Source organism: Rhizobium sp. USDA 3886 (assembly GCF_056279785.1).
Map to the genome: position 1 here is coordinate 3,710,344 of NZ_JBWCDC010000001.1, position 225,418 is coordinate 3,935,761.

The 225,418-nt window shown below is 60.1% G+C and carries 204 protein-coding genes, 1 tRNA gene, 1 other RNA gene and 7 pseudogenes (2 of these 213 running past the window's edge); 102 read left to right on the top strand and 111 right to left on the bottom strand.

The features are described 5' to 3' along the window. From ACZ9BX_RS18625 to ACZ9BX_RS18655, 7 genes are all read left to right on the top strand, one after another. Positions 1–21, top strand: partial view of an ABC transporter substrate-binding protein gene (locus tag ACZ9BX_RS18625; RefSeq protein ID WP_476219491.1) — the 3' end only. The gene continues 1,290 nt to the left of window position 1, outside the view; the window shows 21 of its 1,311 coding nt (coding positions 1,291–1,311); the start codon falls outside the window, past its left edge; its stop codon occupies positions 19–21. A 133-nt stretch (positions 22–154) separates the two neighbouring features. Beyond that, positions 155–1,027, top strand: coding sequence for a carbohydrate ABC transporter permease (locus tag ACZ9BX_RS18630; RefSeq protein ID WP_476219492.1), 873 nt, complete (start codon positions 155–157; stop codon positions 1,025–1,027). A gap of 1 nt (position 1,028) precedes the next feature. Next, complete coding sequence (locus tag ACZ9BX_RS18635) at positions 1,029–1,859, top strand: carbohydrate ABC transporter permease (RefSeq protein ID WP_476219493.1); 831 nt, start codon at positions 1,029–1,031, stop codon at positions 1,857–1,859. A gap of 18 nt (positions 1,860–1,877) precedes the next feature. Beyond that, positions 1,878–2,876, top strand: a complete 999-nt coding sequence (locus ACZ9BX_RS18640; RefSeq protein WP_086995419.1) for an ABC transporter ATP-binding protein — start codon at positions 1,878–1,880, stop codon at positions 2,874–2,876. A gap of 103 nt (positions 2,877–2,979) precedes the next feature. After that, entirely contained in the window at positions 2,980–4,461 is a 1,482-nt protein-coding gene (locus tag ACZ9BX_RS18645; RefSeq protein ID WP_476219496.1) for a mannitol dehydrogenase family protein, read from the top strand. A gap of 96 nt (positions 4,462–4,557) precedes the next feature. After that, entirely contained in the window at positions 4,558–5,247 is a 690-nt protein-coding gene (locus ACZ9BX_RS18650) for an HAD family hydrolase (protein WP_476219497.1), read from the top strand. After that, positions 5,247–6,830 carry an FGGY-family carbohydrate kinase gene (locus ACZ9BX_RS18655; RefSeq protein ID WP_476220069.1) on the top strand — a complete coding sequence of 528 codons (1,584 nt, stop codon included), beginning with the start codon at positions 5,247–5,249 and terminating at the stop codon, positions 6,828–6,830. Before ACZ9BX_RS18650 ends, ACZ9BX_RS18655 begins: the two co-directional genes overlap by 1 nt. Here ACZ9BX_RS18655 and ACZ9BX_RS18660 read toward each other — a convergent pair. After that, positions 6,827–7,681: a MurR/RpiR family transcriptional regulator gene (locus tag ACZ9BX_RS18660; RefSeq protein WP_476219499.1), complete on the bottom strand. Its 855-nt coding sequence runs from the start codon at positions 7,679–7,681 to the stop codon at positions 6,827–6,829. The two genes, ACZ9BX_RS18655 and ACZ9BX_RS18660, sit on opposite strands and share 4 nt — an antisense overlap. A gap of 232 nt (positions 7,682–7,913) precedes the next feature. On the opposite strand from ACZ9BX_RS18660, the gene ACZ9BX_RS18665 reads away from it, so the two are divergent. Next, a complete protein-coding gene (locus ACZ9BX_RS18665; protein ID WP_476219500.1) occupies positions 7,914–8,636 on the top strand; it encodes a sulfate transporter family protein in 723 nt (240 codons plus the stop codon). 17 nt (positions 8,637–8,653) lie between these two features. Here the strand turns inward: ACZ9BX_RS18665 and nth are convergent, their stop codons facing one another. Beyond that, on the bottom strand, positions 8,654–9,433 hold the full coding sequence (nth, locus tag ACZ9BX_RS18670; protein WP_476220071.1) for an endonuclease III: 780 nt from the start codon (positions 9,431–9,433) through the stop codon (positions 8,654–8,656). A gap of 22 nt (positions 9,434–9,455) precedes the next feature. Between nth and ACZ9BX_RS18675 the strand changes: the two genes are divergently transcribed. Both ACZ9BX_RS18675 and ACZ9BX_RS18680 read left to right on the top strand, forming a co-directional pair. Next, positions 9,456–9,953 carry a DUF2244 domain-containing protein gene (locus ACZ9BX_RS18675; RefSeq protein ID WP_476219501.1) on the top strand — a complete coding sequence of 166 codons (498 nt, stop codon included), beginning with the start codon at positions 9,456–9,458 and terminating at the stop codon, positions 9,951–9,953. 69 nt (positions 9,954–10,022) lie between these two features. Continuing rightward, complete coding sequence (locus ACZ9BX_RS18680) at positions 10,023–10,895, top strand: methylated-DNA--[protein]-cysteine S-methyltransferase (RefSeq protein ID WP_027507914.1); 873 nt, start codon at positions 10,023–10,025, stop codon at positions 10,893–10,895. 108 nt (positions 10,896–11,003) lie between these two features. Here ACZ9BX_RS18680 and ACZ9BX_RS18685 read toward each other — a convergent pair whose 3' ends face one another. Beyond that, the gene (locus tag ACZ9BX_RS18685) at positions 11,004–12,029 is read right to left on the bottom strand and encodes a sugar-binding transcriptional regulator (protein ID WP_132562846.1); all 1,026 of its coding nucleotides are present in this window, start codon (positions 12,027–12,029) and stop codon (positions 11,004–11,006) included. Between the two features lie 258 nt (positions 12,030–12,287). Here ACZ9BX_RS18685 and tal point away from each other — a divergent pair, with 258 nt between their 5' ends. Both tal and ACZ9BX_RS18695 read left to right on the top strand, forming a co-directional pair. Beyond that, a complete protein-coding gene (tal, locus tag ACZ9BX_RS18690) occupies positions 12,288–13,253 on the top strand; it encodes a transaldolase (RefSeq protein ID WP_476219502.1) in 966 nt (321 codons plus the stop codon). Positions 13,254–13,345: 92 nt separating this feature from the next. Next, positions 13,346–14,014: a DUF1345 domain-containing protein gene (locus ACZ9BX_RS18695; RefSeq protein WP_132562842.1), complete on the top strand. Its 669-nt coding sequence runs from the start codon at positions 13,346–13,348 to the stop codon at positions 14,012–14,014. Positions 14,015–14,024: 10 nt separating this feature from the next. Here ACZ9BX_RS18695 and ACZ9BX_RS18700 read toward each other — a convergent pair whose 3' ends face one another. The 7 genes from ACZ9BX_RS18700 to ACZ9BX_RS18730 all read right to left on the bottom strand — a co-directional run bounded on the left by ACZ9BX_RS18700 (position 14,025) and on the right by ACZ9BX_RS18730 (position 20,862). Further along, complete coding sequence (locus tag ACZ9BX_RS18700) at positions 14,025–14,198, bottom strand: DUF1328 domain-containing protein (protein WP_027507918.1); 174 nt, start codon at positions 14,196–14,198, stop codon at positions 14,025–14,027. A 108-nt stretch (positions 14,199–14,306) separates the two neighbouring features. Beyond that, on the bottom strand, positions 14,307–15,734 hold the full coding sequence (locus ACZ9BX_RS18705; RefSeq protein WP_476219505.1) for a gamma-aminobutyraldehyde dehydrogenase: 1,428 nt from the start codon (positions 15,732–15,734) through the stop codon (positions 14,307–14,309). A 14-nt stretch (positions 15,735–15,748) separates the two neighbouring features. Beyond that, a complete protein-coding gene (locus ACZ9BX_RS18710) occupies positions 15,749–16,564 on the bottom strand; it encodes an ABC transporter permease (protein WP_476219506.1) in 816 nt (271 codons plus the stop codon). Beyond that, positions 16,554–17,522, bottom strand: a complete 969-nt coding sequence (locus ACZ9BX_RS18715; protein WP_476219508.1) for an ABC transporter permease — start codon at positions 17,520–17,522, stop codon at positions 16,554–16,556. Before ACZ9BX_RS18715 ends, ACZ9BX_RS18710 begins: the two co-directional genes overlap by 11 nt. Beyond that, entirely contained in the window at positions 17,519–18,505 is a 987-nt protein-coding gene (locus ACZ9BX_RS18720) for an ABC transporter ATP-binding protein (RefSeq protein WP_476219509.1), read from the bottom strand. The genes ACZ9BX_RS18715 and ACZ9BX_RS18720 overlap by 4 nt, the downstream gene beginning before the upstream one ends. Positions 18,506–18,670: 165 nt before the next feature. Then, the gene (locus tag ACZ9BX_RS18725) at positions 18,671–19,831 is read right to left on the bottom strand and encodes an ABC transporter substrate-binding protein (protein ID WP_476219511.1); all 1,161 of its coding nucleotides are present in this window, start codon (positions 19,829–19,831) and stop codon (positions 18,671–18,673) included. A gap of 122 nt (positions 19,832–19,953) precedes the next feature. Further along, positions 19,954–20,862: a LysR family transcriptional regulator gene (locus tag ACZ9BX_RS18730; protein WP_476219512.1), complete on the bottom strand. Its 909-nt coding sequence runs from the start codon at positions 20,860–20,862 to the stop codon at positions 19,954–19,956. Between the two features lie 180 nt (positions 20,863–21,042). On the opposite strand from ACZ9BX_RS18730, the gene ACZ9BX_RS18735 reads away from it, so the two are divergent. Next, entirely contained in the window at positions 21,043–21,732 is a 690-nt protein-coding gene (locus ACZ9BX_RS18735; RefSeq protein ID WP_476219514.1) for a hypothetical protein, read from the top strand. A gap of 76 nt (positions 21,733–21,808) precedes the next feature. Here ACZ9BX_RS18735 and lysS read toward each other — a convergent pair whose 3' ends face one another. From lysS to ACZ9BX_RS18755, 4 genes are all read right to left on the bottom strand, one after another. Then, on the bottom strand, positions 21,809–23,305 hold the full coding sequence (lysS, locus tag ACZ9BX_RS18740; protein WP_476219515.1) for a lysine--tRNA ligase: 1,497 nt from the start codon (positions 23,303–23,305) through the stop codon (positions 21,809–21,811). A gap of 16 nt (positions 23,306–23,321) precedes the next feature. Beyond that, positions 23,322–24,779 carry a glutamate--tRNA ligase gene (gltX, locus tag ACZ9BX_RS18745; RefSeq protein ID WP_476219516.1) on the bottom strand — a complete coding sequence of 486 codons (1,458 nt, stop codon included), beginning with the start codon at positions 24,777–24,779 and terminating at the stop codon, positions 23,322–23,324. Positions 24,780–24,974: 195 nt separating this feature from the next. Further along, the gene (locus tag ACZ9BX_RS18750) at positions 24,975–26,744 is read right to left on the bottom strand and encodes an SLC13 family permease (RefSeq protein WP_476219518.1); all 1,770 of its coding nucleotides are present in this window, start codon (positions 26,742–26,744) and stop codon (positions 24,975–24,977) included. A 113-nt stretch (positions 26,745–26,857) separates the two neighbouring features. Then, complete coding sequence (locus ACZ9BX_RS18755; RefSeq protein WP_476219520.1) at positions 26,858–27,628, bottom strand: bestrophin-like domain; 771 nt, start codon at positions 27,626–27,628, stop codon at positions 26,858–26,860. A gap of 131 nt (positions 27,629–27,759) precedes the next feature. On the opposite strand from ACZ9BX_RS18755, the pseudogene ACZ9BX_RS18760 reads away from it, so the two are divergent. After that, positions 27,760–28,097: pseudogene (locus ACZ9BX_RS18760) on the top strand (hypothetical protein). A 45-nt stretch (positions 28,098–28,142) separates the two neighbouring features. Here the strand turns inward: ACZ9BX_RS18760 and ACZ9BX_RS18765 are convergent. The 3 genes and pseudogenes from ACZ9BX_RS18765 to ACZ9BX_RS18775 form a co-directional block, all read right to left on the bottom strand. Continuing rightward, the gene (locus ACZ9BX_RS18765; protein WP_027507930.1) at positions 28,143–28,892 is read right to left on the bottom strand and encodes a TerC family protein; all 750 of its coding nucleotides are present in this window, start codon (positions 28,890–28,892) and stop codon (positions 28,143–28,145) included. Positions 28,893–28,994: 102 nt separating this feature from the next. After that, positions 28,995–29,392 (bottom strand): annotated as a pseudogene (locus ACZ9BX_RS18770) (GyrI-like domain-containing protein); the annotation flags it as partial. A 64-nt stretch (positions 29,393–29,456) separates the two neighbouring features. Further along, a complete protein-coding gene (locus tag ACZ9BX_RS18775; RefSeq protein ID WP_476219522.1) occupies positions 29,457–30,134 on the bottom strand; it encodes a TetR/AcrR family transcriptional regulator C-terminal domain-containing protein in 678 nt (225 codons plus the stop codon). A gap of 155 nt (positions 30,135–30,289) precedes the next feature. Between ACZ9BX_RS18775 and ACZ9BX_RS18780 the strand changes: the two genes are divergently transcribed. The 5 genes from ACZ9BX_RS18780 (at position 30,290) to xylA (ending at position 37,245) form a co-directional block, all read left to right on the top strand. Beyond that, the gene (locus tag ACZ9BX_RS18780) at positions 30,290–31,516 is read left to right on the top strand and encodes an HlyD family secretion protein (RefSeq protein ID WP_476219523.1); all 1,227 of its coding nucleotides are present in this window, start codon (positions 30,290–30,292) and stop codon (positions 31,514–31,516) included. A gap of 22 nt (positions 31,517–31,538) precedes the next feature. Next, positions 31,539–33,125: a DHA2 family efflux MFS transporter permease subunit gene (locus ACZ9BX_RS18785; RefSeq protein ID WP_476219525.1), complete on the top strand. Its 1,587-nt coding sequence runs from the start codon at positions 31,539–31,541 to the stop codon at positions 33,123–33,125. A 132-nt stretch (positions 33,126–33,257) separates the two neighbouring features. Then, positions 33,258–34,283 (top strand): LacI family DNA-binding transcriptional regulator, encoded by a 1,026-nt coding sequence (locus ACZ9BX_RS18790; RefSeq protein ID WP_476219526.1) that lies wholly within the window; start codon positions 33,258–33,260, stop codon positions 34,281–34,283. Positions 34,284–34,299: 16 nt separating this feature from the next. Then, positions 34,300–35,754: a xylulokinase gene (gene xylB / locus ACZ9BX_RS18795; protein WP_476219527.1), complete on the top strand. Its 1,455-nt coding sequence runs from the start codon at positions 34,300–34,302 to the stop codon at positions 35,752–35,754. Between the two features lie 180 nt (positions 35,755–35,934). Then, positions 35,935–37,245, top strand: coding sequence for a xylose isomerase (gene xylA / locus ACZ9BX_RS18800; RefSeq protein WP_476219528.1), 1,311 nt, complete (start codon positions 35,935–35,937; stop codon positions 37,243–37,245). A gap of 48 nt (positions 37,246–37,293) precedes the next feature. Here the strand turns inward: xylA and ACZ9BX_RS18805 are convergent, their stop codons facing one another. After that, the gene (locus tag ACZ9BX_RS18805) at positions 37,294–38,325 is read right to left on the bottom strand and encodes a LacI family DNA-binding transcriptional regulator (protein WP_476219530.1); all 1,032 of its coding nucleotides are present in this window, start codon (positions 38,323–38,325) and stop codon (positions 37,294–37,296) included. Positions 38,326–38,492: 167 nt separating this feature from the next. Here ACZ9BX_RS18805 and ACZ9BX_RS18810 point away from each other — a divergent pair, with 167 nt between their 5' ends. The 10 genes from ACZ9BX_RS18810 to ACZ9BX_RS18855 all read left to right on the top strand — a co-directional run bounded on the left by ACZ9BX_RS18810 (position 38,493) and on the right by ACZ9BX_RS18855 (position 51,684). Continuing rightward, the gene (locus ACZ9BX_RS18810) at positions 38,493–40,019 is read left to right on the top strand and encodes a sugar ABC transporter ATP-binding protein (protein WP_476219532.1); all 1,527 of its coding nucleotides are present in this window, start codon (positions 38,493–38,495) and stop codon (positions 40,017–40,019) included. 73 nt (positions 40,020–40,092) lie between these two features. After that, positions 40,093–41,103 carry an ABC transporter permease gene (locus tag ACZ9BX_RS18815; protein ID WP_027507940.1) on the top strand — a complete coding sequence of 337 codons (1,011 nt, stop codon included), beginning with the start codon at positions 40,093–40,095 and terminating at the stop codon, positions 41,101–41,103. Between the two features lie 68 nt (positions 41,104–41,171). After that, positions 41,172–42,122 (top strand): substrate-binding domain-containing protein, encoded by a 951-nt coding sequence (locus ACZ9BX_RS18820; RefSeq protein WP_476219533.1) that lies wholly within the window; start codon positions 41,172–41,174, stop codon positions 42,120–42,122. Between the two features lie 248 nt (positions 42,123–42,370). Beyond that, positions 42,371–43,423, top strand: coding sequence for a sugar phosphate isomerase/epimerase family protein (locus tag ACZ9BX_RS18825; RefSeq protein ID WP_476219535.1), 1,053 nt, complete (start codon positions 42,371–42,373; stop codon positions 43,421–43,423). Between the two features lie 192 nt (positions 43,424–43,615). After that, the gene (locus tag ACZ9BX_RS18830; protein WP_476219537.1) at positions 43,616–44,803 is read left to right on the top strand and encodes a Gfo/Idh/MocA family protein; all 1,188 of its coding nucleotides are present in this window, start codon (positions 43,616–43,618) and stop codon (positions 44,801–44,803) included. Between the two features lie 177 nt (positions 44,804–44,980). Beyond that, the gene (locus ACZ9BX_RS18835; protein ID WP_476219538.1) at positions 44,981–46,354 is read left to right on the top strand and encodes a GH1 family beta-glucosidase; all 1,374 of its coding nucleotides are present in this window, start codon (positions 44,981–44,983) and stop codon (positions 46,352–46,354) included. Positions 46,355–46,766: 412 nt separating this feature from the next. Further along, on the top strand, positions 46,767–47,840 hold the full coding sequence (locus tag ACZ9BX_RS18840; RefSeq protein ID WP_476219540.1) for a methionine ABC transporter ATP-binding protein: 1,074 nt from the start codon (positions 46,767–46,769) through the stop codon (positions 47,838–47,840). After that, on the top strand, positions 47,830–48,495 hold the full coding sequence (locus tag ACZ9BX_RS18845; protein ID WP_027507947.1) for a methionine ABC transporter permease: 666 nt from the start codon (positions 47,830–47,832) through the stop codon (positions 48,493–48,495). Before ACZ9BX_RS18840 ends, ACZ9BX_RS18845 begins: the two co-directional genes overlap by 11 nt. A 32-nt stretch (positions 48,496–48,527) precedes the next feature. Further along, positions 48,528–49,304: a MetQ/NlpA family ABC transporter substrate-binding protein gene (locus ACZ9BX_RS18850; protein WP_476219542.1), complete on the top strand. Its 777-nt coding sequence runs from the start codon at positions 48,528–48,530 to the stop codon at positions 49,302–49,304. Positions 49,305–49,476: 172 nt separating this feature from the next. Then, positions 49,477–51,684, top strand: a complete 2,208-nt coding sequence (locus ACZ9BX_RS18855) for a bifunctional diguanylate cyclase/phosphodiesterase (RefSeq protein ID WP_476219543.1) — start codon at positions 49,477–49,479, stop codon at positions 51,682–51,684. Between the two features lie 2 nt (positions 51,685–51,686). On the opposite strand, the gene trhO is transcribed toward ACZ9BX_RS18855, so the two are convergent. From trhO to ACZ9BX_RS18870, 3 genes are all read right to left on the bottom strand, one after another. Beyond that, on the bottom strand, positions 51,687–52,616 hold the full coding sequence (gene trhO, locus ACZ9BX_RS18860; RefSeq protein WP_476219544.1) for an oxygen-dependent tRNA uridine(34) hydroxylase TrhO: 930 nt from the start codon (positions 52,614–52,616) through the stop codon (positions 51,687–51,689). A 94-nt stretch (positions 52,617–52,710) separates the two neighbouring features. Beyond that, positions 52,711–53,607, bottom strand: coding sequence for a CHAD domain-containing protein (locus ACZ9BX_RS18865; protein WP_476219546.1), 897 nt, complete (start codon positions 53,605–53,607; stop codon positions 52,711–52,713). Continuing rightward, positions 53,585–54,073 (bottom strand): CYTH domain-containing protein, encoded by a 489-nt coding sequence (locus ACZ9BX_RS18870; protein ID WP_476219548.1) that lies wholly within the window; start codon positions 54,071–54,073, stop codon positions 53,585–53,587. Before ACZ9BX_RS18870 ends, ACZ9BX_RS18865 begins: the two co-directional genes overlap by 23 nt. Before the next feature lie 152 nt (positions 54,074–54,225). Between ACZ9BX_RS18870 and ACZ9BX_RS18875 the strand changes: the two genes are divergently transcribed. From ACZ9BX_RS18875 to ACZ9BX_RS18890, 4 genes are all read left to right on the top strand, one after another. Continuing rightward, positions 54,226–54,864 carry a 2-dehydro-3-deoxy-phosphogluconate aldolase gene (locus ACZ9BX_RS18875; protein ID WP_476219550.1) on the top strand — a complete coding sequence of 213 codons (639 nt, stop codon included), beginning with the start codon at positions 54,226–54,228 and terminating at the stop codon, positions 54,862–54,864. A gap of 104 nt (positions 54,865–54,968) precedes the next feature. Further along, positions 54,969–55,688, top strand: coding sequence for a tellurite resistance TerB family protein (locus ACZ9BX_RS18880; protein ID WP_476219552.1), 720 nt, complete (start codon positions 54,969–54,971; stop codon positions 55,686–55,688). A 64-nt stretch (positions 55,689–55,752) separates the two neighbouring features. Next, entirely contained in the window at positions 55,753–56,445 is a 693-nt protein-coding gene (locus ACZ9BX_RS18885) for a GNAT family N-acetyltransferase (protein ID WP_476219553.1), read from the top strand. Next, positions 56,442–56,648: a hypothetical protein gene (locus ACZ9BX_RS18890; RefSeq protein WP_132562783.1), complete on the top strand. Its 207-nt coding sequence runs from the start codon at positions 56,442–56,444 to the stop codon at positions 56,646–56,648. The genes ACZ9BX_RS18885 and ACZ9BX_RS18890 overlap by 4 nt, the downstream gene beginning before the upstream one ends. 4 nt (positions 56,649–56,652) lie before the next feature. Here ACZ9BX_RS18890 and ACZ9BX_RS18895 read toward each other — a convergent pair whose 3' ends face one another. The 3 genes from ACZ9BX_RS18895 to ACZ9BX_RS18905 all read right to left on the bottom strand — a co-directional run bounded on the left by ACZ9BX_RS18895 (position 56,653) and on the right by ACZ9BX_RS18905 (position 59,358). After that, the gene (locus ACZ9BX_RS18895) at positions 56,653–57,726 is read right to left on the bottom strand and encodes a nickel/cobalt transporter (RefSeq protein ID WP_476219555.1); all 1,074 of its coding nucleotides are present in this window, start codon (positions 57,724–57,726) and stop codon (positions 56,653–56,655) included. After that, positions 57,720–58,361, bottom strand: a complete 642-nt coding sequence (locus ACZ9BX_RS18900; protein WP_476219556.1) for a DUF1007 family protein — start codon at positions 58,359–58,361, stop codon at positions 57,720–57,722. The genes ACZ9BX_RS18895 and ACZ9BX_RS18900 overlap by 7 nt, the downstream gene beginning before the upstream one ends. Before the next feature lie 103 nt (positions 58,362–58,464). Further along, complete coding sequence (locus tag ACZ9BX_RS18905; protein WP_476219557.1) at positions 58,465–59,358, bottom strand: LysR family transcriptional regulator; 894 nt, start codon at positions 59,356–59,358, stop codon at positions 58,465–58,467. 525 nt (positions 59,359–59,883) lie between these two features. Here ACZ9BX_RS18905 and odc2 point away from each other — a divergent pair. Both odc2 and ACZ9BX_RS18915 read left to right on the top strand, forming a co-directional pair. Continuing rightward, positions 59,884–61,017 (top strand): ornithine/lysine decarboxylase, encoded by a 1,134-nt coding sequence (gene odc2, locus ACZ9BX_RS18910; RefSeq protein WP_476219559.1) that lies wholly within the window; start codon positions 59,884–59,886, stop codon positions 61,015–61,017. An 88-nt stretch (positions 61,018–61,105) separates the two neighbouring features. Then, positions 61,106–61,696 carry a GNAT family N-acetyltransferase gene (locus tag ACZ9BX_RS18915; protein WP_476219561.1) on the top strand — a complete coding sequence of 197 codons (591 nt, stop codon included), beginning with the start codon at positions 61,106–61,108 and terminating at the stop codon, positions 61,694–61,696. Between the two features lie 32 nt (positions 61,697–61,728). Here the strand turns inward: ACZ9BX_RS18915 and ACZ9BX_RS18920 are convergent, their stop codons facing one another. After that, positions 61,729–62,688, bottom strand: coding sequence for an NAD-dependent epimerase/dehydratase family protein (locus ACZ9BX_RS18920; RefSeq protein WP_476219563.1), 960 nt, complete (start codon positions 62,686–62,688; stop codon positions 61,729–61,731). Positions 62,689–62,838: 150 nt separating this feature from the next. Here ACZ9BX_RS18920 and ACZ9BX_RS18925 point away from each other — a divergent pair, with 150 nt between their 5' ends. Further along, the gene (locus tag ACZ9BX_RS18925) at positions 62,839–63,849 is read left to right on the top strand and encodes a serine hydrolase domain-containing protein (RefSeq protein ID WP_476219565.1); all 1,011 of its coding nucleotides are present in this window, start codon (positions 62,839–62,841) and stop codon (positions 63,847–63,849) included. 44 nt (positions 63,850–63,893) lie between these two features. On the opposite strand, the gene ACZ9BX_RS18930 is transcribed toward ACZ9BX_RS18925, so the two are convergent. The 3 genes from ACZ9BX_RS18930 to ACZ9BX_RS18940 form a co-directional block, all read right to left on the bottom strand. Continuing rightward, the gene (locus ACZ9BX_RS18930; RefSeq protein WP_476219566.1) at positions 63,894–64,883 is read right to left on the bottom strand and encodes a WD40 repeat domain-containing protein; all 990 of its coding nucleotides are present in this window, start codon (positions 64,881–64,883) and stop codon (positions 63,894–63,896) included. Then, positions 64,883–65,980, bottom strand: a complete 1,098-nt coding sequence (locus ACZ9BX_RS18935) for a CobW family GTP-binding protein (RefSeq protein ID WP_476219568.1) — start codon at positions 65,978–65,980, stop codon at positions 64,883–64,885. The genes ACZ9BX_RS18930 and ACZ9BX_RS18935 overlap by 1 nt, the downstream gene beginning before the upstream one ends. 131 nt (positions 65,981–66,111) lie before the next feature. Then, the gene (locus tag ACZ9BX_RS18940; protein ID WP_476219569.1) at positions 66,112–66,819 is read right to left on the bottom strand and encodes a substrate binding domain-containing protein; all 708 of its coding nucleotides are present in this window, start codon (positions 66,817–66,819) and stop codon (positions 66,112–66,114) included. A 277-nt stretch (positions 66,820–67,096) separates the two neighbouring features. On the opposite strand from ACZ9BX_RS18940, the gene ACZ9BX_RS18945 reads away from it, so the two are divergent. Together ACZ9BX_RS18945 and ACZ9BX_RS18950 are read left to right on the top strand one after the other, a co-directional pair. Continuing rightward, complete coding sequence (locus tag ACZ9BX_RS18945; RefSeq protein ID WP_476219570.1) at positions 67,097–68,008, top strand: NmrA/HSCARG family protein; 912 nt, start codon at positions 67,097–67,099, stop codon at positions 68,006–68,008. Continuing rightward, a complete protein-coding gene (locus tag ACZ9BX_RS18950; RefSeq protein WP_476219571.1) occupies positions 68,001–68,264 on the top strand; it encodes a DUF2798 domain-containing protein in 264 nt (87 codons plus the stop codon). Before ACZ9BX_RS18945 ends, ACZ9BX_RS18950 begins: the two co-directional genes overlap by 8 nt. 91 nt (positions 68,265–68,355) lie before the next feature. Here ACZ9BX_RS18950 and ACZ9BX_RS18955 read toward each other — a convergent pair whose 3' ends face one another. After that, positions 68,356–69,147, bottom strand: a complete 792-nt coding sequence (locus ACZ9BX_RS18955; RefSeq protein ID WP_476219572.1) for a creatininase family protein — start codon at positions 69,145–69,147, stop codon at positions 68,356–68,358. A gap of 87 nt (positions 69,148–69,234) precedes the next feature. Here ACZ9BX_RS18955 and ACZ9BX_RS18960 point away from each other — a divergent pair, with 87 nt between their 5' ends. The 3 genes from ACZ9BX_RS18960 to ACZ9BX_RS18970 all read left to right on the top strand — a co-directional run bounded on the left by ACZ9BX_RS18960 (position 69,235) and on the right by ACZ9BX_RS18970 (position 71,865). Continuing rightward, positions 69,235–69,747 carry a MarR family winged helix-turn-helix transcriptional regulator gene (locus ACZ9BX_RS18960; RefSeq protein ID WP_476219573.1) on the top strand — a complete coding sequence of 171 codons (513 nt, stop codon included), beginning with the start codon at positions 69,235–69,237 and terminating at the stop codon, positions 69,745–69,747. A 122-nt stretch (positions 69,748–69,869) separates the two neighbouring features. Then, a complete protein-coding gene (locus ACZ9BX_RS18965) occupies positions 69,870–70,892 on the top strand; it encodes a LacI family DNA-binding transcriptional regulator (RefSeq protein ID WP_132562757.1) in 1,023 nt (340 codons plus the stop codon). Between the two features lie 16 nt (positions 70,893–70,908). Beyond that, positions 70,909–71,865: a 2-hydroxyacid dehydrogenase gene (locus tag ACZ9BX_RS18970; RefSeq protein WP_476219576.1), complete on the top strand. Its 957-nt coding sequence runs from the start codon at positions 70,909–70,911 to the stop codon at positions 71,863–71,865. Here the strand turns inward: ACZ9BX_RS18970 and ACZ9BX_RS18975 are convergent. Continuing rightward, complete coding sequence (locus ACZ9BX_RS18975; RefSeq protein ID WP_476219578.1) at positions 71,854–72,636, bottom strand: gamma-glutamyl-gamma-aminobutyrate hydrolase family protein; 783 nt, start codon at positions 72,634–72,636, stop codon at positions 71,854–71,856. The genes ACZ9BX_RS18970 and ACZ9BX_RS18975 overlap by 12 nt on opposite strands. 291 nt (positions 72,637–72,927) lie before the next feature. On the opposite strand from ACZ9BX_RS18975, the gene ACZ9BX_RS18980 reads away from it, so the two are divergent. Further along, the gene (locus ACZ9BX_RS18980; RefSeq protein ID WP_132562751.1) at positions 72,928–74,034 is read left to right on the top strand and encodes a TRAP transporter substrate-binding protein; all 1,107 of its coding nucleotides are present in this window, start codon (positions 72,928–72,930) and stop codon (positions 74,032–74,034) included. Positions 74,035–74,115: 81 nt separating this feature from the next. Here the strand turns inward: ACZ9BX_RS18980 and ACZ9BX_RS18985 are convergent, their stop codons facing one another. Continuing rightward, positions 74,116–75,672, bottom strand: a complete 1,557-nt coding sequence (locus ACZ9BX_RS18985) for a TRAP transporter large permease (RefSeq protein WP_476219580.1) — start codon at positions 75,670–75,672, stop codon at positions 74,116–74,118. Between the two features lie 21 nt (positions 75,673–75,693). After that, on the bottom strand, positions 75,694–76,233 hold the full coding sequence (locus ACZ9BX_RS18990) for a TRAP transporter small permease subunit (protein WP_476219582.1): 540 nt from the start codon (positions 76,231–76,233) through the stop codon (positions 75,694–75,696). Between the two features lie 320 nt (positions 76,234–76,553). Here ACZ9BX_RS18990 and ACZ9BX_RS18995 point away from each other — a divergent pair. The 6 genes and pseudogenes from ACZ9BX_RS18995 (at position 76,554) to ACZ9BX_RS19020 (ending at position 83,188) form a co-directional block, all read left to right on the top strand. Beyond that, positions 76,554–78,844: pseudogene (locus ACZ9BX_RS18995) on the top strand (putative bifunctional diguanylate cyclase/phosphodiesterase). A 140-nt stretch (positions 78,845–78,984) separates the two neighbouring features. Further along, positions 78,985–79,737, top strand: a complete 753-nt coding sequence (locus ACZ9BX_RS19000) for an N-acyl amino acid synthase FeeM domain-containing protein (protein ID WP_027507976.1) — start codon at positions 78,985–78,987, stop codon at positions 79,735–79,737. A gap of 176 nt (positions 79,738–79,913) precedes the next feature. Next, positions 79,914–80,138, top strand: a complete 225-nt coding sequence (locus tag ACZ9BX_RS19005; RefSeq protein WP_027507977.1) for an aa3-type cytochrome c oxidase subunit IV — start codon at positions 79,914–79,916, stop codon at positions 80,136–80,138. 98 nt (positions 80,139–80,236) lie between these two features. Then, positions 80,237–81,385: a Re/Si-specific NAD(P)(+) transhydrogenase subunit alpha gene (locus tag ACZ9BX_RS19010; RefSeq protein WP_476219586.1), complete on the top strand. Its 1,149-nt coding sequence runs from the start codon at positions 80,237–80,239 to the stop codon at positions 81,383–81,385. Further along, positions 81,385–81,783 carry a proton-translocating transhydrogenase family protein gene (locus tag ACZ9BX_RS19015; RefSeq protein WP_476219588.1) on the top strand — a complete coding sequence of 133 codons (399 nt, stop codon included), beginning with the start codon at positions 81,385–81,387 and terminating at the stop codon, positions 81,781–81,783. The genes ACZ9BX_RS19010 and ACZ9BX_RS19015 overlap by 1 nt, the downstream gene beginning before the upstream one ends. Before the next feature lie 10 nt (positions 81,784–81,793). Beyond that, positions 81,794–83,188 (top strand): NAD(P)(+) transhydrogenase (Re/Si-specific) subunit beta, encoded by a 1,395-nt coding sequence (locus tag ACZ9BX_RS19020; protein ID WP_476219590.1) that lies wholly within the window; start codon positions 81,794–81,796, stop codon positions 83,186–83,188. Positions 83,189–83,286: 98 nt separating this feature from the next. Here the strand turns inward: ACZ9BX_RS19020 and ACZ9BX_RS19025 are convergent, their stop codons facing one another. The 5 genes from ACZ9BX_RS19025 to rpsU (ACZ9BX_RS19045) form a co-directional block, all read right to left on the bottom strand. Then, a complete protein-coding gene (locus ACZ9BX_RS19025; RefSeq protein WP_132562739.1) occupies positions 83,287–83,769 on the bottom strand; it encodes a DUF992 domain-containing protein in 483 nt (160 codons plus the stop codon). 61 nt (positions 83,770–83,830) lie between these two features. Continuing rightward, positions 83,831–85,489: a sensor histidine kinase gene (locus ACZ9BX_RS19030; protein WP_476219592.1), complete on the bottom strand. Its 1,659-nt coding sequence runs from the start codon at positions 85,487–85,489 to the stop codon at positions 83,831–83,833. 218 nt (positions 85,490–85,707) lie between these two features. Then, entirely contained in the window at positions 85,708–86,772 is a 1,065-nt protein-coding gene (locus ACZ9BX_RS19035; RefSeq protein ID WP_476219594.1) for an NAD(P)/FAD-dependent oxidoreductase, read from the bottom strand. Positions 86,773–86,798: 26 nt separating this feature from the next. After that, complete coding sequence (locus ACZ9BX_RS19040) at positions 86,799–87,668, bottom strand: tetratricopeptide repeat protein (protein ID WP_476219595.1); 870 nt, start codon at positions 87,666–87,668, stop codon at positions 86,799–86,801. A gap of 136 nt (positions 87,669–87,804) precedes the next feature. Then, a complete protein-coding gene (rpsU, locus tag ACZ9BX_RS19045; protein ID WP_003585885.1) occupies positions 87,805–88,017 on the bottom strand; it encodes a 30S ribosomal protein S21 in 213 nt (70 codons plus the stop codon). Between the two features lie 365 nt (positions 88,018–88,382). On the opposite strand from rpsU (ACZ9BX_RS19045), the gene ACZ9BX_RS19050 reads away from it, so the two are divergent. The 5 genes and pseudogenes from ACZ9BX_RS19050 to ACZ9BX_RS19070 all read left to right on the top strand — a co-directional run bounded on the left by ACZ9BX_RS19050 (position 88,383) and on the right by ACZ9BX_RS19070 (position 91,940). Then, positions 88,383–88,592 (top strand): cold-shock protein, encoded by a 210-nt coding sequence (locus ACZ9BX_RS19050; protein ID WP_027507985.1) that lies wholly within the window; start codon positions 88,383–88,385, stop codon positions 88,590–88,592. 126 nt (positions 88,593–88,718) lie between these two features. Then, positions 88,719–89,012: a cold-shock protein gene (locus ACZ9BX_RS19055; protein WP_476219597.1), complete on the top strand. Its 294-nt coding sequence runs from the start codon at positions 88,719–88,721 to the stop codon at positions 89,010–89,012. Positions 89,013–89,064: 52 nt separating this feature from the next. After that, positions 89,065–89,301 carry a 30S ribosomal protein S21 gene (gene rpsU, locus ACZ9BX_RS19060; RefSeq protein WP_022715889.1) on the top strand — a complete coding sequence of 79 codons (237 nt, stop codon included), beginning with the start codon at positions 89,065–89,067 and terminating at the stop codon, positions 89,299–89,301. A gap of 54 nt (positions 89,302–89,355) precedes the next feature. Then, the gene (locus ACZ9BX_RS19065) at positions 89,356–89,586 is read left to right on the top strand and encodes a hypothetical protein (RefSeq protein ID WP_476219599.1); all 231 of its coding nucleotides are present in this window, start codon (positions 89,356–89,358) and stop codon (positions 89,584–89,586) included. A 181-nt stretch (positions 89,587–89,767) separates the two neighbouring features. Beyond that, positions 89,768–91,940: pseudogene (locus ACZ9BX_RS19070) on the top strand (CHASE2 domain-containing protein). A 4-nt stretch (positions 91,941–91,944) separates the two neighbouring features. Here ACZ9BX_RS19070 and ACZ9BX_RS19075 read toward each other — a convergent pair. After that, positions 91,945–92,871, bottom strand: coding sequence for a FecR family protein (locus tag ACZ9BX_RS19075; protein ID WP_476219600.1), 927 nt, complete (start codon positions 92,869–92,871; stop codon positions 91,945–91,947). A 242-nt stretch (positions 92,872–93,113) separates the two neighbouring features. Here ACZ9BX_RS19075 and ACZ9BX_RS19080 point away from each other — a divergent pair, with 242 nt between their 5' ends. The 4 genes from ACZ9BX_RS19080 to ACZ9BX_RS19095 all read left to right on the top strand — a co-directional run bounded on the left by ACZ9BX_RS19080 (position 93,114) and on the right by ACZ9BX_RS19095 (position 98,454). Continuing rightward, on the top strand, positions 93,114–94,367 hold the full coding sequence (locus tag ACZ9BX_RS19080) for a sarcosine oxidase subunit beta family protein (RefSeq protein ID WP_027507990.1): 1,254 nt from the start codon (positions 93,114–93,116) through the stop codon (positions 94,365–94,367). A gap of 214 nt (positions 94,368–94,581) precedes the next feature. Further along, positions 94,582–94,923: a sarcosine oxidase subunit delta gene (locus tag ACZ9BX_RS19085; protein WP_027507991.1), complete on the top strand. Its 342-nt coding sequence runs from the start codon at positions 94,582–94,584 to the stop codon at positions 94,921–94,923. Then, the gene (locus ACZ9BX_RS19090; protein WP_476219602.1) at positions 94,920–97,913 is read left to right on the top strand and encodes a sarcosine oxidase subunit alpha; all 2,994 of its coding nucleotides are present in this window, start codon (positions 94,920–94,922) and stop codon (positions 97,911–97,913) included. The genes ACZ9BX_RS19085 and ACZ9BX_RS19090 overlap by 4 nt, the downstream gene beginning before the upstream one ends. Continuing rightward, positions 97,906–98,454 carry a sarcosine oxidase subunit gamma gene (locus ACZ9BX_RS19095; RefSeq protein ID WP_476219603.1) on the top strand — a complete coding sequence of 183 codons (549 nt, stop codon included), beginning with the start codon at positions 97,906–97,908 and terminating at the stop codon, positions 98,452–98,454. The genes ACZ9BX_RS19090 and ACZ9BX_RS19095 overlap by 8 nt, the downstream gene beginning before the upstream one ends. A 29-nt stretch (positions 98,455–98,483) precedes the next feature. Here ACZ9BX_RS19095 and ACZ9BX_RS19100 read toward each other — a convergent pair. From ACZ9BX_RS19100 to ACZ9BX_RS19170, 15 genes and pseudogenes are all read right to left on the bottom strand, one after another. After that, a pseudogene (locus ACZ9BX_RS19100) lies at positions 98,484–98,962 on the bottom strand (HIT family protein). Positions 98,963–98,974: 12 nt separating this feature from the next. Beyond that, complete coding sequence (locus tag ACZ9BX_RS19105; RefSeq protein WP_476219604.1) at positions 98,975–99,463, bottom strand: MaoC family dehydratase; 489 nt, start codon at positions 99,461–99,463, stop codon at positions 98,975–98,977. 88 nt (positions 99,464–99,551) lie between these two features. Beyond that, positions 99,552–101,531: a glycogen debranching protein GlgX gene (glgX, locus tag ACZ9BX_RS19110; protein ID WP_476219605.1), complete on the bottom strand. Its 1,980-nt coding sequence runs from the start codon at positions 101,529–101,531 to the stop codon at positions 99,552–99,554. A gap of 10 nt (positions 101,532–101,541) precedes the next feature. Then, the gene (locus ACZ9BX_RS19115; RefSeq protein ID WP_476219607.1) at positions 101,542–103,173 is read right to left on the bottom strand and encodes an alpha-D-glucose phosphate-specific phosphoglucomutase; all 1,632 of its coding nucleotides are present in this window, start codon (positions 103,171–103,173) and stop codon (positions 101,542–101,544) included. A gap of 5 nt (positions 103,174–103,178) precedes the next feature. Further along, entirely contained in the window at positions 103,179–104,621 is a 1,443-nt protein-coding gene (gene glgA / locus ACZ9BX_RS19120; protein WP_027507998.1) for a glycogen synthase GlgA, read from the bottom strand. A gap of 4 nt (positions 104,622–104,625) precedes the next feature. After that, entirely contained in the window at positions 104,626–105,888 is a 1,263-nt protein-coding gene (glgC, locus tag ACZ9BX_RS19125; protein ID WP_027507999.1) for a glucose-1-phosphate adenylyltransferase, read from the bottom strand. A 22-nt stretch (positions 105,889–105,910) separates the two neighbouring features. Further along, a complete protein-coding gene (gene glgB, locus ACZ9BX_RS19130; RefSeq protein WP_476219609.1) occupies positions 105,911–108,118 on the bottom strand; it encodes a 1,4-alpha-glucan branching protein GlgB in 2,208 nt (735 codons plus the stop codon). Next, on the bottom strand, positions 108,115–110,577 hold the full coding sequence (locus ACZ9BX_RS19135; RefSeq protein WP_476219611.1) for a glycogen/starch/alpha-glucan phosphorylase: 2,463 nt from the start codon (positions 110,575–110,577) through the stop codon (positions 108,115–108,117). Before ACZ9BX_RS19135 ends, glgB begins: the two co-directional genes overlap by 4 nt. Positions 110,578–110,848: 271 nt before the next feature. Continuing rightward, positions 110,849–111,970: a VWA domain-containing protein gene (locus ACZ9BX_RS19140; protein WP_476219612.1), complete on the bottom strand. Its 1,122-nt coding sequence runs from the start codon at positions 111,968–111,970 to the stop codon at positions 110,849–110,851. A 396-nt stretch (positions 111,971–112,366) separates the two neighbouring features. Continuing rightward, a complete protein-coding gene (locus ACZ9BX_RS19145) occupies positions 112,367–113,254 on the bottom strand; it encodes a transglutaminase family protein (RefSeq protein WP_476219613.1) in 888 nt (295 codons plus the stop codon). Further along, positions 113,251–115,671: a circularly permuted type 2 ATP-grasp protein gene (locus ACZ9BX_RS19150; RefSeq protein WP_476219615.1), complete on the bottom strand. Its 2,421-nt coding sequence runs from the start codon at positions 115,669–115,671 to the stop codon at positions 113,251–113,253. The genes ACZ9BX_RS19145 and ACZ9BX_RS19150 overlap by 4 nt, the downstream gene beginning before the upstream one ends. Positions 115,672–115,685: 14 nt before the next feature. Further along, on the bottom strand, positions 115,686–119,009 hold the full coding sequence (locus ACZ9BX_RS19155; RefSeq protein ID WP_476219617.1) for a transglutaminase family protein: 3,324 nt from the start codon (positions 119,007–119,009) through the stop codon (positions 115,686–115,688). 108 nt (positions 119,010–119,117) lie between these two features. Next, positions 119,118–120,500 carry a sensor histidine kinase N-terminal domain-containing protein gene (locus ACZ9BX_RS19160; RefSeq protein WP_476219619.1) on the bottom strand — a complete coding sequence of 461 codons (1,383 nt, stop codon included), beginning with the start codon at positions 120,498–120,500 and terminating at the stop codon, positions 119,118–119,120. Then, on the bottom strand, positions 120,497–121,174 hold the full coding sequence (locus tag ACZ9BX_RS19165) for a response regulator (RefSeq protein ID WP_086995236.1): 678 nt from the start codon (positions 121,172–121,174) through the stop codon (positions 120,497–120,499). The genes ACZ9BX_RS19160 and ACZ9BX_RS19165 overlap by 4 nt, the downstream gene beginning before the upstream one ends. A 101-nt stretch (positions 121,175–121,275) precedes the next feature. Beyond that, positions 121,276–123,156: a TPR end-of-group domain-containing protein gene (locus tag ACZ9BX_RS19170; RefSeq protein ID WP_476219622.1), complete on the bottom strand. Its 1,881-nt coding sequence runs from the start codon at positions 123,154–123,156 to the stop codon at positions 121,276–121,278. Positions 123,157–123,494: 338 nt separating this feature from the next. Between ACZ9BX_RS19170 and ACZ9BX_RS19175 the strand changes: the two genes are divergently transcribed. The 5 genes from ACZ9BX_RS19175 (at position 123,495) to ACZ9BX_RS19195 (ending at position 128,160) form a co-directional block, all read left to right on the top strand. Then, complete coding sequence (locus ACZ9BX_RS19175) at positions 123,495–124,559, top strand: ABC transporter substrate-binding protein (RefSeq protein ID WP_476219623.1); 1,065 nt, start codon at positions 123,495–123,497, stop codon at positions 124,557–124,559. 310 nt (positions 124,560–124,869) lie between these two features. Beyond that, on the top strand, positions 124,870–125,814 hold the full coding sequence (locus tag ACZ9BX_RS19180; RefSeq protein WP_476219625.1) for a Bug family tripartite tricarboxylate transporter substrate binding protein: 945 nt from the start codon (positions 124,870–124,872) through the stop codon (positions 125,812–125,814). Continuing rightward, entirely contained in the window at positions 125,811–126,302 is a 492-nt protein-coding gene (locus tag ACZ9BX_RS19185) for a tripartite tricarboxylate transporter TctB family protein (protein WP_027508011.1), read from the top strand. Before ACZ9BX_RS19180 ends, ACZ9BX_RS19185 begins: the two co-directional genes overlap by 4 nt. An 11-nt stretch (positions 126,303–126,313) precedes the next feature. Then, entirely contained in the window at positions 126,314–127,831 is a 1,518-nt protein-coding gene (locus ACZ9BX_RS19190; protein WP_476219628.1) for a tripartite tricarboxylate transporter permease, read from the top strand. 158 nt (positions 127,832–127,989) lie between these two features. Beyond that, positions 127,990–128,160 carry a hypothetical protein gene (locus tag ACZ9BX_RS19195; RefSeq protein ID WP_086995223.1) on the top strand — a complete coding sequence of 57 codons (171 nt, stop codon included), beginning with the start codon at positions 127,990–127,992 and terminating at the stop codon, positions 128,158–128,160. A 104-nt stretch (positions 128,161–128,264) separates the two neighbouring features. Here ACZ9BX_RS19195 and ACZ9BX_RS19200 read toward each other — a convergent pair whose 3' ends face one another. After that, the gene (locus ACZ9BX_RS19200; RefSeq protein WP_476219630.1) at positions 128,265–129,392 is read right to left on the bottom strand and encodes a DUF475 domain-containing protein; all 1,128 of its coding nucleotides are present in this window, start codon (positions 129,390–129,392) and stop codon (positions 128,265–128,267) included. A 404-nt stretch (positions 129,393–129,796) separates the two neighbouring features. Here ACZ9BX_RS19200 and ACZ9BX_RS19205 point away from each other — a divergent pair, with 404 nt between their 5' ends. Next, a complete protein-coding gene (locus ACZ9BX_RS19205) occupies positions 129,797–130,030 on the top strand; it encodes a hypothetical protein (RefSeq protein ID WP_027508014.1) in 234 nt (77 codons plus the stop codon). A gap of 73 nt (positions 130,031–130,103) precedes the next feature. Next, entirely contained in the window at positions 130,104–130,301 is a 198-nt protein-coding gene (locus tag ACZ9BX_RS19210) for a hypothetical protein (RefSeq protein WP_476219632.1), read from the top strand. Between the two features lie 28 nt (positions 130,302–130,329). Here the strand turns inward: ACZ9BX_RS19210 and ACZ9BX_RS19215 are convergent, their stop codons facing one another. Further along, a complete protein-coding gene (locus ACZ9BX_RS19215) occupies positions 130,330–130,848 on the bottom strand; it encodes an MgtC/SapB family protein (RefSeq protein WP_476219634.1) in 519 nt (172 codons plus the stop codon). A gap of 143 nt (positions 130,849–130,991) precedes the next feature. On the opposite strand from ACZ9BX_RS19215, the gene ACZ9BX_RS19220 reads away from it, so the two are divergent. Further along, the gene (locus tag ACZ9BX_RS19220; protein ID WP_476219636.1) at positions 130,992–131,690 is read left to right on the top strand and encodes a hypothetical protein; all 699 of its coding nucleotides are present in this window, start codon (positions 130,992–130,994) and stop codon (positions 131,688–131,690) included. Between the two features lie 3 nt (positions 131,691–131,693). On the opposite strand, the gene ACZ9BX_RS19225 is transcribed toward ACZ9BX_RS19220, so the two are convergent. Then, positions 131,694–132,170 (bottom strand): hypothetical protein, encoded by a 477-nt coding sequence (locus ACZ9BX_RS19225; protein WP_027508018.1) that lies wholly within the window; start codon positions 132,168–132,170, stop codon positions 131,694–131,696. Positions 132,171–132,362: 192 nt separating this feature from the next. Further along, a complete protein-coding gene (locus tag ACZ9BX_RS19230; protein WP_051336431.1) occupies positions 132,363–132,560 on the bottom strand; it encodes a CrpP-related protein in 198 nt (65 codons plus the stop codon). A 317-nt stretch (positions 132,561–132,877) separates the two neighbouring features. Here ACZ9BX_RS19230 and ACZ9BX_RS19235 point away from each other — a divergent pair, with 317 nt between their 5' ends. Beyond that, entirely contained in the window at positions 132,878–133,012 is a 135-nt protein-coding gene (locus tag ACZ9BX_RS19235; protein WP_022715855.1) for a hypothetical protein, read from the top strand. Positions 133,013–133,188: 176 nt separating this feature from the next. Here the strand turns inward: ACZ9BX_RS19235 and ACZ9BX_RS19240 are convergent, their stop codons facing one another. The 3 genes from ACZ9BX_RS19240 to cpdR1 all read right to left on the bottom strand — a co-directional run bounded on the left by ACZ9BX_RS19240 (position 133,189) and on the right by cpdR1 (position 135,070). Then, complete coding sequence (locus ACZ9BX_RS19240) at positions 133,189–134,124, bottom strand: HEPN domain-containing protein (RefSeq protein ID WP_476219639.1); 936 nt, start codon at positions 134,122–134,124, stop codon at positions 133,189–133,191. A 424-nt stretch (positions 134,125–134,548) separates the two neighbouring features. After that, positions 134,549–134,623, bottom strand: a tRNA-Val gene (locus ACZ9BX_RS19245). Between the two features lie 84 nt (positions 134,624–134,707). Continuing rightward, positions 134,708–135,070 carry a response regulator CpdR1 gene (gene cpdR1 / locus ACZ9BX_RS19250; protein WP_003542883.1) on the bottom strand — a complete coding sequence of 121 codons (363 nt, stop codon included), beginning with the start codon at positions 135,068–135,070 and terminating at the stop codon, positions 134,708–134,710. A 188-nt stretch (positions 135,071–135,258) separates the two neighbouring features. Between cpdR1 and ACZ9BX_RS19255 the strand changes: the two genes are divergently transcribed. Both ACZ9BX_RS19255 and hisN read left to right on the top strand, forming a co-directional pair. Continuing rightward, positions 135,259–136,140, top strand: coding sequence for an N-formylglutamate amidohydrolase (locus tag ACZ9BX_RS19255; protein ID WP_027508020.1), 882 nt, complete (start codon positions 135,259–135,261; stop codon positions 136,138–136,140). Positions 136,141–136,391: 251 nt separating this feature from the next. Beyond that, a complete protein-coding gene (gene hisN, locus ACZ9BX_RS19260; RefSeq protein WP_476219641.1) occupies positions 136,392–137,165 on the top strand; it encodes a histidinol-phosphatase in 774 nt (257 codons plus the stop codon). A gap of 12 nt (positions 137,166–137,177) precedes the next feature. Here hisN and ACZ9BX_RS19265 read toward each other — a convergent pair whose 3' ends face one another. Next, entirely contained in the window at positions 137,178–138,152 is a 975-nt protein-coding gene (locus ACZ9BX_RS19265) for an alpha/beta fold hydrolase (RefSeq protein WP_476219643.1), read from the bottom strand. A gap of 403 nt (positions 138,153–138,555) precedes the next feature. Between ACZ9BX_RS19265 and ACZ9BX_RS19270 the strand changes: the two genes are divergently transcribed. Further along, positions 138,556–139,023 (top strand): Hsp20 family protein, encoded by a 468-nt coding sequence (locus ACZ9BX_RS19270; RefSeq protein ID WP_476219645.1) that lies wholly within the window; start codon positions 138,556–138,558, stop codon positions 139,021–139,023. A gap of 70 nt (positions 139,024–139,093) precedes the next feature. On the opposite strand, the gene ACZ9BX_RS19275 is transcribed toward ACZ9BX_RS19270, so the two are convergent. Then, a complete protein-coding gene (locus ACZ9BX_RS19275) occupies positions 139,094–140,098 on the bottom strand; it encodes a bile acid:sodium symporter family protein (RefSeq protein ID WP_027508024.1) in 1,005 nt (334 codons plus the stop codon). Between the two features lie 93 nt (positions 140,099–140,191). Here ACZ9BX_RS19275 and ACZ9BX_RS19280 point away from each other — a divergent pair, with 93 nt between their 5' ends. Beyond that, positions 140,192–141,049, top strand: coding sequence for a LysR substrate-binding domain-containing protein (locus tag ACZ9BX_RS19280; RefSeq protein ID WP_476219647.1), 858 nt, complete (start codon positions 140,192–140,194; stop codon positions 141,047–141,049). A 42-nt stretch (positions 141,050–141,091) separates the two neighbouring features. On the opposite strand, the gene ACZ9BX_RS19285 is transcribed toward ACZ9BX_RS19280, so the two are convergent. Both ACZ9BX_RS19285 and ACZ9BX_RS19290 read right to left on the bottom strand, forming a co-directional pair. Continuing rightward, a complete protein-coding gene (locus ACZ9BX_RS19285) occupies positions 141,092–141,607 on the bottom strand; it encodes a BA14K family protein (RefSeq protein ID WP_476219648.1) in 516 nt (171 codons plus the stop codon). Positions 141,608–141,955: 348 nt separating this feature from the next. Beyond that, positions 141,956–143,008, bottom strand: a complete 1,053-nt coding sequence (locus ACZ9BX_RS19290; RefSeq protein WP_476219649.1) for a threonine aldolase family protein — start codon at positions 143,006–143,008, stop codon at positions 141,956–141,958. A 524-nt stretch (positions 143,009–143,532) separates the two neighbouring features. On the opposite strand from ACZ9BX_RS19290, the gene gltB reads away from it, so the two are divergent. The 3 genes from gltB to ACZ9BX_RS19305 all read left to right on the top strand — a co-directional run bounded on the left by gltB (position 143,533) and on the right by ACZ9BX_RS19305 (position 150,578). Further along, positions 143,533–148,251: a glutamate synthase large subunit gene (gene gltB, locus ACZ9BX_RS19295; protein WP_476219651.1), complete on the top strand. Its 4,719-nt coding sequence runs from the start codon at positions 143,533–143,535 to the stop codon at positions 148,249–148,251. Positions 148,252–148,493: 242 nt separating this feature from the next. Then, entirely contained in the window at positions 148,494–149,948 is a 1,455-nt protein-coding gene (locus ACZ9BX_RS19300) for a glutamate synthase subunit beta (protein WP_132562666.1), read from the top strand. A gap of 354 nt (positions 149,949–150,302) precedes the next feature. After that, positions 150,303–150,578: a GNAT family N-acetyltransferase gene (locus ACZ9BX_RS19305; RefSeq protein ID WP_476219653.1), complete on the top strand. Its 276-nt coding sequence runs from the start codon at positions 150,303–150,305 to the stop codon at positions 150,576–150,578. Between the two features lie 3 nt (positions 150,579–150,581). Here ACZ9BX_RS19305 and ACZ9BX_RS19310 read toward each other — a convergent pair whose 3' ends face one another. Both ACZ9BX_RS19310 and ACZ9BX_RS19315 read right to left on the bottom strand, forming a co-directional pair. Next, complete coding sequence (locus ACZ9BX_RS19310; protein WP_476220072.1) at positions 150,582–151,784, bottom strand: SGNH/GDSL hydrolase family protein; 1,203 nt, start codon at positions 151,782–151,784, stop codon at positions 150,582–150,584. An 88-nt stretch (positions 151,785–151,872) separates the two neighbouring features. Then, positions 151,873–153,096, bottom strand: coding sequence for a lytic murein transglycosylase (locus tag ACZ9BX_RS19315; RefSeq protein ID WP_476219655.1), 1,224 nt, complete (start codon positions 153,094–153,096; stop codon positions 151,873–151,875). A 202-nt stretch (positions 153,097–153,298) separates the two neighbouring features. Here ACZ9BX_RS19315 and galU point away from each other — a divergent pair, with 202 nt between their 5' ends. Beyond that, a complete protein-coding gene (galU, locus tag ACZ9BX_RS19320) occupies positions 153,299–154,186 on the top strand; it encodes a UTP--glucose-1-phosphate uridylyltransferase GalU (RefSeq protein ID WP_027508033.1) in 888 nt (295 codons plus the stop codon). Between the two features lie 2 nt (positions 154,187–154,188). Here galU and ACZ9BX_RS19325 read toward each other — a convergent pair whose 3' ends face one another. Then, on the bottom strand, positions 154,189–155,772 hold the full coding sequence (locus tag ACZ9BX_RS19325; protein WP_476219658.1) for an outer membrane beta-barrel protein: 1,584 nt from the start codon (positions 155,770–155,772) through the stop codon (positions 154,189–154,191). A 144-nt stretch (positions 155,773–155,916) separates the two neighbouring features. Here ACZ9BX_RS19325 and ACZ9BX_RS19330 point away from each other — a divergent pair, with 144 nt between their 5' ends. After that, the gene (locus ACZ9BX_RS19330; protein WP_476219659.1) at positions 155,917–156,909 is read left to right on the top strand and encodes a KpsF/GutQ family sugar-phosphate isomerase; all 993 of its coding nucleotides are present in this window, start codon (positions 155,917–155,919) and stop codon (positions 156,907–156,909) included. On the opposite strand, the gene ACZ9BX_RS19335 is transcribed toward ACZ9BX_RS19330, so the two are convergent. The 12 genes from ACZ9BX_RS19335 to ACZ9BX_RS19390 all read right to left on the bottom strand — a co-directional run bounded on the left by ACZ9BX_RS19335 (position 156,910) and on the right by ACZ9BX_RS19390 (position 169,627). Further along, positions 156,910–157,365 (bottom strand): NfeD family protein, encoded by a 456-nt coding sequence (locus tag ACZ9BX_RS19335; protein WP_476219661.1) that lies wholly within the window; start codon positions 157,363–157,365, stop codon positions 156,910–156,912. A 3-nt stretch (positions 157,366–157,368) separates the two neighbouring features. Beyond that, the gene (locus ACZ9BX_RS19340; protein WP_476219662.1) at positions 157,369–158,379 is read right to left on the bottom strand and encodes an SPFH domain-containing protein; all 1,011 of its coding nucleotides are present in this window, start codon (positions 158,377–158,379) and stop codon (positions 157,369–157,371) included. Positions 158,380–158,463: 84 nt separating this feature from the next. Next, positions 158,464–159,498, bottom strand: coding sequence for a ferrochelatase (hemH, locus tag ACZ9BX_RS19345; RefSeq protein WP_476219663.1), 1,035 nt, complete (start codon positions 159,496–159,498; stop codon positions 158,464–158,466). 126 nt (positions 159,499–159,624) lie between these two features. Beyond that, complete coding sequence (locus ACZ9BX_RS19350) at positions 159,625–161,463, bottom strand: 5'-nucleotidase C-terminal domain-containing protein (protein WP_476219665.1); 1,839 nt, start codon at positions 161,461–161,463, stop codon at positions 159,625–159,627. Positions 161,464–161,671: 208 nt separating this feature from the next. Continuing rightward, positions 161,672–162,034: an outer membrane lipoprotein Omp10 gene (omp10, locus tag ACZ9BX_RS19355; RefSeq protein ID WP_027508040.1), complete on the bottom strand. Its 363-nt coding sequence runs from the start codon at positions 162,032–162,034 to the stop codon at positions 161,672–161,674. Positions 162,035–162,210: 176 nt separating this feature from the next. Continuing rightward, positions 162,211–162,795 (bottom strand): GNAT family N-acetyltransferase, encoded by a 585-nt coding sequence (locus ACZ9BX_RS19360; RefSeq protein ID WP_476219667.1) that lies wholly within the window; start codon positions 162,793–162,795, stop codon positions 162,211–162,213. A 110-nt stretch (positions 162,796–162,905) separates the two neighbouring features. Further along, positions 162,906–164,360, bottom strand: coding sequence for a homospermidine synthase (locus tag ACZ9BX_RS19365; protein WP_476219669.1), 1,455 nt, complete (start codon positions 164,358–164,360; stop codon positions 162,906–162,908). A 134-nt stretch (positions 164,361–164,494) separates the two neighbouring features. Further along, positions 164,495–165,400, bottom strand: coding sequence for a heme-dependent oxidative N-demethylase family protein (locus ACZ9BX_RS19370; RefSeq protein ID WP_476219671.1), 906 nt, complete (start codon positions 165,398–165,400; stop codon positions 164,495–164,497). 87 nt (positions 165,401–165,487) lie between these two features. Beyond that, entirely contained in the window at positions 165,488–165,772 is a 285-nt protein-coding gene (locus ACZ9BX_RS19375; protein ID WP_027508043.1) for a YciI family protein, read from the bottom strand. A gap of 47 nt (positions 165,773–165,819) precedes the next feature. After that, positions 165,820–166,446, bottom strand: a complete 627-nt coding sequence (locus tag ACZ9BX_RS19380; protein ID WP_476219673.1) for an aminotransferase class IV family protein — start codon at positions 166,444–166,446, stop codon at positions 165,820–165,822. Further along, positions 166,443–167,603 carry an aminodeoxychorismate synthase component I gene (locus ACZ9BX_RS19385; RefSeq protein ID WP_476219675.1) on the bottom strand — a complete coding sequence of 387 codons (1,161 nt, stop codon included), beginning with the start codon at positions 167,601–167,603 and terminating at the stop codon, positions 166,443–166,445. The genes ACZ9BX_RS19380 and ACZ9BX_RS19385 overlap by 4 nt, the downstream gene beginning before the upstream one ends. Positions 167,604–167,773: 170 nt before the next feature. Then, positions 167,774–169,627 (bottom strand): M3 family oligoendopeptidase, encoded by a 1,854-nt coding sequence (locus tag ACZ9BX_RS19390; protein ID WP_476219676.1) that lies wholly within the window; start codon positions 169,625–169,627, stop codon positions 167,774–167,776. A gap of 207 nt (positions 169,628–169,834) precedes the next feature. On the opposite strand from ACZ9BX_RS19390, the pseudogene ACZ9BX_RS19395 reads away from it, so the two are divergent. From ACZ9BX_RS19395 to ACZ9BX_RS19405, 3 genes and pseudogenes are all read left to right on the top strand, one after another. Beyond that, a pseudogene (locus tag ACZ9BX_RS19395) lies at positions 169,835–171,092 on the top strand (sigma-54-dependent transcriptional regulator); the annotation flags it as partial. A gap of 74 nt (positions 171,093–171,166) precedes the next feature. After that, positions 171,167–171,382, top strand: a pseudogene (locus tag ACZ9BX_RS19400) (helix-turn-helix domain-containing protein); the annotation flags it as partial. Between the two features lie 180 nt (positions 171,383–171,562). Next, complete coding sequence (locus ACZ9BX_RS19405) at positions 171,563–173,386, top strand: peptidoglycan L,D-endopeptidase MepK (protein WP_476219677.1); 1,824 nt, start codon at positions 171,563–171,565, stop codon at positions 173,384–173,386. 114 nt (positions 173,387–173,500) lie between these two features. Here ACZ9BX_RS19405 and ACZ9BX_RS19410 read toward each other — a convergent pair whose 3' ends face one another. The 5 genes from ACZ9BX_RS19410 to ACZ9BX_RS19430 all read right to left on the bottom strand — a co-directional run bounded on the left by ACZ9BX_RS19410 (position 173,501) and on the right by ACZ9BX_RS19430 (position 177,657). Next, complete coding sequence (locus ACZ9BX_RS19410; protein ID WP_476219678.1) at positions 173,501–174,322, bottom strand: alpha/beta fold hydrolase; 822 nt, start codon at positions 174,320–174,322, stop codon at positions 173,501–173,503. A 387-nt stretch (positions 174,323–174,709) separates the two neighbouring features. Next, positions 174,710–175,954, bottom strand: a complete 1,245-nt coding sequence (locus ACZ9BX_RS19415; protein ID WP_476219679.1) for a flavin monoamine oxidase family protein — start codon at positions 175,952–175,954, stop codon at positions 174,710–174,712. A 240-nt stretch (positions 175,955–176,194) separates the two neighbouring features. Further along, positions 176,195–176,458, bottom strand: coding sequence for a DUF2312 domain-containing protein (locus ACZ9BX_RS19420; RefSeq protein ID WP_476219681.1), 264 nt, complete (start codon positions 176,456–176,458; stop codon positions 176,195–176,197). Between the two features lie 90 nt (positions 176,459–176,548). Then, positions 176,549–176,854, bottom strand: a complete 306-nt coding sequence (locus ACZ9BX_RS19425) for a DUF1244 domain-containing protein (protein WP_476219682.1) — start codon at positions 176,852–176,854, stop codon at positions 176,549–176,551. An 11-nt stretch (positions 176,855–176,865) separates the two neighbouring features. After that, positions 176,866–177,657 (bottom strand): N-formylglutamate amidohydrolase, encoded by a 792-nt coding sequence (locus tag ACZ9BX_RS19430; protein WP_476219683.1) that lies wholly within the window; start codon positions 177,655–177,657, stop codon positions 176,866–176,868. A gap of 217 nt (positions 177,658–177,874) precedes the next feature. Between ACZ9BX_RS19430 and ACZ9BX_RS19435 the strand changes: the two genes are divergently transcribed. The 3 genes from ACZ9BX_RS19435 (at position 177,875) to ACZ9BX_RS19445 (ending at position 180,538) form a co-directional block, all read left to right on the top strand. Further along, the gene (locus ACZ9BX_RS19435) at positions 177,875–178,342 is read left to right on the top strand and encodes a DUF1036 domain-containing protein (protein ID WP_051336433.1); all 468 of its coding nucleotides are present in this window, start codon (positions 177,875–177,877) and stop codon (positions 178,340–178,342) included. After that, a complete protein-coding gene (gene pyk, locus ACZ9BX_RS19440; protein WP_476220073.1) occupies positions 178,342–179,781 on the top strand; it encodes a pyruvate kinase in 1,440 nt (479 codons plus the stop codon). The genes ACZ9BX_RS19435 and pyk overlap by 1 nt, the downstream gene beginning before the upstream one ends. A 121-nt stretch (positions 179,782–179,902) precedes the next feature. Further along, the gene (locus ACZ9BX_RS19445) at positions 179,903–180,538 is read left to right on the top strand and encodes a LysE family translocator (protein ID WP_476219685.1); all 636 of its coding nucleotides are present in this window, start codon (positions 179,903–179,905) and stop codon (positions 180,536–180,538) included. 1 nt (position 180,539) lies between these two features. Here ACZ9BX_RS19445 and ACZ9BX_RS19450 read toward each other — a convergent pair whose 3' ends face one another. Both ACZ9BX_RS19450 and ACZ9BX_RS19455 read right to left on the bottom strand, forming a co-directional pair. Further along, a complete protein-coding gene (locus ACZ9BX_RS19450) occupies positions 180,540–181,088 on the bottom strand; it encodes a DUF4865 family protein (RefSeq protein WP_476219687.1) in 549 nt (182 codons plus the stop codon). Next, on the bottom strand, positions 181,085–181,513 hold the full coding sequence (locus ACZ9BX_RS19455) for a tautomerase family protein (protein WP_476219689.1): 429 nt from the start codon (positions 181,511–181,513) through the stop codon (positions 181,085–181,087). The genes ACZ9BX_RS19450 and ACZ9BX_RS19455 overlap by 4 nt, the downstream gene beginning before the upstream one ends. 107 nt (positions 181,514–181,620) lie before the next feature. Between ACZ9BX_RS19455 and ACZ9BX_RS19460 the strand changes: the two genes are divergently transcribed. Then, positions 181,621–182,538, top strand: coding sequence for a LysR substrate-binding domain-containing protein (locus tag ACZ9BX_RS19460; protein WP_476219691.1), 918 nt, complete (start codon positions 181,621–181,623; stop codon positions 182,536–182,538). Positions 182,539–182,568: 30 nt separating this feature from the next. On the opposite strand, the gene ACZ9BX_RS19465 is transcribed toward ACZ9BX_RS19460, so the two are convergent. The 3 genes from ACZ9BX_RS19465 to ACZ9BX_RS19475 all read right to left on the bottom strand — a co-directional run bounded on the left by ACZ9BX_RS19465 (position 182,569) and on the right by ACZ9BX_RS19475 (position 185,949). After that, positions 182,569–183,603, bottom strand: a complete 1,035-nt coding sequence (locus tag ACZ9BX_RS19465; protein WP_476219692.1) for an alpha/beta hydrolase family protein — start codon at positions 183,601–183,603, stop codon at positions 182,569–182,571. Positions 183,604–183,839: 236 nt separating this feature from the next. Further along, complete coding sequence (locus ACZ9BX_RS19470) at positions 183,840–184,814, bottom strand: threonine ammonia-lyase (protein WP_086995122.1); 975 nt, start codon at positions 184,812–184,814, stop codon at positions 183,840–183,842. 70 nt (positions 184,815–184,884) lie between these two features. After that, a complete protein-coding gene (locus tag ACZ9BX_RS19475) occupies positions 184,885–185,949 on the bottom strand; it encodes a helix-turn-helix domain-containing protein (protein ID WP_476219694.1) in 1,065 nt (354 codons plus the stop codon). Positions 185,950–186,105: 156 nt separating this feature from the next. Between ACZ9BX_RS19475 and ACZ9BX_RS19480 the strand changes: the two genes are divergently transcribed. After that, positions 186,106–186,813, top strand: a complete 708-nt coding sequence (locus ACZ9BX_RS19480; protein WP_132562609.1) for a hypothetical protein — start codon at positions 186,106–186,108, stop codon at positions 186,811–186,813. 13 nt (positions 186,814–186,826) lie between these two features. Here the strand turns inward: ACZ9BX_RS19480 and ggt are convergent, their stop codons facing one another. The 7 genes from ggt to ACZ9BX_RS19515 all read right to left on the bottom strand — a co-directional run bounded on the left by ggt (position 186,827) and on the right by ACZ9BX_RS19515 (position 192,502). Beyond that, entirely contained in the window at positions 186,827–188,572 is a 1,746-nt protein-coding gene (gene ggt, locus ACZ9BX_RS19485) for a gamma-glutamyltransferase (protein ID WP_476219696.1), read from the bottom strand. A 67-nt stretch (positions 188,573–188,639) separates the two neighbouring features. Beyond that, a complete protein-coding gene (locus tag ACZ9BX_RS19490; protein WP_476219698.1) occupies positions 188,640–189,650 on the bottom strand; it encodes an alpha/beta hydrolase in 1,011 nt (336 codons plus the stop codon). A gap of 65 nt (positions 189,651–189,715) precedes the next feature. After that, on the bottom strand, positions 189,716–190,330 hold the full coding sequence (locus ACZ9BX_RS19495; protein ID WP_476219699.1) for a hypothetical protein: 615 nt from the start codon (positions 190,328–190,330) through the stop codon (positions 189,716–189,718). A 111-nt stretch (positions 190,331–190,441) separates the two neighbouring features. Then, positions 190,442–190,567, bottom strand: a complete 126-nt coding sequence (gene ykgO, locus ACZ9BX_RS19500; protein ID WP_003542835.1) for a type B 50S ribosomal protein L36 — start codon at positions 190,565–190,567, stop codon at positions 190,442–190,444. A gap of 156 nt (positions 190,568–190,723) precedes the next feature. Further along, positions 190,724–191,788, bottom strand: a complete 1,065-nt coding sequence (locus tag ACZ9BX_RS19505) for a 5-(carboxyamino)imidazole ribonucleotide synthase (RefSeq protein ID WP_132562603.1) — start codon at positions 191,786–191,788, stop codon at positions 190,724–190,726. Then, positions 191,785–192,279: a 5-(carboxyamino)imidazole ribonucleotide mutase gene (gene purE / locus ACZ9BX_RS19510; protein WP_027508066.1), complete on the bottom strand. Its 495-nt coding sequence runs from the start codon at positions 192,277–192,279 to the stop codon at positions 191,785–191,787. The genes ACZ9BX_RS19505 and purE overlap by 4 nt, the downstream gene beginning before the upstream one ends. A gap of 19 nt (positions 192,280–192,298) precedes the next feature. Continuing rightward, complete coding sequence (locus ACZ9BX_RS19515; protein WP_027508067.1) at positions 192,299–192,502, bottom strand: YdcH family protein; 204 nt, start codon at positions 192,500–192,502, stop codon at positions 192,299–192,301. 228 nt (positions 192,503–192,730) lie between these two features. Between ACZ9BX_RS19515 and ACZ9BX_RS19520 the strand changes: the two genes are divergently transcribed. Next, entirely contained in the window at positions 192,731–192,904 is a 174-nt protein-coding gene (locus ACZ9BX_RS19520) for a YdcH family protein (protein ID WP_086995105.1), read from the top strand. A gap of 158 nt (positions 192,905–193,062) precedes the next feature. Here ACZ9BX_RS19520 and ACZ9BX_RS19525 read toward each other — a convergent pair whose 3' ends face one another. Together ACZ9BX_RS19525 and ACZ9BX_RS19530 are read right to left on the bottom strand one after the other, a co-directional pair. Then, positions 193,063–193,323 (bottom strand): ArsR/SmtB family transcription factor, encoded by a 261-nt coding sequence (locus ACZ9BX_RS19525; protein ID WP_027508068.1) that lies wholly within the window; start codon positions 193,321–193,323, stop codon positions 193,063–193,065. 82 nt (positions 193,324–193,405) lie between these two features. Next, positions 193,406–194,170, bottom strand: a complete 765-nt coding sequence (locus tag ACZ9BX_RS19530) for a sulfite exporter TauE/SafE family protein (protein WP_476220075.1) — start codon at positions 194,168–194,170, stop codon at positions 193,406–193,408. A gap of 106 nt (positions 194,171–194,276) precedes the next feature. On the opposite strand from ACZ9BX_RS19530, the gene ACZ9BX_RS19535 reads away from it, so the two are divergent. From ACZ9BX_RS19535 to ACZ9BX_RS19555, 5 genes are all read left to right on the top strand, one after another. Further along, entirely contained in the window at positions 194,277–194,930 is a 654-nt protein-coding gene (locus ACZ9BX_RS19535) for a thiamine phosphate synthase (RefSeq protein WP_476219701.1), read from the top strand. A gap of 10 nt (positions 194,931–194,940) precedes the next feature. After that, positions 194,941–196,020, top strand: coding sequence for a tetratricopeptide repeat protein (locus ACZ9BX_RS19540; protein ID WP_476219702.1), 1,080 nt, complete (start codon positions 194,941–194,943; stop codon positions 196,018–196,020). Between the two features lie 194 nt (positions 196,021–196,214). Next, the gene (locus ACZ9BX_RS19545) at positions 196,215–197,015 is read left to right on the top strand and encodes an inositol monophosphatase family protein (protein WP_086995096.1); all 801 of its coding nucleotides are present in this window, start codon (positions 196,215–196,217) and stop codon (positions 197,013–197,015) included. Between the two features lie 114 nt (positions 197,016–197,129). Beyond that, positions 197,130–198,224, top strand: coding sequence for a flagellar motor protein MotA (locus ACZ9BX_RS19550; protein ID WP_476219703.1), 1,095 nt, complete (start codon positions 197,130–197,132; stop codon positions 198,222–198,224). 3 nt (positions 198,225–198,227) lie between these two features. Next, entirely contained in the window at positions 198,228–199,259 is a 1,032-nt protein-coding gene (locus ACZ9BX_RS19555) for a peptidoglycan -binding protein (protein ID WP_132562597.1), read from the top strand. Positions 199,260–199,504: 245 nt separating this feature from the next. Here the strand turns inward: ACZ9BX_RS19555 and ACZ9BX_RS19560 are convergent, their stop codons facing one another. Together ACZ9BX_RS19560 and ACZ9BX_RS19565 are read right to left on the bottom strand one after the other, a co-directional pair. Further along, positions 199,505–199,693 carry a YegP family protein gene (locus ACZ9BX_RS19560; RefSeq protein ID WP_476219706.1) on the bottom strand — a complete coding sequence of 63 codons (189 nt, stop codon included), beginning with the start codon at positions 199,691–199,693 and terminating at the stop codon, positions 199,505–199,507. Positions 199,694–199,759: 66 nt separating this feature from the next. Continuing rightward, entirely contained in the window at positions 199,760–200,743 is a 984-nt protein-coding gene (locus ACZ9BX_RS19565; RefSeq protein WP_476219707.1) for a Bug family tripartite tricarboxylate transporter substrate binding protein, read from the bottom strand. A 235-nt stretch (positions 200,744–200,978) separates the two neighbouring features. Here ACZ9BX_RS19565 and ACZ9BX_RS19570 point away from each other — a divergent pair, with 235 nt between their 5' ends. After that, positions 200,979–202,196 carry an adenylate/guanylate cyclase domain-containing protein gene (locus ACZ9BX_RS19570; protein WP_476219709.1) on the top strand — a complete coding sequence of 406 codons (1,218 nt, stop codon included), beginning with the start codon at positions 200,979–200,981 and terminating at the stop codon, positions 202,194–202,196. Positions 202,197–202,199: 3 nt separating this feature from the next. On the opposite strand, the gene ACZ9BX_RS19575 is transcribed toward ACZ9BX_RS19570, so the two are convergent. Further along, complete coding sequence (locus ACZ9BX_RS19575) at positions 202,200–204,071, bottom strand: ABC transporter transmembrane domain-containing protein (RefSeq protein WP_476219711.1); 1,872 nt, start codon at positions 204,069–204,071, stop codon at positions 202,200–202,202. Between the two features lie 123 nt (positions 204,072–204,194). On the opposite strand from ACZ9BX_RS19575, the gene rpmE reads away from it, so the two are divergent. Next, positions 204,195–204,416: a 50S ribosomal protein L31 gene (rpmE, locus tag ACZ9BX_RS19580; protein WP_027508080.1), complete on the top strand. Its 222-nt coding sequence runs from the start codon at positions 204,195–204,197 to the stop codon at positions 204,414–204,416. A 224-nt stretch (positions 204,417–204,640) separates the two neighbouring features. Here rpmE and rcdA read toward each other — a convergent pair whose 3' ends face one another. From rcdA to ACZ9BX_RS19595, 3 genes are all read right to left on the bottom strand, one after another. After that, positions 204,641–205,156, bottom strand: coding sequence for a protease adaptor protein RcdA (gene rcdA / locus ACZ9BX_RS19585; protein WP_027508081.1), 516 nt, complete (start codon positions 205,154–205,156; stop codon positions 204,641–204,643). A 375-nt stretch (positions 205,157–205,531) separates the two neighbouring features. Next, positions 205,532–205,723 (bottom strand): DUF1192 domain-containing protein, encoded by a 192-nt coding sequence (locus tag ACZ9BX_RS19590; protein WP_132562587.1) that lies wholly within the window; start codon positions 205,721–205,723, stop codon positions 205,532–205,534. Positions 205,724–205,745: 22 nt separating this feature from the next. Then, positions 205,746–207,026 carry an MFS transporter gene (locus ACZ9BX_RS19595; protein ID WP_476219714.1) on the bottom strand — a complete coding sequence of 427 codons (1,281 nt, stop codon included), beginning with the start codon at positions 207,024–207,026 and terminating at the stop codon, positions 205,746–205,748. A 171-nt stretch (positions 207,027–207,197) separates the two neighbouring features. On the opposite strand from ACZ9BX_RS19595, the gene ACZ9BX_RS19600 reads away from it, so the two are divergent. Further along, complete coding sequence (locus ACZ9BX_RS19600) at positions 207,198–207,362, top strand: hypothetical protein (RefSeq protein WP_086995614.1); 165 nt, start codon at positions 207,198–207,200, stop codon at positions 207,360–207,362. Here ACZ9BX_RS19600 and ACZ9BX_RS19605 read toward each other — a convergent pair. The 6 genes from ACZ9BX_RS19605 to tkt all read right to left on the bottom strand — a co-directional run bounded on the left by ACZ9BX_RS19605 (position 207,359) and on the right by tkt (position 216,201). Further along, positions 207,359–208,276, bottom strand: coding sequence for a PhzF family phenazine biosynthesis protein (locus ACZ9BX_RS19605; RefSeq protein ID WP_476219716.1), 918 nt, complete (start codon positions 208,274–208,276; stop codon positions 207,359–207,361). The genes ACZ9BX_RS19600 and ACZ9BX_RS19605 overlap by 4 nt on opposite strands. 127 nt (positions 208,277–208,403) lie before the next feature. Continuing rightward, positions 208,404–209,429: a class I fructose-bisphosphate aldolase gene (locus tag ACZ9BX_RS19610; protein ID WP_476219718.1), complete on the bottom strand. Its 1,026-nt coding sequence runs from the start codon at positions 209,427–209,429 to the stop codon at positions 208,404–208,406. A 227-nt stretch (positions 209,430–209,656) separates the two neighbouring features. Continuing rightward, positions 209,657–210,856, bottom strand: a complete 1,200-nt coding sequence (locus ACZ9BX_RS19615; protein ID WP_476219719.1) for a phosphoglycerate kinase — start codon at positions 210,854–210,856, stop codon at positions 209,657–209,659. Between the two features lie 71 nt (positions 210,857–210,927). Continuing rightward, positions 210,928–212,790, bottom strand: a complete 1,863-nt coding sequence (locus ACZ9BX_RS19620) for a potassium/proton antiporter (protein WP_476219720.1) — start codon at positions 212,788–212,790, stop codon at positions 210,928–210,930. Between the two features lie 364 nt (positions 212,791–213,154). Next, the gene (gene gap / locus ACZ9BX_RS19625) at positions 213,155–214,165 is read right to left on the bottom strand and encodes a type I glyceraldehyde-3-phosphate dehydrogenase (RefSeq protein WP_027508087.1); all 1,011 of its coding nucleotides are present in this window, start codon (positions 214,163–214,165) and stop codon (positions 213,155–213,157) included. Between the two features lie 62 nt (positions 214,166–214,227). Further along, complete coding sequence (tkt, locus tag ACZ9BX_RS19630; protein WP_476219722.1) at positions 214,228–216,201, bottom strand: transketolase; 1,974 nt, start codon at positions 216,199–216,201, stop codon at positions 214,228–214,230. A gap of 340 nt (positions 216,202–216,541) precedes the next feature. Here tkt and ACZ9BX_RS19635 point away from each other — a divergent pair, with 340 nt between their 5' ends. The 5 genes from ACZ9BX_RS19635 to ACZ9BX_RS19655 all read left to right on the top strand — a co-directional run bounded on the left by ACZ9BX_RS19635 (position 216,542) and on the right by ACZ9BX_RS19655 (position 219,931). Next, a complete protein-coding gene (locus tag ACZ9BX_RS19635; RefSeq protein WP_086995076.1) occupies positions 216,542–216,817 on the top strand; it encodes a DUF4164 domain-containing protein in 276 nt (91 codons plus the stop codon). 15 nt (positions 216,818–216,832) lie between these two features. Then, on the top strand, positions 216,833–217,210 hold the full coding sequence (locus ACZ9BX_RS19640; protein WP_027508090.1) for a cell division protein ZapA: 378 nt from the start codon (positions 216,833–216,835) through the stop codon (positions 217,208–217,210). 50 nt (positions 217,211–217,260) lie between these two features. After that, positions 217,261–217,419, top strand: a non-coding RNA gene (gene ssrS, locus ACZ9BX_RS19645) — 6S RNA. Between the two features lie 256 nt (positions 217,420–217,675). Continuing rightward, complete coding sequence (locus ACZ9BX_RS19650; RefSeq protein ID WP_476219724.1) at positions 217,676–218,599, top strand: LysR substrate-binding domain-containing protein; 924 nt, start codon at positions 217,676–217,678, stop codon at positions 218,597–218,599. Between the two features lie 138 nt (positions 218,600–218,737). Further along, positions 218,738–219,931 carry an MFS transporter gene (locus ACZ9BX_RS19655; protein WP_476219726.1) on the top strand — a complete coding sequence of 398 codons (1,194 nt, stop codon included), beginning with the start codon at positions 218,738–218,740 and terminating at the stop codon, positions 219,929–219,931. Positions 219,932–219,981: 50 nt separating this feature from the next. Here ACZ9BX_RS19655 and ACZ9BX_RS19660 read toward each other — a convergent pair whose 3' ends face one another. Further along, positions 219,982–220,311 (bottom strand): ArsR/SmtB family transcription factor, encoded by a 330-nt coding sequence (locus tag ACZ9BX_RS19660; RefSeq protein ID WP_476219728.1) that lies wholly within the window; start codon positions 220,309–220,311, stop codon positions 219,982–219,984. Between the two features lie 56 nt (positions 220,312–220,367). On the opposite strand from ACZ9BX_RS19660, the gene ACZ9BX_RS19665 reads away from it, so the two are divergent. From ACZ9BX_RS19665 to mprF, 5 genes are all read left to right on the top strand, one after another. Continuing rightward, on the top strand, positions 220,368–220,862 hold the full coding sequence (locus ACZ9BX_RS19665) for an SRPBCC domain-containing protein (protein WP_476219730.1): 495 nt from the start codon (positions 220,368–220,370) through the stop codon (positions 220,860–220,862). Beyond that, positions 220,859–221,233: a hypothetical protein gene (locus ACZ9BX_RS19670; protein WP_476219732.1), complete on the top strand. Its 375-nt coding sequence runs from the start codon at positions 220,859–220,861 to the stop codon at positions 221,231–221,233. Before ACZ9BX_RS19665 ends, ACZ9BX_RS19670 begins: the two co-directional genes overlap by 4 nt. A gap of 85 nt (positions 221,234–221,318) precedes the next feature. Then, positions 221,319–222,338: a phosphogluconate dehydrogenase (NAD(+)-dependent, decarboxylating) gene (gnd, locus tag ACZ9BX_RS19675; protein ID WP_476219734.1), complete on the top strand. Its 1,020-nt coding sequence runs from the start codon at positions 221,319–221,321 to the stop codon at positions 222,336–222,338. Positions 222,339–222,445: 107 nt separating this feature from the next. Continuing rightward, positions 222,446–224,566, top strand: coding sequence for a mechanosensitive ion channel family protein (locus tag ACZ9BX_RS19680; protein WP_476219735.1), 2,121 nt, complete (start codon positions 222,446–222,448; stop codon positions 224,564–224,566). Between the two features lie 216 nt (positions 224,567–224,782). Further along, on the top strand, positions 224,783–225,418 hold the 5' end (the start) of the coding sequence (gene mprF / locus ACZ9BX_RS19685) for a bifunctional lysylphosphatidylglycerol flippase/synthetase MprF (protein WP_476219737.1). The gene runs 1,968 nt beyond the window's last position; 636 of the gene's 2,604 nt are visible here — the first part of the coding sequence; it begins with the start codon at positions 224,783–224,785; its stop codon lies off the right edge, out of view.

The following is a 225,418-nucleotide window of genomic DNA, read 5'->3' on the forward strand; positions in this document are numbered from 1 at the left end:
AAGGCTGGTTACATCAAATAACAACCTCCTGAGACGGTGGGATTGTTGACCTCCCGCCCCTCTGGGCCGCCGAATGCCCGAATTGCGTCGGCGGCCCCTTTTTTGCTAGCTGCCCTGCAGCCGCGTGCCCCTCGAAACAGGATCGGTCATCGCCATGGCAACGTTACACACCCGCTCCGCAGCGCGAATGATGATCGCACCGTCCGTCGTGCTTCTCTTCGCATGGATGATCGTCCCGCTTGTGATGACGATCTACTTCTCGCTGCTGAACTACAATCTTCTCAGCCCGGGAACGGAGAGCTTCGTTGGCTTTCTGAACTACAGCTACTTCCTGTCCGATCCGGCCTTTTTCGCGGCGCTCACCAATACGCTGCTGCTGGTGCTCGGCGTGCTGATCATCACGGTGGTCGGCGGTATCGCCTTCGCCTTGCTGCTCGACCAGGACATTTATGGCCAGGGCATTGTGCGCATCCTGGTGATTGCGCCTTTCTTCGTGATGCCGACGGTCGCAGCGCTCGTCTGGAAGAACATGTTCATGAACCCGGTCAACGGGCTCTTCGCGCATCTTGCCAAGGCGCTCGGCCTGCAGCCCTATGACTGGCTGGCAAACGCGCCGCTCTTCTCGATCATTCTGATCGTCGCCTGGCAGTGGCTGCCGTTTGCGACGCTGATCCTGCTCACTTCTCTGCAGTCTCTGGACGAGGAGCAGAAGGAGGCTGCGGAAATGGACGGCGCTGGCGCGATATCGAGATTCATCTATATCATTCTGCCGCATATGGCGCGCGCCATCACGGTCGTGATCCTGATCCAAACGATCTTCCTGCTCTCGGTTTTTGCCGAAATCCTGGTCACCACCAACGGCGGCCCGGGTACGCAAAGCACGAACCTGACCTACCTCGTCTATGCGCAGGCGCTTCTGCAATTCGATATCGGCGGTGCCTCGGCGGGCGGTATCATTGCCGTCATCCTCGCAAACATCGTCGCGATCTTCCTTGTCCGCCTTGTCGGCAAGAATCTGGAGGCTTGAGATGGCTAGAAAAGTCACCACTCAACGCAAGGTCATCATGACGGCGATCGCCTGGACGCTCGCGATCCTGATTTTCTTCCCGATCCTTTGGACGTTTCTCACGAGCTTCAAGTCGGAAGCCGACGCCATCGCTTCGCCGCCGCAGTTCCTGTTCTTCCACTGGACGACGGAAAGCTATGCAGAGGTGCAGAGCCGGTCGAACTATCTCGGCCACTTCATGAATTCGGTGATCATCTCCTTCGGCTCGACGCTGATTGGTCTCATCATCGCGATCCCGGCCGCCTGGGCCATGGCGTTTGCGCCGACCAAGCGGACCAAGGACGTGCTGATGTGGATGCTGTCGACAAAGATGATGCCGCCGGTCGGCGCGCTGATCCCGATCTACCTGATGTTCCGCAATTCCGGGCTGCTCGACAGCCGGTTGGGGCTGGTGATCGTGCTGATGCTGATCAACCTGCCGATCATCGTCTGGATGCTCTACACCTACTTCAAGGAAATCCCCGGCGAGATCCTCGAGGCGGCGCGCATGGACGGCGCGTCGCTTGCGAAGGAAATCATCTACGTGCTGACGCCGATGGCGGTGCCGGGCATTGCCTCGACGCTACTCCTCAACATCATCCTGGCCTGGAACGAAGCCTTCTGGACTCTGAATCTCAGCGCCTCGAAAGCCGCGCCGCTGACAGCATTCATCGCCTCCTACTCCAGCCCCGAAGGTCTGTTCTACGCCAAGCTTTCCGCAGCTTCGACGATGGCAATCGCGCCGATCCTGATCCTCGGCTGGTTCTCACAAAAGCAACTCGTCCGCGGCCTGACCTTCGGCGCGGTGAAATAAGACATCAGGGAGAGAAACATGGGCAGCATTACCCTTCAGAGCGTTTCGAAGGTCTTCGGCGAAGCCAAGGTCATCCCTTCGATCGATCTCGAAATCAAGGACGGCGAATTCGTCGTCTTCGTCGGCCCTTCGGGTTGCGGCAAGTCCACGCTGCTCAGGCTGATCGCCGGGCTGGAGGACGTTTCCGGCGGCAAGATCGTCATCGACGGCAAGGACGCGACCGAAAAGGCGCCATCCGAGCGCGGACTTGCGATGGTGTTCCAATCCTATGCGCTTTATCCGCATATGAGCGTGCGCAACAATATTGCCTTCCCGCTGAAGATGGCGGGCATGGACAAGGCCGAGATCGACAGGAAAGTAACCGACGCCGCACGCGTTCTGAACCTCACTGACTATCTGGAGCGGAGACCACGGCAACTTTCCGGCGGCCAGCGGCAGCGCGTTGCGATCGGCCGCGCCATCGTGCGCCAGCCGTCAGCCTTTCTCTTTGACGAGCCGCTGTCGAACCTCGATGCCGCACTTCGCGTCAACATGCGCCTGGAAATCAGTGAACTGCACCAGCAACTGAAGACAACGATGGTTTACGTCACCCACGACCAGGTGGAAGCCATGACCATGGCCGACAAGATCGTCGTGTTGAACCGCGGCAACATCGAGCAGGTTGGCTCGCCGCTCGAGCTCTACAAGAGCCCGCGCAATCTTTTCGTTGCCGGCTTCATCGGCTCGCCGAAGATGAATTTCATCACCGGTCAGAATGCAGCGGCGCTGAATGCCCACGCGATCGGCCTGCGTCCTGAGCATGTGCTGCTTTCGATGGACAGCGGTGACTGGAAGGGCAGGGTTATCGTCGCCGAGCATCTCGGCTCCGACACGTTCCTGCATATCGATGTCGAAGGCATCGGCTCGGTCACTGCACGCGGTGGCGGCGATTTCGCGGCGAAGGCCGGGGACATCGTCCATCTGACGCCGGACAAGGCGCGCATCCACAAATTCAACGAGGGCGGCCTCGCCATCTGAGGCGACGGCCGGGCGGGGTGGGAATGCAGACCGGGCAAGGCGTCCGGTTTGCCGAAAGTAGGGCGGCTGGATACGCTCCGCAAGGCCTCAAGAGGACTGAAACATGACGTGCAAACTATCGCTGGCAACGCTTTCCGATGCGGCTAAAACGGCCACCGTCCCCGCTTATGACAGAGTGTCGCTCAAGCCCGGCATCGTGCACTTCGGCGTTGGCAATTTCCACCGCGCCCACCAGGCTATCTATCTCGACGACCTTTTCAACGAGGGCCAGGATCACGACTGGGCCATCATCGGCGCAGGCATGCTGCCTTCCGACGCCGCGATGCGCGAGAAGCTTGCTGCGCAGGACTTTCTGACAACGGTCGTGGAGCAGGATAACAACAAGACGGCGGCGCGTGTGACCGGTCCGATGGTCGGTATCCTGCCGGTCGGCGATTCCGGAGCCATCATCGCCAAGCTCTCCGATCCTGCAATCCGCATCGTCTCGCTGACGATCACCGAGGGCGGATATTTCATCGACGCGGCGGGAAAGTTCAATCCGGCGCATCCGGCGATTGCTGCGGACGGACAGAACCCGTCCGAGCCAAAAACCGTTTTTGGCCTGATCGTTGCCGGTCTCAAGGCGCGCGAGGAGAAGGGCATCGTGCCCTTCACCGTTATGTCCTGCGACAACATTCCGCATAACGGTGCCGTCACCAGAAACGCCGTCTTGGGTACGGCGGAGCTCTCCGATCCGGCGTTTGCCGTGTGGATCAAGGCCAATGTCGCCTTCCCGAATGCCATGGTCGATCGCATTACGCCGGCAACCGGGCAGCGCGAGATTGATCTGTTGAAGGACACGTTCGGAATCGAGGACAACTGGCCGGTCTATTGCGAAGAGTTCAAGCAGTGGGTGCTGGAAGACAAATTCACCGCCGGACGGCCGGCGCTTGAAAAGGTCGGCGTCACCTTCGTTCCAGATGTCACGCCTTACGAGCATATGAAGATCCGCATCCTGAACGGCGGCCATGCGGCGATCGCCTATCCGGCGGCGCTCATGGACATTCATTTCGTGCATGATGCGATGGAAGAGCCGCTGATCCGCGCCTTTCTCGCCACGCTCGAAAACGACGAGATCATCCCGATCGTGCCGCCCGTGCCGAACACCTCGCTCAAGGATTATTTCGCGCTTATCGAGCGCCGTCTTCTCAACCCGAAGATCGCCGACACGATCCCGCGTCTGGCGCAGGACGGATCGAACCGTCAGCCAAAATTCATCCTGCCGTCGACGCTCGACAATCTGCGCCAGGGCAAAGACGTCGTCGGCCTTTCGTTGGTTTCGGCTCTATGGTGCCGCTATTTCGCGGGCACGACCGATAGCGGCAAAAAGATCGCCTTCAACGATGCCAGTGCCGACCGCCTTCATGCGGCCGCGCTGAAGGCAAAGGACGATCCGATGGCATTCCTTGCTTTCGAAGACATTTTCGGCGAAGTGTCGCAATCGGAGGTATTCCGCAAGCGTTTCGCGCATGCCTTGAAAACCCTGTGGGAAAAGGGCACCCGCACGACCTTGCAGCTCTATCTCGACGGCAAGCTTGCAATGTAGGAAATCAGGATAGCGGCAAATCCTGCCGCCATCGATCCGGCCTTATGCGTGGGGCGCAACGACAATGCATCCGATCCGAACTCTGGTTGGTCGTTCATGACTGATGCTGAAATACGCCTGGTGATTTTCGATTGCGACGGAGTTCTCGTCGATAGCGAGCCGATTTCCGTAAGCGTGCTCGTCAGGGCGATGAACGACCTCGGCATCCCCATCACCGAGGAAGAGGTCTATGGACGCTTCCTCGGCAAGAGCCTCGCTACCGTCATCGAAACGATGAAGAGCGAATACGAGGTGCATGCCGGCGAGGAGTTTCTCGAGCGCATCCGCACCAATCTCTATGCGCGGTTCAGGAAGGAACTGAGGCCGATCGAAGGCATAGGTGCGACGATCGACGCGCTCGCCATCCCCTGCTGCGTCGCCTCGTCGAGCCAAGTCGAGCGTATCAGGCTGTCGCTCACGGTCACCGGCCTTATCGACAAGCTGCCGAACATCTTCAGCGCCTCGATGGTGAAGAATGGCAAGCCGGCGCCCGATCTCTTCCTGCATGCGGCGCGCGAAATGCGTGTCGATCCGAAGAACTGCGTCGTAATCGAAGACAGCCCTGCGGGCATCGAGGCGGCCAAGGCTGCAGGCATGACAGTCTTTGCCTTTACCGGCGGCTCACATGCCAATTTTGCAGGCTATCGTGCCGAACTCGACCGACTTACGCCGCAACTCGTGTTTGACGCGATGCCGGATTTGATACACCTTATCCAGAAACAAAAGCTGGACGGGACTCACCCTTGATGCATGATCATGTGGTTGCGGTGGATGTCGGCACCGGCAGCGCGCGTGCTGGCGTGTTCGACGCCTGCGGACGCCTGCTCGGCAAAGGCGAACATCCGATCATCATGAACAGGCCACGTGAAAACCATGCCGAACATGATTCCGAAAACATCTGGTCCGCGGTCTGCATCGCCGTTCGCAAGGCGATGGGACAATCGGGCGCAGCTCCTGTGTCCGTCGGCGCGATCGGCTTCGACGGCACATGCTCGCTCGTCGTCCGCGATGTCGATGGCGGGCAGATCAGCGTCTCGACCGGCGGCGAGAGACGCTTCGACACCATGGTTTGGCTCGACCACAGGGCGCTGAACGAGGCGGATTTCTGCACGGCGACCGAACATGCGGTTCTCGACCATTCCGGGCATTTCATGTCGCCAGAGATGGAGATGCCAAAGCTGATGTGGTTGAAGAAAAAACTGCCCGGCACATGGATGAACGCCGGCTATTTCTTCGACCTTGCCGACTTCATGACATGGAAAGCGACGGGCTCATTTGCCCGTTCGCGCAGCACGCTGACGGCGAAGTGGAACTATCTGGCGCACAAGGAAAAGGGCTGGCAAAAGGATTTCCTGGCACAGATCGGTTTGGAAGACCTGCAGGAACGCGGCCGTCTGCCTGATGAGACAGTACCGGTCGGTGCGAGCGTCGGCACCTTGACCCAGGAGGCTGCATCGGCTCTCGGGCTGACGACGGATTGCCATGTTTCGGCGGGTCTGATCGACGCCTATGCGGGCGCGCTTGGCGCGCTTGCCGGCTATGCGGCCGACCCAGCGCAGCTTGAGCGTCATCTGGCGCTTATCGCAGGAACCTCGAGCTGCATCATTTCGTTCTCCCGCGATCGCAAGCCAAGTCACGGTATGTGGGGACCTTACTATGAGGTCGTCTTTCAGGATTCGTGGCTCGTTGAAGCCGGCCAATCGGCGACGGGCGGGTTGCTCGATCATATTGTGCGCATGCATGCCGCCGGCGGCGAGCCGACCGCCGCATTGCATCAGAAGATTGTGTCCCGCATTGCGCAGTTGCGTTCCGAAGAAGGCGATACACTCGGTTCGCGCATCTTCGTGCTACCGGATTTCCATGGCAACCGGTCGCCGCTTGCCGATCCGCACGCGGTCGGCACCATCAGCGGGTTGACGCTCGATACGTCATTCGACGGGCTTTGCGCACTCTACTGGCGTACGGCCGTCGGCATTGCGCTCGGCATCCGGCATATTCTCGAAAAGATGAAGGAATATGGCTACGCGCCGGACACGCTGCATGTTGCTGGCGGGCATGTGAAGAACCCCGTGCTGATGGAACTTTATTCGGATGCTACGGGCTGCAGGGTCGTCGTGCCGAAGATGAATGAGGCTGTGTTGCTGGGAACTGCGATCGGGGCTTCTGTTGCCTGCGGCTTACATAAGGATCTCATGGCGGCTGGGGCGGCAATGTATCCCGGGGGTGACGAGCGTGCGCCGGACGTGACAAAGCGGGCTCTGTATGATCGCGAATACCGGCGGTTTCTCGCGATGTATCGCCATCGCGCCGAGCTGGAAGCGATAAGCTAGCGATTGCCGCTTTCTCCGAGAATGGTGCCGAATTCCGACATTCGCCGCCGACGTTCGAACGCCTCTTCGCCCGCGGCGGCAATGACGGATTCCGACAGACAGTCGAGAAGAGCGATCAGCGGGGGAAGATTGTCCTCGTCGAGCGAGCGGGTAGGCGGAAGCGCCAGCATGATGTTGGATTGATCGGGCAGCCAGTCGCTGTTTTCCGTCGTGATCAGCACGACCTTGTAGCCATAACGCCGCGCCGTTCGCGCCAACAGACGCGCTTTGCCGAAGCGTCGACAATCGATGATGATCAGGAGGGCACCCTCGCCGCTCGGGCGGGCGAAGAGTTCGGCGAAGCGGTTTGCCGAACCGTCCAGTGCGTGGACGCTATCGCGGGACCGTGTCAGCCGGTGGGCGAAATGCGTCGCGAAGCCCGCGAGCCGTACATGCGTTGCAATGAAAACTTCGCGCGCCGTGCCGATCATCGCTACGGCTTCGGCCCAGTGCGTCTGTGCCGTCAGATGATAGATGTAGTGCAGCGCCTGAATCTGCTCGGTGACGAGCAATGCAAGCGGCTTTCCTTCCGAGGCATCGGTCTGCAACTCGCTGAGCGAATTTTGAAGCTGGACTGGAGAGGTGACGGCGGTTTCGCGGAAATGAATTTTGACGCTGTCGAGTCCTTGATAGCCGAGCGCGCGCAGAAAACGGCCAACCGTCATCGGGCTTAGATCGAGGCGGTCGGCCACGGAAGCCGCGGTCTCAAAAGGAAGGTCGTTCAGGTGCTCGGTAAAATATTTCGCGATCCTGCGTTCGGCCGGAGTGCCTGACTTCACATAGTGTCTGAGCTTCTGGACAAAGTCTTCCACATTAGCCTCCTGACTTCCCAGAGGCATTTCGCGGATGCGCTATTGGCGAGACTTGCCGTTGCAACTATTTCCGGAAGCTGCGTCCCAGGCTCAAGTTTATATCGAATACTATAGACTATATATTAGTGTGTTATTTTAGACAAGTTTTCCATTGTTGCATGTAATTTTATTTCGACTTGCCGTCGGGCGTTGAGATTCCTACATGCGCAGGCATAAACGGGAGATGCGAAGAATGATCCTCGATGCCGCGCGCCTTGCCTTTGTCAACCTTTTTGCACGGGAAACCCGGTCGGTTTTCTGGAAGGTGCTGGGGCTTACGCTCCTCGCACTCATTGGGCTCTGGTTCATGCTGCGAAGCCTGTTCATGACTTTTCTGTTTCCGTGGATCGCGGGCTTCTTTCCGGAAGTGCCCGATTGGGCTGGCTGGCTGAGCTTCGTCTTTGTCATTCTCGCAGGCATCGGTCTTGCCTTGGGGCTGGCGCTGCTGCTGTCGCCCGTAACGGCGTTGATTGCCGGCCTTTTTCTCGATGACGTGGCGGAAGTGGTAGAGAAGCGGGATTATCCCGAGGATATCCCGGGAACGGCCATGCCGCTCGGCCCGGCAATCGCGAGTTCACTCAAGTTCTTAGGCGTTGTGATCGTCGGTAATATTGTCGCCCTTTTCCTGCTTTTCATTCCGGGTGTGAACCTGATCGCCTTCTTCCTGGTGAACGGTTATCTGCTCGGCCGTGAGTTCTTCGAGTTCGCCGCGATGCGCTTCCGTTCGCCGGAGGAGGCGCGGCTCTTCAGAGCGAAGCACGCTTCCACGGTCTTCCTCGGCGGCCTGGTGATCGCCGCTTTCCTGGCGGTTCCCTTCCTCAACCTGCTGACGCCGCTCTTTGCTGCAGGCATGATGATTCATCTCTACAAGCTGATGTCCCAAAGGGACCTCGGTTTTCACCGTAGAGCAGTTTGAGGAGGCCGATGGTTCGGCTACTCGACGGCCTCGCCGATCACCTGCGGCGGTAATTCGACCAGCGGCGCCGGTATCTCGCACCTCTTTTCCGGTGATTTGCACAGATCGGCGATCACGCAGCGTTCGCATTCCGGTCGGCGTGCCTTGCATGTGTAGCGGCCGTGCAGGATCAGCCAGTGGTGAGCGTGATAGAGGTAGTGCCTGGGGATCACCTTCATCAGGCGGTCCTCCACCTCTTCCGGTGTCTTTCCCGGTGCCAGCTTGATGCGATTGGCGATGCGGAAGATGTGCGTGTCAACCGCCATGGTCGCTTGAGCGAAAGCCATCGAGAGCACTACGTTCGCCGTCTTGCGTCCGACCCCCGGCAGGCGCACGAGTTCTTCCCGTGTCTGCGGAACCTCGCCGCTGAATTCGTTGACCAGCATCTGCGAGAGCGCCATGACGTTCTTCGCCTTGTTGCGATAAAGGCCGATCGTTTTGATGTAGTCGCGCAGGCGTTCCTCGCCGAGCGCCAGCATCTTCTCCGGCGTATCTGCTACCTTAAAAAGCGGCCGCGTCGCCTTGTTGACACCGGCATCCGTTGCTTGGGCGGAGAGCGCCACGGCAACGACGAGTGTGAACGGGTTAGTGTGTTCCAGCTCGCCTCTGGGTTCCGGTCGCTGGATCGAGAAGCGGCGGAAGATCTCTTCGCGCTCGGCTTGCGAATACGCGGTGCGTACGGCCGCCGGTTTGCGGCGGGTGATCACTTCTGGTCCCGGCGGGGCTTTGCGGGCGGATTTGAGTTTCGGTTCTGGCATAGACAATCTATACTCATCAGCCATGACGGAAAGCAACGCCGACAGCGCGAACGAACAGCCGGTTTTTGCAGCCGAACTTTTTCCTTACCGGTCGCTCGGCCCCAAGGGTTTCAGAGTGCTGCTGCTGATTTCCGGTGCCGTCTGTTTCATGTATGGGATGTTCTTCGTCGTTACCGGTGCCTGGCCGATCGGCTTCTTCTTCGGGCTGGATTTCGCGTTGCTCTACGGTGCCTTCTGGCTCAACTACCGCTCCGGCAAGGCTCGTGAGGAAGTGACCGTTTCGCGCACTGATGTTGCAATCCGCAAGTTCGCGCCTTCCGGACGCATGGTGGAGCATCACTTCAATCCCTTCTGGGCGCGTTTCCTCGTCCGCCGCCACCAGGAAATCGGCATTCTCTCCATGCATATTTTCGGCGAGGGCCGGCGGACGGACATCGGCTCCTTCCTCAATCCAAATGATCGCGAAAGCTTCGCCAAGGCCTTCAAGGGCGCGCTTGCGGCGGTCAAGCAGCGTATTTGAACGCTGCGCAAGAAACGGGTGGCTTGCGGTCCTCCCCTTGACTATCTCCTTGTTACAAGGAGAAGAACGATGAATATGATCGCAAATCTGAACAGAGACATTACGCCCGAGAGCCCGGACTACGAGACCGTCCGGCAGGTCATCGAGCTCATCACCGAGGATTATCGCGACCAGCCGTCGCTGGAGGCGATCGCCGCGCGGCTCAACCAGTCGCCGACGCAGCTCCAGAAGACGTTTACCCGCTGGGCCGGGCTTTCGCCCAAGGCCTTCCTGCAGGCGGTTACGCTCGATCATGCGAAGCGATTGCTGCGCAAGGAAGATATGCCGCTGCTCGAAACTTCCATCGAGGTGGGTCTTTCGGGTCCGAGCCGTCTTCACGATCTCTTCGTCACCCATGAAGCGATGTCGCCTGGCGAATGGAAGGCAAAGGGCGGCGGCCTGACGATCCGCTACGGCTTCCACCGGTCTCCCTTCGGCGTCGCGCTGGTCATGGCCACCGATCGCGGTCTTGCTGGCCTTGCCTTCAGCGATCTCGGCGACGAGGCCGCCTGCTTGGAAGATATGACTTGCCGCTGGCCGAATGCCCAATATGTCGAAGATCGGCAGGCCACCACGCCTTATGCCGAGCGCATCTTCGAGCCCGGAAAGTGGTCTGCAGACCAGCCGTTGCGGGTTGTGCTCATCGGCACGGATTTTCAGGTCCGCGTCTGGGAAAGCTTGCTCAAGATCCCATTCGGCAAGGCGGTAACCTACAGCGATATCGCCAACGACATCGGCAAGCCGACAGCGATGCGTGCAGTCGGCGCCGCGGTAGGACGTAATCCAATCTCATTCGTCGTGCCGTGCCATCGCGCGCTCGGGAAAAATGGCGACTTGACGGGCTACCATTGGGGTCTCACCCGCAAGCGGGCGATACTCGGCTGGGAAGCCGGTCAGGCTTAAGATTTAGTATTCCGGCGGCCGCGGTCCCTTCTCCCAGCGGGGAGATACACACTCGACCTCGCGCCGCTCGGCCGTTCGCGACTACCTCGCTCACTCCTCACCGCCGCGCTATCGATCCGACACTTCTCCCCGCTGGGGAGAAGACACGAGCGGTACCGTCTCGGCCAATTCCAAGAGCGCCTTTGCGGCGCTCTCGTCCGTGATCAGCGTATTGCAGCCGATGCGCCGGATGGTGGCGCGGATCGCCACCGCGCGGTGCGCCCCACCTGAGGAGAGCACGATGTGCCGTGCCTTCTTCAGGGTATCCAGATCGACCGACATCACACGGCTGTTGATCGAGTGATCGACAGTGTTGCCGTCCTTGTCCAGAAAATTGAACATCGTGTCGCAGACGCAGCCGGCGTCGATCAGCTGTTGTAGTTCGGCCTTCGAAATCCAGCCCTCCGACAGCGACGTCGAATGCGGGCCGATGTCACCGCAGCTAACGATCGCAAGATCGAGGTCTTCCGCTAACCGGTAGATCGTGTCCAGTCCGCATTTCTCGATCAGATTGCGCTTGGTCTCGACCGAATCGACGAGCAGCGGCGAGAGGAACATGTAGCATTCGGCGCCGAGCTGGCTTGCCAGCCGCCACGTATAGTCAATGGGGTTTGTTTGATGCACGGCGACGATGCCGCCAAGCAGCGAAACGACCTTGCAATTGGCGCGGCGGGGCGGACGAAAACTCGAAAGCGACGCCGTCATTGTGCGCCCCCAGCCAACTCCGATCGTATAGTCGTCCGGGATGGTCTCGGACAGGAACTGGCCGAGCGCGAGGCCGACGCTCTTTGCCAGACTACCGACGTCGGAATTGACGGGAGCGGGGACAACGATCGCCTCGTCGAGCCCGTAGGCGCGCTCCAGCTTCACGGAGAGCTCGACGCAGTCGCCAATCGAATCGTTGATCCAGATCTGCACCTCGCTGCGCTTCATCGCTTCGTCGAGCAGGCGGATGACCGTCGTGCGGCTGATGCCGAGCTGCTCGGCGACGTCTTTTTGCGTCAGGCCCTGATTGTAATAGAGCCACGCGGCGCGCAGCCTCAGCGACGAGGCTTCTGAGTAAGCGGTGTGCGTGCCACGTTTCAGCTTACCCACATCTTCTCCTGTGTGAATTTCACCCTACTTGCACCCCGGAGGCGACAGAGCCGGCATTTTCTTAAAGATGATAATGACGCGTGTGACACTTATGTCAATTGAAATGAACAAATGTCCTTGACTTTCCCTTTAGGGAACGGCGATAGTCACGTCAACGCAGCCGAGGGACAAAATGTGCGGACGCACGGGGAGGTCTCGGCCGGACCGGCGCCGGCCGCAGCTCAAGTTAGCAGTTCGAGTTCACAAGGGATTTTGACCATGACATCCAAGCTTGACCAACTCCGAGACATGACCACGGTCGTCGCCGATACCGGCGACATCGAGGCCGTCGCCCGCCTGAAACCGGTGGATTGCACGACCAATCCAACCATCGTTTTGAAGGCGCTCGGGACGCCGATGTTTGCCGATACCATCAAGGAAGCCGTGTCCTGGGGCAAGAAACAGGGCGGAAACCGCGATGCGGTTGCCGCAGCCGTTGCCGACCGCCTTGCGATTTCAGTCGGCGCCGCCTTGTCGAAGCTCGTGCCGGGCCGCGTATCCACGGAAGTCGATGCCGACCTTTCCTTCGACACGGAAGCATCGATCGCCAAGGCGCGCGGCATCATTGCCTCCTACAAGGAGCGCGGCATTGAGCGTGACCGCATTCTCATCAAGCTTGCTTCCACGTGGGAAGGCATCCGCGCTGCGGAAGTGCTGCAGAAAGAAGGAATCGACTGCAACCTGACGCTTCTCTTCTCCAAGGCCCAGGCCGTTGCCTGCGCCGATGCGAAAGCCTTTCTGATTTCGCCCTTCGTCGGCCGTATCCTCGACTGGTACAAGAAGTCGACCGGGAGGGATTATACTGCGGAAGAGGATCCGGGCGTTCAGTCCGTCCGCGACATCTACAACTACTACAAGGCGCATGACATCAAGACGATCGTCATGGGTGCCTCGTTCCGCAATGCCGGCGAAATCGAAGCGCTGGCGGGCTGCGATCGCCTGACGATCAGCCCGGCGCTGCTCGACGAACTCGCCAGCGATCAGGGCACGCTTGTCCGCAAACTCTCGCCCGACGCCAAGGAGGCCGAGCCGAAGATCGAAATCGACGAGAAGACCTTCCGCTGGATGATGAACGAAGATGCGATGGCAACCGAAAAGCTCGCCGAAGGCATCCGCGCCTTCGCCAAGGACCTGACGGCGCTGCGTACGATGGTCCAGAAGGAATTGCAGCTCGCTGCCGCCTAACGTCTTCATAGAAAGCAACTGAAGGCGCGGTTGCCAAAGGCGGCCGCGCCTTTTTCGTGCTGATATCAAGGGCATGGAGCCTGAGGAAAGTCATGGCGGACAACGATCAGCGCAGCCCGATGATGATCTATGCGGTCCGGCATCGGACCATCATCATTGCTTTCATCGCAGGCCTGGCGGTTTTCCTGCTTCTCACTTCCCGGGACGTGAACGCCAAGAATGTGCTAGTCGGCTGGAACGTTACGGCCATCGTCTTCACCTGCATCAGTTGGCGAAGGATGCTGCGGGCGACGGTCGCGGATATCAGGAAGCGAGCAGAAGATCTGGATTTTTCCGACACCTTCGTGCTTTTCCTGTCGATCACGGCGGCGCTGGCGAGCATTGCCGGCATCGGGCTCGAGCTGCACTCCGTGAAAGAAGCGCCGCCTGATGTGGCTTTGGCCAGGGCCTGTGCGGCGGTCGTCACGATCCTGGTTTCGTGGATTTTCCTCCATACGCTCTTCACCATCCATTACGCCCATCGATTTTACGGCGGACCGGACAAAGGTGAAGGATTGATTTTCCCAGACAGGATCGGAGAGCCTGTTTATTGGGACTTCCTTTATTTCTCATTCACGATCGGCGTCGCGGCGCAGACGGCGGATGTTGCCGTTTCCTCTATGACAATGCGCAAGATCACGCTGCTTCATGCGGTGCTGTCGTTTCTCTTCAATACGACGATCCTGGCACTCGCGATCAATGTCGGAGCGAGCCTGCTCTAAGCCATGACCGTTAGAGAACCGCCTGGCCGGCCATTAGCGCCAGGATCAGGAAGATCAGGAAGATGACGAGGGCGATGCCGAAAAGGACACGCGCGATCGTTGCGGTGGCGGCGGAGATGCCGGAAAAACCGAAGAACCCGGCAACCAGCGAAATGACGAGAAATATGAGAGCCCATTTGAGCATGGAGGTTTCCTCTGCGTTGGATACAGAATAGGACGCGGGAAAGACCAAATTGTTCCGCCGCAGGTGTCTGCGACGGTCTTGATCACAACTGACACGGGTCAAAATTACTCAACCATGGTTGATCATCACGTGCCGGACGGCGGTGTAATCCTCCAGCGCATAGACCGACATATCCTTGCCGTAGCCGGATTGCTTGAGACCGCCATGCGGCATCTCGTTGACCAGCATGAAATGCGTGTTGATCCAGGTGCAGCCATATTGCAGGCGCGCAGCCGTCTTCATGCCGCGGCTGATATCATTGGTCCAGACGGAGGATGCGAGGCCATAGTCGCTGTCGTTCGCCCAGGCGACGGCATCCTCGATGTCGCTGAAGCGCGTCACGGAGACGACAGGACCGAAGACTTCGCGACGGACGATCTCGTCCTCCTGCGTGGCGCCGGCAATGACGGTTGGCGTGAAGAAGAACCCCCTGTCGCCTGAGGTCTTACCGCCAGTAGTGATTTCCATGTGCTTGTGCTCGGCGGCGCGGGTGACGAAGCTTTCGACGCGGTCACGCTGGCGCTTGGAGATCAGCGGGCCGATCTCGTTTTCGGTGTCTTCGGCCTGGTTGAACTTAATCGAGGAAACCGCCGAGGAGAGGTCGGCGACGAACCTGTCGTAGACCTTGGCATCAGCATAGATACGGCAGGCGGCGGTGCAGTCCTGGCCGGCGTTGTAGTAACCGAAGGTGCGGATGCCGGAAACGACCGCATCGATATCAGCGTCGTCGAAGACGATGACGGGGGCCTTGCCGCCGAGTTCCAGATGCGTGCGCTTGACGGTCTTTGCGGCGGCCTGCAGCACCTTCTTGCCGGTCGCGACATCGCCGGTGATCGAGACCATGCCGATCTTCGGGTGGTTGATCAGCGCATTACCAACACTTTCGCCGCGGCCGAGGATGACGTTAACAACGCCCTCAGGCAGGATATCGGCGAGCAGTTTCGCCATCTTCAGAGCCGTCAGCGGCGTTTGTTCGGAAGGCTTGAAGACGACGGTGTTGCCGCCGGCGATCGCGGGTGCCAGCTTCCAGGCCATCATCATCAGAGGATAATTCCAGGGGGCGATCGAGCCAACGATGCCGATCGCGTCGCGGCGGATCATCGAGGTATGGCCGGGCAGATATGCGCCGGCGACGGGGCCGTGCAGGTTGCGGACAGCTCCGGCAAAGAAACGGTAGCAATCGACGATTGCCGGGATTTCGTCGTTGAGCACGGCGTTGATCGGCTTGCCGCAGTTCAGTGCTTCAAGCGTGGCAAAGCCTTGTGCGTCTTCCTCTATGGCACCGGCGATCTTCAGCAGATAGCTGGAGCGTTCGGCGGGTGTCGTCTGCGACCAGCTCTTGAAAGCCTTCCCGGCGGCGTCCACGGCGGCATCGATCTGGCCGAGCGAGGCTTCCGGCAGATTCAGCACCGTCTCGCCCGTCTTCGGGTTCAGGATGTGCTCTTCCGTTTCCGTGCCCGCTTCGAAGCGGGATCCAATCAGCATCTGGGTGTCCATGATGTTCTCCCTTTTCATTTGCCGGCGCCGGCGATCTGGTCGCCGTCGCGGGTGAGGTAGTAGGCTGCCAGGATCGGCAGGAAAGTGACGAGCACGACGGCCATCGCGACCACGTTGGTAACCGGGCGCTGGCGGGGGCGGATGAGTTCTTCGAGCATCCAAATAGGCAGCGTCGATTGCTGGCCGCCGGTGAAGGTGGTGACGATGACTTCATCGAAGGACAACGCAAAGGCGAGCATGCCGCCGGCAAGCAGCGCCGTGCCGATATTCGGCAGGATGACGTGCCGGAAAGTCTGGAAGCTGTCGGCGCCGAGATCCATCGAGGCTTCGATCAGCGAGCCGGAGGTGCGCCGGAAGCGGGCGACCGCATTGTTATAGACGACCACAACGCAGAAAGTGGCGTGGCCGAGTACGATTGTCCAGACGGAGAACGGGATGTCGAACAGGCTGAAGGCCGAGCGCAGCGCAATGCCGGTGATGATGCCGGGAAGCGCGATCGGCAGGATGACGAGCAGCGAGATTGCCTCACGGCCAAAGAACTTCGTCTGGCTGACGGCGGCGGCGCAGAGCGTGCCGAGCACCAGCGCGATGGCTGTGGCGATGCAGGCGACTTGCACAGAAAGGCCGAGGGCCGCCCAGACATCAGGCCGGTTCCAGGTCACGTCGAACCACTGCGTCGTCAGGCCGGGCGGTGGCCACTGGTAGCTCTTTTCCTCGGTGGTGAAGGCATAGATGAAGATCAGCAGGATCGGCAGATGCAGGAAAAGCAGGCCGCCGGCAGCTGCGATCTTCAGGAGGAGAGGCGAGCGTTGTCCGCGATCAGAGCGCATCGAAAGCTCCCTGCTTCTTCGCCATCCAGAGATAGATGGCCATGATGACGATCGGCACGACGGAGAAGGCGGCGGCGAGCGGCACGTTTCCGGCTGTGCCCTGCTGCGCATAGACCGCCTGGCCGATGAAGAGACGCGAGGAACCGATGATCTGCGGGATGATGTAATCGCCGAGGGTCAGCGAGAAGGTAAAGATGGAGCCGGCGACGATGCCGGGCAGCGCCAGCGGGAATAACACCGTGCGGAAGGTCTGGCTCGGCGTGGCGCCGAGATCGGCGGAGGCCTCGATCAGGTTTGCAGGCACGCGCTCGAGGGCGGCCTGCGTCGGCAGGATCATGTAGGGTAGCCAGATATGGACGAAAACGACGAAGGTGCCGAGATAGCTCACCGAAAGCGAATTGCCGCCGACGACCGGCAGCGTGAGAATGCTGTCGAGCAGCCAGGAGAGGTGCAGCTTGGCGAAAATCCAGGTGAGGATCCCTTCCTTGGCGAGAATCAGCTTCCAGGCGTAAACCTTGACGAGATAGCTCGACCAGAGCGGCAGCATAACAGCCAGATAGAAGAAGGCCTTCCATTTTCCCTGTGCGTAGCGCGCTGCGTAGTAGGCGATCGGGAAGGCGATGACGGCAGAGGCGATCGTCACCATGGCCGCCATCACGACGGTACGGACGATGATATCGAAATTGGTGGGGTTCAGAAGCTCAGCATAGGTCGCGAGCGTGAACTCGTAATTGACCAAGCCGGAGAAATCGTCGATCGAGAAGAAACTCTGCAGCAGCAGTGCGAACAGCGAGCCGATATAGATGATGCCGAGCCAAAGCAGTGGCGGCGTCAGCATCAGCAAAAGCAGTAGCTTCGGATGGCGCCAAAACGCGTCCGAGAGTCCACCGAAGAAACCGCCGCGCCCAGGCAGGATTGAGGTCGTAGCGCCGGGCTTTGTCAGGGCGAGCGCTGTCATGCTGCGTCATCCATGTAGTGCACGTCGGCCGGCTGCCAGGCGAGGCGCACGCTGGCACCGATATCCGGCACATTGACGCCGGCAGGCAGCGTGACGTGCAGGCGCGTGCCCCTCATGCCGACCGTCAGGCGAGTCGCGGCGCCAAGGAAACTGGTGTTTTCGACCGCTGCCTCAACGCCGTCGCCGGAGATGTGAATCGCTTCAGGACGCAGGCTCGCCCAGCGCCTTTCGCCGCCGAGGAGGGTCATCACATCCGGCGAGATGACGTTCGAGGAACCGACGAAATCGGCGACGAAGCGTGTCTTCGGGCGGCGATAGATATCCTGCGGCGTGCCTTCCTGCACGGTGCCACCGTTATTGAAGACGGCGACGCGGTCTGCCATGGATAGCGCCTCGCCTTGATCGTGGGTGACGAAAACGAAGGTGATGCCGAGTGCGCGCTGTAGGCTCTTCAACTCTTCCTGCATTTGCTCCCGCAGCTTCAGATCAAGCGCGCCGAGCGGCTCGTCGAGCAGCAGAACTTTTGGCTTGTTGACCAGCGCGCGGGCGAGCGCCACGCGCTGCCGCTGTCCGCCGGACAACTGGCCCGGACGACGTATGCCATAGCCTGGAAGCTTCACCAGCTCGAGCGCTTGCTCAGCCGCCTTGGTGCGTTCCACCTTACCGATACCCCTGACCATCAGCCCGTAGGCGACATTGTCTAGGATGTTGAGATGCGGGAAGAGCGCGTAGTCCTGGAAGACGGTGTTGACGTTGCGGCGGTAGGGCGGGACGCCTTCAGCCTTTTCGCCGAAAATCTGGATATGTCCCTCGGTCGGCTGTTCGAAGCCGGCGATCAGACGCAGGCAGGTGGTCTTGCCGGAGCCCGAAGGGCCGAGCATCACGAAGAACTCGCCCGGCGCGATTTCGAGATCGACGCCGTCGACGGCGCGAACCTGGCCGAAATGGCGCGAAACCTTCTGGAAACGGACGGCGTAGGTCATTGGGGCTCCATGGTGTCTACGAGGTCGGGCGCATCAGCCAACCCCTCACAACCCTCCTCACAAGGAGGAGGGAGGTAAATTGCCGTGTTCGCTATCTGCCGACACATGGCAGCACGTTGCCGTTCAAGCCCCTCCCCCGTGGGGAGGGGTTGGAGAGGGCTTTCCTTACCGCCCGCCGATCACGCCGATATAGTCCGACACCCAGCGATGATACGGCACGCATTCGCTCTGCGTCGTGCACTTGGCGACGGGCGTCTTCCAGAATTTGATCTTGTCGAAATGGTCGAAGCCGTTGGTGGTGCAGCCGGCATCGGTCAGCAACTCGTTGCCCTTGCAGGCGGCCGGAACGGAGGGCACCGTGCCAAACCAGGCGGACACATCACCCTGCACCTTCGGCGACAGGGAGTGCTCCATCCACATGTAGGCGCAATTCGGATGCTCGCTGTCGACGTGCAGCATGGTGGTGTCGGCCCAGCCCGTCACACCTTCATCCGGAAAGGTCGAGGCGATCTTCTGCTTCTCAGCTTGCAGCAGGTTGACCTGGAACGGCCAGGAACCGGAGGCGACAACGCCCTCGTTCTTGAAATCGTCGATCTGGATCATAGCATCATGCCAGTAGCGGCCGATCAGTTTGCGCTGGCCGCGCAGCAGGTCGAGAGCTGCCTTGTACTGGTCCTCGTTCAACTCATAGGGATCCTTGATGCCGAGTTCCGGTTTGTGCGCCATCAGGTAAAGGGCGGCATCGGCGACGTAGATCGGTCCGTCATAGGCCTGGACGCGGCCCTTGTTGGACTTGCCGTCGGGCAGTGTTTCTTCCTCAAAGACCACCTTCCAGCTGGTCGGCGCCTTATCCTTGAACGCGTCGGTATTATACATCAGCACGTTCGGGCCCCAAACATACGGGGTTCCGTAGTGAACGTCGCCGACCGTGTGCCACGGCGCGTTCTGCAGACGCTCGTCGATTGTCTTCCAACTCGGAATAAGATCGGTATTGATCGGCTGCACGCGCTTGCCAGCAACGAGACGCAGCGAAGCATCGCCCGAAGCGGTGACGAGATCGAAGCCACCTTCGTTCATCAGCGCCACCATTTCATCCGAGGTTGCCGCGGTCTTCACGGAAACCTTGCAGCCGGTCTCCTTTTCAAAATCGGTAACCCAGTCGTAATTCTTGTCGGTCTCGCCGCGCTCAATGTAACCGGCCCAGGCGACGATGCTGACCGCACCCTCACCCTTGCCCAAGGCCTTCAATGGTTCGGCAGCGGCAACCTGCGTCACGAGGCTCAAGCTCGCTAGGGCAGTGGTGCACGACTTCAGAAGATACTTCATCGCCTGTCTCCCGGTTGGTGCCGCTTGCCGCGGCGTTTTGTTCCCGGCAGAAAAGGTGCGCTGAAAAATCCGGTTTCGCAAATTCATTTGTCAGAAGGACGATATCGGAAATTCCGATATCGTCATCGCAGACGGCCGGATCTCATCGCTTCGGCGATGCCGACGAAATCGCGGGCCGCCTGAGGCAGACTCGAGCCTTTACGCCAAACCATGCCGACCTGCACGACCGGCAGCGAACCGGAGACGTCGCGGCTTTCGATGCGGTCGCCTTCGAGCGACCAGGGGCGGTAGACGAGATCGGGAAGCAGGGCGACGCCGGCGCCTGTTGCAACGAGACTGCGCACGGCTTCGACCGAGCGGGTGCGGAAGGCGACATGCGGTCGGGCACCGAGGGCTGACAGCAGCTTGCCGGTATTCTCTTCGATCTCATCGACCGTCAGCATGATCAGCGGCTCGCGGGCGATGTCAGCGACCGAGATGATGTCGGCCGAAACGAGCGGGTGGCCTATCGGCAGCCAGAGACGATAGGGTGAAGTCTCGAGAATTTCCGCCTGCAGCGCCATGCGGTCGCGGAGGTTGGAAATGACCATGACCGCAACATCGAGTTCGCCGCCAACCAGCAGATGCTCGAGATAGCCACCATTGTCTTCGATTGCGCTCACCTCCACACCCGGGCAGGCACGGCGGTAGCGCGCCAGGAGGTCGGAGAGTACATAGCCTGCGACCAGCGAGGTGACGCCGATGTTCAGTGTGCCGGAAAGAGCGCTTTGCAGGCTGGAAAAACTGGCGCGGGCATCGGAGACACTGGCTAGAATTTTTGTCGCATGCCGGAGAAACTGATGGCCGTTATGCGTGATCGTCAGCCCGCGCGGGTGACGTTCGAAAAGCTCGACGCCGAGGTCGGTTTCCAGCTCCTTCAGCGCTTCCGTCACGGAGGATTGTGAGATCGACAGATTCTGCGCAGCGCGCGTCACCGAACCCTGTTCGGCAACGGCGACGAAATACTGGATCTGACGAAGCGTGAAGGCCATGCATGTTTAGAACACGGCCGAACGGATCATGACAAGCGTAGTGTGTGGGTGGACCTTTTTTGGTCTTTCGGCCGAATTGGTATGTTTCTTGGAAGACCACTTAAGCATTCCGAAACGTCGTTTGACTAGCTTCACTGGCATGTGTTGCGTTGGAGTTTTTTCGATGGCGGAGCAGTTGGCGTGAAGGCCTTACTGCGTATCTTCCGGCCCTCCCGGAAATTGGTGGTCGTGATCGGCGGAATGGCCCTGTTTGCGGGCGCTTCCGGCGGCGCTGCGCTTTATATCGGCAGGGACAATATTATCGGCCGGTCCCTGGAAGAGCTGAATGGCGTCTCCTGCACCGATGTCAACCTCGTGACCATCAAGAAGCAGGATCGCGTCTGGATCCGCAAATACATCAAGACCGAACCGACCGACGGCATGACGCGGGTGAAGACTGCCTTGCGCGTCGCGCAAGCCGTCTATGAGCAGGAAAAGCCCGATCTGGTGCAGGTCGTGGTCCTCGATGAGAACGGGCCGACGTTGCGTTCGGATATTCGAGGCCGCGCGATCGGCGCAGATGTGGTCTATATCCCGCATCCCGACCAGTTGGTCGAAGGGCTGAACGGCAAACCCTATTCTGCCCGCTATTACGATGGTCAGGCGAGCGAGAATGGGCTGTTCTTCGGCGAGCGCATCGACTTGCCAGCCGAAGAGATCCAGGCGCTTAGCGCCTCCTTCAAGCAACGCTCCGATTGTATCGATCCGACCGCCGTCGCCGCGACCGAAAGCGAGAGCAAGATGAAGGACGGCGAAGAGGACGCATCACCGGAAGGCGAAACCGCTTCTCCGCCAGAAAGCGGCAAGGCTGCTCCAGCTTCCAGCCATTAGATCACTCACATGCAAAAGGCGGGCGACCACCGGCCGCCTGCCTTTTTGATTCTGCTTATCTTCGCTAGCCTTGCGCTCAGTCCACCTTGCTGCGGCGAGCCGGGAAGAGGATGATGTCGCGGATCGAAGGTGAATTCGTAAGCAGCATGATCAGGCGATCGACGCCGATGCCGAGACCGCCTGCCGGCGGCATGCCTTGGTCGATCGCATCGAGGAATTCGTCGTCCAGCTGCTTTTCTTTCTCGCCGCGCGCGTGTGCCTGCTCCAACTGCTCGACCATGCGCTTGCGCTGCTCTTCCGGGTCGTTGAGCTCCGAGAAGGCGTTGCCGAGTTCCCAAGCGTTGCAATAGGTCTCGAAACGCTCGACGAGGCGCGGCTCGCCCGGCACTTCTTTGGCGAAGGGCGAGATGTCCTTCGGGAAATGCGTGACGTGCGCGGGCTGAATCAGTGTGCTTTCGACCTTCTCCTCGAAGATGAAGGCGAGGCATTCGCCCCAGGTCGCGTCCTTTTCAATTTCGAAACCAGCCGCCCTTGTGGCGGCGCGGGCTTCCTCATCGGTCTTGATTGCCAGGAAGTCGATGCCGGTTGCCTCCTTAACGGCACCGGGCATCGGCACGCGGCGGAACGGACCCTTGAAGGAGATCTGCTTGTCGACGAAGGTGAATTCCGTGCTGCCATGGATGGAAATCGCGAGTTCGGCGAACAGGCGTTCCACGAGGTCCATCATGTCCTCGTAGTCGGCGTAGGCCCAGTAGCACTCCATCATGGTGAATTCGGGATTGTGCCTTGTCGAGACGCCTTCGTTGCGGAAGTTGCGGTTGATCTCGAATACCTTGTCGGTGAGACCCGAGACGAGCGTGCGCTTCAGAAAGAGTTCCGGCGCAATGCGCAGGTACATGTCGAGCTTCAGCGTGTTGTGATGCGTCTTGAATGGCTCGGCTGTTGCACCGCCATAGACCGACTGCAACATCGGCGTCTCGACTTCCATGAAGCCGTCGTTCTCCATGAAGCGGCGGATCCCGGAGACGATCTTCGAACGTTGCTGGAAGCGGAGCTTGGATTCCTCGTTGGTCATGATGTCGAGGTGGCGCTTGCGGTAGCGCAGCTCGATGTCAGAGAGGCCATGCCACTTCTCGGGCATCGGCAGCAGCGACTTGGTCAGCATGGTGATCTGCTGAGCGTTGATCGTCAGTTCGCCGCGCTTGGTGCGGCGGACGACGCCAGTCACACCGATGATGTCGCCAATGTCGATCATCGGCAGCAGCGCGCGAGCTTCTTCGCCCGTCACATCCTTGTGGCTGAAAATCTGGATTTTGCCGGAGGCGTCATGGATATCCATGAACATACCGGAGTTGCGCGAGGAATAGACGCGGCCGGCAACGGTGACGACATCCTGCGTCTCGGTGTCTGGCTCCAGGTCCTCGTATTTCGCAGTAAGTTCAGCATTGGTGATCGTCCGGTGGAAATGCGCAGGATAGACATCGCCGACCTGTTCGCGCAGCAGCTTCAGCTTCTGGGCGCGGACTTCCGTCGCGTCGGAGGAAAGGGTCGCTGTTTCGGTCTTTTCAGTCATGTTGCAAACGTCCGGTTCAGTTCTTCGGGCCGACAAGGGAGGCGACTGCCTGCGACGCCAGTTTCAGCCGTTGCCGCACGACCGCGCGGCCGAGGATCGCCATGGAATCGAAGAGGGGCAGCGAACGCGACGAGCCGGAGATGGCAACGAAAAGCGGTGCGACGACCACCTTGAGCTTCTTGCCCATGCGGTCGGCAACGGCACGCAGCTCGGCTTCGATCGACTCGACGTTCCATTCGAGGATCGTTTCGAGGTCTGGCTGCACCGTGTTGAGGATCTCCAGGACCTCTTCCGGCGGCGACTTGATCTTAGCAAAAGCGGACGGATCAAGGTTCAGGTCCGATTTGAACAGGAAACCCGTGAGGTCCGGCAATTCGCCGAGCTTGGAGATGCGCGACTGTGAGAGCGCAAGCCCTGCCTTCAGGCGATCGTTTTCCATCGCCCAGTGCAGAACGCGGTGCTGGAATTCCTCTTCCGAAAGCTTCTCGCGGATCCAGCGGCCGTTCAGCCAATCGAGTTTCTGGATATCGAAGATTGCGCCGGCCTTTGAGAGGTTCTCCGGATCGAACTTTTCGGTGAGTTCGTCCATCGTCATCAGCTCTTCGCCTTCGGCGATCTGGACGAAGAACAGGCCGAGGAAGTTCATCAGCGCCTCGGGGATATAGCCGAGTGCGGTGTAGTAAGAGATCGAGGTCGGGTTTTTGCGCTTCGACAGCTTCGACTTGTCGGCATTGCGCATCAGCGACAGATGCATGAACACCGGCGGCTCAAGGCCGAGATACCGGTAGATCAGGATGTGTTTCGGAACCGATGCCAGCCACTCCTCGCCGCGGGCGACGTGGGTGATCTTCATCAGGTGGTCGTCGACGACGTTTGCCATGTGATAGGTCGGCATGCCATCTGCCTTGAGCAGAACTTGCATGTCCACCGCATCCCACGGGATTTCCACGTCGCCATAGACGCCGTCGGTAAATTTGCAGGAACCCTCGGTAGGGATCTTCATACGCACGACGGAGGGTTCGCCGGCTGTCATGCGCGAGCTGACTTCCTCGGCCGAAAGGTTCAGGCAGTGCCCGTCATACTTCGGCGGCAGGTTGGCGGCGCGCTGCGCCTCGCGCATCTTTTCCAGACGCGCCGGCGTGCAGAAACAGCGGAAGCCGTGGCCAGCAGCAACGATCTTCTCGACATATTCGCCGTAGATAGGCTTGCGGTCGCTCTGGCGGTACGGGCCATAAGGGCCGCCGACATCCGGGCCTTCCGACCACTTCAGCCCACACCATTTCAGCGCGTCCAGCACCTTCTTTTCGAATTCGGGGGTCGAGCGCGTCGCATCGGTATCCTCGATGCGCAGAATGAACTCGCCGCCGTGCTTCTTGGCGAAAAGGTAATTGAAGAGAGCGATGTAAGCGGTGCCGACATGCGGCTCGCCGGTCGGCGAGGGAGCGATGCGGACGCGGACGCCGGAAGCTGTCATTTTATGTGCCCGTCAAATGAATGCCGGACGGCTTTCCTTGGCGAAAGCGACGTTCGGCGGAAGAATGCAGATTACTGGATCAGGAAACCGGCCGGATAAGGGCATTCTGCCCAGTTCATCCGCCGATTGTCCGTTTGGCTGGCCTTAAGGCCATATTCGACCGCGCACGTCAAGGAAAATGGGCAGTACCCTGCCTCAGTGGACCGGCCAGACGTGGAGAAGCATCGGCACGCTGACGAGAATGATGATGAAGGAGAGCGGCAGGCCAAGGCGCGGATAGTCGCTGAACCGGTAACCACCGGGGCCGAAGACCAGCGTATTACACTGATGACCAATCGGCGTGAGGAAATCGCAGCCTGCGCCGATCGCAACCGCCATCAGGAAGGCTTCCGGCCTGTACCCTAGCGTCTGCGCGAAGCTTGCGGCGATCGGTGCCATGACAAGCACAGTCGCCGCATTGTTGAGGAAGGGTGTTATCGCCATCGCCGTTATGAGGATTAGCGCAAGCGCTCCGGAAGGCGGCATCTGGGTCGCGAAGTGACCAAGCCACCCGGCGATCAGCTCGCTGCCGCCTGTCGTCCTCAGGGAGTCCGAGACGGGAATGAGTGCCGCCAGCATGATGAGAATTGGCCCATCAAGCGATTTGTATATCTCGGCCAAAGGGATCACGCGGAAGATGACCATGGAAAGGGCCGCGCAGAAGAAGGCAACGGAAACCGGGGCGAGCCCTGCGGCAGTCACACCCATGGCCGCGACAAGGATGAGGATCGGCATAAAGGCGCGGCGCTGCGTGCCCAGCATGATATCGCGCTGCGCCAACGGCAGGCACGAGAATTCCTGCAGAAAGCCCGGCAGGTTCTTTCGGCTTCCCTGAAGCACCACAACGTCGCCCGCGCGCAATGTGACCTCGCTCAGCCGCTCGGTCAGACGATGACCATGGCGGCTCACGGCCAGCAGGTTGATGCGCCGCCGGTTGAAGAGCGAAAGCTGGCGCGCCGACCAGCCAATGAGCGACGATTCCGCCGAAATGACGGCTTCAATTGACGTGACGTCGCCTTCCGCCCTCATCTGCGGCATCTGCTTTCCCGAGAGCCTCAACTTGGCGTTGGAAACGACACGATCGAGGGCATCTGGTCTTCCCTCAAGCAGGATCGTGTCGCCGGCCCTAAGCGTGATATCCGGAAAGGGCGACATCCGGGCATGGCCTCGAAGGATCGCTGTCGCCACGACTTCTCCATCACCCAACTGCAGGATCTCGTTGAGCGCCTTCCCATCGAAGCTGGAACCCTCGACCACGCTCGCCTCGGAAAAGTAGGTCTTCAGATCGAGCGCTTCTTCCAGCGTTGGATTCTCGTTCTGCCGTTCCGGCACCAGCCAATAAAAGAAGATCAAGAACGCGACGCCGACGAGCGTTAGCGTTGCGCCGACGGGCGTGAAATCGAACATGGTGAAGGGGGTGCCGGCGATCTCGTTACGCAGCCGCGATACGACGATGTTCGGTGAGGTGCCGATCTGCGTCATCAGCCCGCCGAGCAAGGCCGCGAAGCTCATCGGCATCAGGTAGAGCGAGGGCGACTTGCCAGTCTTCCTCGAGAACTGGAACGCGACGGGAATCATGATCGCCAGCGCACCGATATTCTTGATGAAGGCGGAAAGCACTGCGACGACGATCAGAAGAAGCGCCAGCTGCAGATGCAGTTTGTCGAGGTTCGGGAAGAAGCGTTTGATGGCGTTGTCGACGACGCCGGAACGCGCTACGCCCGCACTTACCATCAGCGCGCTACCGACGATGATGACGATCTCGTCGCTGAAGCCAGAAAAGGCCTTGTCGAAGGGAACAATGCCCACGGCGATGGCCAATACCAGCGCGCAACAGGCAACGAGATCATAGCGGAACCGGTCCCAGATGAAGATTGCCATCATCAGGCCAATAACGCCGAAGGCGAGAATCTGCGCAGTAGTCATGCTGCTCCAGGACTCGGACCGATCGGCGGAAGAAGATCCGCCCACGGACAGTAAATGTGACGCTTGCGTGGCTTATCAATGCGGCGGCGCGATCAATGTTCCTGCCACGCTTCCTAGCTCTTTATTTCGGCAAGTGCCCGCTGAAGTGGTGCATCGGAAATCTGGATCAATCCCGCAAAGGGGATGTCCATATCCAGGACGAGATACAGCGAGGCGGAAATAAGCAGCGCGGACATGACGAACATTGCGGCAACAATGATATTCTTGGGTGCCCGGTAGCCGAAGCTCGCAAAGATCAGGATAAGCCAGGCAGCGAGCATGCAGATGATAGGTAGGGGGATGACCCCTTCCGACTGCTCGACGATGACCCATCGCTGCTCGACGATCTTCTGATATTGCTGGCGTGCGTTATCCCACAGAGCGACATGACCGGCATCGATAGGACTGATCACCGACAAACTATCGCCTACGCCGTTTAGGGCTAGTTCCGACGCCCGATCGCTTCTGACGAGCGAGCCGTCGATACGCGCCGTATTGGTCAATGCTTTTTCGACATAGGCAACAAGACTTTGTCGGGCGTCATGAGCTTCGAGGCCATAGGTGCGCAACGTTCGATCGAGAAGAATGATCTCGGTAGCGAAGGAATGAACGTTGTTGTCAAGTGCTTCGAATGTGTTCTTCGCCGAGTTGATCATCAGCCCGAATACGAGGGAGGTCATCACAACGAAAATATTGGCGACCAGCCGGACGACAGTGTTGGTTTCATCCTGGCGGTGATGTGCAGGCAACTTCGAATAGCCCAGCATCGTTCCGAGCGAAGCGATCACGAGGCAGGCGAAAACCAAGGCCGCTACAAGCACTTCCCGCACGGTTCTTCCCCCCATAGAATGTGCTGTCCTTCGCATGCAAACTAGCTGCTTTGAGATGATTTGCCCACTATGCGGACCATCAACCCGCTGGACAAACGAAGGTGCGGGTATCGTTTTCGCTTCGGGATTCGAGCTGGAGAATGGCTATGACTGATCTTTTGAACGTATCGGCAAAGTTGGCCGATGGCCGTGAAACGACGCTGAGCGAATATCGCCGCAAGGTGATGCTGGTCGTCAACGTTGCCTCGAAATGCGGCTTGACCAAACAATATGACGGCCTCGAAAAGCGCTGTGAAGACAAGCGCGAGCCGGCTTCGTCATCGCGGCCTTCCCGGCCAAGGGCGAAGATACGCACCCGCTCTATCAGCGTCTGACCACCGCTGGCCGCAGTGGGAAGGTCGTCGCCCGCTTCGCGCCGGATATCACGGAAGAGGATCAGCGGCTGGCGTCGGCGATCGATAGGAAACTCGCCAGGGCTGCGTGAACAAAAGCAAAGGGCGCGGCGTTGCCGCGCCCCGCTTCAATTTCGTCAATGCCCGCCGGCCTTCTTCCGCATTCGGGCGTTTCTCGCGAACATATTCAAGATTTCGACCAGCGCCGAGAAGGCCATGGCGGCATAGACATAGCCCTTCGGCACATGGAAACCCATGCCATCGGCGATCAGCGTCGTGCCAATCATCAAAAGGAAGGCGAGCGCCAGCATGACGATCGTTGGGTTCTTCTCGATGAAATTCGCAAGCGGCGCTGCTGCAAACAGCATTACTGTCACCGCTGAGATGACCGCGATGATCATGATCGGCAGGTGCGGCGTCATGCCGACAGCGGTGATGATGCTGTCCACCGAGAAAACAAGATCGAGTAGCAGGATCTGGCCGATCGCCGCCGCAAATCCCGTCGTCGCCGAACTCGCGATGAAATCCTCGTTGTGATCCTCCGGATCGACACTGTGGTGGATTTCCTTGGTGGCCTTCCATACGAGGAACAACCCGCCTGCAATCAGAATCATGTCCTTCCACGAGAAGCCGTGACCGAAAGCCTCGAAAACAGGCGTGGTGAGCTGGACGATCCAAGCCACGGTGCCAAGCAATGCAAGACGCATGACGAGCGCGAGGCTGATGCCCACCTTGCGGGCCTTGTCACGATGCTCGACCGGCAACTTGTTGGTGAGAATGGAAATGAAGATCAGGTTGTCGATACCGAGAACGACTTCCATGACAACCAGGGTCACCAGAGCCACCCAGGCTGCCGGATCCTGAACAAGCATCATGATATCTTGCATATCGATATTTTTCCTCGCGCCATCGAATCTGACGCCCCGCAATTTAAGGTGAAGGCGCCAAGAAACAAGCGCGCAGGGGGATATACGAAAGCGGGAAGGCTTTTATTCCCTCACCCGTATCCAGACTTCCGTAACGCCCATGCCGGTATGGGGATCAAAATGCTCGTCGTAACGCCCGAACATGTCCGGCATCTCGGCGTGCTGCAGACCCGAGGAGGGGAGCCAAATCCCAAGATATGATGCATCGTTGCCGGAATAGCGGAAACGTGACCGCGATGGGTGACGACAGCGTAGCGCTGACCTGGCACCTGCGTAGTAAAACCCTCCCGCAGGTCGCCCGTGTCTGTGACTTCGGCACCTGCCACATAGCGGAACTTCTCGGCTTCTCCTTCGATATGCGTGCAGATGCCATAGGCGGCGATACCGCCCTGGCCGGGAATATTGCCGCCGAAATAGGTATTTAACTTCTGCCAAAGCGAGGGAATCGCGGTATTGCCGCCCGGGAGGCAGGGCTTGATCGCTATTGCTGGATTTTAGTGCGACGCCGGGCGGAATCGAAGACGTTTAGGCCGACCGGTTCTGGTGAGTGCCGTAAGCCGCAAGGAAAACGCGGATCGCGCCGCGGATGATACGGCTCATCTCTTCTTCGGAGGGAGGACCTGCCATGTCGCCCAAGAGGCGTAGCTTGAAGAAGCCTCCGCCGCAAAGTTCCAGGAACTGGCGCGCCGCGAGTTCGACATCCTCGATCAAAAAATGCCCGGCGGCGACCTGCGTCTTCAGATAGTCGGTGAGGACGGTCCGGATGTTCTCGGGGCCGGTGAAGAAGCGTTGACAGAGGTGCGGCATGCGGTCGCGCACCCCGATGACGGTGCGTATAGCATTGATGACCTTTTCTTCGGTCGTGTGCCGGACGAAGGTCATGCCGAAATCATAAAGAGCGGTATCCGGGTCAGGATTTGCATTGAGAGCCGCACGCACGCTGGCGACAAAGGCGGCGCGCTCGGTCTCCATCATCGCGGTAAAAAGTTCTTCCTTGTTCGCGAAGTAGACGTAGAGCGTTCCTTTTGAAACACCTGCCTCGCGCGTCACGTCGTTCATGCTCGCGGCATCGAAACCGAGTTTCATGAAGACACGCTTGGCTCCTTCGAGGATCTGTTTGCGCTTTGCCGGATCCTCTCCCGCCGCCCATCGGCCGCTCGCAGCCGGGGCTTCTACGACGGAATCTTTGAAAACCTCTGTCATCGTCTCCTTAACCACGTTCGCACTCGCGAAGATTCTTTAGCAAAAATCGAACCGCGCGGTTCGATGTGACTTGATATGGCTTTAAAAAGGCTCTATGTCAACTGAACCGAACCGTTCAGTTCGATCATTATCACTCGTTTACCCGGTATCTGTTCATGTCGTCCAGTCAGAAAACCAATGTTGCACGCATTGTTAGCGATTCCGCCGAGGCCGAAGCGGCCAAGCCGGAAGCCGTAGCCTCCGCGGACGCCCCCACCGCGGAGGCTCGCGGCGCTCCGCAGGTGCAGAGCGTTGAGACGATGCCTGATGGCAAGGTCGAGGAAAAGAAGAAGCGCCGCAGCCTGGCGCTGCCGGTCATTGCGCTTGCCCTCCTCGCGGGCGGCGCATGGTACGGCTACGAATGGTGGACGAACGGCCGCTTCATGGTCTCGACCGATGACGCCTATATCGAAGGCGATATCGCAACGATCTCGCCGAAGGTCACCGGCTATGTCGCCAAGGTGAACGTCTTCGCCAACCAGCAGGTGAAGGCCGGTGACGTGCTCGCCACGCTCGACAATGGCGATTATCAGAATGCCCTCGAACAGGCCGAAGCCCAGATCGCGACTGAAAAGCTGTCGCTGAGCCGTATCGACGCGCAGATCGAGGGCGCCAAGGCGTCGCTTGCGCAGGCGCAGGCTTCCAAGGTCGCTCTCGAGGCAGCGGTTCGCGGCGCCGAGATCACTCAAAAGCGGCAGTCGGAGCTTCAGGCGAAAGCGGTCGGCACGACAGCCGATCTCGACAACGCCAACATCGCTCTCGACCAGGCCAAGGCCAATCTCATCGGCGGAGATGCCAGCATCAAGTCATCGGAAGCCAACATCGCCATTCTCGAAGCGCAGCGCAAGGAAGCCGAAGGTTCGGTCCGCACGCTCGAACTTCAGCGGGACAAGGCTGCCCGTGACCTCTCCTTCACTGTCCTCAAGGCGCCTTATGATGGCGTCGTCGGCAACCGTTCGGTTCAGGAAGGCGACCTCGTTTCGCCGGGGCAGCGTCTGATGGCGCTCGTTCCAGTGCGTCAGCTCTATATCGACGCCAATTTCAAGGAAACGCAGATCCAGCACCTGGTTCCAGGCTCGAGAGTCAACGTGCATGTCGATGCCTACGACGATCATCCGATCGTCGGCACCGTGGAGTCGATTTCGCCGGCTTCCGGCTCGGTCTTCTCGCTGCTGCCGCCGGAGAATGCGACGGGCAATTTCACCAAGATTATCCAGCGCGTCCCGGTCCGCATTGCCCTGTCTCAGGATGCGCTTAACAGCGGCCGTCTGCGCGCCGGTCTGAGCGTCGTCGTCGATGTCGATACCCGCACGGCGCCGGCTGCAGAGCAGGCAGCAAAGTGATCAGCCAGCCGGAGTAGGGCCAATGGCTACCACCACCGCTACAGCAGGAGCCATTCCGGGCGCCGGTGCCGAAGAGCGAATGGACCCGCGCAAGCTCATCGCGTTCTTTGCGATGGTGCTTGGCATGTTCATGTCGATCCTCGACATCCAGATCGTCTCTGCATCGCTCGCGGAAATTCAGGCCGGCCTTTCCGCCGGCTCGGATGAGATCGGCTGGGTGCAGACGTCCTACCTGATTGCGGAAGTCATCATGATTCCGCTGTCGGGCACTCTCGCGCGCATCATCTCGACACGCTACCTTTTCGCGATCTCAGCTGCCGGTTTCACGCTGTCGAGCGTGCTCTGCGCAACGGCAACGAACATCGACCAGATGATAGTCTACCGCGCCATCCAGGGCTTTATCGGCGGCGGCATGATCCCATCGGTCTTTGCGGCCGCCTTCACCATCTTCCCGCCGTCGAAGCGCAGCATCGTCTCGCCGATCATCGGCCTGATCGCCACGCTTGCGCCGACGATCGGCCCGACCGTCGGCGGTTATCTCAGTCATGCCTTCTCGTGGCACTGGCTATTTCTCGTCAACGTCATTCCCGGCATTGTCGTGGCGACCGTCACCTGGAATTTCATCGATTTCGACAAACCGGAACTGTCGCTCTTCAGGAAATTCGACTGGTGGGGACTCCTCTCCATGGGCACCTTCCTCGGCGCACTGGAATACGTGCTGGAGGAAGGCAGTTCGAACGACTGGTTCAACGATGACTATATCGTCGCCGGTGCTGTGGCTTCCGCGGCAGGCGCGATCATCTTCTTCTATCGCGCCTTCACCGTGGACTTTCCCGTCGTCGACCTCAGGGCCTTTACCAACAGGAATTTCTCCTTCGGTTCCGTGTTCTCATTCGTCATGGGGATCGGGCTATACGGCCTCACCTATATCTACCCGGTCTATCTGGGGCGCATCCGCGGCTACGATTCGCTGATGATCGGCGAGACCATGTTCGTCTCTGGGCTTGCGATGTTCCTCACCGCACCGATCGCTGGCCGGTTGTCGACAAAGATGGACCTGCGCCTGATGATGGCAATCGGTTTTACCAGCTTCGCGGCTGGTACCTTCATCATGACACATCTGACGGATGACTGGGATTTCTACGAGCTCTTCATCCCGCAGATCCTGCGCGGCTTCGGGTTGATGATGTGTATGGTGCCAATCAACAACATCGCGCTCGGCACGATGCCGCCTTCACGTATCCGTGGTGCGTCCGGACTGTTCAACCTGACTCGTAACCTCGGCGGGGCTGTCGGCCTTGCGGTGATCAATACGGTGCTGACCAATCGGCAGGACGTGCACTATGAGCGCCTGCGCGAAAACATTGACTGGGGAAATCCGGCCGCGGTCGACCAGATCAACAACCTGACTGCCAACTTCAATTCCTATGGCATGGACGGGGCGTCGGTTGCCATCAAGCAGATGGTCGGGCTTGCCACCAAACAGGCGATCATCCTCTCCTTCAGTGACGTATTCCTGATCCTGACCGTACTTTTCATGGCCATGATCCTCGGTGTCGCGATGATCAAGAAGCCGGCACCTCAGGGCGGTGGCGGCGGAGGCCACTGAGCGTTCAAAGAAATGAAATTACGGCCGGCTTGGAAAAACCAATGCCGGCCTTTTTATGTGCGTTTGGCAACTGCCAAAAAATTTGATTTACGTACATCAGATTTGGAGTTAATGGTTTCATCAGGAGGAGCGATGAGGCCTACAGTTCATGATATCGCCGCTGCGGCAGGGGTCAGTCTCGCGACCGTCGATCGCGTGCTGAACCAGCGCCCCGGTGTCCGCCGCATCACGCGCGAGAAGGTGGAAACGGCAATCCGCAAGATCGGTTATGTCCGCGATGTCGCTGCCGCCAATCTTGCCAAGGGCCGCACTTATCCGCTGGGTTTTATCCTGCCTGCCTCCGACAATTCCTTCATGCACGGCCTCAACGCCGAAATCCGCGAAGCGATGATCCGCTCGCCGGCCGAGAGGACGAGCATCCGGACGGTTGAAGTTGCCGCCTTCGATCCCGCTGCTCTGGTCGCGGCGCTCGAAAAACTTGCCGATGAACGTCCGGCCGGGATCGCGCTCGTCGCCATCGATGCACCGGAAGTGGTCGCCGCAGTCGACAAGCTGGTAGCCGTCGGCATTCCTGTCGTCACGCTGGTTTCGGACCTCACAGGATCCCGCCGACATCACTATGCGGGTATCGACAATATCGCCGCCGGAAGAACCGCAGCGCGTCTTCTCGGACGCTTTCTTGGCGATGCCGAGGGCGAGGTGGCAGTGCTTGCGGGTTCCATGCTGGTGCGCGACCATCGCGAGCGGCTGGAAGGCTTCGCCGCGTTGATGGCGCAGGAATTTCCAAAGCTTTCCGTCCTGCCGGTCCTCGAAGGCCGCGACGATCCGGAACTGGCGCATATGCTGGTCGCCGATGCCTTGTCCAAGCATGAGCGGGTGATTGGCGTCTACAGCTTGGGCGCCGGCAACCGTGGCCTTATCAGAGCGCTGAAGGCGAAAGCATCACGCCGCACTTTGACGGTCGTTGCCCATGAGTTGACCATCCATACACGCGCGGCCCTCATCGACGGCACGATCGATGCAATCCTCAATCAGAACGCCGGCCACGAGGTGCGCAGTGCAATCCGGGTTCTTAAAGCAAAGGCCGACGGGCTTGCCGTCATCGATGCGCAAGAGCGCATCCGCCTCGACATATTCCTGAAAGACAATCTGCCGTAACGGCAAGGAGAACGACATGTATCTGGGTCTCGATCTCGGAACCTCGGGCGTCAAGGCGATGCTCATCGACGGCAATCAGAAGATCATCGGCTCGGCGAATGGTTCGCTCGAGGTTTCGCGTCCGCATTCCGGCTGGTCGGAACAAGAACCGTCGCATTGGATTCGTGCGACGGAGGAGGCAGTAGCGGGCCTGAAGGGCAAACATCCGAAGGAATTTGCGGCCGTCAAGGGTGTTGGCCTTTCCGGCCAGATGCACGGCGCGACGCTGCTCGACGCCGATGACAAGGTGCTTCGTCCCTGCATTCTCTGGAACGATACGCGTTCTCACGTTGAGGCTGCCGCGCTGGATGCGGATCCGAGGTTCCGTAGGCTCACCGGTAACATCGTCTTTCCCGGCTTCACCGCGCCGAAGCTTGCCTGGATCGCCAAAAACGAGCCGGAAGTCTTCGCCAAGGTACGCTGGGTGCTGCTGCCGAAGGACTATTTGCGGCTCTGGCTGACCGGTGAGCACATGTCGGAAATGTCGGACTCGGCAGGCACGTCATGGCTCAACACTGGAAAGCGCAAATGGTCGCCGGAGCTTCTGGCTGCGACGGGTCTCGACGAGAATCAGATGCCTAAACTGGTCGAAGGGACTGAGCAGGCCGGCAAACTACGCGGCGAACTTGCCGCCAAGTGGGGCATTGCGGGCGATGTCGTCGTTGCCGGCGGGGCAGGGGACAATGCGGCGTCTGCCTGCGGCATGGGCACGGTCAGTAATGGGGCGGCCTTCGTCTCGCTCGGCACCTCCGGCGTTCTCTTCGCGGCGAATTCCGCCTATCTGCCGAAGCCAGAGAGTGCGGTCCATGCCTTCTGCCACGCACTGCCGAACACCTGGCATCAGATGGGCGTCATTCTCTCGGCCACCGATGCCTTGAACTGGCATTCGAACGTCACCGGCAAATCCGCCGCAGACCTCACGAACGAACTCGGCGAGGCGCTGAAGGCACCATCCGGCGTCACCTTTCTTCCTTATCTTTCAGGCGAGCGCACGCCGCACAATGATGCCGTCATACGCGGCGCCTTCATCGGCCTTGAGCATGAAAGCAGCCGGGTGGTGCTGACACAGGCTGTGCTCGAAGGCGTGTCCTTCGCCATCCGCGACAATCTTGAAGCCCTGCGTTCGGCAGGCACGGATATTTCCCGCGTTACTGCCATCGGTGGCGGTTCACGCTCGCGCTACTGGCTGGCGTCGATCGCAACGGCGCTTGGCGTCCCGGTAGACCTGCCGGCGGACGGCGATTTCGGCGCGGCCTTCGGTGCCGCCCGCCTCGGCCTGATCGCGGCCACACGTGCCGATCCGGTTGCCGTATGCACGCCGCCGAAGACGGCAGGAACGATCGAGCCGGTCGCGGCTTTGAGCGGTACGTATGAGGATGCCTACAGACGCTACCGGGCGCTTTATCCGGCGATCAAATCGCTGGTGCATTAGTTCGGATAGCCCCTCACACTACCCTCTCCCCGAGGGGAGAGGGGGAGCCTCGCAGAACCGGCTTCGAAAGAGGCGCGATGTTGCAGCGGGTCTCTTCTCCCCAACTGGGAGAAGGTGCCGGCAGGCGGATGAGGGGGCCGTCTGGCAGAACAATAATTTGAAACCCAAGGAGACAAAACCATGAGCACCGGATTTTTCGGCGACATCCAGAAAGTGAAATATGAAGGGCCGGATAGCACCAATCCGCTGGCCTTCCGCCACTACCAGCCCGACGAAATTGTCATGGGCAAGCGCATGGAAGAGCATCTGCGCTTCGCGGTTGCCTACTGGCACACCTTCACCTGGCCGGGTGGCGACCCCTTCGGCGGCCAGACCTTCCTGCGTCCGTGGTTCGAAGACACGATGAAGGCTGCGAAGCTGAAGGCCGACGTCGCTTTCGAATTCTTCCAGCTGCTCGGAACGCCGTTCTATTGCTTCCATGACGCCGACGTGCGTCCGGAAGGCAAGAACTTCGCGGAGAACACGAAGAACCTCAACGAGATCGTCGACTACTTCGCCGAGAAGCAGGCGGCGACCGGCGTCAAGCTGCTCTGGGGCACAGCGAATCTCTTCTCCAACCGCCGCTTCATGTCCGGGGCTGCGACCAATCCGGATCCGGATGTCTTTGCATTTTCGGCTGCGACGGTGAAGACCTGCATGGATGCGACGCAGAAGCTCGGCGGCGAAAACTACGTTCTCTGGGGCGGCCGCGAAGGCTATGAGACGCTGCTGAACACTGATCTCAAGCGCGAACTCGACCAGCTCGGCCGCTTCCTCAACCTCGTCGTCGAATACAAGCACAAGATCGGCTTCAAGGGCACGATCCTCATCGAGCCGAAGCCGCAGGAGCCGACCAAGCACCAGTACGACTACGATGTTGCGACGGTTTACGGCTTCCTGAAGAAGAACGGCCTCGAAAACGAAGTGAAGGTCAACATCGAGCAGGGCCATGCGATCCTCGCCGGCCATTCCTTCGAGCACGAGCTGGCGCTTGCCAACGCGCTTGGCATCTTCGGCTCGATCGACATGAACCGCAACGATTACCAGTCCGGCTGGGATACTGACCAGTTCCCGAACAACGTTCCGGAAATGGCGCTCGCCTACTACCACGTCCTGGCAGGCGGCGGCTTCAAGACCGGCGGCACGAACTTCGACTCCAAGCTCCGCCGCCAGTCGCTCGATCCGGAAGACCTGCTGATCGGCCACATCGGCGGCATGGATTGCTGCGCCCGCGGTCTCAAGGCGGCGGCCAAAATGATCGAGGACAAGGCTCTCTCCAAGCCACTCGAAGACCGTTACGCCGGCTGGAACACCGCCGAAGGCCAAAAGCTGCTGCGCGGCGAATACTCGCTGGAGCAGATCGCCGGTTGGGTCGAGAGCAAAGACATCAATCCGCAACCCAAGTCCGGCAAGCAGGAACTGCTGGAAAACGTCGTCAACCGCTACGTTTGAGCGATGCGGCCGGCGGCAGCTTTCATTCGGCTGCCGCCGCCCTCTGTCCTACTTCCTCGTCCAGTTGCGCGAGGGCGCGGAGACCGAGTTGCGGACCACCAAATCGGGTCTGAGCAGGATTTCTGTCTCGGCTGGCTGGCCGTCTGACAGGAGTTCGAGCAGGAGCGCCATGGCATGCTTGCCGATGGCTGTGCGTGGCTGGCGGATCGTCGTCAGCGATGGCGATATGAAGACCGCCTGCGGCACGTCGTCGAAGCCGGTCACGGAAAAATCCCGTGGAATATCGTAGCCGCGCGCACCGAGGCCTATTATCACGCCGATTGCGGTCTGATCGTTGACGCACATGAAGGCCGTCGGCAGGGTATCGCGCATGAAAAGTTGTTCGACCGCCAGTCGTCCGCTTTCGATCGTGCCGTCACCTTCGAAGACAATTCGAAGATCGGCACCGATGCCTGCGGCATCCAGTCCCGCGTCATAACCCATGCGCCGTCGGCTATAGGCGAGGCGGGTGCGCGAATCGCCGATGAAGGCGATCTTCTGGTGGCCCTCAGCAATCAGCAGATCAACTGCCTTGCGGGCTCCGGCGGTATCGTCGACGCCGACATATGGAATACCACCGTTGAAGACCGGCTCGAATACGCCAACACTGGGCGGCAGGCGCGCCGTCATCGTCTGATGGCCGAAGGGCAGGATACCGGTGAAGAGGATCAGCCCGGCCGCTTGGTTGGAATTCAGGAATTTCAGATATTCGAGGCCGCGTTGCGCATCATTCTGCGTATGGCCGATAAGGATGCCGTAGCCATGTGCGCGCGCCTCATTCTCCAGTCCGACCAAGATGTTGGAGAAATTCGGATCGCCGATGTCAGGCGCGACGACGAGAATCATGTTCGAGCGCCCGAGCCGCAGGCTGCGCGCCATCGCATTCGTCGTGTAGCCGGTGATGGCGATTGCCTGATTGACTTTGAGGCGCGTCGAGTTCGCGACTTTCTCAGGCATATGGATTGCGCGGGAGACCGTTGCAATCGAAACCTGGGCAATTCGGGCGACATCTTCGATTGTTGCGGGGCTGGAATTCGACACTGCGCTCTGCCTTGGGTCTCGTCTTGACCCGGGACACTACACAGACTTCCCCGAAGGTCAAAGGCGACGCTGAAAAATTGCCGTGTGGGCTATGATGTAAACCTTTACATGGCCAATGTAAAGGTTTACACACTCCGTAAGCGGACGGGAGCCGTAGGGAGGGAATAATGGGTCCGGAGACCGTCGAAGACGGCGCGGTGGTGCTGTCCGCAAGGCGAATTAGCAAGTCGTTCAGCGGCGTGCAGGTCCTTTTCAGCGTCAATTTCGATCTTCGCGCCGGCGAAATCCATGCGCTGATGGGCGAAAACGGTGCCGGCAAATCCACCCTCGTCAAGATCCTTTCCGGTTTCGAAGAGCCAAGCTCCGGCGAAATCCTGCTCGACGGCAAGCCGGTGAAGCTGCCGCCCGATGGTGCCGCCGAAGCGCTCGGCATCGTCATCATCCATCAGGAATTCAATCTCGCCGAACATCTGACCGTCACCGAGAGCCTGTTTCTCGGCCGCGAGGTCACGCGTTTCGGCGTCCTCGACCGCAAGTATATGCGTGCTGAAGCGCGGCGTGTCCTCGATCTTCTCGGCTCGCATGTCGACGTGAATGCGCAGATCAGCACGCTCTCGATCGCCGACAAGCAGATGGTGGAGATCGCCAAGGCGATCAGCCGCAATGCGCGGATCGTGTTCATGGACGAGCCCACCGCCGTGCTCTCTCGCGAGGAGATCAACAGCCTGTTCAAACAGGTGCGCAAGCTTCGCGACAAGGGAACGAGTTTCGTTTTCGTTTCCCACAAGCTTGACGAGGTCATGGAGCTGACGGACCGGGTCACCGTGCTGCGCGATGGCCAATGGGTGAAGACCTCGCCCACCTCCATCCTAGACGGTGAATCGATCGCCCAATTGATGGTCGGGCGCGAACTCTCCAGCCTATATCCTGCCAAGCATGAGCCCAATGTCGACGAAGTGATTGTTCTCAGCGTCAAGTCCGTATCGACCCACTATGTCCGTGATGCGAGTTTCGAGGTCCGGAGGGGCGAGATCCTCGGCTTTTCCGGCTTGATCGGCTCCGGCCGTACCGAGCTTATGGAGGCGATCATGGGTCTGCGCTCGCGCTCGGCTGGCGAAGTCACGGCCAACGGGCAGTCCGTGCCCGCGCACGATGTTCATTCCGCAAACCGCGCGGGCTTGGCCTATATGACCAAGGACCGCAAATCTAAGGGACTGCTTCTCAATTCCGGCATGATCGCCAATCTTACGCTGCAATCCTTGGACAAGCATGGCCGGTTTGGCTATCTGAGCGCCGCGAGTGAAGCCTCTGCGATGGCGAGAGCACGCCGCCGCTTCGACATTCGTGTCAGGGACGGCAACATCGTTGCCGGCCGCATGTCCGGTGGCAACCAGCAGAAATTGCTTCTGGCCAAAGTCATGGAGATCGAGCCGCAGATCATCATCATAGACGAGCCGACCCGCGGCATCGATGTCGGCACCAAGCAGCAGATCTACCATTTCATTTCGGCTCTGGCCCGTGATGGCCATTCGATCATCGTGGTCTCTTCGGAGATGCCGGAGGTGATCGGACTTTGCACGCGTATTGCCGTGATGCGCGAAGGGCGGGTCGTCGGCATTCTGGAGGGTGATGAAATCTCCGAACAGGAAATCATGCGCTACGCGGCGGGATTGAAAAAGAAGATTGCTGCCTGACCAGGTGAAATATCCGGTCGAGGCGTAGCGGGCGAATTCCCAGGGGCAATGGGACGGGAGGTTGGTTTTGAGCATGAGTGCAAGTGAGGAAAGCAGCGAAAAAGAAAGTCGGCGCCGATTGTGGCGCGATGTCGATCTTCGGGCGGTCGCGCCCTTTGCGGCATTGGCTTTGCTTCTTGTGGTTGGCGCGCTGGTCAATCCGAATTTCATCGGCATCACGAACCTTGCAAACGTCGCGACGAGAAGCGCTTTCATTGCCATCATCGCGGTCGGCGCGACCTTCGTGATCTCTGCGGGCGACCTGGACCTTTCCGTGGGGTCGATGGTCGCTTTCGTCGCCAGCCTGATGATCCTGTTCATGAATTCCGGAGCGATTGCCGATCCGGCGCTGATGCTGACGGCTGCTGTCGTGCTTACGATTGTGATCGGCGCGTCATGCGGGCTCGCGAACGGTCTCATCACCACCGTCGGCAAGATCGAGCCTTTCATCGCGACGCTTGGCACCATGGGCGTCTATCGCGGCTTGACCACCTGGCTTTCGCAGGGCGGCGCCATCACGCTGCGCGAGCCTGAACTGCAGACGCTCTACCGTCCGGCCTATTTTGGCTCCATCCTCGGCGTGCCGGTTCCGATCGCCGTGATCCTTGCCGTCACCGGCGTTGCAGCCTTCGTCCTCTACCGGACCCGCTATGGGCGGCATGTCGTGGCGGTCGGCTCCAGCAGCGACGTGGCGCGTTATTCCGGCATCGCCGTCAACCGTGTGCGTACCATCGCCTTCGTCATCCAGGGCCTGTGCGTCGCCATCGCCGTGCTTCTCTACGTGCCGCGGCTTGGCTCGACATCGGCGACGACCGGCATCCTCTGGGAGTTGCAGGCGATCACCGCCGTGGTGGTCGGCGGCACGGCGCTCAAGGGTGGCGCGGGCCGGGTCTGGGGCACGATCTGCGGCGCCTTCATTCTCGAACTCGTCGGCAACATCATGCTGCTTTCGAATTTTATCAGCGAATACCTGATCGGCGCCATCCAGGGGGCGATCATCATCATCGCCATGCTGGTTCAGCGGTCGCTGGTGCGCAAACCGTGAATAGCCGGGTTTATGGGTCGCCCGGTCCTCGATCGATAGGGCCCAGTCATTATTTGGGAGAGAGAAAAATGCGTAAAAGAATTATGGGGCTGGCCGTCGCCGCCATGGCAGTCCTCACGGGCGTCTCGTACGCCCAGGACAAGAAGGTAACGATCGGCGTTTCAATTCCAGCAGCCGACCATGGCTGGACTGCTGGCGTCGTGTTTCATGCGGAACGCGTGGCCAAGTTGCTGATGGCCGAGCATCCAGGCCTCAACGTCATCGTCAAGACCTCGCCGGATGCTGCAAGCCAGGCAAACGCCGTGCAGGATCTTGCCACGCAGGGCATCGACGCGCTGGTCATCCTGCCGTCGGATCCGGATCCGCTCGTCAACGCCATTAAGGAAATCAAGGACGCCGGCAAGTTCGTGGCGCTCGTTGACCGTGCGCCGAGCAACAACGACGATTCCGTTCGTGACCTCTACATTGCCGGCAATAACCCGGCGCTCGGCGAAGTCGCCGGCAAGTACATCAAGGAAAACACGCCGGATGCGGAGGTCGTCGTCATCCGCGGCCTGCCGATCCCGATCGACCAGCAGCGCCAAGACGGCTTCGACAAGGGCATCGCCGGTTCGAACGTTAAGGTTCTTGATCGCCAGTACGGCAACTGGAACCGCGACGATGCCTTCAAGGTCATGCAGGACTATCTGACGAAGTATCAAAAGATCGACGTCGTATGGTGCCAGGACGACGACATGGCCGTCGGCGTGCTGCAGGCCATCGAGCAGGCCAAGCGTACGGACATTCAGTATGTCATCGCCGGCGCCGGCTCCAAGGACATGGTCAAGAAGGTCATGGATGGCGACAAGCTGATCCCGGTCGACGTTCTTTATCCGCCGGCAATGGTCGGCACGGCGATGGAAATGACGGCTGCGAATTTCTACGATCAGGTCCCTGTCCGCGGCACCTACATTCTCGACGCAACGCTCGTTACCAAGGATAACGCCAAGGACTTCTACTTCCCGGATTCTCCGTTCTGATCATCCGACTGCAATGCGCCCATTCGCAAGGACGGGCGCATTTTCTTTGTTTGCGTACACGCTGCGGCAAAGATTGCTGCACGTACCTCTTGCAGCCTCCGGGTAGGCATGATTAGTTCGCTTCGGTTTGACTTTCGGCTTTTCAGGTACATCTGCTGCAAGAAGCGTGGAGGCGCCTTGCACCCGCCAAAACGCGTGTTGGAAGTTATCATAAACGTTTACGGTCGATCATCAGGGAGGATTCTGACATGAAGACGATCAAAGGGCCTGGCCTGTTCCTCGGGCAGTTTGCGGGCGACGCCGCGCCTTTCAACTCATGGGATTCAATCACTAAATGGGCGGCTGATGTCGGCTACAAGGGCGTGCAGGTTCCGACGTGGGCTGGTCAGCTGATCGATCTGAAGAAGGCTGCCAGCTCCAAGGATTATTGCGACGAATTCGCCGGCAAGGCGCGCGAGAATGGTATCGAGGTCACCGAGCTTTCGACCCATCTCCAGGGTCAGCTGGTAGCTGTGCATCCGGCCTACGACGAGGCCTTCGACGGCTTTGCCGCACCGGAAGTGCGCGGCAATCCGAAGGCGCGGCAGGAATGGGCAGTCGAGCAGGTGAAGATGGCGCTGACGGCCTCCAAGCATCTCGGCATCAAGGCGCATGCCACCTTTTCCGGCGCGCTTGCCTGGCCCTTCATCTATCCGTGGCCGCAGCGTCCAGCCGGTCTTGTCGAAACGGCCTTCGATGAGCTTGCCCGCCGCTGGAAGCCGATCCTCGACCATGCCGATGCCCAAGGCGTCGATGTCTGCTATGAGATCCACCCGGGCGAAGACCTGCATGACGGTGTGACTTACGAGATGTTCCTGGAGCGCGTCGGCAATCATCCGCGCGCCAACATGCTCTACGACCCGTCGCACTATGTCCTGCAGTGCCTCGATTATCTGGACAACATCGATATCTACAAGGACCGCATCAAGATGTTCCACGTCAAGGATGCGGAGTTCAATCCGACCGGGCGTCAGGGCGTCTATGGCGGTTACCAAGGCTGGGTCGAACGTGCCGGCCGCTTCCGCTCGCTCGGCGACGGCCAGGTGGATTTCGGCGCCGTCTTCTCGAAAATGACCGCCAACAATTTCGACGGCTGGGCCGTTGTCGAATGGGAATGCGCGCTGAAGCATCCGGAAGACGGTGCGCGTGAAGGCGCCGATTTCGTCAAGGCACACATCATCCGCGTCACCGAGAAGGCCTTCGACGATTTTGCCGGCAGCGGCACGGACCAGGCGGCGAACCGCCGCATGCTCGGGCTCTGAGCCTTGCTTTTTTCTTCTCCCCCGCTGGGGAGAAAGATGTCCGAAGGACGGATGAGGAGCGGAGCGACGTCCTGAGCAAACAGCGAAAACTGTGTCGCCTGCCGCTCATCCGGCTACCGCCACCTTCTCCCCCGCTGGGCGAGAAGGGAATCGCGGCACCGTCGATGAACACTCATTTCTTTGGAGGAACGAATGGCAATTGAAGGATCAACGGAACAGGCGCGCGAGCCGCGCATCCGCCTCGGCATGGTCGGCGGCGGGGCGGGCGCGTTCATCGGCGCCGTGCATCGGATAGCGGCCCGCATCGACGACCAGTACGAACTCATCGCAGGTGCGCTGTCGTCGACACCGGAAAAGTCGACCGCATCGGGCCGCGACCTCGGGCTCGATCCGTCGCGCACTTACGCGAGCTACCGGGAAATGGCGATCCGCGAGGCGAAGCTGAAGAACGGCATCGAGGCGGTCTCGATCGTCACGCCGAACCATGTTCACTACGATGCCGCCAAGGAATTCCTGCGCCGGGGCATCCACGTCATCTGCGACAAACCGCTGACCTCCAACCTCGCCGATGCAAAGAAGCTGAGGAAGGTCGCCGACGAGAGTGGCGCGCTGTTCATCCTGACGCACAACTACACCGGCTATCCGATGGTCCGCCAGGCGCGCGAGATGATTGCCAATGGCGAACTCGGCGACATCCGCATCGTGCAGGCCGAATATCCGCAGGACTGGCTGACCGAGCCTGTCGAGCAGACCGGCGCCAAGCAGGCCGTCTGGCGCACCGACCCGGCACAGTCGGGTGCGGGCGGTTCGACCGGCGATATCGGCACGCATGCCTATAACCTTGCCTCCTTCATCACCGGCCTCGAACTCGATAGCCTCGCCGCCGATCTCGATAGTTTCGTCGAAGGCCGCCGCCTGGACGACAATGCTCACGTGCTTCTGCGCTTTAAGGCAAAAGGCAAGGAGAAGCCGGCCAAGGGCATGCTCTGGTGCAGCCAGGTGGCGCCCGGCCATGAAAACGGCCTGAAGATCCGCGTCTACGGCACCAAGGGCGGCTTCGAGTGGGTGCAGGCGGATCCGAACTACCTGTGGTACACGCCATTCGGCGAGCCGAAGCGGCTGATCACCCGCAACGGCGCGGGTTCCGGTGCCGCCGCTGCCCGCGTGTCACGCATTCCGTCCGGTCATCCGGAAGGCTACCTCGAAGCCTTCGCGACGATCTACACGGAAGCGGCGCACGCCATCAATGCGCACAAGACGGGCAAAGCGGTCGACAAGGCCGTGGTTTATCCGACTGTCGATGACGGCGTGAAGGGGGTCGCCTTCGTCGAGGCCTGCGTTGCTTCATCGAAGCGGAATGGCGCTTGGGTGAAGGTCTGATGGCCAAGTTTCTGGACTAGCCCCTCATCCGGCTGCCGCCACCTTCTCCTCGCTCGCGGGGAGAAGGGATATCCGTCTGCAACGTTACAGTTTTGACATTTCCACTCTGTACAACGCCGGTTCACTTGGCTAAACCGCCGCTCGAACGACCAGTCCATCACCAGGCGGGGTTTTCAAATGATCGATCCTAAGACACTCGCCGCCCGTTTTCCGGGCGATTTCACCTTTGGCGTCGCGACGGCTGCCTTTCAGATCGAAGGCGCTTCCAAGGCTGATGGCCGCAAGCCGTCGATCTGGGACGCCTTCTGCAACATGCCGGGTCGTGTCTATAACCGCCACAATGGCGACGTCGCCTGCGATCATTACAACCGGCTCGATCAGGACCTTGACCTGATCAAGGAGATGGGCGTCGAGGCCTATCGCTTCTCGATCGCCTGGCCGCGCATCATTCCGGATGGCACCGGGCCTGTGAACGAAGCCGGCCTCGATTTTTACGATCGTCTCATCGACGGTTGCAAGGCGCGCGGCATCAAGACCTTTGCAACGCTTTTTCACTGGGATTTGCCGCTCACGCTCATGGGCGACGGCGGCTGGACGGCGCGTTCCACGGCCTATGCCTATCAGCGCTACGCGAAGACCGTCATGGCGCGTTTTGGTGACCGCCTCGACAGCGTCGCGACCTTCAACGAACCATGGTGCATCGTGTGGCTCAGCCACCTCTACGGCATCCACGCCCCGGGCGAGCGCAACATGCAGGCAGCGCTTCACGCCATGCACTACATGAACCTTGCGCACGGACTTGGCGTCGAGGCGATCCGTGCCGAGGCGCCGAAGGTGCCGGTCGGCCTGGTGCTGAATGCAATGTCCGTCATGCCGGGATCGCAAAGCGAGGCGGATTTCGCCGCGGGCGAGCGCGCGCATCAGTTCCACAATGGTGCTTTTTTCGATCCCGTCTTCAAGGGAGATTATCCGAAGGAGTTCGTGGAATCGCTCAGTGATCGCATGCCCATCATCGAAGATGGAGATTTGAAAATCATCAGCCAGAAGCTCGATTGGTGGGGGCTCAACTACTACACACCGCTGCGTGTTGCCGACGACCCGGCGAAGTACGGCGATTTCCCCTGGACGGTCGAAGCGCCGCGTGTCAGCGATGTGAAGACGGATATCGGTTGGGAAGTCTATGCGCCCGGTCTCAAGCACGTCGTCGAAGACCTCTATCGTCGCTACGAACTGCCGGAATGCTACATCACGGAGAACGGCGCCTGCTACAACATGGGTGTGATCAACGGCGAGGTCGATGACCAGCCGCGTCTCGACTACTACAGTGATCACCTTGCTGTCGTCGCCGATCTCATCAAGGACGGCTACGCGATGCGCGGCTATTTCGCCTGGAGCCTGATGGACAATTTCGAATGGGCGGAGGGCTACAAGATGCGTTTCGGCCTCGTCCACGTCGATTACGACACCCAGGTCCGCACCGTGAAGAAGAGCGGCAAATGGTACCGGGAGCTGGCAAGCCAGTTTCCCAAGGGTAACCATAAGGTCGCTTGAATTCCGAAGGCCGGAGGAGGGTGGTATGGCAGGCTCGACTTCATTGTTGTCGGTCGTTTGCTCCTTTTGTCGCTCACCCCATCGCCGCGCTGACGCTCCGGCACTTCTCCCCGCCAGGGAGAAGAAACAAGCGGCGCGCTTCGTGATTCAGACAATTGCACAATGAGTGGTTTTTTGCTGCTCTAGCCGATTCAAAGAAAAAATCTCTCTGTCAATCGCGACTGGAACTCCGCCATAAACATTACATCCCAGCGTATGGCAGCCATGCGCAGATCAAATTGAATATTCCGGTTGTGCGATGACAAAGACTGCCTCTCTGTTCCGAATGCGTTGCCGAACGCCGGCCTGACCAGACGCGCCGCGTCCTCAGCCATTCAGCGACTGCGGACCTTTTTGAACATCGAGAGCATCCATGCATTCCGACTCTTCCAGCGCGGCAAATGCCGCAAATACCGTCCTCTTCGAAGGCATATCGAAACGCTTCGGCGCTGAGGACAAATCGTTTACCGCGCTTGATGCAATCGATTTTGCCGTCGCGCGCGGCTCCATTACCGGCATCATCGGTCGTTCCGGTGCCGGCAAGTCGACACTGATCCGTCTTGTCAACGGCTTGGAACGTCCGACAAGCGGCAAGGTCATCGTCGATGGCGTCAACGTTCCCGATCTGGACGAGGCCGGCCTGCGCGCCCTCCGCCGTTCGGTCGGCATGATCTTCCAGCATTTCAACCTGCTGTCTTCGCGCACGGCCTTCGGCAATGTGGCGCTGCCCCTGGCAATCGCCGGTTACGACAAGGAAGCCATTCGCGCACGCGTCGAGCCGCTGCTCGATCTCGTCGGACTTTCCGATAAGCGCGACCGCTATCCGGCAGAACTTTCCGGCGGCCAGAAGCAGCGCGTCGGCATTGCCCGCGCGCTCGCCACGCAGCCGAAGCTCCTGCTTTCCGATGAAGCGACCTCCGCGCTCGATCCAGAGACCACCCAGTCGATCCTCGAGCTCTTGAAGCGCATCAATGCGGAGTTTGGGCTAACGGTGCTTCTGATCACCCACGAGATGGAGGTCGTCAAAGCCATCACCAGCGACGTCGCCGTCATCGACGAGGGTATCATCGTCGAGCGCGGCCGCACTTTCGATGTCTTCACTCGGCCGCAACATCCGACGACGCGCGCATTGCTGGCCGGCCTGCCGGGCTCGAAGCTTCCTGCAGCGCTCGCATCCGGCTTGCGGCCGCAAAAGACGGCGGGCGGGCGCGTTGCCGTGCGCATCACCTTTTTCGGTCGGACGGCAGAACAGCCGCTGATCTCGCGGCTTATCCAGACGCTGGGTTCGGATATCAACATCATCGCCGGAACCGTCGACGAGATCGGTGGCGAACCCTATGGCTCCCTCATCATCGCCTATGCAGCGGACGATGCCACTATCGCGAATGCGGATAAATTCTTCGAGGTGAACGGTCTCGTTGCGGAGGTGCTCGGCTATGTCTCCTGATCTCCTGCTTCTCATTGGCAAGGCAACGCTCGATACGCTGCGCATGGTGGCGATCGCGGGCTTCATCGGCTCCCTTATCGGGCTGCCGATCGGCGTGTTCCTGGCGACCAGCGGCCGCGGCGAGCTCTTTCCGGCGCCTTCCGTGAACCGGATCGTTGGACTGATCGTCAACGCAACACGCTCGACGCCATTCATCATCCTTGTCGTCGCAATCATTCCTTTCACACGCCTCGTCACCGGCACGTCGATCGGCACCAAGGCGGCGATCGTGCCGCTGACGATCGCAACCATCCCGTTCTTTGCGCGGCTCGTCGAAGCCGCCATTCGCGACGTAGACAAAGGCCTGATCGAAGCCGCCCGCGCCATGGGTGCGACCCCGATGCAGATCGTACGCAAGGTGCTTCTTGCCGAAGCGCGTCCGGCGCTGACGCTGGCGCTCACAATGACGCTGGTCAGCCTCATCGGCTACTCGGCGATGGTCGGCGCCGTGGGCGGAGGCGGGCTCGGCGATCTCGGCATCCGTTACGGCTACCAGCGCTTCATGCCGGATGTGATGCTGGTCGTCGTCATCGTCTTGATCCTGCTCGTCCAGGCCGTGCAGAGCGCCGGCGATGCGCTCGCGCGCCGCTTTGACAAGCGATCCCGCAAGAATTGATCGAATTGCCCATAACCCAAGGAGAAAACCCGATGAAGAAAATCATCCTCGCGGCCGCCTTTGCAGCGGTCTTTGCAACTGCCGTCGCGGCGGAAACGATCAAGATCGGCGTCACGCCGGGTCCGCATGCACAGATCATGGAGAAAGTGAAGGAAGTCGCAGCGCCCAAAGGCCTCGACATCGAGATCCTGGAATTTTCCGACTATGTCGTGCCGAACCAGGCGCTTGCCGATGGCGAGCTGAGCGCCAACTCCTTCCAGCACAAGCCCTATCTCGACAACCAGGTCGCCGATCGCGGCTTCAAGATCGTTGACGTCGCCTATACGGTCAACTTCCCGATGGGCGTCTATTCCAAGAAGGTGAAGAGCCTGGACGAGCTTGCTGATGGCGCTACCGTTGCGATCCCCAACGACCCGACCAATGGCGGCCGTGCTCTGCTGATCCTCGCCGATAAGGGACTCATCAAGCTTAAGGATGGCGCGAGCCTGAAGGTCGGCCCTGCCGATGTCACCGAGAATGCCAAGAATCTGAAGTTCGCCGAACTCGATGCCGCCCAGCTGCCGCGCTCGCTTGACGACGTGGATGCCGCTGTTATCAACACCAACTATGCACTGGAAGCCGGTCTTGACCCGGCGAAGGACCCGATCGCCCGCGAAGGTGAGAAGGCGCCTTACGTCAACATTCTGGCGGTTAGCGAGAAGGACAAGGATCAGCCTTGGGTCAAGACGCTGGTCGAAGCCTACCACAGCGATGCTGTGAAGCAGTTCATCGCCGATACTTTCAAGGGCTCGGTCATCGCAGGCTGGTAAGCCGCGGCTAAAACCCGGTTATGAAATCAAGCCCTTCCCGTTCCGCGGGGAGGGTTTTTAGGGCCGAGTGATTTTGATGGAGAAAAATCACACGGATGAGGCCTTGTACCGTTCGCTTTAACCGTTTTTGAAGCCTTGACTGGCAAAGTCCTCCGTTATCGGGGAGCAATGTATGCCTGCGTTCTTTAGGCAAAAAAATCAGGCTTTGGGGATTGGCCGCCACGCAACTGTTACGGGTGTGCTTTTTTCCTTTGCGGTCATGGTCGCGGTCGTGACCGTCATGGTGCTGACGGCGCTGTCACGCGTCACCGATAACGCCAATATTCTCGACGACGAACGTTCTCGTGAAACCACGGCTGGCGCTCTCAAGACATTCGTAGCGCAGCTCGGCGCAACGTTGAACGACTATGCCGCCTGGGACGATGCGGCCGTCAATGTCTATGCCCCGGATGGCATGGCTTGGACGATCAGCAACTACGGCGAAATGTCCTCCAACAGCGCGCTTTTCGACATGGCAATCGTCGTAGATGACGATAAGAAGCCGCTGATGGTCTATCGCGATGGCCTGTCGATGAGTGAAGCGCTTGATGATTTCTTTGCGCCATCGCTTTGGACGTTGTTCGACAAAGTGAAGGCCGCCGGACTTGAATCACCGGAAGCCGTGGGTTTCATCGGCACCAAGAGCGGCATCGCGGCAGTTGGCGTTGCGCTCGTGCGGGAAAAATCCGGCGCCTTGAATACACCCGTCGGCCAGCGCCGCTACCTGATTTTTGCTCGGCATCTGAACGACGCGACGATCAAGGGCCTCGGTGAGACCTACGTTATCCAGGGTTTGAAGCTCGTGCCAGCCGCTTACGACGCGCAGTATTCCGTGGCGATCGATGATGCCGCCGGCAAGGCGCTTGGCAAACTCGTGTGGATTTCGCGTTCGCCGGGCGACATCAGCTACGCCCAAGTGCGTCCGACGGTTGTGAAGGCGCTCGGTCTCGTCGGGCTGTTCTTCGCCGTGCTGCTCGTCATAGGTTGGCTCGCCGGACGCCGGCTGAAGGCGGAGGAAAACAATGCCCGCGAGGATGCCCTCCGCGATCGTCTCAGTGGGCTATCGAACCGTGAAGGCTTGGGAATTGCTGTCGATGACGTCGTTGCCAAGGCCAAGCAGACCGGCAAGAACGTGCTGCTTCTTTATCTCGACCTCGACGGTTTCAAGGAAGTCAACGACAGCTACGGGCACGGGACCGGTGATCAGTTGATTCGCGCGGTTGCTGCCGGTCTCAAGGTGCTGATCCCAGAGGGTGCGGTTCTGGCGCGCATTGGCGGCGATGAATTCGCGATCGCCTTCCTGTCCGAAGGCGGCAACGCCGATGCACTGCAGCTTTCGGAACAGATTCTGGATTTCCTGGCGGAGCCGCTGGAGATCGGCCGGCGCGTCGTAGTCATTGGCGCCAGCATCGGCATCGCGATGGCTGCTGGCGGGACGATCGGCCGCGAAGAATTGGTCCGCCGTGCCGATCTTGCGATGTACAAGGCCAAGGAAGCCGGTCGGGCCCGCATGACGCTTTACGATCCCGCTATGGATGCCGACCGCGAGGAGCGAAATGCGCTTGAACTCGATCTGCGCATCGCGATCGAAAGCGGCGATCTGACACTGGCCTATCAGCCGCTGATCGACGCCTCCTCTCATGAGATGAATGGTGTCGAAGCGCTGGTGCGCTGGAACCGTCCCGGCTACGGGCCAGTCTCGCCGGAGGTTTTCATTCCGATCGCAGAAACCAGCGGGCTTATCGAGGCACTCGGTCTTTTCGTGCTGCGCAAAGCCTGCGAGACGGCCAAGCAGTGGCCCGAACTGCGTGTTGCCGTAAACGTTTCCCCCGGCCAGTTCCGGAACCCGGCCTTTACCGACTATGTCCGCTATGTCCTAAAACAGACGGAGATCGAGGCCGAGCGCGTAACGCTCGAGATCACCGAAGGCTACATGATCCAAAACCCGCAGCGCACCCGCCATTCGATCGAGCGGCTGAAGACGCTCGGCGTCAAGATAGCGCTCGACGATTTCGGTTCGGGCTTTTCATCGATCGGCTATCTCCGCCAGTTCGGCTTCGACCGCATCAAGATCGACCGCTCGCTGGTTGAGGGCGTCACCGAAAGCGACAGCCAGCGCGAGATGCTGCAAGCGACGGTCGCGCTGGCCCGCTCATTGGATATTCCGGTGACGGCCGAGGGCATCGAGACAGAAGAGCAGGCGCTCGCCGTCCGTCTCTTCGGTTGCGATTGCCTCCAGGGTTATTTCTTCAGCAAGCCGGTGCCGGCAGACAGAATCACCGAAATGCTTGAGGCACGCCGTGCGCTTGACGCGATGCCGCGCCGGATAACCGCTGCCTGACCCTAAATCCCGACGTGCTTCTGACCGCGCTTCCTGGCAAGCGCGATCTGGAGCTGCCGTTGACGGTAGCGCAGCCGGTCGTCGTCGGTGCGCGTGTGGTAGCAGTTGCTGCAGGAAACGCCTTCCTCGTAGAGAGGCGACGTGATCTCCTCTGCGGTAATCGGATTGCGGCAGGCATGACAGAGCTTGTGCTCGCCTTCCTTGAGTCCGTGCTCGACCGAGACTCGCTCGTCGAAGACGAAGCAGGCGCCGTCCCAGAGACTTTCCTCCTGCGGAACTTCTTCCAGGTATTTCAGAATGCCGCCCTTGAGGTGGTAGACCTCCTCAAAACCTTGCTCTTTCATGAAAGCCGTCGCCTTTTCGCAGCGGATACCACCGGTGCAGTACATGGCGATCTTCGGCTTGTTATGCAGGCCGGTGTTCTGGCGCACCCATTCCGGAAAGTCGCGGAAGGTCTTCGTCTTCGGGTCGACCGCGCCGCGGAAGGTACCGATCGCCGTCTCGTAGTCGTTGCGTGTGTCGATGACAATGGTGTCGGGGTCGGAAATCAGCGCATTCCAATGCTGCGGCGTCACATAGGTGCCGACGACCTTATTAGGGTCGATATTCTCGACGCCCATCGTGACAATCTCTTTCTTGTGCTTCACCTTCATGCGCAGGAAAGGCATCTTGGATGAGCGGCTTTCCTTGTGCTCTAGCGCCGCGAATTCCGGCTGCGCGCGCAGATAGGCGAGCACCGTCCGGATGCCCACATCCGGCCCGGCGATCGTTCCGTTGATGCCCTCATGCGCCAGAAGCAGCGTGCCTTTCACGCCGTTTTCTTCGCAAAGCGCCTGCAGAGGCTCGCGCAGGCTTTCGAAGCGCGGCACGGAAACAAAATGGTAAAGCGCCGCCACGAGGAACGGGCTGGTGTGATTGATGCTGTCGGTCATGCGCGCTGAAATACAGTCTGCAGCGTTTTCGCGCAAGCGTTGGCAATGCGACCTGAAGACACGGATCAGCCCACCTTCGAGATTCAGCTTCAAACTACAGCCAGAGTGCTTCGATCCGACTAGCCTCGCGCCGCGGTTTGTCGGCAAAGACGCGTTCGGCGCTGGCAAGAGCGCTTTGCCGCTCTTCCTGCTGGCGGAAGATGATGGCGTCGAGCAGATGAGCGAGATCTTCGTTGCGGGTAAAGAGCTGCGGCTCGGCCTCAACCAGTTGCGAAAGCACCGAGAGATCATTTATACGGCCGAGCTGCTCTGCCAGTTCCTCGGCGTCATCGTGCTTCGCCTTCATCGCGGCGGGCCACAGATTGCGCAGCAGCGCGTGATAGAGCCGGTAGTCATAGGTTCGCTTGCGCAGTTCATGAAAATCTTCGGCTGCTGCTGTATCGTGGCATGCCGTGAGCGCCGCCCGCGCCCTTCGCAAGGTTCGCTGCCAGCCTTTGGCGAGCATGCGAGCGTTTCTGCGATGGCTGTTTTTGAAGGAAACCTCATCGAACGCGGCGATCGCATCCTTCAGCGTCACGGCCGTCTCGTGAAGCTTCTGTTCAAGCCCGCTTTCGGCCTTGGCCATCCAGTCGCGGCGTGCTTCCAGAACGGCGACGATGCGGCTGAGCGCCTCGCTCTCTGCGTCGCTGCGGGCGCCTTTTTGCAGATATTCGGCGGTGCCGATCAGAGCTGCTGCGTCCCTGATCGCCGAGAGCGATTTTGCGATGTCGCGCAGTCTGGCATTTTCCCGCTTCTGAAAGTCCGGCACCTCTTTCGCCACGAGCCGGTAAAGCGAGCGCAGCCGCTTCAGATTCTTGCGAAAATCATGAACCGCTTCGTCCGCGCCGTCCGGCCGCTTCTCAAGAACGGCAATGGCGCGTTCAAGCTGTTCCGTCGCCACCCTTCGGAACTCATCGGTAAAATCCGCATCAGGCCGTATGCGAAAGGGCATCCTGATCGTACTCGAATTCGGTGGCGAGTGCCTGGTTGGAATAGCGGAAATCGCCGGTCACTTCGCGGCCGAGCCAAGCGGGACGGGAGGGATTGTCATCCTCGGACCCCATTTCCACTTCCGCAATCACCAGCCCGCGGTGCGCGCCGGCAAAAACGTCGACTTCCCAGACGAAGCTGTCATGCGGCACGCGGTAGCGCGTCTTTTCAATCACGAGGCCGATGGCGCTCTGCATCAGTTCTTCGGCATCGGAAACAGGCATTTCGTATTCGAACTCGTCGCGGGTGACAGTGCTGCGGCCAATCTTGATCGTCAGCTTCGCTTTCTTTCCGTCGAGGATGCGCACACGCACGGAGCGGTCGTCCATCGAGGCGATGTAGCCCTGCCGGAGGACCGATTTCGTCTCGGCCTTTGCGCGCCAGCCGTCGTTGCGTACCAGAAATTTCCGCTCGATCTCTTTCGCCATTTCAGTGAACCTTTTGTGACGATCGCCGTACCGTAACGTAAATCTCCCGGGAGGGATACCCACCTTCGTGCCGCATCTGTTTTGTCTCGACAAAGCCCGTCCGCAGGGGTATTCGGGAGCCCGAATTCAACGCTTTAAGGAACCGTGCTGCTATGGGCGAGAAGACAGAAAAGCTCCTTTCCATCCTCAAACTCCAGCCAGTCGTTCCGGTGCTCATCGTCGATGACGTGAAGTCCGGCGTTTTGTTGGCGCGCGCGCTGGTCGCAGGCGGTCTGAAGGCGATCGAGATCACCATGCGCACGCCTGCCGCACTCGATACGGTCCGCGCCGTTGCGCAGGAAGTCGAAGGTGCCGAAGTCGGCACAGGCACGATCCTGAACGCCCAGCACTGGGATGCAGCCGTTGCCGCCGGCTCGAAGTTCGTCGTCAGCCCAGGCGCCACGCAGGAACTGCTCGCCGCGGCATCGAAATCGCCGGTTCCGCTGCTGCCGGGCGCTGCGACGGCCAGCGAAGTCATGGCGCTTCGCGAAGAAGGTTATCAGGTGCTGAAGTTCTTCCCGGCCGAGCAGGCGGGTGGTGCGGCATACCTCAAGGCGCTCTCCTCACCGCTCGCCGGCACGTTCTTCTGCCCGACCGGCGGCATTTCGCTCAAAAATGCCAATGACTACCTGTCGCTGCCGAACGTCATTTGCGTCGGCGGATCCTGGGTAGCGCCGAAGGAACTCGTCGCCGCGGGCGATTGGGCAGGCATCACCAAACTCGCCTCGGAAGCGGCTGCGCTGAAGGCCTGACATTTTCCCCGAGCGTTCTAGGATGCCGGCGGTTTCGCCGGCATTTGTATTTGCCGGTTTGCTTCCTATCTTCAGGTCTGCCTTTAACAGGGAGACGATGAACGATGTTCGACGCGAAGAAGCTTCTTGACCAGTTTCTGGGCTCGCAAATACCGGGCGTTGGCGGCAGTGTCCGCGACAGAGCCGGAGATACCGTCCAGTTGGCCAAGGACAATCCGTGGAAGGCCGGCGCGTTGGCAACCGTGCTTCTTGGAACGAAAACGGGCCGAAATATCGCCGGCAATGCGCTTGCGATCGGCGGGCTTGCGGCTATCGCCGGTCTCGGCTACCAGGCCTACAAGAATTACCAGGCAGGTCAGGCGCCCGCCACGCCTTCGGATGTCGCTCCACCCTCGACGCCCGTTCTGCTGCCGGCACCGGCCGAATCTGGCTTCGGCCCGGCATCGCCCGCAGGCAGCAATGAATTTGCCCTCGTGCTCATCCGCGCCATGATCGCGGCGGCCAAGGCCGACGGGCATATCGATGATGCCGAGCGTGCGCATATCATGGACAAGATGAAGGCCGCCGATGTAAGCGGCGAAGCCGCGTCCTTCATCGAGCATGAGCTTGCCTCGCCGACCGATCTCGACGCGCTGGTCGCCGCCGCCAGGACCGAGGAACAGAAGGTCGAGCTCTATACGGCCTCGCGCCTGACGATCGAGCCCGACTCGCGTGCTGAGCGCGGCTATCTCGACCTTCTTGCCGGCCGTCTCGGCCTTGCCGATGCGCTTGTGGACCACATCGAAGCAACGGTTTCCTCCGCCAAGGTTTCCTTGTCACAGTGACATGCGGGCCGGTTGCCTTTCCCGGGCGTCTGGCCTATCCACTCTTCCGATGAGAGGAGTGAGCATGCGCGATCTATCGAATTTCAAGGTGCCGGGACCTGATTATGTGACACTGAAGGGGCGCTACGTGACCGTCGAGCCCTATGTCCGCGCGGAGCATCTTCAGGCGCTCTGGGACGGCCTCGGCGGCATGGGTATCAATCCGCTGCTTCTCTATTTTTCGCAGGACGATTTCACCGGCTTCGACGATTTTGCCATGTGGCTCGAGAACGCTCATGCCAAGTCCGGCTGGCTTACCCACGTCTTTCGCAACAATGCCACCGACAGGATCGTCGGCATGGCCAATTACATGCGCGCCGACCCGGCCAACGGCGTCGTCGAAATCGGCGGTGTGGCGCATGGGCCGGATATGAAGCGTTCGCCGCTTTCCACCGAAGTGCATTACCTGATGGCCAAGCATGTCTTCGAAGACCTTGGTTACCGCCGCTACGAATGGAAGTGCGACAACAACAACGAAGCCAGCAAGACGACGGCGGCACGCTACGGCTTCACCTTCGAAGGCGTGTTCCGCCAGCATATGATCTCCAAGCGGCGCAACCGCGATACCGCCTGGTTCTCCATGATCGACAGCGAATGGCCGATAATCAAGGAAGCTTTCGAGACCTGGCTTGCGCCGGATAACTTCGATGCCGAAGGCAAGCAGCGCCGGCGCCTGCAGGATATCCGTGCCGATCTCGAAAAGGAAAGGCTCGCATGAGCCCGGAAAGCCGTTCTCAGGCGATCGCCGCCGGGATCATCCTCGTCGGGGTAGGGCTGGTCATCTATTTCCTGCCGACGCTTGTTCTTTGGATCGGCAATTACTCTCCAGCGCTCGCGTTTGTCGCCGGCGCGGCGCTGCTGCTCGGCTTCTTCGCGATATTCTGGCTGAGGGCGCGGTACCAACGAGGTAGGGGGAAGTAACAGCCTACCCCTGAAGCGAGGCGCCCAGCAGCAGCACGCCCATGAAAATCACTAGAACGGCACCCAGAATTTCGATCGCGTTGCCAACCCAGACTGAAGTCGTCGAGCCGCGGCCCGATATGCGAACGGCGGTGCCTTTGGCGGTGACGGCAAGGATCGCGAGGACGGCGACCGTGATGGCCGTGCCAAGCGACATGGCGAGCACGGAAAAAATACCGCCGAGATAAAGGCCGTTCAGCAGCGAAAAGGTCATGACGAGCAGCGCGCCGGAGCAGGGGCGGAGGCCGACGGCAACGATCGCCGACCAGGCTTCCCGGATGCTGAACGTGTCGCCGCCCAGCAGCGACGGGTCCGGCGCATGAGAGCGGCCGCAGGTTTCGCAGGCCATGCCGGAGATGAAGTTGTGCCCCGCCCGGCGTGCCTGCTTCTCGCCGAAGGCAGAGGTCTCCCTGCGGCTTTCGTTGTCCTTCCAGTCGAGCATCATGCTGATCGGACCGGCCGAGGTTTCCACGACCTCGCGTTTTGGTAGGCCGCTGACCATCGAACGCAGTTTGCGAAAAAGCAGCCAGCCGCCGAAGGCGATGACCATGACGAAGCTTGTGATCTCCATCGCATTCGTCGCCTGCGTCAGTGTGATGCCGCTACCGCGCAGGATGAGCCAGGCACCACCAACGAGCGCCACTGCCACCGCACCCTGGAGGAAGGCTGAGATGAAGGAGATTGCTACGCCGCGCTTCAGCTCGATTTCGTTGGCGATCATGTAGGAGGAGATCACTGCCTTGCCGTGCCCGGGGCCTGCTGCATGGAAGACGCCATAGGCGAAGGATAGGCCGACCAGAGACCCGAGTTGCCACGGGTCTTCGCGCATCGCCCTCAGTGCCGCGGTCAACGCGCGGTAGAAGGCCTGCTGCTCGTAATTGATGTAGGCAAGCAGCGGTGCCAGCGGGCCGCCTGTCGGCTGGAAACTCGGCTCCGCGGTTCCGATCCCGAGCGGCGATTGCGCATGTGCCCCGCTCATCAGCGCAAGCAATGCAAATGCGGCCATCGGAAGGAACAGCGAAGCGTTCCGTTTCAGCATGAAACCTCCAGCTTGGTGGCAAAGAGCTTGGACATGTTGGTGCCGGTCGGATCGTTGAAGAAGGCGTCAGTGAGCGACTGCTTGTTCTGAGAAATCACCTGATCGGCGTCCGGCCGCAACACATCATGCTTGCAGTTCTTGAAGCCGTCGCCAACCATCGCCAGTTCCTTGTCCGTCGGAAAGTCGATCGAGGTGTAGAGCGTCGGATCGTAGACGCCGAAAGTGAGCTTGCCCTTCAGCGGCATCTTCTCCGTGGGTTTGACCGCGAAGAACATCAGAAGCTGGCCCTCCTTGTAGTCGACGTGAATGATGTCCGGCTTCTGCACGGTAACGTTCTTCCCGTCGATCGTCAGGTTCATGTAGTAGTCGTAGTCCGAGAGCGATTCCCGGACGGTCTTGCCGACTTCGGCGAGTTCGTTCGGCTCCAGCTTCAAATCGGTGTTCTTGTCGAAATCCATGACGACCGAGGAGGAGAACACCTCGTCGAAGCGCCAGACGTTCCGCAGCTCCTGAATGCTGCCGTCGGGCGCTGCCACGACTTCGAGCCGAGCTTCCACGAAAATATGCGGATGTGCCATGGCGGTGACCGGCGCAAGCGAGATCAGCGCGGCCGTAAGGAAAGTCGATTTTTTCATGCTTCGGGTTACCGCTCTGTCCCAAATCGGTTGGTGTTTTCTTGCCGGAGAATGGGACGGAATTGGGACCGGCCTCAAAGCGGCAAGGTGAATCAGGTCTGATTCAAGGGTGCCTCTTGAACCAAGCATGGAGGTAATCCACGAAGATGCGGACCTTTGCGGGCAGGTAGCGCCGGTGCGGATAGACGGCATAAATCCCGCGATCGGTGGGTATGTAGTCGTTGAACAGCGTCACGAGCCGGCCGTCCTCGATCGGTTTGCGGGCGATGAAATCCGGAATGACTGCGATGCCGATTCCGGAGAGAGCCGCGCGTAATGTCGCATGCGGACTGTTCACTTCGATCGGTCCGGAAACTGCGACCGCGAAGGACGTGCTGTCCGGATTATAGAATCGGACGCTGGCCTGCGTACGCGAATTCGTATCGACGATGAAGGGAACGTTGGAAATGTCCGCCGGATGTTCGATGTTTGGATAACGCTCGAGAAACTCCGGTGTCGCGCAGACATGCACGCGGAAATCCGAGATCTTGCGCGCAATCATCCCCGAATCTTCAAGCTTCGTAACGCGGATCGCCAGGTCGAAGCCTTCTTCGATCAGATCGACGAACCGGTCGTCCGCCGCGATTTCCAGCTGCAGGTCCGGGTTCTCCTTGGCGAAATCGATCAGCGACTGACCAACATCAGCGTCGACAAAGGTACGTGGCGCCGAGATCTTCAGCCGGCCTTTGAGCTGCGCGTTGTTCTCGCGCACCAGATCGGCGAGGTTGTCGATCTCCTTCAGGATGTCAGAGGCGGTGCGATAATAGGTGTGACCGGCTTCCGTCATCGAGAACTGGCGAGTAGTGCGGTTGAGCAACAGGGCGCCGAGTTCGTCTTCCAGCTCGCGCACATACTTGGAGAGCAGCGCCTTGGAGCGGCCGGTGCGCCGCGCCGCGGCGGAAAAACCTTCCGCTTCAACGACATCGATGAAGGCGCGTATGCGGGTCAGTGTGTCCATGGCCATCCTCCGTTGTTGAGGAAGACTGAACAAATTGCGCGTGTTTGTTCAATTTATTTTTTTGAGGGAGGGGCAAAAAAATTCTTGATTATGACTGCGAATATTCTTATCTCGTCCTCAGCCCAAAGTCGCACGTGCCCATGGGTGTCCGCCGACCCTCGATTAGGTGAGGTCATCGGTAAGGTACCTGGAACTAACCCCTCCAGTCGCTATTCCGGCCAACCGGGAAATGCGAGGACGCCTAAGCAACGACGGTGCGGGCCTTTCTGGTGTCTTCCGGCTTTCCATCAGCCGGGGTTACTGAAGAGGCACACCTTCATTGCCGGAAGTGCGGTTGGGATTTTCCCTCCAATCCATGGCAGACAAAGCCGAACTATGCCGCTGTCGTGGCGTTGGTTCAATATTTGCGCATCGAGCGCTTGCTATGGTTCCGGGGTCTCCACCGGCTGGTTCCAACGCGAGCATTCGTATGCCCTTTGTCCTCCGGTTTTCGCCGGAGCTCTGGAATTGGAAGAGGGAATCGATATGACCACCCAGCGCATCCGCGACTTTCTCGCAACCCGACGTCCCGACGGTCCGTGCCTCGTGGTCGACCTCGACGTCGTGCGCGACAATTTCAACGCCTTTCGTCATGCGATGCCGGACAGCGCGATCTACTATGCCGTCAAGGCCAACCCGGCTCCGGAAGTGCTGAAGCTGCTGGCAAACCTTGGGTCCAATTTCGACTGCGCGTCCGTCGCCGAAATCGAAATGGCGCTGGATGCCGGTGCGACCTCTGTCCGCATTTCCTACGGCAACACGATCAAGAAGGAACGCGACGTCGCCCGCGCTCACGCGCTCGGCGTCAGCCTCTTTGCTGTCGACAGCCACGAAGAAGTCGAGAAGATCTCACGCGCTGCGCCCGGCGCCCGCGTGTTCTGCCGTGTGCTGACAGATGGCGAAGGTGCTGAATGGCCGCTGTCGCGCAAGTTCGGCTGCGTCCCGCAGATGGCCGTCGACGTTCTCGTCTACGCCCATCAGCTTGGCCTCGAATCCTACGGCGTGTCGTTCCATGTCGGCTCGCAGATGACCAAAGTCGATGCCTGGGACTCGGCTCTCGCCGATGCCAAGCGCGTCTTCGTGCAGCTCGCTAAGCAGGGCATTCACCTGCAGATGGTCAACATGGGCGGCGGCTTCCCGACGAAGTACCTTCGCGACGTTCCGTCGGCTGAGGCTTACGGCCGTTCGATCTACCAGAGCCTGCGCGATCACTTCGGCAACCAGATCCCGAAGACGATCATCGAGCCGGGCCGCGGCATGGTCGGCAATGCCGGCGTCATCAAGTCTGAAGTGGTGCTTGTCTCGAAGAAGTCGGACAACGACACGGCACGCTGGGTGTTCCTCGACATCGGCAAGTTCGGCGGTCTCGCCGAAACGATGGATGAGGCCATCCGCTACCCGATCCGCACCGAGCGCGACGGCGACAAGATGGAACCTTGCGTCATCGCCGGCCCGACCTGCGATTCGGCCGACGTGCTCTACGAGAAGAACCTCTATCCGCTGCCGGTGAGCCTCACCATCGGCGACGAGGTTCTCATAGAAGGTACCGGTGCCTACACGACGACCTATTCGGCGGTCGCTTTCAATGGCTTCGAACCGCTGAAGGCCTACGTTATCTGATCCAGCCGGCCCCGTAGCCAATCGGGGCGGCAACCTCACAATTCTCTTCAATCGCCGCTGATAACGGTATTGGGTACGGGAGGCCAAGATGGCCGCTGTTCTTGATTCTGTCCGCGCATTGTTTGCGCCCTCTGTCTTCACCATCGACGCCGAGAATCCGTCGGATGTGGTTGCACGCGAGAATCTGCTCGATCGCGCAATGGGTCCGAATCGCCGCAAGAAGTCGTCGGAGAAGATCCGCCGCGGCCGCATTCCGGCCGAAGGACTGGCACTCGTCGCGCGCGACCGCGACGGCCATGTCATTGGTACCGTGCGTCTTTGGAATATCGAAGCCGGCGTCAACACCGACGGCACGCCGATCAATGCCCTGCTGCTTGGCCCGCTCGCCGTCGATCCGACCTTTGAGGGCAAGGGTGTCGGTTCGGCGCTGATGCGCGCAGCCGTTCTCGAAGCCAAGAACCGCGGGCACGGTGCCATCCTGCTCGTCGGCGATGCTGCCTACTATGAGCGTTTCGGCTTTTTCGCCGAAAAAGCTTGCCATCTCGTCATGCCCGGTCCCTTCGAACGCTCGCGCTTCCTGGCGCTGGAACTGACGGAAGGCTGGCTTGACGGCGCGGCCGGCATGATCGTTCCCTCGGGGCGCATGCTGACCAGCGCGCCGGTCCGCAAGGCGGCCTGACCGGCTGAAGCCTCTCCCTGAAAAGGGGGGCTTCAAGCACCTATGCGTTGCCCCTGCGCTATCAGCCATTGGACCGACTCCTGTATAGCCTGGAGAGAGCTGTAGCGCGGCGTGAACTGCAGCAACTGTTTCGCCTTCTGCATCGAGCAATTCGGGCTTCGGGCGATGTGCTCCCACGTTGCCTTCGCGTCCTCGGCGCTCTCCATTTTTGACCATTCGTCATAGGGGAGGAACTCGAGTCTCGGCTCATGTCCGAACCAGCGAAACATCGCTTCTGCATAACCTCTAAGTGTCAGGGCTTGACCGGAGACCGCATGGAAGCTCTCTCCGGTCGATGCGCGCCAATTGCCGGTAGCAGCCATGAACATGCCTGCTACGTCGTCGGCGTGAATGTGATGAACCGTCTCCAGGCCGAAATTCGGCAGTCTCAGCGTCTCGCCGCGAGCAATCGTTGAAAAGACGGAAACGTTGAAGTGTCCGGCAGGATTGAGTGGAGACCAGCCGGGTCCGACGATATGGCCGGGATGGATGAGGGTTGCGGGAAAGCCCCGCCCCCGTGCCTCGCCTAGAAGATAGTCCTCGATCGCCTTCTTTTGCACGCCGTAGTCTCCAAAGGGCGTTTTTGGCGCGTCCTCGCGCGTCGGAACCGAAATGGAGTGGCCGTGTGTCCAGATAGTGCCGGTGTGCAGAAAATGACCGACATGGCCGTCCAATGCTTCCAGCAGATGGCGAGCACTTTCCAGCGTGAAACAGATCATGTCGATGACGATATCCGGTTTCAGCGCGCGGATGGCGGGGCCGAAGCTGCCTTCCTCCTCCATCGGCGCTCTATCCATCTGCCGTCGCTCGACACTTTTCCATGTCGTATGGGGAATATAGGGTTCCGCTTTGCCCCGGCTGATGGCGACCACCTCATGGCCAGCTTCCACAAGATGTGGGACGAGATACGTGCCGACATGGCCGGTCGCTCCGATTACGATTACGCGTGCCATAGTCTGACGCTCCTGCCGTGTGTTGATCTGGTCCGGCCGATATGTTGGGCGGTCTGTCGATAGGGCAAGCAAGATCATAAACTTTCACGTCCGCGTGAATCGGCTCCGCGAGTGGATGAATTCTTCCTGGGATTGCGCTAGCTCATAGCGATGATCAGAGCCTTCCTCATATGGTTTGCCCTATTCCTTTCCGTCGCGCCGGTCTCAGCCCAGCAGGAAGACGATCGCCTTGCGTCCTTGCTCGAAAACTTCGCTTCCCGCGAGGAACTGAAACCGCTGAAAACCATCATCATTTCACGTGACGGAAGGATCGTGGCTGAGCGCGGCTATCGCGGACATACGGTCTCCGAACCGACGAATATCAAGTCTGCGTCGAAAGCGATCATCTCCGCGCTTGTCGGTATCGCCATCAGCAAGGGCGTGCTCGAAGGACCGGATCAGAAGATTGCGCCGATCCTGAAGGCGGATCTGCCGCAATCACCCGATCCACGGCTGAACGAGGTCACCATTGGAAACCTGCTGTCCATGCAGGCAGGGTTGGGCCGCATGTCGGGACCGAACTACGGCCGCTGGGTTTCGAGCCGAAACTGGGTGCGCTTTGCACTCTCCCAGCCTTTCGATGACGAGCCCGGCGGCCAGATGCTTTATTCGACCGCCTCGACACATCTCCTGTCTGCAATCCTGACGAAGGCGAGCGGTAAGACAACCCTTGCCCTGGCACGAGAATGGCTCGGGCCAGTCGAAGGCTTCCGCATCGGCGCCTGGGAGCGCGATCCGCAGGGCATCTATCTCGGCGGAAACCAGATGGCCATGAGCGCCCGCTCCTTGCTTGCCTTCGGCGAGCTCTATCGCAACGGCGGCAGGACGCCAGAGGGGCGACAGGTCGTTCCTGCCGAGTGGATTGCGTCCTCCTGGCAGCTGCGCACCAACTCGCGCTTTTCGGGCGATGCCTATGGCTACGGATGGTTCGAGCGCAATCTCGGCGGCGAGGACGTGCATTTCGCATGGGGCTACGGCGGGCAGATGCTCTACATCGTGCCGTCGCTCAATCTGACCGTGGTGATGACGTCGGAGGAAAGCGGGCCATCAGCCCGCAACGGCTATCGCGATGCCTTGCATGGGGTGCTGGGCGAGATTATCGAAAATGCGCGAACATCTTAGGGATGATGAAGGCACACCGCCATCATCATCCGGAGATCAATCGGTCAGGCCGAAATATCGACGACACCGCAATCGCCTGCTTCCGAGGCGAAGGCAAGCAGCTTGCCATTCTTGCTCCAGCTCATTGCCGTGATTGCGCCCTTGCCAGGGCGGCGGATCAGCGCTTCCTTGCTGTCGGCGATGCGCACGGCAAGGATCATGCCGTCGATGAAGCCGATTGCAAGGATGTCCTCTGCCGGGTGGAACTTGACCGCGGTCGCCATGATGTTGGCGCGTGTGCCGAGTTCCAGCGGCGCCTTGCCCATCGGCCCGTCCTTGCCTTGGAAGGGCCAGACGATCGCTGCCGGTGCGCCAGATGAGGCGAGCCACTTGCCCTTGGCGGACCAAGAAACTGACTTCACCTTAGCCGGGTAACCGGTCATGCGCATGTGGCGGGCCTCGGCGCCAGGTTTGATGTCGAGTTTCCAGCCGTGCAGCGCATTTTCCTGCATGTTCGTCACGAGGAAATTGCCATCAGGCGAAAAGGTAACGCCGGTATGCGCACCCTTCCATTCCAGATCAACCGGCTTTGCGTTCATGCCGACCCAGTGCAGCGACACGCCGTTGTAGCGCGCCGCGGCGATGCGCATGCCCTTCGGCGCGAAGGCGAGGCCTTCGACGGTGCGTTCCTCGGCGAATTCCTTGGTCTCGCCATTCGACAGGCGAACGAACGTGCTCTTTCCATAGGCATAGGCAACAGCGCCTTGCGGGCCTGCGGCCACCTGCGAAATCCATTTGCGCGGCGCACTGGCTATGTCGCTGACGCCGGCATCGGCCGCAATGCGCAGCACCTTGCCATCTTCGCCGCCGGAGATCAGGCTTTCGCTGTAGGGATCGCGAATGCAGGTGAGCATGCCCTGATGCGCTTCGGAAACCTTCTCGCCGCCATCCAGCCGGTGAAACGTGCCGTTGGCATTCGCGAAGAAGGGAACATCACCTAAAAATTCGACGGCCAGAATGTGGCCGTCGAGATCAAGCGGGGCAACTGTAGGCATCAGGCCGCGGCCTCACATGCCTTGAAGGAGGCTTCGAGCTTTTCGCGGTCGAGTTCGCGGCCGATGAAAACGAGACGCGTCTCATGCTTCTCGCCGTCCTTCCACGGACGCTGATGGTCGCCCTCCACGATCATGTGCACGCCCTGGATGACATAGCGCTCGGCATCGTCCTTGAAGGCAATGATGCCCTTGAGGCGCAGGATGTTCGGGCCCTGCGTCTGGGTGACCTTCTGGATCCAGGGAAAGAAGCGTTCGGGGTTCATCTCGCTGCCGCGGAGCGATACTGACTGCACCGTCACATCGTGGATCGGCGACACCGCGCCGTGGTGATGATGGCCATGATCGTGGCCATGATGGTCGTGGTCATGGTTATGCGCGTGATGATGGTGATCGTGGTCGCAATCCGGGCCGCAGACATGATCGTCGTGATCGTGCTCCAGGAAGTGCGGGTCGTTTTCCAGGGCGCGCTCCAGATTGAAGGCACCTTGGTCGAGTACGCGGGCGAGATCGACGCCGGAGCGGCTGGTCTTGTAAACGCGAGCCGACGGGTTGATGGCGCGGACGATATCCTCGATCTGCGCCAGTTCTTCTGGCGTGACGAGGTCGGTCTTGTTGATGAGGACGACGTCGGCAAAGGCGATCTGGTCCTCGGCCTCGCGGCTGTCCTTCAGGCGCAACGGGAGGTGCTTGGCATCGACGAGGGCGACGACGGCATCGAGCTCGGTCTTGGCGCGCACGTCGTCATCCATGAAGAACGTCTGGGCGACCGGCACCGGATCGGCAAGGCCGGTGGTTTCGACGATGATGCCGTCGAAGCGGCCGGGGCGGCGCATCAGGCCTTCAACCACACGGATCAGGTCGCCGCGCACGGTGCAACAGACGCAGCCGTTATTCATCTCGTAGATTTCCTCGTCCGACTCGACGATCAGGTCGTTGTCGATGCCAATCTCGCCGAACTCGTTGACGATCACCGCATATTTCTTGCCGTGGTTTTCGGACAGGATGCGGTTAAGCAGCGTCGTCTTGCCGGCACCGAGATAGCCGGTGAGCACGGTGACGGGGATGGGCTTCTGCAGGGTCGAAATTGCGTCGGTCATGAGAACCTCGAAGAATGGGTTTGCCGCCGAGGGGGCTTTAAACGGTCGGTTTCATATAAGGGTTCGAGCGGATCAGTTCAAAGGGTTTTATAATGTTATAAGATCACATCGGCTCTGCTGCAAAAGCAGAACTAGAGACCAGCGAGTTTCAGCCGCACCGTCAGAAGATCGATGAAAGCGCGGACTTTCGCCGGCGGAAATCTGTTCTCCTGCCAAAGCGCATGGATGGGAACCGGCTTCGGTTCGAATTCCTTCAGCACAAGCTCGATGCTGCCTTTGTCAATGAGATGCCTGACCTGCCAGAGCGGAGAATACGCTATCCCGAGACCATGGCTCGCCGCCGAATAAATCGCCGCCATCGTGTTCGCCCGAAACGACCCGCTGACCGTGATCGCGCGCGGTTTCCCATCAATCAGAAACGACCATTGGCCTGGTCGTTGATCGATCGTTCTGACGAGACAGGCGTGGTGCCGCAAATCCGAAGGGTGCTCAGGGCGGCCATGCCGCTCGAAATAGGAAGGCGCACCGAAGACAACCCTGCGCAACGCGCCGAGACGCTTTGCCTGCAGGCCGGAGTCCGGCAAATCGGCAATTCGCAGCACGAGGTCGAGGCCTTCCGCGGCCAGATCCACGAATGCGTCCGAAAGTTGAAGGTCGACCTCGACGCTTGGATAGGTGCGCATATACTCGGCGATAATCGGTACGAGAAACTCCGGGCCGAACAGAACCGGTGCGCCGACCCGCAGTATACCGGATGGCTCCGAGCGTCTGTTGTTGGCTTCGAGTTCTGCCTCTCTGATCTCGGCTACCGCCGGCTTTAGGCGTTTGTAGAAGGCCAACCCCGCCTCGCTTGCGCCGGATTGACGCGTCGTGCGGTGGACGAGTTGGACGCCGATATCCTCCTCCAGTGCCGCAAGCGATCGGCTGACGGCCTGAAATGGCGGGCTGCGTTGGTCATGCTGCCATGTTCGATGATCGCAATGAATGTTTCCAGATCTGCAAGGCGGCTCATTCCATTATCTCATATTTCGAGATGAAGAATGAATTTCTACGATGATTGTCTCGAGGATCGCAACTGCGTACTTCCAGGTCATTCGCAAACTTGGAGAAAGCACGATGCAATCGACTGGTCCGACCATCCTCGTTATAGGTGCGACTGGAAAATTCGCCCGGCTGGTAGTGCCCGAACTCGCGCGACGAAAAGCTGCGGTACGTGCGCTTGTGCGCAAGCCCTCCCAAGGTGACGGCGCGCTGGCGGCGGGCGCAACGGAACTTGCGATCGGAGACCTTCGAAACGCCGACAGTCTCATCAGTGCAATGGCGGGGGTCGATGGCGTCTTTCATATTGGCCCTGCCTTCTCGCCCGATGAAGCCACTATGGGCGTGGCGTTGGTCGAGGCCGCAGAGCGTGGTGGCGCGCGGAAGTTCGTTTTTTCTTCCGTCATCCAGCCCACGAACACGCGGCTGAAGAACCACGCCAGCAAGGTCCCCGTGGAGGATGCGCTGTATTCATCGAGGCTGGAGTACACGATCCTGCATCCGGCAAACTTCATGCAGAACATCGGTCTGGCGTGGCCCGGCGTTGTCGAAAGTGGCCGCTTTTCGGAACCCTTCCCGAATGAAGCCAAGGTTGCGCGCGTGGATTATCGCGACGTCGCGGAAGTGGCGGCCATCGCCTTGACGAGCGAACGGCTTGCTTATGCCACATTGGAGCTCTGTACGGGCATGTTCAATCGAAACGAGATCGCATCCATCATGTCGGAAGAACTCGGCCGTTCGATCCAGGCGTGTGAGTCCAGCTTTTCGCAATGGGCGGCCGGTGCGCGTCTTCCATACGGCGATCGTGAGCTGCAGCTGCTCGCCGATGTTCATGGGCACTACAGCAAGTACGGTCTTGGGGGAAACAGCCTGTCGCTTGCCGCGGCTCTTGGACGAGAGCCTCGCTCGCTGCGTCAATATATCCGTGAGCTCGTCCAGGGCACCCCCTCTGTTGTTCCTGCGCGAGACAAGGAGAAGAAACATGGCTGATTTCGAACGACGGTCGCGGACAAGGAAGCTCCCTTCCTCCTATACTGTTGTCGTGATGCCGCTGGTGCTTTCCGTCTTCATGTCGGGCATCGTGTCGGCTGTTGCGACGGTGGTGAACGTAGGGCTTGGAGCCACCTTCATCACAAAATGGCCCGGTGCGTGGGGAACGTCCTGGGCGGTTGCGTTTCCCAGCCTGCTGATGATCCTTCCGGTGGTACGCCGTATCGTATCGGCAGTTGTCGAAACGCCGCGATGAGGTAGTAGATCGTGCGCCCATTTCTTCGTTTCGGCTGGCTCCAACGCTCAACCCGCCCTATTCTGGAAGGCGCAATTGACAAACCGAGCTGCTAGCTTAGCACCTCCGTGTCAAACGCATCCACATCCTGCAGCAGTTCGACCAGCCCCTTGACCGCATGCGCGATCAGCGCTTCGCCCTTTTCGACCGTAGCGGCGGCGGCGTTCCCTGCTGCGCCTCGGGCATTCAGATCGGACATCTTCCAGCCGAAGGCGTGCGGTCCGTAGGCCCGCAGATGCTTGAAGCGTGCGATGAATTCTGACTGCTGCGAAGTAAAGTTCCGAGCTTCGGATATCGCAACCTTGCCGGGATGCAATGCGAGCATCACCGAGGTTTCGATATCGCCGCCATGGATGTCGATTGCTTTATTCTGCGCTGAAATCACGTCTTCCGGCACGCCGAAACGGGTCCAGCTGGTTGCGACGGCCAGCATGTTGAACTTCATCCGCGCTTCGGTCGCGACGATGGTCATCAGCGGCGAATTTCCGCCGTGGGCGTTCAGCATCATCAGCTTGCGAATGCCGAGATCGTGCAGCATTCCGGCAATCGCGAGCCAGCGGTGGATCGCTTCGCAGCAGGTCAGCGTCTTGGTACCGTCGACATCCATGTGTTCCGTCGAATAGCCGATCGGCTCTGTGGGCAGGAAGGTGACAGGCAATGTGGAGGGAAGGGCGGTTTTCAGCCTTTCGACGATACCTTCGGCAATCAGCGTGTCGGTTTCGAAAGGAAGGTGTGGGCCATGCTGCTCGTGCGCGCCGAGCGGCAATACCGCGATCCAGTTCCGCCGGTCTTCGGGCGAAAGTGCGGCGTCGTTGTCCGCGAAGTTCCGGGCAGGCGCTGTCATCCGGTTTCAATGCCCCTTGTTTATGACGTGAACCTGCGCAATGTCATAACGCAGCGTTGTCACGGCTTAAAGATCAAAGGGATGGCGATGGGGAAGAAGCACAAAGACGGCAAGAAAAACAAGTCCAAGAAAAAGGACCAGACCGAATATACGCTTGCCGATCTTTCGCCGGCTTTGACGCAAGCTGCGCGGTCCATGCGCACGGTGCTCTCGCGTAATCTGCTTGAGAGTGGGCTTTACGCCGGCCAGGACGGCGTCATTCTTTTGCTTGCTGAAACCGATGGCATGACTGCAGGCGGGCTTGCGCAGAAACTCGGCGTCAAGGCGCCGACCATGACCCGCACCATCGGCCGCATGGAAGCGCAAGGCTTCCTCGAACGCAAACCGGATGCTGAAGATGCGCGGCTGACGAAGGTCTATCTCACCGAACTCGGCCGCGGCAGCGTGAAGGCAATTGAGATGGCGGCGTCGGCCTGCGACCGGACGGCTACGCTTGATTTTTCGGAGAAGGAAATCCGCAATCTCGTGCGCTTGCTGAAGGCGATCGACAACAATCTGCAGGCCGAAGCCGTGCCGTTCGAAGAACCCGACGAAATTTGACGGCCGATTAAAATTCGGTTTGCCTCCCTGCGTTTAATCTTTTAATTAAACATTTTAAGGAGCGCTCTTTTCCGGTTTCGCGACGTGTGCTCCATATCTTGCGCGTTGCCTTGGGAGGATGCGTGGCACAAAAGATCAAACTTTCGACGATTGCCGAAACGCTCGGTATTTCAACGGCAACTGTATCGCTTGCCTTACGCGACAGCCCGCTCGTTGCGGGCAATACGCGGGACAAGATCAAGGAACAGGCGCGCGCGCTCGGCTATATTTACAACCGCCGTGCGGCGAGCCTGCGCACCTCTCGCTCAGGCATCGTCGGCGTCGTCGTGCACGACATCATGAACCCGTTCTACGGCGAAATCCTGAAGGCGATCGAAAGCGAGCTCGATCGCAGCCGTCATACCTTCATTCTGTCCAATCATTACGATTCGGTCGAGAAGCAGCGCACCTTCATCGAGACGCTGCTGCAGCTCGGCGGCGATGGCGTCATCATGTCGCCCGCGATCGGCACGCCACCGGAGGACATGCAGCTTGCCGAAGCCAACGGTATGCCGGCGATTCTGGTCGCACGCTCGATGGAGGGGATGGACCTGCCGACCTATCGTGGTGACGACAGCTACGGCATTTCGCTTGCCACCAATCACCTGATCGGGCTCGGCCACCGCTGTATCGCCATGATCGGCGGTACGGATCAAACCTCGACTGGCCGCGATCGCTATCAGGGCTATGTCAATGCGCTGCGCAAGGCGGAAATCGAAGTCGATCCGAACCTGCGCATTCCCGGTCCGCGCTCGATGCAGGGTGGGTTCGAGGCGGCTGTGCATTTCCTGTCGCTGCCGCAGAAGCCGACGGCTGCCGTCTGCTGGAACGATCTCGTCGCCATCGGGCTCATGAATGGCATTGCGCGTGCCGGTCTTGTGCCGGGCAAGGACATCTCGGTTACCGGCTATGACGATCTCGAAGAAGCCTCGCTGTCGACGCCGGCGCTGACGACGGTCTGGAACGGGCAGGCCGAAGTCGGCCGCCTTGCCGCCCGGGCGCTTCTCGATCGCTTGGCCGGCAGCCACGAGCCGGACGGCATCCACCTGATCAAACCCGAGATGCGCATCCGCCAGTCGACGAGCCCCTACAGAGCCCGCCAGTAAGACAAGAGGAAGAGCCATGTCCCGCATTGCCATTCTCGTTCCAGGGAAGATACACGAGCGCGTTCTAGCGACATTGAAGGACCGTTTCGAGATTGTCGCGATTGAGAACAACGAGACGTTGAAAATCGACGCCGACACTGCAAGCCGCATTCGCGGCGCGGCCGTCAGCGGCGCGTTTCCCGGCAGGTGGATGGATCAATTGCCGAGTCTCGAGGTGATCGCGAGCTTTGGCGTCGGCTATGACGCCGTGGACGTCAAGCATGCTGCTGAAAAGGGAATCGTCGTCACCAACACGCCGGATGTGTTGAACGACGAGGTCGCCGACACCGCAATCGGCCTGCTGCTCAACACCGTCCGCGAGCTGCCGCGGGCGGAGAACTGGCTGCGCGATGGCCACTGGAAGCCGGGTTCTGCCTACCCATTATCGCGCTTTTCCTTGAAGGGGCGGCATGTCGGTCTCTATGGCCTCGGCCGCATCGGTCAGGAGATCGCCAGGCGCCTCGAACCGTTCAAGGTGAAGATCAGCTATTATACGCGCACGAAGCATCCGGACGTCGCCTACGACTATCACCCGACGCTGAAAGGCCTTGCCGACGCCGTCGATACGCTGATTGCGATCGTGCCGAAGACCCCCCATACCCACAAGACCATCGACGCGGAGATCCTTTCGGCGCTCGGCCCCGACGGCATTCTGATCAATGTCGGCCGCGGCTGGACGGTCGATGAAGCGGCACTCGTCTTGGCGCTGAAGAGCGGCGCGCTGGGTGCTGCGGGCCTGGATGTCTTCTACGACGAGCCGGTGGTTCCGGCCGAACTATTCAGCTTGCCGAATGCCGTGCTGATGCCGCACGTCGCTTCCGCCTCGATCCCGACTCGCAACGCGATGGCCGATCTGGTTGCCAGCAATCTCATCGAATGGTTTGAGAAGGGCAGGCCGCTGGCGCCGGTGCCGGAGACATCTTCAAGGCGTTGATTCGTGGACCGCAGCCGGTTGCAGCTTTCCGGCTGCATATTCCCTTGCCGCATCACCGAAGGCTGCGAAGATCTGGTTCGAGGGTTTGTCGGTTTCAGCCCAGTATTCCGGATGCCATTGCACACCGACGGCGAAGGCTTTGGCGTCGATGACGGAAACCGCCTCAATCGTTCCATCTTCGGCGATCGCCTCCACCTGCAGGCGAGGCGCCGTCCTGGCAATTGCCTGACGGTGCAGCGAGTTCACCTGGATTTCGCCGGGGCCGATGATGCGGGCGATGCAGGAGCCTTCCTTGACGAAAACGCTCTGGCGGATCGCATACATGCCATCACGATCGACATCGGCCGGCTTTCTGTGGTCCCAGATGCCTTCCTGCTCGTGGATTTCGCTGGCAAGCGAACCGCCGAGCGCGACATTCAGCTCTTGTATCCCGCGGCAGATCGCGAGCAGCGGGATGGCTCGATCGATTGCACGGCGGATGAGGGGTATGGCCGTTGCGTCACGCGCGCGATCGAAAGGCCCGTCGCTCTCACGGGTTTCAACGCCATAGAGTGAGGGATGGACGTTGCTCGCGGAACCAGAAACGAGCAAGCCATCGACCCGGTCGAGGATTGCGTCCGTGTCGTAGCCTTCCTCGAACGCGGGGATGATGAAGGCCATGACGCCGGCTGCGTTCAGCGCCGCACGCACATACTGGTGCTGGACGGCATGCCAGTTGGCACCGTCGAGGGTGCGGATATCGGCAGGAACGGCGACGATCGGCTTGGTCATTTTCGGTCCGGAAAGCTCTCGATTTTTCTATTGTGAGAGCCGAGATCGGCCTCAATGTCAACGTCTCCGCGCAATGACGGGCCAAATTGCGGCTATCGGAGCCGTCCAGGCGGAAGGCGTTTGCTAAACTGCTGATTCTTGATGGAAACACGGCGCCTGCCCAATTGCTGCCGTGATGCGAAAGTCTCATCGACTAAAGCTTGAAACGCAGGCGGCCACATGCTTAGCTCGCCTATTGCACCGGGTAGGAAAGAAATTGTCCGTGCATACCATCTATACGGGAGGTTTTTGATGGATCGTCGTTCGTTTATTAAGAAGGCCGGAACTGCAGGGGCAGGTGCCGTTGCGGCAAGCGCACTCGCCGCGCCGGCGATCGCGCAGGAGAATCCGAAGATTTCGTGGCGCATGACCTCTTCGTTCCCGAAGAGCCTGGACACGATCTTTGGCGGCGCGGAAGATATCGCCAAGCAGGTCTCCGAAGCGACAGATGGTGCCTTCAAGATCCAGCCTTTCGCAGCCGGCGAAATCGTGCCCGGCCTGCAGGCCGCCGACGCCGTCAGCTCGGGTACCGTCGAATGCTGCCACACGTGCTCTTATTACTTTGTCGGCAAAGATCCGACGTATGCGATTGGCACGGCGATTCCTTTCGGCCTTAACGCGCGTCTCACCAATGCCTGGTTCTTCGAAGGCAACGGCATCAACCTGATGAACGAATTCTATGCAACGCAGGGCATGTTCGGCCTTCCGGCCGGCAATACGGGCGTGCAGATGGGTGGTTGGTTCCGCAAGGAAATCAATACGCTGGACGACCTCAAGGGCGTCAAGATGCGCATTGCCGGCCTTGCTGGCCGCGTGATGGAAAAGCTCGGCGTCATCCCGCAGCAGATTGCCGGCGGCGACATCTATCCGGCGCTCGAAAAGGGCACGATCGACGCGTCCGAGTGGGTCGGTCCCTATGACGACCTGAAGCTCGGCCTGCACAAGGTCGCCAAGTACTACTACTATCCGGGCTTCTGGGAAGGCGGCCCAGCGATCCATGCTTTCTTCAATCTCGAAAAGTGGAACAGCCTGCCAAAGCACTACCAGACGATCCTTGCCGACGCCTGCACGTACTCCAATACCAGAATGATGGCGAAGTACGATATGAAGAACCCTTCAGCGCTGAAGCAGCTCGTCGCCGAAGGTGCGACGCTGCGTCCCTTCAGCCAGGAAATTCTGGAAGCTGCTTTCCAGGTTTCGACCGGCCTCTACGCTAATATCTCGAGTTCGAACCCGTCTTTCAAGAAGATCTACGACGACCAGACCGCATTCAAGCGTGACGCTTATCTCTGGATGCAGCTCTCGGAATATACGTTCGACACTTTCATGATGATCCAGCAGCGGTCGGGCAAGCTCTAGGCGGCTTGGATTCCTTCTGCGCGTTCATCACATCTGCCAAAAAGAAGCCCCGGATCGAGATCCGGGGCTTCTTCATTGCATTCAATTGATCTTCGGCGGCTGGCTGAGATCGGGTTGCGGTGCCGGCTGTACTGGATTGGCCGGCGCGGGCGTCGCAGGAGCCGGTTGCTGACCGGGCAGGCCGTTCAGTGGCGGCAGGGTGAGACCCGGGATCTGTGGTGAACCGCCGCCAGGCGCCGGCGGCAACGAGAGCTGGTTGCCGCCGAAGCCGGGTATTTCGATCTTGATCGTATTGAGATCGACGGCCGGACCCTTGTTCAGCCAGTAGGTCACGGATTGCGGCCAGAAGATCACGACTGCAACAAGGATGAGCTGCATGACGACCCAGGGGATTGCGCCCATGTAGATATCCCGCGTCTTCACGTCGCGGCTGGCGATAGAGCGCAGATAGAAGAGCGCGAAGCCGAAGGGCGGATGCATGAAGCTGGTCTGCATGTTCACGCAGATGAGCACGCCAAACCAGATCAGGTCGATACCGAGCGCCGAAGCAACGGGTGCCAGCATTGGGATGACGATGAAGGCGATTTCGAAGAAATCGAGGAAGAAGGCGAGGACGAAGATGAAGACGTTGACGAAGATCAGGAAGCCGACCTGGCCGCCAGGGATGCCGGACAGCATGTGCTCGATCCAGCGCGAACCATCCATGCCCTGAAAGACGAGGCTGAAGCAGGTCGAGCCGATCAGGATCATCACCACCATCGAGGTGATATGCATTGTCGATGTCATGGCTTCGCGGACCAGCGGCCAAGTGAGGCGGCGATGGAGCGCTGCGAGTACCATGGCGCCCACGACGCCGAGGGCGCCGGCTTCCGTTGGCGTTGCAAGGCCCATGAAGATCGTGCCAAGCACGAGGAAGATGAGGACGACGGAAGGCACCATACCGGCCAGCACCTTCATTAGCAGTGCCCAGTTGAACTCGCCGCGCACCTCCTTCGGCAGCGGCGGCATCAAGCCCGGTCGGAAGATGGACAGGAACAGGATGAAACCCAGGAAGATCGCGACCTGCAGGACCGAAGGGCCGATGGCGCCGAGATACATGTCGCCGACCGATCTGCCGAGCTGGTCGGCAAGAACGACGAGCACGAGCGAGGGCGGGATGACCTGGGTGATCGTGCCCGATGCTGCAATGACGCCCGTCGCGAGCCGCGGATTATAGCCGTAGCGCAGCATGATCGGCAGCGAGATCACGCCCATGGTGATGACCGATGCCGCAACAGTGCCGGTGATGGCGCCGAGAACAGCGCCGACGAGGATGACGGCATAGGCGAGACCGCCTGGAACGGCGCCGAAAAGCTTACCCGTTCCTTCGAGGAGATCCTCCGCCAGGCCGCACCTTTCCAGAATGGCGCCCATGAAGGTGAAGAAGGGAATGGCAAGCAGCAGGTCGTTGGAAACGATGCCGAAGATGCGAAGGGGCAGGGCCTGCAAAAAGGCCTCGCTGAAATGGCCGGTTGCTATGCCGATGATGCCGAAGAAAAGGCCGACGGCCGCGAGCGAAAAGGCGACCGGAAAGCCGTAGAGCATGAAGATAACCATGCCCAGAAACATCGCCGGCGGAATGATACCGAAGTCAAACAAGTCCGTTCCTCCCGGAGAGCTTTATTGCAGGGGCTTTTCGTATTTCGTTTCGAGCTGGATGTAGCCACTCAACGCGGCGACCCTCTTGATGAGTTCCGAAATACCCTGCAGCACCAGGAGTGCGAAACCTGCGAAAAGAATAAGCTTGACCGGCCAGCGAATGAGCCCTCCGGCATTGGCGGATATCTCACCTTGCTGGAAGGCGATCACGAAATAGGGCCAGCACAGGTAAGCCAGGAAGAAGCAGGCCGGAATCAGGAAGACGATCAGGCCGATGATATCGATCCAGATTCTAGCTTTGTCGGAAACCGATCCGTAGATCAGATCCACGCGCACGTGCTCGTTGTTGCGCAGCGTATGAGCTGCACCGAGCACGACGATGTAAGCAAAGAGATACCATTGAATCTCCAGCCACCCGTTCGAGCTGTAATTGAAGAGATAGCGGACGGTTGCGTTGCCCGCGCTGATGAGGCAGCAGAAAAGCACCATGTAATCCGCGATTTTTCCGATAAATTGGCTGACGCTATCGATCAGCCGGCTGACGCTTAGAAACGCCGGCATGCCTTCTCCCCTTATCTGCCTTTGCGGCAAGTTCTCCCTTTTTGAATTTGTTTAAACTACGGTTTCCGAAATTGAAAGAATAAACGGCCCTGTAGGATTTTAGTCGTAGATACTGGCTGCCGCGGCATGGCTGCATCATGTACGATCAGCAACCTAAGCGTGGTTTATTTTTCCATGAACCTCGCCATAAGGCTGTGAAGAGTGTTTTAAACTTTGAAATTCCCTCTAGGGTTTTAGAAAAAACAACCAAATACATAGCGTCAAGGAAATCAATTTTTAAAGGGTTCTCCGTATTATCCCGGCGCACAGGGAAAGTATGGATGAAGCCACATAACCCGAACAGGGTCCCTACGGACGTGTATCTGTCGTTTGTGAGTTCTCTTTCCGGGAACCGCATGACGCTCCTCGCCGGCGTCATTGTGCATGTCGCGACCTTCCTGGCGGTTGCAGCCAAGACGCAATCCCTCGTCTATGTGCTGCTGTCGGCTGCAGCTCTCCTGGTCTTCTGCATCCGCATGGTCATCTTCCGGCGGTTCGATCTTGTGGACAAGGAGAAACTGTCGCGCGCTGGGAGCGGATACTCGTTGCCGCTGCAGCCTGCACCACCGCCATCCTCGGCATCGGTAGCGGCTACGCCATCTTCGTCGTCCACGATTCCTTCGCCGAGCTCGCCTGCATCTCCGTCACCATGGCGACTATGGTTTCTGTCGTCGGCCGCAATTATGGCTCGCGGCTGGCGGTTGACCTGCAGACTTTCTCCTGCTGCCTGCCGATGATCGTCTGCAGCCTGATGGCGTTGGATTTCTATCGCGGCATCCTCTCGATCTTCCTCATTCCCTTCTGGCTGACGACGCGGGCGATGGCCAATGGCGTGCGCGAGTTCCTTTATGAGAATGTCATCGCCCACCGGCAGATATCGCTGATCGCCGATCGTTTTGATACCGCGCTCAACAATATGCCGCACGGCCTCGTGATGGTCGATCCATCGAACCGTATCCAGGTGATTAACCGCAAGGCCTGCGAGCTTCTCAAGATCGGCGATCCGGACCGATTGAAGGATCGCGATCTTGGTGCCGTCCTGCGCTACGGCGCGCGCTATAGCTTCATGGACGCCTCGCAACCGGAGCTGATCCTGCGGCAGCTGACCCAGGTTGCCGAGGAAGGCCTGTCGCGCACTCTGATCCATTTCCCCGAGAGCTTGTCGCTGGAATTTTCCGCGAAACACCGCGCCGACGGCGGCGCCGTTCTGATCTTCGAGGACGTGTCGAGCCGCGTGAAGGCGGAACAGAAGATCCTGCATATGGTCCGCTTCGATGCCCTGACCGGCCTGCCGAACCGCGAATATTTCGGTCATCTCGTCCAGGAATACCTCGACCGTCACCCGAAACGGCGCGGCCCGCTTGGTTTCATGGTTCTCGACATCGACGAGTTCAAGCACGTTAACGATATGCGCGGCCATATCACGGGTGACCATCTGCTCTGTGCGATCGCGGCGCGGGTCAAGGTTGAAGCAGGCAATGCCATCGTCGGCCGTCTCATGGGCGACCAGTTCGTCATCTTCTTTCCGCATACCAAGAGCAGCGAAGTGCTCGATGCCGAAATCCGCAGGGTGCATGCCGCTATCCAGGGCAACTACGACGTGGACGAGGTTACCTTCCTCGTGTCGCTCAGCGCCGGCTATGCGATCCTCGAAAGCAATGCATTTGCAATGGAAGAGTGGAGCATCAAAGCGGACCTCGCGCTCTTTGAAAGCAAATCGCGGTTGCGTGGCGGCATCACCGGCTTCGAACACGAAATGGATGGCCGCTATATCGAGCAGCAGAAGCTGAAGGCGGATTTGCGCGAGGCGGTGGCTGCGGACGCGTTGAGCGTCGCCTTTCAACCGATGTTCAAAGCCGATGGAACGCGCATCGAATGCGCCGAGGCGCTGGCGCGCTGGGTCCACCCGGAAAAGGGCGCTATTCCGCCGGACGTCTTCATCCGTCTTGCCGAGGAGATGGGCATCATATCGGACATCACGCGGTTCATCCTTTTCAGGGCCTGCAGCGAATGCGTGACTTGGCCCGATCACATCGCGATATCGGTCAATCTTTCGGCACGCGACCTGCGTGACAACGATATCCTTGCCGTCGTTTCGGAAGCGCTTTCGACATCCGGCCTCAAGGCGTCGCGGCTGCATCTGGAAATTACGGAAAGCTGTCTTATCGATGAGCCTGCGGCGGTGCGCGCCATTCTCGCGGAACTGCGCTCCCACGGCATCACCATAGCGATCGACGACTTCGGCACGGGCTTCTCCAGCCTTAGCTATCTCGATACATTGCCGCTTGATATCGTAAAGATCGACCGCTCCTTCGTTCGCAATATCGCGGAAGATACGCGCCGACTGAAGCTATTGCGCGGCACGGTCAACCTTGCTCGCGAACTCGGGCTCAAGATTGTCATCGAAGGTGTGGAAACTCTCGAGCAACTGGCGTTGCTCAACAAGCATCGCAGCGCGGATCTCGTGCAGGGCTATGTCTTCTCTCCGCCAGTACCCTCGAAAGAGATCGGCATCCTTTCGCAAGCACTGAGCCGCCGCGCCGCCCAGCGCCGCCGCAGCAAGGTCGCTTGAGCCGACCGCGCCCTCGCTGCAAGAGCCCGCATAACCGCGGCTGTTAACCTTAATAATTCAGATACGTCAAAAATTTTTGATAGTTCTTGCACTTTGCTCGGCCAGATATGATTAATGGCCCGTTAACAGCGGGGGCATTAATGGCGTCAATCCCTTTGAATACAAGTGACTTTTCAAGGAAGCTTCTCGAAATTCTGGATCACGTTGAATATCGCCGCATCGAAAGCACCGAGGACATGGAGGATGTCGAGCGGTTGCGCTGGAAGGCCTACAAGGCTCACGACGTGCTGGCGCTCGCCCCCAAGGGGCTGTTGGACGATAGCGATTTCGACAGCCATGCCTATGTCTTCGGCCTCTACTACTACGGCGAACTGGTCAGCACCATCCGACTCCACTATGCGACGCCGGAGCATCGCGTCACCCAATCCGGTGGCGCCTTTCCCGAGGCGATCGATGCGCTTCTGGACGCGGGGCTGACCCTGATCGATCCGGCGCGCTTTGCGGCCGATCCCGAACTGACCGCTGACCTGCCGTGGATTCCCTACCTGACGCTGAGGCCCAGCATCGTCGCGGCGGCGTATTTCCGTGCCGCCCGCGTTCTTCAGTTCTGCCGGCCTCCGCATGCCGCTTTCTACAAGCGGGTCTTCTATGCTGATACGATCGTGCCAGGCCGGCTCGCGAAGAATTACGGAATCGACATGACGCTGATGGCGACGAATGTCATCGAAGTCGGCCGCAAGCTTCTGACGCGCTATCCCTTCTTCATTTCCAGCGCCAGCGAACAGCGCATGATGTTCTCCCGCGACCCCGACAGCACGCTGCCATCGCTCACCATCATCCCGACCGCTCGCTTCGTGCCGGAGGGCCAACTCGGCACCGATCTGCCGCTTTGAAAGCCGCGCCCATGAAATGCCGAAGCGTACCGGCTGCGGCATTCTCATGCATTGCGCTTTTCCCAGGCTTTGTGTAAGCCCTGAATGGGATCAGTCCCTCGCGAAGGCAGGGGAATCATGGCATTCAGGCGGCCCGTATCATCCATGCGGGCGGGTATTGAGGGAGACGAAATTTCATGGCCGAAGAAAACAATGGACCCGTCGAAGTCGGCGCGCCGATGGACTACACGGAACATGAACAAACCTATAATCTGTTCATCTCGGCTGCGAAATACGGCACGATGTTCCTCGTCGCTTTGCTGCTTGGCATGGCAGCTGGTTTTTTCACCAGCAGCGGCTTTCTCGGCGGTCTTCTGGTTTTTCTCATCATCTTCGTTGCCGGCATCGTCCTGCTGCGCTGACCGCAGCAGGCGAGGAGCGGCATTTCCGAATTTTTGAATAGGTGCTTGGCCCGAGCGGGTGAGCCCGCGGTGGTCTGGCTGACCCGGAGGAGGGGCAGTTGGGCAATATCGTTTTCATTGCAAAAGAATCGAGCGGTTCCGAGACACGTGTTGCGGCGTCCGCAGAGACCGTGAAGAAGATGAAGAACCTCGGCTTCGACGTAGTGGTCGAGGCAGGCGCGGGCGCTCAGTCTCGCATACCGGACAGCGAATTCGAGGCTGCAGGGGCGCGAATCGGCTCCGCAAGTGAAGCGGCAACTGCGGACGTGGTGCTGAAGGTGCGCCGCCCGACGGAGGCGGAGATCGCAGGCTATAAGAGCGGTGCAGTCGTCATCGCGATCATGGATCCCTACGGAAACGACGAGGTGATTGCAGCGATGGCCAAAGCGGGCCTTTCTGTCTTCGCGATGGAACTGATGCCGCGTATCACCCGCGCGCAATCCATGGACGTTCTTTCATCTCAGGCAAATCTTGCGGGCTATCAGGCCATCATCGAAGCGGCGGCGGCTTATGATCGCGCCCTGCCAATGATGATGACAGCGGCGGGCACCGTTCCGGCCGCCAAGATTTTTGTGATGGGGGCAGGCGTGGCAGGCCTCCAGGCGATTGCGACGGCGCGCCGCCTCGGCGCTGCGGTCTCGGCCACGGACGTTCGCCCCGCTGCCAAGGAGCAGGTCGCCTCGCTCGGCGCCAAGTTCATCGCTGTCGAAGACGGGGAGTTCAAGGCGGCGGAGACGGCCGGCGGCTATGCCAAGGAAATGTCCCAGGAATACCAGGCAAAACAGGCAGCCCTCGTTGCCGAGCATATCGCCAAGCAGGACATCGTCATCACCACGGCACTGATCCCTGGACGCGCTGCGCCGAAGCTCGTATCGCGCGAGATGCTGGCTTCGATGAAGCCCGGCGCCGTTGCCGTCGATCTGGCGGTCGAGCGTGGCGGCAATGTCGAAGGGGTGGTTGCAGACGAGGTCGTTGAGGTCGAAGGCGTGAAGGTGATCGGCTTTGCCAACATGCCGGGCCGGATCGCCACCAGCGCTTCGGCGCTCTATGCCAAGAACCTCGTCACCTTCCTCGAGACCATGGTCAACAAGGAAACCAAGAGCGTTGTCTTGAACCTCGATGATGAACTCATCAAGGCAACCATGCTGACCTATGCGGGCGATGTCGTACACCCGGCATTCGGCGGGACGAAGAAGGGGGACAACTGATGGCCGGTGAAGCAATGGACAAGGCGCTGGAGCAGCTCGACCAAGCGGTCAACGCAGTCGTGACTGCGGCCGCGCAGGCACCGGAAGCGGCAAGTGCGGCGACGGGCGGGGCGATCGATCCCTTCATCTTTCAGTTCGCGATATTCGTGCTAGCGATCTTCGTCGGCTATTACGTCGTCTGGTCCGTGACCCCTGCGCTGCATACGCCACTGATGGCCGTCACCAACGCCATCTCCTCGGTCATCGTTGTTGGCGCTCTGCTTGCGGTCGGCATTTCGGCAAGCGGGCTTGCGACCGGCTTCGGCTTCGTCGCGCTTGTTCTCGTCTCGGTCAATATCTTCGGCGGTTTCCTCGTCACGCAGCGCATGCTGGCGATGTACCGCAAGAAAGACAAGTGAGGCCGGACGAATGACCAATATCGCAGCTTTCCTCTATCTCGTCTCCGGCGTGCTTTTCATCCTGGCGCTCCGCGGCCTCTCCCACCCGGCCACCAGCCGCAAGGGCAATCTCTACGGCATGATCGGCATGGGGATCGCGATCCTCACGACGCTGGTGCTGGCAACGCCTTCTTTCACCGGGTTCGTGCTGATCGTGCTCGGACTGGCAATCGGCGGCGGGGCGGGCGCCTATATCGCCCGCGTCATTCCGATGACCTCGATGCCGCAGCTGGTGGCAGGCTTCCACTCATTGGTTGGTCTTGCCGCCGTGCTCGTTGCGGCCTCCGCGCTTTATACACCCGCCTCCTTCGGCATCGGCGATATCGGCTCGGTCCGTGGAGAGGCGCGTATCGAGATGGCGATCGGCGCTGCGATCGGTGCGCTCACCTTTACCGGCTCGATTATCGCCTTCCTGAAGCTCGACGGGCGGATGTCCGGCAAGCCTATCCTCCTGCCCTTCCGGCACATTATCAACATTGGGCTGCTGGCACTGATTGTGCTCTTCATCGTCGGGCTCGCTGCAACGGAAAGCCATTTCGACTTTTGGGCCGTGGTGGCGCTTTCGCTGGCGCTTGGCGTGCTGCTGATCGTGCCGATCGGGGGCGCGGACATGCCGGTGGTCGTCTCCATGCTGAACTCCTATTCCGGCTGGGCGGCCGCCGGGATCGGTTTCACGCTCGGTAATCTCGCTCTGATCATAACCGGTGCGCTGGTCGGCTCTTCGGGCGCGATCCTCTCCTATATCATGTGCAAGGGCATGAACCGTTCGTTCATATCCGTCATCCTCGGAGGCTTCGGCGGCGAGACTTCTGCAGGTGCTGCGGATAATTCCGACAAGACCGTCAAACTCGGCTCGGCGGAGGATGCAGCCTATCTGATGGCGAACGCTTCCAAGGTCATCATCGTGCCGGGCTACGGCATGGCGGTTGCACAAGCGCAACATGCGCTGCGTGAACTGGCCGACAACCTCAAGAAGGCAGGCGTCGAGGTCAAATACGCAATCCATCCGGTCGCGGGCCGCATGCCCGGCCACATGAACGTGCTGCTGGCCGAAGCAAATGTGCCCTATGACGAGGTCTTTGAGCTCGAGGACATCAACTCCGACTTCGGCCAGGCCGATGTCGCTTATGTCATCGGTGCCAACGACGTCACCAATCCAGCGGCGCGCGATGACAAGACCTCGCCGATCTACGGGATGCCGATCCTCGATGTCGACAAGGCCAAGACCTGCCTCTTCGTCAAGCGCTCGCTTGGCTCCGGCTATGCCGGCATAGACAATACGCTCTTCTACAAGGACGGCACGATGATGCTGCTTGGCGACGCCAAGAAGGTGACCGAAGAGATCAACAAGGCGATCGGCCACTGAGCCATGGCCCGGCTCCGAGCCGAGTGTTCATAGTCGGCTTGCCAGCCGAAGAAAAAGGCCCGCCTGGGCGAGCCTTTTTCCATCTCCGCTGACCTTTATCAGGTAGCAGCGGGCGCCAGCGTCATTTTCTCCACGCCGATCGCGAGATTGAGGCCCTCCTGAGCCTGGACATTCAGCGGCTGCAGCATGAAGGCCTGGTTGGTTCCACCGGCGATCACCTTGGCGCCGGCACCTGCGCCGAGGCTGGCATCGGCACCAATACCGTAATATTCGCCAGCAAGCGCAAATTCCGGAATGTTGGTGCCGGTCCTTGCAAGAACCTGCCAGATCATGACGCTCTTGCCAGTCTCACCGATATCCAGGCCGAATTTTTCGATTTTCCCGGCATAGACGGCCTTCGGGCCGCCGCCAGCAGGGGTGTAGGTGCAGATCAGATTCTTCCGTGAAGTGACGATCAGTCCCTGACCGCCTTCCGATCCGCAGACCAGACGGCCGAGGCTGACATAGTTTGCAGCGCTTGCCGGGCTTGCAAAGGCTGCTGCCGCCACTGCCGTCGCTGCGATCATCATGTGCTTGAACATGGCCGTTCTCCTTTCGGATGACCTATCGGAAACGAATTGATCCTTTTGATTGTTCCGGCGGTTACTCCCGCTCGAGCGTGCTGCGCGGAGCTGTCAGCGTCCAGGTCATGCCTCCCGGCAGGTAGTCCACCTGCACCGTTCCTCGAAAAGCGGCCGCGGCATGCGTCTTGATGACCGTGGTTCCGAAGCCGGAGCGGGATGGGGTCGCGACCTCAGGGCCGTTCCGTTCTTCCCAAATGAAACGCAGCATCGCTTCGGGCTGATCCTCTGTCTGAATATTCGCCCAGGAGAAGGAGACGCGGCCCTGCGGTATGGAAAGCGCCCCATATTTAACTGAATTGGTGGCCAGTTCATGCAGCGTCAAGCCGAGGTTTTGGACGGCCTCGGGCTTGACGACAAAGTCCTCACCGGAAATCTCAAGCTGTTCTGCCGCCTGCGGGAAAGCCTCCAGATGAATGTCGATGACCCGGCGGAGCGATGCGCCGGACCATTGTTCGCTTGTCAAAAGCTCGATCGAACGGACGAGGCCGTCTAGGCGATCGGATACGGCGGATTGGAAGCTCTCGACACTCTCGGCCTGTTTGGCGAGCTGGCGCATCATTGCCTGGGCCAGCGTGAGCAAGTTCTTCGTTCGATGCACCAGCTCATGCATTATGAAATGCAGACGGTCTTCCGTCTGGCTGCGGTCGAAAGAGGCATTGGAAAGAGCTACGGCGACCTGGTTTGCCTCGATGACGCTAGTATCGATCGGCGCCACGATATGGCCCTCTCCCATGCGGCTTGCCATGTCGGCGATGTCGCGGATCGTGGTGCGCACCTGCCGCGCCACGGCATAGGCCGCGAGCACCGCGACCAGAAGTAATGCGATGCCGCCGACAATCAGGAAGCGCCAGGTCGTGAGGATCGATGCCTGTGCCGTGGCGATCGGCCCCCAAACCACCGTTTTCCAGGACCAGCCCGGAATTTGAGCATAGCCCAGGAGCTGATCCGGCAAAATATCCTTGTCCTCGAAGACGCCGCGCGAAGCGATAAGCGACGGCAGGATACGCGTGTCGAACGGCGTTCCGGGGTCAATGCTCGCCATGCCGCTCGAAGCCACCACATGGCCACCCTGATCGATGACCGCAGCCGACCACCCCGATGGAAGCCCTTCGGTCGTGACAAGTCTGGCGAGGTCCTTGGCGTTCTGGGTGACGATCAGCGCCGCAACCTGGCCCGCATCCAGGGGTATCGTGACGTTGTAGACCCATTCGCCGCTCGTCGCTCCCTTGAAGACATCGGATGCTTCGATGCGGCCAGAGTTGATGGCCGATTCCATCGCCGGGATGTTGGCCGTCTTGCCAAGCAGCGTGCCGAAATCACGGCGCGTGTTCAGAAGTTGCTGGCCGCTTCGGTCGACGGCTAGGACGTAAAGCGTGTCGCCGCGCAGGGCCGTTTCTGTGCGTTCATGGAAGGCAGCGAAATCGTTGTTCTCGAGCTCTGGCGAGGTCGAGAGCAGGCGAAGGGTCGTCGCCATGTCCTGCAATTGACGGTCGATCGTGCGGGAGAGGGTCAGCGCGTCTTGCGCTGTCTCGCGTCTTAACGTTGTCCGCTGATTGTCCTCGAGCTGCAAAAGCAGGAGGGTGACAAAGGCAAAGATCGGCACAGCGATCGAGACCGCCATGGCGACGAGATAGGTGCCAATAGAGGCTTTCGGAAACAGCCGTGCGCGCAGACTCATGGGCATATTCTTTGCAGGCTTTCGTGGGCGAATTGCCCGGCCGGATTTTCGCAAACAGTTACGAAAGCAAAAAACTGCATCGCCGTCAGTGCCCTCAATGCGTTCGGATTCCCGATAGCCTGCTATCGAAGCAGGGGCATGTTAGGGGCAGGGGGAAGTGGTTGCAACACACTAAAACATCCTGACGGAAGAATTGTAATCGCCATACAATTGCGCCATCAGGCAAACCGGGAGAACCGAAATGGGCTCAAGCTTGCGTCAGTTGCGCCTGACAGAATCTCGTTTGCCGCCAGCGTGCCGATCAACGGAGCAAGCGTCACGCCGGAATGCATGACCGCAACATAGAGGCCACTGATGCCACAATTGCCGATAATCGGGAAGCCGTCCCGCGGCGTCGGTCGGTATCCGACCGTGAGGAAGTCCATTGTCAGCGCATCGCTTCCAAAAAGGTTTGCTTTGACCTTTGCAAAGAGAGTCGCGGCGGTCGCCAGGCGGTCTTCACCGGGATCGCCGCCGCCGAAGTCGCTGCCGGCGATGATGCGCCCTTCGGCGGTTTGGCGCATATGCAGCTCCGTCGCGATCACCAGGCCGTTCAGCCGCTTCCCGAAGGGGCGGGAGTGCACGATCAGGCCAGGCGGCGCGTCGATCGGCAGTGTGATCCCGGCCGATGCAGCGATCGGAACGGATCCTGCCCCGGAAGCGAGGACGACATGGTCCGCTTCGATCAAACCTTGGGACGTCACGATGCCCGTAATGTGCTCGCCGCTGCGGATGAGGCCGCGAACGGCACCGCCGATGAATTTTGCGCCTCGCGCTTCTGCATCCGCCAGCATCATGCGCGCTACGGCAACCGGCTCGACTGCGCCTTCCTCAGCGACGGCGAGGGCGAAATCGGGAGGATTGCGGAGATAGGGTTCGCGGCGCGAGATTTCGCTGCGATCGATCCGGCTGATTCCGTAGCCCCAGCCGCTGTGCTCCTTCTCGAACGCCGCGAGTTGATCGGGAGGCAGGTCCCAGCAGGTGCCGCCGCACCAGGAAAGCGGCAGGCCCGGAAGCTCGGCGGCAAACCGCTTCCACTCCGCCATGGAACGGCGCCGGAAATGAAAGTAGAATTCCGGGTTTCCCCAGCTGGCGTTAATCCAGGCAAAGGAATTGGGTGTCGCAACGCCGCCCGTTTCTTGGGCGACAACGGTCACAGCGGCATCGGCCTTCGCCAAATGCCAGGCGATCGAGGCGCCGATGATGCCGGCGCCGACGACGATCACATGCTGTTTCGCCGCCATCGCTGGTTCTCCACGATCTTCGGGTATCAGCCGCTGGTGGTGGCACCGACGCGGGCCAGGCCGTCACGGGCCGGCTGGTATTTCGGGTCCAGGCCGATCGCATGGCGATAGGAACGGGCAGCCTTCGCCTTGTCGCCGCGACGTTCATAGACAAGCGCCTGGTTGGCCCAGGATTCGGCGATGTTGCCGTTGAGCTCGATCGCATGGTTGAAGTCGGCGAAGGCATTGTCGTCGTCGTTCAGCGCGATATAGGAAATGCCCCGGCCGTTATAGGGCTCGGCCGAATTTGGTGACAGCGAGATCGCCTTCGAGAAATCGTCGATCGCCTTGTCCTGCTGATTGCGCTTCTGGAAGATCAGGCCGCGATTGTGATAGGCGCGGCCATCCGTCGTGTTGAGCTGGATCGCACGGTCGAAATCGTTGAATGCCGCATCGTCCTGGCCGGCCTGACGATAGACGTTGCCACGGCCGATATAGGCGACGTCATAGCTCGGGTTGATCTGCAATGCCGCATTGTAGTCGGAGATCGCCTGTTGTGGCTGGCCCATGTTGCGATAGACAAGCGCGCGGTTGGCATAGGCCTGGAAGAAACGCGGATTGATCTGCAGAGCGGTGTTGAAGTCGTTTAGCGCGGCCTTGAATTGACCGCCGCGGCCATAGGCCGAACCCCGCACGTTATAGCCCTCCGGATCACGCGGATTGGCATTGATCACCGAAGTTAGCGAGGCGATGTTCCCTTCAGAGCCCTGGGCCTTGTCGAGGCGGATCACAGCATCGGAGGTGTTGTCGGTCTGGCAGCCGGCGAGACCGACTGCGGCAAGGACTGCAAGCACCGGCAGCAACGTCGCCTTCGGCGCGCGCAAGGACCGGGGCGAGATGAACAAGAAATCAGCCATTCGTGCGCTTTCCCCATGCGTCATATCCGCGGTAATCGGATATGCGATCTTCAGCGGCAAAATAAAAAGGCGGCGGCGACACGTAATCGCCCCCGCCAACATGCATCTGAAAACGTCGAAATAACGACGGCACCGCCTAGCGTGCGACCAGACCTTCGCGCTGCGCCCGCTTGCGAGCCAGCTTGCGAACGCGGCGAACGGCTTCGGCCTTCTCGCGAGCGCGCTTCTGCGACGGCTTTTCGTAGTAGTCGCGCATCTTCATTTCGCGGAAAATGCCTTCGCGCTGCATCTTCTTCTTGAGAGCGCGGAGAGCCTGATCGACATTGTTATCGCGGACGAGTACCTGCACGAGAATCACGTTCCTTTGGTTTTGGTTGACACCAGCGGCGACAGCGCCAGGGCAAAATAATACGGTTCGCGCGGCCGGAGCCTTGCGATTGGTGATGGGGGATACCAGATCGGAGGGGTGAAGTCCAGACTGATATGGCGATCTGCCGAAAAAATGGCGGGCGCGGCCCTCGGTTACCCTGGCGGACACGGCATCTCGATGCATTTGCTATTGCCGTATTTGAAAATGCACCTATATGTAGCGCATCGAATATTGCTTGCGACCTTTGTCCACACGCCGAAAGCGTTCTGTCAGATTTCCTCTCAACATCGATAAGAACCGGCGAATGTTTCTCCGGTAAGGCAACGATTGAAAGGAGATCGTTCATGAATTCAGGCACAGTTAAATGGTTCAACAGCACCAAGGGTTTTGGTTTTATCCAGCCGGATGACGGCTCGACTGACGTCTTCGTGCATATTTCCGCAGTGGAACGCGCCGGGATGAGCACACTGTCCGATGGACAGAAGGTACGCTATGATCTGGTCCGGGATAAAAAGTCCGGCAAGAACGCAGCGGACAATCTCCAGGCCGCATGATTTGTCATTAGCCCTGGCTGACCACGGATGTACTGGCAGCAGGCTGAATGATGGGAGAGGTCGGGTAAAGCGCCCGGCCTTTTTGTTTAGGCGATCCGACCATCTGACATTTGAAAGGGTGCCGCGATGCCAAAGCCGAACTATTCGAACTATAAAGTCGGCGACCTTGTGGTGCTGAAGTCCGGTCTCACCCGAACGGCGGCGGCCAACAGGCGATGCAAGGTTGTCGGCGTGCTGCCGAACGACCATGGACATGTGCAGTATCGTGTCCGGTTCGAGGCTGAAAACTTCGAGCGCAGGATAACCGCACTTGATATCGATGCGACCGAATCCCCACCGCGGATCGTCGGTACTAAGGCAGTTCAAACTTCCAATGCCGAGCCTTGGTTGAAGGTTTCCAGCATCAAGATTCGAAAGTAACGTCTTCACTCGTTAACAGCACGGCGTGTCATGCCGGCGAAAGGAAAAGATTTTGCAGGTTCTCGTCAGGGACAATAATGTCGATCAGGCTCTTCGCGTACTCAAGAAGAAGATGCAGCGCGAAGGGCTGTTTCGCGAAATGAAGGCGCGTAGCGCCTATGAAAAGCCGTCCGAGAAGCGGGCCCGCGAAAAGGGTGAGGCTATTCGCCGCCAGCGGAAACTCGCGCGCAAGAAGATGCAGCGCGAAGGTTTGCTGCCGATGCCCAAGAAGGCGGCAAATACGCGCTAATGACCGCTTGCGAGGCTGGCTTCCAACTACGCTAACCATCCAAGGGAAAAGCGAATGACTGCCACAAAGGACGCATTCTTCAACGCCACGAAGATGTCGGCCCGTGACAAGGCCGAAGCGACGGATCACACGGCGCGGGCGATCATCGCAGATGAGGCGAAACTGCGCGAAAAAAAGACGGAGAAGTTGAAAGCTCTCCGTCTTCAGCGGGAAGCCGAAGCTGAGCCGGAGCTTCCGGTAGCAAAACGGAAACGCAAGGCCTCAGTCAAATCGGCCGGCCAATAGGTCTATTGCAAACGTGATCCTCTCCTCCGGCCGGTAGTCTGCCTAGCCCGATTTCCGCGCTCCGACACAATTTGTCTTTATGCTGCGAGCCAGTTCTAAGACAGGATGGTGTTCAGGGCTAAAGCGGGGTAGCTTTTCCTTGCTGCTCAGCAAGCTTGCAGCGTAGGGGCGCCATCGGTTCATGACACGCACGCAGCAAATCGGCGTCATCATCGGCTTGGCGATTGTTGCCATGCTCACGCTGCTGCGGGCCGGTGATCCGCAGCTCCTGCGATCGATCCGCGATGTGACCTTCGACGAGTACCAGCGCGTGTCGCCGCGGCCGTTCGAAGAGCTGCCCGTGCGGGTGATTGATATCGATGAGGCGTCGCTGCGGGAATTCGGCCAGTGGCCGTGGCCGCGGGATAGGTTGGCCCTGCTTGTCAACAGACTGTCCGAGATGGGTGCGGCGGCGATTGCTTTCGATATACTTTTTGCCGAACCGGACAGGCTTTCACCTCGCGCTGTCGTCGGCAATGTGCCGGGGATCGATCCGTCGCTTCTGGCGCAGTTGCCGGACAATGACAACATTTTTGCTGATTCGATTGCCGATAAGCCCGTCGTGCTCGGCTTCGGCTTATCCAACGAGGGAACATATCGTCCATCGGTCAAGGCTGGTTTCGCCTTCACCGGCGAAAGTCCCGTCGAGGCACCTCCGCATATCAAAGCTGCAACGCCGTTGCGGCCGCGTCTTGAAGCGAATGCCGCCGGTGTTGGCCATATCAGCCTTAACCCAGGCAGCCCATCATCGGTAGTGCGGGCGGTTCCGCTGTTTCTGACGGACGGCGAGCAGCTTTATCCTAACCTGGCGCTCGAAGCGTTGCGTGTTGCCCAGGGTGCTTCGACCTATGTGCTGGCAGGCGCACCGGACGCAGTCGGTGTCATGACATCGGCCAAGATCGGCGACTTCGTCGTTCCCGTGACGGCGGCAGGTGAGCTCTGGCTTTACGTCAGCGCCGACCATGCGGAGAGATATGTCTCCGCGCGGCATGTGCTTGCGGCGGAAGGAGCATCGCCGGAGGTCAGCGCGGCGATCAACCGGCAGCATCGTCTTTGTCGGCACCTCGGCTGCCGGATTGCAGGATATCCGCGTTACGGCGCTTGGAGAGAATGTGCCGGGGGTTTCGCTGCATGCGCAGACTGTCGAGCAGATCCTGAACAGCCGCTATCTGTCGCGGCCGGATTGGGCGGACGGCCTGGAGATATTCGCCATCGCGATGCTGGGCAGCCTTCTGGTGATATTGACGACCTTCGTCAGCCCGGCCGTGGCGCTCGCCTGCGGTTTGGCGATCACTGCGCTCGCTCTTGTCGCGTCCTGGCTTTGCTTTTCCTATTCCGGGCTTCTCTTCGATCCGTTGGCGCCGATCATCAGCGGATCGATCACCCATTTTTCAGCGACATCGTTCCGCATCCTTGTAATTGACCGGGAGCGGCGCGAGGTTCGCCGCGCCTTCGGACAGTATCTATCACCGTCACTCCTCTATCGTATCGAGCATACGCGCGACGCATTGCGCCTTGGCGGCGACGATCGGGAACTGACGGTCATGTTCGTCGATGTACGTCATTTCACCGAAATCAGCGAGCGCCTATCGCCAACGGCCGTCGTCGGATTCCTCAACACGCTGCTCGATGCGTTGAGCCGCCATGTCGTCGCCAATGAGGGCACGCTCGACAAATTCATCGGCGACTCGATCATGGCCTTCTGGAATGCACCAGTCGATGTTGCCGGTCACGAGACGAAGGCGGTGCGTGCGGCACTGGCCATGCGGGAAACGCTTGCCGAACTGAATGCTGCCGACGCCTTCGGCTTCGGCACGGACCAGCCCGTCGGTATCGGCATCGGCATCCATACCGGCGTTGCCTGCGTCGGAAACATGGGGGCCGAATCGCGCTTCAACTATTCGGCCGTCGGCGATGCCGTGAACGTTGCTGCGCGCATCGAATCCTCCTGCAAGGAAGTCGGTTTCGATATTCTGATTTCGGAGGATACGGCGCGGCTGCAGCTAGGTGCCGCGCTGCTAGAGGCGGGCATTATCGGTCTGAAGGGAAAGAGCAGCCGCACGCGTCTATTCGCTGTTGTTGGCGATCAGCGCTTGGCACAATCAGCGGAATTTGGGGAACTGCAGCGCCTCCACAATCAGCTTATTGAAGCCTTTCGGTCGCGCTCGCCCGACGCTCGCCGGATCGTCAGCGCCATCAGGCTGAGGGCCAAGATGATGGCTCCTGGATTGGCAGAATTTTATCGCCGGATTTCCCGCAGGGCTGATCATTTCCGCGATGAACCGGTTTCCGAGGAAGCGCGGCCGGCTGAGTGAGGTGTTAACGATGGCGGTTCCGTTCGCCACGATCCCTGTCATGATCCTTGTCATGACGATCGGCCTTATCGCGACCTTTGTCGTGATCCCCTCGGTTGTGGTCATATGATTTATGCGGCCCGTCAGGGTCGTGCGGCCTATCGGTGTGATCACGCGGCTTGTCCGTGTGGGGCCTGCCAGGTTCCCGCGGCTTCTCGGGCTTTGGTTCCGGAGGCGGGGTGCTCGGTGCCTGTCGCTGAGGCGCTTCAGGGCGCCGTTGCAACGCCGCGGTCAACCCGCAGCCGCCGCCCATCATGCCGGTAAGCGACTGGCCGCCGGAAAGGAATGGGAGCGCGTCTGACGTTCCGAGCCTGCGAAGGACGCCCTGGTTGACGCGCGCCACATCCGTCATGTTTCCGTTAGGTGTCGCAACGACACAGTCGCAACGGCGTGTCAGCTGCCGGCAGCCGCCGGGGCCGCAAAACTGAGCGGCACCATTCAGCATAACGACGGCTGTTGTTCCATCGGGGCCGACATAGAAATCGAAGGCAGTGCCGCGCACACCGATCGTACCTGCGGGCGTCAGGATCTGGTAGGCGGACGATTTCGAACTGCCGCTGATCCAGCGGAACGTTCCCTTCGCTGCGCGGATGCTCAGCCTCTTCACCGATTGCGAATCATCGAAGATGTATTTGTCGATGACGACCGACGAGCCCCAGCCGACCGCAAGCTTCGTACCGTCCCGGAAGACAAACTGGCCAAGTCCGGATTGCGAGGTACGAATGCGCTCGTCGCGATGGACAGCGGCATTTACCGTCAGCGGTCCCGATTGACCGGTGACCTGCGTCTTGATCCGGATCGCCTGGCCGACCTGCTCGGTTGCGGAAACCGGCATGGGGCTGGAAAGCACCGCGCAGAGCACCGCAGCTGTAACAGGACGCAGATACGACATGGAAATACCCCTAAGCATAGGAATATTAGCATATGATACTGCCACCCGTCTGCCTGCCCTCTTGGGTTAGTTCGACTAATCCGGCACGAACGCGGTTCAGCCGGTGGAGTCTCATCAGCACTTGTTCCAGGCATGTCAAACAAAAGCCCGTTCGCGTCGCAAAAGAAACGTTGTGCCGCATTTCGATTTGCGATTTGTATGGCCACGAAGGAAATGCCTTTCCCTGAAGGAGACGAAGGCGGATGCGGAAATATTCGGTTTTTGCCGTGGCACGGGAAGCGCTCAGAGGCCATAAGGGCTGGGACAGGCAGTGGACTTCGCCGGAACCGCGCGCGGAATACGACGTCATCATCATCGGCGGCGGCGGGCATGGTCTGGGGGCAGCCTACTACCTTGCTAAGGAGCATGGCATTACCAATGTCGCAGTGCTGGAAAAAGGTTGGCTCGGCGGTGGCAATACCGGTCGTAACACTACCATCATCCGCTCGAACTATCTCTATGAAGAGAGCATGCACATCTACGAGCATTCGATGAAGCTCTGGGAGAATCTGTCGCAGGATCTCAATTACAATGTGATGTATTCGCCGCGCGGCGTGATGATGCTCTCACACAACATTCACGACCAGCAGTCCTTCAAGCGGCATATCCATGCCAACCGGCTCTACGGCATCGACAACGAATGGCTGACGCCAGAGCAGGCAAAGGCTTATTGTCCGCCGCTCGATATTTCGGCAACGGCGCGCTACCCGATCAACGGCGCGGCTCTGCAGCGCCGCGGCGGTACGGCACGTCACGATGCAGTCGCCTGGGGTTATGCGCGTGCGGCGTCGGATCGCGGCGTTCACATCATCCAGAATTGCGAAGTCACAGGCCTGCGCCGCGGTCCTGATGGCAGGGTGACGGGCGTTGAAACCAATCGCGGCTTCATCGGCGCGAAGAAGATCGGCGTCTCCGCGGCCGGCCATACGACGACCGTGATGAAGATGGCGGACGTTCGCGTGCCGCTGCAATCGAGCCCGCTGCAGGCCCTGGTTTCCGAACCGCTGAAGCCGATCTTCCCCTGCGTCGTCATGTCGAACACGGTGCATGCCTATATCTCGCAGTCTGACAAGGGCGAGCTCGTCATCGGCGCTGGCACGGACCAGTACAATTCCTATTCGCAGACCGGCGGCCTGCAGATCATCACGCATACGCTCGATGCGATCTGCGAGCTCTTCCCGATGTTCCGCCGAGTGAAGATGATGCGCTCCTGGGGCGGTATCGTCGACAACACGCCGGACCGTTCGGCGATCCAGTCGAAGACGCCGGTTCCGGGACTCTATGTCAACTGCGGCTGGGGCACTGGTGGCTTCAAGGCGACACCGGGCTCGGCTAATCTCTTTGCGCACCTGATCGCCCGGGACGAGCCGCACAAGTTCAACGCCGGGCTAACGCTGGAGCGCTTCCGCACCGGAAGGCTCATCGACGAAGCGGCTGCCGCAGCGGTGGCGCATTGATGATGTCGCCGATTGATTTGCACGGGACGGTGCGATGGGTCTTCCCTTCTCCCCAGCGGGGAGAAGGTGGCCCGCAGGGTCGGATGAGGGGGCGGCACGGCGGGCCGTTAGTTGCCCTTCGCTTCCACTCAGGCCGTTCGCCGCGTTCGCTCCTCACCCCCCTCATCCGCCCTTCGGGCACCTTCTCCCTGCGGGGGAGAAGAGGGAGAATAAAATGCTACTGATCTACTGCCCATACTGTCAGGAAGAACGTTCCGAGCTCGAATTCCGCGGCGCAGGCGATGCGCATATTGCGAGGCCGCAGAACATCGCTTCGATTTCCGACGAGGAATTTGAAGAGTATTTCTTCCTGCGCGACAATCCGAAGGGTCTGATCTTCGAACGCTGGCGGCATATCCATGGCTGCGGCCGCTTCTTCAATGCGGCGCGCGATACAGTCAGCGACAAATTCATCATGACCTATAAGGCAGGCGAGCCGAAGCCTGAAATAGGCGCTGCCAGTGTTCCGCACGCCCCCGTCGAAACCTATGAAGCGACGGAAGGAGAGGCGAAATGAGCGGCGCGAACCGAATTGCAGGCAAGGGACGCCTGACGCCGGCGAGGACCGCCCGCTTCACCTTCGACGGCAAGAGCTATACCGCGCTCGAAGGCGATACGGTCGCCTCGGCGCTTATTGCGAACGGTGTGCATCTCGTCGGCCGCTCCTTCAAGTATCACCGCCCGCGCGGCATCCTTTCAGCCGGCGCGGAAGAGCCGAATGCGCTGATCGACGTTTCCCGAGACTCGGCTCGCAAGCAGCCGAACGTGCGCGCGACGGTCCAGGAAGTCTTCGACGGAATGATCGTCAATTCGCAGAACCGCTTCCCGTCTCTCGCTTTCGACGTCGGCGGCGTCAACGATCTGCTTTCGCCGTTCTTCGCGGCGGGCTTCTACTACAAGACCTTCATGTGGCCGAAGGCCGCCTGGAAGCACGTCTATGAGCCAATCATCCGACGTGCTGCCGGTCTCGGCGTGGCGCCGACGGAAAGCGATCCGGATCATTACGCAAGCCGCTACGCGCATTGCGATGTGCTGGTGGCAGGTGCGGGCGTTGCCGGGCTTTCGGCCGCCCTTGCCGCGGCTGAAGCAGGTGCCAGCGTCATTATATGCGACGAGCAGGCGGAATGCGGCGGCGCGTTGCGTTTCGACAGTGGCATGAAGATCGACGGCATCGAGGGTTACGCCTGGGCGCAGCAGGCGACCGCCAAGTTGAAGGCGATGAACAACGTGCAGGTTCTGACCCGCACGACAGCCTTCGGCTACTACAACCACAATTTCATCGGTCTTGCCGAACGCGTGACCGACCATATCGCCAAGCCCGACCGCGGCCTGCCGCGCGAGCGCCTCTGGCAGGTCCGCGCCAAGCGGGTGATCCTCGCCGGCGGTGCGATCGAGCGGCATATGGTATTCCCGAACAACGACCGTCCGGGCATCATGCTGGCGTCCGCCGCGCGCATGTACCTGAACCATTACGGCGTCGCCGTTGGTGCAAAGGTTGGCGTCTACACGGCGCATGACTCGGCCTATGAAGCCGCCTTCGATCTGAAGCGGGCAGGCGTGGCAATCGCTGCGATCGTCGATTGCCGCCAGACGCCGGGGGCTGCAGTTCTTGCCGAAGCGCGTTCGCTCGGCGTCGAGGTGCTGACTGGACAATCGGTTATCAATACTTCGGGCAAGCTTCGCGTCTCATCGATGACCGTTGCGCGTAACGGCGGCGGTTCGCCGCGCAAGATCGTCATCGACGGATTGCTGGTTTCGGCCGGCTGGACGCCGTCGGTGCATCTCTTCTCTCAGTCGCGCGGCAAGGTGAAGTTCGAGCCGGAAAGCCAGCGGTTCCTGCCCGGCACCTATGCGCAGGACTGCCTGTCGGTCGGCGCTTGCAACGGCACGGACGGCCTGCAGCAGACGATCGAAGAGTCGCTGGCAGCCGGTGAGCTGATGGCGCAGGCCGTCGGAAAATCCGGCAGCGGCAAGATCAGTATTTCGGGCGAACAGGCCTATGACTGGACAGGTGGCATGATCGGCGCTGCCGAAGGCGCCGGACCGGAAGCGAGCGCCAAGGCCTTTATCGACTTCCAGCACGATGTCTGCGCCAAGGACATCCGTCTTGCGGTGCGCGAAGGCATGCACTCGATCGAGCACATCAAGCGCTTCACGACGAACGGCATGGCTTCCGACCAAGGCAAGCTCTCTAACATGCACGGTCTGGCGATCGCCGCCGAAATGCTCGGCAAGGAAATCCCCCAAGTGGGCCTCACGACCTTCCGTGCGCCCTATACACCGGTCACCTATGGCGCGCTCGTCGGCCATTCGCGCGGCGAACTCTTCGACCCAACGCGCAAGACGCCGATGCATCAGTGGGAAGAAGATCACGGCGCTGTCTTCGAAGATGTCGGCAACTGGAAACGTGCCTGGTTCTATCCGCGTGCCGGCGAGACGATGCATCAGGCGGTTGCCCGCGAGTGCAAGACGGCGCGCGAGGCTGCGGGCGTCTTCGATGCCTCGACGCTCGGCAAGATCGAGGTCGTCGGCCCGGATGCGGCGGAATTCATGAACCTCATGTACACCAATGCCTGGGATACGCTGAAACCGGGCAAGTGCCGCTACGGCATCATGACGCGCGAAGACGGCTTTATTTACGACGACGGCGTCGTCGGACGCCTGAGCGAGGGTCGCTTCCACGTCACGACGACGACCGGAGGCGCGCCGCGTGTGCTTCATCACATGGAAGACTATCTGCAGACGGAATTCCCGCATCTGAAGGTGTGGCTGACTTCCGTGACGGAACAGTGGGCGGTGATTGCCGTGCAGGGGCCGAAGGCGCGCGAGATCGTCGCACCGCTCGTCGAAGGACTCGATATTTCCAACGAGGCCTTCCCGCATATGAGCGTTGCCGAGTGCAAGGTCTGCGGCGTGCCTGCGCGCCTCTTCCGTGTGTCGTTTACCGGCGAAGTCGGCTTCGAAATCAACGTTCCTGCCGACTTTGGTCAATCGGTGCTGGAAGCTGTCTGGGCGAATGCCGAGCCGCTCGGCGCGTGCGTCTACGGTACCGAGACGATGCACGTTCTTCGCGCCGAGAAGGGCTATATCATCGTTGGCCAGGATACGGACGGCACGGTTACGCCGGACGATGCTGCTCTTTCTTGGGCTGTTTCGAAGAAGAAAGCGGATTTCGTCGGCATTCGCGGGCTGAAGCGTCCCGATCTCGTCAGGGAAGGGCGAAAGCAACTCGTCGGCCTTGTCACGAAGGATCCGAAGGTCGTGTTGGAAGAAGGCGCACAGATCGTCGCCAACCCGAACGAGCCGAAGCCGATGACGATGCTCGGTCATGTGACCTCGTCCTACTGGTCGGAAAACCTCGGCAAGTCGATCGCCTTCGCGCTGGTCGCGGGCGGCCGGGCGCGCATGGGCGAGACTCTTTATGTACCGATGCCGGACAAGACGATTGCCGTCGAGGTGACGGACATGGTGTTCTTTGACAAGGAAGGAGGCCGGATCAATGGTTGATGTGGCAATTCGTAAATCCGCCCTTTCCGGTCGCCACGGCGGTTCTGCCGCCGTGCGGCTGACGCCTGCACCGGCGGCGAGCCGGTTGGCGCTCCGGGCGCCGGCAGAATCCCTCAAGGCTCTTTCTTCGGCCCTTGGCGTGACGATCCCGGATACGCCGAAGACATCAGGCCACAAGGACGGACGCTCGGCTCTGTGGCTCGGTCCGGACGAATGGCTGGTGATCGATGAAAGCGGCGCGGACCTGATGGCCGCCTTTTCCGGCGCGGACGTGCTGCATTCGGCGACGGATGTATCCCATCGCAATGTCGGCATCATCGTTTCCGGTCCGGGCGCCGAAGTGACGCTTTCGGCCGGCTGCCCGCAGGACCTTTCGATCGGCGCATTTCCGGTCGGCACCTGCTCGCGCACTCTGTTCGGCAAGGCCGAAGTCGTGCTCTTCCGCACCGAGGATCATACGTTCCGGATCGAATGCTGGCGGTCGTTTTCCGACTATGTCTTCGGCCTGCTCGCCGAGGCGGCGGGAGATGCTGGCCATTGACGGGCTGGCGGCGAAATTGCTGAAAGCGGCTAAGGACGCAAAGCCGTTCTCAGCAATTCGATGGCCTTTGAAACGGAAGGGCCTTTGATCGGCGGCGGAACCGCTCGTTCGCAAAAATTCCCGCGATACGAAGAGCGTCAACTCCGCGCCATCAGTGGTCTTGCCGGGTTCGGTAAAGCCCTCAAGCACCCGATATCTCGCATCCTCCCAGAAGCGTGTTTCCACCCAATCATAAATGGGAATTATGTGGAAATGGATCGGATAGCCCGGGGGTGTGTCCGTATCGGCCGATATAGACGCGCCGCGCTTGCAGGACCTGTTGCAGAGCGTCCTGAGCCTTTGCCAGCAGCGGGCCCAGTTCGGTAAGCGCGCTGTCGGTCAATTCGGAAAGTTCACTTGCAGGCGTCTTCGAACCGACCATGAGATAGCCCGGCAACGCTGAATTCATCCTGTGGTTTACAAGCCATCTCCCGGTTTCGAGGACATGGAACTGTGCTGGGATTTCCAAAGAGCCTGCTCCTTAGGTTTCCCCCGGCCGGTCCTTCGGGTCGAACTGGATGATGGTGATCCAGTTGGCGGTAAGCGCTGGCTTCCTCTCGTTCTCGATCTCGATGGACACCTCATAGGTGGTCATCAGCATGCTGGCGCCGCGGAAGCGTGCGTCCGCGAGGACGAAATGGCCGCGGATGCGGGTGCCAGATTTGACCGGAGCCATGAAGCGCACCTTGTCGAACCCGTAATTGATGCCCATCGTCTGCTCGCGAACTTTTGGCAGCGCATTGTAATTCATGGCGGAAAGCAGCGAGAGTGTCAGGAAGCCATGTGCGATCGTGCCGCCGAATGTGCTCTCGGCTGCGGCGCGGACCGGATCGGTATGGATGAACTGATGGTCGTTGGTGGCGTGCGCAAAAGCGTCGATCATCGGCTGATCGACAAGAATCCAATCCGAAAGGCCTGTTTTCGTGCCAATGAGCCCGCGGACTTCCGCGAGCGAAATTTCTTTGACCATAAATTCCCCGTGAAGAAGCCGCCTGCTCAATTGCTTACAGTGGATTTGTGACAATTACGACAACGATTCACATCCGTTGCGGCTTGAATCAATTCCCAACGCAAAAGATGACCGACCGCGGCGGAACGGTCACTGTTCCGCCAAGCTTCCGGGAGTTCCCGGATGCACTCAATAGCCGCCACACGGCAGTGTTCGGGGCTGAGAGAAGGAAGTCGTGTGCCCTGTCCGATCGGTTGAAAAGCACGGCCAGACGCACCTGTCTGCGGCTATCGCCATCGCGTGTTGTGAGTAGCATGCCAAGCGTGGAAAGATTCGCCGTCTCCCACTCGCCGATGGTCATCGGGTGGCCGGAGGGCGATATCCATTCGACATCGCCATCGCCGTCGAAGAAACCGCTTTCCGAGAAGACGGAGAAGCGCTTTCGCAATGCGACGACGAAGGCGGTATGAGCGATCAGTTCCTCATCCAGCCCCTTCCAATCGACCCAGGTTATCTCGTTGTCCTGGCAATAGGCGTTGTTGTTACCGCGCTGGGTTCGCCCGCCTTCATCACCCGCAGTCAGCATAATGCTGCCGCGGCTGGCAAAGAGCGTCGAGATCAGCGCCTTCAGATCGTCGCGGCGTTTCTTGATGATATCCGGATAGCGTGTCTCGCCTTCGATGCCGTTGTTCCACGAATGGTTCTCGCTGTGCCCGTCGCGGTTTTCCTCGCCGTTCGCCTCGTTGTGCTTGTGACTATAGGAAACGAGGTCCTTCAGCGTGAAACCGTCATGGGCGGCGAGGAAGTTGACGCTGCGCGTCGCTGTCCCGCCGTTCCGCGAGAAGATGTCGGAGGAACCCGCCAGTGCTGTTGCGAGCGGCCCTGTCTTCCAGTCGTCGCCGCGCCAATAGCAGCGGATATCGTCGCGAGCGCGGTCATTCCATTCGAGGAAGGGAACCGGGAAATTGCCGAGTTGGTAACCGCCAGGACCGATATCCCAGGGCTCGGCGATCATTATGCGGTCGGAGAGCACGTCATCGTCAAGGATCGCGGAAAGGCTGCCCCCATGGGCTTCGAAGCCGTTTGCCGTGCGGCCGAGCACAGGCGCCAGATCGAAGCGGAAACCATCGACGCCGGCCCCGAGGACAAAATGGCGGAGGCTGTCGATGATGAGCTGGCGGATATAGGGGTGATCGCAGGCAACCGTATTGCCCGTCCCGGTGTCGTTGACGAGCTCACCGGGGCGCTCGGGCTGATGGCGGAAGAAGGAGAGATTGTCGAGGCCGCGCAACGAAAGTGTTGTGCCATATCGATCGCTTTCGCCAGTGTGATTGAAGACGAGATCGAGGATAACGCCGATGCCTTCGGCGCGAAGCTTCGCGACCGTATCGCGCAGTTCCGCCATGCCACCCGGCACGAGGCGGGGATCGAGCGCCATGAAGGCAACGGGATTGTAGCCCCAACCGTTTGCGAGCTCGAGCGGAGGCAGGTGGCGCTCGTCGATCCAAGCGGTGATCGGCATCAGCTCGACCGCATCGACGCCGATACGCTTGAGATGAGCGATTACCGAGGGATGGGCAAGTGCAGCGACGGTGCCGCGCTGCGTCTCGGGAATATCCGGATGGAGGATGGTGAACGGCTTGACTGCAATCTCATAGATAAAACCGCCTGGCTCGAAGAGCGGCTTCTCCAGCGTCACTTTCGTATCGCGGGCCACCATAGCCTTCGGCATCAGGTTCTGGGTGTCTTCACCAAAGACGCCGAGGCGCGGATCATGACGGAAGGGCCGGTCGAGCTGCTTGGCGTACGGGTCGACCAGAAGCTTGGACGGGTCGAACCAGAGGCCGTTTTCCGGCGCATAGATGCCGTCGGCTCGAAAGCCGTAACGGGTGCCTTCCTTCAGATCGTCGACAAAGAGCCGGTGCACATGGCCGTCTTCGCGCGCCATCGGCAGGCGCGCGAATTCCTTGTTGCCGGTTTCATCGAAGAGGCAGAGCTGGATCTCCGCGGCGTGCTGAGACCAGACGGCAAATTCGACGCCAGTTTCGAAGAGGATCGCGCCTCCTTTAGCCCTGTTGTCCGCCCGCATGAGCCTCCGATCAGGTGATCACAGAAGGTGCATCACGGCCCGTGCGCTCGCGGATATCCGCAATGCTTTCCGCAGCGGCGATCAGGTCGGCCAGCGCCTCCTGCGTCTCGATGTTGTGCCGGGTCGAATCCGGCTCGTAACGCTCGAGGTATACGCGCAGCGTCGCGCCGGACGTACCGGTGCCGGAGAGGCGGAACACCACGCGCGAGCCGCCCGTGAAAAGAATGCGAATGCCCTGATGCTCGCTGACCGACTTATCGACCGGATCGTGATAGGCGAAGTCGTCCGCCTTCTCGACGGTCAAGGCGCCGAAAGTCTTGCCCGGCAAGGTCGAAAGTTGGCTGCGCAAGTTATCGATCAGCACGTTGGCGGCATCGGTATCGACGCCCTCATAGTCATGGCGGGAATAGTAGTTGCGGCCATAGGTCTGCCAATGTTGGGTGACGACGTCTTGAACGCTTTCGCCGCGGACAGCGAGGATGTTCAGCCAGAGGAGCACGGCCCAGAGACCATCCTTTTCGCGGACGTGGTTGGATCCGGTGCCGGCGCTTTCTTCACCGCAGATCGTCGCCATGCCGGCATCGAGCAGATTGCCGAAGAATTTCCAGCCGGTCGGCGTTTCGTACATGCCGATGCCGCGTTTTTCCGCGACGCGGTCGGCGGCGCCGCTGGTCGGCATGGAGCGTGCGATGCCTGCCAGGCCGCCGGAATATCCGGGCGCGAGATTGGCGTTCGCTGCTAGAATCGCCAGGCTGTCCGATGGGGTGACGAAGATGCCGCGGCCGACGATGAGGTTGCGGTCGCCGTCGCCGTCCGAAGCTGCGCCGAAATCGGGCGCGTCGTCGCCCATCATCTCGTCATAGAGTTCCTTGCAGTGGACAGGGTTCGGATCCGGATGATGCCCGCCGAAGTCCGGCAGTGGCATGAAATTGCGCACCGATCCGAGCGGCGCGCCGAGTCGGTTTTCGAAGATTTCCTTGGCATACGGGCCGGTAACGGCGCTCATCGCATCGAAGGCGATGCGGAAACCGAGGCTGATCAGATTGCGGATCGCGCCGAAATCGAAGAGCTCCTCCATCAGCGCGGTGTAATCCTCGACCGAATCGATGACCGAAAGCATCATGCCGCCGGGCAGTTCTTCCTTGCCGATGCGATCGAGGTTCACGTCCGGTAAATCAGCGATCTTGAAGCTGTCGATCACCTTGGTGCGGGCATAGATTGCGTCCGTAATCTTTTCCGGCGCCGGCCCGCCGTTATTGACGTTGTATTTGATACCGAAATCCTCGGTCGGGCCGCCGGGATTGTGGCTGGCAGAAAGGATAATGCCGCCGAAAGCCTTGTATTTACGGATGATGTGCGAGGCCGCCGGGGTCGAAAGGATGCCGCCCTTGCCAACCATGACTTTTCCAAAGCCATTGGCGGCGGCCATTTTGATCGCCTTCTGGATGACTTCGCGATTGTAGTAGCGTCCGTCGCCGCCAATGACGAGGCACTTGCCCTGATAGCCTTCCAGTGAATCGAAAATCGATTGGATGAAGTTCTCAGCATAGTTCGGCTGCTGGAAGACCGGGACCTTTTTCCTGAGACCCGACGTGCCGGGTTTCTGGTCCTGATAGGGCGTTGTGGATACAGATTTGTTCATTTCTGTCACTTGCCTTTCGGGGCGAGGCTTGAATAGAGGGCAGCGTAGCGCTCGGCGCTCTTCTCCCACGAGACATCCGATTTCATGCCTTGCTTTTGCAATTGGGTCCAGACTTTTTGGTCTGCGAAGAGATGTAGTGCACGCCGGATTGCCTGCAACATACCCTCTGCGGTGACGGGAGAAAACTGTATCCCCGTTGCGACTTTCGCTGCAAGCGCGGCGTGATTGGCGTCGATCACGGTATCGTTGAGACCACCGGTGCGTGCCACGATCGGCACGCAGCCGTAACGCAAGCCGTAAAGCTGGGTGAGACCGCACGGTTCGAAACGCGAGGGAATGATGATAGCGTCGCAACCGGCCTGCATCAGGTGTGACATCGGCTCGTTATATCCGATCGAGACGCCGATGCGGCCAGGATGACGGGCGGCGGCGGCAAGCAGCGAGCCTTCAAGCGCTGGATCGCCGGAACCGAGAATGGCAAGCTTGCCACCAAGGGCGACGATTGCGTCGGCGGTCGCGGCGATCACGTCCATCCCCTTTTGCCAGGTAAGGCGGCTGATGATGCTGAAGATCGGCGCACCGTCGTCATGCAGGCGGAAGAACTCGGCGATCGATTTGCGGTTCTCTTCGCGATTTCTCAGCGTCGTGATGCCGTAATGGGTATGGACGACCGGATCAGTCGCCGGGTTCCAAACTTCAGCGTCGATGCCGTTGACGATACCGTGCAGCACCTCGCGGCGGCTGGCGATGGCGCCTTCCAGCCCCATGCCGAACTCGTTCGTCAGGATTTCTTCGGCATAGGTGGGGCTGACGGTCGTGATCGCGTGCGCAGTCTGCAGGCCGCCTTTCAGGAAGCCGATATGGCCGTAGTATTCGATGCTTTCAGTCGAGAACGCATGCGGCGGCAGGCGCAGGCCCGGGAAAATATCAGCGCCGAACTGGCCCTGGAAGGCCATGTTGTGGATCGTCAGAACGCTTGGCAGCTCTGGCGTCGGATAGTAGCGCATATAGACCGGCGTCATCGCAGCCTGCCAATCATGGGCATGCACGAGGTCCGGGCGCCAGTCCGGCATCAGGCCCGCGGCGATTTCGGCAGCTGCCAGCGACAGCGCCGCGAAGCGCCGCCAGTTGTCGGCATAGTCCTTGCCCGTCTGGTCGAGATATGGACCGCCCGCACGATCGTAATATGCGGGGGCGTCAAGCACGAGGATATCGAGGCCTTCATACTCCACTTCCAGCACCGTCGCGGGCGCTCCCAGCAGATCATCGAACTGCAGGCGGACGACAGGATCGCGAATGACCTTCATGACTGCCGGGTAGCCGGGCATGAGGGTCTTCGTCTCGATGCCGAACCGCTTGAGTGCGATTGGCAGGGCGCCGGCCACGTCGGCAAGGCCCCCTGTTTTGATCAAAGGGAAGACTTCGGACGAAACCGAAAGAACTTTCATATGTCTAAAGATCCAACTTATCGATCATCGGTTGCGTAATCAGGCAAATACCGCTTTCCGTGCGCCGGAACCGCTTAGCATCGAGTTCCGGATCCTCGCCGACGACAAGGCCCTCCGGAATGACGACGCCATGATCAATCACGACGTTTTTCAATTGCGCGCGCCGGCCGACCTTTACGCTCGGCAGGACGACGGCTCCCTCCAATTTGGAATAGGAGTTAGCGCGAACACCTGTGAAAAGAAGGCTTTTATGAAGCGTGGCGCCGGAGATGATGCAATCGCCGGCAACGACCGAGGAGGTTGCCGAGCCTCGGCGGTCCTCGTCGTCATGGACGAACTTTGCCGGCGGCGAGATTTCCGCATAGGTCCAGATCGGCCAGGATTTGTCGTAAATATCAAGCTCCGGAACGATCGCCGTCAGGTCGATATTCGCCTGCCAGTAGGCTTCGATGGTCCCGACGTCGCGCCAATAGGGCTCATGCTCGAAATCCGAACGGACGCAGGACTGGCCGAAGCGATGGGCGACCGCATTACCGTTCTTGACGATATAGGGGATGATATCCTTGCCGAAATCCTTGCTGGAATTCGGATCGGCGGCGTCGCGGCGAAGCGCGTCGATCAGGAACTTCGTGTGGAAGACGTAGATGCCCATAGACGCCAGCGCGAAATCGGGTTTGTCCGGAATGCCTGGCGGATTGGCGGGCTTTTCGACGAAATCGATGATCCGGTCGGTCTTGTCCACATGCATAACGCCGAAGCCGACGGCTTCCATGCGCGGCACTTCGAGGCAGCCGATGGTGACATCCGCGCCCGAATCGACGTGCTGCTGCAGCATCCATTCGTAATCCATCTTGTAGACGTGATCGCCCGCAAGAATGACCATGTACTCGACGCCGTAATCCTCGATGATGTCGATGTTCTGATAGACGGCATCAGCAGTGCCTTCGTACCATTGCGTTTCCGAGACGCGCTGGCTGGCAGGCAGGATGTCGAAGCTTTCGTTTCGCTCGGGACGGAAGAAGTTCCAGCCACGCTGCATATGGCGGATCAGAGAGTGCGCCTTATATTGCGTCGCGACGCCGATGCGGCGGATGCCGGAATTCAGTGCGTTCGACAGCGCGAAGTCGATGATGCGTGATTTGCCACCGAAATAGACCGCCGGCTTGGCGCGCCGGTCGGTGAGTTCCTTGAGGCGGCTCCCCCTGCCGCCGGCCAGAACGTAAGCCATTGCGTCGCGGGCAAGTGGCTGAATGCGCTTTTCTACCATTGTCTACTCCTCCCACCAGTCTTCAAGTCTCAGGTTCAAGCATGATCGTCGCCAGCGGCGGCAGGGCGATCGACGCGGCAATGCTGCCGCCGGCGTTGACGGCCTGCACGCGCCCGCCATTACCCTTGCCGCTGCCGCCGTAGATATCGGCATCGGTGTTCAGGATCTCCCGCCAGCGGCCTTCGAACGGTAGGCGGATGGAATAGTTCTCGCGGTAAGCCGGCGTGAAATTGGTGATGACGGCGATCGGCTTCTGGTCCGGCGCCTTGCGCAGCCATGCAAAGACGGAGTTTTCGTGATCGTCGGCGATCAGCCATTCGAAACCGTCGCCCTCGCAATCGCGGGCGTGCAGCGCCGGCTTGGAGCGGTAAGTGAGGTTGAGGTCGCGGACGAGACGGCGCATGCCCTCGTGCATGCGGTATTGCAGCAGGTTCCAGTCGAGCGAGGTTGCCTCGCTCCATTCGCTCCATTGCGCAAACTCCTGGCCCATGAAGAGCAGTTTCTTGCCGGGGTAGCCCCACATGAAGCCATAGTAGGCGCGCAGGTTTGCGAATTTCTGCCAGTCGTCGCCGGGCATCTTTGCAATCAGCGAGCCTTTGCCATGCACCACTTCGTCATGGGAGAGCGGCAGAACAAAGTTTTCCGAATAGGCGTAGAGCAGGCCGAAGGTCAGTTCGTTGTGGTGATGTCTGCGATATATCGGATCACGTTTCATGTAGCTCAGCGTGTCGTGCATGAAGCCCATGTTCCACTTGAAGCCGAAGCCAAGACCGCCTTCATGCACCGGCTGCGAAACCTTCGGCCAAGAGGTCGACTCCTCGGCAATGGTCACGACGCTGGGGTGCTCGGCATAGATGCGGGTATTCATGTCTTGAAGGAAGCGGACGGCCTCCAGGTTTTCGTTGCCGCCATATTCGTTCGGGATCCATTCTCCGTGTTTGCGCGAATAATCGAGATAGAGCATCGAGGCGACGGCATCGACGCGCAGGCCGTCGAGATGGAATTTCTCTGCCCAATAGAGTGCATTGTTGACGAGATACGACTGAACCTCGGTACGGCCGAAATTGTAGATGGCTGTATTCCAATCCGGGTGGAAACCCTTGCGCGGGTCCTCATGCTCGTAAAGTGCGGTGCCGTCGAACCAGCCCAGGCCGTGTTCGTCGGTGGGGAAGTGCGCGGGCACCCAGTCGAGAATGACGCCGATGCCGACCTTGTGGCAGCCATTGACGAAGCGGGCAAAACCCTCCGGTTCGCCGAAGCGGGCGCTCGGTGCGTAAAGCCCGGTGGTCTGGTAGCCCCATGACGGATCGTAGGGATGTTCGGTGATCGGCAGGAATTCGATATGGGTGAAGCCCATGTCGACGCAGTAGGGGATGAGGCTGTTTGCGAGTTCATCCCAGGAGAGGAACGAACCATCCTGGCGGCGTTGCCATGAACCGGCATGGACCTCATAAATCGAGATCGGCTGGCGGCGCTTGTCGGTTTCGCTCCAGTGCTTGAGGTGGTCTTCGTCCTGCCATTCCGGCAGAAGCTCGGGCGCCACGACGGAAGCGGTTTTCGGGCGCAATTCGCTGCGCCGCGCAAATGGATCGGCCTTCAGGGGCAGGAGGATTCCGTCATGGCCCCGAATCTCGAATTTATAAGGCACGCCCGTGGGAACATCCGGCGCAAAGATTTCCCATATGCCGGCGCTGGCGCGGAAGCGCATCACATGACGGCGGCCGTCCCAATTGTTGAAATCGCCGACGACGGAGACGCGCTGGGCGTTCGGTGCCCAGACGGCAAAATGGATTCCCTGCGCGCCCTCATGCTTGATCCAGTGCGCACCCATCTTGTCGAAGAGGCGAAGATGCGAGCCTTCACGCGCGTAGTAATCGTCCATCGGACCAAGCACGGGCCCGAAGCTGTATGGGTCGGTGACGGCCCATTCCGCATCGCCGCGCCGGGCGCGGTAGCGCACGGGCTGCCGTTTCGTCAGCGCTGCTTGCCCTGCGAAAAAGCCATCCGGATGGAGCTGCTTCAGTTCACCAACAACGCTGCCGTCGAGCGTCAAGGCGGTGACTTCTTCGGCGCCGGGAATGAAGCACCGGGCAGCGTAGCTGTCGCCTGCATGGTGCACGCCAAGTACGGCAAATGGATTTGCATGCGAACCGGCAAGGATTGCCGCGATTTCGTCTGCCGAAATTTCCCAGGGACGCTTTACTTCAAGGGCGGCTTTCGGCGTTTTCATCCGGCTCTCCAGATTTCATCGGCATACTGCCGAATCGTGCGGTCGGAGGAGAACCAGCCCATTCGAGCGGTGTTGTTGATGGTCTTGGCATACCAGGAGGACGGCTTGTTCCAGATCTGGTCCACGTCTCTCTGCGCGGCCGCGTAGGCGTCGAAATCGGCGGCGACCATGAACCAGTCGTGCGAATAAATGCCATCGATCAGCTGGGCGTAGCGATTGCGGTCATCCGGCGAGAAGACGCCGCCGGCGATCGAAGCCAGCGCCTGCGACAGTTCGCGGGAGCTTTCGATGATGGCGCGCGGGTTGTGTCCGTCGCTGCGGGCGTCGGAGACTTCGTCCGCTCGAAGGCCGAAGATGACGATGTTGTCGGCACCGACATTGTCGCGCATTTCGACATTCGCCCCGTCCAGTGTCCCGATCGTAAGCGCCCCATTCAGACCGAATTTCATGTTGCCGGTGCCGGAGGCTTCCATGCCGGCGGTCGAAATCTGCTCAGACAGATCCGCTGCGGGCACCATGACCTCGGCAAGCGAGACATTGTAATTGGGTATGAAGACCACTTTCAGGAGGCCACGGACAGCCGGGTCGTTATTGATCGTGCGGGAGACGTCGTTGATCAGCTTGATGATGAGCTTGGCGTTGTGATAGCTCGGCGCCGCCTTGCCGGCGAATAGCTTCACGCGCGGCACCCAGTCGAGTTCGGGATGTGATCGGATCTGGTCATAGAGGGCCACCGCCTCGATAACGTTAAGCAGCTGGCGTTTGTATTCGTGGATGCGCTTGATCTGAATGTCGAACATCGCGGAAGGATCAATCTTCACGCCCATGCGGCTGGCGACAAGATTGGAAAGCGTCACCTTGTTCGCGCGCTTTACGGCGCCGAACCTTTCCTGGAAGCTCGGATCGGTGGCGAATTTTTCGAGCGGCTTCAGCTTCTCGGCGTCATCCATGAATTCGTCGCCGATCGCCTCGCGGATGAGGCCGGTAAGCCCGGGGTTGCATTGCTGCAGCCAGCGGCGCGGGGTGATGCCGTTCGTCTTGTTGTTGATGCGGTTCGGATAAAGCTTGTGCAGGTCCGCAAAGACCGTGACCTTCATAAGTTCGGTATGCAAGGCGGAGACGCCGTTGATCGAATGCGAGCCAACGAAGGCGAGGTTGCCCATGCGCACCCGGCGATCTCCGCTTTCGTCGATCAGCGAAATCGACCGGATTTCGGTGTCGGTGAAGTTCTTTTCCCTGCGGGCCTCAAGCAGGATCTTGGCGTTGATCGCGTAGATCAGCTGCATGTGCCGCGGCAGCAGCCGTTCAAAGAGCGGGATCGGCCAGGTTTCGAGAGCTTCCGGCAGAAGCGTGTGGTTGGTGTAGGAAATCGTGCGGCGGACGATGTCGAAGGCTTGCTCGAAATCCATGCCGTGGACGTCGCACAGCAGGCGCGTCAGCTCGGCCACCGAAACGGCTGGGTGGGTGTCGTTCAGCTGGATCGCGACTTTGTCGGGCAATGAGGTGAAATCGTCATATTGCTGCAGGTGGCGGCGCAGGATGTCCTGAAGCGAGGCGGAGGAGAAGAAGAATTCCTGGCGGAGACGCAGTTCCTGTCCGGCCGGCGTTGCGTCCGCCGGATAGAGCACCCGCGTCAGGCTTTCGGCCTTGTTGCTTTCGCGCAGAGCGCCGATGTGGTCGCCGGCATTGAAGGCGTCGAGCAGGATCGGGTCGATCGGCTGGGCCGACCAGAGACGCAGTGTGTTGACGCGCTTGCCGCGCCAGCCGACCACCGGAGTGTCGAAGGCAGCGGCGATGACGCGCTCTGCCGGTTTCCAGACATAGCGCGGCTCGCCCTCGGCGTCGTTGGCGACGTCGACGGTGCCGCCGTAGCCGATTTCATAGGCGCTTTCGCGGCGTTCGAACTCCCAGGGATTGCCGTGCGCCAGCCAGCTTTCGGGCAGTTCCACCTGCCAGCCGTCGGCGAGTTGCTGGCGGAAGAGGCCGTGGACGTACCGGATGCCGTAACCATAGGCCGGCACCTCGACCGTCGCCATGCTTTCCATGAAACAGGCCGCGAGGCGTCCGAGGCCGCCATTGCCGAGGGCGGCATCCGGCTCGAGGCCGGCGATCACGTTGACGTCGACGCCGAGGGAGGTCAGCGCATCGCGCACCTGCTCCATCAGGCCCATGTTCGTCACGGCATCGCGCATCAGGCGGCCGATCAGGAATTCGAGCGACAGATAGTAAACGCGCTTGTCGCCGGTCGCGTAGACCTTACGCGTAGATTCCATCCATTTGTCGATGATGCGGTCGCGAACGACGAGGATAGTCGCCGTCAGCCAGTCATGCGGCTTGGCAACCTTTGCATCCTTGCCGATGCGGTAAGTCAGGCGTTCGATGATTTCTTCGGCGAGAATTTCCGGCCGGGAACTGCGCGGAGCGGGAGAGGGGATGGTCGGCTTGGAAACGGTATTCATCGTCATATCTCGCCAATTTTGATTTATTTTCAGTGCGTTACGTCTGACGAAGCCGACTTTGCACGCACGCCGGTCACGGCAGTTTATGCATCGTTACCAAGCACTTGCAACAAGGGATTTAGCGAAAGCGAAAATTTGCGGAACCTTCACATTCGCCGGCATAAGGGACTTGATTTCAATTGGTTTTCCCGGTCTGATGCGCGAGATAAGCGCTAAACGAAAAGCCGCCCCCGTTTGTTCCGGAGCGGCTTTTTTGTTGAGAGCACGGAGTCTATTGGGTAAGGCGCACGCTCTGCTTGGCGGCGGAGGAACCGATTATCTTGAAGGCGGCGACAAGCGAGGCCATGTTCTCGGCGGCGAAATAGGTAGAAGAGCTCGTCGCGCAATAGCTAAGCAGCGCCTTGCCGCGATCAGGAGCCATGAACGCAACCGTATAGACCGTGATATTCTTGTCGCGCGCCAGGTCGCACCATTCTTTGGTTTCAGTGTCGGCCGAAGTGTAATTGTTGTTGCCGTCTGTCATGAAGACAATGTATTTGTCTGGCATTAGGCCGTTCTTATTCAAATGTGCTGTATCCTCGGCCGGGGCGATAAGCTTGTTGTAGGCGGCCTTGAAGGCAGCACTTGAATTCGTCCCGCCTGTCGCGGTTAGAGCGTTGACGTAGGTTGACACACGCGACGTTCCCCACGCCAGCTTCAAAGCTGACTGCATTTGGTCATTGTAAGAGACGCTGCCGGTGCGGACGTATTGCAGATTGGGATCGGCGGTATCCAACTGGGTCAGCAGGCTCGAAACGGCCAGCTTCAATGCCTCGATCTTGGTGTAGTAGTCCGTAACAGTTCGTTCACAGGTCTTTGGGCTCCAACTCGTGCCGCAGTTATAGCTTTCCGTCTTCGTATATGAAGACGTAGTATCTTCGGCCATCGAGCCCGAACGGTCGAGCACGAGATACATGGAGAGCGAGCTCTCTGTCACGGTATTTTCGGTGCTGCTTTCAGTCTTGGACAACGAGGCGATTTCCGTGCTCTCTCTGCCCATGAGGCGCATCAGAGCGCTGTTGTCCATGTTATAGGCGGTTTTGACCTCAACTTTGTAAGTCTTGCCGCCCGAACTGGATGTAGTTTCGGTGACAACGACAGACATTCCATCCTTTAGGGCCGCGATAGTGTCCGAATCGTCGAGGTAGTTTGACATCTGGCCAATGACAAAATTCTTGGCAAGCTCCTTGGCGCCATTGACATCGACCGTTTCGGCGACGAGCGCGGAGGCTGCGGCCAGAGCAGCCGAATCGGAGGCTTCCTGCAACTGGCGTTGCGAAAGCATCATACTGGATACATCGACTGCTACACCGGCCGCACTAATCGCCACCGGCATTAGAATCGCCGTCATCATGGCGAAATTGCCTGAGCGGTCGCGTAGGATGCGCGCAATATTGGCGCGTAGAAAAGATGTGGGGGACATCATGTCACCTGAAAGTAAGAAGGTTTATTCTGCCTTCATACTTACAGCGCGGTTGTTACCACACGTCTTAATGTAATCGTTAAAATTGCAGATAACTTGCGATTTCGGGACATGATCTACTGCGTTTGTCGGATAATCCTTCTCGCCAGGCGGATAGCTGGCGCTTTTGCGCATTAACGTCTGTGGCGGCGGTTGCTGCGTCAGTCCTGCACGCTTTCCATCGCCGTTGGTACATTCCGGCACGGAGGCCAGGAAAGCATGCGGATGCTTCGGCGAAGTCCGGTTGATTTCGGGATTCCAGCAGGCAAAAAGCTATTCCTCTTCCGATTACTTGATCGGAATAACGTCGACCGCCTGTACGGCGCGGTGGCCGCCGTAGCTTTTCAGGACGCCGATGACGGGGGCGACGTCGGAGTAGTCGCGGCCGTAGGCGACGACGATGTGGTCGGTGCCGGCGGGCATGTCGTTGGTCGGGTCGAGCTCAATCCAGCCCAGCGTTTCGCCGCACCAGACGCGGACCCAGGCATGCATGGCATCCGCCCCTTCGAGCCGTTCCTTGCCGGGCGGCGGGATGGTGCGCAGGAAGCCTGAGACATAGCCTGCCGGAATGCCGAGGCTGCGGAGTGCGAGGATCATCACATGGACGAAATCCTGGCAGACGCCGCGTTTCAGCTTGAAAGCGTCGAGGGCGGTGGAATCCACCGTCGTCGCTTCCGTGTCGTAGGTGAAATCCCTGTTGATGCGGGTGCACAAGGCGTTGGCGATCTGCAGGACGGTGAGGCCGGGCAGAGCGCAGTCCCTGGCATAGTCGGAAATCGCGCGAGTTTCCGTGAGGCGCGGGCTGCTGGCGAGGAAATGATGTGGAGAGTCCGGCTCCAGCGACCAGATGCCGGCGACTTCCTCCGGCAGGCGGTCGAGGTCCGGCGAGAAATCGGCGGCGATCGAGCGGCTATCGACCTGCACGCGGGCCTGCATGCGGATATCCAGCGTCTCGTGCGGCGACCGCAGCAGGAAGGACGTTGCCGGATGGCGGAAGAAATCGGTGAAATGCGATTGCTCATCCGGCTGCGGAGAAATGGCAATCGAGCCAGCAACCAGCCGCTGGCGATCGGGCAGAGACAGCGGCATCAGCCGCATGATGTGGCGCGCGCCGGAGGCTGGCGTCTCGTAGGTGTATTCCATGTGCAGGGTGAGGTCGTAGAGCACGGCGGTCACCCGAGATAGGTCTGGGCGAGAAGGTCGGACAGCTGCTCCAGCTCGCGTTCGAACTTCTTGTAGATCTCGCCCGTCATCGCTTCCGGCGTCATGACGGCCAGGCCGGAATGCAGACGCATGGCCTCGCGGTAGAAGGGCGACATTTGGCCGTTGACGAAGGCGTTCGGCAGTTGCTCGACCTCGCGATGGATCTCATTCATCTGGAAGAGAACCGAGCGCGGGTTCAGCGGATCGAGCGCCAGAAGGTCGGTGACGGTCAGGCGCGCGGTGTTGACGTTGTAGCGGCGGCGGTGGGTCATGACGCTGTCGCCGATTTCGAGCAGCATGTCCAGCGCGCCATCCGGAGCTTCGGGACCGGACATATGGCCAAGCAGGCGCGTCATGTGCAGTCCGCGCTCGATGTAGCGGCCGAGCGAGAGGAAGCGCCATCCGGTGAAGCGATACATGTTTTCGTGCACGAGACCTGCGAAGCCCGCGAGCTTGCGCAGCAGGATCGTCATGGCATGGCTGGCGTCGTCGCCCGCGGCAACGCTGACGTGGAAACGGTGCGCGGTCTTGGCAAGATCGTTGAGCGCCAGCCAGCCGTCGGGCGAGAATCGGTCGCGGATATTGCTGGCGGAATAGACGGCGCTGTCGATGTTGCGCAGCAGCGTTTCGGGCACGGCTTCTTCCGTGTCGATGTCGACGGCGGCGAGATATTCCGAAACATCGGCAAGCAGCGGCTGGCTCGGATCGGCGGATTCGGCATAGCGCGCATGCCAGGCACGAAGGATACGCAGCGCTCCTTCGGCGCGCTCGATATAGCGGCCGAGCCAAAAGAGATTGTCGGCCGCCCGGCTCGGCAGGCTGCCCGGCATGTTGCGCGTGAAGCTTCCTTCGGCGGGCAGCAGCGTATGGCGCTCGACCGGCTTGTCGCTGACGATCCAGACGTCCGCCGCCGCGCCGCCCGACTGCATGGCGATCGCGGCAGCGTCGGCGCCGGCACCGATGCGGGCAAAGCCGCCCGGCATGATCTGCCAGCCATTGGCGGTGCGGGCAGCAAAGACGCGAAGCGACATCGGCCGCGGCGTCAGCTTTCCGTCCACCCAGGCCGGCGTTGTCGACAGCGTCACGACTTCCTGGCCGACGAGTTTCGGACCGTCGGAATTCAGCCAGTCGGTGATCGAGTCCTTTGCGGTTGCGCGGAGCGACGAGCCGAGCACGGATTCGCCGCTGTCATCGAAGAAGGGCGCGCGCGAATAGGCGGGACCGATCACCATCTTCTCGATGTTCTTCGCGACATGCTCGCGTTCTTCCTTTTGCCCGCACCACCATGTGGCGATCGACGGCAGGTGCAGTTTTTCGCCGAGCAAGCGGCGACAGATCGTCGGCATGAAGGCGAGCAGGGCGCGCGTCTCGAGGATGCCGGTTCCGAGAGCATTGACGATCGTCACCGATTCGGCACGCAGCGCCTCGACCAGACCAGGCGTGCCGATATGCGAATTCTGGTTCAGCTCCAGCGGATCGGCGTAGGCGGAATCGAGGCGGCGCCAGAGCACGCCGATCGGCTTCAGGCCGGCCACCGTGCGAACCATGACTCGGCCGTTGACCACCGTCAGATCTTCGCCTTCGAGCAGCATGAAGCCGAGATAGCGGGCGATATAGGCGTGCTCGTAATAGGTCTCGTTTGCCGGGCCGGGGGTCAGAACGCCGATGCGGTCGTCGCCGGAGTGCTTCATCGCCTGCAGCGCGTCGCGGAAGGCGCCGAAGAAGGAGGCGAGGCGATGGACCGGAGTTTCGGCATAGATATCGGAAAAGGCGCGGGTGGTGGCAACGCGGCTTTCAAGCGCGAAGCCTGCACCTGACGGCGCTTGCGTGCGGTCGGCTAGAACCCACCAGTTACCGTCCGGTCCGCGGCCGATCTCGAAGGCACAGAAATGTAGGTAGTGGCCGGTCGCGGGCTTTATACCGGCAAGTGGGCGCTGGAATTCCGGATTGGCCGCAATCAGGGCGGGCGGCAGAAAGCCTTCCTCGACCAGTTTGTTGTCGCCATAGATGTCGGCGACGATCGCCTCGAGCATATCGGCGCGCTGCACGAGGCCGGCGGAAAGCGCCTGCCATTCGCGCTCGTCGATCAGGACCGGGATATGCGACAGTGGCCAAGACCGCTCGCCGGTGCCCTTGCTGCCATAAGCGCGGTAGAACACGCCGGCATCGCGCAGATAGCGGTCGGCACGGGCGAAACGCTCGGTTAGTTCCTCCTGCGGAATTGCCCCGAAGCCCGCAAGAAAGCGCTGCCAGACCGGACGGATTGCGCCGTCGTTGTCAACCATCTCGTCGGCAATGCCGGGCAGAGGCGCATAGCCGAAGGCCGCATCGTTGCCGCCGCGGCTTTGAACCTCGTCCCTGCGCTTCGCCACTGCCGGTTTCTTGCCCATTAAAACCTAGCTCGTCAAATGCCTGCGGGCCTGCGGAGATCCAGCGTCAGCGGGAATTCCGGCGCACCCGTCTCGGCGAGCGGAATGAAGCCGCCGGCCGTATGCCCCCACGGCTCGAATCGGGAAAGCCGCCTTGCTTCCGCTTCGTTGCCGTTTACCGGGAAGGTGTCATAGTTGCGACCGCCCGGATGGGCAACATGATAGATGCAGCCGCCGATCGAACGCTTCGACCATGTATCATAAATGTCAAATGTCAGCGGCGTGTTCACCGGCAAAACCGGATGCAGGCCCGAGGACGGCTGCCATGCCTTAAAGCGGACCCCGGCGACGGACACACCGGACGTGCCTGTCGGCATCAGCGGCACGGTTCGGCCGTTGCAGGTGACGGTATAGCGTGAGGAATTGCTGGTTTCGAGGCGAACCTGAAGTCGCTCGACCGAGCTGTCGACGTATCGAACGGTGCCGCCGATCGCGCCTTCCTCGCCCATGACGTGCCAAGGTTCGAGCGCCTGGCGGAGCTCGAGTTTCGAGCCCTCGTATTCCACTTCGCCGCAGAAGGGGAAGCGGAATTCGAGTTGCGCCTTGAACCATTCCGGACTGACATCGAAACCGTTCTCCTTGAGATCGGCGAGCACGTCCAGGAAATCGGCCCAGACGAAATGCGGCAGCATGAAGCGATCGTGCAGGGAAGTGCCCCAGCGCACGAATTTGCCATCCGCGGGATTTTTCCAGAAACGGGCAATGAGGGCGCGGACCATCAATTGCTGAGCCAGCGACATGCGGGCATTCGGGGGCATTTCGAAGCCGCGGAACTCGACGAGACCGAGACGGCCGGTCGGCCCATCCGGCGAAAAGAGCTTGTCGATGCAGATTTCGGCCCGGTGCGTATTGCCCGTCACGTCGATCAGCAGATTGCGGAACAGGCGGTCGGCCAACCAGGGAAGCGGTTGCGGGCCGCCGCCGGGTGCGGGGACATGAGCAAGCGCGATTTCCAACTCGTACAGGCTGTCGTGCCTGGCCTCGTCGATGCGCGGCGCCTGGCTGGTTGGTCCGATGAACATGCCGGAGAAGAGGTAGGAGAGCGAAGGATGCCGCTGCCAATGCAGCACAAGGCTCTTCAAGAGGTCGGGCCGGCGCAGGAACGGACTGTCGTTCGGGTTGGCGCCGCCGACGACGACATGGTTACCGCCGCCCGTGCCCGTATGACGGCCGTCGATCATGAACTTGTCGGCGCCGAGGCGGGTCATCCGCGCTTCTTCGTAGATCGCGGTGGTGATCGCGACGCAATCCTGCCAGTTCGAGGCGGGATGGATATTCACCTCGATGACACCTGGATCCGGTGCGACGCGAATGACGTTGATGCGCTCGTCCTGTGGCGGCGAATAGCCCTCGATATGGACGGCAAGGCCAAGTTCAGCCGCCGCGTTTTCGGCGGCTGCGATGAGCTCGAGGTAGTCTTCGATGCGCTCGACGGGCGGCATGAAGACGCAAAGCCGGCCGTCGCGCGGCTCGACCGATATCGCCGTGCGAACCGCGCCGCCGATTTCGCCGAGCGTCTGTTCCACGCGGCTCTGGCCGCTATCGTCGCGCTGAAAGGAGGCCTCTGGCATGGCGCGGCCGGCGGGCACCAAAACTTCGGGCAGGGGCTGGCGCGGGATCGATGGGTCGGCGATGTGGATATAGGGATATTGCGACGGCGGCACGTAAGGAAGTGTGCCAAGCGGCAGACGGTATCCGACCGGACTGTCGCCCGGCACAAGGAAGATCTTGCCGCGCCGGGTCTGCCATTTCTCGCTGATCCAGCGGTGTCCCGCGGCCTTGGCATTCCAGGCCTGTACCGGAAGAATGTAGCCTGTCGGAACCGTCAGGCCGCGTTCGAAGACGCGGGCGATGCGGCTGCGCTCTTCCGGATCCTTCAGCTTGGAATTCGACGGATCGACATTTTCGGGAAGGCTTCCTTCCTTGACGATCCATTCGGCGGGATCTTCATAGGCGGGCAGCACCATGTCAGGTGCAATCGCCAGCTCGCGCGCGATGCCGGTGAGCAGCCGCTCGGCGTCTTCGGCCTTGGCGGCGGTATCGGCGCCTTCTGCCGCGATCAAATCCGGATTCTGCCAGATCGGCATTCCGTCCTTGCGCCAATAGAGCGAGAAGGTCCAGCGCGGCAGGCTTTCGCCGGGATACCACTTGCCTTGTCCGTAATGCAGGAAGCCGCCCGGCGCGAAGCGCTGGCGCAGCCTGCGGATCAGGCTGTCCGCCTTCTCCCGTTTTGTCGGGCCTACGGCGGCGGTATTCCACTCTTCCGATTCGAAATCGTCGATCGACACAAAAGTGGGTTCCCCACCCATCGTCAGGCGCACGTCTTCCGCTTTGAGGATGCTATCCACTTTTTCGCCAAGCGCGTCGAGCTCGTTCCAGCTCTCCTCCGAGAATGGCTTGGTGATACGCGGATGTTCGGCGACACGGGCCACCTTCATGTCGAAGGCGAACTCGGTATTGGCTTCGCCGAAATAGCCGCCGGAGATCGGGGCAGCGTTGCGGTAGTGCGGGGTCGCTGCCAGCGGGATATGGCTTTCACCAGTCAGCAGCCCGGATGTGGGGTCGAGACCGACCCAGCCAGCGCCGGGCAGATAGACCTCGGCCCAGGCATGAAGGTCAGTGAAATCGACTTCCGTGCCGGAGGGGCCGTCAAGAGCCTTCAGGTCTGGCGTCAACTGGATGAGGTAGCCGGAAACGAAGCGCGCGGCGAGGCCGAGATGACGGAGAACCTGAACGAACAGCCAGCTGGTATCGCGGCAAGAGCCTTTGGCTATTTCGAGTGTTTCCTCCGGCGTCTGGACGCCAGTTTCCATGCGGATGACATAGCCGATCTGCTGCTGCAGGCGGGCGTTGAGGCCAACAATCATGTCGACGGTCGGCTGATCCGGCGAATAATCGAGCGTTTCGAGGAAAGCCTTGAGCCGCGGGCCGGGGTCCTCCGCCTTCATGTAGATCGAGAGGTCTTCCTGGATCGTCTCAGGATAGTCGAAGGGCCATTTGGTAGCTTCCTCCTCGACGAAGAAGTCGAAGGGGTTATAGACCGTCATGTCGGCGACCAGATCAACCTCGATCTTGAATTCGGTCACCGGGTCGGGAAAGACGTAGCGGGCAAGATAATTCCCGTAGGGATCCTGCTGCAAGTTCACGAAATGGTTCGACGGTGTGACCTTCAGCGAATGACTGAGCACGCGTGTCTTCGAATGCGAGGCGGGCTTGAGGCGGATGACCTGCGGCCCGAGGCGGACCGGTCTGTCGTATTTGTAATGCGTCAGATGATAGATGCTGGCTTTGATCGACATATTTTGCCTTATCCGGCGCCGCCTCACTGTGCGGCATGACCTGTTCCCGTTGTGGATAGTGTGCAATGCAGCGAGAGAAAGCAAGGCGGAAGGCTAACGCTGCAGCCTTTACGACACTTTTGCAAAGGCGACGACGGCTTTGAGCCCCTTGCCGCGGGCCGCTGGCGAGAGCGTGAGCATCGCATTGAAAAGATTGGCGATTTCTTCAACGATGGGGAGGCCGAGGCCGGCGCCTGGCGCATCGGAGTTGCCGCCGCGTGAAAAGCGGCGGCGCACGGCTTCGAGCTTCTCCGGCGGAATACCGGGACCATTGTCCTCAACCTCGAGGCGCACGGCATCGCCATCCTGCGCGATCCGCACGGTGACCTCGGCACCCTTGCCGGAATATGCGATAGCGTTTCCCGCGAGATTGCGCAGCAATTCGCCGATCAGCAGGGGTTCGGCGCGGATCATCGCAGGACCTTCACCTTCGAACCCCAGGTCGATACCGGCTTCGGCGGCAGCGGGGATCAATTCGCCCGTGATGTCCTGGGCGATGGTGGCGATGTCGATCTTCGAGGCTGCCAGAGCCTCCTTGGCCGTTGCGGCGTCGATCTTTGCCATCAGCAGCAGCTGGGCGAGGATGCGTTCGGCATGCGCGACGGCCTGGTCGCCCTTCAGGGCCGCATCCTGCGCTTCAGGCAGCGTTGCGGCGCGGGCGGAAAGCGCGAGCTGGGTCCGGATGATGGCAAGCGGCGTGCGCAATTGATGGCTGGCATTGCCGGTAAAATTCCGGAGGGCGTCAAGGGCGGACTGCAGGCGCACCATGAAGCTGTTCACCGTATCCACCAGAGGCTGCACCTCGCTCGGCACCGATTGCTCGATCGGATGCAAGTCGTCCGGGCTGCGCTCGCCGATCGCATCGCGAAGTTTGTAGAGCGGGCGGAGCGCGACCGAGACCGAGATCCAGACAATCACGGCCGCACCGGCGATCATGAAGGCGAGGCGGACAGCCGAACGAAGAAGGATGGCACGTGCGAGATGGCGCCGGGCGATCGTCGTTTCCGCGACGGTGACGACGAAGGGAACGGAGCGGATACCGGTCGAGGCGGAGCGCTCCAGCGTGGCGACGCGGATCGGTTCGCCGCGGAAAATATCGTCTGCGAAGACGGCCGCGTCGCCTTTGGTTTCCTTGAGAACCGGAAGCTCCTGATAGCCGGTGATGAACATTCCGGGCGGGCCATCGACGCGGTAGAACACCCGATCCTGCGCAGCAGACGTAAGCATCTCCAGTGCGACATAGGGGATATCGACTTCCAGCGTACCGTCCTCCGCCACGACGACGCGCTCGGCAATGGCAAGCGCCGAACCGGCAAGCACACGGTCGGACACGATGTTCGAGGTCTCGACCGCCTCCCGGTATGTGTCGGCAAGCGCTAGCGTGCCGATGACGGCGGTGGAGATCAGCAGCCAGAAAAGCAACCGGCGCCTCAGCGAATAGGCGGCTTTCATGAGGCCTCGTGAAGCTTGTCGAGATAGTAGCCGATGCCGCGTGCGGTCTTCACGGTCAATCCATGCGGCGCAAGGCGCTTGCGCAACCGGCTGACATATTGCTCGATCGCGTTGGCGGAAATGTCATCGTCGAAGGCCGTCAGCGACTGGGTGATTGCCTCCTTGGACACGACCTTGCCGGCACGCATGAAGAGGATTTCAAGCAGTCCGACTTCGCGAGCGGGAATATCAAGCTGCATGTTTCCGGCCGAAAAAGTTCGGGATTTGAGGTCGAAAGAGACGCAGCCATACATCACCGTCGCTGAGTGCAGGCCCGCCTGGCGCCGGAGCAGCACGCGGACACGCGCTTCGAATTCGGCAATGTCGAAGGGCTTGATGAGGTAATCGTCGGCGCCGAGATCGAGGCCCCTGACCCGCTCCTCCGGCGCTCCGCGTGCGGTCAGGATCAGGACCGCCGCCTGGTTCTGCCGGGCGCGCATGCTGCGCAGGACGTCCAGCCCGTCCATCTCCGGCAGGTTGAGGTCGAGGATCACGAGATCGAAATTTTCCGCCGCGATGACCGCATTGGCGGATGCGCCGTCATGGACGACGTCGACGGCATGCCCCGTACCGCGCAAGATCGCAGACAGGCCGTCGGCCAGCGCGATGTTGTCTTCGGTGAGCAGGATGCGCAACAGTGTTTCCCCAATGTTCTGCGAGAGATTATCAGGTATGGGGAATGGATGTCATAGTGAAATTGTGTGGGGTGATGGTTGGGTGCGGAGCCCCTGGCCGGCTACACAGTACACCGCTCCCTACCCCCCTCGATCCGTTCGCGCTCCTTCATCGCCTCCGCCAGCAGTTTGCGAAAGCGGGGGTCGTCGCGCAGATTGTCCAGGTCCGAATCGTGGGTGAACCACTTGATATGGTAAACCGAGCTGCGCGGCAGCAACTGCTCCAGGATATCGATCGCCTTGTCCACGTTTCCCAGCACAGCATGGACGCAGGCGAGGTTGTACTGGGCGACGATGTCGTCGGGATCGATGGCGATGGCCCGTGCTGCCCAGTCGCAGGCGCGCACTGCATCGCCGAGATGGGCAAGCGCCAGCGCGCCGCGATGAGCCGGGCCTGAATTTTCCGGGTTGAGGTTGAGCGCCCGTTCGGCCCGCTGGAGGCCGAGGCGGGCCCAGTTTTCCTTATCCAGCGTCCGGCCGAGGGATAGATAGGCGGACATCAGGTGGATGGGAGAGACGTAGTCATCCGGCCGGATTTCGGCGGCGCGGGTAAAGTATTGCACTGCCTCGGCGAAATTGCCACGCATGAAGAAGAAGCGGGCATAGTGGAAATTCGCTTCGTAGAGATTGGGGTCGAGGGCAAGCGCGCGCTCGAAAGCGGCCATGGCCTTGTCGTCCTCGCCGTTCTGGTGGAGCGCCAGACCGCGGGAGGCATGGGCCTCGGCAAGGTCCGGATCGATCTCCAGGGCGCGGGCACTCATTTCGAGAATGCCTTTCAAAGGCACATCCGCCGGCGCCCAATCGCGGATTGCCGCGTCGCAATCGGCGATGCCAGCATAGGCCCGGCCGTAGTCCGGGTCGAGTTCGACCGCCTTGAGGAACATACGGCGCGCAAGCTGCAGGTAGGATTTCGTCCAGGTATGGGAAAGCTGGCGGCCGCGCAGATAATAGGTATAGGCCTCGACATTGGCGGTCGGCTCGACGGCAATCGCCTTTCTCTCCTCCGGCAGCAGGCGCACCTTCAACTGGCTGACGATGGCATGGGTGATCTCATCCTGAATGGCGAAGATGTCGGTCAGGTCGCGATCGTAGCGTTCGGCCCAGAGATGGTCGCCGTTCATCGTGTCGATCAAATGGCTCGAGATACGCACGCGCTTGCCGGCGATGCGAACGCTGCCTTCGAGCATATAGCGAACGCCGAGTTCCTGAGCGACCTGCTTCACCTTTACCGACGCGCCCTTGTAAGTGAAGACGGTGTTGCGTGGAACGACGTGCAGACTGGAGATCTTGGAGAGGTCTGTGATGATGTCTTCGGTTATCCCGTCCGAAAAATAGTCTTGATCGGCGTCACCGCTCATGTTCGTGAAGGGCAGGACGGCGACGAAGCAGGTATTGCGGTTCTGTGCCACGAAGCGCGCCGAAGTCGGCGCGTTGAAGGCGACCGTGTAGACCGGGACGGCCTGCCTGATATTTTTGAACACGTGTTCACCTAAAAAGTCGAAGCCGAGATTGAGGCGGGAGCCCACCTGATCGCGAACGATGGAGGAAACGGCGATGCCGCCCGGAGACGCGACGCGCTCCAGCCGCGCCGCCAGATTGACACCGTCGCCGAAGACATCGCCATCCTCGACGATGACATCGCCGAGATTGATGCCGATGCGGAACTCCACGCGCTCCTCCTTCGGTACGTCCTCGTTGCGAACGGCCATGCTGCGCTGGATCTCGGCGGCGCAGGCGACCGCGTTCACCACGCTCTGGAACTCGGCGAAGATGCCGTCGCCAGTAAGTTTGAAGATGCGGCCCTTGTAGTGTGAGATTCGAATATCGATCAGTTCGCAGCGGTGGCGATTCAGCGCCTGCAACGTGCCGGATTCATCGATACCCATCAGCCGGCTGAAGCCGACGACATCGACGGCGAGAATAGCACTCAGTCGCCGTTCCATGACTCTCTCCATGGATTCTCTCATGTCACTCTCGCTTTTCCAGATTTTGACCGCGCAAAGCCATCCCCCTGCAAGAAGCGTCTTGCGATATCGGCGTGCTTCGCGGCTGGTTGAACCTATTATGTTGTGGCCACGCATCAATACACCGTTCGGGCGAAGATTGCGCCAAACGCTAATCCTTTAGGATTGGTTGGCGGCGCAACCGGCCAAAAGCATATTCTTGAGGCAGTGCCTCGATTCGCGACACGAGCCGATCCGCGACTCAACGGCACTGTCTTAAAATTCCTGATTCGGTCGGCTGCTTGTGCCCTTGCGGCCCCTGATGCATTGTTGGGCGCATGAGGATCCGTTTCATTCTGCTTTTGTGTCTTACACCGCACCTCGCGCTTGCGGATCAGGCCTTTTATCCCGCGAAATCCGGCAAGGCGGATGCACGGGTGCTGACGGTCTATTCCTCGCTCGACGAGCCGCTGGCCCAGCCGATGATCCATGGCTTTCAGAAGGCCAATCCGGATGTCGCCGTGCGTTACGAAGACATGCTGACGGGCGAGATCTACGACCGGATCGTGCGGGAGACGGATGCCGGGAAGAAAACGGCGGATTTTGCCTTTTCGTCGGCGATGGACCTGCAGGTGAAGCTCTCCAACGACGGCTACGCGCAGGTCAGCAATCTGCCGATGAGCGGGCAATGGCCGAAATGGGCAAACTGGCGGAACACCGCCTATGCGCTCACTTTCGAGCCGGCCGTTTTTGTCTATCACAAGCCGAGCTTCACGCATGAGCCGGTACCAAGTTCACGGGCGGAATTCGTCGATTATCTGAAGCGCAAGGGCAACGCGGTCTACGGCCGGATCGGCACCTATGACATCGAACGCTCCGGCGTCGGCTTTCTTTTCATGGCGCGCGATCAGGAGCAGTTCGGGGACATCTGGTCAGTGATCCGGGCCATGGGAGCTGCTGGCGTCAAGCTTTATTCGACGAGCTCGGCGATCCTGGAGCGGGTCGCCGACGGGCGCTTCGTGCTCGGTTACAACATCCTCGGCTCCTATGCGGCGGACTGGGCGTCCCGGCACCCCGATGTCGGCATCGTGCTGCCGAAAGACTATACCGTCGTAATGTCGCGGATCGGCCTGGTGCCGCAGGCCGCTGCCGAGCCGGAACTCGGGCGGCAATATCTCACCTTCTTCATGTCGAAGGAGGGGCAGACGATCATGGCCCGGGAGCTCCAGATTCCCGCTGTCAGCCCGGAGGTCGCGGGCGAGAATACGGCCAATACCCTGCAGGAACTCCTCGGCGCCCAGCTCCGGCCCGTTCCGGTCAGCCCCGGGCTGATGGTCTATCTCGACCAGGTCAAACGCGCGCGGCTGATCGCCCATTGGAACGAGGTGCTGCGGACGCAGTAGATGATGGCGGCGTTCGCATTCCCGTCCTTTGCTAAAGCGGATTTGAGGTGTGTGCCGCTGGCGTGACCGAGCGCCCCATGCTCGAATTACGGCAAAAAAGTGTCACCGGCGCTGGATATCCTGGTAATGTCAGCTAAATGACAGCTTGATGTGGTGCGGTTCTGGCACTTCTCTCCGTGGAGGCGGAGGGCAGACGTTTCGGGAGGAGTTTCCGTCGCTATTGCGGACCATCAAGTCCGCTGCCCGGCATTGCTTCCCGATTCCCTTGAGAACAATACGCGGCGCTCACCGCGATCACGGAGGACACATCGTGAAGCATACTTTCCTTGCTACGCTTTTCGCAGCGGCTATCGCGCTGCCGGCCTATTCGGCCGACTACACCATCATGGCGCCTGCCGCACCTGGCGGCGGCTGGGACCAGACGGCCCGTTCGCTGCAGACGGTCATGCAGAAGGAAGGCATCTCCGGCAATGTTCAGGTTCAGAACGTTCCGGGCGCCGGCGGCACCATCGGTCTGGCGCAGTTCGCCAGCCAGAACAGCGGCAATCCGAACGCCCTGATCGTTGGCGGCTATGTCATGGTCGGTGCGATCCTGACCAACCAATCGCCTGTCACGCTGAAGGACGTCACGCCGATCGCTCGCCTGACCGGTGAGTATGAGGCCATTGTCGTTCCGGCGTCGTCCGACATCAAGACGATGGGCGATCTCGTTGCCAAGCTGAAGGCTGATCCGGGTTCGGTGTCCTGGGGTGGCGGTTCGGCCGGCGGTACCGACCACATCGCGGTCGGTCTCATCGCGAAGGCCTCCGGCGTCGATCCGACGACGATCAACTATGTCGCCTTCTCGGGCGGCGGCGAGGCGCTTGCCGCTATCCTCGGCGGACAGGTGACGGCCGGGATTTCAGGCTATGGCGAATTCGAATCGCAGGTAAAGGCCGGGCAGCTCCGCCTGCTCGCCGTCTCGAGCGATCAGCGCATTGAGGGCGTCGACGCCCCGACGCTGAAAGAATCTGGCGTCGATGTCAGCGTGCAGAACTGGCGCATGGTCGCCGCCGCTCCCGGCCTGACGCCTGAGCAGACGGCTGCTGTGACTGCTGATTTTGACAAACTTTCCAAGTCGGCAGGCTGGCAGGAAATCCTGAAGACGAAGGGCTGGGCCGACACATACCTCGCCGGCGATGCCTTCAAGGTGCAGCTCGAGAAGGACGTTTCGGCTACCGAGAGCATCCTCAAAGAGATCGGGCTTGTTAAATGAGCAGGGGCAACGCACCCTTGGCAACGAAGCGCCGCCCGGATTGGGCGGCGCTGATCATTGCCATCTGTCTTTTCGTCGTTGCGGCCGTCATGCTTTGGGACGCCACGCATATGAGAGCGATCGCGCAATATGCCCGCATCGGGCCGGCCACCGCGCCCAAGGTCGTGGCGTTCGGGTTGATTGGCCTCGGCATCTGGACTGTCTTTGAGGCGTTGCGCGGAGATTTTTCCGAGCGCGAACGCCAGGAAGTCGCTCCCGTCATCTGGATCGTTGCCGGTCTTGCGGCACAAATGCTGCTTCTGAAAACGGCCGGCTTCTCGATTGCCACCGGCATTCTCTTTGCGTTCACGGCACGCGGCTTCGGGCGCCGCAAGCTCTGGCTTTCGATTCCCTTCGGCATCGTCTTCAGCTTCATCGTCTGGGCCATCTTCTCGCAACTACTGCAGCTCACCTTGCCTGCCGGGCCGCTCGAAAGACTCTTCTTCTAGGATTGGATGCGATGAGCACCTTTGAATTCCTCTTCCAGGGTATACTGGTCGCCATGCAGCCGATGAACCTGCTTTACGCATTCGTCGGTGTTACGCTTGGAACGGCTGTCGGCGTTCTGCCAGGCATTGGGCCTGCGCTGACGGTTGCCCTTCTCCTGCCTGTCACCTACCGGCTCGATCCGGCCGGCTCGCTGATCATGTTTGCCGGTATCTACTACGGCGGCATGTATGGTGGCTCGACGACCTCCATTCTGTTGAATACGCCGGGCGAGAGCGCCTCGATCGTCACTGCGCTTGAAGGTAATAAAATGGCACGCGCGGGCCGCGGTGGTCCGGCGCTGGCGACAGCGGCAATCGGTTCGTTCGTGGCCGGCCTCATCGCCACGCTGGGGCTTGCTTTCGTCGCGCCTTATATCGTCAAACTGGCGCTGATCTTCGGCCCGCGCGAATATTTCGCCCTGATGGTACTCGCTTTTGTGACCGTTTCGTCGGCCTTCGGGGACTCAGCGCTGCGCGGCTTGACCTCCCTCTTCATAGGCTTTGTCCTTGCCATGGTCGGTATCGACCAGCAAACGGGTCAGGCACGGCTTTCGTTCGGCATTCCCGATCTCCTTGACGGTGTCGAAGTGACGACGCTTGCGGTTGCCATGTTTGCGATCGGAGAAACGCTTTACATCGCCGCCCAAGGCAATCGCGGCGAGGAAAAGGTGGAAGCCGTCCGGGGCTCGCTGTGGATGACGGCGCAGGATTGGTCCCGTTCTTGGAAACCCTGGTTGCGCGGCACGCTGATCGGCTTCCCGATCGGCGCCATGCCGGCCGGTGGTGCCGAGATAGGCACGTTCCTTTCTTATGCGACCGAGAAACGTCTTGCGAAGAATCCCGAAGAATTCGGTCAAGGCGCGATTGAAGGTGTTGCAGGTCCGGAAGCGGCAAACAATGCGTCGGCGGCTGGCACCCTTGTGCCGCTCCTGACGCTCGGCCTGCCGACGACGGCAACGGCGGCGATCATGCTCGCCGGCTTTCAGCAGTACGGGCTGCAGCCTGGGCCGCTGCTGTTTGCGTCCAATCCGCAGCTTGTCTGGGGGCTGATCGCCAGCCTTTTGATCGCCAATGCCATGCTGCTCGTGCTCAACCTGCCGATGATCGGCCTATGGGTGCGTTTGCTGACGATTCCGAAGCCCTGGCTTTACGCCGGCATCCTGCTGTTTGCGACGCTCGGCACGATCGGCGCCAATCCGTCGGTGTTCGAACTCGGCATGCTGCTCGCCTTCGGTATTCTCGGCTATATCATGCGGCTCTTCGGCTATCCGATCGCGCCTGCGGTCGTCGGCCTCATCCTCGGGCCGCTGGCCGAACAGCAGTTGCGGCGGGCACTCGCCATCAGCCAGGGCGACGTGACGACGCTTGTCATGTCGCCGATTGCAGCCGGGCTGCTGATCGTTGCGGCTGCGGCCTTTATCATTCCGCTGATCTTGAGAATACGCGGCCGCGGCGAAGTTCTTTCGCAACTTGCTGCAAGCGAAGACTAAAAGAAAAATACTGCTCGAACCCCTGCCTTGCGGCCGGCCATGAAACATGGGCCGGCTGCTTGTTTTTGCATGGCAGGCCTGAATTCCCGTCACTTGTGGAGAATGCTGCGGCGCATCATATGTGAGCAGTCAATAATGAAGCTAAGTGAGAAAAATAAATGTCCTCCTACAGCAAGTCCATTCGGGAAGGTTTCTTCGGCCGTGCCTTCGCTGTGATCGGCGCCGCAAATGCCGTAAGCGCAGCTTTCGAAGCTGGTCGCCGTCCGAAGGGTCGGGACCTCAAGGTTCTCGGTATCGCGCCGGACGCCTTCGACCATATCGGCCGTTAATCTGCCGATATATTACGCATGAAACAGCCCGCAACCGGTTGGTCGCGGGCTTTATTTTTGCCCCGGACAAGCCGCAACGCATGTAGCGTGCGGCTTTGCTTGCATCAGGCCTTCAGCCGCTCGCGGGCAGGTGAATGGGCTTCGGCTTGCGCCTTCGCTTCTGCTTCCGCTTGGGTTTTCTTGCCTTTCCGCTTGTTGTGGCGGATCGAAGACCAGAGCGAGACTCCGATGAGCGCTGCACCGGCGAGACCGGTGACGACTTCCGGAATGTGGAAGAGGGTCTGGACGTACATTATGATCGCAAGGATCAGGATCGCGTAGAATGCGCCATGCTCCAGGTAGCGGTAATGCGTCAGCGTCCCCTTTTCGACGAGCATGATCGTCATCGAGCGTACATACATTGCGCCGACGCCCAGACCGATGGCGATGATGAAAAGGTTTTGCGTCAGGGCGAAAGCGCCGATGACGCCGTCGAACGAGAAGCTTGCATCCAGCACCTCGAGATAGATGAATGCGCCGAGGCCGCCGCGTGCCGCCTCTGACATGGCCCTTTGCGAGGCGTCCAGTAGCGCGCCAATCACTTCGACGACCAAGAATGTGACAAGACCGTAGATCGCGCTGTAGACGAACGTCGTCGATTCTTCGCCCTCAAGCAGTGAAGCGAAAGTGAGAATCAGCAGGAGAACGAAGGCGATCTCGATGCCCTTGATCGTTGCGCCACGCGACATCAGTTTCTCGAGAGAGACGATCCAATGGACGTCCTTTTCATGGTCGAAGAAGTAAGTAAGGCCGACCATCAGAAGAAAGGTCCCGCCGAAGGCTGCGATCGGCAGATGGGCCTCGTTCATGATGCGTGCATATTCGGCCGGTTGCCGCGCTGCGAGGAGCACGGCGTCGATCGGGCCGATATTTGCGGCAATCGCCACGATTGCCAGCGGAAAGACGATGCGCATGCCGAAGACGGCAATGATGATGCCCCAGGTCAAGAACCGGTGCTGCCAGGCTGGCGTCATTTCATTGAGCTTGTTGGCATTGACGATCGCGTTGTCGAAGGAGAGGGAAATCTCCAGCACTGCCAGAACCGCGCAGATGAAGAAGATCGTCGCCATGCCGCTGATCGTGCCGGTGGACTGCCAGCCCAGCAAAGCGCCGAGCGCCAGGCCAAATGCCGTCATGATGAAAGCCCAGCGGAAATAGCCAAGCGTGGGTTTATGGCTGATGGATTGCTTCATGGCCGCACTCCTTTGGTGCGGACATCGTTTTTGAAGGATGATGTGATTGAAAAGCGCGGCATATCGCAAGGGATATGCGCGTGAGGAATTGTGAGCTTTTTCATCGAATGAAAATCCGCCGGCTATTTGCAGGCGGTACCGACATCACGAGAGCGCCGTAAAAACTCTCGCCAGAGGGGCCCGGCACCAGTGTTTGTCCTGCAGCCGATGCTTCTGCACGGGGGGCAACCATGCGCATCATTTTGGCTGCAGACAGCCTTCTAGGTAGTTAACCTGCGGCGGCAGTCAAGGCGGCCGCAGTACGCGCCGGAGCTTTTCTTTGGAACCATGCAGCCGCCCGCCCGTTAGGCTCTGGTTGAGGCAATGGAACTCCATTGCCGGCGCGATAAAAAGGAGGGACAACGATGCAGGCTTCGACTCATTCTCCCGACAAGCGGGCGGAAGCGGCTGACCGCATGAAGCGGGCAAAGCCAAACCGCATGCAGAAGGTGCAGGTGCTGCCGCCGCACCATGTCGATCTGACGCTGCCGCAGACGCCGATGGACGACATTCATTTTCCGGCTCATGTCACCGGCGCTGATCTTTCAAAAGGCGGTCCCGACACTGCAGCGTCCAAAGGCCGCAAACAGCGCCGCTAGATTTTTTCAGACGGCGCGGGAACCGGCGTCGGGGTTTTTGCATTTAAAGCCCGGACAAAAATGTGAGGACCACATGACGACTGATCTCGTGCCGCAGGACATCTATTTGAAACACGAAAGCGAATGGCAGGCTCTCAAGGAAGCCTTCGGGAACGGCATCGATATCCAGAAGCGCAAAACGGCACTCGGGAATATCACTGGCTGTGGGACGAACGTGCCTCCCGAGAACGACAGGTCAACAGGGCAGCCCGCTAATTCTGATCGCAATTAAAAGGAAGCGCTTGCATGCCTGGCGTTTTCTATGAGTCGGCCTCGTCCTCCGGCGGCAGATTTTTTCCGGAATCGCGTTCCAGGCGCTGCTCCATTTTACCCAGAGCAAACAGGACGCAGACTGCAGCCGCCGTCGCGAAGAAGGCGACCGGCCAGTAACCGAAGCCAACGGCAAGGCCGATCGCGCCTGAGAGCCACATGCCAGCTCCGGTCGTCAGTCCTTTCACCCTACCTCTCGAAAAAACGATCATGCCTGCGGCCAGAAATGCGACGCCCGCCGTCACGGCCTCGATGACGCGCAGCGGATCGATGCGGACCTGCTGGTCGTCGGCAAAGCTCGGCACCTGCACGGCTTCGATGGAAATGATCCCGAAGAGCGCTGCAGCAAGGCTCACCAGAATATGAGTGCGGAGGCCCGCAGGATGGTCGCGCACCTCGCGTTCGAAACCGATGACGCCGCCGAGGACGATCGCGCCGATGAGCCGCGCAAAGATGACCGAATAATGAATACCGGTTTCGGGGAGCATATCGGCAAAAATGACGTCCATGACGGGAACTCTTCCGGTGAAAACATCTCCGCGAGCTAACGTCCTGCGTGGCTCTTTGTTCGCCGGGAGGACTGTGAGCGCTCATGCCAACCTTTCGGAAAGGATTGGGAGGCGATAATCGGCCATCACGGGATTCGGACCAGATGGCTAGAACTGCACCTCGCGGCCGCCGCCGCAAATCATCCGCAAAATCGAAGGGCAGGGGGCAGGGCGGAGCCTTGCCCTGGCTCTTCGCAGGCGCCGTTGCCGTAAGCGGCATTGCTCTTTACGACAACTGGAAGAGCGTGCGGCCGTTCCTTGCCTCACGGGCGCTGGATACAGCTGCGATTACCGCTGCAATCAAGCCAGATGCGCCCAAAGCGGCTGTCGCCAAGAGTGTGCCGAGGCAGGCCGCTGTTTCGCAGCCGCAGCGCCCCGTGCCGCCTGCCGCCGTTCCGGTTCCTGCCGCGCAGCCTGTGAAGCTGTCCTCGACGGCCGCATCACCCGCCAGTTCGGAAAACGCCCGCGCTGCCTTCGGCTATTGCGGGCAGGGCGAGCATATGAACTGCGTCGGAGACGGCGGGACTTTTTGGTATAAGGGTGAAAAGATCCTGATCGCGGATATGGCCGTGCCGGACGTCGGCGCCGCGCGTTGCGAAGGAGAGCGGAGGATCGGCTTTGCCGCAAAATCGAGGCTGCTCAAATTTCTGAATGCCGGGCCCTTCGTCATGAACGCTGCCGGCAAGCCGGTCGGTGCCGGTGCGCCGCACGTGATTTCGCGCGGCGGCCGTTCCTTGGGCACTCAACTGATTAACGAGGGACTTGCCCGCAAGCCAGGCGCTGTCGGTGGGTGGTGCACCTGAGGTCTATTTCTGCTTCGGAGCCTTACCGCTGGTGCGGAAGCTGCCGGTGAAGGCCGTATCCTTGCTCTCGGCGGTGCATTCGATCACGATAGGCTTGCCGCCGTAAGGATTGCCGAAGGTGCAGGTGCCTGCCACCTTGACCTGGCCTGTCATTTTCTCGCCGGCGCCCGTCGTTACCATCTTGAGCGGAATGCGGGCATTGCCGTTGGATGCCGGCTTGATCGCGGTGCCATCGCCTTGAAAGCCAAGCATCTTGCCGCCTGACGTGAAGATGAAGGTCACTTGACCGTTCGGCAGTCCCACGCTGGCGAGTTCGCCCTTGCAGCCCTTCGTTGCATCCACTTTGCCAACGACGAGTTTTGCGCATTTGCCCGCGAGTGTCGAAACGCCGGCACCTGGAAAATTCTGGGAGGCGGCGCTGGCGCCGGAGGCGAAAGCTGCGGCGGAAAGCGCCGCGGCTGCAATCACTATCAGTCTCATCTGTTCAGGATTCCTGTCATGCTGGTTTGCCGGACGGGCGTCGCATGTTTCTGTGTCCGAAATTTGCCGCACTCAAAGAAAACGGGCCGCTGCAGGGATAGCGGCCCGTTCCGGGAAGCGTGGCCGTCAACAACAACGGCCGGCCTCAGTCTTCCGTCTTGCTTGAGCGGGGCTGAATAGGTCTTCGCCTGTTCAATGGCGCCGGTTGGCGTCCTCGACGGACCAGCCGAAGCGCCATGCTTCATAGCGGGCGTACCACACCTCAAGCTCCGTGACGTCGCGGATCGGCATCAGTTCCGGCCGCGACATGGGGTTGTCGCTCAAAGTGTAGCCAAGGACCCGGTCGCGGATTCCGCGCTCCTGCATGTCGAGCAGTTCTTCGATTTCCATCGCTTGCCCCCAACCGCCGGCCCCTCAGCCAGCCTGCCTAGGCAAACATTTCTCCTTGCTAATGTCCAGAGGGCCGGTGTCGATTCCCGCTATTCACAGGATTAGCTCAAATGGAGCAATACCTTCGTCACGGTCATGGAACCCTCCTTCTTCCGGCTTATAAGCCCCCGCGGGAACAGGAGAGACTCTCCAAAATGTGTTGTAAAAATATCGTTAAAATGCTCTGTCACAAGTTTTTGTTCATCTCCCGTTCAGAAAACGGTTTGGGAAAGCTCCGATATGGGTCAAGCTGTTCCTTGTGAATAAGGAGATACTGAATGATTCGATTGACCGCGGTGCTGACGCTGTTCTCAGTCTATGCGTTCACGATGTTCTTCATCGCAGCCATCCCTGAGACGCCGAACCTGCAAACCGCAGCAACTCTATCTGAAGACGCCACGCTTACGAAGTAAAAGTACTTGTTGGGGTTTTGGCTGGCTTGTCAGCCGTGTTGAGCGAGAGCGCAGTTCTGCGCTGTGAGGCGCGATTGGTCGCTTCCTGGAAGATAACTCGCCTATCACCGGCTTGCCGAAATCCCTTTCTAGCGTGGAACAACGCTTTGACCGCTCAATATGGGGAAGATCCGGCTTCATGGACCAAGACGGTCTTTGCAGATCTGCTCAACGAGCGCCTGCAAGTCCTTCACGCGCGCGACGAGCCATTGCAGCTCTTCACTGCTGATCGTGTATTTCGAGGAGTACCGCGCTTCGACGTAGGCGCGAGACAAAAGCTCAAAGCAGCGGCGGGCAAAACGGGTATCGCGCGGCCACGCGGCGACCAGTCGGGCATCGGCGCTTTCGGCTTGCGAGCGCAGCACCTTGATGCGGTGAGACTTCGGGCTGTGGAGAGCCAGAGTGAGTAAAACAGTATGATAGAGCCGCTCGACCGCCTGATGTAAATTAAACGCAGCCTCCTTCAAATTTCCTCTCTCTATGAGGAAACCTGCGGATGCGCTGAATGCATCCGCGCTTGGAAACCACTGATCGAAATACCGCTGTGCCTCAGCCCTTGCCTCCTCCGGTGTCAGCGCCTTCGCCTGGGCGAGGGGATGGCCGGGCTCCTCGTAGAGCACGATGCCGTCTTTGGCGATGTCGGTAAAGAACGGCCGGCCACGCGCCAGTTGGTCGTTGACGTCTGCCAGGCAGTGCACGATCGGGATTACGGGCGTTTCGATCCGGTGGCTGATCTGTTCCTGCAACAACCGTTCCTCCAGCGCCTCCCACAGCTCATGCTCCTCGGCAAAGCTCTTGGTGTTGACGACGATGAGAAGGTCATAGTCGGAACGATAGCCGCTTGAGCGATCCTCGACCCAGTCGCCGCGGGCGTACGAGCCGTAGAGCACCACCTTGAGCACTTTGCCGGCCGCCTTCCTGCCGGACAGCTTGGTGGCGCGGAACTGCTCGACCTCGAAAAACAGGATCTGCAGAACCCGGGCAAGCTCTCGGCGCTTCTTGTCGGGCAGGTGGTCGAGATGGTCTGTCAGGGTCACGGCCGCGTCAAAGCCTTCGGTGGGAATCGTATCCATCGTAACGGCTCATCGGTTGTTGCGCATATAAACTCTTTACGAGAGACGCGCATTAAATGCAACCGATAGCTATTTGTTCTGGCGGCAAATCAGCAACATTGCATGCTGCTGGCGCGGTGGCGATAACCCTCTCGTGTATTGATGTCGGCTTCGTTCCCGGCCGTACAGGTGGGTTCTGGCCGCTCCGGTCTATTGGGTCGCTGATAGTGAGCGCCACTGGCAAGCGCCCACTGCAGTAATCCAGCCTCGCTTTCCTCCGGGCAAGTGCTTTGAAGAACTTGAGGATGGCTTCTTGTCGGTCTTTCGGAAGCTCCGAAAACGGCACTGGATGATAGTCTTTCAAGGTTTGCTGAATCTGGGAGGAGCACTATGTAAAAAGGGCCTCTCGATTTCTCGAAAGGCCCTGAATTTTAAGCGATCTGAATGGTGGGCGTGACAAGGATCGAACTTGTGACCCCTACGATGTCAACGTAGTGCTCTCCCGCTGAGCTACACGCCCATCCGATGGCGGCGCATAGATCACAAAACCTTGGGAGCCGTCAATAGGCTTTTTTGAAGTTTTGTGACGCGCCGGTCGCAAGCCTTATGCGGCAAGCATTTTGTTTACTTCATCAACGAGATCGCGAAGATGGAAGGGCTTGGAAAGCACCTTTGCATCCTTCGGCGCCTTCGAATCGGGATTGAGCGCGACGGCTGCAAAACCGGTTATGAACATAACCTTGAGGTCCGGGTCGAGTTCGGTCGCCCGGCGCGCGAGCTCGATGCCATCCATCTCCGGCATGACGATATCGGTCAGGAGCAGGGAGAAGGGCTCTTCACGGAGCCTGTCATAGGCGCTTGCGCCGTTGTCGTAGGACAGGACCTTGTAACCGGCCTTTTCGAGCGCCTTCACGAGGAAGCGGCGCATGTCGTTGTCGTCTTCGGCGAGCAGTATCTTCTGAGTCATTATCCAGACCGATTGTGAATAGGTTTTGGTGGGAGGTGCCAGCTATTTACACTAGACTTTAGCCGGTAAACAACCGGTGAATTGCCTACCCCAGGCTGTCATCCCCGCTACATAGTATGGACTTGAGGTGAGGCAACTGGCAACATGGGCGAAGCAGCCGTCCTGTGACATGGTTAAGAGGGAAAAAGGTGCCGGAAATTCGCGAATACGAGCTTTTTGAGATCCGTGAGCCCGTGTCGCAGACCATTCCCTTCGTTTATAATTCCCCCCACAGCGGCCGTATTTATCCACCGGAATTTATCGCCCAGTCGCGGCTCGAGGGCATTTCCATCCGCCGGTCGGAGGATCACTATGTCGACGAGCTCTTTTCCGCCGCCAGTCGGCTCGGCGCGCCTTTGCTTCTCGCCAATTTCCCGCGCGCCTATCTGGATGTGAACCGCGAACCCTACGAACTCGATCCGCGCATGTTCGATGGGCTGTTGCCGCCTTACGCGAACATCAATTCGCTGCGTGTTGCAGGCGGGCTCGGGACCATTCCGCGCATCGTTGCCGAGAATATGGAAATCTATGCCCGTCGGCTGCCGGTGCAGGAAGGGCTCGATCGGGTCGAGAGTATCTACAAACCCTATCACGCCGCGCTGCGTCGCCTGATTGCGCGCACCCACGTGCAGTTCGGCTTCGGCGTGCTGATCGATTGCCACTCCATGCCGGGCAATGTGCGTGTCGCAGGCAGCAATACGCGGCCCGACTTCATCATCGGCGACCGGTATGGCACCAGCGCATCGGCCGAGCTTTCGCGTATGGCAATCAGTATTCTCGAGGAGATGGGTTTCACCGCCATCCGCAACAAGCCTTATGCCGGCGGCTTCATCACCGAACACTACGGTCGGCCGGCGCGAGGGTTGCACGCCCTGCAGATCGAGGTGAATCGGGCGATCTACGTGGACGAAGTGACCCTGGAAAAGCACACGGATTTTCCGCTGATCGTCAACGCCGTAACGGGTTTCATGCGGCAGATGGCGAGCTACGTGGAACAATTCTCGATCGATACGGCGCTTGCTGCCGAATAAGCTCCTAGACAGTCGCTCAAAAAAGAACCGCGCTGTTCAGCGCGGCTAAGTCTAGGGAGGAAACACCCAAGGAGGGTATTTACAGTCAGAAGACTGTATGAAGACGCTACTGCTGCGCTGCACAATTGTCAATCATTATTTTGCAATGCAAAATCTTTAGGCAGCTATCGAGAAAATGCCTGAAACGTTTGCATTCGAGCGCAATTCCGCTAAGAAATGCGCGCCACACGGCCCAGAAAAACGGATTGCCCATGCTCCCTGACCGCACGTTCTTCAATCGCCTGGCGGAAGCCGCCAAGGCTGAAACGCTGCCGCGATTCCGGTCCGGCCTCGATGTCACAAACAAGCTTTCGAGCGGTTTCGATCCCGTTACCGAGGGCGATAAGGCAGCGGAAGCTGCAATCCGCAAGCTGATTGAAGAGCGTTTTCCTGATCATGGCATTCTCGGCGAGGAACATGGCAACGTCGGGCTGGATCGCGACTATGTCTGGGTCATCGACCCGATCGACGGCACGCGGGCCTTCATTTCCGGCGTGCCGGTCTGGGGAACGCTGATCGGGCTGCAGAAGAACGGCCGGGCGATCATGGGTATGATCGAGCAACCCTTCACTGGTGAGCGCTATTTTGCGGATCAGAACGGCTCGATCTATTCCGGGCCGGAGGGCGAACGGCGCTTGAAGACACGCGATTGCGGCATGCTTTCGAAGGCGATCCTCTTCACCACGTCGCCGCATCTCTTCACCGGCTTCGAAATGGAGAAATATCGTGAGATCGAAAGCCAGGTCCGGCTTTTCCGCTACGGAACGGATTGCTATGCCTATGCACTGCTGGCGGCCGGCCATGTCGATCTGGTGATCGAAAACGGCCTCAAGCCCTACGATGTCGGCGGGATCATTCCGGTGATCGAAAATGCCGGCGGCATCATCACGACTTGGGAGGGCGGGCGGCCGGAAAACGGTGGCTCGATCATCGCTGCCGGCAGCCGTGCTGTTTACGACCAGGCACTTGCGATCCTGCAGCGCTAAGCTACCGTCCGCTCAGACACCGATCCCCTCGACCTCTTTCCTGGCCTCGGCGTCGCTACCGGGGATAAACGCATGGAACGCTGCGAGTGCTGCGGCGCGATAGGAATCGCGCTCCTGAAAAATCTCATGCCGCGCGCCATTGATGGGCACGAGCTGGCCGGCACGGAAATAGCGGGAGAGCCGTTCCTGCGCGATATAAGGCACGACGCCGTCGCGGGTCGGGGCAATGACGATCGTTGGGATGGTGATCGAAAAGAGATGGCTCGGCATTAGAACCCTGTCGATCGCCTTGAAGGATTCGTGCAACCAGCGTGCTGTGGGCGGGCCGAGTGTCAGTTCCGGGTGCTCCTTCATCATAGCGACGTTCCGTTCGAAACGCACTTCGTCCGATGTCAGCGGATTGTCCTGAAAAGGCAGTTCCCGGAGTTTGCGGCTTAGCGGCAGCGAGCCGAGCCCGAGCGCGCAAGCCGTGGCGGCGAGGCGGCGGATGGTCGAGGCTGACGCCGCCTGGCCGATCAGGCCGATGAAGGGCGCGGAAAGCACCATGCGTTCGATGCGCGTCGTCAGATAGGGTGCTGCCGAAAGCGCAATCAGGCCGCCGGTCGAATGGCCGAGCAGATAGAATGGCAGGCGGGTGTCGGGCAGCACCACCTTCTCCAAAAAGGTGTCGAGGTCCCGTTCATAGTCGGAAAAGCGCCGCACATGGCCATGCTGCCGCTTCTTGATGAGCCGTGGCGAACCGCCCTGACCGCGAAGATCGAAGATCGCAACCCAGAGGCCCTTTGCCGTCAGATCGCGGATCGTCTCGAAATATTTCTCGATATATTCATTGCGCCCCTGGAGAATGACGACCGTGCCTTTCGCAACGGAGGTATCGGACCGGAATACCGCATAGCGCAGCTTCCAGCCGTCATGCGTCTCGAAATAGCCCTCTGTGCGGCTTGCCGGAACCGGATTGTCAGGTGTGGAGATGAGGACGCTGTCCATAAGCCGCTGCTTTCGATGCCGCCTTGAATGTAGGGGATAATGCACGGAGATGGAAAATCAACTCTTAAGCTGGAGCAAGAAAAAGAGACCGGCGGGGCGATCTGAGGGGATGCCCGGCGCCGGCCGCAAATCGGACTGAAGAAGAAGGGACGATGCACTTCAGCCATCGGGCCAGTTTGATTACCCGACGATACAATGTTTACAGAAGTGCGGCTGAACGCATGCCGAACCGCGCGTTCATGCCCTGTTCACCTGGCTTCAAACGGGGGCTTGAACTGCGGAAAGTCGATCACCATCTCAATTCTGCGGGTGCCAAAAGGGGTCCGCTGAACCGTCCCGAAGCTGCCGAATATGGGGTTTCAGGGGCATCTATCGCAACACGTCGCTTCCTCAGGAGGACATCATGCGTCACGTCGACTTTTCTCCACTCTATCGCTCGACCGTCGGTTTCGACCGTCTCTTCACCATGCTTGATAGCTTGTCTCAGCCGGATCAGGGCAATACCTATCCGCCCTACAATATCGAGCGAACCGGTGAAAACACCTATCGCATCACCATGGCGGTTGCCGGTTTCGATGAAAGCGAAATCTCCATCGAGGCTCAAGCTCACACGCTGACCGTCAAGGGCGGAAAGAGCGAAGAGAATGCGGAGGGCAGCGAGTTCCTCTATCGCGGCATCGCCAAGCGCGCCTTCGAGCGCCGCTTCCAACTTGCCGACCATGTCGAGGTAACCGCTGCTTCGCTGAAGAACGGCCTGCTCCATATCGACCTTCTTCGCAGCATCCCGGAAGCCATGAAGCCGCGCAAGATCGCGATTGCCGCAGAGCCGGTAAGCGCGCCGAAGGCTATCGAGGCCCAGGTCGCCCACTAACCGATCCCTCCCAGGATAGGAAAAGGCAGGCGGCGCTCCGTTGGGGCGCCGCTTTTTTGTTACCTGCGGATCAGGCCGGGCTTGCAGCCTCTTCGGCTTCCTCTTCCGTTATCCGGTGCGCGGCCGCTGCGGCATATTTCTGCGCGATCACGGCGCAGACCATCAACTGAATCTGATGGAAGAGCATCAGCGGCAGGACGATTGCGCCGATCGACTGGCCGGCGAAGATGACGCTTGCCATCGGCACGCCGCTTGCCAAACTCTTCTTCGAGCCGCAGAAAGTGATGGTGATCTCGTCGGCCTTGTTGAAGCCGAGAAAGCGGCTGCCGTGCATCGTGAGCATCAGGACGATCGCAAGCAGCAGCATGTCGAGCACGACGACGACGGCGATGTCTCTTACCGAGAAGGTGTGCCACAGTCCCTCGACCACTGCGGTGCTGAAAGCGAGATAGACGACCATCAGGATCGAACCGCGATCCACCGGCATCAGGACCTTTTTCTTCGCGCGGATCCAGTTGCCGATCCAAGGCTGCAGGATCTGGCCGGCCACGAAGGGCGCAAGCAGTTGCAGCAGGATCTGCTCCAGCGCATCCCAGGAAAAGCCGCCATGGCCACCAACGGAAAAGAGCAGGCCGACGAGCAGCGGCGTCAGGAACATGCCGAAGATGTTGGAAGCAGAGGCCGAGCAGATGGCCGCCGGCACATTGCCAGCTGCCATCGAGGTGAAGGCAATCGAAGACTGCACCGTGGATGGCAGGACGCACAGGAAAAGAATGCCGAGATAAAGCGGCCGCGGCAAGATCGAATCCGGGATCAGGCTAAGCCCCATGCCGAGCAGCGGGAAGATGGCGAAGGTTGTCAACAGAATGACGAGGTGCAGCCGCCAGTGCAAGAGGCCCGCAATGACGACGTCACTGGAGAGCCGTGCGCCATGCAGGAAGAAGAGCAGAGCGATGGCAAGATTAGTGGCGACGCCAAAATAATCCGCGAAAGTGCCGCTTGCCGGAAGCAGCGAGGCAAGAATGACAGTACAGACGAGCAGGATCGTGAAGGTATCGGGCAAGAAGCGGCGCATGATGCTTTCTCGGCATTTTCAGAAGCTCGTTGCTTTGTCGCTAATTATGATTCAGGATGCAAGGAATAACAGTTATCGCGAACTGGGATTTCCGTGCTTGATTTGACGCAATTGCGCAGTTTTGTTGCCGTCGAGCAGATGGGCAGTTTCACGCTCGCGGCCGAGCGGCTGGGTCTTGGGCAATCGACCGTCAGCCAGCATATCCAGCGGCTGGAGACTTCCCTCGGGCGAAAACTGCTGGCTCGCGATACCCACAAGGTCGTACTCACCGGAGATGGGGAAGCGCTGCTTTCGCATGCGCGCATGATGCTTTCGATCGAGGCACAGGTTCAATCGCTTTTCAAGGATAGCAGCCTGCGTGGCCGGCTCCGCCTCGGTGTCTCGGAAGATTTCGTGACAAGCCAGCTTCCGGCCGTGTTGGAGGATTTCGTGCGGTCGCATCCGTCGGTTGATCTGGAATTGACGGTAGCGCTCTCTGGAGCGCTCTACGAGATGCAGGACAATGGCGAGATCGATCTGGTGCTCGCCAAGCGCCGGCTCGGCGATACCCGCGGCACGCTTGTCTATCGCGAGCCGCTCGTCTGGCTGGCGCGCGATCCGGACCATGTGTTTGCGCAGGGACCGCTGCCGCTGATTGCCTTCCCGCCGCCGAGCGTGACGCGCAGCATTGCGCTCGAGGCCCTCAGCCGGGTGCAGGTGCCTTGGCGGATCGTCTGCACCTGCGGCAGCCTCAGTGGCTTGACAGCCGCGGCGCGGGCTGGAATGGGCGTGCTGGTGCAGCCGCGCAGCATGGCTCCCTCTGGATTGAAAGAGATTGGTGCGGCAAGGCTGCCGCTGCTGGAGGATGTGGAATTCGTGCTGGTGCCGCGCAAAGGGGCCGATCAGGCGCTGGTGTCGGCGCTTTCGGAGGATATTCTTGGGAAGGTGCGGGGCCTGCGATCAGCCGCATAGAAATAGAAACCCGCTTGGTGGCGGGTTCCGGTTGCTTGCCGATCAATAAGGCGAAACGCACTGCCGGCGCGGGCCATAGTACGGCTGGAACGTATTATCCCATGCCCTATAGGAGCGATATCGGCTGTAGCACCAGCGCGTATGACCGTTGCCGCCATAGGCATAGGAGGACGGGGGGCCATAGTAGCGTGGCTGAGCCAATGCGCCTCCGATGATCGCACCGAGCGCCAATCCGCCAATAATGGCCGCGGCGTCGTTGTTACGATGCCGGCGGTAGTAGCGGCGGCCGTAATAGCCGTCATAGTTCCGATAGCGATAGCCACCATAATTTCGGTAGCCACCGTAATTCCTATAGCGGGTGTAGCCGCCGTAATTCCTATAGCCCGGATAATAGCGGCGTCCATTCCATCGGCGGATGATCAGGCGGCGGTCTTGAACCTGCTCTATGTTCGAAACCACCTTCGGTTTTTCGAAATTGACAACCGGAAATGCTTCGGCAGGTGGAATACCGGCAAAAGCCGTCACAAGTGACATGAGCGCGACTGCTAACTTTTTCATGGCTCTTCACCTTTCGCTCATAAACGAGAAACCCTCCTTAAAGTTCCAGTCGATGGAAGATTTGCAGCATTTCGCCCGCAAAAGTTAATCGGCTGCTTACCGTTTTAAGCCCCTCTCAACCCTTTCGCTTAGCTGTTTGGTGAGATTCCGACTCCTAGTTTGGGAACCGGTAACGGTCGTCGCTCGGGGCAAGGGAGGACAGACCGATGATGTATGGCGCACTATTCGTATCCGGGCTGGTGGCCTGTGTAATGATGATCCTTGTGATCGGGCACGAAGCGGAAAAGGCGGCTCGCGGTGCCCCGCAATCCGCCGTCTACGGCCATCAGAACTAAATGGAATCGGCCTTTATGCCGCCAGGCATTTCAGGAAGCCGTCGACATCGGCTTCCGTCGTGGCGAAGCTGGTGACGAGGCGGATCAACGTCTCGTTGCCGCCGACGAGTTCCGGGGTTGCGGCTGGAACCGGCCACTCGTAGAACTTTGCACCCCTTCCCTCGGCGATCTTCGCCGCCGCCGTCGTGACGACGGCGAAGACTTCGTTCGTGGCGGTGGGCCATGCGAGTCTCGCCGAATTGCTGGCGCCGATGCCTACGCGAAGACTGTCCGCCATGCGGTTCGCATGGCGGGCGAGATCGAGCCAGAGATCGTTCTCGAAATAGGCGTCGAACTGGGCGGCGATGAAGCGCGACTTGGAGAAGAGCTGCGCGGCACGCTTGCGGATGAAGGGCATCTCTCTGGCCTGATCCGGATTGAAGAAGACGATCGCCTCCGCGCACCAGCAGCCGTTCTTGGTGCCGCCGAAGGAAAGCATGTCCACGCCGCGTTTCCAGGTCATTTCGGCAGGCGTTGCGCCAAGCGCCACGAGTGCGTTGGCAAAACGTGCGCCATCCATATGAAGGGCTAGGTTGCGCTTCCTTGCGATGCCGGAAATCTCACCGATTTCCGGCAGCGAATAGACGGTACCGATCTCGGTGGCCTGGGTAATAGTGACGGCACTCGCGCGGCCGTGATGCACGTCATCCTCAGGGAAGCTTGCGATCTTTGCCGAAAGCTTTGCCGGATCGATCTTGCCGGACTCTCCGGGCACAGCGACAAGGCGGGCGGAACCTGAAAAAAATTCCGGTGCGCCGCATTCATCCTCAATGACATGGGCCTCCGAATGGCAGAAGGCGACGCCGCCGGGGCGTTGGACGCTCGCAAGAGAAAGGGAGTTCGCAGCCGTACCCGTCGCGACAAAGAAGACAGCGACTTCGCGCTCGAAGACTTCGCAAAAGCGCACCTCGACTTTTTTATCGAGATTGCTGGTGCCGTATGCGGAAGCGAAACCGGCGGATTCGGCGAGCAGGCGTTGGGCAATGGATTCATGGGCGCCAGCCCAGTTGTCGGAAGAAAAAAACATGAAGAACCGTCGGGGAAAATGTGGGGTTGGCGAGTTCGGCCGGGACATTACGCCAAAGCTTCACGGGATCAAACATCTGCCTCGCAATGCATCACAAAAATTGAACTCCGCAATCAATAAACAAAATAGTACGGCAATATGTAATTTAATTTCGTCATTCCCATTAATTCGGCAATCTTCAGTCCCAAATTGACGATTTTTTAATCGCGCGCTCTTGCGGAGCGCATAGGTTTCTGGCATAGAACTGATGAATTAGGACAGTGTTGCTGTCCTATTTTGGCCTTTACGGCCGAAGAGGCGCCGAAAGCCCTGACCTTTGCAGGGTTTCACGCTATAGTCCACTCAAGCGCAGCCTTGGCAGCGCGGAGGCGACTGGGCAGGCGCGGAGCGCGGCGGCTTGCTTTTAGCGGGTCAACGCGACCGGATCTTCGATAATGCAACAGCGCTGTCACGCGCCGAACCCAGTATCAAGGGCGGCGCGCGACGAAGAGACGCCCGCTCGCGGGCTTTGACAGGAGGGAAAGATGACGAAGACGCCATCCACGGGTTTTGACCAGTTCGCAGCGGACGTGCGCGCAACGGCCAATACGCGTAAATCCGCCTCCGGTCTGCCGCGGAAACAGGGGCTTTATGATCCGCGCAACGAGCATGACGCCTGCGGCGTCGGCTTCGTCGCGCATATGAAGGGTCAGAAGTCACATCAGATCGTCAAGGACGGTCTCTTTATTCTGGAAAACCTGACGCACCGCGGTGCTGTCGGCGCCGATCCGCTGATGGGCGATGGCGCCGGCATTCTCGTGCAGATTCCCGACCGCTTCTTCCGCGAGGAGATGGCCAAACAGGGCGTTATCCTGCCGAAGGCCGGCGAATACGGCATGGGCCATATCTTCATGCCGCGTGATAAAGGGCAGATCGAGCACTTCAAGAAGGTGATCCAGGATGTGATCACAGAGGAAGGCCAGGTCTTCCTCGGCTTCCGCGACGTACCTGTCGACAACTCGTCGCTCTCCAAGGCACCAGATATCGCCGCGACGGAGCCGCACCATGTGCAGGTCTTCATCGGCGCCGGCGAGGATGCAGCGACGAACGACGAGTTCGAGCGCCGTCTCTTTACGCTGCGCAAGGTGATCTCCAATCGCATCTACGACGAGTTCGAAGGCGAGGAGAGCAACTTCTATCCGGTGTCGCTGTCGTCGGCGACCGTCGTCTACAAGGGTATGTTCCTCGCCTATCAGGTCGGCGCCTATTATAAAGACTTGTCCGACCCACGTTTCGAAAGTGCGGTCGCCCTCGTGCACCAGCGCTTCTCGACCAACACCTTCCCGTCGTGGAAGCTGGCACACCCCTATCGCATGGTCGCACACAACGGCGAAATCAACACGCTGCGCGGCAACGTCAACTGGATGGCGGCGCGCCAGGCTTCCGTGTCTTCGCCGCTCTTCGGCGAGGATATCTCCAAGCTCTGGCCGATCTCCTACGAAGGCCAGTCGGACACGGCCTGTTTCGACAACGCGCTCGAATTCCTCGTGCGCGGCGGCTATTCGCTGTCGCATGCGGTGATGATGCTGATCCCGGAAGCCTGGGCCGGCAACCAGTCGATGGCGGCCGAGCGCAAGGCATTCTACGAATACCACGCAGCGCTCATGGAGCCGTGGGACGGACCGGCCGCCGTCGCCTTCACGGACGGCAAGCAGATCGGCGCGACGCTCGACCGCAACGGCCTGCGTCCGGCCCGCTATCTCGTCACCAACGACGATCGTGTTATCATGGCGTCGGAAGCGGGCGTGCTGCCAGTTCCGGAAGAAAATATCGTCCAGAAATGGCGCCTGCAGCCCGGCAAGATGCTGTTGATCGATATGGAAGAAGGCCGCATCATCTCGGATGACGAGGTGAAGTCGCAGCTTGCGACCCAGCATCCCTATCGCAGCTGGCTCGATCGCACGCAGCTCATCCTCGAAGACCTGAAGCCGGTCGAACCGCGCGCGCTGCGCCGTGACGTTTCGCTGCTCAACCGCCAGCAGGCCTTCGGCTATACAACCGAAGACACGAGAATCCTGATGTCGCCGATGGCGACGACGGGTCAGGAAGCGATCGGCTCGATGGGTACGGATACGCCGATTTCGGCGATGTCCGACAAGTCGAAGCTGCTCTACACCTACTTCAAGCAGAACTTCGCGCAGGTGACGAACCCGCCGATTGACCCGATCCGCGAAGAGCTCGTCATGAGCCTCGTTTCCTTCATCGGGCCTCGGCCGAACATCCTCGACCATACGGGCATGGCGAACGCCAAGCGCCTCGAAGTGCGCCAGCCGATCCTGACCAACGGCGATCTGGAAAAGATCCGCTCGATCGGTCACACGGAAGATCGCTTCGATACCAAGACGCTCGACTTCACCTATGATGTGGAGCGCGGCGCCGAAGGCATGCCGGAGATGCTCGACCGCCTTTGCGAGCGCGCGGAAGCGGCGGTCAAGGGCGGCTACAACATCATCGTGCTCTCTGATCGTCAGATAGGGCCGGACCGCATCGCGATTCCCGCGCTGCTGGCGACCGCTGCCGTGCACCACCACCTGATCCGCAAGGGGCTTCGCACCTCCGTCGGTCTCGTCGTCGAAACCGGCGAGCCGCGCGAAGTACATCACTTCTGCCTGCTCGCAGGCTATGGTGCCGAAGCGATCAACCCTTATCTCGCCTTCGACACACTGCTTGACATGCATGCCAAGGGCGAGTTTCCAAAGGAAGTGGACGCCAGCGAAATCGTCTACCGCTACATCAAGGCGGTCGGCAAAGGCATCCTCAAGGTCATGTCGAAGATGGGCATCTCGACCTATCAATCCTATTGCGGCGCGCAAATCTTCGACGCAATCGGCCTGCAGTCGGATTTCGTCGACAAGTATTTCTTTGGCACTGCAACGATGATCGAAGGCGTCGGCCTGGAGGAGATCGCCAAGGAAACTGTTGCTCGCCATACGGCCGCCTTCGGCCGCGACCCGCTGCTTGCCAGCACGCTCGACATCGGCGGCGAATATGCTTTCCGCATGCGCGGCGAAAGCCACGCTTGGACGCCGGACGCGGTCGCCGCCCTTCAGCATGCGGTTCGCGGCAATGCTGAGGATCGCTACCGCGAGTTCTCCGACATGATGAACACTACGGCACTGCGCATGAATACCATCCGCGGCCTGTTCAACGTCAAAAGCGCCGAGCAGCTCGGCCGCAAGCCGATTTCGATCGACGAGGTCGAGCCGGCAGCCGGTATCGTCAAGCGCTTCTCCACGGGCGCGATGTCCTTCGGTTCGATCAGCCGCGAGGCCCATACGACGCTGGCGATCGCTATGAACAAGATCGGCGGCAAGTCGAACACCGGCGAGGGCGGCGAAGAGTCCGACCGCTACATGCCGTTGCGCGACGGCTCGATGAACCCGGAACGCTCGGCGATCAAGCAAATCGCGTCGGGACGCTTCGGAGTGACGACCGAATATCTCGTCAACGCCGACATGCTGCAGATCAAGGTCGCGCAGGGTGCCAAGCCTGGCGAAGGCGGGCAGCTGCCAGGTCACAAGGTCGATGCGACGGTTGCCAAGACCCGTCACTCGACGCCCGGCGTCGGCCTGATCTCACCGCCGCCGCACCATGACATCTATTCGATCGAAGATCTGGCGCAGCTGATCTACGACCTGAAGAACGTCAACCCGGCATCGGACATCTCGGTCAAGCTCGTCTCAGAAGTCGGCGTTGGCACGGTTGCCGCCGGTGTTGCCAAGGCGCGCGCCGACCACATCACGGTTGCCGGCTTTGACGGCGGCACGGGTGCTTCGCCGCTCACCTCGCTGAAACATGCCGGCAGCCCTTGGGAAATCGGCCTTGCCGAAACCCAGCAGACGCTGGTGCTGAACGGCCTTCGCTCGCGCGTCGCCCTACAGGTCGACGGCGGTCTGAAGACCGGCCGCGACGTCATCATCGGGGCGCTACTCGGTGCAGACGAGTTCGGCTTTGCGACGGCACCGCTGATTGCCGCTGGCTGTATCATGATGCGCAAGTGCCATCTCAACACCTGTCCGGTGGGGGTTGCGACGCAGGATCCGGTTCTGCGCAAGCGCTTCAAGGGCACGCCCGAGCACGTCATCAACTACTTCTTCTTCGTCGCCAACGAAGTGCGCGAAATCCTGGCCTCGCTCGGCTTCACCAAACTCGATGACATCATCGGCGCTTCGGAACTGCTCGAGAAGGACGAGATGCTGGCGCACTGGAAGGCCAAGGGGCTCGATTTCAGTCGCATCTTCCACAAGGTCGATGCCGCGAAGGAAGAGACTTACTGGACGAGCCGTCAGAAGCACCCGATCGACGACATTCTCGACCGCAAGCTGATCGAGAAGGCCGAGCCTGCGCTCTCCTCGAAAACGCCGGTTGCCTTCGAAGTCGACATCAAGAATGTCGACCGTTCGGCGGGCGCCATGCTTTCGGGCGAGGTTGCGAAGCGCTACAACCACCGCGGCCTGAAGGACGACACGATCAACGTCACGCTGAGGGGCACGGCGGGTCAGAGCTTCGCTGCGTTCCTCGCACGCGGCGTCACCTTCACCCTGATCGGCGACGGCAACGACTATGTCGGCAAGGGCCTCTCGGGCGGCAAGATCATCATCCGGCCCCCGGAAAACTCGAAGATCGTCGCTGAAGACTCCATCATCGTCGGCAACACGGTGCTCTACGGTGCGACCGAAGGCGAGTGCTACTTCCGCGGTATAGCGGGCGAGCGTTTCGCCGTCCGTAACTCGGGCGCAATCGCTATCGTGGAAGGTGTGGGCGATCATGGCTGCGAATACATGACGGGCGGCGTGGTGGTCGTGCTCGGCGAAACGGGACGCAACTTCGCGGCCGGTATGTCCGGCGGCGTTGCCTACGTTCTTGATGAGGCTGGCGATTTCGCTAAGCGCTGCAACATGGCCATGGTTGAGCTCGAACCAGTTCCGGAAGAGGACGACATGCTGGAGAAGCTGCACCATCACGGCGGCGACCTCATGCACAAGGGACGCGTCGACGTCTCCGGCGACATGACGCGTCACGACGAGGAGCGCCTTTATCAGCTGATCTCCAACCATCTGCACTACACGGGCTCGACCCGCGCCAAGCAGATTCTGGACGACTGGGCCGACTACCGTCCGAAATTCCGCAAGGTCATGCCGGTCGAGTACCGCCGTGCGCTCGAGGAAATGGAGCGGAGCCGGATGGGAGTTGCCGCGGAGTGAGTGCTCTAAATCGCTAAATCTGCCACTGCTCTGGCGAGCGGCATGGAGGATGCTGGAAAGAACGATGATGAAAAATCGGTTTTCGCTGCTTCATTCCTTCATCTCTCTGTGCCTCGCCGTTGCAGTTTCCGCCGGAGCCTCTTTTGAAACGGAATTCGTAGCCCTGGGCGCAGTCATGGGACTGGCCTACAGGTACTGGGGGCCTTTGGGTCTTGGGCTTTAAGATGATGAGGGACGAAAATATGGGTAAGGTCACAGGGTTTCTGGAAATCGACCGGCAGGTAGCGAAGTATCAGCCGGCGTCGGATCGCATCCGGCATTTCCGCGAATTCACGATCCCGATGTCGGACCCGGAAGTGCAGAAACAGGCCGCCCGCTGCATGGACTGTGGCATCCCCTATTGTCATGGCCCGACCGGCTGCCCGATCCACAACCAGATTCCGGACTGGAACGACCTCGTCTACAACAACAACTGGGAAGCGGCGATTCAGAACCTGCATTCGACCAACAACTTCCCGGAGTTCACCGGCCGCGTCTGCCCGGCGCCGTGCGAGGAGGCCTGCACGCTGAACCTTGAAGATGCGCCGGTTGCAATCAAGACGGTCGAGCAGGCGATTGCCGACAAGGCCTATGAGCTCGGCTTCATCCGCCCGCAGCCGGCAACGGTCCATACCGGCAAGAAGGTCGCGGTCATCGGCTCCGGTCCCGCTGGTATGGCGGCCGCCCAGCAGCTCGGCCGCGCCGGCCATGAGGTCCATGTCTACGAGCGCGAGAGCCGGCCGGGCGGCCTGTTGCGCTACGGCATTCCGGACTTCAAGATGGAGAAGAATTTCATCGACCGTCGTGTCGAGCAAATGAAGGGCGAGGGCGTCACCTTCCATTGCGGCGTTAATGTCGGCGTCGATGTGAAGGTCGAGCAGCTGCTGTCGGATTACGATGCGGTGCTTTATTGCGGCGGCTCCGAAACGCCGCGCGAAGCGGGCATTCCCGGCATCGAACTTGCCGGCGTCCACGACGCGATGCCTTACCTCGTGCAACAGAACAAGCGCGTGGGCCGCGAAAATATTGACAGTGTCGGCTGGGCGTCAGATCCGATCCTGGCGGGCGCCAAGCATGTGGTCGTCGTCGGCGGCGGCGATACCGCTTCGGACTGTGTCGGCACGGCCTTCCGTCAGGGCGCCGTCAAGGTCACACAGCTCGACATTCGTCCGCAGCCGCCGGAGAAGGAAGACAAGCTCGCCGTCTGGCCGTTCTGGGCAACGAAGATGCGCACGTCCTCCTCGCAGGCCGAAGGCGCCGTCCGCGAGTTCCAGGTCGCGACGCTGGAATTCATCGGCGAGGATGGCGTGCTGACAGGTGTGAAGTGCTGTGAAGTCGATGAGCGCCGCAAGCCGGTTCCCGGCACGGAATTCGTCATCAAGGCGGATCTCGCCTTTATCGCCATCGGTTTCCGCGGCCCGTTCACCGACAGCGTGCTCAAGGATCTCGACGGCAAGCTGACGCTCAACACCGACCGCCGCGGCTCGACCAATGTCGTTGCCAACGACAAGGACTACAAGACCTCGGTCGACAAGCTGTGGACGGCAGGCGATGTCCGCCGCGGCCAGTCGCTGGTCGTCTGGGCGATCCGCGAAGGCCGCCAGGCAGCACGCGCGATCGATGAGGCGCTGATGGGCTCCACGGTTCTGCCGGGCTGATACTGTCGCTTGAAGCCGAACATGACATGGACCGCTCGCAAGAGGTTGCGGGCGGTTGATCTATTGAGCAGTCTGTAGGGCAAACTGGTGATTTGGTCATGCGGAGTGCTTAATGACTATGAGGTTTCGGAAAGCCTTGCCGGACGATGCGGCGAATCTGGCAGCCCTGACGACCCAGGTCTGGCTGCACACCTATGCCAGGACGGGAATCCGTCAGGCGCTTTCAGATTATGTGCTGACACAGTTCACGGCAGAGAATTTCCGGCTTCATCTGGCCGCTAACACCCAGTATTTCATCCTGTGCGAAATCGACGGCCATCTTGTCGGTTATCTGCGTCTCGATTTTGATGCGCCATGTCCCGAGCTTTCCGACGTCACGTCACACTCTATGTCCAAGAGCACTTCATCGGAAAGGGCATCGGCGCCGAATTGCTGCGGGTGGCAGACCTCCTCTCGGCCATGCGTGGCGCGACGCATATATGGCTGGCCGTCAACCATCAGAACGCCCACGCTATCCGGTTCTATGAACGGCAGGGCTTTGAAAGGCGGGGCTCGACCTACTTCGAGTTCGAAGGCGAGCGTCACGAAAATTTCATCTACCTGCGCACTGTCGCTCAGCCAAAGGGCTGAAGCTTATTTGGCCGAGACCTGCTTCGGCTCTTTCGAGGCCGGAAGGCTGTAGTCGTCCACGCGTCCTGCCGGCGCCGGTTCCATCTGGCCGTCGTGCACCAGCATGTCTCGCGGCGACCTCGTCAGCGTGACCGGAGGCTGCCTGCCGCCGAGGAGCTCGGCGCCTCCGTCGAGATTGGGGTCCGAAAGGCTGATCGGCTGTGTATGCGCGGCCGGATCCGACGGCAGTCCGAGATGGGGCAGATTGCTTGTGTCGAGGCGCATGAGGTCGGGGCTTGCCTGCGTACCGAGAAGGCGACGGGCCGGCTTTTCGACGTAGAAGGCCACCTTGCGGCGTCCGGCCTGTGTCAAATTGATGCCGTCCGACGTGCGCAGGCGCACCTGCTGGCCATTGATGTCGGAACCGGTAACGACGAACTGTCCGTTCTCGTCTACGAAGCCATCCCAGATATCGACGAACTCACCGCCGATGCTTTCGACCTGCTTGCGATAGAGCTGGTTCATCTGAACGGCGTCGGCCGTCATCGAGGGTGATTCGAAGGCGGGCAAGCCGACCCAAAGCAATGGTATCTTGCGGTTGGTTATTTCCTTGCCGAAGTTCAGCACGCGCTTCTGATATTCGCCATACCAGGCGTCCGTGCGGAACTTCTCCTTGGCGACGCCGATGACCATCTGCTGCCGGTCGTTGGCGCCGATCATGACGACGACCATCGCCGGCTTCAGTTCGTCCATCATTCTCAAGAGCTGTTCGGGCCAATCGTAGTAGTCGTCGCGCACCAAGCCGGAAGCAACGTTGCCCCGGGCTTCGACGACGACGCCGGGTGAAGCCTTGAAGGCTTCCATCATGCCATCACCGAGGCCGCTCGCCAGGAAATCGCCGACAATCAGGATTTTTTGTGCGTTCTCGAGCTTCTGGACCACGGGTTCCTGAGGAATCGGCGCTGCGGGCCGCGGAGTAGCAACTGTCTTGGGTGTGACTGCAGTGCGTCTACGCTGACGCTGCGGGGCGCGCCGGACCTCGGGGGGGGCTGGATATTCATCGATATAACGGCGTCCGAGGAAGAAATCGAAGATCGAGCGGCGGTAATAGTAGCGCTCTTGGGCATCGGCGAAATCGACGGGAGCTGTGATGCCGAAAGAAAACACCAGAACGGCGGATAGCAGCGTCCTCCAGCCCGGTTTTAGCCCCTTACCCGATCTACGCATCGTCATGCCCCACCTCTCGCGACATTTTCGCATGGAGGGGACGCAGGCGTCCACTCTCCATGAAATCTATGTCGCGGATTTTTCCTTTCTAGCGCCGGAGCGCCTTCAGGAGGGGGAGCGAAGGTTCGCCATCGGCCTGCATGCCGAGGCGTTCCTGAACAGCCGAGATCGCGGCTTTCGAACCTGAACCGAAATTGCCGTCGACCTCGCCATTGTAATAGCCGAGCGTCTTCAAGCGATTTTGCAGCTCGAATTTTTCCTTCATATCGAGCGTGCCGTCCGGCCGCGGCCAAGGCTGCTTCACGCCGCCATAACCGGCGATTTCATCAGCAAGCAAACCGACGGCGAGCGCGTAGCTGTCGGAAGCATTGTACTTCTTGATGGTGAAAAAGTTCGCGGTCATCAGGAAGCCGGGACCGCCGGCGCCGGCCGGCATCTTCAGCACGGCCCTTGTTGAGCCGTCGCGGAAGCCCTTGCCGTTGGGGCGGGTGACGCCCATCGCTGCCCACTGCGCGATCGTATGTGTCTTACCGGCCTGCTTTGCCAGGCTCGCTGGAACCGAGACTTCGTAGCCCCATGTTCTGCCTGTGTCCCAGCCGTTCTTTGCGAGAAGATTAGCGGAGGTCGCAAGCGCGTCCGGCACGGAATTCCATATGTCGCGATGGCCGTTGCGGTCGGCATCGACCGCATAGAGCAGATAGCTTGTCGGGATGAACTGCGTATGGCCCATGGCGCCTGCCCAGGATCCTGTCATGCCATCGGCCGAGATATCGCCGTTCTGCAGAATCTTCAGCGCGGCGACGAGCTGCTTCTTGGCGTATTTGGCGCGGCGGTCGTCCGCGTAGGCAAGGGTCGCCAGCGCGCGCGGCACGTAGTGTAGGCGGTCGTCCTTTTGAAGCACGGCGCCATAATTTGATTCCATCGACCAGATCGCCAGGATGATGTTCTTGTCGACGCCAAAATGCCGTTCGATCGCGGTAAGGGTCGCCGCATGCTTTGCGGCCATTTTGCGGCCGATCTCGGCTGTATAGGGGTTCACGCGGGAGTCCACATAGTCCCAAATCTTGGCCCTGAATTCCGGCTGATAGGCCGCCTTTTCAAGGACTGTTGGGTCCGGTTCGGTCACGCCTGCGAAAGCTTTCCGGTAGGTTGCCTTGCTGATGCCATTTTGCGCGGCAGTTTGGTAAAAGTCCGCGATCCACTTCTGGAACCGCTGGTCGGCAGCCGCGTTATGGGGAGCCAGACCTGCGGAAGCGGTCACAATGAGGGCGAGAGCAAGACCACGAAGGGAGTATTTGCGATTCTGGGTCATCGGCAGTCGTATCCGTCATCTTCGTTACACGTGCGGCGGAGTTGCGGTTTCCGGCCAAACCCGACACTACCGGAACGGAGTCAACAAATTCTTTACCATGACCGGCTTCTCCCGTCATCCTTTGCAAAACGGTAGCGATTCTAATCTAGTTCACCCTAAATAGCTTGAGTGTAAAAGCGATCCAGCCCCCTAGGAGGTCTACGTGGGACAGCAGAAAAAAGTTCGTAAAGCGGTATTTCCGGTTGCAGGTTTGGGGACACGGTTCCTCCCGGCCACCAAAGCCGTTCCGAAGGAAATGCTGACTGTCGTCGATAAACCGATCATCCAGTATGTGATCGACGAGGCGCTCGAAGCCGGCATTGAACACTTCGTTTTCGTGACAGGCCGCAACAAGCATATCATCGAAGACTATTTCGACATTCATTTCGAACTCGAGCAAACGCTGAAGGAACGCAGCAAGCAGGCGGAAATGACGCTGCTCGCCAATCAGCTTCCGAAAGCAGGCACGGTCAGCTTCACACGTCAGCAGGAGCCGCTCGGCCTCGGCCACGCCGTATGGTGCGCCCGAGAGATCGTCGGCGACGAACCTTTCGCCCTGCTGCTGCCGGACATGATCATGAAGGTGGAAGGCAAGGGCTGCATGAAGGGCATGATCGATCTCTATGCCCAGAGCGGTGGCAACATCATCGCCGTTGAAGAGTGCGATCCGGAGCAGGCGCACAGATACGGCATCGTGGGAGCGGGCGAACCGATCGGCGAGGGTTTCCGCATCACTGGTATGGTCGAAAAGCCAGCCAAAGGCACTGCACCCTCCAACTTCTTCATCAACGGCCGCTACATTCTGCAGCCGGAAATCTTCAAGATCCTCGAGACGCAGGAGCGCGGTGCCGGCAATGAAATCCAGCTGACCGACGGCATGCTGAAGTTGCTCAAGGAACAGGATTTTGCAGGCTACCACTTCCGTGGCACGACCTACGACTGCGGCGCGAAGGATGGTTTCATCCTGGCCAACGTGGCGTTCGCACTCGAACGTGCGGATATTCGCCCGACCGTCGAAGACGGTTTCAAGGCACTGCTGAAAGGCCTTTGAGGCTAGCGTTTCAGCTTGAGACCGACGCCGGCTCGCCATTGCTGCGAGTCGGCGCCTACATCCCGCGTCGTCAGCTCGTATCCCAGCGTGCTGGTGAAATCGAGATAGCGGTTGATGTTCCAAGTCAATCCGCCGCTCGCGGTATAGACCGTCTCGTCACTGCTGCCGCCGGACGGATAGTCCCGCAAAGTCACCCCACCCAGCACCGTTGCTTGAAGATTGTCGCGCAGCTGATGCGTGATCGCCGTCGTCAGCACGTGCGAGATATAACCGCTCTGACCAGCCGTCGTTGAAGGTTGGATGCTGGTCGATAGATCAAAACGAACGTCGGTTCCACGCAGCGGCGACCAGAGGAGGTTTGCGTCGACGGTTGCGGTATCGATCGAGTCGAGGCGGCTATCATCAAAGGTTGCAGTTTCGTAGCCGAGACCGACTTCGCCTTTCAGCTTTTCTCCGAGATCGATTTCGACGCCGGCTTTGGCACCGTAGCTGTCGCCGGAGCGTGCAAAGCCTGCCGAATCCCGCGTTTCATCGTAGACCGTCGTGCCGATGGAGGCTTCGATGAAGGGAATGAGTGCGGGCGAAAGCTCGTAGCCGACGCGGGTCCGCAATGTGCCTGACGTCTGGTTGCGGTCGCTGAGCGAGACCCTCGTGCCGTTCGAAAGCACGGCGTCAGAGTAGATCGTCCGTGTCAGATCGAGTGCTGCGGTACCTCGCAAGATCCCGAAATCTCGCTCGACGGATGCGCCCGCCGAAAACTCCTGCACGTCCGATTGCTGCTCGGCATCGGCGATTGCGTCGGGATCGTCGGTGTCCTCGCGATAGAACCGGTATCCGCCCTTGATATGCGCGACCGTATCGTCAGGCAGGTCGAGGCGAAGGTCGCCGTCGATGTCGAAGGCGGGCTGCTCTTCGCCGCTACCGCTGATATTCTGCTGCCATGTGCCCTGGCTGGTGATGAGGAGCTGATGCAGCGCCCAATCGGAGGTCAGTGTTGCGTAGGCATCGGTTTCGAGGAAAGCACGGGTTTCCTTCGTGCTGCCGTCCTTCGTGGTTTCGGTATTGATCGACTGGGTAACGGAGGGGCGCAGTACGAAGGTGCCGACGTGGATGCCCGCCGTCTCCTGAGCCGAGAGGGTTTCCTCCAGTTTCCGTGGCGCCCTCCTGTCATCGACCGCTGGTTCACGGGTGTTCAGGCGGCGTATCTCCTCATCGAGGATGGAGCCGGTCGTTTCATCGGACGGATCCTGATTCGTTGCCCCGGTTGTCGTTGATGTTCCGGCTTGTTGACCTGAGTTGGATGGGGTGCCGCTGATTAATTCATCGTTGGAAGGATTTGCTATATCGCTACCATCGACTGCGCCATTGCCGGCGGGAAAAGACTGCTGTGCATTCGAGGAACCGCTATACGACTGCGAACTGGATGCAGACGAATAGCCGGATGTGCCGCTGCTGATGCTGCTCTGCGTGGACTGAGCAAACCCAGGGCCAGGTGGAAGAAACACAGCGCAGAGAACGATAGAAGACACGGCAAAACGCGTCGCGCGGAGCGGCGTCAAACTGCTCGTCTCATTTTCCTTGGCCATCCGGATTCCGCGTGTGGCATGCTCAATTTGTTACCCGAACGTAAAGCCTTGTGGTTAATCATTCGTTTCGGCTGCAGCGCTCTGTTCACAGGTTGCAAAGCGGCATGGGTGGACACCTTAAATGAAAAGCGCTAACGCAGGGCCATGAGGAAAGCGGTCAAACTTGTTGAGAACAGTGTGCTCGAATCCGCCAAGCGGACGATCGAGACGGAGAGACGCGGCCTGGAGGCGCTGGAACGCGCCTTGAGCGACGGCCTGTCTGAGCCCTTTTCTCAAGCGGTGGAGACGATCGGCGGCATTAGCGGCCGAGTCATCGTGACTGGTGTCGGCAAAAGCGGGCACATTGGTACAAAATTGGCCGCTACTCTTGCTTCGACGGGCACGCCGGCGTTTTTCGTTCACGCCGCGGAGGCCAATCACGGCGACCTCGGGATGATCGCGAGGGACGATCTTGTCCTCGCCATATCCAAAGGCGGCGAAAGCGCAGAACTGCGCAGCATCATTGCCTATACACGCCGATTCTCCATTCCTTTGATCGCGCTCACGTGCAGCGAGCGCTCGTCGCTGGCAACAGCATCCGACATCGTATTGCTGATCCCGAACGAACAGGAAGCCTGCCCGAACGGGCTTGCGCCAACGACATCGACATTGATGCAGCTCGCCCTCGGGGATGCGCTGGCGATCGCGTTGCTTGAAGCGCGCGGTTTCACGGCGCGGGATTTCCATGTCTTCCATCCGGGCGGAAAGCTCGGCGCCAGCCTGACGCATGTCGGCGACGTCATGCACACTGGCGAGCGCGTGCCGCTAGTGCCGAAGGGGACGCCGATGCCGGAGGCGATCCAAGTGCTGTCGCGCAAGCATTTCGGCTGCGTCGGCGTTCTAGAGGAAGACGGGCGGCTCTGCGGCATCGTTACCGAGGGGGACATTGCCCGCAACCTGACACGCAATCTGTCCGAGCTTTGCGTCGACGATATCATGACGCGCACGCCGAAGACCGTGAAGCCGACGGCGCTTGCAACAAGCGCGCTGGCATTGCTGGAGCAGTATCAAATCGGCGCACTGATCGTCATCGATGACGACAACAGACCGGCGGGCCTGGTGCATTTTCACGATCTCTTGCGGATCGGCGTCGCTTGATTAGAGCGGCTCGACCGTCAGGTCGCGGCCATTGCTTGCGACCACCTTCACCTGCGTTCCGGCCGGGAGGTTCGGGCCTGTCACCCGCCAGATCGTATCATCGAGGCGAATGCGGCCACGGCCTTCGGCGATCGGTTCCGAGAGCGTTGCCGTTCGGCCGACGAGACTTGCGCCCCGCTGATTGAGGAAGGGCTCGTCAGTCACATCATGGCGAAGCGTTAGCCGGCGGCCGAGGAGTGTCGCGGCAACGGCCAGGACAGCGAACAGGATGAGCTGCGTTTCCCAGACCCAGAAGGCGGCATCCCAAAACAGTAGCGACAGAACGCCTATGGCGAGTGCGGCGAGCCCGATCCAGACGAGGAAAAAGCCAGGCACGATCATCTCGGCGGCAAGCAGCACCAGGCCCACGATCCACCAGCTCCATGGTCCCAATTCTGCAACGATGCGTGCCAGCATTCGTCAGCGCTCCGGGGTTTGGTTGAAGGGATTGACCGGCGGGTTCGTGCGCGACGGCACTTGACGCGGACGTGGCGGGGAGGGCGGATTGTTGCCGTCGCCGAAGACCTCCCTAGCGATCGCGCCGATGCCGCTCAGAGAGCCGATAATGGACGAGGCTTCCATCGGCATCATGACAATCTTGGAATTGGAAGCCGAGCCGATCGCGGTAAGAGCCTCGGTATATTTTTGGGCGACGAAGTAGTTGATCGCCTGCACATCGCCGGCGGCGATTGCTTCCGAGACCATCTTTGTCGCCTTGGCCTCGGCCTCGGCCAGACGCTCCCGGGCTTCCGCCTCGCGAAACGCTGCCTCGCGCTGGCCTTCCGCTTCGAGGATCGCCGATTGCTTGGCCCCTTCGGCGCGAAGGATCTGGGCGTTGCGCGAACCTTCGGCTTCCAGAATTTGGGCACGCTTCTCACGTTCGGCCTTCATCTGCCGTGCCATGGCGTCGACGAGATCGGTCGGTGGACGGATGTCCTTGATCTCGATGCGCGTGACCTTGATACCCCAGGGCTGCACTGCGTCATCAACGACGCGCAGCAGCCGGTCGTTGATCGCATCGCGGTTGGACAGAAGCTCGTCGAGATCCATGGAGCCCATGACGGAGCGGATATTGGTCATCGTCAGGTTGAGGATGGCGTTTTCGAGATTGGAGACCTGGTAGGCGGCCTGAGCGGCATTCAGGACCTGGTAGAAGGCGACGGCATCGGCGGCGACGGAGGCGTTGTCGCGGGTGATGACTTCCTGGGTAGGAACATCGAGAACCTGCTCCATGACGTTCAAGCGGGCGCCGACGCGCTCGATGAAGGGCGTGATGATGTTGAGGCCCGGCTCCAGCGTCCGCGTATAGCGTCCGAAGCGCTCGATCGTATAGCGATAGCCCTGCGGCACCGTCTTGACGCCTGCAAAAAGCACCAGGATGACGAAGACGACGAGCGCAATAACGACGATATCGAAACCGCCCAAGACCATGAAACCCCTCCCTCGGCGCAGGCCGCGCCACAACATCGGATGTGATGAGTTAACATGTTCTTTGCAATTGGGAAATGACGACCGTCAGACCCAGCCGAGCAACTCGCGACGCACGACTTTTTCCAGCACGCGCATGCCGTCGTCGCTGTCGTTGAGGCAGGGGATATGCGTAAATTTCTCGCCGCCGTTCGCATGGAAGGAGTGAGCCGCCTGCTCGGCGATCTCTTCCAGTGTCTCCAGACAGTCGGAGACGAAACCCGGATTAAGGACGGCGATGCGTTTGACGCCGTCCTGCGCCAGCTTCTCGACGGTCTTGTCCGTATAGGGTTGCAGCCATTCTTCCGGCCCGAAGCGGGACTGGAAGGTGACCATGAACTTCTCCTCCGGAAGGCCGAGCTTTTTGCGGAGCAGGTGCCCTGTCTTCTGGCACTGGAAGTAATAGGGATCGCCTTGTTCGGAATAGGAGAGTGGAATGCCGTGAAACGAAGCAAGGATCATCTCCGGTTCCCAGTCGAGCGTCGCAAGATGCTTCGTCACCGAACTGGCGAGCGCCTCGATATAGGTTTCATCGTCATGGTAGTCCGGCACGGTCCGCAGCGCCGGCTGCCAGCGCATCTTCAAGAGATGCTGGAATGCCTTGTCGTTGACCGTCGCGGTCGTTGCTGCCGCATATTGCGGATAGAGCGGGAAAAGAACGATGCGGTCGCAGCCTTCGTCCTTTAGTGCGTCGATGCGCGAGCCGATGGAGGGCGTGCCGTAGCGCATCGCCCAATCGACTTTGACGTTCGGCAGGTCCTTCAGACGCGCGGCCATGAGATCGGACTGGTTGCGCGTGTAGGTACGCAGATAGCTCTCGTTATTATCCTTGTTCCAGATCGTCTCGTAGGCCTTACCGACCTTCTGCGGGCGGGTGTTCAGGACAATGCCGAAGAGGATCGGATACCATTTCCACGGCGACCATTCGATGACGCGTTTGTCTGTCAGGAATTCGCGCAGATAGCGTCGCATGGATGTGTAGTCGGTGCCGTCAGGCGTGCCGAGATTGACGAGAAGAACACCGACCCTGCCGAACTTGACGGGTGGATGCTCCGCCGGGAGGTATGAAGTCGCAATGGTCATCTTGGCCCCAACGCTTAATAGTCTCTACCCGCTCATGCGCAGCCGGGCTCGGTTGGTTCATCCCTATAAGTAGAAAAACCGGCCCGGGAAACCCCGGACCGGCTTTCAAGCTCGGGACAAATCGTCTTACTTCGCGGGAACCTGAAGCTCCTTGCCCACCATCAGACGGCGCGGGTCTGGATTGCCGTTGGCTTCGGAGATCTTCTTCCAGAGTTCGCCGTCACCGTAGAATTGCTTAGCAAGATCCCAAAGCGTGTCACCTGCCGCGATAACGTGGTTTGCCGGCGTCGCAGCAGGTGCAGTGGCTGCGGGAGCAGGTGCCGTCGCAGCTGGAGCCGCAGGCGCTGCAGCCTCAGCCGATGCGAGCGCCGTTATGCGGCCGTCGGTATAGGGCTTGTAGGGGTTATGGGCCGCCAGATATTCGACGGTCACGTCCGCGAGATCCGGCCCGAAATCATAGGCGTTCTTGCCGGCCGTTTCGAAGATCGAATAACCGTCGCCGCCGGCGCGCATGAAGTTGTTGGTGACGACACCGTAGCTCTTGGCGGGAGCGATCGGGACGAATGCATCGCCTTCCCTCGCTTGGACGTCGCTGATGCGGCTGCCTGCCGGCTTGGATTTGTCGAAGCTGTACTTCAGGCCGGCAACCTGCGGGAAGCGGCCAGCGCCCTCATCGATCTGGCTGACGCCGTTTTCAAGCGCCTTGACGATGTCCGCCCCCGTCAGCTGGAAAGTGGCCACCGTGTTCTGGAAGGGCAGGACGGTGATGACCTCGCCCTGAGTGATGTCGCCACCGTCGATCGAGGCGCGCAGGCCGCCGCCGTTCTGGATGGCGATCTGCATGCCCTGGTTTTTCGTGCGGTCCAGCATGGCGTCGGCGACGAGGTTGCCCATCGAGCACTCCTTGACGCGGCAAACCGTGCGGTCGCCCTCGATCGGCGCTTCGGATGCGCCGATGACCTTCTTGCGGAGTTCTTCGATCGGTTTTGCCAGCTCCTGGATACGGGCAACGAGGGCCGGGTCGGGCGTGAAGGAGGAGTCGATCAGGATCGGATCGCCCTTGGCGCTCTTGACGACGCCGCTGTCGTCGAAGTCGACGACGAGATCGCCGAGATACTTGCTGTAGGAGGCAGCCTGCACGACCGGCACCTTGTAGCCGCCCGGATTGTCTACCATCGTCGGGTAGGGGCCTTCCGCCTTCGGATCGGTGTTCGAAAGCAGGCTGTGCGAGTGGCCGCCGACGACCACATCGACATCCGGAATCTTGGCGATGGCTGCGAGATCGCGCGGATAGCCGACATGGGTGAGAGCGATGATCTTGTTGATGCCCTGCGCCTTTAGTTCCTCGATGGCGGCGGTGATCGTCTGGACATCTTCGGCAATCATCACTTTGGGGCCGGGAGAGGAAAGCTCTTCAGTATCATTGGCCACGGCCCCGACGATGCCGATCTTCTGGCCGCCGACATCGAGTACTAATGAAGGCTTGATGCGATCACCGACCTTCGCGCCGTCGGCGGCAAGGACGTTGGCGGAAATGACCGGGAACTGCACCTTGTCGAGGAAGGCGGCGAGGCCGTCTTCGCTGTCGTCAAATTCATGATTGCCGACGGTCATGACGTCGAATTTCATGGCGTTCAGCATTTCGGCTTCCGCAGTACCCTTGTAGGTCGTGTAGAAGAGCGAGCCTTGAAAGTTGTCGCCGGCGTTCAGCAGCAGGACGTTCTGGCCGGAGAGCGCCTGACGGCGCTGGTCAATCGCGGTCTTCAAGCGGGCGGCGCCGCCGAAGCACGCGTTCTTGCCTTCGTCCTCCGCCGAGCAGGTGGAATCGAACTTGTTGATCGACTCGATGCGTGAATGGAAATCGTTGATATGAAGAATATTGAGCTGGTAGTCCGCGAAGGCTGCGCCGGCGCTGAGGGCCAGCATCGATGCGGTCAACAGACCGAAGCTAAATGACTTGGTCATCCTGTTCTCCTGATTTGATGGCGAGGCCCGTACCCCTGACTCCGCCCTTCCCTTATTCGTTTTGGCGGTTACCCGGCGGGCGGATGTTTTCATCAACAATGACCGACCGCAAGTGCAAAAAGCTGTGTTTCCCGAGGTGCTTTCCAAAAGGCAAAAACGAAAAAAGCTCCCACTAAGGGAGCTTCTTCATTGAAGGTGGGCTGGGAAATTACATGCGGCGCGTCAACGTGAATTGCGAACCTGCATCCGAGGTGCAGTTCAGCTGACTTTGGTTGACGAGCGCGCAATTGACCTTCGACTGCGTCTTGCGAACCAGCGATGTCATGCTGATTTCGACCAGTGACGGCGAAGTGTTGATATACGTGCCGGACGCGAGCAGCTGGTTGCTGTCGGTCGTGCGGGTGGTGAAGGTGCCGGCCTGGAAGGTAGAAATGATGCCGTTCGGATCAGCCCAGGAACCCTCGACGCCGGTCGGCGCAGCGCGCGTCGCTACCGGCATGGGGCGGTCTGAGACGCAGGCGGCAAGCGCTGCCGCTGCACCCGCAAGGACGAGAATGTTTCTGAACGTCATATGGTTCTCCCGGCGATTCGGAGCGGACTCTATCCGCGAAAGTCCTGAAAAACATGGCCCGAGCCCGCCGCCATGGCAAGTCTCCTGCAACGATGAAGCGAAATTACACAGCAGGCGTTACAAAAATGTCCGCTTTTGCGCGGCAAATTGGGGCGAAGTTTCTGATGCTCTGATGATTAGCATTCCGTTTTAATTGACTTGCTCATATTAATGCCGGTGACGCGAAAACCAGCTGTCTCATAGACATGCTTGGCGCGCTTGTTATCCTCGGCAACGCGCAGCCTTATCTGCTCGAAACCTGTCTGTGACAGGTTGGCTTCCAAGGTATTCAACGCCTGCTTGCCAAAGCCTTTTCCCTGATGCTCTGCAAAGATATAGAAATCTTTGATGAATACGAAGCGCTTCGCTGGATCGGGCCGATACCAAAGATAACCCACGACGCACTCAATTTCCGACGCTTGGTCTATGACACAGAGCATGACTTCGCCGGGCGTGTTGACGCCAAGCGGCAGGTCATTTGCAATTTCCCGATTGGCCTGTGCCACGGCTTCATGGCGGGAAAGACCGTAATTGGCCGAGATCTCAGTGGCGTAATCCGTGATGAAATAATCGAGGTAAGCCGGATATTCGCTTTCACGCATTGGTCTGGATGAGATCACGGAGGGTTCCTCTCTATGAGCCTGTTGCCCCAGCAGTGTGCCATGTAGAAATAGGATTTCCCAATCGAGAAAAGTCGGGATGTCGCGCCTGGCGACCTTCACGCTTTTCGTCCTACCGAGAAGATCGTTCTCGGATGTGGAGTGGAGCGGATTATCTGCCGCCCCACTCCACTCGCCCCGCGTAGGTATTGATGCGAGTTTGAATCTCCCGGTTACGAACGGACCAGGATGTTCTTGAACTGCCAGGGATCCTTCGTATCGATGTCGTCCGGGAAGAGGCCCGGGCGGCCATCGAGGGGGGTCCAGTCGGTGTAGTGACCTTCAACCGGGCCGAGATAAGGCAGCTGCACTTCGAGGCAGCGCTTATAATCGATCTCGTCGGCCTCGACGATGCCGGCCTTCGGATGTTCGAGGGCCCAGACCATGCCTGCGAGAACAGCGGAGGTCACCTGCAGGCCCGTTGCGTTCTGGTAAGGAGCGATGCGACGGGTCTCTTCAAGCGAGAGACGCGAGCCGTACCAGTACGCATTCTTCTCGTGGCCGTAGAGGAGCACGCCGAGTTCGTCGATGCCATCCTCCAGCTCGTCCTCGTCGAGGACGTGGTGGACCGGCTGCGGCGTACCGCCGTTGCCGAACATTTCATGCAGCGACAGGATCGCGTCGTTGGCCGGATGGTAGGCATAGTGGCAGGTCGGGCGGAAGGTGACTTCGCCATCTTTGTCGCGGACCGTGAAATAATCGGCGATCGAGATCGATTCGTTATGGGTGACAAGGAAGCCGTATTGCGGGCCTGGCGTCGGGCACCATGTGCGGACGCGGGTGTTGGCGCCTGGCTGCTCCAGATAGATCGCGGCCTTGCAGCCCTTCTTCTGCTTCTTGGCGTTCTTCGGCATCCAGTTTTCATGGGTGCCCCAGCCGAGTTCGGCGGGCTGCATGCCTTCGGAGATGAAGCCTTCGACAGACCAAGTGTTCCAGAAGACGTTGAGCGGTTTCGGATGCTTGGTGCGCTGGGTGTCGCGTTCGGCGATGTGGACGCCCTTGACGCCGACCTTCTTCATCAGCTTCGCCCAGGCTTCGCGGTCGTGCTGATCCGGTTCTTCGAACTTCACGCCGATCTCGTTGGCGAGATTGACCAGCGCCTGCTTGACGAACCAGGACACCATGCCCGGGTTTGCGCCGCAGGTGGAGACAGCCGTCGCCCCGCCTGGGTTCCTTGCCTTTTCCTTGCGCACGGTTTCGCGCAGCGCATAGTTGGTGCGGTCAGCATTCTTCATGTTCTTGTCGAAATAGAAGCCGAGCCAAGGTTCGACGACGGTATCGATATAGAGCACGTCGAGCTTGCGGCAGAGCTTCATGATGTCGAGCGAGCCAGTGTCGACCGAGAGATTGACGCAGAAGCCCTGACCTCCGCCTTTGGTCAGAAGCGGCTTCAGGAGATCCTTGTAGTTGTCCTTCGTCACATATTCCTTGATATGGAGGATGCCGTACTTCTTCAGGATTTCCATATCGGCCGGCTCGTCGCGCGGGTCGATAACAACCATCCGGCTCTTGTCGAACTTGAAGTGGCGCTCGATCAGCGGCAGCGTGCCGCGGCCGATGGAGCCAAAGCCGATCATCACGATCGGACCGGTAATTTCGGCATATACCGGGTGGGTCTGTTCCGTCATTCTTTTCTCCTGTGGAAGGCGGCGAAGGCGATGAGCCTCTAAGGATTCTTCTGAAATGGCGCAAGAAATGCGAGGTGACCGGCTCTAATCATAAATCGGCGTCACAATAAAGAGCGTTTGCGGGAAATCGATTATCAGACAGGCGATAGCCGGCGGGCGAGCATGCGCAGCTTTGTGACGAGGGCGGCCTTCTGCAAGGCCAGACCTTTGTAAGCGGTCTGATGTTCGTCAAGCGTCTCGAGCTGGTTCGCGAAGCTTTGCACCAGTACTGCCGCCTTTGGATGATGCTCGATCGCGGCTACGGGATCGACATAGACGCGGATGGTGAAGACGATATCGCCGGAGCCTGGCAGCTTGCGCAATGTCTGGCGCTCGACACGGGCGAAGCGTTCAGCGAGTGTAAAGGCCGCGGCCTGCGGCGGACGGCGATGTTTGGATGCAGGCAGGAAAAGATCGCCTGTGGCGTTAACAGACCAGTTCATGCGCTCGACGGGCTGAGCGGTCTGCAGACTGTCGAAGATGCGGGTAATCAACGTCGCGTTGCGCGTCCCTTCGCCGAAACCGGGCACGTCTGCATGGATCGCCTGCATCGGCCGGCCAAACTTTTCCTTGAGCGACCAGGAAGAAGGGAAGGCAACGTAACCGGCGACGAGGTGCCAGCCGTCGTCCTTGCGGCGCATGATGACAAGGTCGTCGGCAATAAGTGAGCCGGCCTTCAGAAGTGGCGGAAGGGATGGCTCCCAGAGATCGACGGGTTTGCCGGCTACTTCAACAAGATTGCCAATGCGGCGGTAGAGAGCCGGATAGGCCTCGCAAAGGTAATTCACGAGAAGGTCGAGGCATTCCTGCTGTGCGGTTTCGGTGTCCTCCTCGGCCACGAAAATCTCATCCCGATGGGCTTCAAGCAGATGTTGCTTTTCGCCGAGATAGCGCGGCAGATCGGCATCCGGCTCGATCCAGCGGCCGATATCGAGCGGCATGAGGCCGATGGTGAAGGGTTTGGAGGAACCGTCATAGGGAGTGTAGGTCGGGAGCGTCATAGCGAAAGCCTAGCGTAACGCCGCGCGGTGGAACAGCTGGCGATTGTCCTTCTTTCCAATTGACGATCCCCGCCGCGCATTTGCGACTCAGCTTTTGAGAAGCTCCAGCCCCGCGGCCACCGTTGTCACCGCGACTTCCGTGATGTCGTACTCCGCAACGCCGTGGACTGCAAAGGGATCGGCGGCGACATAGGCCTCGATCTCGGCACGATTGCCGATGGCGAGAACCACGCCACCGGTGCGGGGGACTTTGCGGCCGGAGGCAAGGAACCAGCCCCGCGCATAGCCTTCCTTGACCCAGGCCATATGCGGCTCCATGAGCTTGTCGGCTTCTTCGTTCGGCTTCACATAAGTGAGCGCGAGGATAAACATGGCAGAATCCTTCCGGCTTATCGTTCGTCTTAGGATTTATGCGCGGCTCAGGTGGCAAGCCTTGCGGGTATGAGGCCGCGGAGAGAGTTTCCGACGAAAATCCGGCTGCTCTCCAGGTGGTTCATCCGAATGCGGCCCACCCGCGCCTTTCGCTGACAGATCAGTTCCGTGCGCAGCACGCCGGCGAGCAGGCCGCAGGAGATCGGCGGCGTGCGAAGGGTGCCGGAACCATTGTCCAGGAAGATCGAAGTGATCGTGCCCTCGCAGACTTCGCCGCGTTCATTCAGCATCAGCACCTCGTCGGCCTGGTGCGGCGTGTATTCGGCGCGGGCGGTCTCGTAGACGGCGCGGCGGGTGGTTTTGATCCGAAGCAGCTTGTCGGCGCTGTCGAGGCGCGTCGAAGCGATGCGGATGTTCCACACCGTGCCGGGTGCAAGTGGTATGAAGGGCGCGGTGGTGACTTCTGTGCGGCCATGAGCATCGAAGGTCAGCCGGATGCGCAGAGCGCCCGTCGCGCCCTGGACGGATGCATTGAGCTCGTCGAGCGCATGCCGCGGCTCGGGAAAGCCGATCCGCCGGGCGGATCGCGTCAGACGGGCAAGATGCAGCCGGAGGCGGACGAAGCCGGTTTCCGGCTCCCACCGCAATGTCTCCAGCAGCGAGAAATTGCTCATCGCGCGATCTCCTCATCGCCGATCGCGAAGCGGGCCTTGAGCAGGCATTCTTCATATTCGGCCTCAGCCGTGGAATCGAAGACGATGCCGCCGCCGACGTTGAAGATCGCCTTGCCGTCATCGAAGAGGCTGATGGTGCGGATCGCAACGGAAAAGCGCATGGAGCCCGTGGGCGAAATCATGCCGATTGCGCCGCAATAGGCATCGCGCGGCGTGTCTTCGAGTTCATGCAGGATCTGCATGGCGCTGAGCTTCGGCGCGCCTGTGATCGAACCGCAAGGGAACAGGGCGGCAAAGATATCGCGGATGGAAAGGCCGGGCAGCAGCTTCGCCTGCACATGGCTCACCATTTGGTGCAAGGTCGGGTAGGTCTCGATCTCAAAGAGCTTCGGAACATCGAGCGTGCCGACCTCGGTGATGCGCGAGATGTCGTTGCGTAGCAGGTCGACGATCATCCGGTTTTCGGCTTGCGTCTTCATGTCCGCCTGCATCGCCGCGATGATGGCGGCATCTTCGGCCGCGTCGGCGCCGCGCTTGGCGGTGCCCTTCATCGGATGAGTCTCGATCCAGCCTTCCTCGTCCGTCCGGAAGAAGAGTTCGGGAGAGCGCGATAGGATAATAGGACCGCCGAGATCGACGAGCGCTCCGTATTTCACGGGCTGACGTTCGATCAGCGACCAGAAAGCCGCGCGCGGATCGCCGTTCCAGCGTGCTTCGATGGGCATCGTCAGGTTTGCCTGGTAGCAATCACCCTGGCGCAGATGCCAATGCAATCGGTCGAATCGCTCTTTGTATACAGGAAATGCCCAAGCGGCTTTGGGCGCGGTCAGGAACGCCTCGTTTTCGAGGCGCTGTTTGGGCTGCGCGAGCGGATGATCGCCCTTTTGCGGGTCGTCGAAGATGCCGAAGCAAAGCAGCGGCGTCTGCCTGTTCTCTTCCGCGAAGTCTGCGAGCTTTTTCTCGAAGAGGTAGCCCGCCTCGTAAGATATATAACCCGCCAGCCACCTTCCCTGGGCTCTGGCCGCTTCCATCCGCACCAGGCCTGCAAAGAATTCATCACGCGTCCGGGCGGTGATAATCTCGGCGGGATCGGTGAAGAGCATCACTTGTCCGGTCGTGTCGTCACGGAAGAGGATGTGGGGTTGGAGGCCGATCATGGCGATGTTGTTCCGTGGGAATACCCCTCATCCGCCTGCGGGCACCTTCTTCCCGCTCGCCGGGGAGAAGGGATATGCCGCAGCGGCGGCTTGAAATCTCGACGTTGCGCGTGGCAGGTCCCGTCGCCCCGTTTGCGCGGAGAGGGTTAAGGTGAGGGGCAACTTCTTGCTTAGCCCCTATCCAACGCCTCAAGCTCATCGATCAGCCCTTCGATCATCGACAGGCCCTTGCTCCAAAACGACGGATCGGTGGCGTCGAGGCCGAAAGGTTTCAGGAGTTCGGAGTGATGCTTCGTGCCGCCGGCCCTCAGCAGCTCGAAATACTTGTCCTGAAAGCCCTTGTCGGCTTTCTGATAGACCGCATAGAGCGAGTTCACCAGGCAATCGCCGAAAGCGTAGGCATAGACGTAGAAAGGCGAGTGGATGAAGTGGGGGATATAGGCCCAGTAAGTCTCGTATCCTTCCGAAATCCTGATCGCGGGGCCAAGGCTCTCCGACTGAACCGAAAGCCAGAGCTCGCCGATGTCTTCGGCGGTCAGTTCGCCTGCCTTGCGGGCCGTGTGAAGCTCGCGTTCGAATTCGTAGAAGGCGATCTGGCGCACCACCGTGTTGATCATGTCCTCGACCTTCTGGGCGAGCATCGCCTTGCGCTCGCGCTTGTCCGCCGTCTTGTCGAGCAGCGCGCGGAAGGTCAGCATCTCGCCGAAGACGGATGCGGTTTCGGCGAGCGTCAGCGGTGTCTGGCACATCAGCGCGCCCTGTGCACCGGCCAGCACCTGATGGACGCCGTGGCCGAGTTCATGGGCAAGTGTCATGACATCTCGAGGCTTGCCCATGTAGTTGACCAGCACATAGGGGTGCGCCGAGGGAACCGTCGGGTGAGAGAAAGCGCCGGGCGCCTTGCCGGGACGCACGGGTGCGTCGATCCACTGTTCGTCGAAGAAGCGGCTGGCGATTGCCGCCATTTCCGGCGCGAAATTGCCGTAGGCCGAAAGAACGGTATCCTTCGCTTCGCTCCAGGAAATCACCGCATTGGAGGTTTCCGGAAGCGGCGCGTTGCGGTCCCAGAAATTCATCTGGTCCATTCCGAGCCACTTCGCCTTCATCTTGTAATAGCGGTGCGAAAGGCGCGGATAGGCCTGCTTGACGGCAGCCGCTAGCGCATCGACCACGTTGCGCTCAACGCGGTTCGCCAAATGGCGGCTGTCGGCGATATCCTCGAAGCCGCGCCAGCGGTCGGAAATATCCTTGTCCTTGGCAAGAGTATTGGTGATCAGCGTGAAAGTGCGGATATTCGCCGTGAAGGTTTCGGCAAGCGCCATCGCTGCCTTGCGGCGCGCTTCCGGATCCTTGTCCTGCAGTAGATTGAGCGCGACTTCGAGCGGCACTTTCTCGCCGTCGATATCGTAGCGGAGTTCTGCCATGGTCTCATCGAAGAGGCGGTTGAATGCAGCTGCACTCGTCATCGATTTTTCGAGGAAGAGCTGTTCCAGCTTGTCTTCCAGCTGGTAGGGCTTGTCCTTGCGCAGGTCGATCAGCCAAGGGCGGTAATGGCCGGCATCGGGGTCGTTCGCCATGCATGCATCCATCACCGCGTCGTCGATGCGGTTCAGTTCCAGCCCGAAGAAGAGAAGGTGGCCGAAGAATTCGGTGACCTTCGCCTGGACGTCGCCGTAGAGCTTGCCGTTCACCGGGTTGGTCGTATCGGAGAAATAAGTGAGACCCGCGAAAGAGCCGAGACGGCCGATGAGATCATCCAACGCCTCGTATTCCTTCAGCGCCTGGCCGATGCCTTCAGCGCCTGTTTTGGTCGTTGCCTCCGCCAGCTTGCCCTTCCATCTTTCTTCGAAGGCGATCGCGTTCCGGCCCGCCTTTTCCATGTCGCTTGTGAAGGCAGTCGAGGTGGCGGAGGGGTAGAGATCCTGCAGCTTCCAGACCGGAAGGTCGCCGAGCGCCGGATCAGCCGCGGCAGAGGCAACTGTTGCCGAAAAATTAAGACCGGCGCCGGGGAGCACGAAATTCATGGCTGGGTTCCTCTTCCTCATTTCGAACAGGTCTGACTGTCTAAGCGCCGGAAGGCCCCGTATCAAGGGGCTTTCGGGATGCCGGAGGCCCCGCTTCGATACGGATTCGGTGTCGCCACAATCGTTAAAATGCAATTATTTCTCAAAACTGGATGTTCAAGCCTTTCTGGCAGAGTGACCTCAGGTTTCGCATGAAGTGAGGCGACAATGACCGGTTATAGTGAGCTCAAGGGTGCAGGGCAGATTCTCGTGGTCGAGGACGACCCGGTACAGCGCCGTCTGCTGAAGAATGCAATCGAGCGTCACGGACATGTCGTCCATCAGGCTGAAAACGGCCGGATCGGTCTGGAGATGGTGAAGCGCGACGGTGGTCTCTTCAACGTCATCCTTCTCGACCTGATGATGCCGGAAATGACCGGCCTCGAATTCCTCGAGGCGCTCCATGAACTCGGCACGCAGATCCCGGTGATCGTGCAGACCGGGCAGGGCGGCATCGAAATGGTGGTGCAGGCCATGCGTGCCGGGGCCTTCGATTTCGTGGTCAAACCGGTTTCACCGGAGCGCATCGCAACCTCGATCGCCAACGCGATGAAGCTGGACCAGCGCGAAGTGCGGGCCCGCTCGGGCCGCCGCTCGCGCTCCGGCCTCGTCGGCTTCGATGACATCGTTTCCGCAAGCCCGGCAATGATCCGCGTCATCGATCTGGCGCAGCGTGCCGCGCAATCCACTATTCCGGTCGTGCTCGAAGGCGAGTCCGGCGTCGGCAAGGAATTGGTGGCGCGTGCCATCCAATCCGGCGGCGACCGCGCGGGTAAGCCCTTCGTGACGGTGAATTGCGGTGCAATTCCGCACAATCTCGTCGAAAGCATCCTCTTCGGCCATGAAAAGGGCGCGTTCACCGGCGCCACTGAGCGCCATACGGGCAAGTTCATGGAAGCCGACGGCGGCACGATCTTCCTCGATGAAATCGGCGACCTGCCGCTCGACGTGCAGGTCAAGCTGCTGCGCGCGGTGCAGCAGGGCGAAGTCGAAACCGTCGGCGCGCGGACGGCGCACAAGGTCAATGTCCGTCTCATTTCCGCGACGAACAAGGATCTGATCGAGGAAGTGAAAAACGGCCGCTTCCGCGAGGACCTCTATTATCGCCTCAATGTCTTCCCGATCACCATTCCGGCGCTGCGCAAGCGCAAGGAGGACATTCCGCATCTTGTGCGTGTCTTTACCGACCGCTTCTCATCCGAACAGAAGAACGGCCATCGCATGACGGTCAACGCGGGTGCGCTGGCATTGCTGACGGCCTATGACTGGCCGGGCAACATCCGCCAGCTCGAAAACGCGATCTTCCGAGCCGTCGTACTCGCCGAGGGCCCGGAACTTACCGAGGCGGACTTTCCGCAGATCGCTGCCCAACTGCCGCAATATGACGTGGTCGACCACCTAGCGCTTGTTGCCGACAATACGCATCGCGAGCACGAAGTGGACCTTGCAGAATATCACGTTCCGCCAACCTTTGCGGGCGAGCCGTTTGGGCACCCCAACGAGGTGCCTGAGAATGCGATCGCAAGCGTCAATCCGGCCGGCGAAGTGCGCAAACTTGCCGACGTCGAGGAAGAATTGATTCGATTCGCTCTTAAATTCTACCGCGGCCAGATGAGTCAAGTGGCAAGAAAACTCGGCATCGGACGTTCAACGCTTTACAGAAAACTGAAAGATTACGGTATCGATCCCGACAATCCCCAGAAAGACGCGGCATAAGCGGCGTTCCGTTAATATTCCCGCAAGCATGTTCTGTTACCCGTTATAAACCACTTGTTAGTCGATCGTTGACTATGTAAAGAAAAGGTTGATCGTCTGTGGCATTTTTGCCATCGTGTCACCGCATTTGACAGTCATTGGGACAGCTCGGGGACCTGGGCAGCCTGACGGGGATTGAGTTTGCCGGATCTGAATGAGAACACCAAGCCTTCGCGCTTGAGCTGGCGTACCCTGTGCGCCGACATTGGCGGAAAGGCGGTTAGGACGGCGACGGCTGCCCTTCTCGCACTCACGGTTTCCTCACCAGTATTCGTTGGCACACCGTCCGAGGCGGCAGGTGAAACGCGCAGTCTGAAACTCTACTTCATCCATACCGGCGAAAAGGCCGTCATCACCTACAAGCGCAACGGTAGGTTCGACCCGAAGGGTCTTGGGCAGCTAAACCGATTCCTTCGCGACTGGCGCAAGAACCAGCCGACAAAGATGGACCCCCATCTTTTCGATCTCATCTGGGAAGTCTACCGCCAGAGCGGTTCCAGGGACTACATCAACGTTGTCTGCGGCTTCCGTTCGCCCGCCACCAATTCGATGCTCAAGTCCCGTTCGCGCAATTCCGGCGTCGCCGAAAAGAGCCAGCATATGCTCGGCAAGGCGATGGACTTCTTCATTCCGGATGTGAAGCTTGCAAAGCTACGCGCGATCGGCATGAAAATGCAGGTCGGTGGCGTTGGCTTTTATCCGAAGTCCGGTTCGCCCTTCGTGCACATGGATGTCGGCGGCGTTCGCGCTTGGCCGCGCATGAGCCGCCAGGAGCTGGCGCAGCTCTTCCCGAACGGCAACACCATTCACATCCCTTCTGACGGCAAGCCCCTGCCGGGCTACCAGCAGGCGATGGCCGACTACAAGCGCCGGGTGAGCACCAATCAGCTCGTCATGGCAAGCGGCGGCGACACCGAAACGAGAAAGCCGAAGACATTGTTCGCGGCCCTTTTTGGCGGCGGTGCGGACGAGGAAGAGGATAGCGCGGAGGAAGCCGCTCCGGTCGCGGTTGCCAAGGCAACGCCGCCGAAGGCCGAAGCACCGGCTGCTGCCGAAGCTGAAGCCCAACCGACCGAGGTTGCCGCTGTGAATGCGCCGGTGCCGCAGGTTCGTCCTGCCTTTGCCGGCCAGCTTGACGGTGGCGAAGTTGCAAATGCGCTCATTTCGCCGAATTCCGGCAATGCTGCGCAACAGGCGCTTGCTGCTGCCACCGAACAACAGGGGCAGCAACAGTTCGCCGATCTCAGCACGTATCACGTTCCGGTTCCTTCGCTGCTTGGCCCGCGCAACGCGCCGGGTGATGCGGAAGTGGCATCCAACGATCCAACGGTTCCGACCCCGGCCGATCGCCCGGCACTCGCTGAAAATCTGCTTGCGGCAGCGGCCGCGGATCCGGAAGCGGGTGCGGACGAAGCCGAAGCGGATCAGCTTTCCCCGGCACTCGCTCAAGCGCTTGATCAGAACAATGTGGTCGACAAGCAAGTGGCTGCCCTTGCACCCGCCACGGTCGAGCAGGCCATCAGCGCGGCAATGCCTGCGGCTAAGCCGGTTGAGAAGAAGGCGCCGGTACAACTTGCCGCGCTTGCTCCCGTCAAATCCGCAAGCTTCGGCGACGCCTTCGACCTGCCGCAGACTTCCGAGGACGGCATTGCCAACGGGGTTGCGACCAAGGGTGGACGGCCGACGAAGGAGGCTGCCGCCGCTGCCGACGCAAGCCGTGCAACGGTCCGCACCGAGCCGAAGCTGACGCAAAAGATAATTTCGCGGTGGGCGCTGACCAATTCGCGCATGGAAATGATCACGAAGCCGGTCAAGGCCCCTCGCTTCGTCAGCCAGACGCTGCGCGCCCAGCCGACGGCCGTCTATGCCGAAGGTTTCAACGTCAAGACCGCGTCGATCGATCCGGACCGCTTCAGCGGCTCGGCGGTAAACTTCATGGAAGTGCGCAAGTTCAATACGAACTGAGCAGGTTGATCAGTAACAACGACCAGGCCGCCGGAGAAATCCGGCGGTCTTTGTTTACGCGCTGGGCACATCCTCCCGCACTGGAGGCGGGAGGAAATGGATAGGCCCGAAGGTTCAGGCCTTCAGGAAGTCGAGCACGTCCTTGTTGAAACGGTCGGTATGCGTCTGGGCGAGGCCGTGGGGGGCGCCCTGATAGACCTTGAGAATCGAACCCTCGACGATCTTCGAGGATTCCAATGCGGAAGCGCCGATCGGCACGATCTGATCATCGTCGCCATGAATGATGAGCGTCGGTTTGTCGATCTTCTTGAGGTCGTCCGTGTAATCGACCTCGGAGAATTCGTGGATGCAATCCAGCTGTCCCTTCAACCCGCCCATCATTCCCTGCGTCCAGAAACTGTCGCGGATGCCTTCGGAGAATTTCGCGCCATCGCGGTTATAGCTGTAGAAGGGCGCCACGAGATCCTTGTAGAACTGCGAGCGATTTTCGAGTGTGCCCTTGCGGATACCGTCAAAAACTTTAAGCGGCAAGCCGCCGGGATTCTTGTCCGTCTTGAGCATCAGTGGCGGCACGGCGCCGACCAGCACGACCTTGGCGACACGCTTCGTGCCGTGGCGTCCGAGATAATGGGTGACTTCGCCCCCACCGGTGGAATGGCCGATCATGATCAGGTCCTTGAGATCGAGCTTTTCGATCAACTCGGCCAGATCATCGGCATATTGGTCCATGTGGTTGCCGTCCCAGGTCTGGCTCGAACGCCCATGGCTGCGGCGGTCATGCGCGATGACGCGATAGCCATTGTTGCCGAAGAAGACCATCTGCGCATCCCAGGCATCGGCCGAGAGCGGCCAGCCGTGAGAGAAAATAATAGGCTGGCCCTTGCCCCAATCCTTGTAGAAAATCTCCGTTCCGTCCTTCGTGGTAATCATCGACATGATTTGAGTTCCTCTTGAGCAGAGTTGATTTTCGGCTTGGCTTTGGTACCGGCGCCATGCGGGACACCGGATGGGAATGAGCGAAGCTCGCGGCTTCGCGCATGTCTGGATATAGAATGCACATGCACTGTCGGAATGGCTGCGCGATGCGCAGCAGTGTCGAGAAAATGTCCGGCAGCTGTTGGCTGCCATTACGTCAAATAACTGAATATTAAGCGGAACCGGACGCGGCTCCAGTATGCGGCGGAAGGATATTATCGCGCCGAATGCAAAGCAACGGGAAACAGCGGGCTAACTCCAAAGCATGATTCAAGAAACCGCTGGGGGCCCGGCTCCGAAATCAGCAAACGATAATCCTCAGCCTTTGGGCGGGCGGCATCAGGGCATTTATCGAAGGTTCGGCGCCAGCGCGGCAATTGCTTGCTCCGCGGCGCATACACCGCTTCCGTAGGCGCCGTGTGCGGTCGAGAAGTCCGTCGTATGCGTTGCTTCGCCTGCAAAGAACAGCCGATCGTCGAAGGGACGGGCGAGTTCCGAACGGGCGTCGACTTGTCCTGGCAGAGCGTGGCTATAGGCGCCGCCGATCGACGCGGTGCCCGACCAATCGGAAGCGACAAGGGGATGAAGGCAGCGGCGCACCGACGAGCCGAAAAGTTCGGCGAGCTGGTCGATCGCGCGGGCAAAGCCAGCGTCGGATCCGTCGGCCGCGATGGCCCGCGCGCCGGCCCCACCCAGAAAGCACTCGATCACCTGCGAGCCGAACGGGCGGATGTAGTAGGCGCCGGTCGCCGGATCGTGAGCATCACCTATAACATAGCTTTCGGGCGCAAACGGGCTGTCGCCGACAATCTCCAGGAAGAGTTTCTCATTACTGCCGAGCGGCAACCGAGCAGCAGCGTCACGCCATGGATCGAGCACCGATGGCCAGATGGTCGAGTCTCCGGCAAGAACATTTGTCGATACCGTGCAAATGGCAGCGCGCGGCCGAAGCGTGCCGCTCGATGTCCGAAGCGCAATACGGCGCCCTTCGAACGTCAGGGCTTCGATGGGTGTAGCCAGGTGAAGCTCGATACCGGCCGGAAGGCTCGACGAAATCACCGTGCCGTAGCCGGTCGGCACGCGCCAATTGCAACCGGTCGACGCCATGTTGTAGGCAGCATAGTCCATCGCGGAGATATGCTCGAGCTCGTCACCGCTGATGTATCCGCTCAGTGCCTGGAGATAGGCTATCCATGGGCTATCCGGATCCAACGCATCTGATGCGCGGTCGCTGACTGGGGGTGTCGTCGAAATCCGCTCGCTCCATCGCGCAAAGGCGCGTCCCGCTGCCTCCCGTTCCGCTTTCGGAAACCCCAGGTCGCGGAACTGCTCGCCCCATGCTGTGGGGCCTCGGTCGACCACGAAGCCCTTTTCCTCGGCGATGCGGGTCCATGGATTGCGGTCGGCGGAGTGAAGCCAGCCGCAGCCGAGATCGACGGCTGCTGCCGGCGTCTCATACGTCCAGGCGCGCCCTCCAAGGCGCGGCAAGGCCTCCAAAATCGATACAGAAAAGCCGCCTCCAGCCAGACGTCGTGCGGCCCCGATACCTGCAGCTCCGGCGCCGATGATTGCTATGTCTGGGTCTGAATTCATTGCGGGGGTGGACTCGATGTGGTCACGCATCATGCACCAGTCCAAGAATATGGCGCAAGCGGCCCAGGTTCGTTTGGTGCGAAAAGCCGGCCCACAGATGCCAGCCTTCTACCGTTTCGCGTTGGCAGGCGCAAAAGAAAAGCCGCCGGAGCGACTGAACTGACCCCCGAAGGTTGATGTCCAACTTTCGGGGGTCAGTTCAGTCGCTCCGGCGGCTCTGAAACTGGTAAGGGGCAATCTTCAGCCTTCCGGCGGGGACTCGATCATGCCGAGTGCGTGCAGGTAGGTATCGAGGATAGCTTCCTCTTCCATGCGCTCCTGCTCGTCCTTCTTGCGAAGAGCGACGACTTTTTTCAGGATTTTGGTATCGAAGCCCGTGCCCTTGGCTTCGCCGTAGACGTCCTTGATGTCGTCGGCGATGGTCTTCTTTTCTTCTTCCAGCCGTTCAATGCGCTCGATGAAAGCGCGTAGCTGATCGCGGGCGACGCCATGAGCATCGGACATCGTGTTCTCCTGATTTTCTCGTCTTGAATTCGGTGGGGAGTGACTGCCGCGAAGCTGCGCCGCGGTCAAGTCCAATCGGACGTGATGAACCTATTTGTGCGGCTTGTTCAGTTCAAATGCAGTTTTTTGCGCCTCCGAGGCTTCGTTCTGATGCAGATTCATCCAGTCTTCGTAGGGCATGCCGTAGATGATCTCGCGCGATTCGTCCTTCGACAACGGCACGCCCTCGCCCTCCGCGGCTTCGCGATACCAGTTCGACAGGCAGTTGCGGCAGAAGCCCGCGAGATTCATCAGGTCGATATTCTGAACGTCGGCACGTTCGCGCAAATGCGCGACGAGGCGGCGGAAGGCGGCAGCTTCGAATTCGGTCTGCTGCTTCTTGCTGAGTGCGGTCATCTCGCTCTCCTTCATTCGTAAGGGCCGGTGCGCGATACATGGACGTTGTATTCGTGCAGCGCCGGATCGGCATTCATGGCCGCGAAGATCGGAGCCAGGCGTTCGGCCCATTTGCAAACGCCGGCGTCGTTTTGGATCAGGTCCTGGCGGACCTCGAGCAGGGCATGCGGTATGCCGGTGACCATGCAGTGCCGGTACATCGTATCGCCTTTGAGCGCGCCGTCATACGGTTCGTTGTCGCCGATCATGAGATCGGGACTGCGCCTCAGCATGTCAAGCAGCGGGGCGACGGCGCGATGGTCGCTGTCCCAGAGGACGGCGGCATGCCATGGCCGCGGAACGCCTTTCCAGGCCGGCGTATAGGAATGAAGCGAGAGCACGAGCGGCGCCTTGCCGGTCGTATTGGCGACCTTGTCGATCGTCCCGGAGACGGCGTTGTGGTAGGGCCGGTGGAACTCCTTGATGCGGTAGTCCCACTCCTCATCCGCGATCGGATGATTGCCGGGAATGATCGCACCGTCGGAGATCTTCATGATCAGCGTTGGGTCGTCCTCGCCGCGGTTGGGGTCGATCAGAAGGCGCGAAAAGCCGCCGAGAACGGCCGGAACCCCCAGCCTCGCGGAAAGCTCTCTCGCCAAACCTTCTATGCCGATGTCATAGGCGATATGGCGGGAAAAGGCGGATTGGGGAAGCCCGAGCCTGCCATACCGCTCAGGCAGCCGATTCATTGCGTGATCGCCGAGAATCACCATGCCGCTGTCATGATTTCCAGGTAAAATTTCGAAAGGTTTGAAGGGGTTCATCAGGAAATGCCGATCGTCATTTGGCGCTCGCTGTCACTGATCGCATGCATATGGGGCAGGTTCAAGCGCGATACGGGGCAGCCTATGGCAGGTCGCCGTTCACGAGGAGGTTACGAAAGGAATATAATCGATTAGCATCGCGTTGACATTCGTTTGATGGCAGCGCAAGAAGGCACGGACAACGAATAACCGTGGGAGCCATTCGGAAGCCGTGTTGATGCAAGCCGCACCAAGTTTCCTCACCCGGTCCGGGATTGCCCGTTTCGCCTTGTTTGCATTCGCTGCCCTCTCACCGTTTTTCGCTGCCGATGCTGCCCGCGCCGATTTCCGCGTCTGCAACGGCACGCAGAACCTCGTGGGTGTGGCGATCGGATACCGTGCCAAGGACGGGTGGATCACTGAAGGCTGGTGGCAGGTCCCTGCAACGACCTGCGCGACGCTGATCGAAGGAGAACTGCAGTCACGATACTATTATCTCTACGCAGAGGACGCCGCCCGGGGGGGGCGTTGGACGGGTGACATCCAGATGTGCGTAGCGGAAAACGAGTTCAAGATCACGGGCGTGAAGGACTGCTATGCCCGCGGTTATCAGAGGATGGGATTCAAGGAATACGACACGGGCCGCCAGGGCAGCTGGATGGTCCAACTTTCCGACACTCCCGGCACGCAAGAAAGCCCGAATTGATGAAGCGTAACCGCAAAGTGAAAATCCTCGCGACGCTCGGCCCCGCCTCGAGCGACGAAGCGATGATCGAAAAGTTGCACCAGGCCGGTGCCGACGTTTTCCGCATCAACATGAGCCATGCAAGCCATGACGTGATGCGCACGCTGATCGAGCGCATACGCGCGGTAGAGGCGCGCTCCGGCCGCCCGATCGGCATCCTCGCCGATTTGCAAGGGCCGAAGCTTCGCGTCGGCAAGTTTGCGGAAACCCAGGTTGAGCTGAAGCCCGGCCAGACCTTTACGCTCGACAACAATGACGCACCCGGTGATGCAAGCCGCGTCTTCCTGCCGCATCCGGAAATTCTGGAAGCCGTCAAGCCGGGCCACCGCCTGCTGATCGATGATGGCAAGCTCGCATTGCGCGCCGAAAAGTGCGACGGCAAGAGCATCGTCACGACGGTCATCTCCGGCACGAAGATTTCGGACCGTAAGGGCATCAGCCTCCCCGACACGTTGCTCGGCGTCGGTGTTCTGACGGACAAGGACCGCATCGATCTCGATGCCGTTCTGGCGACCGATGATGTCGACTGGGTCGCGCTTTCTTTCGTGCAGCGCCCGGAAGATCTCGCGGAGGTCCGCAAGATCGCCAGGGGCCGGGTCGGCCTGATGTCGAAGATCGAAAAGCCGCAGGCAATCGAGCGCATCGAAGAAATCATCGAACTCTCCGATGCCTTGATGGTTGCCCGCGGCGATCTGGGCGTCGAGATGCCGCTCGAATCCGTCCCGGGCATCCAGAAGCAGCTGATCCGCGCCTGCCGCCGCTCCGGCAAGCCGGTCGTCGTCGCGACCCAGATGCTGGAATCGATGATCTCAGCGCCGGTGCCGACGCGCGCCGAAGTGTCGGACGTTGCGACCGCCGTTTTCGAGGGTGCGGATGCCGTCATGCTTTCGGCTGAATCCGCCTCGGGCGACTATCCGGTCGAAGCCGTCGCGACGATGGCGTCGATCGCCACCGCCATTGAGCGTGAACCGCATTATCCGGGCATCATTTATGCTCAACGCGCCCAGCCGGAAGCGACCGGCGCCGATGCGATTTCGCTCGCCGCCCGTCAGATTGCCGAGACGTTGAAGCTTTCCGCGATCGTCTGTTACACCTCGTCGGGCACGACGGGGCTGCGCGCGTCGCGCGAGCGTCCGCAGGTGCCGGTTCTGGCGCTCTCGCCGATCATCAAGACGGCCCGGCGGCTGGCGATCGTCTGGGGTCTGCACTGTGTCGTCACGCACGACGCGACGGACCTCGACGACATGGTGAACCGGGCCTGCCGCATCGTCGCCGGCGAGGGTTTCGGCAAGCCGGGCGACCGTATCATCATTTCGGCTGGCGTGCCTCTCGGAACGCCCGGCGCCACCAACATGCTGCGCATCGCCTATATCGGCTCCGATGGCCAAAGCGGCATCTGATCCATTTGCGTTCAATCGAACAAAAGCCCGTTGCTTTGGAAGGCAACGGGCTTTTTCGTTTTCGGCTTGATCGCGGTCCAGGCAAATGCAAGCTTCCGGTATCCGAGCTCTGGAGGGACTTATGGATATCGTCACGCTTTTCGCTTTCGCTGCGGTTTCCTTCGTCGGTATCGCGACGCCGGGGCCGACCGTGCTCCTGGCGCTGACCAATGGGTCGCGTTACGGTACGCGCCGGGCGATCGCCGGCATGGTGGGTGCCGTGCTTTCCGATTTCGTGCTGATCGGGGCTGTGGCGATCGGTCTCGGCGCGCTTCTTGCGGCCTCCGAGTTCTGGTTCTCGGTGCTGAAATATGCGGGTGCTGCCTATCTTGCCTTTCTCGGCATCATGATGCTGCGCTCGAAGGGAACGATCGATACGACCGTGAAGGCGGAGGCCGCCGGCGGCGCCGGTTCGGCCTTTGCGATCGGACTGAAAAGCTTCACGGTGGCGGTCACCAACCCGAAAGGCTACCTGTTCTTCTCGGCCTTCCTGCCGCAGTTCATCGATCCTTCGCTGCCGCAGCCGGTCCAATATGCGGTGCTTGCAGTCATCTTCGCCTCGCTCGATTTCGCAATCATGTTCGGATACGCCATCTTCGGCTCGCAGGCTGTCCGCCTGCTCGAGAATTCCGGCGCCATGTGGCTCGACCGTATCAGCGGCGGAGCACTCATTGCGCTTGCCGGATCGCTGGCATTTTATCGGCGCGCGACCACCTGAATTACGGCAGGGAAACATGCCCGACGCGATAGATCTGGTCGCCGTTGGAGATCAATGGCATGTCGCGATAAAGCGTGAAGCGTACAAGGCTCCAGCCGGACGGCTCGAAGGCGGATATCAAAGCCAGAACGCCGCCTCGTGCCGCTTCCGCATGTGACCGCGCGACCTCCTCCCGGCGGATTTCGGCAAGCGGTGCGTAGGGAGGGATCGGCAGGATATCGCGGCTTGCAAACTTTGCGGCTCTCAAGTCCGCCACCTCGGCATTCCATACGATCCAGTGCCTTACCTGCGGCCAGCCGAAAGACTGCGTCAGCGCCTCGAAGCCCGGTCCTGTCAGGAAATCGCTCGCGCCTTGCGGCTTCTGCCAAAGATAGAATGGCGCATAGAGGTTCTCCCGGCTGCCGAATTCGCCTTTGCGCGCGCTGAGATAGGCCTTGAATCCGAGATTCGGGAAGCCGTCCAGCATCGGCCCCTTGTCGCGGATCCGGCGATCGATGATCGCCATATCGTAGTCCGAAGGCAGGGTGAAGCTGTATTGCATAGCGATCATCGGGACGTCTCCATGGACTCGAAGGCGCGACGTTCCCAACCGGGTTCGGTCATCTGCGCCTTGCCGCCGCCGAACGACCATTCGTCCTCCGACGTAGTCGTCACGACGATCATCACATCCTCTGCCTTCAGGCCCGGCGACTCGCCAAGGAGTTCGACTGCTCGCTTGAAGAACGCCTTACGGGTTTCCGTTGAACGTGGCTTTCCCGCGGTGATTGCGATGAGTGTGAAATCATCCGAGCGAGGGCCGCCTAGATAATGCCGGTCGAAAATCAATTCGCCGGGCTCGTGCTGATGAATGATTTGAAAACGATCGTTCGGAGGGACGTTAAACGTCTCGATCAGGGCGCGGTGAATACTGTCTGAAAGCGCATGGAGATAGTCTGGCGACTTGCCTTTCAGGAGGGAGATTCGAACGAAGGGCATTTGTGCCTCCTTATCGTGAATTCTTGACAGGAGGAGCATCGCACGGCACGATAATGCATAAAATCAGAATTTTTTGGACAAATAGTCCTGAAAAATAGGATTAAGCGATGCGCAGGACGATCTTCGACCTCGATGTACTGCGAACCTTCGCGACCGGAATGGAACTCGGCAACTTCGCCAAGGCGGCGGATCGGCTGGGGCGCTCCACGTCGGCCGTCAGCGCGCAGTTGAAGAAACTGGAGGAGCAAGCCGGTACGCCGATTTTTCGCAAGGCGGGCCGTGGTCTGGCGCTGACGGAGGCGGGCGAGACGATGCTCGCCTACGCCCGGCGGCTGCTCGAACTCAACGATGAAGCGGCAGCGGCCGTCCACAGCGTCGAGCTGGAAGGCTGGGTGCGGCTTGGCCTGCAGGAAGATTTCGGCGAAAACCTGCTGCCTGATGTTCTCGGCCGTTTTGCCCGCGCCCATCCGAAGGTGCGGATCGAGGCGCGAGTCGTTCGCAACGCGGAACTGCTCGAACGGGTCACGACAGGAAAACTCGATCTGGCGCTAGCCTGGAGCGATCGAACCCTGACCGCACATTGCGAAAAGATCGGCGAGGTGCCGATGCGCTGGATCGGTCCTGCCGTAGGCGAGCCCGGCTGGAATGCCGCAAGCGGCGAGCCGCTGCCGCTCGCCTCGCTGGAGGCGCCATGCGTGCTGCGGACAGCCGCGACCAATGCGCTCGACCGCGCAAACATTGCCTGGCGGCTGGCCTTCGTTAGCCCCAGCCTCGGCGGGTTGTGGGCTGCGACTGCGGCCGGGTTGGGCGTGACTATACGCACACCGATCGGGTTGCCGGCAAAGGTGAAGCCGCTGAAGCCCGCGGCACTGGGATTGCCGGAGCTACCGTCGCTAGGCCTCGTGCTTCATCGCGCGGAAGCCGACCCCGATCCGGCGACGGCACGGCTTGCTTCCATCGTGCTGCAGGCGGTGCGCGAGGCGATCTTAGATTTTGTGCCTCAGCGAACACCGGAGAGTGCGTAGGCGGTGACTTTCAATTGTGCATGAGCCCAATCACCGTGGCAGCATCCGCCGGAATGCGGCAGCGGCCATCGCTGCCAACTGTTCGTGAATTTCTTTCCGGCTACGATCCCCTGTTCCGTCGCAGAGTGGTTCTTCTCCCTCTTTCCGAAGGATGTCCGGCGCGTCGTTTTTGCATTCGCTGAAGGCGTCGTATTGCGTGGCGTCGGGCACGGTGTCGTAATTTGCAGTGGCGATTCTTCCTGCAAGGCCGGCGGCGTTGAGCCCGGGCCAGATGGTGTCGGGATTTCCGAGATTAACGATGTCGACCGGAACGGAGATATCGGCCAGACTTTCCGGAGTGAAGTTCGCGCTTAGTTCGGGATCGACAAGGAAGATCGCCTTGATGCGGCTGTCGAGATGGGAGCGGGCGAGGCGGCTAGCATCGACAGCGCGGAGATCGACACCTGTTCGCGCGAAATCGGCGCAATCCACTCCTGTTCCGCCAGGATCGCAGGAACGCATGAAATTCTCTGAGTCGAAACGTGCGCCGGCGAGCGCGAGAGCGGACGTGCCTCCGACCAGGAAGCCGAGCACGCCGACCCTCTTCGTATCGATCCGGCCCGACAGGGACATATCAGCTTCGATGGCGGTGAGTGTCGCTGAAAGGTCTGCTGGCCTTAGCCAGATCTCGTCCAGGAGTTCTTGCGGCGCCTGGGTGTGAGGGTCCGGTTGCCTGAGCATTGCTACGGCAAAGCCGCTTGCGGCCAGTCGCGACGCCATCCATGCGCCGATATTCGGACCTGACTTCAACCCGCCGTGAGAAAGGAGGATGAGAGGCCAGGGGCCTGCGGCGGCGGGAGCGTTAAGCCGCGCGGTGACGCCTTGGAAGAGGGCGTTATCGCCTATCAGCATCTCCGTTCCGCCCGCAGTCGGAGGATACCAGAGCGTGATTTGAATCGTTTCGTGCCGTTCGGGAACAGGGACGGAAAGGTTGCTGACGCCGACTATGTCGGCAGCCTTGATCTGCGTCAGAGGCAGCATTACGACAGTAGCCGCCGCAACGAGAAGAAGAAGGGTATGTTTCATATGAAGGCCTCGGGCTTGGAGACCGCTACGCAGCGGCCTTAGCGATTTGCGTCACAGTCCACGCGGTCGCGACCTCGAACATAATCAAGGTCGTTCACAATCGTGATCTGGGGCGGGCACCCCGAGGAATTGCCGACCCGAAAAGGTCGCAGAATCATTGTCGCGCGACCGTTTTCTGAGGTCGAAGCCTGAAAATCAGGATGCGCTGGTCAAGCTATGTGGGCGAGTAGGGCGTCTCAGCCGAAACGTGCTAACGCTGCGGCAAAGACGTGCGTATCGACATTGCCGCCCGATGTCACTGCGATGATATTGTCGCTTTCAAGCGCGTCGCCATGGAAGAGCGCGGCAGCGAGCGCGACCGCCCCGCCGGGCTCAACGACAATCTTCAGCCGCTTGAAAGCGAGCGCCATAGCCCTCAGCGCCTCCTCGTCGGTGACGACGATGCCGGCGCCGGCGAGCCTCTGCAGGATCGGGAAGGTGATCTTACCGGGTTCCGGTGTCATGATCGCATCGCAGATCGTGCCCGTCATCACTGCGTTGCGTTCGATCTTGCCGGAGGCCAGCGAACGCGTGGTGTCGTCGAAGTTCTCCGGCTCGCAGGGCCGCACGGTGAAGCCCGGCGCGCTTGCCTCAAGCGCCAGCGCGATGCCGGACGTCAGTCCGCCACCGCCGCAGGGAACGAGGACTTCCGCCGACTTCACGCCTTCTTCATCTGCCTGCTCGGCAATTTCAAGCCCGGTCGTGCCCTGTCCGGCAATCACCAACGGTTCGTCGAAAGGCTTGATCAGCGTCAGGCCGCGTTCCGCCGAGAACCGGGCGCCGATCGCGTCGCGATCCCCATTTTCTCGATCGTAAAGCACTACTTCGGCGCCAAACGCGCGGGTATTGTCGATCTTCAGTGCGGGCGCGTCCGACGGCATGATGATGACGGAGGGAATGCCGTGAAGCTTTGCGGCAAGGGCGACGCCCTGGGCATGGTTGCCGGAGGAAAAGGCGATGACGCCTTTCGCACGCACTGCAGGATCGAGGCCGGAAACGGCTGACCAGCCGCCGCGGAACTTGAACGACCCCGAATGCTGCAGACATTCCGCCTTCACGAACACATGCCTTCCGGCAATCTCGTTAAGGAACGGAGAGGAAAGAAGCGGCGTTCGCCGTGCATGGCCCCGGAGGCGGGCGCGGGCGGCGACGATCATTTCAATGCTGGCCATTATGAGCTCTTTCGGCTGATGGTTCGCCCATGCATATGATGCCCGCGATCCCTTGTGAACGCCGATTTTGTCACGGTGACACAAAAGCCGGCACTTTCGCATCAACGGTGTCAGCCCTGCCGCTGCGCCGCCGGAATTCTGTGGGACTGGTGCCGGTCACGCGCAGGAACTCGCGATTGAAGTTCGATTTGCTGATGAAGCCGGAATCAAACATCACGCGCGTCACCGGTTCATCCGTCGTGATCAGTTGATCGCATGCCGAGCGGATGCGGAATTCATTGACATATTGCGAAACGCTGACGCCATGGATGCGATTGACGGCAATCGATACGCGGCGGGCAGGCAGGCTCATCTTTCGGGCGATACGGTTGAGATTGAGCTCGGGATCGCGATAGATCTCGCGGGATTGCATCAATGCGTTGAGGGAGGCGGCAACCGCGCCGTCCTTTTCCGTCGGCATCGTTGGCGGGGCGGGGGGCGTTTCCCGGCTCTGCTCTTCAGCCGGTTGGCCGCCGCTGGCGATGGACGCGGCGCCTCCGAGAATGAGGAGCGTGATGACGTTTCCGAGTGCCACGATGGCACCGCCATGGGTGCCGCCAGTACGGTCAAAATCCAGACTGATGAAGATATCGGCGAACGCCGCGGCAATGAGCGCCGCTGCGGTGGTCAGGAGCGAACGATAGGAAAGCAGCGCGCCGTCCAGCCGCGAGGCGATCAGTCCGTCCGGGCCATGGCGCGCGAGCCAGAGCAGGGCGGCTCCGTAGCCAAGGAAGATGAGGATCAAGGCAAGGCCCATCGGCTCGTGCCAGAAGAGCAGTAGCGTGGCGACGAGAATCGCTGGAAGGGCGTGCGGCCACAGCCGGGCGAATGAGGGAGGCCCTTCCAGCGTAAGGCTCCGGAAACTGACCCAGGCAAGTGCGGCGATCATAGCGGCCAGAATGGCCTGCGCCGGCATGATCGCGAGGACGTTGTAGCCCCAGCGAATTCCGATCAGCACGGACTGCAGCGCATAGATGCCGATGAGAACCAGGAATGGCCGCTTCTCCGGCGCATGCCAGTCCTCCTGCCGCAGCAGACGGATCAGCACAATGAAGAGCAGCAGGGCAACGACGAAGGGAAGCGGAATAAAGATCATGAGGCGGCGTCCGGATGGATGGGTCGATATCAGCACGAAAATGGCCTCGATCGCAATTGCGGGCGACCCGGATCACGATTGAGGTCTCAACAGGAAGGGCAGGAGGTCACTTTCTTCGGGCCAGTCGCTTCGACGGCGCCATCAAGGAAAAAGCCGATGTCGATAATCCTGTCCATTCCCCTGTTTTTCATGATGCTTGTTTCCAGTTTCGCCGATGTGAGGCCGGTCGGCGAAACCTTCGATATTTCCAGCATCCGCACGATCGTGATCACTGGCGACGCAAGCTCGATCAAGATCACCACAAAGTCGGATGAGCCCTATCGCACGGGGACCAGCGGGCGTCGGAGCGGCTGGTTCTCATCCTGGTATTCGAACTGGTTCTTCAATATCTGCAAGGACGAAAGCCGCGTGGAGCTCGAGGGTGCGACCCTGACGATCGATGTGATGATGTCGGCCTGGAGCGACATTGCCGATTGCTCGCCGGAAGTGTCGGCCAATATTCCGCCCGGCAGCGCAGTGCGCATAGAGCAGCAGGCGTTCATGGCGAAACTGAGCGGCGACTTCGCAAGCCTTGGCACATCGGGAAAGGCTGCGGACATCACGCTTGATGGCCACGCTTCCGCAGTCGATATCTCCGGCGCAGCGGTGCGCGCGAGCCTCACCTACGATGCCGTCAAACGCGACGAGAAGATCGAGATCGCTGCACAATCGCTCGATGCCTATCTCGGCTTCGGCAAGGACGTGCCGGTCGATTATACCGTGACCGCCAAGGCATCCTACATTGACAGCCTCGTTCCGAGTGTTCCGGGCGCACGCCCGCTGGTGAATATCAGAGGCGATTATGTACGCGCCCGGATCCGCTGATGCGGCAGGCGGCTCAATAGCCGTTTGCCGAACCCTCGGTGGCGCGGCTGTCCATCGCACCGTAGTAGCGTGGGCTGCCACCCTTTTCGATATCGGAAAGGCTCTTGCCGCCGACAAGGATGCCGGCCGCCTGGCCCCATTGGGGCGGGCCGCTGCCATCGTCGAAGCTGTAGCCCATTGCGGCGAGCGTCTTTACCGTATCCGGAGACAGGGTATAGGGTTCGAGGTAGATCTTGTCCGGCTGCCATTGATGATGAATGCGCGGTGCATTGACGGCCTGGCTGATGTCCATGCCGAAGTCGATAACGTTCAGGATCGCTTCCAGCGTGATGGTGATGATGCGTGAGCCGCCGGGGCTGCCGATCACCATGAAGGGCTTGCCGTCCCTGGAGATGATCGTCGGGCTCATGGAAGAGAGCGGCGTCTTCTTCGGCGCGATGGCGTTGGCCTCGCCCTGGACAAGCCCGTAGAGGTTCGGCACGCCGGGCTTTGAGGTGAAGTCGTCCATCTCGTTGTTGAGCAGGATGCCGGTGCCGGGGGCGACCACTCCGGCGCCGAAGGAACCGTTCAGGGTATAGGTCACGGCGACCGCGTTGCCCTCGTCGTCGATGATCGAATAATGGGTCGTTTCAACGCTTTCCTTGGCGCCGAGCGGCTTCAGGTCGGCGGATTTGCCGGCCTTGTAGGGATCGGTCTTCTCACGGATTTCCTTGGCATAGGCTTTGTTCAGAAGCTTCGAAACCGGATTGTCGACGAAGTCCGGATCGCCAAGCGCGGCGTTGCGATCGACATAGGCGTAGCGCATCGCCTCGACCATGGCACGGACTGTCTCGGCCGAGCCGTATCCCATGTAGGAAAGCGGGTAGCCCTCGAGCACGTTCAGGATCTCGCAGATGATGACGCCGCCGGAAGAGGGCGGCGGCGAGGAGACGATGTCATAGCCGCGGTAGTTGCACTCGACCGGCTTCAGTTCGCGCACGGCATATTGCTCGAAATCTTCCTTGGCGAGCACGCCACCTTTCGCCTGGCTTGCCTTGACGATCGCCTCGGCAGGTGCCGCCTTGTAGAAGGCGTCCGTGCCCTTCTCGGAAATGCCGGACAGCACGGCGGCGAGTTCGGGCTGCACAAGCTTTTCTCCGGCGGAGTAAGGCTTGCCGTCCGGCTTCAGGAATATCCTTGCGGCGGCCTCGTCTTTCGCGAGCCGCTTGGCGCTGGAGGCGAGGGTCGCGGCGTCGCCTTGTTCCAGCGTAAAGCCTTCCTTGGCAAAGCGGATCGCAGGCGCCAGCAACTCGGCACGGGATTTGGTGCCGTATCTTTCGCGGGCGGTCTCGAAACCCATGACCGAGCCCGGCACGCCGACGGCGAGATAGCCGTCCAGGCTGGCGCGCGGAACGATATTGCCCTTGGCATCGAGATACATGGTCTTCGTGGCCGCAAGCGGAGCCCGCTCGCGGAAATCGAGGAAGGTCGTCTTGCCGTCCTTGAGCCGGATCGTCATGAAGCCGCCGCCGCCGATATTGCCCGCCGTCGGATAGACGACCGCCAGCGCGTAGCCGACCGCCACTGCCGCATCCACGGCATTGCCGCCGCCTTTCAGGATTTCGACGCCGACATCGGTCGCCAGATGCTGGGCGGTGACGACCATGCCGTGTTCGGCTTCCACCGGCGCAGGTGAAGCCGCAAAAGCAAGCGCGAGCGGCGAGGCAACGAAAGCAAAAACAGTGAACAGCGAAATGGCTTTAATGCGCAGGCGTTCCATTATTCCCCTCCAAACTATCAAATTATGCGAAGGGATATGGTTTCGTTTTCACAGCGCGCAAGCCCACTCAGGCAGCAATTGCGCTGCCGCCTGAGAGCCGTTCTTCGGCCTTGCGCGCCGCGGCTTGCAGATCGCGCGGCATTCCAGCGATCTTTTCAAGCGCGGCAATGGCGACATCGGTCGCGAGATAGTCAGGCTTATGGCCGACTCCCCTGATCCTCACCAGTTCCGAGCCGGCAATGTCGCGGGCGAGGGCTTGAGAATGGAGGTGCTCCAAGACGATGCCGTCGCTGTCGCCGGTAATGATGACGGTCGGCGCCATGATGCGAGTATAGAGGGGCGATTGCGCCTTCAGATATTCGAGCAACCTGATGAAATCGGTGGCGTTGGCATGAAATGTCTTCGGTCGCAACACCAGCGATGGCCCAGTCTTCGCGATGTAATCGGCCGGGCGCGGGTTGGGCCGGAAGACATTGAGCGTGACCTGTTCCAGCCGCCACAGGCCCAATGGCACGACGACGACGCGATTGAAGAGCCAGCCGATCAACGGCGCGGTTGCGATATGGTGGTACCAGTCGATACCTCCCGGCCAAGGATGCGTTGCCGGGGCAAGGAAGAGAAGGCCGGCTGTCTTTTCCGGGTGATGCACGCCAAAGGCCGCGGCGATCGCGCCGCCGAAGGAGTGGCCGACGATGATCGCCTTTTCAATCCCGCGCTTCTCCATGAGCTTCGCGATCGCATCCGCCTGGCCGGAGGGAAAGGCGTTTTCCGGCCCGCCGCGTTCCGAATAGCCATGCCCGGGGCGATCGGCGAAGAGCATTTCTGCGCGGCCCTCGAGCGGAAGCATGAAGGCCCCGGTCTGGTCGAGCAGATTGCCGCTCGCACCATGGATAAAGACTAGCGGAGGAAGATCGGCGGTGGCGGGGCGGGGGATGTGGACGGCATTCAACTTGTAGCCGCCGATATCGGTCAGTTCGCCGGCATTGGGAAATGCGTGTTCGAACTGGCGGGCTTTGTAAGACGAGTAGCCGACGGCGGCAGCGATGGGGGCGAGAAGGGTGGAAATTTCGGCAAGCATGGCTTTGAACCGGCAACAGTTACGGCACCGATTCTAAGATTGCGCATGCCGGTCCGGCGTCAAGGTCATGTCCGGCTTCCGGCGAGTTTTTCGGACAGGGTATTCGCCTGCTGCTGCGCCGCGCGATTTGCGGGATAGACCTCCAGGAAGCGTTCCCAGGCTTTCAGGGTCAGTTGGTCATTGCCGGACATATTGAGAATCGTCGCCAACCCCGAGAGCGCACCGAAGTGGCGCGGCTCGAGATCGAGCACCTGCTCGATATCTGACATCGACTTCCGATAATTGCCCATGGCGTAATTCAGCGTCGCGCGGCGGTTCCAGCTTTCGGCATAGTCAGGTTTCAGCGCGATCGCCTGATCGAGGAAATCGAGGGCCGCAGGACTGCGCTTTTCTTCGATCGCCTTGTCGGCCCACTGCATCAGCAAGTTCACGGTGGCGCTGCCGGAATCATTCCATTCGAGGCGTATTTCCTCGGCAATGCTGCTCGCCTTGTCGGGATCGCGCTCGCGCTTCAGCTGGGCATAGAGATTGTCGAGACGCTGTTTCGGGGAGGCGTTGGCATCCGGCTGCTCGACGATAACCTCCTTCTCCGCGGCGGCGGCAGGAAGGGCGGGAGCGAGGAAACCGAGAGCAAGCGGCAGTGCCGCGCAGGTCAAAGCAAAAAAGCGCATGGCGGACAATGTAGCCCGCCAGCGCCGAAGATCAAAGAAAATTTGATGTGATCACCGAAGCGACCCGCCGAAAAAGCCCACTGCGCGCAACGCGCAGGCGCAATCCGGCTCACGCTATGATCAGCCCTGACGAGCCTTGAAGCGCGGGTTCAGCTTGTTGATGATGTACATGCGGCCCTTGCGGCGAACCAGACGGTTGTCACGATGGCGAGCCTTGAGCGACTTGAGCGAATTCTTGATCTTCATTTTTCTGATCCGCGATCTCTGTGGGGGAATTTCACATTCGCCCGTATCTTTTAAACAATCAAAAAGCGCGTCTGTGCGCGCTCTTTAGGTTGGCGTGCAGATAACCCGGCCTCATGTCTGTGTCAACCGCATGAAGGCTTTTTCTCGGGCAAAAACCTAGGCTTTTCCCGTGAGCACTGTCACATGCCCCATCTTTCGGCCGGGGCGGGATTCGGTCTTGCCATAGAGGTGGACGAGGGTATCTCGCCGTTTCAGCCAATCAGGCAGGCCTAAAATATCGTCACCGACGAGGTTCTGCATCACACAATCGGAGTGGCGGTCCGCATTGCCGAGCGGCAGGCCGCCGACGGCGCGGATGTGCTGCTCGAACTGCGAAACGACGCAGGCTGCCTCGGTCCAGTGGCCGGAATTGTGGACGCGCGGCGCCATCTCGTTAGCGATCAAGCCGCCGTCTGCGAGAACGAAGAACTCGATTCCGATGACGCCGACATAACCGAGTGAGGAGAGAATCGCTTCCGCCGCCTGGCGCGCCGCCGCCGCGGTCGCATCCGAGATCGAGGCGGGCACCGTCGAGGAGTGCAGAATGCCATTGCGATGCACGTTTTCCGCCGGATCGAAGGCGACGACGGTGCCGTCCGCTGCGCGGGCGGCGATGATCGAAATCTCGCGCTCGAAGGCGACGAAGCTCTCCAGAATCAGCGGCACGCCGCCAAGGGCGGCAAAGACGCCTTCGGCGCTGTCGGCTGCGGAGCGGAAAACCTTCTGTCCCTTGCCGTCATAGCCGAGACGCCGCGTCTTGAGCACACCCTGGCCGCCGAAGTCTCTCAGCGCTGCTTCAAGCTCGCTTTGGCTGTCGACGGCATGGGAGCGCGCGGTCGGAATGCCGCATTCATTGATGAAGCGCTTTTCGACGAGGCGGTCCTGCGCCACTTCCAGCGCCTTTGGCGGCGGGTAGACGGGGACGTCTTTCGCAATTGCTTCAGCTGCCGATACGGGCACGTTCTCGAATTCATAGGTGACGACGTCGCAGGCCTTCACCAGTTCTGCCAGCGCTGCGGGATCGTCGTAGGCCGCAACGATCTGGTTGTTGGCGGCCTGCGCGGCGGGACAATCGGCCTGGGGTTCCAGGATGATCGTGCGGAAGTTCAGCCGTGCTGCGGCCATCGCAAGCATGCGGCCGAGCTGGCCGCCGCCGATGATGCCGATCGTCTTTGCCGTCATAGGTTGTCCATCGGATATTCGGCAATCGAGGCGCTCTGGCGCTCGCGGTATTCATCGAGCCGCTCGGCGATATCCTCGTCCGAAAGCGCAAGAACGGCGGCCGCCAGCAGCGCCGCGTTGATCGCGCCGGCCTTGCCGATCGCCAGCGTGCCGACCGGAATGCCGCCCGGCATCTGGACGATGGAAAGAAGGCTGTCCTGGCCAGACATCGCCTTCGACTGGACGGGAACGCCGAAAACCGGAAGCGGCGTCAGTGCGGCCGTCATGCCGGGAAGATGGGCGGCACCACCGGCACCGGCAATGATCACCTTGAAGCCCTCGTCACGCGCGTTCTTGGCGAAGCTCACCATGCGGTCCGGCGTCCGATGCGCTGAAATAATGCGCGCTTCATACGGGATTTCCAGCGCCTCCAGCGTGTCGGCGGCGTTTTTCATGGTCTCCCAGTCGGACTGGCTGCCCATGATGATGGCGACGGGAGGTCTGTCTGTCAGCGTCAACGGCATTACCCTTTCAGGCGATGATATCCGGAATGATCTGGTCTTCCAACTTGGTCAGCTTGTCCTTGATGGCGAGCTTCTTCTTTTTCATGCGCTGGATGCGCAACGCGTCGCATCCCATGGCAATCATGGCGTTTATCGCGGCGTCGTAGTCCTCGTGCTCCTGACGCAAACGCGCTGCCATGAGCCTGATTTCCGCCTGTTCCTGATCGGCCATTCGTATTCCCCATAGTCGTCTTCGGACGTTGTCCGGCCTGCCGATGATTTCCGCAAGCTCCTATCACCAAATAGCGGTAACGGCTAGTTAGTGCTGATCATGAATTTGCCACCTACTGACCATGTTTTCGCCTTCGACAAGGATTCGAAAATATGTCACATTCCAAAAGTTGACGCCTAGAACCCCAGCGATGGATGGCTGGGGAAGGCAAGAGGAAGGAAGGGTCAAATGACTGTTCAAGCTCATCTTGAGTCACTCGAAAAAAAGCATGTAGCTCTTGAGGAGGAGTTACATTCGCTGATGGTATCCCCCTCCAGAAAAGACACCGAGATTGCGGATTGCAAGCGCAAAAAGTTGCGCATCAAAGACGAAATCCAACGTCTGAAATCATCCGTTCACTAAGCAATAATGCGGATTGCCGGCGCGCTGATCCTGCAACGCAAAGAGGATAAAATCCAACATTTCAATGGGTTAGTAATAGCCGGCGATTTTTGAAAAATCATGCGCCAGTCCCAAGCAGTGCGGAGTTGGGCTGGCGCATTTCTATTGGGCGATCGGCCTCACGTCCAGAATTGATCAAGCCACAGATTGAGCTTGTCGAAGCCGCGGTTGTTGACCGCATAAATACGTTTCGTGCCTTCGGAGGTCACCGACACAAGGTTGCTGTCGAGCAGGGCTTTCAAGTGCTGCGAGACCGCCGGCCGGCTGATTGGAAGGCTTTCGGCGAGTTCGTTGACCGTTCTCGGCGCGCGCCTCAACTGCTCCAGCAGGAACCGCCGGTTCGGGTCTGATATCGCGGCGAAAGGGTCGGTGGTCGACATGGCAAAAAGCTACGTCAAAGGCAGCTTCCGGGCAAGGAAATTGTGCGCCGCAACCGAGCGGCGTCCGCTGGCGCGCCGGGACTTAGAATCCGAGCCCCTCGTGTATGATCAGAAGTGCTGCGATCAGTGCCATCGCATACATGAACGGATAGAATATCTCCGGCTTCATGCGCTTGACGCACCAGGCGCCAGCAATGGTCGCGAGCGGCACGAAAGGCAGCAGCGTCGCCGATGTCACGAGGTTCTTCGTGTCGAGTTGGCCGAGTGCGAAATAGGGAATGAGTTTCACCGCGTTCAGGATGGCAAAGAAACGCACGCTGGTGCCGGTGAATTCGCGCGGCGGCAGTTTCAGGGGCAGGGCATAGATCTGAAACGGCGCGCCGCCGGCATGGGCGACGAAACTGCCATAGCCGGAAAGCGTGCCCCAGGCGCTCGCAAGCAGGGGGCGCTGGCCGCGTGGCAGGGCGACCTTTCCTGCGCCGGGGCCGAAGTTGTTCCAGAAATAGCGGGCGCAGAAGAGTACGGTGACTGCACCGATGACCACGCGCAGGACGTTGCCGGGCACCAGTGCGGATGTCGCCCAGCCCAACGCGATGCCGAAGAGGGCACCCGGCAGCATGGTCTTCAGCGTCGTCCAGTCGCCATGCTTGCGCCAGACGACAAGCGAGATCATGTCCATGAAGATCAGGATCGGCAGCAGGATGGCGGCTGCTTCGACAGGCGAGACAACCAGCGCCAGAATGGGGACGCCGATCAAGGCTAGTGCATCGCCCATGCCGCCTTTGGCGAGGCCGACAAGCAACACGGCGGGCACGGCGGCACAAAAGAATGACAGTTCCGGCAGCATGCTTTTCAAGTCCTCCCCTTGCCAGCCCCCTCTAACGGAATTACTCACACAAAACGAGTGTGGATTTGCCGCCTGCGGCGAAATCCGCTGAAATTGGAAAGAGTTCATGACCGGACCGGAAAACCGCTGCCGCCTTGTCCTGATCGTCCCGGACATCGCGGATGCCGACGAGCAGGCAAACATTCTCGCCAACGCGCTGAAGGGCGGCGACGTTGCCTCGGTGATCGTGCCGCAATACGGGCTCGATGCCGGAGCGTTTCAGAAACATGCCGAGAGGCTGGTTCCGCTCATCCAGAATGCAGGTGCAGCGGCCCTGATTGCGGGCGACAGCCGCATTGCCGGACGCGCGAAGGCCGACGGCTTGCATTTGACGGGTTCAGCCGCCGAAATCGCCGAGGCGATCGACAAATATGAGGGCAAGCTGATCATCGGCGGCGGTAAAGCAGCCGACCGCCACACGGCTTTGGAGATCGGCGAGGCGCGGCCGGACTATATCTTCTTCGGCAAACTCGACGGTGACATCAAGCCGGAGGCGCATCCGAAGAACGTTGCGCTCGGCGAATGGTGGGCCTCGATGATCGAAATTCCCTGCATCGTCATGGGCGGCACCGATCCGGCTTCTGCGCTCGTCGTCGCGCAGTCGGGTGCCGAGTTCGTGGCGCTGCGCCTGGCGGTGTTCGGCGAGCCGGGGCAGGCCGCTTCGATTGTCGCTCAGGTCAACGCACTTCTTGACGAAAAAGCGCCACGGTTTGAGGATTGATATCGCGGCCATGCCGATCTCCTCCGCCCGTTTGCGCCGACCTCTCCTGCTTGCTGCCGTTTTCGCGGCTGTTTTGCCGTATGGCGCTTCGGCGCAGACGGTCGACAACGTCGTGACACGGCCGCTGGGTCAGGAAGCCGAACCGTTCAAGACCAACCGGCCGGCGGAAGGGGCGCAGCCCTCGACCGGCCTCGGTGTGCTGGATCGCATGGGCGCCAAACTGCCCGACCTGCCGCCTGAGAAGGATTACAAAGGGTCGATCGATACAGCTTACGGTGCTTATCAGCGCGGTTATTATCTGACGGCAATGCAGCTGGCGCTGCCGCGCGCGCAGCTCGGAGATCCGGCGGCGCAGACGCTGATTGCGGAAATGCAGTATGCCGGGCTCGGCGTTCGCCGCGATCTGAAGAGCGCAGCCTTCTGGTACGGCAAGGCCGCCGAAGGCGGCGATGCGGCAGCGATGTTCAAATATTCGTTGATCCTGATGGCGGGAGAACTCGTACCGCGAAACAAGGCGAAGGCGGATGATTACATGCACCGGGCGGCCGACGGCGGCAATGCTTCAGCGCAATTCAACTGGGCGCAGTTGTTGACGACTGATCATCCCGGTCCCGAAGGATTGAAGCTCGCGCTTCCCTACTACGAGAAATCCGCCCGGCAAGGCATTGCCGACGCTCAATATGCCGTAGCGCAAATCTATTCCGTGCTTCCCGATCTGCCGGAGCAGAAAAAGAAGCTGGCACGCGAATGGCTTGCCCGCTCGGCGCGCGCAGGTTTCGACACTGCACAGCTCGACCTCGGTATCTGGCTCATCAACGGCAACAACGGGCCACGCGACTTCGTGAATGGGTTTCTATGGATGAAACTCGCTGCCAATCGTGGCAACGTCGCGGCGCAGAATAAGCTCGCACATCTCTATATCAATGCGCTTGGCACCAAGCCGGACCCGGTCGAAGCGGCGAAATGGTATGTGCTTTCCCGCCGGGCAGGGTTGCCCGACCCGGAGCTTGAGGATTTCTATCTCGGTATCGAGGACGTTCAGCAAAAGCAGGCGATCGACCGGGCGAACAAGTTCCGCCGCCTGCCGTAAGCTCAGAACAGGGCGTCGGCGGAGCCTTCGGTGCCGACGACCTCTTTCAGAGTCCGCAACGCTCTCCCCTTGAAATTTGCCTGATTTTGTGGTCTTGAGGCCGCCAATCTAATAAGAGCGCTGCCTTTTCCGGCGATCAGGGAGCTTTCCCGCCCTGACAGCGCATCCCGTATCAGTTCCAAGGAAATGCTCCAATGGCCCGTTCTGCTCTTCTCAACGTCATGGTTCAGGCTGCCGTCAAGGCAGGAAAATCGCTGGGGCGTGATTTCGGGGAAGTGCAGAACCTGCAGGTTTCAGTGAAGGGGCCTGGCGATTTCGTTTCCAATGCCGACCGGAAGGCTGAAAAGATCGTCAGGGACGAGCTTCTGAAGGCGCGCCCGACCTATGGGTTCCTCGGCGAGGAGAGCGAAGAGATCAAGGGCACGGACGGGGCACACCGTTGGATCGTCGATCCGCTCGACGGCACGACCAACTTCCTGCACGGCATTCCGATGTTCGCGGTCTCGATCGCGCTTGAACGGAATGGCGAAATCGTCGCGGGCGTCGTCTTCAATCCGGCGATGGATGAGCTCTACACCGCCGAGCGCGGCGGTGGCGCCTTTCTCAACGACCGCCGCCTGCGTGTCGGCGCGCGCCGGGTGCTTTCGGATTCCGTCATCGGCTGCGGCGTGCCGCATCTCGGCCGCGGCAACCACGGCAAGTTCCTTGTCGAGCTCCGGCATGTCATGGGCGAGGTGGCTGGGATCCGGCGTCTCGGTTCGCCGGCGCTTGATCTCGCCTATATCGCCGCCGGCCGCTTCGACGGTTTTTGGGAGACGGGACTTGCGCCCTGGGACATGGCGGCCGGTATCCTGCTGATCCGTGAGGCAGGCGGTTATGCGACCGACTGGAACGGTGGCACGGATATTCTCGATACCGGCGCTATCGTCGCCGGCAATGAATATATTCACAAGGCGCTGATCGAGACCGTCAAGCGTCCCATCCCCGCGAAGTGAGACGCACCGGAAACCAGCTGTTGTAAAGACACGGTTTTCTCTGCCCGCGCACTTCAATTCGGCACAATGTTGATCTAGTCTCCGGCTGCAAGCAATCTGGAGGGCTGCGCAACCATGGAAAATGTGAATGCGGCGGAATTCGGCTCGACCGAAAAACCGAGCAGCAACTATGTCTATAAACTCTCCAGTCCGATGCCGTTCCTCTGGACGATGCTCCTGTTTCTCGTGATTGTCGGCTTCATCGCTTCCATCCTTTTCCGGCAGGCGCAGACTGCGTTCATGCACAATCCGGGCCTCAACGGCCTCATCGTCGGCGTGCTTGCGGTCGGCATCATCCTGGTTTTCACCCATGTGCTGGCGCTTCGTCCGGAAGTGCGCTGGTTCAATTCCTTTCGCGCGGCCGGCAGTGCAGACAAGGTAAACCGCAATCCGAGGCTGCTTGCGCCCATGCGGTCGCTGATCGGCAACCGTAAGTCAACGGCAACGCTTTCGACCACGGCTCTACGCTCAATTCTCGACTCGATCGCGACCCGGCTCGATGAATCGCGGGATACGTCGCGTTACCTCATCGGCCTTCTCGTCTTCCTCGGTCTCCTCGGTACCTTCTGGGGCCTCATCGGCACGATTGGCTCGATCAGCGGTGTCATTCAGTCGCTGGACGCAGGCTCGAACGGCGCCGGAGACGTGCTGACCACGCTCAAGGAAGGTCTGGCCCTGCCGCTTACCGGTATGGGCCAAGCCTTCTCGTCCTCGCTGCTCGGCCTGTCCGGATCGCTCATTCTCGGTTTCCTCGATCTTCAGGCGGGGCGTGCGCAGAACCGCTTCTACACGGAACTCGAAAACTGGCTGTCCTCGGTGACCGATGTCGGGTCGGATATTGCCGTTCCGACGCTCGACTCGGGGACGTCCTCCGAGGATCTCCGCGCGATGTCGGACTATCTGAAGAAGGTTGCCGAAGAAGGCGGCGCTGGCAGCCAGCGCTCGGTTGCTGCGATGGCAAGCCTTGCCGAGGGTATCCAGGGTCTCGTCAAGAACATGCGCAACGAACAGCAGATGCTGCGCGACTGGATCGAAGCGCAGCAGGACGAGGCAAAGGCCATGCGCCGCACCCTCGACCGGCTTGCTGAGCGCATCGGCGCGCAGGAAAAGCACAGTGCCACCGAGAGAAGCCATCGCGCCAGCCAGACCGAAAAAAGCGAGGGCAAGTAAGCCATGGCGCTCGCCCGAAACCGCCGCCGCCACGGCGAAATGAACTACTGGCCGGGTTTCGTCGACGCATTGTCGACGCTGCTGATTGCCATCATGTTCCTCCTGACGGTTTTCGTCGTCGGCCAGTTCATTCTGAGCCGCGAGATTTCCGGCCGCGACGAAGTGTTGAACCGCCTCAACAGCCAGATCAACGAACTGACGCAGTTGCTCGCGCTTGAGAAGGGCAGCAAGCAAGATCTCGAGGATTCTGTCGCCAACCTGCAAGCCTCCCTCACGACCGCCGAAGGCGAGCGCTCGCGCCTGCAGGCATTGCTTGATGCCGGTTCCGGCGGCAAGGACGCCGCGCAGCAGCGCATCGGCGGCCTGACAAAGGAACTCGACGAACAGAAGCAGATAAGCGACCGGGCGCTCAGCCAGGTCGAAATTCTCAACCAACAGATAGCAGCCCTGCGCAGCCAGATCGCAGCCGTCGAAGCCGCGCTTCAGGCTTCAGAGCAGAAGGACCAGAGCTCGCAGGCGAAGATCGCCGATCTGGGCAGGCGCCTGAACGTCGCGCTGGCGCAGCGGGTTCAGGAACTCAATCGCTACCGCTCCGATTTCTTCGGCCGCCTGCGCGAGATCCTGTCCGACCGCGAAAACATCCGCATCGTCGGCGACCGTTTCGTCTTCCAGTCAGAGGTTCTGTTCCCTTCCGGCAGTTCCGATCTCAATCCGGAAGGCACGGCGGAGATGACGAAACTTGCCACTGCGCTGCTTGATCTTTCCAGGGAAATACCGCCGGAAATCAACTGGGTGCTCCGGGTCGACGGCCATACCGACAATGTGGCGCTTTCCGGGGCCGGCCGCTTTCGTGACAACTGGGAGCTTTCCTCGGCCCGTGCCATCTCTGTCGTCAAATATCTGATTTCGCAGGGCGTTCCTTCCGACCGCCTCGTGGCGGCAGGTTTCGGCGAATTCCAGCCGATCGCGCCCGGTGAAACACCGGAAGCCCGCGCCACCAACCGCCGCATCGAGCTCAAGCTGACCGAGAAATAAACAGCGCCTATATGCTTGGCGGCCCTTTCTTCGTCGATAGCCGCCGAACAGCGTCGCCTAGGGGGGCGGCCATGACAGCCTTGCCAGGCAGTGCTGGGTCGTTGGCGAAGTCGCCGGCTTTTGGCGGAGGCGGTATGCACGGCTACAATGCGCTTGAGGGGATTTTCCTCGGCGGTTGTATCTTTTCGGCCGGGCCGAGGGAAGGGCCATATGAGGCGGCGCCGTTCGGCGCCGCCGAAGTCCGGTTAAGCCGTTGCCGTGGTCTGATCGTCGACCGTTGCGTCCGGCACATTCTTCTTGATAGATTCGATTGCGCTCAGCGCGGATGCCTTGGCTTTGTAGCCTTCCGAGCTGAACATGGATTCACCGTTCGACGCCTTGAAGCGGAAACGGAATTCGCCGGCCTTGTCCTTGTACACTTCAAACTTATACATCGATTATCTCCCAATTATCAGGAAGTTGCCCCGGTAACATGGGACAACCTAGTGCAAAAGTTGAGTCTATTCCATCTGGATATTCGCGCCCTTCACGATGGGTCCCCACTTGGCCAGTTCGGCCTTCACATGCGCGCCAAGTTCCTCCGGCGTCGATCCGACGATCGTGGCGCTGAATTCCTTCATGCGTCCGGCAACTTCCGGATCCTTCAAGGCCTTGTTGGCGGACTCGTTAAGCTTCGCCACAACATCCGCGGGTGTATTCGCTGGCGCAAAAAGCGCGTTCCAAGTGTAGGTCTCGTAGCCCGGAACGCCGGACTCAGCGATGGTCGGAATATCCGGGAAGGATGGAGCACGTTTCGCGGTGGTGACCGCCAGCGCCCGCAGCTTGCCGGATTTGATGTGGCTGGAAGACGACGGCAGATTGTCGAACATGATCGATACCTGGTTGCCCAGCAGATCGGTCAGCGCTGGGCCCGCGCCTTTGTACGGGATGTGCTGCATCTTGACGCCGGCCATCGAATTGAACAACTCGCCGGAAAGATGAAGCGGCGTGCCGTTGCCGGAGGAAGCATAGCTCCATTTGTCCGGTTCGGCCTTCAGCAGCGCGATCAGTTCCTGCACGTTCTTGGCGGGCAGTTCCGGATTGACGACGAGCACGTTGGGCACGATGACGAGCAGCGAAACCGGCGCGAAATCCTTTTCCGGGTCGTAAGGTGTGGATTTGAGGATCAGCGGGTTCAGCGCGTGGGTGGCGACCGTTCCCATCAGGATAGTGTAGCCGTCCGGTTCAGCGCGAGCCACGTTGCCCGCGCCGAGATTGCCGCCGGCACCGGCGATGTTCTGGACGATCACCTGCTGGCCAAGGTCTTCCGACATCTTCTCGGCGATGATGCGCGCCACGACATCGGTCGATCCGCCTGCAGCAAAGGGAACGACCAGAGTAACCGCGCGCTCCGGAAACGCGTCGGCATGCGCGGTTCCGAGGCTCAAGGCCGCAAACAAGCCGAGGCCGAACGCCATGCGGCGGGTCATATTGAAAAGTGCCATTCGATTCTCCTCCCGGAATTCATCGGTTACGCCGCCCGACTGCATCAAATCGGGCAGAAGGAGGTTAGGGCGGACGCGGATAAAAGCAACCGGAAGCGGCCGCGTGGAAATGCAACTTTAGTCGCTGACGTAAACTATCCGACTATTGATATTACAATCCGTCCTCCGATAACCATCTATGCGGAAGACGCTATTGAATTTGTGCGCTTGGCGGGACGAGATCGTGGAGTTTGACATGCAGCCCGTATCCAATCCATTTCCGGCAGTCGAGAACGAGGAGGAAGGTCTTTGGCCGGTGCGCCGGCACAAGATCCTCGACTGGCTGATCAATGAAACCCGCAACCAGCGGTTCATCGACAATATCCTGGTGGAGATGTGCGAGCGGTTGCGGACTGCCGGCGTTCCCGTCGCGCGCGCGACAATGCATTTCCGGACGCTGCATCCTCAATGGCTCGGCGCGCGTATCCTCTGGCGTCCCGGAATGCAGGAAGCGAAGATCACGACCTTCGGCTACGGCGTCGAGACAACGTCGCAATTCCTGAACAGCCCGATGAACGAGATATTCAGCGGTGCCGCAGAAGTCCGGCAGAAGCTGGACGGCGAAGCCACCTCCTACCCGCTTTACGATGAGTTGCGACAGGATGGCCTGACGGACTACGTCGCCTGGCCAATGGAGCACACACTCGGAAAACGGCATGTCATTACCTTCTCGAGTGACAAACCAGGCGGTTTTGACGAAGAGCATCTAATCTTCCTGAAGGACCTTCTACCAGCGCTCACACTTGTCACGGAGGTTCGGATCAAGAACATTCTCGCTCGCACGCTGCTTCAGACCTATGTCGGGCCCCATGCCAGCGAGCAGATTCTTGCCGGTGCCACGACACGTGGCAGCGGTGCAACGGTCGGCGCGGCGATCCTCATCTGCGACTTGCGCGACTTCACTACGATTTCCGATTTATGGCCGCGCGACGATGTGATCGAGCTGCTGAATGATTATTTTGATGCGATGTCGGAGCCGATCGAAAAGCACGGCGGTGAGATCCTGAAATTCATGGGCGATGGCTTGCTCGCCATCTTTCCGCTGACCAATCCCAATGCCTGCAGCAATCTTCTCCGCGCAATCAAGGAAGCGCAGGCAGCAATGACCGAGCTCAATGTCTTCAACGCCGAAAGGGGGCATGTGGAGTTGCGCTACGGCGTCGGCGTGCATGTGGGGGATGTCATGTACGGCAACATCGGCTCGCGCAAGCGCCTCGATTTCACGGTGATTGGCCCCGCCGTCAACGTCGCATCGCGGCTGGAGACCCTGACCAAGGAAATCAAACGGCCCGTGCTGCTGTCCAAGGCGTTCGTCGAAATGGCGGGGTGCGAAAGCGATCTGGAAAGCCTCGGACTCTATCCGCTGCGCGGCTTGGACCAGCCTGTGGATGTCTACGCGTTTCCTCAGGCGTAGCGCCTATTTGGTGGCAGCCAGAAACTCTTCCGCACCTGCATCGAACTGCAGCTTCGCCAGCTTGGCATAGATGCCGCCATGGCGGATCAGGCTCTGATGCGTGCCTTCCTCGATGACGCGCCCCTGGTCCATGACGAGGATGCGGTCGGCTTTCAGGACGGTCGCGAGGCGATGGGCGATGACCAGCGTCGTGCGGCCGTGCATCAGGCCGTCGAGCGCCTTTTGCACCAGGGTTTCGCTCTCCGCGTCCAGAGCCGACGTTGCTTCGTCGAGCAGGAGGATAGGAGCATTCTTCAGGATCGCGCGGGCAATCGCGATACGCTGGCGTTGGCCGCCGGAAAGGGTAATGCCGCGCTCGCCGACCTCGGTGTCATAGCCCTTGTCCAGCCTTGCGATGAACTCGTCGGCCTGGGCGGCAATCGCTGCGGCGCGCACGTCTTCTCGCGTCGCGCCGGGACGGCCGAAGGCGATATTGTCGTGGATTGAAGCGGCAAAGACGGTGACGTCCTGCGGGACGATCGCCATGCGCTCACGCAGATCATCGGGCGTCACCCCGCGTGCATCGATGCCGTCAATCGCGACGCAGCCCTGCTGCGGATCGTAGAAGCGGAGCAGCAGCGAGAAGACGGTGCTCTTGCCAGCGCCGGACGGGCCGACGATGGCGACGGTTTCACCGGGCGTGATGCTGAAGCTAAGGCCATACAGCGCCGATTTCCCGGGGCGCGACGGATAGGCGAAGTGCACGTTCGAGAATTCGACGCGTCCCCGGGCTGGCGCGGGCAGCGTCTCGGGCTTTTCGGGCGCTGCGATCGGCGAGACTTCGTCCAGCAATTCGGTCAGCCGGTCGGCGGCGCCGGCTGCCTGCGAGAGTTCTCCCCAGACTTCCGACAGAGCGCCGAGCGAGCCGGCGGCGATGACTGAATAGAGCAGGAACTGCCCAAGTGTGCCAGCAGAAAGCGTTCCTGTCAGAACATTGTGTGCGCCGACCCAAAGAACTGCAACGACGCTGCCGAAGATCAGGGTGATCGCAATGCCCGTCAGAAGTGCGCGCGAGCGGATGGCGGAGCGTGCGGCCTCATAGGCGGATTCGACGGCGGCGCCATAACGGTTTGCGGCTGCGTCCTCGCCGCTGAAGGCCTGGACGGTGCGCGTGGCAGCGATCGTTTCGCTGGCGAAGGCGGAAGCTTCGGCGAGCGTATCCTGTGCGGCGCGAGAGCGCTTGCGAACGGATCGCCCGAAGCCGACGAGCGGAAAGACGATCAGCGGGATTGCACCGAGCACAAGGCTTGAGAGCTTCGGCGAGGTCACGATCATCATGCCCATCGCGCCGAGACAGAGGATTACGTTACGCAGTGCCACAGAGGCGGTCGCGCCGACAGCCGATTTGATCTGCGTCGTGTCGGCCGTCAGGCGCGACACGATCTCGCCAGACTGATTGACATCGAAGAAGGAGGGAGAAAGCCGTGTGACATGCGCAAAGAGATCCCTGCGCAAATCCGAGACTATGCGTTCGCCGAGCGTGATGACGAAATAGTAGCGAAGGGCGCTTGCGGCCGCGAGCACGACGGCGATGACCATCAGCATCGCAAAGTAGCTGTTGATGAAGGCACCGTCAGCCTGCGTGAAGCCGTGGTCGATCATGCGGCGCACGGCAAGCGGAAGCGTGAGCGACGTCACGGCGGCAACGGCAAGCGAAGCCAGCGCGCCTGCGACCATGCCGCGATAGCGCATCACATAGGGTGCCAGCCGTCCGAGCGGCTTCAAGGAACGCGACTTCTTTTCCGCGGTCTGCACTGCGTCTGCCAAATCATCTCCAATCGCCCCAATACCGCTGATCGGCGGCTTGCAGGCCCTTGTTATCCGGGCGGCCTTCATGTATAGGCACCGCATCCGAATGGGAAGCCGTAGCCTTCGTGACTGCGGCTTCATTTATTCAATCGGTTCTCTTGCCGCAATGACTTGCGTCAAATTGGACCCTGGCATCGCAGGAAGATTGTTATGAAGGCTGATATCCATCCCGACTACCACGTCATCAAGGTGGTGATGACCGATGGCACCGAATACGAAACCCGCTCGACGTGGGGTTCGGAAGGCGCTGTCATGAACCTCGAAATCGATTCCAAGTCCCACCCGGCCTGGACCGGCGGCAACCAGCAGCTCATGGACCGCGGCGGCCGTGTGTCCAAGTTCAACAAGCGCTTCGGCGGCCTCGGCCTCTAATCGCTTCTGCGCGGTACAGAATTTGAAAAAGCCCGGGTTTCCGGGCTTTTTTATTGCTTGAATGAGTCTGAGTGAGTGCCGATGCGTGCAAGCTGCAGTTCACGGCATCTCGATGCGACAGCAGCAGCCAATCGGGCTCAATGTGAAGGTCGCGACAGCACGCAACAAAAAACCGGCCGCGCATGACGAAGCCGGTTCACCTTTAGTCTAGCTTATGCAAGCTCTCAGTTGTTGCCGAAAGCCGTTTGCAGCAGGCTCAGCTGTGCTTGGACGCTGTTCTGATTATCCGGAACGATCGGCGCTTCATTCGGGCGATAGATTTCACGGTCGAGAAGGGCAACGCGGTTTTGGAGGCGTAGCGAGCGTTCAACGAGATCGCGGAAGGCTTCCGGCAGGTCGCCCCAGCCCGGAGCGTTGCGGTCCACGTTGAAGCCGTCAAGGCGGACCTTGTTCTTTTCGGCGAGGACCTGATCGCGCGACATTTCGCCGTTGTTGACGGCACGCTGCAGGAGAAGCCAAGATGCCATCTGCATCAGGCGTGTCGTGAGGCGCATCGATTCGGCCGCGTAAAGAACGGAAGCCATGCGGGGCAGAACCTTGGAGGCGGCGCGGCCGTTGCCGTCCAGATAGGCAGCAGTTTCCTCGACCAGCGACATGCCTTCTGCGTACAACGTCTTGAACTGCGAGGATGCGGCAGCGCGGCCCGCAAAACTGATGGTATTCAAACCGAGTTCCGACATTCAAATGGTTCCTGTTGCACGCATCTACATATGTTCAGGTAACGCCAGCCCAAACTAAGGTTTCAGCGGCCGGTCTTTATGTCTTTAAGATGGTATCTTTAGCCCAATTGCGCAAGGCGTTTCTTAAGAAAGGGTTAACTTCCACAGATTCGTGGTGAATCGCCACCGGTGCAAAAAGAAGAGCCGCAAAAGCGGCTCTCAAGGTAAAACAGGGAGAAAAATCAGACCAATTCACCGCATGGGAAACTGTCTGAGATCCAGAGAAAATCTGGATGAGAACAGTAATATCTTATAAGGCTTAATATTCTATTAAGACTGTTTCGCATTAAGACTGGTGGCAGCGGTTTTTCGCGCGCTTGCAGCCTTTATCCTTTTCTAAGAGCGAAAAAGGCTTTCTGCCGCCGCGCGGCCCGAAGCCTTCCTTGTCACTTCGGCCTCGATGCGGGCGATCTCCGCCTTCAGTACTTCGACTCGTTCCTTCAACTCGTCCACGGAAAGCATCGAAAGATCGCTTCCGATTTCGTAAGCCACCTTCTTCTGCGGCCGGTCATCGTCAATGAAGCTCATGAGCAGTCCTCCGTTCGGTTCCTTAGCCGTATTTTACCGCAGGATCGCTGCTTTCGGGAGGCTTGTTTGACACTCGTTCGGCAAGCGACATGCTTTCGGGCGTGAGCATCTGGGAGGTGCCGGTCGGAATGGTCGTATACATCTCACGCTCGCTTGCTGGCACTGCGGCGCGAATGCGGCTGCGGATGATTGCGTAAACGGTGATCAAGACATGCGACAGCCCCGTGACGAGGAAGAGCGCATACGGACTGACGATTGACATCACAGGACCGCCGATCGTCGGTCCGATCACCGTCCCGATGCCGTAGAGCAGCAGCAGTCCGCCCGAAACTTTCACGAAATCCTCGGCGGAGGCGAAGTCGTTCGCATGCGCAACGGCGATCGGATAGAGCGTGTTGGCGACCGCGCCGTAAAGAATGACAAGGCCGATCAGGAGAACCGGCGAGGAGGGGTGCAGCAAGACGATCAGCACGCCGGCGACCGCGGCAATCGCCGACATGGCTGCCAGAACATAGCGGCGGTCGATGCGATCGGAAAGGCGGCCGGCGGGAAGCTGCATCAGTGCGCCGGCGAAAATGGTGGCGCTCATCATGATCGCGATACTGGCGTCGGAAAGCCCCGCGCCGGCGCCGAAAACCGCGCCGAGCGTACCGTAGGCACCGTTGGCGATGCCGACCATCAGGATGCCGAGGCAGGAGACGGGCGAATTGCGGTAGAGCGCAGGCAGGTCGAGCTTCACGGCCTTCAGCGGTTGCGGCGAGGCTGCAGTCGAAAGCGTCGTGGGCAGCATCGCGATGCAGTAGAAGATGCCGCAGACCATGAAGAGCAACGGCGTTCGCACGTCTTCCAGCGGGATCATCATCTGCCCGCCAACGACACCGAGAAGCGTGATGCCGATATAGAGCGAAAAGATTGCGCCGCGGCTTTCGTTCGTGGCGCGTTCGTTGAGCCAGCTTTCGATGATCATCGAGGTGCCGGCGGTCGAGAAGCCTGTGACGGCACGCAGCGCGATCCACCACACGGGATCGATGACGATGCCGCTGAACAGGGCGCTGATGGCGATGATCGAGATGAAACCGGAGAAGGCGCGCACATGGCCCACGCGCCGCACCAGTTTAGGGGCGACGAGGCAGCCGACGACAAAGCCTGCGGCCCAAGACGTACCGAGCAGGCCGAGCGTGGTCGTGGCATAACCTTCGAGATTGCCGCGGACGGGAAGCAGGATGCCCTGCAGACCATTGCCCATGAAGAGGAAAAGCGTTCCGAAAAGCAGCGCGGCGACGGACAGCAGATTTCTTCTCATTTCCCCACTCTCGGCGAATTCGATTTAAAGAGTCATAAGACGAGACGCTGTCCGTCCTGTCCCAATAATGTTGATTGTGTCCCGGAATGCCGTTACGGCATGAAGAAACGCTGTGTTCGCGCGGAATAATGTCGGTCCTGTGACATTCTGAAAATATTGGAAAATAATGCCGTGACAAAGCTGCTGGCGCTGGTGCTCATCCTTGCCATGGTCATACAGATCATCAAGCCGCTGGGGCTGCCCGGTTTGCGGCGCCGCATGGACTTTTGGAAGATTGCGCTGGTCGCGTTCGCAGTTTGGGCGGTTGCCCTCCTTGGCCGCGACCTGATCGCCTAGACGGTGATCTCACCGCGCATGACCGGCACGCAGGCGCCGGAGATCGAGACGTCCGTCACCACGCCATCCTTCTTGACGACATCGACTTCGATGATGCTGCGCCGGCCCATTTCGACACCCTGTTCGATCGTCAAGCGCCGGGTCGTCGTCTGCTCCGGCGCAAGGGAAACGAGATAGGCGGAAAGGGCCGCTGAAGCGCTGCCGGTCGCGGGGTCTTCCGGGACGTTGTCCAGCGGCGCGAACATGCGGGCGCGGATAGTCCAAGGCTCCTCGGGCGAGCGGGCATAGACGAACAGCGAGAAATCGTGATTGCCTTCGGCGTTAGGGCCGGCGGCGTCCTGGAAATGCGTCAGATTCGGGCGTGCGGCGCCAAGCGATGCCAGGCCGTCGAGTTCGGCAACCGCGAAGGAGAGGCCGACGGAGACGAAAACCGGTTGATGGGTTGAGTTGAGGATTGCGTGGCTGTCGATGCCGATGCAGCGCGCAACGGTTTCTTCCGAGACGGCAGCCCCGATATCCAGAGGCCGAGGCGCGCGGATCGTTGCAGCGGTTACCCGGCCCTCGACGCGGCGAAGCGCCACTTCGACCAGTCCGGCCCTTTCTTCGAAACGCAGCGTGTCTCTGACTGGCTTGCCGAAGATTTCCTTCTGCTGGCCGAGAACATAGGCCGTTCCGACATTCGGATGGCCTGCGAAGGGGATCTCCATCGTCGGCGTGAAGATCCGGACGTTAGCCGTGTTGGCGGGGTCCCTGGGCGACAGGACGAAGGTGATTTCGGAATATCTGAATTCCGCTGCGATCTTCTGCATCGTCTCGGTGCCGAGTTCTTCCGCGCCCATGACGACCGCAAGAGGATTGCCTTCGAAACGGTTGGAGGTAAAAACGTCGACAGTCGTATAGGAAAGGATAGTCATCGCGGCTCCGATATTTTGGATGCCGCGATAATCGGTCACGTCTTTCGGTCGCGAAAGCGCAATCTTGTCGTGGTGACAAAAGAAAAGCCCGGCGCGCGCCGGGCTCGATGGAGTCTTAAGGTAGGTTTCAAGCCGCCTTTTCGAGTTCCTGTTTCCAGCTGCCCTTGGCGGCAAGGCTGTTCATTTCGGCGCGATGGCTGAAGGCGCGCTGACCGGCGGCGACGTTCTCCGGCTTGCCGCCCCAGGCCTTCAGTGCTGTATCCTGCAGGGCGCGGCCATACGAGAAAGTGACTTTCCAAGGCAGGTCGAACCCGGAATTGATCGCCGAAAGATGAGCTGTCGCCTCTTCGGTAGACTGACCGCCGGAAAGGAAGGCAATACCGGGAACGGCGGACGGAACCGTGCGCTTCAACACCTGGACGGTGCGTTCGGCGACTTCCGCGACGGATGCCTTGCGGGCGTTCTTGCCGTCGATAACCATGTTCGGCTTCAGGATCATGCCTTCGAGGCTGACACGCGCATCAGCGAGTTCTTCAAAGACGGTGCGCAGCGTCCATTCGGTGACCTGGGCGCAGCGATCAATAGTGTGGTCGCCCGGCTTGCCGTCCATCAGGCATTCCGGCTCGACAATCGGCACGATACCCGCTTCCTGGCAGAGCACGGCGTAGCGGGCGAGCGCGTGGGCGTTCGCCTTCATCGAACCCCAAGTTGGGAGCGACGAAGAGATAGCGATCACACCGCGCCATTTGGCGAAGCGGGCGCCGGCTTCATAATATTTGGCAAGGCGGCCGGCGAGACCGTCGAGGCCTTCGGTGATCGTTTCGCCCGGATACTTCGCCATCGGCTTGGCGCCGATATCGACCTTGATGCCGGGAATACTGTCTGCAGCCTTGATGATGTCGACGAAGGGCGTGCCGTCGGCCGCCTTCTGATAAAGCGTCTCTTCGTAGAGGATGACGCCCGAGATGTATTTCTTCATGGCCTCTTCGGAGCGGAAGAGCATTTCGCGATAATCGCGGCGGCTGGTTTCAGTCGATTCCAAGCTGATCGTATCGAACCGCTTTCCAATCGTACCGGTCGACTCATCGGCGGCAAGCAGCCCCCGGCCACCCGCTACCATCTTTGCTGCAATGTCTTCCAGGCGTTCGCTCATTTTTCACTCTCTCCAGGACAAGAAAATCGGCAACCAGAATGGATATAGGTCGGCGATAACAGAAGTTTATAGGCAGGAGAATGGAGCGCTAAGTCATTGAAACGATTGAAATCGTTTCAATCGTTTGAAACTTTGAGTTTTTTTTCGCCGCGTGAGCAAAAGACCGCGAAAACCTAAAAGCCTCCGCGTTCTATCCACATGTAAAGATTGCCAAATCAGCCGGACGGTTACTTGCCGGAAAGGACGGCAATACCCGGCAGGACCTTGCCTTCCATCCATTCGAGGAAGGCGCCACCTGCCGTCGAAACATAGCTGAAGTCATCAGCGGCGCCGGCATGGTTCAGTGCCGAAACAGTATCGCCGCCGCCTGCGACGGACGTGAGCTTGCCAGCCTTGGTACGCTCGGCGGCATACCTCGCGGCTGCGACTGTCGCCTTGTCGAAAGGCTCGATTTCGAAGGCGCCGAGCGGTCCGTTCCAGACCAGCGTCTGGGCGCGCTCGATCCAGGCCTTGACCACGTCGACCGACTTCGGACCGACGTCGAGTACCATGGCGTCTTCCGGAATGGCGTTGATGTCGACGGTCTCGTTGGCTGCACCCGCTTTGAATTCGCGCGCGACGACGCCGTCTTCCGGCAGGATGATCGCGCAGCCGGCTGTTGCGGCTTCGATCATGATCTGCTTTGCGGTTTCGCCAAGGTCATGCTCGCAGAGCGACTTGCCGACATTGGTGCCGCGGGCGGCGAGGAAGGTATTGGCCATGCCGCCGCCGATCACCAGAGCGTCGACCTTCTTTACGAGGTTCATGAGCAAGTCGATCTTGGTGGAAACCTTAGCGCCGCCGACGATGGCAACGACTGGGCGGACCGGATTGCCGAGGCCCTTTTCGAGCGCTTCCAGTTCCTGCTGCATCGTGCGGCCGGCATAGGCGGGAAGCAGGTGGGCAAGGCCTTCGGTGGAAGCATGGGCGCGATGCGCGGCGGAGAAAGCGTCGTTGACATAGATGTCACCGTTGGCAGCAAGCGCCTTGGTGAATTCCGCGTCGTTCTTTTCCTCACCCTTGTGGAAGCGGGTGTTCTCGAGAAGCAGGATATCGCCGTCCGTCATTCCGGCGACGGCCGAAGCAGCGGCTTCGCCGATCGAGTCCGATGCGGTCGCGACCGGCCTGCCGAGCACCTTGGAAACGTCCGGCGCGATCAGCGAGAGCGAGAGGTCCGGCGAGGCGCCTTCCTTCGGTCGGCCGAAATGCGCAAGCAGAATAACCTTGGCACCCTTCTTCGACAGTTCGAGGATCGTCGGAGCAACGCGTTCGATGCGCGTCGTGTCGGTAACCTTGCCGTCCTTTACGGGCACGTTGAGGTCGACGCGGACGAGAACACGCTTTCCGGCGATGCCGTTGAGGTCGTCGAGAGTCTTGAAAGCTGCCATGGGAAGATCCGTTCATTAATTGCCTTGGAAGGTGGCCGACCATAGCAAGGATGCCTCAAGACGCAAGGCGTTCAACCGCGGTTTTCAGGCGCGTTTTCGTCAGGATCCGGCGCGCTGCCGGCTGCTATGGCCTCCGGAGTTTTACGGCCCTTTAGGCGGTCGCGGATACGCTGGACGATGTCGTGCAGATTGATGAAGATCGGCAGCGTGATGGCGGGTTCGACAGCCTCGAGCGACATGCCGACCGAGGTGATATGGTCCTGATCGTCGAGGTCGCGAACGATCAGAATGATCGAGCCAAGACGGACGCGATCGGCATAGTCCGCCTTGCCGCCGAGGCGCTGCTTCATCAGTTCGGCGATGGTCAACCCCCTCTCGGATTCATTCAAAAGGCCCGGGCCGTAGGCAGCATCCAGATCGGCGGCAGGCCGGGCGGGGGAGAGCGCGAAAGCACCGAAAAACTCGGCATCGTCGGCATCCACTGGCGCACGGCTGGCGAAAAGCCGGTCAAGCAGGCGCGAGTAGCTCGGCACGATGAAGAGGTAGACAAGATCGTTCTCGCGCAGCCGCCCGGCATATTGATAGCGCATCGACTTGCCGTCGCGGATGACGAGCGAAGGGGTAGCCCAGCGGGGGATGCGTTCGCCGCGAAGGATCGGGCTGTCCTTAATGACGCGATAGGAGAGCAGTTCGTGGTTTGCCGCACCCGGCAGATCGACCTCCACCTTGTCGACCGCGCCCATGCGCGGCGGGATGATGAGGCCGAGTTTCTTGGCCACCGGCTTGATGGTCCAACCCTGGATCAACAGCGAGACCAGCACGATGATGAAGGCGGTGTTGAAGAATATTTGCCCGTTCTGCAATCCCCCGAGAATCGGCATGATGGCAAGCAGGATCGAGACCGCGCCGCGAAGGCCGACCCAGGCGACGAAGCCGATCTCCTGCTGCGTATAGTCGAAGGGCAAGAGCGAAAGCCAGATGGCGAGCGGACGGGCGACGACGATCAAAAACAACGCCAGCGCAACCGCTGGAATGATGATTGCCGGAAATTGCGAAGGCGTTGCGAGCAGGCCGAGCACGAGGAACATGATGATTTGCGCGAGCCAGGTCATGCCGTCCTGAAAGCGCTTGATTGATCCTAGCGCCGGAAGCTTGCGGTTTCCGGCATAGATGCCGGCGACATAAACGGCCAGGAAGCCACTGCCGCCGACGGCGCCCGCGAAAGAAAACACGAGCATCGCAAGGCCGAGCACGAAGATCGGCGTGAGGCCGCGATCGGTGTCCAGACGGCCGACGACCTGTGCGATCATCATGCCGCCGAGCAGCCCGAGAATGACGCCAAGGCCCATTTCCTGAATGAACATCGCGAGCATGCCGATATTGATGCCGGCATAGCCTTCACCGCTCGCGAGCAGCTCAACGAGGGCGATGGTGAGGAAGATCGCCATCGGATCGTTGGTGCCGGATTCCACTTCGAGGGTGGAGCGCACCTTGTCGCGAATGTTGATGCCGCCGATACGCAGCAGGAAGAAGACGGCGGCGGCGTCCGTCGAAGCGACGATCGAGCCGAGCAGCAGTCCCTCGAGCCAGCTGAAATTGAGGAGCCACATGGCGGCCACGGCAAAGAGGCCGGCGGTGATCAGCACGCCAATGGAGGCAAGCGTCAGCGAAGGTATGGCCGCGAGCTTGAAGGCGTGGATCGGCGTACCGAAGCCGGAATCAAAGAGAATGACGGCAAGCGCGATCGAGCCGAGGATATAGGCAAGGTAATTGTTGCTGAATTCGATGCCGAGCCCATCCACGCCCGCAAGCAGGCCGATTGCCAGGAAGAGCAGAAGCAGCGGAGCGCCAAAGCGAAAGGCGAGCAGGCTCGAGAAGGCCGCAAGAAGCACAAGCGCCGTCGACACCAGCACGACGATATAGAATGCTTCCACGTCTGTCCCCTTTCATTCCCCGCGCCTCAAGACAGTCCGGGCATTGCAGCTATTCCGCCCTCCATGCTTCATTCCGCCTGCATCAGTAAACGGCAAAACGGGCCGGAAGGGTAGGCCTTGCGGCTTAACCTCGCTTGCCTGCGGCTTAATGCTGCTGAACGGCGCGCCGGACGGCTGGTCGGTGGGAATGCTACGGGAGAGATTCTCTTTGAAGAATGTAGAGGCAAATCAGGCAAGAGCAGGGCAGGGAAGAAGAGGCCGGCACTTTTGTTTTTTGAATTATCCGTGGATGCTGCTCAATTGCTCAAAACAAAAGCGGCCCGGTTTTCCCGAGCCGCCTTCCTAGATCTGCTTTTCGCTAAGCTCAGATAAGTTTTGCAAAGGCAACGGCTGTATCGGCCATGCGGTTGGAGAAGCCCCACTCGTTGTCGTACCAGGTGAGGATACGGACGAACGTGCCTTCCATGACCTTGGTCTGGTCAATCGCTAAGATCGAGGACTGGCTGTCGTGGTTGAAGTCGCGGGAAACCAGCGGCTCCTCGGTGTAGCCGAGAACGCCCTTCAGCTTGCCGTTGGCGGCAGTCTTGATGGCTTCGTTGATTTCCTGAACGCTGGTTGCCTTCTTGGCGACGAACTTGAAATCGACGACGGAGACGTTCGGGGTCGGGACGCGGATCGACGTGCCGTCGAGCTTACCCTTCAGTTCTGGCAGGACGAGGCCGACGGCTTTGGCTGCGCCTGTCGAAGTCGGGATCATCGAGAGTGCTGCAGCGCGGGCGCGGTACAGATCCTTGTGCATCTGGTCGAGCGACGGCTGGTCGTTGGTGTAGGAGTGGATGGTCGTCATGAAGCCGTGGTCGATGCCGACGGCGTCATTCAGCACCTTAACGACCGGAACCAAGCAGTTCGTCGTGCAGGATGCGTTGGAGATGACCATGTGCTCCTTGGTGAGCTGGTCGTGGTTGACGCCGTAGACGACGGTAAGGTCAGCGCCGTCGGCAGGAGCCGAGACGAGGACGCGCTTGGCGCCGGCGGTCAGGTGAGCCGCGGCCTTGTCGCGCGCGGTGAAGATGCCGGTGCACTCCATGGCGATGTCGACGCCGAGTTCCCGGTGCGGCAGCGTCGCCGGATCCTTGATCGCCGTCACCTTGATCGGCTTGCCGTTGCCGACGATGATCGTATCGCCTTCAACCTTTACGGTTGCCGGGAAGCGGCCGTGGATCGAGTCGTAACGCAGCAGGTGGGCATTGGTTTCGACAGGGCCGAGGTCGTTGATGGCGACCACTTCGATGTCGGTGCGCCCGGATTCAACGATAGCACGGAGAACATTGCGGCCGATGCGGCCAAAGCCGTTGATGGCAACCTTTACAGTCATTTGCATTCACTCCCTAGATATGGGGCTTGCGGATGAGTGGAGAGCGCTGGAACGCTCCCCCTTTAGAGTTTAGCTTCTGCTGCGGCGACGACGGCTTCCGCCGTGATGCCGAAATGCTTGTAGAGTTCCTTGTACGGGCCGGACGCACCGAAGCTCTTCATGCCGATGAAGGTGCCTTCCGGACCGATAAAGGCGTCCCAACCTTCGCGGACGGCGGCTTCGACTGCGATCTTGACCGGCGACTTGCCGAGGACTGCATTGCGGTAGGCGTCCGGCTGCTCGAAGAAGAGTTCGGTGCAGGGAACGGAGACGACGCGGCTGGAAATGCCCTTGCCTTCCAGCGTGGCGCGAGCGGCGACGGCGATCTCGACTTCGGAGCCCGATGCAAAGATCGTGACCTTGGCATCGTCGGAGCCGGCGAGCGTGTAGGCGCCTTGGGCCGACAGGTTCTTTTCGCTGTATTCAGCGCGCACAGCCGAGAGGTTCTGGCGGGTGAGCGCCAGGCCTGACGGACGGTTCGGCGTCTTGATGGCGATCTGCCAGCATTCGGCAGTTTCCGTGGCATCGGCCGGGCGGAAGATCATCAGGTTCGGGACGGCGCGCAGTGCGGCGAGCTGTTCGACCGGCTGGTGGGTTGGACCATCTTCGCCGAGGCCGATCGAGTCATGTGTCAGCACGTGTATGACGCGGATGCCCATCAGCGAGGCGAGACGGATTGGCGGGCGGCAATAATCCGAGAAGATCAGGAAGCCGCCGCCGTAGGGGATCAGGCCGCCGTGCAGCGAGATGCCGTTCATGGCGGCCGCCATGCCGTGTTCGCGGATACCATAATGCATGTAGCGGCCGGAGAAGTCTGTCGGGGTGATCGACTTCATCTGGCTGGTCTTGGTGTTGTTCGAAGGCGTCAGGTCGGCAGAGCCGCCGAGCGTTTCCGGCAGGAAACCGTTGATGACTTCGAGCGCATCTTCCGAAGCCTTGCGGGTCGCGACCGTCGGCTTGGTTTCGGCAAGCTTCTTCTTGTACTCGCTGATCGCGGCATCGAAGCCGGGCGGCAGTTCGCCGGCAAAGCGGCGGGTGAACTCGGCCTTCTTGCCGGAAGCGTCGAGGCGACCTTCCCAGGCCCTGATAGTTTCGGCAGAACGGGTGCCCGCTTTGCGCCAGGCGTCCAGAATGTCGGTCGGGACGGTGAAGGCTTCGGCGTCCCAGTTCAGCGCTTCGCGGGTCGCGGCGATTTCGTCTGCGCCGAGCGGGTTGCCGTGGACCTTGTGGGTGCCCTGCTTGTTCGGCGCGCCGAAGCCGATGATCGTCTTGCAGGCAATCATGGTCGGGCGGTCAGATTTCTGCGCGGCTTCGATAGCGGCGGCAATGGCAGACTGGTCATGACCATCGACCTCGATCGTGTTCCAGTGCACGGACTTGAAGCGCGCAACCTGGTCGGTCGAATCCGACAGCGACACTGCGCCATCGATTGTGATCGAATTGTTGTCCCAGAAGACGATGAGCTTGTTGAGCTTCAGGTGGCCGGCAAGCGCGATGGCTTCCTGGCTGACGCCTTCCATGAGGCAGCCGTCGCCTGCGACCACATAGGTATAGTGTTCAAGCAGGTCGGAACCGAATTCCTCGCGCAGTTTGCGTTCGGCGATCGCCATGCCGACCGAATTCGCGATACCTTGGCCGAGCGGGCCGGTCGTCGTTTCGATGCCGGTAGCGTGACCGTATTCCGGATGGCCGGCGGTCTTCGAGCCGAGCTGGCGGAACTGCTTGATGTCCTCGATCGACATGTCCGGATAGCCGGTCAGATAAAGCAGCGAATAGAGCAGCATGGAGCCGTGACCGGCTGACAGCACGAAGCGGTCGCGGTTCGGCCAGTGGGGCTGCTTGGGATCGAAGTTCAGGTATTTCGTAAAGAGAACGGTTGCGACATCCGCCATGCCCATCGGCAGGCCCGGATGGCCCGAATTTGCCTTTTCGACGGCATCCATGGAGAGAAAACGGATCGCATTCGCCATGCGGTCATGTTGTTCGGGAGAGGTCATGGCTTTTCCACGGGGTTCCGGTGTCGGGAGATGGCCTCAAGCCTTGTGTAGGCCATCGATGAAAGCGGGTGAGACATAGCAGTTGGAACGGCCAAGTCAATAAATTGCGGGCCATATCCGGGCGGGGTGCGACGATTTTTGACATTTGATCGGGTGCTTGTACAAAAGACGAATCTTCTATCGCCGGTAGGATGTATTTCAGTCATCCACAGAATAGGCCCCATGCCCGGGTACGGCTTTTATTGACGTGCCGTCGGCTAGCTGCATATCCTGTTGAAAACACTGGACCGGCACGGGCTGCCGATTCGAGAGGTCTTGCGCGGGGGAACGGGACAGCGACATGACGCCCACAGGCAAAACCATGGAAGCGGCGCTCAATGAGCTGAAACAGGCGATTTCCGGCCTGGAAAACGCCGTGGATATGCGCATCGAACGCCAGCGCGAGCAGGGCGACATCGAGGGCGAGGTTCGCCGTGTGCATGCCGACCGCTCCAAGCTGGCGCAGGAACTCGACCAGGCAGAATTCCGTGCCAACCGGCTGGAAGAGGTCAACCGCGAGGTTTCGCGGCGGCTGGTAACAGCAATGGAAACGATCCGGGCGGTTCTGGACCGCTAGTGGGAAGACAGTGACATGGCACAGGTGACGGTAACGATCGACGGCAAGGCCTATCGAATGGCCTGCGAGGAGGGACAGGAGGACCACCTGACCGATCTTGCCAACCGCTTCGACCGTTATGTCGGCCATCTCAAGGGCCAGTTCGGCGAAATCGGCGATCTGAGGATCACCGTCATGGCCGGGATCATGGTGATGGACGAAATTTCCGAGCTGAGCCGCCGCGTGACCGAGCTGGAGGCCGAACTCGAAACGCTGCGCAGCAATCGCGATACCGTTGCCGCGGCGACCGCGCGGACGGAAGAAAGCCTTGCCGAAGTGCTCGGGGAGGTGACGAGCCGCATTCGCGGCATCACCGACAAGCTCAACGGCCGGGCGCCTGCCGAGCTCAATTAAATTTGCGCAGCATGCTGGCGCAGCGTTATCAACGGCCTTATATATCGTGCTGCGATCTGCGCCTCTCGACAGGAACCACAATCCCTGGGGCCATACTCGATCCAAAGGGAGCTGTCCCTGATCAGGCTCGTGGGCCTGGACACACGGCGCCCACCTACGTTTGTAGGCGCCCAGGATCGTAAACCTCCATCGGTTGCCGCGGATCGCACCTCATTTTTCGATGGCTGAGTTCCGCCCCTCGTCTATTCCGATATCTTTCTGCATATGCGCGTTCAGTGTGGCTGCCGGCTGCGGCTGGGCTGCGGATCGTTGCTGCTGGGCCGGTGGGGCGAGGCTGCTAAACGGAAGCAATGCATTCAGAATTTTTATCGAAAGCCTCATGGTCTATCTCCCATGCGGTCAATTTATGCTTGCTTTGCTTCACCGTATAATGAAACTCGATTGCTCTTATCCTGAGAGATTTTCATGGCAGATCGTCCGTTGCCGCCGCTTTCGACCTTGCAGGCCTTCTGCGCTATCGCGGAGACACGAGGCTTTGGACGGGCCGCGGAACGGTTGGGGCTGACACAGACGGCCGTCAGCCATCAGATCGCACAGCTGGAAGGCTGGATGGGCGGCCGGCTCTTCGATCGCGGGCGGCACGGCGCCCGGCTTTCACCTCTTGGTCTTAGGCTTCATCCCGAGATCGCGAGCGCACTTTCTTCGCTCGAGAGCGCTCTGCATCAGGCACGGGAAGCAAGCGCCAGTCCATCGCTGACGATCGCGACGACGCCCGAATTTTCAAGCCAGTGGCTTGCCCCACGTCTCGAGGCCTTCTGCCGACGCTATCCGAAAATTGAAGTCCGCACCGCTGTTGGTTATCAGCGGCCGGATTTTTCAAGTGTCGATTTGGCGATCTGGCTCGGACATGGCGGTCCCGACCTTGTGACGGAGTCGCTGCTGCTCGACGAGGAATTCGTCGTCTCTGCGCCCGCTCTCTCAAGTAGGCTTCCAAGCCGGGGTGCCATTCGCGCCGCGCCGTTGCTGGTCTACCGCGGCATGCGGCACACTGTGCTCGACTGGCAGCGATGGTACGAGCAGGTGACTGTCCGAGATGATCCGAACGTCGAGCCGCTTGCCGGCTTCGACATTGCAAGAGCGGTCGATGAAGCACCGGTCTTCGATTCCTTCGAGGAGATGCTGCAGGCTTGCAGCAGGGGCAAAGGCTTTGCGCTGGTGCGCAGTTCGCTGGTCGCCGAGGATATTGCCGCCGGAATGCTTGTGCGCTGTTTCGTCGAACGCCAGCCTGCAGCCCTCAACTACGCGATGCTTTATCCCGCCGGAGCTCTGGAAAAGTCGTCAGTGGCGCTCTTCCGCAAATGGCTCATCAGCGAGACAGAGCATTCTTAAGCGGGCACATAACATGAATTCAATTCACAAGTGCTGGGCCGCGCCATCGGATTATCGCCGCGGTGCCCCGCATCCATATTCGGACCCGAACAACAACTTGCCCCAAACTCTTGGGCACATCATCAATCGGGTCATCTTATGCCACTTGCTCTTTTTGCCTTGACGATCGCGGCCTATGCGATCGGGACTACGGAATTCGTCATCGTCGGCCTGCTGCCGACAGTCGCCAATGATCTCCACATCACTTTGCCGCTGGCGGGCCTCATCGTCAGCATCTATGCGCTTGGTGTGACTTTTGGCGCGCCGATCTTGACGGCGCTCACCGGCCGTATCGCGCGCAAACCGCTGCTGCTCGGCCTCATGGCGCTCTTCATCATTGGCAATGCCATGGCGGCGTTCAGCCCCGGATATGCGCCGCTCCTCGTCGCGCGCGTGCTGTCGGCTTTCGCGCATGGCGTATTCTTCTCCGTCGGCTCGACGATTGCCGCCGATCTCGTGCCGGAAAATCGCCGCGCCTCGGCCATAGCCATGATGTTTATGGGATTGACCGTCGCGATCGTGACGGGCGTGCCGTTCGGCACCTTCATCGGCCAGACATTCGGCTGGCGGGTGACCTTTGCCGCCGTTGCTGGCCTCGGCGTCGTGGCCTTTGCCGGCATTGCGCTCCTGCTTCCCTCCAACCTCACGAAAGGGCCGCCCGCGAGCATCAAGGATCAGGTCCGCGTGCTCGGCAGCGGCCGGTTACTGATCGTCTTTGCCATGACCGCGCTCGGTTATGGCGGCACGTTCGTCGCCTTCACCTTCCTTGCGTCGATCCTGCAGGAGATCACGGGCTTTTCAGCGTCTGCCGTCAGCCTGATCCTCGTGCTCTACGGCGTCGCGATCGCCGTCGGCAACATCATCGGTGGGCGGATTGCCAATCGTGACCCGGTTAAGGCGCTGACTTGGCTCTTCATCGCGCAGGCGATTGTGCTCGTCCTCTTCAGCTTCACAGCGGTTTCGCCATGGCTGGCGATCCCGACATTAGCGGCTCTCGGCTTCCTCTCCTTTGCAAACGTGCCTGGCCTGCAGCTCTATGTCGTGCAACTGGCGCGGCAGGTCCGTCCGGCCGCCGTCGATGTTGCTTCGGCACTGAATATTGCTGCCTTCAATCTCGGGATTGCGTCAGGCGCCTGGATCGGCGGTTTGGTCGTCGAATCCTCCCTCGGGCTCGGCGCCACACCTTGGGTCGGCGCGATCCTCGTTGCCGCGGGTCTCGTCCTCACCCTCAGGAGCGGCGCGCTGGACCGCCGTTCCGTAACTGCTGTTGATGCCGTGGGCTGCACTGCATGATTAATCCGGGGATAGGCGCCCCGGCGCCCGTCTCGTCCTGCGGTTTTCCATCAAGGCCGATCTTCGAGATCCCCCTTCAGTTGGTCCAGTATCGACAATGCGTGCCCTGCATAGGCGCTGATCCACCGGTCGTAGATGTGCTTGATCGGCAGGCTGTTGAGGTGGTTCCAGCGTTCGCGGCCTTCCTTCTTCGGGATAATGAGGCCGGCTTCCTCCAGAACTTTCAGATGCTGCATCACTGTGCAGCGGTCCATTTCTGCGAAGACTTCGCAGAGCATGCCGGTCGTGCGCGGGCCGTCCTTCAAAATGTCGAGAATTTCACGGCGCCGATAGTGGGCCAGTGCCTTGAAAACAGGGTCGTTATCCGATTCGCTTGACATGTTATGTTTTTATAACATAATGATGCCTATCACAATCGAAAAGAGGAGGAAGTGCAATGTCCCTCAGTATTCGCGTCGGCGGACGGATCGGACGTCCGGTCGCAGAAGTTTTCGATGCGGTGGTCAATCCGAAGAAGCTCTCGAGCTATTTCACGACCATCGGCGGAGCGAGCGCGCCGCTCGTCAAAGGCGCGACCGTGACATGGTGGAAGGATTCTCCGGTCGAAGTGGTCGATCTCGTTCCGGAGCGCCTGATCGTGCTGCGCTGGGATGGCGGCACGGACGAGAACAATGCCCGCTACAAAACGACGGTCGAGATGAAATTCGATCCGCTGGAGGACGGCGGAACGATGGTGACAATTTCCGAGAACGGCTGGCATGAGGACGAGGCCGGCCGGCGCGGCACATATCTCAACTGCGAGGGCTGGGCCAACATGCTCTGCTGCATGAAGGCCTTTGTCGAACACGGCATCAACCTCCGGGAGGGCATGTTCCTCGCCGAAATGCGCGGTGAACCGGCCGAGGCTCCGGACTATGAGGCGCTCAAATGACCGAGCTGCTTTACGGAGGCGTCGATGTCGCCATGAAGGTGCCACCGCATCAGTATCGGCCGGTGCTCAGCTTTTATCGCGACGTCGTAAGGCTGAAGGAAATCGGCAAGGAAGGCGCGCGCGGTTTCGAGCTCGGGCCGATCCGGCTCTGGATCGACGAGGCACCGGCCATGAGCCAGGCGGAGCTTTGGCTGGAGCTCTTCACGCCGGATTTCGGTAAGGCGGCCGAGCATTTGGCAAAGGCCGGCGTGCCGCGGTGCGATCCGATCGAGGCACTTCCCGAAGATTTCCGTGGCGGCTGGATCCTCAATCCGGCAAACATCGTCCATCTCGTCCGCGAGGCAGATGCATGGGAGCCGCCTTCGCCTTAATGTGATAGAGACTTCGCTTGCCTGCTGCACTGTGGGTGCTAGTTTCCGGAATTATTGTATCGATTAGATTCCAGGAGATTCCGAGATGCAGCTTGGCATGGTGGGTTTGGGCCGTATGGGCAATTATATGGTCCAGCGCTTGATGCGCGACGGCCATGAATGCGTCGTCTACGACGCGAAGCCGGAGAGCGTCGCCGATCTCGTTGGAAAAGGTGCGGTCGGCAGCGGCTCGCTTGAGGAGTTCGTCTCGAAGCTTTCCCGACCGCGTGCCATCTGGCTCATGCTACCGGCAGCGATCACCGACAAGGTGATCGCCCAGCTCGTGCCGCTGCTGTATGACGACGACATCATCATCGACGGCGGCAATTCCTACTATCACGACGACATCCGTCGCGGCGCCGAACTGATCACCAAAGGCATCCACTATGTCGACGTCGGCACCAGCGGCGGCGTCTTCGGTCTGGAACGCGGCTATTGCCTGATGATCGGCGGCGAGAAAGGCATCGTGCAGAACCTCTCACCGATCTTCGCGTCGCTGGCGCCCGGCGCCGGCAGCACGCCGCCTTCGACCAATCGCAAGCCAGACCCCAACAGCACGGCAGAGCTGGGCTATCTGCATTGCGGCCCGCATGGCGCGGGCCATTTCGTCAAGATGGTTCACAATGGCATCGAATACGGCCTCATGGCCGCCTATGCCGAGGGGCTGAACATCCTGAAGCGGGCGAATATCGGGGCGGCTAGCAATGAGGCAGATGCCGAAACCGCGCCGCTTTCCCACCCCGAACATTATCGCTACGATTTCAACCTGCAGGATGTCGCCGAGGTATGGCGGCGCGGCAGCGTCATCACCTCGTGGCTGCTCGACCTGACCTCGGACGCGCTGCACGCCGATCCGGCGCTGACGAAATATGCGGGCCGCGTTTCGGACTCTGGCGAAGGCCGCTGGACGATCATGGCGGCGATCGACGAAAGCGTGCCCACGCCGGTGCTGAGCGCTGCGCTCTATGGCCGGTTCTCTTCGCGCGACAATGACGAGTTTGCTAACAAGGTGCTTTCCGCTATGCGCGCCGGCTTCGGCGGCCATGTGGAAAAGCCTAAGGATTAAAGGATTCTGCAGGATCGATGCGAAGCCCGCGCAGCGCCCGCTGCGCGGGCTTCTCTTTCGTACAGCACGATATATGGTTGAGGCAGCAACAACAGAGGGGCAAGGCGATGGGTCTGAGAATTTGCGCGCACGGGGTCCTGCGGTTGCTAATGCCACTGCTTGCCTCCATCGTTATCGCGGGGAGTGCGGGTGCGCAGACGACAGCTCCGGCCGCTCCGGTGCCTGCAGCCCAACCACCTGCAGAGATCCAGCAGATATTGCAACTGATGCAGACGCCCCAGGTAAAGGAATGGATGGCGGCTCAGACGAACGCCGCACCGCCTGCCGTTTCAGATGACGCCGGACAGATGTCGGTGCTCTCCGACCTCGTCGACCATGCACGCCGCCATGTGGACACGGTGTCTGACGCTGCCATGGATCTGCCTGAGGAGGTGGGCGATGCCTCGGAGATCGTTGAGCGGGAGATCGCGCCGAGCGGCTGGTGGTTGGTGACGACGAAAGTGCTCGTGCTTTTCCTGGCGGGAGCGGCTGCAGAATTACTGCTGCGTCTCATTGTACCGCGATTGCGAATCCGCCGCACTGACGGCGAGGTGGTGACCGTTGCTCATCACGCCGCGGCGAACCTCCTCTATCGTATCGTGCCGGCGATCGTCTTTGCCGTGGCGACGCTCGTACCTCTGTTGATGTTCAGCTGGCCACCGGTCACCCGGTCGATGGCGATCGCCATCGCCATCGCCCTCATCGTCGCCCGTTTCACCATTGCATTTGGACGTTTGTTGATGGCGCTTGTCACACTGCCACGCGCCGACGGCGAACGCGACGTCTCGCGGGCGCAGGCTTTGTTCTGGTTTCGCCGGTGCGCCATCTTCGTAATCTATTTCGCTTTCGGATGGGCTGCGATCCAACTCATGGTGCCGCTCGGCTTTTCGGCCGGAGCCCGCTATTTCATTGCCTATGTCCTCGGCATCGGTCTGTTCCTGATCGCGTCCGAAGCGGTCTGGTCGCGGCCGTCGGAGGAAGGGCAGCGTAGCGCTGGCCTTTCCTGGGGGCTGACGCTCTATTTCGCTTTGCTCTGGGTCCTCTGGGTCACCGGTTTCAACCTCTTGCTCTGGATCGGTATTTACTCGGTATTGCTGCCGCGGGCGCTCGCTGTTGCCACGCTTGCCGTCCGTTCGCTGCACCAGGCGGAGGCAGGGTTCCTGGCGAAACGCCGGATCGCCGCGGCGCTGCTTGATCGAGGCGTCCGCGCGATCATCATCACGGCGGCCGCCGTCTGGTTCGGGCGCATGCTCGGCTTTGCTGCGAACCGGATGGCGATGGGCGAGACGATGCTGGACCGCCTTACCCGGGGAGCAATCGGCGGCATCGTCATTCTGCTTGCGGCCGATCTGCTTTGGCATCTGGCACGCGCCTACATCAACGGCAAGCTGGACGATTCACGTATCGATGGAGCAGTCACCGACGAGGAGAAGGCCAGGCGCGCGCGGCTGCAAACACTACTGCCTATCTTTCGCAACATCCTTGCCGTTGTCATCGCCGTCATCGCCGTCTTGATGGTGCTTGCCGGTCTCGGTATTCAGATCGCGCCACTGATCGCCGGTGCCGGCGTTGTCGGCGTTGCCGTGGGTTTCGGAGCGCAGGCGATCGTCAAGGATGTCATCAGCGGCATGTTCTATCTGTGGGACGACGCCTTCCGCGTCGGCGAGTATATCGAGAGCGGCAGCCACAAGGGCGTCGTCGAGTCCTTCAGCCTGCGCTCGGTGAAACTCCGCCATCATCGCGGACCGCTGACGACGGTGCCTTTCGGGGAACTCGGGGCGATCAAGAACCTCAACCGAGACTGGACGATCGACAAGATCAGCCTCAACGTGACCTACGACACCGACCTTGTGAAAGCGAAGAAGGTGATCAAGCAGATCGGTCAGCAATTGCTCGAGAATCCCGAATTCGGGCCGCATATCATCGAGACGCTGAAGATGAAGGGCGTGGAGCAGTTCGGCGAATTCGCGATCGAGATCCGGCTGTCTATGATGACCAAGCCGGGCGAGCAATTCGTCATCCGCCGCAACGCCCTGGCGATGATCCGCAATGCCTTCAAGGAGAACGGCATTGAATTCGCGGTGCCTACGGTGCAGGTCTCGGGCGAGGGGCGCGAAACCGGGGCGCGTGCGGCGGCGGCGCGCCAAATAATGCAAAGGCCGGATACCGCAAGCGAGCCTGCCAGCTGAAAATTCCGAGGCTTGTGCCGGGCAGGCTGCTCCTCTTGCCTTTCGATTGCCGAACCTTACGAAAATGCAATGTTCCGTTGCGTTTGGCGGCGCTAATTCTGCCCCAATTCAAGCCGAGTGACACGCAAACGGCGGCGGTGGGTATCGTCCGGCATCAGCTTGAATGCCGCGTATGCTCCCGGAATGATCCGCCAGGCGGCAAAGCGGCAGGTAGAGATGGCGAGTGACGGCAGCTTGGAAGAGGTCGAAGTCGCGGAGAACGGGGGTGCGCGCGGGCTCTTGCGGCGCTATCGGCCTCACCTGGTGGCGATCGCCACACTTTTTGTTTTCTGCATCGTCGGATATGCGATCGTCCAGCTCACGGATGAGGTGCGCTATGATGACGTCGTCGCTGTGCTCGCCAACACGCGCCCCAGCGCTATTCTGCTTGCGCTTCTCTTTACCGTATTGAGCTTCCTGGCTCTCATCTTTTACGACCTCAATGCCATCGACTATATCGGCAGGAGGTTGCCCGTTCCGCATGTCGCACTGACCGCGTTCAGTGCTTATGCGGTTGGTAACACAGCCGGCTTCGGCGCGCTGAGCGGCGGGGCGATCCGCTATCGCGCCTATTCGCGCCTTGGCCTAACGCCGGAAGATATAGGCCGTGTCATTGCCTTCGTTACCCTGTCCTTCGGGCTTGGACTCGCAGGGGTCGCATCGATCGCGCTGATGATCATCGCCGATGAAATCGCACCCCTGGTGGGCACGAGCGCATTGCTGCTGCGGCTGGTCGCGGGCGCGATCATCGCCGCTCTCGGCGCGCTCCTCTTGCTCGGACGCGATGGTCGGGCGATCCATATCGGCCCGATC

Excerpts from the sequence above, each read along its gene's own strand:
- ACZ9BX_RS18850 (WP_476219542.1), top strand. The coding sequence starts at position 48,528 with ATGAAGAAAATCATCCTCGCGGCCGCCTTTGCAGCGGTCTTTGCAACT.
- ACZ9BX_RS19140 (WP_476219612.1), bottom strand. The coding sequence starts at position 111,970 with ATGATGACGGCGATTCTAATGCCGGTGGCGATTAGTGCGGCCGGTGTA.
- ACZ9BX_RS19655 (WP_476219726.1), top strand. The coding sequence starts at position 218,738 with ATGCCACTTGCTCTTTTTGCCTTGACGATCGCGGCCTATGCGATCGGG.
- ACZ9BX_RS18765 (WP_027507930.1), bottom strand. The coding sequence starts at position 28,892 with ATGCAAGATATCATGATGCTTGTTCAGGATCCGGCAGCCTGGGTGGCT.
- ACZ9BX_RS19650 (WP_476219724.1), top strand. The coding sequence starts at position 217,676 with ATGGCAGATCGTCCGTTGCCGCCGCTTTCGACCTTGCAGGCCTTCTGC.
- ACZ9BX_RS19590 (WP_132562587.1), bottom strand. The coding sequence starts at position 205,723 with ATGAGCTTCATTGACGATGACCGGCCGCAGAAGAAGGTGGCTTACGAA.
- ACZ9BX_RS18680 (WP_027507914.1), top strand. The coding sequence starts at position 10,023 with ATGAATATGATCGCAAATCTGAACAGAGACATTACGCCCGAGAGCCCG.
- ACZ9BX_RS19030 (WP_476219592.1), bottom strand. The coding sequence starts at position 85,489 with ATGAGTCTGCGCGCACGGCTGTTTCCGAAAGCCTCTATTGGCACCTAT.
- ACZ9BX_RS18970 (WP_476219576.1), top strand. The coding sequence starts at position 70,909 with ATGTCCCGCATTGCCATTCTCGTTCCAGGGAAGATACACGAGCGCGTT.
- ACZ9BX_RS18645 (WP_476219496.1), top strand. The coding sequence starts at position 2,980 with ATGACGTGCAAACTATCGCTGGCAACGCTTTCCGATGCGGCTAAAACG.
- ACZ9BX_RS18915 (WP_476219561.1), top strand. The coding sequence starts at position 61,106 with ATGGCCGCTGTTCTTGATTCTGTCCGCGCATTGTTTGCGCCCTCTGTC.
- ACZ9BX_RS19315 (WP_476219655.1), bottom strand. The coding sequence starts at position 153,096 with ATGACCCAGAATCGCAAATACTCCCTTCGTGGTCTTGCTCTCGCCCTC.
- ykgO (WP_003542835.1), bottom strand. The coding sequence starts at position 190,567 with ATGAAGATCAAGAATTCGCTCAAGTCGCTCAAGGCTCGCCATCGTGAC.
- ACZ9BX_RS18780 (WP_476219523.1), top strand. The coding sequence starts at position 30,290 with ATGTCGTCCAGTCAGAAAACCAATGTTGCACGCATTGTTAGCGATTCC.
- ACZ9BX_RS18890 (WP_132562783.1), top strand. The coding sequence starts at position 56,442 with ATGAGCCCGGAAAGCCGTTCTCAGGCGATCGCCGCCGGGATCATCCTC.
- ACZ9BX_RS19470 (WP_086995122.1), bottom strand. The coding sequence starts at position 184,814 with ATGGCCAGCATTGAAATGATCGTCGCCGCCCGCGCCCGCCTCCGGGGC.
- ACZ9BX_RS19115 (WP_476219607.1), bottom strand. The coding sequence starts at position 103,173 with ATGAACAAATCTGTATCCACAACGCCCTATCAGGACCAGAAACCCGGC.
- ACZ9BX_RS19235 (WP_022715855.1), top strand. The coding sequence starts at position 132,878 with ATGATTCGATTGACCGCGGTGCTGACGCTGTTCTCAGTCTATGCGTTC.
- ACZ9BX_RS18875 (WP_476219550.1), top strand. The coding sequence starts at position 54,226 with ATGGGCGAGAAGACAGAAAAGCTCCTTTCCATCCTCAAACTCCAGCCA.
- ACZ9BX_RS19415 (WP_476219679.1), bottom strand. The coding sequence starts at position 175,954 with ATGAATTCAGACCCAGACATAGCAATCATCGGCGCCGGAGCTGCAGGT.
- ACZ9BX_RS18935 (WP_476219568.1), bottom strand. The coding sequence starts at position 65,980 with ATGACCGACGCAATTTCGACCCTGCAGAAGCCCATCCCCGTCACCGTG.
- ACZ9BX_RS19085 (WP_027507991.1), top strand. The coding sequence starts at position 94,582 with ATGCTACTGATCTACTGCCCATACTGTCAGGAAGAACGTTCCGAGCTC.
- ACZ9BX_RS18960 (WP_476219573.1), top strand. The coding sequence starts at position 69,235 with ATGGGGAAGAAGCACAAAGACGGCAAGAAAAACAAGTCCAAGAAAAAG.
- ACZ9BX_RS19335 (WP_476219661.1), bottom strand. The coding sequence starts at position 157,365 with ATGCTGGCACGCATCGTTGCAGAATTGGGACCATGGAGCTGGTGGATC.
- trhO (WP_476219544.1), bottom strand. The coding sequence starts at position 52,616 with ATGACCGACAGCATCAATCACACCAGCCCGTTCCTCGTGGCGGCGCTT.
- hemH (WP_476219663.1), bottom strand. The coding sequence starts at position 159,498 with ATGACCATTGCGACTTCATACCTCCCGGCGGAGCATCCACCCGTCAAG.
- ACZ9BX_RS19105 (WP_476219604.1), bottom strand. The coding sequence starts at position 99,463 with ATGGTCAAAGAAATTTCGCTCGCGGAAGTCCGCGGGCTCATTGGCACG.
- ACZ9BX_RS19055 (WP_476219597.1), top strand. The coding sequence starts at position 88,719 with ATGCCAAAGCCGAACTATTCGAACTATAAAGTCGGCGACCTTGTGGTG.
- ACZ9BX_RS18755 (WP_476219520.1), bottom strand. The coding sequence starts at position 27,628 with ATGGGGGGAAGAACCGTGCGGGAAGTGCTTGTAGCGGCCTTGGTTTTC.
- ACZ9BX_RS18925 (WP_476219565.1), top strand. The coding sequence starts at position 62,839 with ATGATCAGAGCCTTCCTCATATGGTTTGCCCTATTCCTTTCCGTCGCG.
- ACZ9BX_RS18880 (WP_476219552.1), top strand. The coding sequence starts at position 54,969 with ATGTTCGACGCGAAGAAGCTTCTTGACCAGTTTCTGGGCTCGCAAATA.
- ACZ9BX_RS18845 (WP_027507947.1), top strand. The coding sequence starts at position 47,830 with ATGTCTCCTGATCTCCTGCTTCTCATTGGCAAGGCAACGCTCGATACG.
- ACZ9BX_RS19205 (WP_027508014.1), top strand. The coding sequence starts at position 129,797 with ATGCAGGCTTCGACTCATTCTCCCGACAAGCGGGCGGAAGCGGCTGAC.
- ACZ9BX_RS19555 (WP_132562597.1), top strand. The coding sequence starts at position 198,228 with ATGGCGCTCGCCCGAAACCGCCGCCGCCACGGCGAAATGAACTACTGG.
- ggt (WP_476219696.1), bottom strand. The coding sequence starts at position 188,572 with ATGGAACGCCTGCGCATTAAAGCCATTTCGCTGTTCACTGTTTTTGCT.
- ACZ9BX_RS18870 (WP_476219548.1), bottom strand. The coding sequence starts at position 54,073 with ATGGCGAAAGAGATCGAGCGGAAATTTCTGGTACGCAACGACGGCTGG.
- odc2 (WP_476219559.1), top strand. The coding sequence starts at position 59,884 with ATGACCACCCAGCGCATCCGCGACTTTCTCGCAACCCGACGTCCCGAC.
- ACZ9BX_RS18695 (WP_132562842.1), top strand. The coding sequence starts at position 13,346 with ATGGCGGACAACGATCAGCGCAGCCCGATGATGATCTATGCGGTCCGG.
- ACZ9BX_RS19635 (WP_086995076.1), top strand. The coding sequence starts at position 216,542 with ATGACGCCCACAGGCAAAACCATGGAAGCGGCGCTCAATGAGCTGAAA.
- ACZ9BX_RS19425 (WP_476219682.1), bottom strand. The coding sequence starts at position 176,854 with ATGACCGCACTCAGCAAGAAGCAGCAGACCGAATTCGAAGCTGCCGCC.
- ACZ9BX_RS18655 (WP_476220069.1), top strand. The coding sequence starts at position 5,247 with ATGCATGATCATGTGGTTGCGGTGGATGTCGGCACCGGCAGCGCGCGT.
- pyk (WP_476220073.1), top strand. The coding sequence starts at position 178,342 with ATGAAGCGTAACCGCAAAGTGAAAATCCTCGCGACGCTCGGCCCCGCC.
- ACZ9BX_RS19570 (WP_476219709.1), top strand. The coding sequence starts at position 200,979 with ATGCAGCCCGTATCCAATCCATTTCCGGCAGTCGAGAACGAGGAGGAA.
- ACZ9BX_RS18790 (WP_476219526.1), top strand. The coding sequence starts at position 33,258 with ATGAGGCCTACAGTTCATGATATCGCCGCTGCGGCAGGGGTCAGTCTC.
- ACZ9BX_RS19330 (WP_476219659.1), top strand. The coding sequence starts at position 155,917 with ATGAGGAAAGCGGTCAAACTTGTTGAGAACAGTGTGCTCGAATCCGCC.
- ACZ9BX_RS19080 (WP_027507990.1), top strand. The coding sequence starts at position 93,114 with ATGCGGAAATATTCGGTTTTTGCCGTGGCACGGGAAGCGCTCAGAGGC.
- ACZ9BX_RS19215 (WP_476219634.1), bottom strand. The coding sequence starts at position 130,848 with ATGGACGTCATTTTTGCCGATATGCTCCCCGAAACCGGTATTCATTAT.
- ACZ9BX_RS19195 (WP_086995223.1), top strand. The coding sequence starts at position 127,990 with ATGTCCTCCTACAGCAAGTCCATTCGGGAAGGTTTCTTCGGCCGTGCC.
- ACZ9BX_RS19435 (WP_051336433.1), top strand. The coding sequence starts at position 177,875 with ATGCAAGCCGCACCAAGTTTCCTCACCCGGTCCGGGATTGCCCGTTTC.
- tal (WP_476219502.1), top strand. The coding sequence starts at position 12,288 with ATGACATCCAAGCTTGACCAACTCCGAGACATGACCACGGTCGTCGCC.
- ACZ9BX_RS19545 (WP_086995096.1), top strand. The coding sequence starts at position 196,215 with ATGGCCCGTTCTGCTCTTCTCAACGTCATGGTTCAGGCTGCCGTCAAG.
- ACZ9BX_RS19455 (WP_476219689.1), bottom strand. The coding sequence starts at position 181,513 with ATGCCCTTCGTTCGAATCTCCCTCCTGAAAGGCAAGTCGCCAGACTAT.
- ACZ9BX_RS19535 (WP_476219701.1), top strand. The coding sequence starts at position 194,277 with ATGACCGGACCGGAAAACCGCTGCCGCCTTGTCCTGATCGTCCCGGAC.
- ACZ9BX_RS18725 (WP_476219511.1), bottom strand. The coding sequence starts at position 19,831 with ATGAAGTATCTTCTGAAGTCGTGCACCACTGCCCTAGCGAGCTTGAGC.
- gltB (WP_476219651.1), top strand. The coding sequence starts at position 143,533 with ATGACGAAGACGCCATCCACGGGTTTTGACCAGTTCGCAGCGGACGTG.
- ACZ9BX_RS18700 (WP_027507918.1), bottom strand. The coding sequence starts at position 14,198 with ATGCTCAAATGGGCTCTCATATTTCTCGTCATTTCGCTGGTTGCCGGG.
- ACZ9BX_RS18825 (WP_476219535.1), top strand. The coding sequence starts at position 42,371 with ATGAAGACGATCAAAGGGCCTGGCCTGTTCCTCGGGCAGTTTGCGGGC.
- ACZ9BX_RS19525 (WP_027508068.1), bottom strand. The coding sequence starts at position 193,323 with ATGTCGACCACCGACCCTTTCGCCGCGATATCAGACCCGAACCGGCGG.
- ACZ9BX_RS19615 (WP_476219719.1), bottom strand. The coding sequence starts at position 210,856 with ATGGCAGCTTTCAAGACTCTCGACGACCTCAACGGCATCGCCGGAAAG.
- ACZ9BX_RS18980 (WP_132562751.1), top strand. The coding sequence starts at position 72,928 with ATGGATCGTCGTTCGTTTATTAAGAAGGCCGGAACTGCAGGGGCAGGT.
- ACZ9BX_RS19325 (WP_476219658.1), bottom strand. The coding sequence starts at position 155,772 with ATGGCCAAGGAAAATGAGACGAGCAGTTTGACGCCGCTCCGCGCGACG.
- ACZ9BX_RS19540 (WP_476219702.1), top strand. The coding sequence starts at position 194,941 with ATGCCGATCTCCTCCGCCCGTTTGCGCCGACCTCTCCTGCTTGCTGCC.
- ACZ9BX_RS19385 (WP_476219675.1), bottom strand. The coding sequence starts at position 167,603 with ATGATCGGCCTCCAACCCCACATCCTCTTCCGTGACGACACGACCGGA.
- ACZ9BX_RS18990 (WP_476219582.1), bottom strand. The coding sequence starts at position 76,233 with ATGCCGGCGTTTCTAAGCGTCAGCCGGCTGATCGATAGCGTCAGCCAA.
- ACZ9BX_RS19605 (WP_476219716.1), bottom strand. The coding sequence starts at position 208,276 with ATGACTATCCTTTCCTATACGACTGTCGACGTTTTTACCTCCAACCGT.
- rcdA (WP_027508081.1), bottom strand. The coding sequence starts at position 205,156 with ATGTCGGAACTCGGTTTGAATACCATCAGTTTTGCGGGCCGCGCTGCC.
- ACZ9BX_RS19565 (WP_476219707.1), bottom strand. The coding sequence starts at position 200,743 with ATGGCACTTTTCAATATGACCCGCCGCATGGCGTTCGGCCTCGGCTTG.
- ACZ9BX_RS19035 (WP_476219594.1), bottom strand. The coding sequence starts at position 86,772 with ATGGCGGCGAAACAGCATGTGATCGTCGTCGGCGCCGGCATCATCGGC.
- glgB (WP_476219609.1), bottom strand. The coding sequence starts at position 108,118 with ATGAAAACGCCGAAAGCCGCCCTTGAAGTAAAGCGTCCCTGGGAAATT.
- ACZ9BX_RS18830 (WP_476219537.1), top strand. The coding sequence starts at position 43,616 with ATGGCAATTGAAGGATCAACGGAACAGGCGCGCGAGCCGCGCATCCGC.
- gap (WP_027508087.1), bottom strand. The coding sequence starts at position 214,165 with ATGACTGTAAAGGTTGCCATCAACGGCTTTGGCCGCATCGGCCGCAAT.
- ACZ9BX_RS19445 (WP_476219685.1), top strand. The coding sequence starts at position 179,903 with ATGGATATCGTCACGCTTTTCGCTTTCGCTGCGGTTTCCTTCGTCGGT.
- ACZ9BX_RS19465 (WP_476219692.1), bottom strand. The coding sequence starts at position 183,603 with ATGAAACATACCCTTCTTCTTCTCGTTGCGGCGGCTACTGTCGTAATG.
- ACZ9BX_RS18820 (WP_476219533.1), top strand. The coding sequence starts at position 41,172 with ATGCGTAAAAGAATTATGGGGCTGGCCGTCGCCGCCATGGCAGTCCTC.
- ACZ9BX_RS19350 (WP_476219665.1), bottom strand. The coding sequence starts at position 161,463 with ATGACCAAGTCATTTAGCTTCGGTCTGTTGACCGCATCGATGCTGGCC.
- ACZ9BX_RS19095 (WP_476219603.1), top strand. The coding sequence starts at position 97,906 with ATGGTTGATGTGGCAATTCGTAAATCCGCCCTTTCCGGTCGCCACGGC.
- ACZ9BX_RS19290 (WP_476219649.1), bottom strand. The coding sequence starts at position 143,008 with ATGTTTTTTTCTTCCGACAACTGGGCTGGCGCCCATGAATCCATTGCC.
- xylA (WP_476219528.1), top strand. The coding sequence starts at position 35,935 with ATGAGCACCGGATTTTTCGGCGACATCCAGAAAGTGAAATATGAAGGG.
- ACZ9BX_RS18675 (WP_476219501.1), top strand. The coding sequence starts at position 9,456 with ATGACGGAAAGCAACGCCGACAGCGCGAACGAACAGCCGGTTTTTGCA.
- ACZ9BX_RS18945 (WP_476219570.1), top strand. The coding sequence starts at position 67,097 with ATGCAATCGACTGGTCCGACCATCCTCGTTATAGGTGCGACTGGAAAA.
- ACZ9BX_RS19490 (WP_476219698.1), bottom strand. The coding sequence starts at position 189,650 with ATGCTTGCCGAAATTTCCACCCTTCTCGCCCCCATCGCTGCCGCCGTC.
- ACZ9BX_RS18750 (WP_476219518.1), bottom strand. The coding sequence starts at position 26,744 with ATGACTACTGCGCAGATTCTCGCCTTCGGCGTTATTGGCCTGATGATG.
- ACZ9BX_RS19190 (WP_476219628.1), top strand. The coding sequence starts at position 126,314 with ATGAGCACCTTTGAATTCCTCTTCCAGGGTATACTGGTCGCCATGCAG.
- ACZ9BX_RS19005 (WP_027507977.1), top strand. The coding sequence starts at position 79,914 with ATGGCCGAAGAAAACAATGGACCCGTCGAAGTCGGCGCGCCGATGGAC.
- ACZ9BX_RS19150 (WP_476219615.1), bottom strand. The coding sequence starts at position 115,671 with ATGGGCAAGAAACCGGCAGTGGCGAAGCGCAGGGACGAGGTTCAAAGC.
- ACZ9BX_RS18720 (WP_476219509.1), bottom strand. The coding sequence starts at position 18,505 with ATGACCTACGCCGTCCGTTTCCAGAAGGTTTCGCGCCATTTCGGCCAG.
- cpdR1 (WP_003542883.1), bottom strand. The coding sequence starts at position 135,070 with ATGACTCAGAAGATACTGCTCGCCGAAGACGACAACGACATGCGCCGC.
- ACZ9BX_RS19550 (WP_476219703.1), top strand. The coding sequence starts at position 197,130 with ATGGAAAATGTGAATGCGGCGGAATTCGGCTCGACCGAAAAACCGAGC.
- ACZ9BX_RS19265 (WP_476219643.1), bottom strand. The coding sequence starts at position 138,152 with ATGGACAGCGTCCTCATCTCCACACCTGACAATCCGGTTCCGGCAAGC.
- ACZ9BX_RS18840 (WP_476219540.1), top strand. The coding sequence starts at position 46,767 with ATGCATTCCGACTCTTCCAGCGCGGCAAATGCCGCAAATACCGTCCTC.
- ACZ9BX_RS19515 (WP_027508067.1), bottom strand. The coding sequence starts at position 192,502 with ATGGCCGATCAGGAACAGGCGGAAATCAGGCTCATGGCAGCGCGTTTG.
- ACZ9BX_RS19560 (WP_476219706.1), bottom strand. The coding sequence starts at position 199,693 with ATGTATAAGTTTGAAGTGTACAAGGACAAGGCCGGCGAATTCCGTTTC.
- ACZ9BX_RS19575 (WP_476219711.1), bottom strand. The coding sequence starts at position 204,071 with ATGAAGGCCGCCCGGATAACAAGGGCCTGCAAGCCGCCGATCAGCGGT.
- ACZ9BX_RS19365 (WP_476219669.1), bottom strand. The coding sequence starts at position 164,360 with ATGACGGAACAGACCCACCCGGTATATGCCGAAATTACCGGTCCGATC.
- glgC (WP_027507999.1), bottom strand. The coding sequence starts at position 105,888 with ATGGTAGAAAAGCGCATTCAGCCACTTGCCCGCGACGCAATGGCTTAC.
- ACZ9BX_RS18920 (WP_476219563.1), bottom strand. The coding sequence starts at position 62,688 with ATGGCACGCGTAATCGTAATCGGAGCGACCGGCCATGTCGGCACGTAT.
- ACZ9BX_RS18895 (WP_476219555.1), bottom strand. The coding sequence starts at position 57,726 with ATGCTGAAACGGAACGCTTCGCTGTTCCTTCCGATGGCCGCATTTGCA.
- ACZ9BX_RS19075 (WP_476219600.1), bottom strand. The coding sequence starts at position 92,871 with ATGTCGTATCTGCGTCCTGTTACAGCTGCGGTGCTCTGCGCGGTGCTT.
- gnd (WP_476219734.1), top strand. The coding sequence starts at position 221,319 with ATGCAGCTTGGCATGGTGGGTTTGGGCCGTATGGGCAATTATATGGTC.
- rpmE (WP_027508080.1), top strand. The coding sequence starts at position 204,195 with ATGAAGGCTGATATCCATCCCGACTACCACGTCATCAAGGTGGTGATG.
- ACZ9BX_RS18975 (WP_476219578.1), bottom strand. The coding sequence starts at position 72,636 with ATGACCAAGCCGATCGTCGCCGTTCCTGCCGATATCCGCACCCTCGAC.
- ACZ9BX_RS18865 (WP_476219546.1), bottom strand. The coding sequence starts at position 53,607 with ATGCCCTTTCGCATACGGCCTGATGCGGATTTTACCGATGAGTTCCGA.
- ACZ9BX_RS19410 (WP_476219678.1), bottom strand. The coding sequence starts at position 174,322 with ATGTCGATGATTACCACGAAGGACGGAACGGAGATTTTCTACAAGGAT.
- ACZ9BX_RS19025 (WP_132562739.1), bottom strand. The coding sequence starts at position 83,769 with ATGTTCAAGCACATGATGATCGCAGCGACGGCAGTGGCGGCAGCAGCC.
- ACZ9BX_RS18900 (WP_476219556.1), bottom strand. The coding sequence starts at position 58,361 with ATGAAAAAATCGACTTTCCTTACGGCCGCGCTGATCTCGCTTGCGCCG.
- ACZ9BX_RS18650 (WP_476219497.1), top strand. The coding sequence starts at position 4,558 with ATGACTGATGCTGAAATACGCCTGGTGATTTTCGATTGCGACGGAGTT.
- ACZ9BX_RS19015 (WP_476219588.1), top strand. The coding sequence starts at position 81,385 with ATGGCCGGTGAAGCAATGGACAAGGCGCTGGAGCAGCTCGACCAAGCG.
- ACZ9BX_RS19420 (WP_476219681.1), bottom strand. The coding sequence starts at position 176,458 with ATGTCCGATGCTCATGGCGTCGCCCGCGATCAGCTACGCGCTTTCATC.
- ACZ9BX_RS19375 (WP_027508043.1), bottom strand. The coding sequence starts at position 165,772 with ATGTTTATCCTCGCGCTCACTTATGTGAAGCCGAACGAAGAAGCCGAC.
- ACZ9BX_RS18630 (WP_476219492.1), top strand. The coding sequence starts at position 155 with ATGGCAACGTTACACACCCGCTCCGCAGCGCGAATGATGATCGCACCG.
- ACZ9BX_RS19160 (WP_476219619.1), bottom strand. The coding sequence starts at position 120,500 with ATGAAAGCCGCCTATTCGCTGAGGCGCCGGTTGCTTTTCTGGCTGCTG.
- ACZ9BX_RS19300 (WP_132562666.1), top strand. The coding sequence starts at position 148,494 with ATGGGTAAGGTCACAGGGTTTCTGGAAATCGACCGGCAGGTAGCGAAG.
- ACZ9BX_RS19670 (WP_476219732.1), top strand. The coding sequence starts at position 220,859 with ATGACCGAGCTGCTTTACGGAGGCGTCGATGTCGCCATGAAGGTGCCA.
- ACZ9BX_RS18785 (WP_476219525.1), top strand. The coding sequence starts at position 31,539 with ATGGCTACCACCACCGCTACAGCAGGAGCCATTCCGGGCGCCGGTGCC.
- ACZ9BX_RS18810 (WP_476219532.1), top strand. The coding sequence starts at position 38,493 with ATGGGTCCGGAGACCGTCGAAGACGGCGCGGTGGTGCTGTCCGCAAGG.
- ACZ9BX_RS18710 (WP_476219506.1), bottom strand. The coding sequence starts at position 16,564 with ATGCGCTCTGATCGCGGACAACGCTCGCCTCTCCTCCTGAAGATCGCA.
- ACZ9BX_RS19155 (WP_476219617.1), bottom strand. The coding sequence starts at position 119,009 with ATGTCGATCAAAGCCAGCATCTATCATCTGACGCATTACAAATACGAC.
- ACZ9BX_RS19065 (WP_476219599.1), top strand. The coding sequence starts at position 89,356 with ATGACTGCCACAAAGGACGCATTCTTCAACGCCACGAAGATGTCGGCC.
- ACZ9BX_RS19185 (WP_027508011.1), top strand. The coding sequence starts at position 125,811 with ATGAGCAGGGGCAACGCACCCTTGGCAACGAAGCGCCGCCCGGATTGG.
- ACZ9BX_RS19340 (WP_476219662.1), bottom strand. The coding sequence starts at position 158,379 with ATGGTCTTGGGCGGTTTCGATATCGTCGTTATTGCGCTCGTCGTCTTC.
- ACZ9BX_RS19240 (WP_476219639.1), bottom strand. The coding sequence starts at position 134,124 with ATGGATACGATTCCCACCGAAGGCTTTGACGCGGCCGTGACCCTGACA.
- ACZ9BX_RS18705 (WP_476219505.1), bottom strand. The coding sequence starts at position 15,734 with ATGGACACCCAGATGCTGATTGGATCCCGCTTCGAAGCGGGCACGGAA.
- ACZ9BX_RS19170 (WP_476219622.1), bottom strand. The coding sequence starts at position 123,156 with ATGGAACGGCGACTGAGTGCTATTCTCGCCGTCGATGTCGTCGGCTTC.
- gltX (WP_476219516.1), bottom strand. The coding sequence starts at position 24,779 with ATGACAGCTTCCGGCGTCCGCGTCCGCATCGCTCCCTCGCCGACCGGC.
- ACZ9BX_RS19610 (WP_476219718.1), bottom strand. The coding sequence starts at position 209,429 with ATGAGCGAACGCCTGGAAGACATTGCAGCAAAGATGGTAGCGGGTGGC.
- ACZ9BX_RS18815 (WP_027507940.1), top strand. The coding sequence starts at position 40,093 with ATGAGTGCAAGTGAGGAAAGCAGCGAAAAAGAAAGTCGGCGCCGATTG.
- ACZ9BX_RS19380 (WP_476219673.1), bottom strand. The coding sequence starts at position 166,446 with ATGAGCAATTTCTCGCTGCTGGAGACATTGCGGTGGGAGCCGGAAACC.
- hisN (WP_476219641.1), top strand. The coding sequence starts at position 136,392 with ATGCTCCCTGACCGCACGTTCTTCAATCGCCTGGCGGAAGCCGCCAAG.
- ACZ9BX_RS18930 (WP_476219566.1), bottom strand. The coding sequence starts at position 64,883 with ATGCCTACAGTTGCCCCGCTTGATCTCGACGGCCACATTCTGGCCGTC.
- ACZ9BX_RS19220 (WP_476219636.1), top strand. The coding sequence starts at position 130,992 with ATGGCTAGAACTGCACCTCGCGGCCGCCGCCGCAAATCATCCGCAAAA.
- glgA (WP_027507998.1), bottom strand. The coding sequence starts at position 104,621 with ATGAAAGTTCTTTCGGTTTCGTCCGAAGTCTTCCCTTTGATCAAAACA.
- ACZ9BX_RS19175 (WP_476219623.1), top strand. The coding sequence starts at position 123,495 with ATGAGGATCCGTTTCATTCTGCTTTTGTGTCTTACACCGCACCTCGCG.
- ACZ9BX_RS19135 (WP_476219611.1), bottom strand. The coding sequence starts at position 110,577 with ATGAATACCGTTTCCAAGCCGACCATCCCCTCTCCCGCTCCGCGCAGT.
- ACZ9BX_RS19210 (WP_476219632.1), top strand. The coding sequence starts at position 130,104 with ATGACGACTGATCTCGTGCCGCAGGACATCTATTTGAAACACGAAAGC.
- ACZ9BX_RS19390 (WP_476219676.1), bottom strand. The coding sequence starts at position 169,627 with ATGAATTTCGTGCTCCCCGGCGCCGGTCTTAATTTTTCGGCAACAGTT.
- ACZ9BX_RS19660 (WP_476219728.1), bottom strand. The coding sequence starts at position 220,311 with ATGTCAAGCGAATCGGATAACGACCCTGTTTTCAAGGCACTGGCCCAC.
- ACZ9BX_RS19310 (WP_476220072.1), bottom strand. The coding sequence starts at position 151,784 with ATGCGTAGATCGGGTAAGGGGCTAAAACCGGGCTGGAGGACGCTGCTA.
- ACZ9BX_RS19450 (WP_476219687.1), bottom strand. The coding sequence starts at position 181,088 with ATGATCGCTATGCAATACAGCTTCACCCTGCCTTCGGACTACGATATG.
- ACZ9BX_RS19040 (WP_476219595.1), bottom strand. The coding sequence starts at position 87,668 with ATGGCTGATTTCTTGTTCATCTCGCCCCGGTCCTTGCGCGCGCCGAAG.
- ACZ9BX_RS19520 (WP_086995105.1), top strand. The coding sequence starts at position 192,731 with ATGACTGTTCAAGCTCATCTTGAGTCACTCGAAAAAAAGCATGTAGCT.
- ACZ9BX_RS19270 (WP_476219645.1), top strand. The coding sequence starts at position 138,556 with ATGCGTCACGTCGACTTTTCTCCACTCTATCGCTCGACCGTCGGTTTC.
- ACZ9BX_RS18715 (WP_476219508.1), bottom strand. The coding sequence starts at position 17,522 with ATGACAGCGCTCGCCCTGACAAAGCCCGGCGCTACGACCTCAATCCTG.
- ACZ9BX_RS19020 (WP_476219590.1), top strand. The coding sequence starts at position 81,794 with ATGACCAATATCGCAGCTTTCCTCTATCTCGTCTCCGGCGTGCTTTTC.
- ACZ9BX_RS19275 (WP_027508024.1), bottom strand. The coding sequence starts at position 140,098 with ATGCGCCGCTTCTTGCCCGATACCTTCACGATCCTGCTCGTCTGTACT.
- nth (WP_476220071.1), bottom strand. The coding sequence starts at position 9,433 with ATGCCAGAACCGAAACTCAAATCCGCCCGCAAAGCCCCGCCGGGACCA.
- ACZ9BX_RS18955 (WP_476219572.1), bottom strand. The coding sequence starts at position 69,147 with ATGACAGCGCCTGCCCGGAACTTCGCGGACAACGACGCCGCACTTTCG.
- ACZ9BX_RS19530 (WP_476220075.1), bottom strand. The coding sequence starts at position 194,170 with ATGCTGCCGGAACTGTCATTCTTTTGTGCCGCCGTGCCCGCCGTGTTG.
- ACZ9BX_RS18835 (WP_476219538.1), top strand. The coding sequence starts at position 44,981 with ATGATCGATCCTAAGACACTCGCCGCCCGTTTTCCGGGCGATTTCACC.
- ACZ9BX_RS19285 (WP_476219648.1), bottom strand. The coding sequence starts at position 141,607 with ATGAAAAAGTTAGCAGTCGCGCTCATGTCACTTGTGACGGCTTTTGCC.
- tkt (WP_476219722.1), bottom strand. The coding sequence starts at position 216,201 with ATGACCTCTCCCGAACAACATGACCGCATGGCGAATGCGATCCGTTTT.
- ACZ9BX_RS19680 (WP_476219735.1), top strand. The coding sequence starts at position 222,446 with ATGGGTCTGAGAATTTGCGCGCACGGGGTCCTGCGGTTGCTAATGCCA.
- ACZ9BX_RS19430 (WP_476219683.1), bottom strand. The coding sequence starts at position 177,657 with ATGAACCCCTTCAAACCTTTCGAAATTTTACCTGGAAATCATGACAGC.
- ACZ9BX_RS19640 (WP_027508090.1), top strand. The coding sequence starts at position 216,833 with ATGGCACAGGTGACGGTAACGATCGACGGCAAGGCCTATCGAATGGCC.
- ACZ9BX_RS18885 (WP_476219553.1), top strand. The coding sequence starts at position 55,753 with ATGCGCGATCTATCGAATTTCAAGGTGCCGGGACCTGATTATGTGACA.
- ACZ9BX_RS19475 (WP_476219694.1), bottom strand. The coding sequence starts at position 185,949 with ATGATCTTTATTCCGCTTCCCTTCGTCGTTGCCCTGCTGCTCTTCATT.
- ACZ9BX_RS19000 (WP_027507976.1), top strand. The coding sequence starts at position 78,985 with ATGGCGTCAATCCCTTTGAATACAAGTGACTTTTCAAGGAAGCTTCTC.
- ACZ9BX_RS19665 (WP_476219730.1), top strand. The coding sequence starts at position 220,368 with ATGTCCCTCAGTATTCGCGTCGGCGGACGGATCGGACGTCCGGTCGCA.
- ACZ9BX_RS19230 (WP_051336431.1), bottom strand. The coding sequence starts at position 132,560 with ATGGAAATCGAAGAACTGCTCGACATGCAGGAGCGCGGAATCCGCGAC.
- xylB (WP_476219527.1), top strand. The coding sequence starts at position 34,300 with ATGTATCTGGGTCTCGATCTCGGAACCTCGGGCGTCAAGGCGATGCTC.
- ACZ9BX_RS18730 (WP_476219512.1), bottom strand. The coding sequence starts at position 20,862 with ATGGCCTTCACGCTTCGTCAGATCCAGTATTTCGTCGCCGTTGCCGAA.
- ACZ9BX_RS19305 (WP_476219653.1), top strand. The coding sequence starts at position 150,303 with ATGTCCCGAGCTTTCCGACGTCACGTCACACTCTATGTCCAAGAGCAC.
- ACZ9BX_RS18950 (WP_476219571.1), top strand. The coding sequence starts at position 68,001 with ATGGCTGATTTCGAACGACGGTCGCGGACAAGGAAGCTCCCTTCCTCC.
- ACZ9BX_RS19370 (WP_476219671.1), bottom strand. The coding sequence starts at position 165,400 with ATGACGCTCCCGACCTACACTCCCTATGACGGTTCCTCCAAACCCTTC.
- omp10 (WP_027508040.1), bottom strand. The coding sequence starts at position 162,034 with ATGACGTTCAGAAACATTCTCGTCCTTGCGGGTGCAGCGGCAGCGCTT.
- ACZ9BX_RS18855 (WP_476219543.1), top strand. The coding sequence starts at position 49,477 with ATGCCTGCGTTCTTTAGGCAAAAAAATCAGGCTTTGGGGATTGGCCGC.
- ACZ9BX_RS18640 (WP_086995419.1), top strand. The coding sequence starts at position 1,878 with ATGGGCAGCATTACCCTTCAGAGCGTTTCGAAGGTCTTCGGCGAAGCC.
- ACZ9BX_RS19505 (WP_132562603.1), bottom strand. The coding sequence starts at position 191,788 with ATGACGGCAAAGACGATCGGCATCATCGGCGGCGGCCAGCTCGGCCGC.
- ACZ9BX_RS18635 (WP_476219493.1), top strand. The coding sequence starts at position 1,029 with ATGGCTAGAAAAGTCACCACTCAACGCAAGGTCATCATGACGGCGATC.
- ACZ9BX_RS19200 (WP_476219630.1), bottom strand. The coding sequence starts at position 129,392 with ATGAAGCAATCCATCAGCCATAAACCCACGCTTGGCTATTTCCGCTGG.
- ACZ9BX_RS19595 (WP_476219714.1), bottom strand. The coding sequence starts at position 207,026 with ATGAGAAGAAATCTGCTGTCCGTCGCCGCGCTGCTTTTCGGAACGCTT.
- ACZ9BX_RS19050 (WP_027507985.1), top strand. The coding sequence starts at position 88,383 with ATGAATTCAGGCACAGTTAAATGGTTCAACAGCACCAAGGGTTTTGGT.
- lysS (WP_476219515.1), bottom strand. The coding sequence starts at position 23,305 with ATGACTGAAAAGACCGAAACAGCGACCCTTTCCTCCGACGCGACGGAA.
- glgX (WP_476219605.1), bottom strand. The coding sequence starts at position 101,531 with ATGCGGGCGGACAACAGGGCTAAAGGAGGCGCGATCCTCTTCGAAACT.
- ACZ9BX_RS18775 (WP_476219522.1), bottom strand. The coding sequence starts at position 30,134 with ATGACAGAGGTTTTCAAAGATTCCGTCGTAGAAGCCCCGGCTGCGAGC.
- ACZ9BX_RS19090 (WP_476219602.1), top strand. The coding sequence starts at position 94,920 with ATGAGCGGCGCGAACCGAATTGCAGGCAAGGGACGCCTGACGCCGGCG.
- ACZ9BX_RS19480 (WP_132562609.1), top strand. The coding sequence starts at position 186,106 with ATGTCGATAATCCTGTCCATTCCCCTGTTTTTCATGATGCTTGTTTCC.
- ACZ9BX_RS19460 (WP_476219691.1), top strand. The coding sequence starts at position 181,621 with ATGCGCAGGACGATCTTCGACCTCGATGTACTGCGAACCTTCGCGACC.
- ACZ9BX_RS19225 (WP_027508018.1), bottom strand. The coding sequence starts at position 132,170 with ATGAGACTGATAGTGATTGCAGCCGCGGCGCTTTCCGCCGCAGCTTTC.
- ACZ9BX_RS18665 (WP_476219500.1), top strand. The coding sequence starts at position 7,914 with ATGATCCTCGATGCCGCGCGCCTTGCCTTTGTCAACCTTTTTGCACGG.
- ACZ9BX_RS18905 (WP_476219557.1), bottom strand. The coding sequence starts at position 59,358 with ATGGACACACTGACCCGCATACGCGCCTTCATCGATGTCGTTGAAGCG.